Source organism: Dyella sp. BiH032, assembly GCF_031954525.1.
Classification (GTDB): domain Bacteria; phylum Pseudomonadota; class Gammaproteobacteria; order Xanthomonadales; family Rhodanobacteraceae; genus Dyella_D.
In genome coordinates, this window is sequence record NZ_CP134867.1 from 1,816,679 (window position 1) to 2,047,364 (window position 230,686).

183 protein-coding genes, 2 tRNA genes, 1 pseudogene and 2 riboswitches (1 of these 188 only partly in view) are annotated in these 230,686 nt (G+C 67.3%); of the genes and pseudogenes, 111 read left to right on the plus strand and 75 right to left on the minus strand.

The genetic code is table 11. The features are described 5' to 3' along the window. Positions 1-26 precede the first annotated feature (26 nt). Entirely contained in the window at positions 27-1,898 is a 1,872-nt protein-coding gene (locus tag RKE25_RS08075; RefSeq protein WP_311841726.1) for a beta-galactosidase, read from the plus strand. A gap of 27 nt (positions 1,899-1,925) precedes the next feature. On the opposite strand, the gene RKE25_RS08080 is transcribed toward RKE25_RS08075, so the two are convergent. Both RKE25_RS08080 and RKE25_RS08085 read right to left on the minus strand, forming a co-directional pair. Beyond that, positions 1,926-3,605 (minus strand): POTRA domain-containing protein, encoded by a 1,680-nt coding sequence (locus RKE25_RS08080; protein ID WP_311841727.1) that lies wholly within the window; start codon positions 3,603-3,605, stop codon positions 1,926-1,928. A gap of 144 nt (positions 3,606-3,749) precedes the next feature. After that, positions 3,750-5,312, minus strand: coding sequence for a collagen-like triple helix repeat-containing protein (locus RKE25_RS08085; protein WP_311841728.1), 1,563 nt, complete (start codon positions 5,310-5,312; stop codon positions 3,750-3,752). Between the two features lie 505 nt (positions 5,313-5,817). Here RKE25_RS08085 and prpE point away from each other — a divergent pair. Then, positions 5,818-7,710, plus strand: coding sequence for a propionate--CoA ligase (gene prpE, locus RKE25_RS08090; protein ID WP_311841729.1), 1,893 nt, complete (start codon positions 5,818-5,820; stop codon positions 7,708-7,710). A gap of 364 nt (positions 7,711-8,074) precedes the next feature. On the opposite strand, the gene RKE25_RS08095 is transcribed toward prpE, so the two are convergent. The 4 genes from RKE25_RS08095 to RKE25_RS08110 form a co-directional block, all read right to left on the minus strand. Continuing rightward, on the minus strand, positions 8,075-9,139 hold the full coding sequence (locus tag RKE25_RS08095; protein WP_311839232.1) for an IS30 family transposase: 1,065 nt from the start codon (positions 9,137-9,139) through the stop codon (positions 8,075-8,077). A gap of 379 nt (positions 9,140-9,518) precedes the next feature. Next, on the minus strand, positions 9,519-11,102 hold the full coding sequence (gene ahpF, locus RKE25_RS08100) for an alkyl hydroperoxide reductase subunit F (protein WP_311841730.1): 1,584 nt from the start codon (positions 11,100-11,102) through the stop codon (positions 9,519-9,521). Positions 11,103-11,266: 164 nt separating this feature from the next. Continuing rightward, complete coding sequence (gene ahpC, locus RKE25_RS08105) at positions 11,267-11,830, minus strand: alkyl hydroperoxide reductase subunit C (protein ID WP_311841731.1); 564 nt, start codon at positions 11,828-11,830, stop codon at positions 11,267-11,269. Between the two features lie 176 nt (positions 11,831-12,006). Continuing rightward, the gene (locus RKE25_RS08110; protein WP_311841732.1) at positions 12,007-13,323 is read right to left on the minus strand and encodes a dicarboxylate/amino acid:cation symporter; all 1,317 of its coding nucleotides are present in this window, start codon (positions 13,321-13,323) and stop codon (positions 12,007-12,009) included. Positions 13,324-13,441: 118 nt separating this feature from the next. Between RKE25_RS08110 and prpB the strand changes: the two genes are divergently transcribed. The 8 genes from prpB (at position 13,442) to RKE25_RS08150 (ending at position 21,455) form a co-directional block, all read left to right on the plus strand. Next, positions 13,442-14,329 carry a methylisocitrate lyase gene (gene prpB, locus RKE25_RS08115; RefSeq protein ID WP_311841733.1) on the plus strand — a complete coding sequence of 296 codons (888 nt, stop codon included), beginning with the start codon at positions 13,442-13,444 and terminating at the stop codon, positions 14,327-14,329. A gap of 93 nt (positions 14,330-14,422) precedes the next feature. Beyond that, on the plus strand, positions 14,423-15,568 hold the full coding sequence (gene prpC, locus RKE25_RS08120) for a 2-methylcitrate synthase (protein ID WP_311841734.1): 1,146 nt from the start codon (positions 14,423-14,425) through the stop codon (positions 15,566-15,568). Positions 15,569-15,963: 395 nt separating this feature from the next. Beyond that, entirely contained in the window at positions 15,964-16,980 is a 1,017-nt protein-coding gene (locus RKE25_RS08125) for a hypothetical protein (RefSeq protein ID WP_311841735.1), read from the plus strand. 419 nt (positions 16,981-17,399) lie between these two features. Next, positions 17,400-18,326: a hypothetical protein gene (locus RKE25_RS08130; RefSeq protein ID WP_311841736.1), complete on the plus strand. Its 927-nt coding sequence runs from the start codon at positions 17,400-17,402 to the stop codon at positions 18,324-18,326. A gap of 154 nt (positions 18,327-18,480) precedes the next feature. After that, on the plus strand, positions 18,481-18,810 hold the full coding sequence (locus RKE25_RS08135) for a hypothetical protein (RefSeq protein WP_311841737.1): 330 nt from the start codon (positions 18,481-18,483) through the stop codon (positions 18,808-18,810). Beyond that, positions 18,807-19,493, plus strand: a complete 687-nt coding sequence (locus RKE25_RS08140; RefSeq protein ID WP_311841738.1) for a C39 family peptidase — start codon at positions 18,807-18,809, stop codon at positions 19,491-19,493. Before RKE25_RS08135 ends, RKE25_RS08140 begins: the two co-directional genes overlap by 4 nt. Beyond that, complete coding sequence (locus RKE25_RS08145; RefSeq protein ID WP_311841739.1) at positions 19,490-19,990, plus strand: hypothetical protein; 501 nt, start codon at positions 19,490-19,492, stop codon at positions 19,988-19,990. Before RKE25_RS08140 ends, RKE25_RS08145 begins: the two co-directional genes overlap by 4 nt. 37 nt (positions 19,991-20,027) lie before the next feature. Then, complete coding sequence (locus RKE25_RS08150) at positions 20,028-21,455, plus strand: acetate kinase (protein WP_311841740.1); 1,428 nt, start codon at positions 20,028-20,030, stop codon at positions 21,453-21,455. 65 nt (positions 21,456-21,520) lie between these two features. Here the strand turns inward: RKE25_RS08150 and RKE25_RS08155 are convergent, their stop codons facing one another. After that, the gene (locus RKE25_RS08155; RefSeq protein ID WP_311841741.1) at positions 21,521-22,129 is read right to left on the minus strand and encodes a glutathione S-transferase N-terminal domain-containing protein; all 609 of its coding nucleotides are present in this window, start codon (positions 22,127-22,129) and stop codon (positions 21,521-21,523) included. Positions 22,130-22,186: 57 nt separating this feature from the next. Next, positions 22,187-22,870, minus strand: a complete 684-nt coding sequence (locus RKE25_RS08160) for a TerC family protein (protein ID WP_311841742.1) — start codon at positions 22,868-22,870, stop codon at positions 22,187-22,189. A gap of 404 nt (positions 22,871-23,274) precedes the next feature. Here RKE25_RS08160 and acnD point away from each other — a divergent pair, with 404 nt between their 5' ends. The 6 genes from acnD to RKE25_RS08190 all read left to right on the plus strand — a co-directional run bounded on the left by acnD (position 23,275) and on the right by RKE25_RS08190 (position 32,338). Beyond that, positions 23,275-25,869, plus strand: a complete 2,595-nt coding sequence (acnD, locus tag RKE25_RS08165; protein ID WP_311841743.1) for a Fe/S-dependent 2-methylisocitrate dehydratase AcnD — start codon at positions 23,275-23,277, stop codon at positions 25,867-25,869. A gap of 105 nt (positions 25,870-25,974) precedes the next feature. Next, on the plus strand, positions 25,975-27,159 hold the full coding sequence (gene prpF / locus RKE25_RS08170) for a 2-methylaconitate cis-trans isomerase PrpF (RefSeq protein ID WP_311841744.1): 1,185 nt from the start codon (positions 25,975-25,977) through the stop codon (positions 27,157-27,159). A gap of 124 nt (positions 27,160-27,283) precedes the next feature. Then, positions 27,284-28,735 carry a bifunctional 2-methylcitrate dehydratase/aconitate hydratase gene (locus tag RKE25_RS08175; protein WP_311841745.1) on the plus strand — a complete coding sequence of 484 codons (1,452 nt, stop codon included), beginning with the start codon at positions 27,284-27,286 and terminating at the stop codon, positions 28,733-28,735. Between the two features lie 196 nt (positions 28,736-28,931). Further along, a complete protein-coding gene (locus RKE25_RS08180; RefSeq protein ID WP_311841746.1) occupies positions 28,932-30,047 on the plus strand; it encodes an OmpA family protein in 1,116 nt (371 codons plus the stop codon). Between the two features lie 321 nt (positions 30,048-30,368). Next, entirely contained in the window at positions 30,369-31,475 is a 1,107-nt protein-coding gene (locus RKE25_RS08185; protein ID WP_311841747.1) for an OmpA family protein, read from the plus strand. 83 nt (positions 31,476-31,558) lie between these two features. After that, positions 31,559-32,338, plus strand: a complete 780-nt coding sequence (locus RKE25_RS08190) for a pseudouridine synthase (protein ID WP_311841748.1) — start codon at positions 31,559-31,561, stop codon at positions 32,336-32,338. Positions 32,339-32,366: 28 nt separating this feature from the next. Here RKE25_RS08190 and RKE25_RS08195 read toward each other — a convergent pair whose 3' ends face one another. Next, positions 32,367-33,254 (minus strand): LysR family transcriptional regulator, encoded by an 888-nt coding sequence (locus tag RKE25_RS08195; protein WP_311841749.1) that lies wholly within the window; start codon positions 33,252-33,254, stop codon positions 32,367-32,369. A 112-nt stretch (positions 33,255-33,366) separates the two neighbouring features. On the opposite strand from RKE25_RS08195, the gene RKE25_RS08200 reads away from it, so the two are divergent. After that, positions 33,367-34,092 carry a hypothetical protein gene (locus tag RKE25_RS08200; RefSeq protein WP_311841750.1) on the plus strand — a complete coding sequence of 242 codons (726 nt, stop codon included), beginning with the start codon at positions 33,367-33,369 and terminating at the stop codon, positions 34,090-34,092. A 45-nt stretch (positions 34,093-34,137) separates the two neighbouring features. Here RKE25_RS08200 and kbl read toward each other — a convergent pair whose 3' ends face one another. From kbl to tdh, 4 genes are all read right to left on the minus strand, one after another. After that, positions 34,138-35,340, minus strand: coding sequence for a glycine C-acetyltransferase (gene kbl / locus RKE25_RS08205; RefSeq protein ID WP_311841751.1), 1,203 nt, complete (start codon positions 35,338-35,340; stop codon positions 34,138-34,140). A gap of 314 nt (positions 35,341-35,654) precedes the next feature. Continuing rightward, positions 35,655-36,719 (minus strand): IS30 family transposase, encoded by a 1,065-nt coding sequence (locus RKE25_RS08210; RefSeq protein WP_311839232.1) that lies wholly within the window; start codon positions 36,717-36,719, stop codon positions 35,655-35,657. Positions 36,720-37,137: 418 nt separating this feature from the next. Further along, positions 37,138-40,776, minus strand: coding sequence for a DUF748 domain-containing protein (locus RKE25_RS08215; protein WP_311841752.1), 3,639 nt, complete (start codon positions 40,774-40,776; stop codon positions 37,138-37,140). 191 nt (positions 40,777-40,967) lie between these two features. Then, positions 40,968-42,002: an L-threonine 3-dehydrogenase gene (gene tdh, locus RKE25_RS08220; protein WP_311841753.1), complete on the minus strand. Its 1,035-nt coding sequence runs from the start codon at positions 42,000-42,002 to the stop codon at positions 40,968-40,970. Between the two features lie 156 nt (positions 42,003-42,158). Between tdh and RKE25_RS08225 the strand changes: the two genes are divergently transcribed. After that, positions 42,159-44,318, plus strand: a complete 2,160-nt coding sequence (locus RKE25_RS08225; RefSeq protein WP_311841754.1) for a S46 family peptidase — start codon at positions 42,159-42,161, stop codon at positions 44,316-44,318. A 176-nt stretch (positions 44,319-44,494) separates the two neighbouring features. Next, positions 44,495-45,250, plus strand: coding sequence for a carbonic anhydrase family protein (locus RKE25_RS08230; RefSeq protein WP_311841755.1), 756 nt, complete (start codon positions 44,495-44,497; stop codon positions 45,248-45,250). Positions 45,251-45,349: 99 nt separating this feature from the next. On the opposite strand, the gene RKE25_RS08235 is transcribed toward RKE25_RS08230, so the two are convergent. Continuing rightward, positions 45,350-45,544 (minus strand): hypothetical protein, encoded by a 195-nt coding sequence (locus RKE25_RS08235; RefSeq protein WP_311841756.1) that lies wholly within the window; start codon positions 45,542-45,544, stop codon positions 45,350-45,352. A 204-nt stretch (positions 45,545-45,748) separates the two neighbouring features. On the opposite strand from RKE25_RS08235, the gene miaA reads away from it, so the two are divergent. The 9 genes from miaA (at position 45,749) to RKE25_RS08280 (ending at position 54,734) form a co-directional block, all read left to right on the plus strand. Beyond that, positions 45,749-46,699: a tRNA (adenosine(37)-N6)-dimethylallyltransferase MiaA gene (gene miaA, locus RKE25_RS08240; RefSeq protein ID WP_311841757.1), complete on the plus strand. Its 951-nt coding sequence runs from the start codon at positions 45,749-45,751 to the stop codon at positions 46,697-46,699. Positions 46,700-46,869: 170 nt separating this feature from the next. Beyond that, positions 46,870-47,133 (plus strand): RNA chaperone Hfq, encoded by a 264-nt coding sequence (gene hfq / locus RKE25_RS08245; RefSeq protein WP_311841758.1) that lies wholly within the window; start codon positions 46,870-46,872, stop codon positions 47,131-47,133. Between the two features lie 165 nt (positions 47,134-47,298). After that, the gene (hflX, locus tag RKE25_RS08250) at positions 47,299-48,609 is read left to right on the plus strand and encodes a ribosome rescue GTPase HflX (protein WP_311841759.1); all 1,311 of its coding nucleotides are present in this window, start codon (positions 47,299-47,301) and stop codon (positions 48,607-48,609) included. A 378-nt stretch (positions 48,610-48,987) separates the two neighbouring features. Further along, complete coding sequence (hflK, locus tag RKE25_RS08255; RefSeq protein ID WP_311841760.1) at positions 48,988-50,148, plus strand: FtsH protease activity modulator HflK; 1,161 nt, start codon at positions 48,988-48,990, stop codon at positions 50,146-50,148. Then, entirely contained in the window at positions 50,145-51,011 is an 867-nt protein-coding gene (gene hflC / locus RKE25_RS08260; protein WP_311841761.1) for a protease modulator HflC, read from the plus strand. The genes hflK and hflC overlap by 4 nt, the downstream gene beginning before the upstream one ends. A 13-nt stretch (positions 51,012-51,024) precedes the next feature. Further along, a complete protein-coding gene (locus RKE25_RS08265; protein ID WP_311841762.1) occupies positions 51,025-51,210 on the plus strand; it encodes a DUF2065 domain-containing protein in 186 nt (61 codons plus the stop codon). A 74-nt stretch (positions 51,211-51,284) separates the two neighbouring features. Further along, on the plus strand, positions 51,285-52,577 hold the full coding sequence (locus tag RKE25_RS08270; protein WP_311841763.1) for an adenylosuccinate synthase: 1,293 nt from the start codon (positions 51,285-51,287) through the stop codon (positions 52,575-52,577). 445 nt (positions 52,578-53,022) lie between these two features. Beyond that, positions 53,023-53,622, plus strand: a complete 600-nt coding sequence (locus RKE25_RS08275) for a hypothetical protein (RefSeq protein ID WP_311841764.1) — start codon at positions 53,023-53,025, stop codon at positions 53,620-53,622. Positions 53,623-53,720: 98 nt separating this feature from the next. Beyond that, positions 53,721-54,734: an SDR family oxidoreductase gene (locus RKE25_RS08280; protein ID WP_311841765.1), complete on the plus strand. Its 1,014-nt coding sequence runs from the start codon at positions 53,721-53,723 to the stop codon at positions 54,732-54,734. Between the two features lie 341 nt (positions 54,735-55,075). Here RKE25_RS08280 and RKE25_RS08285 read toward each other — a convergent pair. After that, a pseudogene (locus RKE25_RS08285) lies at positions 55,076-55,663 on the minus strand (NUDIX domain-containing protein). Positions 55,664-55,745: 82 nt separating this feature from the next. Here RKE25_RS08285 and RKE25_RS08290 point away from each other — a divergent pair. After that, positions 55,746-56,501, plus strand: coding sequence for a DeoR/GlpR family DNA-binding transcription regulator (locus RKE25_RS08290; RefSeq protein ID WP_311841766.1), 756 nt, complete (start codon positions 55,746-55,748; stop codon positions 56,499-56,501). Between the two features lie 150 nt (positions 56,502-56,651). Here the strand turns inward: RKE25_RS08290 and RKE25_RS08295 are convergent, their stop codons facing one another. Beyond that, a complete protein-coding gene (locus RKE25_RS08295; protein WP_311841767.1) occupies positions 56,652-58,556 on the minus strand; it encodes a PKD domain-containing protein in 1,905 nt (634 codons plus the stop codon). 786 nt (positions 58,557-59,342) lie between these two features. On the opposite strand from RKE25_RS08295, the gene RKE25_RS08300 reads away from it, so the two are divergent. Then, positions 59,343-61,997, plus strand: coding sequence for a M1 family metallopeptidase (locus tag RKE25_RS08300; protein ID WP_311841768.1), 2,655 nt, complete (start codon positions 59,343-59,345; stop codon positions 61,995-61,997). Between the two features lie 830 nt (positions 61,998-62,827). On the opposite strand, the gene RKE25_RS08305 is transcribed toward RKE25_RS08300, so the two are convergent. The 3 genes from RKE25_RS08305 to gcvP all read right to left on the minus strand — a co-directional run bounded on the left by RKE25_RS08305 (position 62,828) and on the right by gcvP (position 68,472). Continuing rightward, a complete protein-coding gene (locus tag RKE25_RS08305) occupies positions 62,828-63,277 on the minus strand; it encodes a nuclear transport factor 2 family protein (protein WP_311841769.1) in 450 nt (149 codons plus the stop codon). Positions 63,278-63,343: 66 nt separating this feature from the next. Next, complete coding sequence (locus RKE25_RS08310) at positions 63,344-65,356, minus strand: amidohydrolase family protein (protein ID WP_311841770.1); 2,013 nt, start codon at positions 65,354-65,356, stop codon at positions 63,344-63,346. A gap of 245 nt (positions 65,357-65,601) precedes the next feature. Beyond that, the gene (gene gcvP / locus RKE25_RS08315) at positions 65,602-68,472 is read right to left on the minus strand and encodes an aminomethyl-transferring glycine dehydrogenase (RefSeq protein ID WP_311841771.1); all 2,871 of its coding nucleotides are present in this window, start codon (positions 68,470-68,472) and stop codon (positions 65,602-65,604) included. A gap of 38 nt (positions 68,473-68,510) precedes the next feature. Then, positions 68,511-68,606, minus strand: a riboswitch (glycine riboswitch). After that, positions 68,607-68,691, minus strand: a riboswitch (glycine riboswitch). A gap of 302 nt (positions 68,692-68,993) precedes the next feature. Here gcvP and RKE25_RS08320 point away from each other — a divergent pair. Both RKE25_RS08320 and RKE25_RS08325 read left to right on the plus strand, forming a co-directional pair. Continuing rightward, positions 68,994-69,416, plus strand: a complete 423-nt coding sequence (locus RKE25_RS08320; protein ID WP_311841772.1) for a VOC family protein — start codon at positions 68,994-68,996, stop codon at positions 69,414-69,416. Between the two features lie 36 nt (positions 69,417-69,452). After that, entirely contained in the window at positions 69,453-71,111 is a 1,659-nt protein-coding gene (locus RKE25_RS08325) for an alpha/beta fold hydrolase (RefSeq protein ID WP_311841773.1), read from the plus strand. Positions 71,112-71,156: 45 nt separating this feature from the next. Here RKE25_RS08325 and RKE25_RS08330 read toward each other — a convergent pair whose 3' ends face one another. Then, entirely contained in the window at positions 71,157-71,285 is a 129-nt protein-coding gene (locus RKE25_RS08330; protein ID WP_311841774.1) for a hypothetical protein, read from the minus strand. Between the two features lie 7 nt (positions 71,286-71,292). Further along, entirely contained in the window at positions 71,293-72,042 is a 750-nt protein-coding gene (locus tag RKE25_RS08335) for an SDR family oxidoreductase (protein WP_311841775.1), read from the minus strand. Positions 72,043-72,219: 177 nt separating this feature from the next. Here RKE25_RS08335 and RKE25_RS08340 point away from each other — a divergent pair, with 177 nt between their 5' ends. Continuing rightward, positions 72,220-73,140, plus strand: coding sequence for a LysR family transcriptional regulator (locus tag RKE25_RS08340; RefSeq protein WP_311841776.1), 921 nt, complete (start codon positions 72,220-72,222; stop codon positions 73,138-73,140). 42 nt (positions 73,141-73,182) lie between these two features. Here the strand turns inward: RKE25_RS08340 and RKE25_RS08345 are convergent, their stop codons facing one another. Next, the gene (locus RKE25_RS08345) at positions 73,183-74,265 is read right to left on the minus strand and encodes a helix-turn-helix domain-containing protein (RefSeq protein ID WP_311841777.1); all 1,083 of its coding nucleotides are present in this window, start codon (positions 74,263-74,265) and stop codon (positions 73,183-73,185) included. Positions 74,266-74,703: 438 nt separating this feature from the next. Between RKE25_RS08345 and RKE25_RS08350 the strand changes: the two genes are divergently transcribed. After that, a complete protein-coding gene (locus RKE25_RS08350) occupies positions 74,704-78,339 on the plus strand; it encodes a hypothetical protein (protein WP_311841778.1) in 3,636 nt (1,211 codons plus the stop codon). Continuing rightward, on the plus strand, positions 78,312-80,600 hold the full coding sequence (locus RKE25_RS08355; protein WP_311841779.1) for a pentapeptide repeat-containing protein: 2,289 nt from the start codon (positions 78,312-78,314) through the stop codon (positions 80,598-80,600). Before RKE25_RS08350 ends, RKE25_RS08355 begins: the two co-directional genes overlap by 28 nt. A 200-nt stretch (positions 80,601-80,800) precedes the next feature. Here the strand turns inward: RKE25_RS08355 and RKE25_RS08360 are convergent. Next, positions 80,801-80,885: transfer RNA gene (locus tag RKE25_RS08360), tRNA-Leu, on the minus strand. 241 nt (positions 80,886-81,126) lie between these two features. Here RKE25_RS08360 and rnr point away from each other — a divergent pair. From rnr to sugE, 4 genes are all read left to right on the plus strand, one after another. Then, positions 81,127-83,598: a ribonuclease R gene (gene rnr / locus RKE25_RS08365; protein ID WP_311842357.1), complete on the plus strand. Its 2,472-nt coding sequence runs from the start codon at positions 81,127-81,129 to the stop codon at positions 83,596-83,598. Continuing rightward, positions 83,595-84,341, plus strand: coding sequence for a 23S rRNA (guanosine(2251)-2'-O)-methyltransferase RlmB (gene rlmB, locus RKE25_RS08370; RefSeq protein WP_311841780.1), 747 nt, complete (start codon positions 83,595-83,597; stop codon positions 84,339-84,341). Before rnr ends, rlmB begins: the two co-directional genes overlap by 4 nt. Then, the gene (locus RKE25_RS08375) at positions 84,338-84,622 is read left to right on the plus strand and encodes a hypothetical protein (protein ID WP_311841781.1); all 285 of its coding nucleotides are present in this window, start codon (positions 84,338-84,340) and stop codon (positions 84,620-84,622) included. Before rlmB ends, RKE25_RS08375 begins: the two co-directional genes overlap by 4 nt. A 173-nt stretch (positions 84,623-84,795) precedes the next feature. After that, complete coding sequence (sugE, locus tag RKE25_RS08380; protein WP_311841782.1) at positions 84,796-85,119, plus strand: quaternary ammonium compound efflux SMR transporter SugE; 324 nt, start codon at positions 84,796-84,798, stop codon at positions 85,117-85,119. A 157-nt stretch (positions 85,120-85,276) separates the two neighbouring features. Here sugE and phoU read toward each other — a convergent pair whose 3' ends face one another. The 6 genes from phoU to rnt form a co-directional block, all read right to left on the minus strand. Further along, the gene (gene phoU, locus RKE25_RS08385; RefSeq protein WP_311841783.1) at positions 85,277-86,011 is read right to left on the minus strand and encodes a phosphate signaling complex protein PhoU; all 735 of its coding nucleotides are present in this window, start codon (positions 86,009-86,011) and stop codon (positions 85,277-85,279) included. 53 nt (positions 86,012-86,064) lie between these two features. After that, positions 86,065-86,871, minus strand: coding sequence for a phosphate ABC transporter ATP-binding protein PstB (gene pstB / locus RKE25_RS08390; RefSeq protein WP_311841784.1), 807 nt, complete (start codon positions 86,869-86,871; stop codon positions 86,065-86,067). Next, positions 86,864-87,736 carry a phosphate ABC transporter permease PstA gene (pstA, locus tag RKE25_RS08395; RefSeq protein ID WP_311841785.1) on the minus strand — a complete coding sequence of 291 codons (873 nt, stop codon included), beginning with the start codon at positions 87,734-87,736 and terminating at the stop codon, positions 86,864-86,866. The genes pstB and pstA overlap by 8 nt, the downstream gene beginning before the upstream one ends. Beyond that, complete coding sequence (gene pstC, locus RKE25_RS08400) at positions 87,736-88,755, minus strand: phosphate ABC transporter permease subunit PstC (RefSeq protein WP_311841786.1); 1,020 nt, start codon at positions 88,753-88,755, stop codon at positions 87,736-87,738. The genes pstA and pstC overlap by 1 nt, the downstream gene beginning before the upstream one ends. A gap of 167 nt (positions 88,756-88,922) precedes the next feature. Continuing rightward, a complete protein-coding gene (gene pstS, locus RKE25_RS08405; RefSeq protein WP_311842358.1) occupies positions 88,923-89,885 on the minus strand; it encodes a phosphate ABC transporter substrate-binding protein PstS in 963 nt (320 codons plus the stop codon). A gap of 257 nt (positions 89,886-90,142) precedes the next feature. Further along, a complete protein-coding gene (rnt, locus tag RKE25_RS08410) occupies positions 90,143-90,811 on the minus strand; it encodes a ribonuclease T (RefSeq protein ID WP_311841787.1) in 669 nt (222 codons plus the stop codon). Positions 90,812-91,014: 203 nt separating this feature from the next. Here rnt and RKE25_RS08415 point away from each other — a divergent pair, with 203 nt between their 5' ends. Further along, positions 91,015-92,388 carry a carbohydrate porin gene (locus tag RKE25_RS08415; RefSeq protein WP_311841788.1) on the plus strand — a complete coding sequence of 458 codons (1,374 nt, stop codon included), beginning with the start codon at positions 91,015-91,017 and terminating at the stop codon, positions 92,386-92,388. A 110-nt stretch (positions 92,389-92,498) separates the two neighbouring features. Here RKE25_RS08415 and RKE25_RS08420 read toward each other — a convergent pair whose 3' ends face one another. Continuing rightward, positions 92,499-93,911: a porin gene (locus RKE25_RS08420; protein WP_311841789.1), complete on the minus strand. Its 1,413-nt coding sequence runs from the start codon at positions 93,909-93,911 to the stop codon at positions 92,499-92,501. A 339-nt stretch (positions 93,912-94,250) separates the two neighbouring features. On the opposite strand from RKE25_RS08420, the gene RKE25_RS08425 reads away from it, so the two are divergent. From RKE25_RS08425 to RKE25_RS08440, 4 genes are all read left to right on the plus strand, one after another. Next, a complete protein-coding gene (locus RKE25_RS08425) occupies positions 94,251-94,565 on the plus strand; it encodes a hypothetical protein (protein ID WP_311841790.1) in 315 nt (104 codons plus the stop codon). 181 nt (positions 94,566-94,746) lie between these two features. Continuing rightward, complete coding sequence (locus RKE25_RS08430) at positions 94,747-95,427, plus strand: carbonic anhydrase (protein ID WP_311841791.1); 681 nt, start codon at positions 94,747-94,749, stop codon at positions 95,425-95,427. Positions 95,428-95,438: 11 nt separating this feature from the next. Next, positions 95,439-96,971 carry a SulP family inorganic anion transporter gene (locus RKE25_RS08435; protein ID WP_311841792.1) on the plus strand — a complete coding sequence of 511 codons (1,533 nt, stop codon included), beginning with the start codon at positions 95,439-95,441 and terminating at the stop codon, positions 96,969-96,971. Positions 96,972-97,062: 91 nt separating this feature from the next. Continuing rightward, complete coding sequence (locus RKE25_RS08440; RefSeq protein WP_311841793.1) at positions 97,063-97,542, plus strand: hypothetical protein; 480 nt, start codon at positions 97,063-97,065, stop codon at positions 97,540-97,542. A 12-nt stretch (positions 97,543-97,554) separates the two neighbouring features. On the opposite strand, the gene nth is transcribed toward RKE25_RS08440, so the two are convergent. From nth to RKE25_RS08465, 5 genes are read right to left on the minus strand one after another with little or no spacing between them, the layout of a single operon-like run. Further along, on the minus strand, positions 97,555-98,283 hold the full coding sequence (gene nth / locus RKE25_RS08445; protein WP_311841794.1) for an endonuclease III: 729 nt from the start codon (positions 98,281-98,283) through the stop codon (positions 97,555-97,557). Then, positions 98,280-98,891, minus strand: a complete 612-nt coding sequence (gene rsxB, locus RKE25_RS08450) for an electron transport complex subunit RsxB (protein WP_311841795.1) — start codon at positions 98,889-98,891, stop codon at positions 98,280-98,282. Before rsxB ends, nth begins: the two co-directional genes overlap by 4 nt. 20 nt (positions 98,892-98,911) lie before the next feature. Further along, positions 98,912-99,598 carry an alpha/beta fold hydrolase gene (locus tag RKE25_RS08455; RefSeq protein WP_311841796.1) on the minus strand — a complete coding sequence of 229 codons (687 nt, stop codon included), beginning with the start codon at positions 99,596-99,598 and terminating at the stop codon, positions 98,912-98,914. Between the two features lie 34 nt (positions 99,599-99,632). Continuing rightward, positions 99,633-101,738 carry a methionine--tRNA ligase gene (gene metG / locus RKE25_RS08460; RefSeq protein WP_311841797.1) on the minus strand — a complete coding sequence of 702 codons (2,106 nt, stop codon included), beginning with the start codon at positions 101,736-101,738 and terminating at the stop codon, positions 99,633-99,635. A gap of 29 nt (positions 101,739-101,767) precedes the next feature. Continuing rightward, a complete protein-coding gene (locus RKE25_RS08465) occupies positions 101,768-102,316 on the minus strand; it encodes a metal-dependent hydrolase (protein ID WP_311841798.1) in 549 nt (182 codons plus the stop codon). Between the two features lie 234 nt (positions 102,317-102,550). Here RKE25_RS08465 and RKE25_RS08470 point away from each other — a divergent pair, with 234 nt between their 5' ends. From RKE25_RS08470 to RKE25_RS08480, 3 genes are read left to right on the plus strand one after another with little or no spacing between them, the layout of a single operon-like run. Beyond that, positions 102,551-103,714: an MFS transporter gene (locus RKE25_RS08470; protein ID WP_311841799.1), complete on the plus strand. Its 1,164-nt coding sequence runs from the start codon at positions 102,551-102,553 to the stop codon at positions 103,712-103,714. Positions 103,715-103,728: 14 nt separating this feature from the next. Then, positions 103,729-104,349, plus strand: a complete 621-nt coding sequence (locus tag RKE25_RS08475; RefSeq protein WP_311841800.1) for an HAD family phosphatase — start codon at positions 103,729-103,731, stop codon at positions 104,347-104,349. Next, the gene (locus RKE25_RS08480; RefSeq protein WP_311841801.1) at positions 104,346-105,152 is read left to right on the plus strand and encodes a DeoR/GlpR family DNA-binding transcription regulator; all 807 of its coding nucleotides are present in this window, start codon (positions 104,346-104,348) and stop codon (positions 105,150-105,152) included. Before RKE25_RS08475 ends, RKE25_RS08480 begins: the two co-directional genes overlap by 4 nt. A 102-nt stretch (positions 105,153-105,254) precedes the next feature. On the opposite strand, the gene RKE25_RS08485 is transcribed toward RKE25_RS08480, so the two are convergent. Next, positions 105,255-105,701, minus strand: a complete 447-nt coding sequence (locus RKE25_RS08485; RefSeq protein ID WP_311841802.1) for a DUF2147 domain-containing protein — start codon at positions 105,699-105,701, stop codon at positions 105,255-105,257. Between the two features lie 134 nt (positions 105,702-105,835). Here RKE25_RS08485 and apbC point away from each other — a divergent pair, with 134 nt between their 5' ends. Continuing rightward, complete coding sequence (gene apbC / locus RKE25_RS08490; protein WP_311841803.1) at positions 105,836-106,930, plus strand: iron-sulfur cluster carrier protein ApbC; 1,095 nt, start codon at positions 105,836-105,838, stop codon at positions 106,928-106,930. Between the two features lie 214 nt (positions 106,931-107,144). Next, positions 107,145-107,693 (plus strand): NADPH-dependent FMN reductase, encoded by a 549-nt coding sequence (locus RKE25_RS08495; RefSeq protein ID WP_311841804.1) that lies wholly within the window; start codon positions 107,145-107,147, stop codon positions 107,691-107,693. 45 nt (positions 107,694-107,738) lie between these two features. Here RKE25_RS08495 and RKE25_RS08500 read toward each other — a convergent pair whose 3' ends face one another. Beyond that, entirely contained in the window at positions 107,739-108,338 is a 600-nt protein-coding gene (locus RKE25_RS08500) for a hypothetical protein (protein ID WP_311841805.1), read from the minus strand. Between the two features lie 355 nt (positions 108,339-108,693). On the opposite strand from RKE25_RS08500, the gene dcd reads away from it, so the two are divergent. Both dcd and RKE25_RS08510 read left to right on the plus strand, forming a co-directional pair. Then, entirely contained in the window at positions 108,694-109,260 is a 567-nt protein-coding gene (gene dcd / locus RKE25_RS08505) for a dCTP deaminase (protein WP_311841806.1), read from the plus strand. A gap of 115 nt (positions 109,261-109,375) precedes the next feature. After that, positions 109,376-109,870 carry a hypothetical protein gene (locus tag RKE25_RS08510; RefSeq protein WP_311841807.1) on the plus strand — a complete coding sequence of 165 codons (495 nt, stop codon included), beginning with the start codon at positions 109,376-109,378 and terminating at the stop codon, positions 109,868-109,870. 51 nt (positions 109,871-109,921) lie between these two features. On the opposite strand, the gene RKE25_RS08515 is transcribed toward RKE25_RS08510, so the two are convergent. Then, on the minus strand, positions 109,922-110,335 hold the full coding sequence (locus RKE25_RS08515; RefSeq protein WP_311841808.1) for an HIT family protein: 414 nt from the start codon (positions 110,333-110,335) through the stop codon (positions 109,922-109,924). Next, complete coding sequence (locus RKE25_RS08520) at positions 110,332-111,000, minus strand: dienelactone hydrolase family protein (RefSeq protein WP_311841809.1); 669 nt, start codon at positions 110,998-111,000, stop codon at positions 110,332-110,334. The genes RKE25_RS08515 and RKE25_RS08520 overlap by 4 nt, the downstream gene beginning before the upstream one ends. Before the next feature lie 137 nt (positions 111,001-111,137). On the opposite strand from RKE25_RS08520, the gene rimO reads away from it, so the two are divergent. The 4 genes from rimO (at position 111,138) to RKE25_RS08540 (ending at position 115,082) form a co-directional block, all read left to right on the plus strand. Next, positions 111,138-112,460 (plus strand): 30S ribosomal protein S12 methylthiotransferase RimO, encoded by a 1,323-nt coding sequence (gene rimO, locus RKE25_RS08525; protein WP_311841810.1) that lies wholly within the window; start codon positions 111,138-111,140, stop codon positions 112,458-112,460. A gap of 12 nt (positions 112,461-112,472) precedes the next feature. After that, positions 112,473-113,300, plus strand: coding sequence for a DUF3025 domain-containing protein (locus RKE25_RS08530; RefSeq protein ID WP_311841811.1), 828 nt, complete (start codon positions 112,473-112,475; stop codon positions 113,298-113,300). A gap of 71 nt (positions 113,301-113,371) precedes the next feature. Continuing rightward, positions 113,372-114,397 (plus strand): phosphate/phosphite/phosphonate ABC transporter substrate-binding protein, encoded by a 1,026-nt coding sequence (gene phnD / locus RKE25_RS08535; protein WP_311841812.1) that lies wholly within the window; start codon positions 113,372-113,374, stop codon positions 114,395-114,397. A gap of 85 nt (positions 114,398-114,482) precedes the next feature. Beyond that, positions 114,483-115,082 (plus strand): hypothetical protein, encoded by a 600-nt coding sequence (locus tag RKE25_RS08540; RefSeq protein WP_311841813.1) that lies wholly within the window; start codon positions 114,483-114,485, stop codon positions 115,080-115,082. A gap of 66 nt (positions 115,083-115,148) precedes the next feature. Here the strand turns inward: RKE25_RS08540 and greB are convergent, their stop codons facing one another. The 3 genes from greB to RKE25_RS08555 are packed head-to-tail and all read right to left on the minus strand — an operon-like array spanning position 115,149 to position 118,408. Continuing rightward, positions 115,149-115,646 carry a transcription elongation factor GreB gene (gene greB / locus RKE25_RS08545; RefSeq protein ID WP_311841814.1) on the minus strand — a complete coding sequence of 166 codons (498 nt, stop codon included), beginning with the start codon at positions 115,644-115,646 and terminating at the stop codon, positions 115,149-115,151. After that, on the minus strand, positions 115,643-116,902 hold the full coding sequence (locus RKE25_RS08550; RefSeq protein WP_311841815.1) for a hypothetical protein: 1,260 nt from the start codon (positions 116,900-116,902) through the stop codon (positions 115,643-115,645). The genes greB and RKE25_RS08550 overlap by 4 nt, the downstream gene beginning before the upstream one ends. Positions 116,903-116,911: 9 nt before the next feature. Then, complete coding sequence (locus RKE25_RS08555) at positions 116,912-118,408, minus strand: helicase HerA-like domain-containing protein (RefSeq protein ID WP_311841816.1); 1,497 nt, start codon at positions 118,406-118,408, stop codon at positions 116,912-116,914. 139 nt (positions 118,409-118,547) lie between these two features. Here RKE25_RS08555 and RKE25_RS08560 point away from each other — a divergent pair, with 139 nt between their 5' ends. After that, positions 118,548-120,044: a transglycosylase SLT domain-containing protein gene (locus tag RKE25_RS08560; protein WP_311841817.1), complete on the plus strand. Its 1,497-nt coding sequence runs from the start codon at positions 118,548-118,550 to the stop codon at positions 120,042-120,044. 113 nt (positions 120,045-120,157) lie between these two features. On the opposite strand, the gene RKE25_RS08565 is transcribed toward RKE25_RS08560, so the two are convergent. Then, positions 120,158-120,595: a hypothetical protein gene (locus RKE25_RS08565; protein WP_311841818.1), complete on the minus strand. Its 438-nt coding sequence runs from the start codon at positions 120,593-120,595 to the stop codon at positions 120,158-120,160. Positions 120,596-120,725: 130 nt separating this feature from the next. Beyond that, on the minus strand, positions 120,726-121,568 hold the full coding sequence (gene asd / locus RKE25_RS08570; protein WP_311841819.1) for an archaetidylserine decarboxylase: 843 nt from the start codon (positions 121,566-121,568) through the stop codon (positions 120,726-120,728). A gap of 108 nt (positions 121,569-121,676) precedes the next feature. Between asd and prmB the strand changes: the two genes are divergently transcribed. The 9 genes from prmB to RKE25_RS08615 all read left to right on the plus strand — a co-directional run bounded on the left by prmB (position 121,677) and on the right by RKE25_RS08615 (position 130,939). Beyond that, positions 121,677-122,600, plus strand: coding sequence for a 50S ribosomal protein L3 N(5)-glutamine methyltransferase (gene prmB, locus RKE25_RS08575; RefSeq protein WP_311841820.1), 924 nt, complete (start codon positions 121,677-121,679; stop codon positions 122,598-122,600). Further along, entirely contained in the window at positions 122,557-123,147 is a 591-nt protein-coding gene (locus RKE25_RS08580) for a GNAT family protein (RefSeq protein WP_311841821.1), read from the plus strand. The genes prmB and RKE25_RS08580 overlap by 44 nt, the downstream gene beginning before the upstream one ends. Positions 123,148-123,181: 34 nt before the next feature. Continuing rightward, positions 123,182-124,270 carry a chorismate synthase gene (aroC, locus tag RKE25_RS08585; protein WP_311841822.1) on the plus strand — a complete coding sequence of 363 codons (1,089 nt, stop codon included), beginning with the start codon at positions 123,182-123,184 and terminating at the stop codon, positions 124,268-124,270. Between the two features lie 52 nt (positions 124,271-124,322). Continuing rightward, positions 124,323-125,327: a D-glycerate dehydrogenase gene (locus RKE25_RS08590; RefSeq protein WP_311841823.1), complete on the plus strand. Its 1,005-nt coding sequence runs from the start codon at positions 124,323-124,325 to the stop codon at positions 125,325-125,327. Between the two features lie 128 nt (positions 125,328-125,455). Then, complete coding sequence (locus RKE25_RS08595; RefSeq protein ID WP_311841824.1) at positions 125,456-126,484, plus strand: aspartate-semialdehyde dehydrogenase; 1,029 nt, start codon at positions 125,456-125,458, stop codon at positions 126,482-126,484. Next, positions 126,484-126,765, plus strand: coding sequence for a hypothetical protein (locus RKE25_RS08600; RefSeq protein WP_311841825.1), 282 nt, complete (start codon positions 126,484-126,486; stop codon positions 126,763-126,765). Before RKE25_RS08595 ends, RKE25_RS08600 begins: the two co-directional genes overlap by 1 nt. 165 nt (positions 126,766-126,930) lie before the next feature. Next, a complete protein-coding gene (locus RKE25_RS08605; protein ID WP_311841826.1) occupies positions 126,931-129,327 on the plus strand; it encodes a FimV/HubP family polar landmark protein in 2,397 nt (798 codons plus the stop codon). Between the two features lie 230 nt (positions 129,328-129,557). Then, positions 129,558-130,325 (plus strand): tRNA pseudouridine(38-40) synthase TruA, encoded by a 768-nt coding sequence (gene truA, locus RKE25_RS08610; protein ID WP_311841827.1) that lies wholly within the window; start codon positions 129,558-129,560, stop codon positions 130,323-130,325. After that, entirely contained in the window at positions 130,322-130,939 is a 618-nt protein-coding gene (locus RKE25_RS08615) for a phosphoribosylanthranilate isomerase (RefSeq protein ID WP_311841828.1), read from the plus strand. The genes truA and RKE25_RS08615 overlap by 4 nt, the downstream gene beginning before the upstream one ends. Before the next feature lie 234 nt (positions 130,940-131,173). Here the strand turns inward: RKE25_RS08615 and RKE25_RS08620 are convergent, their stop codons facing one another. Continuing rightward, positions 131,174-132,070 (minus strand): LysR family transcriptional regulator, encoded by an 897-nt coding sequence (locus tag RKE25_RS08620; protein WP_311841829.1) that lies wholly within the window; start codon positions 132,068-132,070, stop codon positions 131,174-131,176. A gap of 117 nt (positions 132,071-132,187) precedes the next feature. Here RKE25_RS08620 and trpB point away from each other — a divergent pair, with 117 nt between their 5' ends. From trpB to accD, 3 genes are all read left to right on the plus strand, one after another. After that, positions 132,188-133,393: a tryptophan synthase subunit beta gene (gene trpB, locus RKE25_RS08625; protein WP_311841830.1), complete on the plus strand. Its 1,206-nt coding sequence runs from the start codon at positions 132,188-132,190 to the stop codon at positions 133,391-133,393. Next, the gene (trpA, locus tag RKE25_RS08630) at positions 133,390-134,190 is read left to right on the plus strand and encodes a tryptophan synthase subunit alpha (protein ID WP_311841831.1); all 801 of its coding nucleotides are present in this window, start codon (positions 133,390-133,392) and stop codon (positions 134,188-134,190) included. Before trpB ends, trpA begins: the two co-directional genes overlap by 4 nt. A 183-nt stretch (positions 134,191-134,373) precedes the next feature. Next, entirely contained in the window at positions 134,374-135,243 is an 870-nt protein-coding gene (accD, locus tag RKE25_RS08635) for an acetyl-CoA carboxylase, carboxyltransferase subunit beta (RefSeq protein ID WP_311841832.1), read from the plus strand. Positions 135,244-135,995: 752 nt separating this feature from the next. On the opposite strand, the gene RKE25_RS08640 is transcribed toward accD, so the two are convergent. Both RKE25_RS08640 and RKE25_RS08645 read right to left on the minus strand, forming a co-directional pair. After that, positions 135,996-136,571 (minus strand): phosphatase PAP2 family protein, encoded by a 576-nt coding sequence (locus RKE25_RS08640; RefSeq protein ID WP_311841833.1) that lies wholly within the window; start codon positions 136,569-136,571, stop codon positions 135,996-135,998. After that, on the minus strand, positions 136,540-137,700 hold the full coding sequence (locus RKE25_RS08645; protein ID WP_311842359.1) for a glycosyltransferase family 1 protein: 1,161 nt from the start codon (positions 137,698-137,700) through the stop codon (positions 136,540-136,542). The genes RKE25_RS08640 and RKE25_RS08645 overlap by 32 nt, the downstream gene beginning before the upstream one ends. 167 nt (positions 137,701-137,867) lie before the next feature. Between RKE25_RS08645 and RKE25_RS08650 the strand changes: the two genes are divergently transcribed. Continuing rightward, positions 137,868-138,305, plus strand: coding sequence for a DUF4399 domain-containing protein (locus RKE25_RS08650; RefSeq protein WP_311841834.1), 438 nt, complete (start codon positions 137,868-137,870; stop codon positions 138,303-138,305). A 45-nt stretch (positions 138,306-138,350) separates the two neighbouring features. Here RKE25_RS08650 and RKE25_RS08655 read toward each other — a convergent pair whose 3' ends face one another. After that, positions 138,351-139,139: a transporter gene (locus RKE25_RS08655; protein WP_311841835.1), complete on the minus strand. Its 789-nt coding sequence runs from the start codon at positions 139,137-139,139 to the stop codon at positions 138,351-138,353. Positions 139,140-139,170: 31 nt separating this feature from the next. Between RKE25_RS08655 and gltX the strand changes: the two genes are divergently transcribed. The 3 genes from gltX to RKE25_RS08670 are packed head-to-tail and all read left to right on the plus strand — an operon-like array spanning position 139,171 to position 141,394. After that, positions 139,171-140,571 carry a glutamate--tRNA ligase gene (gene gltX, locus RKE25_RS08660; RefSeq protein ID WP_311841836.1) on the plus strand — a complete coding sequence of 467 codons (1,401 nt, stop codon included), beginning with the start codon at positions 139,171-139,173 and terminating at the stop codon, positions 140,569-140,571. Positions 140,572-140,585: 14 nt separating this feature from the next. Next, positions 140,586-140,855 (plus strand): hypothetical protein, encoded by a 270-nt coding sequence (locus RKE25_RS08665; protein WP_311841837.1) that lies wholly within the window; start codon positions 140,586-140,588, stop codon positions 140,853-140,855. Positions 140,856-140,887: 32 nt separating this feature from the next. Continuing rightward, positions 140,888-141,394 carry a transcriptional repressor gene (locus RKE25_RS08670; RefSeq protein WP_311842360.1) on the plus strand — a complete coding sequence of 169 codons (507 nt, stop codon included), beginning with the start codon at positions 140,888-140,890 and terminating at the stop codon, positions 141,392-141,394. Positions 141,395-141,515: 121 nt separating this feature from the next. On the opposite strand, the gene RKE25_RS08675 is transcribed toward RKE25_RS08670, so the two are convergent. After that, positions 141,516-143,516, minus strand: a complete 2,001-nt coding sequence (locus RKE25_RS08675; protein ID WP_311841838.1) for a TonB-dependent receptor — start codon at positions 143,514-143,516, stop codon at positions 141,516-141,518. A gap of 109 nt (positions 143,517-143,625) precedes the next feature. On the opposite strand from RKE25_RS08675, the gene RKE25_RS08680 reads away from it, so the two are divergent. The 3 genes from RKE25_RS08680 to RKE25_RS08690 all read left to right on the plus strand — a co-directional run bounded on the left by RKE25_RS08680 (position 143,626) and on the right by RKE25_RS08690 (position 145,343). After that, entirely contained in the window at positions 143,626-144,054 is a 429-nt protein-coding gene (locus RKE25_RS08680; protein WP_311841839.1) for a MerC domain-containing protein, read from the plus strand. Positions 144,055-144,112: 58 nt separating this feature from the next. Further along, positions 144,113-145,096: a cation diffusion facilitator family transporter gene (locus RKE25_RS08685; RefSeq protein WP_311841840.1), complete on the plus strand. Its 984-nt coding sequence runs from the start codon at positions 144,113-144,115 to the stop codon at positions 145,094-145,096. A gap of 85 nt (positions 145,097-145,181) precedes the next feature. Beyond that, the gene (locus tag RKE25_RS08690; RefSeq protein ID WP_311841841.1) at positions 145,182-145,343 is read left to right on the plus strand and encodes a 30S ribosomal protein THX; all 162 of its coding nucleotides are present in this window, start codon (positions 145,182-145,184) and stop codon (positions 145,341-145,343) included. Positions 145,344-145,403: 60 nt separating this feature from the next. Here RKE25_RS08690 and RKE25_RS08695 read toward each other — a convergent pair whose 3' ends face one another. From RKE25_RS08695 to RKE25_RS08715, 5 genes are all read right to left on the minus strand, one after another. After that, positions 145,404-146,162: an FkbM family methyltransferase gene (locus RKE25_RS08695; RefSeq protein ID WP_311841842.1), complete on the minus strand. Its 759-nt coding sequence runs from the start codon at positions 146,160-146,162 to the stop codon at positions 145,404-145,406. A 23-nt stretch (positions 146,163-146,185) separates the two neighbouring features. Then, positions 146,186-148,381: a hypothetical protein gene (locus RKE25_RS08700; RefSeq protein WP_311841843.1), complete on the minus strand. Its 2,196-nt coding sequence runs from the start codon at positions 148,379-148,381 to the stop codon at positions 146,186-146,188. Between the two features lie 395 nt (positions 148,382-148,776). Beyond that, on the minus strand, positions 148,777-150,009 hold the full coding sequence (gene hutI, locus RKE25_RS08705) for an imidazolonepropionase (protein ID WP_311841844.1): 1,233 nt from the start codon (positions 150,007-150,009) through the stop codon (positions 148,777-148,779). After that, positions 150,006-151,457: a chloride channel protein gene (locus RKE25_RS08710; protein WP_311841845.1), complete on the minus strand. Its 1,452-nt coding sequence runs from the start codon at positions 151,455-151,457 to the stop codon at positions 150,006-150,008. The genes hutI and RKE25_RS08710 overlap by 4 nt, the downstream gene beginning before the upstream one ends. Continuing rightward, entirely contained in the window at positions 151,454-153,025 is a 1,572-nt protein-coding gene (locus RKE25_RS08715; protein ID WP_311841846.1) for a GNAT family N-acetyltransferase, read from the minus strand. The genes RKE25_RS08710 and RKE25_RS08715 overlap by 4 nt, the downstream gene beginning before the upstream one ends. A 76-nt stretch (positions 153,026-153,101) precedes the next feature. Here RKE25_RS08715 and RKE25_RS08720 point away from each other — a divergent pair, with 76 nt between their 5' ends. The 3 genes from RKE25_RS08720 to RKE25_RS08730 all read left to right on the plus strand — a co-directional run bounded on the left by RKE25_RS08720 (position 153,102) and on the right by RKE25_RS08730 (position 155,339). Further along, on the plus strand, positions 153,102-154,463 hold the full coding sequence (locus tag RKE25_RS08720) for a formimidoylglutamate deiminase (RefSeq protein WP_311841847.1): 1,362 nt from the start codon (positions 153,102-153,104) through the stop codon (positions 154,461-154,463). Positions 154,464-154,559: 96 nt separating this feature from the next. Further along, positions 154,560-154,964 (plus strand): DoxX family protein, encoded by a 405-nt coding sequence (locus tag RKE25_RS08725; protein WP_311841848.1) that lies wholly within the window; start codon positions 154,560-154,562, stop codon positions 154,962-154,964. Positions 154,965-155,174: 210 nt separating this feature from the next. Further along, positions 155,175-155,339 carry a hypothetical protein gene (locus RKE25_RS08730; RefSeq protein WP_311841849.1) on the plus strand — a complete coding sequence of 55 codons (165 nt, stop codon included), beginning with the start codon at positions 155,175-155,177 and terminating at the stop codon, positions 155,337-155,339. A gap of 9 nt (positions 155,340-155,348) precedes the next feature. On the opposite strand, the gene RKE25_RS08735 is transcribed toward RKE25_RS08730, so the two are convergent. Continuing rightward, positions 155,349-156,248, minus strand: coding sequence for a LysR family transcriptional regulator (locus tag RKE25_RS08735; protein ID WP_311841850.1), 900 nt, complete (start codon positions 156,246-156,248; stop codon positions 155,349-155,351). Between the two features lie 96 nt (positions 156,249-156,344). Here RKE25_RS08735 and RKE25_RS08740 point away from each other — a divergent pair, with 96 nt between their 5' ends. The 3 genes from RKE25_RS08740 to RKE25_RS08750 are packed head-to-tail and all read left to right on the plus strand — an operon-like array spanning position 156,345 to position 158,749. Beyond that, positions 156,345-157,463, plus strand: coding sequence for an aldo/keto reductase (locus tag RKE25_RS08740; RefSeq protein ID WP_311841851.1), 1,119 nt, complete (start codon positions 156,345-156,347; stop codon positions 157,461-157,463). Positions 157,464-157,475: 12 nt separating this feature from the next. Continuing rightward, entirely contained in the window at positions 157,476-158,324 is an 849-nt protein-coding gene (locus RKE25_RS08745) for an alpha/beta fold hydrolase (RefSeq protein ID WP_311841852.1), read from the plus strand. Next, entirely contained in the window at positions 158,321-158,749 is a 429-nt protein-coding gene (locus RKE25_RS08750; protein WP_311841853.1) for a heme-binding protein, read from the plus strand. Before RKE25_RS08745 ends, RKE25_RS08750 begins: the two co-directional genes overlap by 4 nt. A 74-nt stretch (positions 158,750-158,823) precedes the next feature. Here the strand turns inward: RKE25_RS08750 and RKE25_RS08755 are convergent, their stop codons facing one another. After that, entirely contained in the window at positions 158,824-159,315 is a 492-nt protein-coding gene (locus RKE25_RS08755; RefSeq protein WP_311841854.1) for a Spy/CpxP family protein refolding chaperone, read from the minus strand. 150 nt (positions 159,316-159,465) lie between these two features. On the opposite strand from RKE25_RS08755, the gene RKE25_RS08760 reads away from it, so the two are divergent. The 5 genes from RKE25_RS08760 (at position 159,466) to RKE25_RS08780 (ending at position 166,994) form a co-directional block, all read left to right on the plus strand. Next, entirely contained in the window at positions 159,466-160,152 is a 687-nt protein-coding gene (locus RKE25_RS08760) for a response regulator (protein ID WP_311841855.1), read from the plus strand. Further along, positions 160,149-161,501, plus strand: a complete 1,353-nt coding sequence (locus RKE25_RS08765) for a HAMP domain-containing sensor histidine kinase (protein WP_311841856.1) — start codon at positions 160,149-160,151, stop codon at positions 161,499-161,501. Before RKE25_RS08760 ends, RKE25_RS08765 begins: the two co-directional genes overlap by 4 nt. A gap of 67 nt (positions 161,502-161,568) precedes the next feature. Continuing rightward, entirely contained in the window at positions 161,569-162,555 is a 987-nt protein-coding gene (locus RKE25_RS08770; RefSeq protein WP_311841857.1) for a multidrug resistance efflux transporter family protein, read from the plus strand. Positions 162,556-162,637: 82 nt separating this feature from the next. Next, positions 162,638-165,637: a glycoside hydrolase domain-containing protein gene (locus RKE25_RS08775; RefSeq protein WP_311841858.1), complete on the plus strand. Its 3,000-nt coding sequence runs from the start codon at positions 162,638-162,640 to the stop codon at positions 165,635-165,637. A gap of 91 nt (positions 165,638-165,728) precedes the next feature. Next, positions 165,729-166,994, plus strand: a complete 1,266-nt coding sequence (locus RKE25_RS08780) for an MFS transporter (RefSeq protein ID WP_311841859.1) — start codon at positions 165,729-165,731, stop codon at positions 166,992-166,994. A 557-nt stretch (positions 166,995-167,551) separates the two neighbouring features. Here RKE25_RS08780 and RKE25_RS08785 read toward each other — a convergent pair. Then, entirely contained in the window at positions 167,552-168,829 is a 1,278-nt protein-coding gene (locus tag RKE25_RS08785) for an ectonucleotide pyrophosphatase/phosphodiesterase (protein WP_311841860.1), read from the minus strand. Between the two features lie 52 nt (positions 168,830-168,881). On the opposite strand from RKE25_RS08785, the gene RKE25_RS08790 reads away from it, so the two are divergent. Then, positions 168,882-169,337 (plus strand): hypothetical protein, encoded by a 456-nt coding sequence (locus RKE25_RS08790; RefSeq protein WP_311841861.1) that lies wholly within the window; start codon positions 168,882-168,884, stop codon positions 169,335-169,337. A 534-nt stretch (positions 169,338-169,871) separates the two neighbouring features. On the opposite strand, the gene RKE25_RS08795 is transcribed toward RKE25_RS08790, so the two are convergent. The 3 genes from RKE25_RS08795 to RKE25_RS08805 all read right to left on the minus strand — a co-directional run bounded on the left by RKE25_RS08795 (position 169,872) and on the right by RKE25_RS08805 (position 172,647). Next, on the minus strand, positions 169,872-170,387 hold the full coding sequence (locus tag RKE25_RS08795) for a methylated-DNA--[protein]-cysteine S-methyltransferase (protein ID WP_311841862.1): 516 nt from the start codon (positions 170,385-170,387) through the stop codon (positions 169,872-169,874). After that, positions 170,384-171,910, minus strand: coding sequence for an AlkA N-terminal domain-containing protein (locus RKE25_RS08800; RefSeq protein WP_311841863.1), 1,527 nt, complete (start codon positions 171,908-171,910; stop codon positions 170,384-170,386). The genes RKE25_RS08795 and RKE25_RS08800 overlap by 4 nt, the downstream gene beginning before the upstream one ends. 161 nt (positions 171,911-172,071) lie before the next feature. Beyond that, entirely contained in the window at positions 172,072-172,647 is a 576-nt protein-coding gene (locus tag RKE25_RS08805) for a hypothetical protein (RefSeq protein WP_311841864.1), read from the minus strand. A gap of 176 nt (positions 172,648-172,823) precedes the next feature. Here RKE25_RS08805 and hutU point away from each other — a divergent pair, with 176 nt between their 5' ends. The 3 genes from hutU (at position 172,824) to RKE25_RS08820 (ending at position 178,321) form a co-directional block, all read left to right on the plus strand. Beyond that, positions 172,824-174,494 carry a urocanate hydratase gene (gene hutU, locus RKE25_RS08810; protein ID WP_311841865.1) on the plus strand — a complete coding sequence of 557 codons (1,671 nt, stop codon included), beginning with the start codon at positions 172,824-172,826 and terminating at the stop codon, positions 174,492-174,494. Between the two features lie 239 nt (positions 174,495-174,733). Next, positions 174,734-175,507 carry an iron-containing redox enzyme family protein gene (locus tag RKE25_RS08815; RefSeq protein WP_311841866.1) on the plus strand — a complete coding sequence of 258 codons (774 nt, stop codon included), beginning with the start codon at positions 174,734-174,736 and terminating at the stop codon, positions 175,505-175,507. A 93-nt stretch (positions 175,508-175,600) separates the two neighbouring features. Continuing rightward, positions 175,601-178,321, plus strand: a complete 2,721-nt coding sequence (locus tag RKE25_RS08820) for an EAL domain-containing protein (protein ID WP_311841867.1) — start codon at positions 175,601-175,603, stop codon at positions 178,319-178,321. Positions 178,322-178,444: 123 nt separating this feature from the next. Here the strand turns inward: RKE25_RS08820 and msrA are convergent, their stop codons facing one another. Further along, on the minus strand, positions 178,445-179,113 hold the full coding sequence (gene msrA, locus RKE25_RS08825) for a peptide-methionine (S)-S-oxide reductase MsrA (protein WP_311842361.1): 669 nt from the start codon (positions 179,111-179,113) through the stop codon (positions 178,445-178,447). 193 nt (positions 179,114-179,306) lie between these two features. Here msrA and RKE25_RS08830 point away from each other — a divergent pair, with 193 nt between their 5' ends. Then, positions 179,307-180,131 (plus strand): arylamine N-acetyltransferase, encoded by an 825-nt coding sequence (locus RKE25_RS08830; protein ID WP_311841868.1) that lies wholly within the window; start codon positions 179,307-179,309, stop codon positions 180,129-180,131. 9 nt (positions 180,132-180,140) lie between these two features. Here the strand turns inward: RKE25_RS08830 and RKE25_RS08835 are convergent, their stop codons facing one another. From RKE25_RS08835 to RKE25_RS08845, 3 genes are read right to left on the minus strand one after another with little or no spacing between them, the layout of a single operon-like run. Further along, the gene (locus tag RKE25_RS08835) at positions 180,141-180,368 is read right to left on the minus strand and encodes an RNA-binding S4 domain-containing protein (RefSeq protein WP_311841869.1); all 228 of its coding nucleotides are present in this window, start codon (positions 180,366-180,368) and stop codon (positions 180,141-180,143) included. A 14-nt stretch (positions 180,369-180,382) separates the two neighbouring features. Further along, positions 180,383-180,817 carry a barstar family protein gene (locus RKE25_RS08840; RefSeq protein ID WP_311841870.1) on the minus strand — a complete coding sequence of 145 codons (435 nt, stop codon included), beginning with the start codon at positions 180,815-180,817 and terminating at the stop codon, positions 180,383-180,385. Next, positions 180,814-181,284: a ribonuclease domain-containing protein gene (locus RKE25_RS08845; protein WP_311841871.1), complete on the minus strand. Its 471-nt coding sequence runs from the start codon at positions 181,282-181,284 to the stop codon at positions 180,814-180,816. Before RKE25_RS08845 ends, RKE25_RS08840 begins: the two co-directional genes overlap by 4 nt. 118 nt (positions 181,285-181,402) lie before the next feature. Here RKE25_RS08845 and RKE25_RS08850 point away from each other — a divergent pair, with 118 nt between their 5' ends. Next, positions 181,403-182,956: an oligopeptide:H+ symporter gene (locus RKE25_RS08850; RefSeq protein ID WP_311841872.1), complete on the plus strand. Its 1,554-nt coding sequence runs from the start codon at positions 181,403-181,405 to the stop codon at positions 182,954-182,956. A 152-nt stretch (positions 182,957-183,108) separates the two neighbouring features. Further along, positions 183,109-183,651 (plus strand): hypothetical protein, encoded by a 543-nt coding sequence (locus tag RKE25_RS08855; RefSeq protein ID WP_311841873.1) that lies wholly within the window; start codon positions 183,109-183,111, stop codon positions 183,649-183,651. A 15-nt stretch (positions 183,652-183,666) separates the two neighbouring features. Here the strand turns inward: RKE25_RS08855 and RKE25_RS08860 are convergent, their stop codons facing one another. Beyond that, the gene (locus RKE25_RS08860; protein WP_311841874.1) at positions 183,667-184,896 is read right to left on the minus strand and encodes a TIGR03862 family flavoprotein; all 1,230 of its coding nucleotides are present in this window, start codon (positions 184,894-184,896) and stop codon (positions 183,667-183,669) included. An 825-nt stretch (positions 184,897-185,721) separates the two neighbouring features. On the opposite strand from RKE25_RS08860, the gene RKE25_RS08865 reads away from it, so the two are divergent. The 5 genes from RKE25_RS08865 to RKE25_RS08885 all read left to right on the plus strand — a co-directional run bounded on the left by RKE25_RS08865 (position 185,722) and on the right by RKE25_RS08885 (position 190,813). Then, entirely contained in the window at positions 185,722-187,569 is a 1,848-nt protein-coding gene (locus RKE25_RS08865) for an ABC transporter ATP-binding protein (RefSeq protein WP_311842362.1), read from the plus strand. A 171-nt stretch (positions 187,570-187,740) separates the two neighbouring features. After that, positions 187,741-188,265 carry a type IV pilus modification protein PilV gene (gene pilV, locus RKE25_RS08870; protein ID WP_311841875.1) on the plus strand — a complete coding sequence of 175 codons (525 nt, stop codon included), beginning with the start codon at positions 187,741-187,743 and terminating at the stop codon, positions 188,263-188,265. Beyond that, entirely contained in the window at positions 188,262-189,563 is a 1,302-nt protein-coding gene (locus RKE25_RS08875) for a PilW family protein (RefSeq protein WP_311841876.1), read from the plus strand. Before pilV ends, RKE25_RS08875 begins: the two co-directional genes overlap by 4 nt. Before the next feature lie 134 nt (positions 189,564-189,697). Beyond that, on the plus strand, positions 189,698-190,348 hold the full coding sequence (locus tag RKE25_RS08880; protein WP_311841877.1) for a PilX N-terminal domain-containing pilus assembly protein: 651 nt from the start codon (positions 189,698-189,700) through the stop codon (positions 190,346-190,348). A gap of 30 nt (positions 190,349-190,378) precedes the next feature. Continuing rightward, positions 190,379-190,813, plus strand: coding sequence for a type IV pilin protein (locus tag RKE25_RS08885; protein ID WP_311841878.1), 435 nt, complete (start codon positions 190,379-190,381; stop codon positions 190,811-190,813). A 48-nt stretch (positions 190,814-190,861) separates the two neighbouring features. Here the strand turns inward: RKE25_RS08885 and recD are convergent, their stop codons facing one another. The 4 genes from recD to RKE25_RS08905 form a co-directional block, all read right to left on the minus strand. Beyond that, positions 190,862-192,826, minus strand: a complete 1,965-nt coding sequence (recD, locus tag RKE25_RS08890; protein ID WP_311841879.1) for an exodeoxyribonuclease V subunit alpha — start codon at positions 192,824-192,826, stop codon at positions 190,862-190,864. Beyond that, entirely contained in the window at positions 192,816-196,493 is a 3,678-nt protein-coding gene (gene recB, locus RKE25_RS08895) for an exodeoxyribonuclease V subunit beta (protein ID WP_311841880.1), read from the minus strand. Before recB ends, recD begins: the two co-directional genes overlap by 11 nt. After that, on the minus strand, positions 196,490-199,978 hold the full coding sequence (recC, locus tag RKE25_RS08900) for an exodeoxyribonuclease V subunit gamma (RefSeq protein WP_311841881.1): 3,489 nt from the start codon (positions 199,976-199,978) through the stop codon (positions 196,490-196,492). The genes recB and recC overlap by 4 nt, the downstream gene beginning before the upstream one ends. Before the next feature lie 415 nt (positions 199,979-200,393). Then, positions 200,394-202,850, minus strand: coding sequence for a TonB-dependent receptor (locus RKE25_RS08905; protein WP_311841882.1), 2,457 nt, complete (start codon positions 202,848-202,850; stop codon positions 200,394-200,396). 345 nt (positions 202,851-203,195) lie between these two features. On the opposite strand from RKE25_RS08905, the gene RKE25_RS08910 reads away from it, so the two are divergent. Further along, on the plus strand, positions 203,196-203,648 hold the full coding sequence (locus tag RKE25_RS08910) for a DUF3574 domain-containing protein (protein WP_311841883.1): 453 nt from the start codon (positions 203,196-203,198) through the stop codon (positions 203,646-203,648). Between the two features lie 85 nt (positions 203,649-203,733). Continuing rightward, positions 203,734-205,320: a hypothetical protein gene (locus tag RKE25_RS08915; protein ID WP_311841884.1), complete on the plus strand. Its 1,587-nt coding sequence runs from the start codon at positions 203,734-203,736 to the stop codon at positions 205,318-205,320. Positions 205,321-205,499: 179 nt separating this feature from the next. Here RKE25_RS08915 and RKE25_RS08920 read toward each other — a convergent pair whose 3' ends face one another. Next, a complete protein-coding gene (locus RKE25_RS08920; RefSeq protein ID WP_311841885.1) occupies positions 205,500-206,828 on the minus strand; it encodes an MFS transporter in 1,329 nt (442 codons plus the stop codon). A 154-nt stretch (positions 206,829-206,982) separates the two neighbouring features. Between RKE25_RS08920 and cyoA the strand changes: the two genes are divergently transcribed. The 7 genes from cyoA to RKE25_RS08955 all read left to right on the plus strand — a co-directional run bounded on the left by cyoA (position 206,983) and on the right by RKE25_RS08955 (position 212,500). Beyond that, on the plus strand, positions 206,983-207,930 hold the full coding sequence (cyoA, locus tag RKE25_RS08925; protein ID WP_311841886.1) for a ubiquinol oxidase subunit II: 948 nt from the start codon (positions 206,983-206,985) through the stop codon (positions 207,928-207,930). Positions 207,931-208,005: 75 nt separating this feature from the next. Then, positions 208,006-209,979 carry a cytochrome o ubiquinol oxidase subunit I gene (gene cyoB / locus RKE25_RS08930; protein ID WP_311842363.1) on the plus strand — a complete coding sequence of 658 codons (1,974 nt, stop codon included), beginning with the start codon at positions 208,006-208,008 and terminating at the stop codon, positions 209,977-209,979. Continuing rightward, the gene (gene cyoC / locus RKE25_RS08935; RefSeq protein ID WP_311841887.1) at positions 209,972-210,607 is read left to right on the plus strand and encodes a cytochrome o ubiquinol oxidase subunit III; all 636 of its coding nucleotides are present in this window, start codon (positions 209,972-209,974) and stop codon (positions 210,605-210,607) included. Before cyoB ends, cyoC begins: the two co-directional genes overlap by 8 nt. Next, positions 210,604-211,011, plus strand: a complete 408-nt coding sequence (gene cyoD, locus RKE25_RS08940; RefSeq protein ID WP_343215218.1) for a cytochrome o ubiquinol oxidase subunit IV — start codon at positions 210,604-210,606, stop codon at positions 211,009-211,011. Before cyoC ends, cyoD begins: the two co-directional genes overlap by 4 nt. A gap of 25 nt (positions 211,012-211,036) precedes the next feature. Beyond that, a complete protein-coding gene (locus RKE25_RS08945; RefSeq protein ID WP_311841888.1) occupies positions 211,037-211,813 on the plus strand; it encodes an SURF1 family protein in 777 nt (258 codons plus the stop codon). A 115-nt stretch (positions 211,814-211,928) separates the two neighbouring features. Beyond that, positions 211,929-212,003: transfer RNA gene (locus RKE25_RS08950), tRNA-Val, on the plus strand. Positions 212,004-212,170: 167 nt separating this feature from the next. Beyond that, on the plus strand, positions 212,171-212,500 hold the full coding sequence (locus RKE25_RS08955) for a lipid-A-disaccharide synthase N-terminal domain-containing protein (protein ID WP_311841889.1): 330 nt from the start codon (positions 212,171-212,173) through the stop codon (positions 212,498-212,500). Positions 212,501-212,746: 246 nt separating this feature from the next. On the opposite strand, the gene metH is transcribed toward RKE25_RS08955, so the two are convergent. The 3 genes from metH to RKE25_RS08970 are packed head-to-tail and all read right to left on the minus strand — an operon-like array spanning position 212,747 to position 217,465. After that, on the minus strand, positions 212,747-215,434 hold the full coding sequence (gene metH / locus RKE25_RS08960; RefSeq protein ID WP_311841890.1) for a methionine synthase: 2,688 nt from the start codon (positions 215,432-215,434) through the stop codon (positions 212,747-212,749). A gap of 4 nt (positions 215,435-215,438) precedes the next feature. Next, a complete protein-coding gene (locus RKE25_RS08965; protein ID WP_311841891.1) occupies positions 215,439-216,527 on the minus strand; it encodes a homocysteine S-methyltransferase family protein in 1,089 nt (362 codons plus the stop codon). An 11-nt stretch (positions 216,528-216,538) separates the two neighbouring features. Next, positions 216,539-217,465, minus strand: coding sequence for a metalloregulator ArsR/SmtB family transcription factor (locus tag RKE25_RS08970; protein WP_311841892.1), 927 nt, complete (start codon positions 217,463-217,465; stop codon positions 216,539-216,541). A 295-nt stretch (positions 217,466-217,760) separates the two neighbouring features. On the opposite strand from RKE25_RS08970, the gene RKE25_RS08975 reads away from it, so the two are divergent. Continuing rightward, positions 217,761-218,921, plus strand: coding sequence for an acyl-CoA dehydrogenase family protein (locus RKE25_RS08975; protein WP_311841893.1), 1,161 nt, complete (start codon positions 217,761-217,763; stop codon positions 218,919-218,921). Positions 218,922-219,040: 119 nt separating this feature from the next. Here RKE25_RS08975 and RKE25_RS08980 read toward each other — a convergent pair whose 3' ends face one another. Beyond that, the gene (locus RKE25_RS08980; protein WP_311841894.1) at positions 219,041-222,262 is read right to left on the minus strand and encodes an efflux RND transporter permease subunit; all 3,222 of its coding nucleotides are present in this window, start codon (positions 222,260-222,262) and stop codon (positions 219,041-219,043) included. Between the two features lie 15 nt (positions 222,263-222,277). Continuing rightward, positions 222,278-223,489 (minus strand): efflux RND transporter periplasmic adaptor subunit, encoded by a 1,212-nt coding sequence (locus tag RKE25_RS08985; protein ID WP_311841895.1) that lies wholly within the window; start codon positions 223,487-223,489, stop codon positions 222,278-222,280. 686 nt (positions 223,490-224,175) lie between these two features. Between RKE25_RS08985 and RKE25_RS08990 the strand changes: the two genes are divergently transcribed. The 3 genes from RKE25_RS08990 to RKE25_RS09000 form a co-directional block, all read left to right on the plus strand. Beyond that, positions 224,176-229,107: an NAD-glutamate dehydrogenase domain-containing protein gene (locus tag RKE25_RS08990; protein ID WP_311841896.1), complete on the plus strand. Its 4,932-nt coding sequence runs from the start codon at positions 224,176-224,178 to the stop codon at positions 229,105-229,107. Between the two features lie 143 nt (positions 229,108-229,250). Continuing rightward, complete coding sequence (locus RKE25_RS08995) at positions 229,251-230,012, plus strand: NAD kinase (RefSeq protein ID WP_311842365.1); 762 nt, start codon at positions 229,251-229,253, stop codon at positions 230,010-230,012. Between the two features lie 97 nt (positions 230,013-230,109). Continuing rightward, on the plus strand, positions 230,110-230,686 hold the 5' portion of the coding sequence (locus RKE25_RS09000; RefSeq protein ID WP_311841897.1) for a 5'-nucleotidase. 353 nt of this gene lie beyond the right edge of the window; 577 of the gene's 930 nt are visible here — the first part of the coding sequence; its start codon is at positions 230,110-230,112; its stop codon lies beyond the right edge, outside the window.

A 230,686-nucleotide genomic window follows, 5' to 3' on the forward strand; every position in this document is an offset into this window, starting at 1 on the left:
GCCACTTCAATCTGCTGAGGAGACCCATGCAGCGAAGAGAATTCCTGCGCCTGAGCGCGCTCGTACCGCTGGGCGCGCTGAGCTCGCGCCTGGAGGCCGTGACCCTGCCGGCGCCGGGTGCGGAGCCCGTGCCGGATGGGCGTCCGCACCGGTTCGCGTTCGGCAAGCGGGCCTTCCTGCTCGACGGACGCGAGTTCCAGATCCGCAGCGGCGAGATGCATCCCATCCGGATACCGGCCGAGTACTGGACGCAGCGTATTCGCATGGCGAAGGCAATGGGCCTGAACACGGTAGCCATCTACCTGATGTGGAACGCGCTGGAGAAGGAACCGGGCGAGTTCGATTTCCACGGCGGCAACCGCGACTTCGTGCGTTTCATCCAGCTGTGCCGGCAGGAGGGCATGTGGGTGTACCTGCGGCCCGGTCCGTACGTCTGTGCGGAATGGGATTTCGGCGGGCTGCCGCCGTACCTGTTGCGCGAACCGGATATCCGCGTGCGCGACAAGGACGATCCGCGCTACATGAAGGCGGTCGCCCGCTACATGGATGCCATCGCGCCGCGCATCGCGCCGCTGATGGCCGCGAAGGGCGGACCGATCCTGATGGTGCAGGTGGAGAACGAGTACGCCTCGTTCGGCGGCGACCTGGCCTACCTGGAAAAAATCCAGGCGATGTGGCGCGAGCGCGGCATCGAGGGACCGTTCTCGATCTCCGATGGCCTGGGCACGATCCAGAAGCAGAAGACCTACCTGCCCGGCGCCGCGCTGGGCCTGGACGGCGATACCGATTTCGCCGCGGCGCAGGCCATCGCCGGCGAGATGCCGGTGTGGGTGGGCGAGGGCTATCCCGGCTGGCTCACGCACTGGGGCGACAAGACCTTCCAGCGTGGCGATTATGCGGCGACGCTGAAGAAGCTGATGCGCGAGCGGCGCTCGTTCAATCTGTACGTGGTGCACGGCGGCACCAACTTCGGCTTCGGTGCGGGTGCCAACGCCGATGCGGACTACGGCAATTTCGAGCCGGCCATCACCAGCTACGACTACGGTGCGCCGATTGACGAGCGCGGTGAGGCAACCGCGGACTACCGGCAGTTCCGCCAGATCATCGGCGATTACTTGTCGCGGGCATTGCCCGAGGTGCCGGCGGCGCCGCCGGCGATGCGCGTGGCGAAGTTCGAGCTCAAGCCGCATGCCTCGCTGTGGGACAACCTGACGCCGGACCCGAAGACACTCGAGGACGGGCCCAAGGCGAACGAGCTGCTGCTCGGGCAGGACCACGGGCTGGTGCTGTACCGCACGATGTCGAAGCGCGGCGGTGTCTTATCCATCGAGGGTGTGCGCGACTATGCCACGGTGTTCGGCGCCGGCCGCTATCTGGGTTATCTGTCGCGCGTGCAGAAGCCGGGCGTGAGCGACGCGAAGCAGATCGCCGTGCCGGAACCGCAGGCGCAGGATGGCGACGCGATCGAGATCCTGGTCGACAGCTTCGGCCACGTGGGCTACGGCCAGGCGATGGCGGACCGCAAGGGCATCGTGGGCGAGATCCGCCTGGACGGCGAGCCGCAGCGCTACTGGTCGGTGCATGGCTTTCCGCTCGATGAAACCTTTCTTGCCAGCCTGCGTCCGCTGTCCCGTGCGCCGGAGCGGCCGGCGGTGTTCTTCAAGGGAAGCGTGACGCTGGACAAGACAGCCGACACGTATCTGGACATGAGCGGCTGGGACAAGGGCTATGTCTGGGTGAACGGCCATCTGCTCGGACGCTATTGGCGCATCGGCCCGCAGCAGCGGCTGTTCTGCCCGGCCTCGTGGCTGAGGGCGGGCGAGAACGAAGTGCTGGTGTTCGATCTGCATCGAACCGAAGGCGGTGCCATCGAAGGACACGAGCGCTTGCACGGGTGACCTGCGGACCCGTGCCCGTGTCGCGCTTCAAGGGAACAGTTGGTAGGAGAATGTCAGGTCGTAGCGGGTGTGCCGCGCCAGGTTGTCCTGCGTGCGGTCGCCCACCGGCTGTGCCGCCGATATGTCCACTGTGTAGTGCTTGCCGTCGGTCAAGCGCAGTCCGAGCGCCGCGGTCTGCAAGGTGTCGGTGAGCGGCCGCGCGCCGTTGAGGTATACGCGGGCCATCTGGCCCATCGCATACGGTGTGAGCAGCTTGAGCCATTTGGCATCCACCTTGAACGGCCGGTTGAGTTCGAGCGACGCGCCCCATCCGCTGTCGCCCGAGACCGCGCCCGGGTCGTAGCCGAGGCCGAAGCGCGGGCCGCCGAAACTGATCTGCTCATTGGACGGCAAGTGATAGTGGCTGTACTGGCCGAGCACGTTGGCGACGGTCACCAGGTGCGCCGGCCAGCTGTCGCTCTGCATGGCGTTGAGGCTGTAGCGGGTAAAGCGCAGGTCGATGGGATTGACCGCGAGCGCGCCGGGGACATTGGTGGTGGCGCGGTTGCTGGCGCCCATGGCATCCAGGCCCTGCGCCACGCCGAAGCCGAGCTTGCGCGTGCGTTTCTCGGTCACCTGGGTGAAGTCCAGTTCCGCATGCAGCACGCGCGTATCGGTCTTCAGCGCGAGTTGCGCGCCATTGGTCCGGACGAGGTAATGGTCGCTCTGGTGCGAACCGTAGACGCCCCCGCCGAGCACCAGGCTGCGGCGGCTGCTCAGCAGCAGCGGATAGCTCAGGCTCAGGTCGAGCCGGTCCTGGGTGAGGCGCTGGCGCAGGTAGGACGGCAGCTGGCGGCTGATATCCGGGTCGCCATAGAAATGCGACGCGCCGATGCGTCCCATCAGGCCGCCCGAGCCGAGCATCTGCGCATAACCGGCGCTGTAGAAGTGCTGCTCCGTGCGGCCGGCCGGATACAGCGCGGAGGCGGTGAGCTGCTCGGCCAGCGGCGTCATGCCGTTGAGCGTGCCGGTGAGCAGGCCCTGCACGCCCGGGTGGTTCACGTCGATGCCCGCGCTCGCGTCGTAGCGCTGGCGCGTGACGTCCAGCTTCAGGCGCGTGGCGCCGTCGGTGGTGGTGGGCGCGGGAATGTCCGCCTTGATCTTGGCGCCGGGCAGCATGCCGAGCGTCTGGATGTAGCGCTCGAAGGTACTGCGGCGCAGCGGTCGGTCCGCGGTGATGTGGCTGGCGATCGCGCGGATCTTCCGCTCCATGTTGCCGGGTGAGCCGGCGACGTTTACTTCGGCGACGTAGCCTTCGACGACGCTCACCTGGACGACACCGTCCTTGAAATCTTGCGCGGGTACGAAGCAGAACGACAGCGCGTAATCATGATCCTGGTAAAGCTTGGTGCAGGCATCTGCGGCGGCGACGAGGTCGGCGATGCGCACGGTCTTGCCGGTGAGCGGCTTGAACAGCGCGGCTACCTGGTCGAACGGCACGGAGTGGACGCCGCCGATGTCGATGCGAGTCGGCGTGAGCGTGAGAGCCATCAGCGCCGCCAACTGATCGTTGCGCTGTTTCTCCACGTTGAAAGTGACGCTGGGCGGCGCCGCGGGCGTCTCCACGCGGGGCAGGGTCTGCAAGGGATTGGCGACCGGGGCGCGGCTTTGTGCCCAACCCGTGGTCGATGTCACGGCGGCGGTGGCGAACACCAACCATTTCCTCATGGATGACGCTCCTTTCTTTGTCGCTTGTCGCGTGCTGGCACACCCGGGCGGCGGACGCGCTCAGCCGTCCCGTCGTCTCGGGGGACATGCCATGCAGGGCTCATGCGAAGAGGCGGCCCTGCGGCCGCCTCTTCGTCACACGGCTTACTTCTTGGTCAGCAATCCGCCCAGCAGGCCTCCGCTGCCGGTCGAGCTGCCACCGGACGTGGTGCCCGTGCCGGAGGTGGCGCCGCCCACGGTGGTGGTCAGTGACCCGACCACGCCGCCGACCAGGCCGCCGAGGCCGCCGGTGGTCGTGCTGCTGGTGCCGATTGGCGTGGTGGTGACCGTCGCCACCGTGTTCACCACGTTGCTCAGCGCCTGCGTGACCGGCTGCAGCGGGCCGTTGACCGTGTTGGTCACCGCGCCGCCGACGCCGGTGACCGCGCCGCCTACATTGCCCACCGCCGAGGCCAGGGTGCCCGTCACGGGGCTGAGACCGGAGAGCTGTCCGGTGCCGAGGCTGGCGACCACGCCGCTTACGCCGCCGGTCGTCGCGCCGACACCCGAGAGCACGCCGCCGGTACTGGCCAGTGTCACGCCCACGGGATTGCTGATGCTGCCCGCCTTGCCGAGGCCGCCGGTGATGCCGGCGCCGAGCGTGCTGACCGTGCCGCCGACGCTGCTGACGGTATTGCCCAGCGCCACCGTGGTGGGACTGCTCAGGCCGCCGGGCAGCGACGAACTGCTCAGTTGGGCGCCGATGCCGCTGATGCCGCCGCCGAGACCGGAGGTGGCGCCGCCGGTTGCCTGCGACACGGCCGCGACCAGGTTGGTCGGATTGCCGCTCGCGCTGCCGTTCTGGCCGAGCAGGGCGAGTGGGGTGACCGTGTTGCTGAGCGTCTGCGTCAGCTGCTTGGGCAGGCCGGTGCCGAGCTGGGTGTAGAGGTTGCCGCCCAGGTCGCTCACGCCGTCGCCCACTTTCGAGACGGTGGTGCCGACCAGCGAGGTGATGGGCGTGATCGGCGATCCCTGAAAAGCGCCGACGGCGACCACGGTGTCGCCCAGGCTGGAAACCGCCTGGCCCAGGTCGCCCGTCGCGGTGCCGACACTCTTGACGGTGGTGTTGAGCGGATCGCTCGTGTTGCCGATCTGGCCCAGGCCGCTGCTCAGACCGGTACCGAGGTCGGCTACGGCCTCGCCGGTGTTGGTGACCACTCCGGACAGGCCCTGGGTCACGGGCGTGTTGCCGAGGATGGTGGTGTTCGGGATCTGGTTGCCGATGTCGGTAACCGTGTTGCCGATGCTGGTGACGATGCCACCGGTGCCAGTCGCGACAGCCCCGACGACACCGGTAGGCGCGGGCGTGCCGCCACCACCGCTACCGCCACCGCCGTTGTCCCCGCCACCGCCGCCACCGTTGTCTCCGCCACCGCCACCGCCGGTGCCACCACCGCCAGTGCCACCGCCGCCAGTGCCGCCACCATCGCCGCCAGTGCCGCCGCCGTTATTGCCGCCGCCGGAACCACCGCCGCCGTTATCGCCGCCACCGCTACCGCCACCGCCGTTGTCGCCGCCGCCGGCGCCGCCGGGATTCACGATGCCGCCGCCGCCGCCGGATTTATAGGAACTGTGCCCCGAGCAGGCTGAGAGCGAAATGCCCGCGGCGAGCATGCAGGTGGCCAGAAGGGTCTGTTTCAGGACGGTGCTCACATGTCTGATACTCATCGCTATTTCCTCCAAGAAACGCATCCGAGCGACTGGTAATGGGCCGCCGGCGAGACACGCGCGTTGCCCGGCTCCTTCCTGGAGTCAGGCAGGTTTTAGGTGACACGTGTGTCGTTACCGATCAGCCACTCCCCTGTCCCAGTGGCATGTGCGCGTCGTTCCCCATGCCCACCCTGAGCACCTAAACGCGCATTGCTGGGCGAGGCCGATACTCAGTGATGAAATGTGAAGAATGCGTGTTAATTCGGGATTATTTTTGATATTCACATGATTTATTTCTCGGCTTTGAAAAGGCATTGGTGAAGAGGGTGAAATTGGCATTTTCTCTGCTTGGAGTTTCTTCACGCATCAAGGCCTGCATCGTTTCATCTGTAATCATTTCGCCGTTTATGCCGTTCGGTATAAATCGATAAGCCGGCTCGGTCCGGTACGACCAAGGTCTAGTGCAATCCGGCGCCGCCCATGGGCGAGTCTTTCCACCCATGAGGTGGCGATGGGTGCGGACATGGACTACGAAACGTTCTACCGGCGTTCGATCGACGAGCCGGAAGCGTTCTGGGCCGAGCAGGCGCGGCTGATCGATTGGGAAACCCCGCCGGCGCGCATCCTCGACTGCGACCGTCCGCCGTTCCGCCGCTGGTTCGTCGGCGGCACCACCAATCTCTGCCACAACGCGGTGGACCGGCATCTGGCCGCGCGCGGCGATCAGCTCGCACTGGTGGCGGTTTCCACCGAGACGGGCATCACGCGCGAGCTGAGCTATCGGCAGCTTTACCGCGAAGTGAACGTGTTCGCCGCTGTGCTTGTGTCCCTCGGCGTGGAACGCGGCGACCGCGTGGTGATCTACCTGCCCAACATCGCCGAAGCAGTGTTCGCGATGTTGGCCTGCGCGCGGCTGGGCGCGATCCACTCGGTGGTATTCGGCGGATTCGCCGCGCACAACCTCGCATTGCGCATCGACGATGCCAAACCGAAGTTGCTCATTGCTGCGGATGCGGGCATGCGTGGCGGCAAGGTGATTCCGTACAAGCCGTTGGTCGACGCGGCGCTGGAGCAGTCGACGGCGCCGCCGCCGCACGTGCTGATCGTCGACCGGGGCCTGGACCCGCAGATGACGCGCGTGGCGGGCCGGGACGTCGACTATGCGCAATTGCGCAATAACCACGAGGGCGCCGAGGTGCCCGTGGCGTGGATGGAGTCGAATGAGCCCAGTTATCTGCTCTATACCTCCGGCACTACCGGCAAGCCGAAAGGTATCCAGCGCGACGTCGGAGGCTATGCGGTGGCAATGGCGATGTCCATCCGCTGCATCTTCGATATCGCGCCGGGACAGGTGATGTTCTCCACCTCCGACGTGGGCTGGGCGGTGGGGCATTCGTACAACGTGTACGGGCCGCTGATCGGCGGCGCCACCTCGCTGTTGTACGAAGGCTTGCCGACGCGGCCGGATCCCGGCATCTGGTGGTATCTGTGCGAGCGCTACCAGGTGCACACGATGTTCTCCTCGCCCACGGGCATCCGCGTGTTGAAGAAGCAGGATCCGGAGTGGCTGAAGAAATACGACCTGTCTTCGCTGAAGTGGCTGTTCCTTGCGGGCGAACCGTTGGACGAACCCACGGCGCACTGGATCACCGAAGGCCTCGGCGTGCCGGTGATCGACAACTATTGGCAGACCGAGACCGGTTGGCCGGCGATCACGCTGATGCCCGGCCTGGATCTGAAGAAGGTGAAGTTCGGCTCGCCGGGCCTGCCGGCACCCGGTTACAAGATGAAGGTCATCAACGAGGCCACCGGCCGCGAAGCCGCGGCCGGTGAGAAGGGCGTGCTGGTGTTCGAGCCGCCGCTGCCGCCCGGCTGCCTCAGTACGGTATGGGGCAACGACGAGCGTTACATCAACAGCTACTTCGCGCACTTCAAGGAGCTGCTGTACAGCTCGCTGGACTGGGCCATCCGTGATGAGGACGGCTACACCACGATCCTCGGCCGCACCGACGATGTGATCAACGTGGCCGGGCATCGGCTGGGCACACGCGAGATCGAGGAATCCGTCGCGACGCATCCGGCCGTGGCGGAAGCAGCGGTGATCGGCGTGCACGATGAGTTGAAAGGGCAGGTGCCGGTGGTGTTCGCCACGCTCAAGCAGGACGCTGGTACGCAGGCGGGCCAGGTGGCGAAGGCGATGCAGGATCGGGTCGTCGATCAGCTCGGCGGCATCGCCAAGCCGTCGCGCGTATACGTGGTGAACGCCTTGCCCAAGACGCGCTCGGGCAAGCTACTGCGACGCTCGTTGCAAGCGCTGGCCGAACAGCGGGACCCGGGGGATCTGTCGACGCTGGACGATCCGGGGGCGCTGGAGGAGATACGGCGGGCGTTGGAGAGGGGGCCGGATCAGGGGTGAGGTTGGGGCGTCGGTGGGCTTGTGAGGTTTCGCTCCGTAGGGCCCCTCATCCCGCCTTCTCTCCCACGGGGACTACCTTCGGGCCGCCCGGAGGGGAGAAGGAGAAGTGAATACCGAGGCGAAAATCAAACAAGAGCGAGCGAAGCGACGCTCCGTCACGCTCTTGATCTGCCGGGTTCCCTTCGCGGCGGTGAGGGCTGGACGATCAGGCCGCCGCAGGCGGGCGGGGACAGGACGTCCCCGCCTTTTCGATTCGGGCATGGATGCCCGATCGAAAAGCCCGGCCAGCCCTCAACGCACCCGGAGGTGGCGTAGGCCACCGGAGGGCGCCGCGCAGGGGGCCCTTCTTCTTGGTTAGGCGGTGTCAATCTAGAAGTGCATCATCGATGGCCTGAGCGAGGTCATCGTGCCCCATGGCACGCATGAACATCTCCGCCGGACAGTGGTAGCCCAAGGTGGCTCGGGGCCGAAGGTTCATCTCCTGAGCGATGGCATCCAGCGCTCGCTGGCTATGCACGGACAGATCGGTGCCTTTAGGGAGGTACTGCCGCAGCAGGCCGTTGGTGTTTTCGCAGATGCCCCGCTGCCAGGGGCTGCGCGGATCGGCGAAATAAATGCTCAAGCCGGTACGTTCGGACAAGGTCTTGTACAGCGCCATTTCCTTGCCCTGGTCATAGGTCAGTGTCTGGCGAAGCTCCGGCGGCACGCCCTGGAAGGCGCGACTGAAGCCCTCCAGCGCCTCCTGGGCCGAACACCCCTTCATCTTGACCAGCTTCAGGAACAAAGTGCGTCGATCCACCAGCACCCCCACCGACGATCGGTTACGCGCCCCCTTGAGGAAGTCGCCTTCCCAATGGTCTGGTAACAGGCGCTCGTTGGCCTCCGGCGGGCGGTCATGAATACTCGGCAGATCCTGCATGCGGCCGCGCCGGTTCGCCCCTTGGCCACGCGGACGGCGTGCGCACTTGTGTTGGCGCAGCAAGGCCACCAGCTCACGCCGCAGTTCGCCACGCGGCATGGCATAAATCGCGGTGTAGATCGTCTCATGGGACACGTGTTTGGCCGGCTCGTCAGGATGCTGCCGGCGCAGTGTGCGGCTCACTTCTTGCGGTGACCAGCGGCGCGCTAACAGCTGGCGCACCAGGGGCCACAAGGCCCCATCACGATGTAGCTTGCGCCGTCGGCGTGCCTTGCGCGCGAGCCGTCGAGCCCGCGCACCGGCACGGCGGGCGTCATAGCCAAGTGTCGGACGACCCATGCGCGGACGCTCCGCCGGTTCGCGGTGCCCATTACGCGCCAATTCCCGGGAAATCGTGCTAGCCGAACGGCCTAGCAGCCGTGCCAGCTGCCGAGCGCTCTCGCCGCGTGCCTTGCCCACCATGATCGCGCCCCGTTCTTCGGCGCTCAGATGGCTGTAATGCTGTCCCATGCATCACCGTGTCGTGGGGGTGGTGCACTTGATGTTAGAGACCGCCTTACTTCTTCTTGGGCAAGCAAGAAGAAGTAACTCGCTCTCCGGCAGGAGAGCGAAACCCTCGCACCGGAGGGACGAGACACGACTGGCGATCACGTCGCGACAACCGAGCCGTGTCGCTACTAGGTTCCGGCCCGCGCCGGAACGGCGAGGATGGCAGGGCGAGGCCAGAAGCAAGCGTCCCATCCAGCGGGAAACGGAAACGCTTTCCTCCATAAGGCGAGACAACTACTCCCGCCACTCAACTCCCAAAAAAACAAAAAAAACGCCCACCCGACGAGCCCCCGCCTGTTGGCAAAAAACGGGAACCCACCGAGCAGGCGAGAGTGAGCGATCAGGCCGCAGCGGCTTCCGCTTCCACCACCGGCATGCGGATCAAATGATCGAACGCGCTGAGCGAAGCCTTTGCGCCTTCGCCCATGGCGATCACGATCTGCTTGTACGGCACCGTCGTTGCATCGCCCGCCGCGAACACGCCGGGGATCGATGTCTCGCCACGCGCATCCACTTCGATCTCGCCACGCGGAGAAAGCTTCAGCGTGCCCTTCAGCCAGTCGGTATTGGGCAGCAGGCCGATCTGCACGAACACGCCTTCCAGCTCCACCTGGCGGCTCTGGCCGCTGCTGCGGTCGGTGTAGGACAGGCCGGTGACCTTCTTGCCGTCGCCCTGCACTTCGGTGGTCTGTGCGTTCACGATGATGGTGACGTTGTGCAGGCTGCGCAGCTTGCGCTGCAGGACTTCGTCGGCACGCAGCTTGCCGTCGAACTCCAGAAGGGTGACGTGGCCCACGATGCCGGCCAGGTCGATGGCCGCCTCCACGCCGGAGTTGCCACCGCCGATCACCGCCACGCGCTTGCCCTTGAACAGCGGGCCGTCGCAGTGCGGGCAGTAGGTCACGCCCTTGTTGCGGTACTCCTGCTCGCCGGGCACGTTCATGTTGCGCCAGCGCGCGCCGGTGGAGAGGATCACCGTCTTGGACTTGAGCGTGGCGCCATTGGCGAGTTGCACTTCGAACAGGCCGTTCGGATCGGCTGGAGCGACCAGCTTCTCGGCGCGCTGCATGTTCATCACGTCTACGTCGTACTCGCGCACGTGCTGTTCCAGCGAAGCGGCGAGCTTCGGGCCTTCGGTATACGCGATGGAGATGAAGTTCTCGATCGCCATGGTGTCCAGCACCTGGCCGCCGAAGCGCTCGGCCGCCACGCCGGTGCGGATGCCCTTGCGCGCGGCATAGATCGCCGCCGCGGCGCCGGCGGGGCCGCCGCCGACCACCAGGACGTCGAAGGGCTTCTTGGCCTTGATCTTCTCGGCGTCGCGCTTGGCAGCGCCGGTGTCGAGGCGTGCGACGATCTGCTCGATGTCCATGCGGCCCTGGTCGAAGGGCTCGCCGTTGAGGAACACGGTGGGCACGGCCATCACCTGGCGCTCGTTCACTTCGTCCTGGAACAGCGCGCCGTCGATGGCGACATGCTTGATGTTGGGGTTGACCACGCTCATCAGGTTCAGCGCCTGCACGGTGTCCGGGCAGCTGTGGCAGGAGAGCGACATGAAGGTCTCGAAGCGGAACTCGCCTTCGAGATTGCGCACCTGCTCCAGCAGTTCCGGCGCGGCCTTGGACGGGTGGCCGCCCACCTGCAGCAGGGCCAGCACCAGCGAGGTGAACTCGTGGCCCAGCGGAATGCCGGCGAAGCGCACGCCTACGTCAGTACCTGCGCGGTTGATCGCGAAGGAGGGCTTGCGCGGGTCGGTGCCGGTGCGGCTTACGCTGACCTGGTCGGACAGCGAAGCGATGTCTTCAAGCAGTTCCGACAGCTCCTGGGACTTGGCGCTGTCGTCGAGGGAGGCCACCAGCTCGATCGGGTGCGTGACCTTCTCGAGGTAGGCCTTCAATTGGGTCTTCAGATCGGCATCCAACATGGTGGGTACTCCTTCGTTATGGCTTATTCGGGGTGAGCGCCGCGAGCACCTGGCGAAAAAGCCAGGCGTCGCGGGCAGCTTGGTCATCCGAGAAGGGGACCCGGCGGGCGCCGGGTCCCAGGCGGCCCGAAAGGGCGGGCCGCAGGTCACGGGAAAGCGGTGGCTTAGATCTTGCCAACCAGGTCGAGCGAGGGCTTCAGGGTCTTCTCGCCTTCCTTCCACTTGGCCGGGCACACTTCGCCCGGGTGGGAGGCGACGTACTGCGCGGCCTTCACCTTGCGCAGCAGCTCGGAAGCGTCGCGGCCGATGCCGTTGTCATGGATCTCGCACAGCTTGATCTGGCCTTCCGGATTGATCACGAAGGTGCCGCGCAGCGCCAGGCCTTCTTCTTCGATCATCACGTCGAAGTTGCGGGTCAGGGTGCCGGTCGGATCGCCGATCAGGGTGTACTTGACCTTCTTGATCGCATCGGAGGTGTCGTGCCACGCCTTGTGCGCGAAATGGGTGTCGGTGGACACGCCGTAGATTTCCACGCCCAGCTTCTGGAACTCGGCGTAGTGGTCGGCCAGGTCTTCGAGCTCGGTCGGGCAGACGAAGGTGAAGTCGGCCGGGTAGAACACCACCACGGACCACTTGCCCTTCAGGCTGGCGTCCGTCACCTCGACGAACTGGCCGTCCTTGTAAGCCTGGGCCTTGAACGGTTTGATTTGGGTATTGATCAACGACATCGTTGTTTTCCCGTGTTGTGGTTGTTGGAAACGGAAAGATAGCCCCGCGAGGGGCATATAGCTAATTGATTGTTGGGATGGTATCGATTGGTCGTGGCTATCGAGTGCCATTCCGGCGCGAAGCGTCAAGCTTGCGCTCTCTATCGTGACAAAAACGCGAGCCATCGATCAGCCCGTCAGCCGCCCGTGCGGGCGGCCGCTTTCACCTGCGCGTCCACCACCGTGGCGGTCACGATGTCGCTGCCCACATTCACCGTGGTGCGCAGCATGTCCAGGATGCGGTCCACGCCCAGCACCAGGCCGATGCCGTCGGGTGGCACGCCGAAGGTGGCAAGCAAGCCGGCGATCAGCGGCATGGAGCCGCCGGGTATGCCCGCGACCGCCACCGCGCTCAGCACCGAGAGGAACATCAGCATGCACTGCTGGCCCAGGCTCAGGTCCACGCCGAAGGCCTGGGCCACGAACAGCACCACGCAGCCCTCGAACAGGGCGGTGCCGCTCATGTTCATGGTGGCGCCCAGCGGCAGCACGAAACCCGCGGTGCTGGGCGCCAGCGCCAGGTCGTCGCGCGCCGTGGCCAGCGAGGCGGGCAGAGAGGCGCTGCTGGAACTGGTGGAGAAGGCCGTGATCAGCAAGGGCCGGATCTGGCGGAAATACGCCAGCGGCGAACGCCGCGCGAGCAGGCGCAGCCATAGCGACATCGTGCCGAACAGGTGCAAGGCGAGCGCCACGGCGCAGCCGACGACGAAGACCGCGAGGGTGAGCAACACGTCGGTGCCGATCTTCACGATGACGCTGTAGATCATTGCCGGTACGGCGATGGGCGCGAGCCGGAGCGCGAAACCGACGATGCCGGTCATCAGCTCGCTGACCAGGTCCAGCCCGGCCTGCACCTTCAGGCGCTTCTCCTCGTCCAGCAGGGTGGCCGCCGCGCCGACCAGGATCGCGAACAGGATCAGCGGCAGCACGTCGCCGAGCATGCCGCGGTCGTTGCCGACGAAGGCGGCGAACAGGTTGCGCGGCATGAACATGTCCACCAGGGTGGCGAAGCTCATGCCCGGCTGCTCGTGCTGGCGCTCTACCGCCTGGTGCGCGCGGCCGCCGTATTCCTGCATGAGCCGCTCGCGCGAGCCCGGCTCGAGGTGATGGCCCGGCTGCAGCAGGTTCATCATCAGCAGGCCGATGCCTACCGCGACCAGCATGTTGGCGGCGAAAAGCAGGAAGGTGCGCCCGGCCAGCGGGCCAAGGCGATCGAGCCGCCCGAGCTGCGCCACGCCCGAAGCGAGCGAGGCGAAGACGAGCGGGATCACCACGAAAAACAAGGTGCGCAGGAAGATCTGACCCAGCGGATCGAAGACCGCGGTCGACACGGCCTGCATGGCCCTGAGCGTGCCCGGATGGAACCGGCCGATGCCCAGCGTGACGATGGCGGCAATCACGCCGATCAGCAGGCCCCAGAGAATGCGCGTGGCGAGTCGGGTCGGTGTGCTCATCCGCCGGACTGTACGCGAGCGAACTCGTCCGGGCTACGCAAGAATTTGCGTTTGCTGCTCCGCAGCACGGGCCGAAGCGCCTCCGCGCGCTAAAATCGCCGCTTTACGCGGAGGCTCCATGACCCAGATCGCATCCCCCGGCGCGCGTTTCCGCGCCGCCCTCGCCGAAGAGCAGCCCCTGCAGGTCATCGGAGCCATCAACGCCAACCATGCCTTGCTGGCCAAGCGCGCCGGCTATCGCGCCATCTATCTTTCCGGCGGCGGCGTTGCGGCGGGTTCGCTGGGCCTGCCGGACCTGGGCATCAATACCCTCGACGACGTGCTCACCGACGTGCGCCGCATCACCGACGTGTGCGACCTGCCGCTGATGGTGGACATCGACACCGGCTTCGGCCCCAGCGCGTTCAACATCGCGCGCACCGTGAAGAGCCTGATCAAGTTCGGCGCGGCGGCATGCCACATCGAAGACCAGGTCGGCGCCAAGCGCTGCGGCCACCGTCCGGGCAAGGAAATCGTCTCGCAGGGCGAGATGGCCGACCGCGTGAAGGCAGCGGCGGATGCCAAGACCGACCCGGATTTCTTCCTGATCGCGCGCACCGACGCCATCCAGGCCGAAGGCGTGGACGCAGCGATCGAGCGCGCCATCGCCTGTGTGGAGGCCGGTGCCGACGGCATCTTCGCGGAAGCCGCCTATGACCTGCCGACTTACCGCCGCTTCGTCGACGCGGTGAAGGTGCCGGTGCTGGCCAACATCACCGAGTTCGGCAAGACCCCGCTGTTCAGCGTGGAGGAGCTGCGTACCGCCGGTGTGGGCATCGTGCTGTATCCGCTGTCCGCATTCCGCGCCATGAACAAGGCCGCCGAGAACGTCTACCAGGCGATCCGCCGCGACGGCCACCAGCGCAACGTGGTCGACACGATGCAGACGCGCGAGGAGCTGTACGACCGTATCGGCTACCACGACTTCGAGCGCCGCCTGGACGAGCTCTTCGCCAAGAAGGGCTGAGCGGCCGTTATCCCCACGGAGCGGCATGCCGCTCCAACCCAGTGACGAGCGGCGTGCCGCTCCGACCCAGTGACACGTGCAGGAGAACCATCGATGAGCGAGCAAGTCCTCCCCAAGGCCAAGAAATCCGTCGCCTTGTCCGGCGTGGCCGCGGGCAACACCGCGCTGTGCACCGTCGGCCGCAGCGGCAACGATCTGCACTACCGCGGCTACGACATCCACGACCTGGCGGCCAAGGGCTGCTTCGAGGAAGTCGCCTACCTGCTCGTGCACGGCGTGCTGCCCAACTGGGCCGAACTCAATGCCTACCGTGCCAAGCTCAAGCGCCTGCGCGGCCTGCCCGCGCCGGTGAAGGGCGCACTGGAGCTGCTGCCGGCCGCCACCCACCCGATGGACGTGCTGCGTACCGGCTGCTCCGTGCTGGGCACCGTGCTGCCGGAGAAGGACGACCATAACGTCACCGGCGCGCGCGACATCGCCGACCGCCTGATGGCGAGCTTCGGCTCCATGCTGCTGTACTGGTACCACTTCAGCCATAACGGCAAGCGCATCGAGACCGAGACCGACGACGAGTCGATCGCCGCGCACTTCCTGCACCTGCTGCACGGCAAGAAGCCCAGCGAGCTGCATGCCCATGCGCTGGACAAGTCGCTGATCCTGTACGCCGAACATGAGTTCAACGCGTCGACGTTCACCGCGCGCGTGGTCGCCGGCACCGGTTCGGACATGTATTCGGCCATCACCGGCGCGATCGGCGCGCTGCGCGGACCCAAGCACGGCGGCGCCAACGAAGTGGCGATGGAGATCATCGCGCGCTACCGCAGCGCGGCCGAGGCGGAGGCGGACATCCGCGCCCGCGTCGAGCGCAAGGAGATCATCATCGGTTTCGGCCATCCGGTGTACACGGTGTCCGACCCGCGCAACGAGATCATCAAGGAAGTCTCGCGCAAGCTGTGCACCGAGGGCGGCAACCCGACGCTGTTCGACGTGTCCGAGCGCATCGAGAAGCTGATGTGGGAGCTCAAGAAGATGTTCCCGAACCTCGACTGGTTCTCCGCAAGCGCCTATCACATGATGGGCGTGCCCACCGCGATGTTTACGCCGCTGTTCGTGATCGCCCGCACCTCCGGCTGGAGCGCGCACGTGATCGAGCAGCGTCAGGACGGCAAGATCATCCGCCCCAGCGCGAATTACACCGGCCCGGAAGACCAGGCCTATGTGCCGATCGAAAAGCGCTGAGCGCTTTCGTGGAACGTGTAAAGGAAGGGAGCCTGCGGGCTCCCTTTTTTTGGCTGATTTCGCCCGCCTTTTCTTTGCTCGATTTCGTGACCGATGTCCGGCCGGCCGGGTGGCCTGTCCCTCCTGACAAATAGCGCCTGGCTGCTCAAGCGATCGCATGTTTTTGCGATGAATTTTTCGTTGTCTTCGGCGAGTGAATGCGCCCCGCCGTTCCGTTCACGTCCGTTGTACGCGCGAGTCGCAGCAGGCGATCGGCGTTCGGTGTCAACTTGGCGGGCCAGTTTGGACGGCCAAACGCGAGGCATGCCTTCGGGTTGCGCACGCCGCGCTTGCGGAGGCAGCGCTCGGTCCGTCAGGGATGGCGATAACTCACCGTGATCAGGAGTGTGCGACCCATGAATCGATTCATCGGAAGAACGCGCCGGAGCTGGTTCGGCGCATCGTTGTTCGCCGCCGTGTTTCTATTGGGCTCCCTCGGAGCCGCGCAGGCGGCCGAGGAAGCTGCGCTCAAGCCCGACGCTGCACTGACGCCGGTCGGCTCGCTGGAAAAGGCACTGCGGCCGCAAGGCGTGCCGGACAACTTCGTGGTGACACCCAATGGCTACTTCGATCCTTCGTGCGTGCAGGTCGTGCGCGAGGACGAACAGCTCCACCAGGACGGCAGCATCCGCCGCGCCGACGGCTCCCTGCGCAAGCCCGCGCTTTGCAGCCAGTCGCATTTCGCCCTCGACGGCACGCGGATCGAGCCGAACGGACGGGTGACGTTCCCGGCGGCGCCCAAGCCGACCATCAACGGCTGGGTCATCGACACCAATTACGTCAGCGGCACGCCGATCGGGCGCATCGTCGCGAGCTGGAAGGTGCCGAGCAATCCGTCCAGTTCCGGCAGCCAGGTGATCTACTTCTTCCCGGGCCTAGAGCAGCTGCCGAACGTGCAGTCCATCCTGCAACCCGTGCTTGGCTGGAACGGCTACAACGACCATGCCTGGACCATGGCCAGCTGGAATTGCTGCGTGAGCGGCACGACGTATCACAGCTCGCCGATCAATGTGTCGGTGGGCGACAGCATCACCGGCGACACGTATTCCAATTGCTCGCCGGGTGTCAGCTGTTCGACCTGGAAGATCGTTTCCAAGGACGTTACCAAGGGCACCAGCACCACGTTGACCACCAATCCTTACGCGTCGTTGACCTGGGTGTTCGGTGGCGTGCTGGAAGCCTACGGGGTCAGCAGCTGCAGTCAGTATCCGAGCAACGGGTCGATCGCCTTCTCCAACATCAAGGTGTATGACCTGAACCAGGTGCAGGTGGCTTCGCCGCCCTGGACCAAGGACTACCCGGTCGGCTCGACCAGCCCGCAGTGCAACTACGGCATCACCGCCACGGCGAGCACCACCAATCTGGTCTACTGATCGTTCGATCGAGCACCCCGGCCTGTGGCAGGGGTGCTCCCACAGCCCCGGCATTCCTTCTTCGTGGCGCATGGGCCGTCCGCTTCCGATGCGTGAAGGCGTCGTTGGCGTTGGCAGGACACACGGTGTATCGGCGCTGTTACTGATGGGTTTGCCGCGCCCGGTCTTGCCCCATCTGGCTTGCGGGCGTCTTGCCGCGGGCGAAGGTGCGCGACGGGCGTAACGCGGCTGATGCAGTGGGTGGCGATCCAGCGCCGCGCGCGCTTGCGCGCATTCCGCGCTCGTGCTCCCAAGTGACTGACTTCTCGCACAAGTTTCGCGCGAGGCGTACGCGCGCCACGACGTGGCATGCGTGTTGCCAATGCTTTGGGGCCGCTTAGTCCGGCGAACCAGGGGGCCACGTTCCGCAGGAGAGAGACATGCGCAAGACATTCATCGCCACGGCTGTGCTGCTTGGCATCGGCTTGACGCTACCCGCCATGGCAGACGACGACAATTCCATCAATTCGCATAACAACAGCTCGACGCATACGCGGACCAATGCCAGCCAGGGCAACGACCGCAACAACGTGGGTGACGCCAATGCGTCCGCGGTGGGTGCCGCGTCCGCCAACAACAGCGGTACGGCCACTTCCGCGGTCACCAACTCCTTCAATGCGAGCAAGGCGGTCGCAGTCAGCCGGCTCGATGGCACGGTCAGCAATATCCAGGTCAGCGGCATCGGCAACGTCGCCCAGAACTGGGGCAACGCCAACGGCAGTCGCGGCGGCGCCGGCGGCGAAGCGTACGGCGGTTACGGCTATGGCGGCCGCGGTGGCGGCGCAGGTGACGGCGGCGGCGCGGGCGCGCGCAGCGGACGTGTCGGCGACAGCTCCGCTTCCAGCGGCAACGCCCTCGCGGGTGCCGGCGCCTGGGGTGGCGGCAGCGACGGCGACAACTATGCGGATGCCACGGCGCGTGCGCGCCGCAACAGCACCAGTACCGCCACCGGCGGCAATGGCTCCTGGGCGGGCGGCACGGCGACGGGCGGCAGCTCGACTTCGACCAGCGGCAGCGCGTCGGCAGCCGGCGGCGCGAGCGGTGCCGCGGACGCGACCGGCGGTGCCGGCGGCATGGGCGGCGCCGGCGCGGCAGGCACCGGCGGTGCGGCAGTGGGTGGCGCCGGTGGCGCGGGTGCGGCCGGCGGAGCGGCCTGGGCCGATGCGGGCGCGTTCGATATGTCCAATCACATGGACGGCGCCGCGGCCGCGGCAGCGGGCGTGACGGTGATGGCGCAGAACAGCGGTGTCGCCGCGCTCACGCAGCAGAGCGTGAACGTGCAGGCCAATCTCAACGTCGGCCATTGACGCGTGACGGGCATGGCGGGGCGCAGCGCCTCGCCATGCTCCGCTCGCGCTCGGGAGAAGTGCCATGCGGAATGTCAGGGTCGCGTGTGGCGTGGCCGCGACGTGCCTGTCCTTGGGCGGTTGGGGGCTTGCCACAGCCGGCTCGGCGCCGGCGATGCCTGCGTATCTGTCCACCGCGTCGAGCTCGCCGATCGCTGCCTACCAGGCGGCGGTGTCGGCCCGGCCGGACGAGGTCGAAGGTTTCGGCACGCGCGCCGATGCCGGCGTGCTGGCGAAGCTCAGCGGCGGCGCCGATGTGAGCTCCAAGATCACGCTCAACGGCACGGTCAGCGACAACCATGCCGACCATGTCGTCACCGGCAGCAATGCGATCAGCGCGGGCTCCCTCCAGGGAGCGGCCGGCGTGCCGATGGTGATCCAGAACACCGGCAACAATGTGCTGATCCAGAACGCCACCATCATCAACGTGCAGTTCCGGCCATGAGGGCGTGGCTTCCGCTGGCCTGGCTGTCCGCGCTGTGCTGGCACGGCGCGGCGCCGGCCGCGGCGGTATCCGTGCCGGGCGCGCAAGGGCAGGGCATCAGCCTGCGGCTGACCAGCCTCAAGGAAGCGCGCTTCCGCAACACCATCCGGCAAAAGTACGACTTCAGCTGCGGCTCGGCCGCGGTGGCGACCTTGCTGACGTACCAGTACGGCTATCCCGTCGACGAGCAGGCTGCGTTCGAGCAGATGTATGCGCACGGAGACCGCGCGAAGATCGGCAAGGAAGGATTCTCGCTGCTGGACATCAAACGCTATCTGGCCGGCAACGGCTTCGACGCGGACGGCTTCGACGTGCCCTTGGACAAGCTGGAGCAAGAGCGCCTGCCGGCGATCGTGCTGATCGACGAGCGCGGCTATCACCATTTCGTGGTGGTGAAGGGGCTGTACGAAGGGCGCGTGCTCATCGGCGATCCCGCGCTCGGCACGCGGTCGCTGCCGCGCGCGCGCTTCGAGGCGATGTGGAAGAACCGGCTGGTGTTCGTCATCCATAACCGCCGTTCACTGGCGGTGTTCAACAGCCCGTCCGACTGGCGCGCGGCGCCGATGGCGCCACTGGGGACCGCGGTCGATCGACGTGGCCTGGACAGCATCACCATGCCCAAGCGAGGGCCGGGGGATATATGAGCAAGCTTGCGCGCCGCATGGCGCTCTGCCTTATCGCGCTGTTCTCCGCCTCGTGGGGTGCGGCTCGCGCCGGCGAAACCGAACACATCGCCTGGACACCCGTCAGCGATGCACGCCTCGATGCGACGCGTGGCGGCTTCGACTGGGGCGGCGGCCTGGTCGCTTCGCTGGGCATCGACCGCGTGGTGTACGTCAACGGGACGCTGGTGACGTCGCTGCACCTCCAGGTGCCGGACATCGCCCGCGTGAACGCGGCGCAGGCGAGCGCGCTTTCATCTGCCATGAACAGCGCGGCGGTCGTGCAGAACGGTCCGGGCAACAGCGCCGATCCTGCCGCGCTTGGCCGGTCGATGGCCGCCACGGTGCTGCAGAACACGCTCGACAACCAGCGCATTGCCGCGCAGACCACGCTCAACGTGTCGGTGAACACGTTGAGCGCGTTCCGCGGCCTGAACCTGCAGCAGAGCCTGCAAGCCGCCAATCCGCTCGGTCGCTGAGCTGAGTGGGCGCGGAATACCAAGAAGGGGGAGTGCCATGACCAGGGTTCGTCCGGCGCACGAGGATCGACAACGCGGCCGCCCGAGGGGTGGCCTGAGATGCTGGCGCCACGTCGGAGCGGCAGCGAGCCTGATCCTGCTCGCCGGCACCGGCTTCGCACAGCAAGCGCCGCCCGCACCGGGCCAATCCGCAGCGGCTGGGGATGCGGACGAGCTGCATCGCGAGGTGAAAGCGCAGGGCGAGCGCCTGGAAGCGATGCGCAGCCAGATCGCCGCGCAGATGGCCGAGCTGGAGGCGATGAAGCGCACGCTCGCCGCGCAGGAGGCGCAATACCAGTCGCTGCGGCACGCCGTGGGCATGGACGTGCTGGACCGGCAACGCGCGGGCAATATCCGCGCGGGCGGCGCCTTCGCTGCCGCGCAGCCGATGCCGGCGGCCGATGCCGTGGCCGCCATGCCGGCGGCGGAGGACACCCAGCCCGTCGGGCAGGCACCGCAACGCGATACGCGCCCGCCTGAAGTCGCGCCGATCTTCGACCAGCCCGGCGTGCTGACGCCGCGCGGCAAACTGATCGTGGAGCCTTCGTATCAGTTCGGCTATTCGTCGGCGGAACGCGTGGCGCTGGTGGGTTACACGATCATCCCCGCGATCCTGATCGGCCTGATCGACGTACGCCAGGTCAAGACCACCACGCAGACCGGCGCCATCGCGTTGCGCTACGGCATCACCAACCGGCTGGAAGCGGAGGTGCGCGTTCCTTATGTGTACGGCCATACGGACACGATCAGCCGCGAGATCTTCACCGGCACGGCGACCGACCGCGTGTTCGGTGCCAGCGGCCACGGCCTGGGCGACGTGGAGGCGACCGCGCGCTACCAGATCAACGATGGCGGCGCCGACAAGGCCTATTACGTGGCCTGGCTGCGTTTCAAATCGCGCACCGGCCGGGACCCGTTCGAAGTGACCACGGACTGTGTCCAGCGCTGCGTGCAGAATGCGACCGGCACGGGCCTGCCGCTACAGCTGCCGACGGGCAGCGGTTTCTATTCCGTGCAACCGGGCGTGACCTGGCTGTATCCGTCCGATCCGGTGGTGTTCTTCGGCAACGTCAGCTATCTGCACAACTTCACGCGCCACCATGTCAGCCGCACGCTGCTGCTGGCCGGCAAGGAGGAGCTGGGCGACGTGAAGGTGGGCGACGTGGCGGACGTGAGCGTCGGCATGGGACTGGCGCTCAACGAGAAAGCGTCCTTCAGCATCGGCTACGACCAGAGCTGGGTCGGCGTGACCAAGCAGAACAACCGCACGGTGGCCGGCTCGGCCAAGACCGTGTTGGGTACGTTGCTCATCGGCGGATCGTATCGCTTCAACGACAAGCGCACGCTCAACTTCACTTTGGGCGTCGGCGTGACGCGCGATACCCCGGACGCCACCGTGACGGTACGCATGCCGATGACGTATTAAAGCCAAGGGCCGGCAATGCCGGCCCTTGGAGCTCTGGAAAGGGGCGGCGTTGCCGGCCTTGGGACTTACAAACCTTCTGCCTTCATGGCGGCACGTACGCCCACGTCGTCGCGCATGCGCTGCGCAAAGCGGTCGAGGTGAGCGAGGCCGGACAGGTCCACGCCTTTACCCTTGGCCCAGCGTTGCACCACGAAGAGATAAGGGTCGGCGATCGAGCGCGTGCCGGCCAGCCAGTCGCGATCGGCCAGTCGCGCGTCCAGGCGTTCGAACATGCCGCGCAGGCGCGTGCGCGAATTCGCCTGCAGTTCCGCGTGGGCGGACTCGTCAGCCACGAAGCGGGCCGGATTGAACAGCGGCTTGAACGCCTGGTGCACGTCGGAGTTGAGGTAAGCCAGCCAGCGCAGCACCTCGGCGCGTCCGCGCGCGCCGTCGCCACCAAGCTTCGCTTCCGGGAAACGGTCGGCCAGGTAGGAGAGGATCGCGACGTTTTCGGTGAGCAGCCAACCGTCGTCGTCCTGCAGCGTGGGAACCTGGCCGGAGGGGTTGACGGCCAGGTACTCGGGCGAGCGCAACAGGTCGCGCGCGACGGCGTGGGCTTCGTACGGCGCACCGATCCACTCGAGCACGATGTGGTCGGCCAGCGAACAGGCGCCGGGGATGTAGTACAGCTTCATGGCATTCCTTCGGTGGGGCTGGGGCGGCGCGCAGTGTGACCGGCCGCCCTCGTGTGCTCAAGCGGCCCGCGACAAGCGCCGCTGACGCTGCGCATACCAGCCGCCGCCGCAGATGGCGGCCACCAGCACCACGTCCAGCACGTACTTCGCCCAGCCGTGCGTGTCGAACCAGGGCTTGAGCAGATGATCGTGCGCGATCATGCGCGCCGCCGTCCAGGCGATGGCGCCGGCGCCGATGTAGACGATGACGGGGAAGCGCTCGATCAGCTTGAGGATCAGCGTCGAGCCCCACACCACCAGCGGCACGCTGATTGCCAGGCCGATGATGACCAGGGCCATGTGCCCACCGGACGCGCCGGCGATCGCGAGTACGTTGTCCAGGCCCATCAGCGCGTCGGCCACGATGATGGTGCGCAACGCGGCCCAGAAGTTGTTGGCGGGGTTGATGTCATGGCCGTCGCCGTCGTCCGAGCGCAACAGCTTCCAGGCGATCGGGAGCAGCAGCAGGCCGCCGGCCAGCATCAGCCCGGGCAGCTTGAGCAGATAGACCACCACGGCGGTAAGCGCTACACGCACGGCGACGGCGCCGAAGGTGCCCCAGAACACGGCCTTCTTCTGCAAGTGCTTGGGCAGGTTGCGCGCGGCGAGTGCGATGACGATGGCGTTGTCGCCGGCCAGGACCAGGTCCAGCAGAACGATGGCGAACAGGCCGGAGAAGAACTGCGGGGTGAGGAAATCCATGCGGTGTCGGTTCCTGCGCGCGGGACGAATGCAGCAACCACGGGCGCACGCAGCCCCGTGATTACCGCAAAAGTCTCGTTCGCGGCGTAGCCGCTGCGGTGACCGGAGCGGTGCCCCGCTCGTGATGACGACCACTGCAAGGACGCCAAAGGAACGGCGTCCTGAACTACTCCCCTTTGGGGTCGATAGATGCGGCATTGTCGGTGCCGCCCTGCATACCAGTCAAGCTGAAGCTCTTAAGGAAAAGGCTTGCTGCCGCTACAATGCGCGAATCATATGCACCCCTGTCGATCGCCCCAACTGCCGGTTTTGCAAAGAAATGGGCGGTTGCCGGGTGGCGAGCGCGGGCCAGGCGCCAGCCTGCGGCCAGCGGGGCGTTTCTATCTCCAAGGTTTTCGACAGCCATGAATACCAATTACCGCCGATCCCTTCCCGGTACGTCGCTGGATTATTTCGACGCGCGCGCCGCCGTGGAGGCGATCCAGCCCGGCGCCTACGACGGCTTGCCTTATACGTCGCGCGTGCTCGCCGAGAACCTGGTGCGCCGCTGCGATCCGGCCGTGCTCGACGAGTGCCTCAGGCAGATCATCGAACGCAAGCGCGAACGCGATTTCCCGTGGTTCCCGGCGCGCGTGGTGTGCCATGACATCCTCGGCCAGACGGCCCTGGTCGATCTGGCCGGTCTGCGCGACGCGATCGCCGAACGCGGTGGCGATCCGGCCAAGGTCAATCCGGTGGTACCGGTGCAGCTGATCGTCGACCACTCGCTGGCGGTGGAGTGCGGCGGCTTCGATCCGGATGCGTTCGCGAAGAATCGCGCCATCGAGGATCGCCGCAACGAGGACCGCTTCCATTTCATCGAATGGACCAAGAAGGCGTTCGAAAACGTCGACGTCATCCCGCCGGGCAACGGCATCATGCACCAGATCAACCTGGAGAAGATGTCGCCGGTGATCCAGGTGCAGGACGGAGTGGCCTATCCCGACACCTGCGTGGGCACCGACAGCCATACGCCGCACGTAGACGCGCTCGGCGTCATCGCCATCGGCGTGGGTGGCCTGGAAGCGGAGAACGTGATGCTCGGTCGCGCCTCGTGGATGCGCCTGCCAGACATCGTGGGCGTGGAACTGACCGGCAAGCGGCAGCCGGGCATCACCGCCACCGACATCGTGCTGGCGCTCACCGAGTTCCTGCGCAAGGAGAAAGTGGTCGGCGCCTACCTGGAATTCCGCGGCGAAGGCGCGGCCAGCCTCACGCTCGGCGATCGCGCCACCATTTCCAACATGGCGCCCGAGTATGGCGCGACCGCCGCGATGTTCTTCATCGACGGCCAGACCACCGATTACCTGCGCCTCACCGGCCGCAGCGACGAGCAGGTGAGGCTGGTGGAAACCTACGCCAAGGCCGCGGGCCTGTGGGCCGATACGCTTGCCGATGCGCAGTACGAGCGCACGCTGACGTTCGACCTGTCCTCGGTGGTGCGGAACATGGCGGGTCCGTCGAATCCGCACAAGCGTCTGCCTACGTCCGATCTCGCTGCGCGCGGCATCGCCGGCCAGTGGGAAGAGAAGCCGGGGCAGATGCCCGATGGTGCGGTGATCATCGCCGCCATCACGAGCTGCACCAACACGAGCAATCCGCGTAACGTGATCGCGGCAGCGCTGCTGGCGCGCAATGCGAACGCGCGGGGTCTCACGCGCAAGCCATGGGTGAAGAGCTCGCTCGCGCCCGGTTCCAAGGCAGTGGAGCTGTACCTGAAGGAGGCAAACCTGCTGCCGGAACTGGAGCAGCTCGGCTTCGGCATCGTCGCGTTCGCCTGCACCACCTGCAACGGCATGTCCGGCGCGCTCGACCCGAAGATCCAGCAGGAGATCATCGACCGCGACCTGTATGCCACCGCCGTGTTGTCGGGCAACCGCAACTTCGATGGGCGCATCCATCCGTATGCCAAGCAGGCCTTCCTGGCCTCGCCGCCGCTGGTGGTGGCCTATGCCATCGCCGGCACCATCCGTTTCGATATCGAGAAGGACGTGCTGGGTGTCGATGCCAATGGCCAGCCGGTGACGCTGAAGGACATCTGGCCCACGGACGAGGAGATCGACGCGATCGTGTCATCCAGCGTGAAGCCGGAGCAGTTCCGCCGGGTCTACGAGCCGATGTTCGCGCGCACCGGTCATGCCGGCACGCGCGCCGCGCCGCTGTATGCGTGGCGTGCGCAGAGCACGTACATCCGCCGTCCGCCGTACTGGGAAGGTGCGCTCGCCGGCGAGCGCACGCTCAAGGGCATGCGTCCGCTCGCGGTGCTGGGCGACAACATCACGACGGACCACCTGTCGCCATCCAACGCGATCCTGCTCGATAGCGCGGCCGGCGAATACCTGGCCAAGATGGGCTTGCCCGAAGAGGACTTCAATTCGTACGCGACCCATCGCGGCGATCACTTGACGGCTCAGCGCGCGACGTTCGCCAATCCCACCCTGGTCAACGAGATGGCGGTGATCGACGGCGAGGTGAAGAAGGGTTCGCTGGCGCGCGTGGAGCCGGAAGGCAAGGTCATGCGCATGTGGGAAGCGATCGAGACCTACATGGAGCGCAAGCAGCCGCTGATCGTGGTTGCCGGCGCCGACTACGGCCAGGGCTCCTCGCGCGACTGGGCCGCGAAGGGCGTGCGGCTGGCGGGCGTCGAGGCGATCGTGGCGGAAGGCTTCGAGCGCATCCATCGCACCAACCTGATCGGCATGGGCGTGCTGCCGCTGGAGTTCAAGCCGGGCACCAACCGCAAAACGCTGGGTATCGACGGCACCGAAACCTTCGACGTGGCGGGCGCGCGCACGCCGCGCGCGGACCTCACGCTGGTCATCCATCGCAAGAACGGCGAGCGCGTCGACGTGCCGGTGACCTGCCGTCTGGATACCGCCGAGGAAGTGTCGATCTATGAAGCCGGCGGCGTGCTGCAGCGCTTCGCGCAGGATTTCCTCGAGGCTTCGCAGGCGGCCTGATCAGGCTTCGATCCGCGTGGCGATGCTTGGCGGCGTCGCCCGCGGCGGATGGCTTCGCCTGCCCGCGATGCGGGCGAAGTCCAGTCATCACAGGACAACCACACCATGGCCCATCTTCCCCAGCTCCGGATTCCCGCCACTTACATGCGCGGCGGCACCAGCAAGGGCGTGTTCTTCCGTCTGCAGGACCTGCCCGAGGCCGCGCAGGCGCCGGGCGTCGCCCGCGATGCGCTGCTGCTTCGCGTGATTGGCAGCCCCGATCCCTACGGCAAGCAGATCGACGGCATGGGCGGCGCCACCTCCAGCACCAGCAAGACGGTGATCGTGTCCAAAAGCAGCCGCCCTGACCATGATGTGGACTATCTGTTCGGCCAGGTGGCTATCGACAAGGCGTTCGTGGACTGGAGCGGCAACTGCGGCAATCTCTCCGCGGCGGTCGGGCCGTTCGCCATTGCGGGCGGGCTGGTCGATCCCGCGCGTGTGCCGCGGGATGGCGTGGCGGTGGTGCGCATCTGGCAGGCCAATATCGGCAAGACGATCATCGCCCATGTGCCGATGACCGGCGGTGCGGTGCAGGAGACCGGCGATTTCGAGTTGGACGGCGTCACCTTTCTTGCCGCGGAAGTGCAGCTCGAGTTCATGGACCCCGCCGCGGAAGAAGAGGGGGCGGGCGGAGCCATGTTCCCCACCGGAAACCTCGTCGATGATCTCGTGGTGCCGGGCGTCGGCACGCTCAAGGCGACGATGATCAATGCCGGCATTCCCACGATCTTCGTCGAGGCCTCGGCGATCGGCTACACCGGCACGGAGCTGCAGGACGCGATCAACGGCGACGCCAAGGCGCTGGCGATGTTCGAGACCATCCGCGCGCACGGTGCGCTGCGCATGGGCCTGATCGGTTCGCTCGACCAGATCGCCACGCGCCAGCACACGCCCAAGGTGGCCTTCGTCGCCCGCCCCGCCGACTACGTCGCGTCGAGCGGCAAGCCGGTGCATGCCGGTGACGTCGACCTGCTGGTGCGTGCGATGTCGATGGGCAAGCTGCATCACGCCATGATGGGCACGGCGGCCGTCGCCATCGGCACTGCGGCGGCGATTCCGGGCACGCTGGTGAACATCGCGGCGGGTGGCGGTGAGCGTCATGCGGTGCGCTTCGGCCATCCGTCCGGGACGTTGCGGGTGGGCGCCGAGGCGGTGCAGATCGATGGCACGTGGAGCGTCACCAAGGCGGTCATGAGCCGGAGCGCGCGCGTGCTGATGGAGGGCTGGGTGCGCGTACCCGCGGGCTGAACTCGCCGGAGCGGACGCGGGCGCCCTTCTGTAGCGGCGGCATGCTCGGCTAATCTCGGCAAGGGCGGCGTCGAACGATCGGGCTCAGGCGCCCGGCGCGCCGCTTCGGTGCCAGGAGATGAGCATGAGTGCGCATGACATCCGCTCGGCCGAGCGTCCGGACCCCGACCAGCCGCTGGTCGACGTGTCGGACTACGTGACCGGGTATCGGATCGACTCGGCCGAGGCTTACGACACCGCGCGCTACGTGCTGCTCGACTCGCTGGCGACGGCAATGCTGGCGATGAAGTTCCCCGAATGCGTCAAGCATCTCGGCCCGCTCGTCCCGGGCGCCACGTTGCCGGGCGGGGCGCGGGTGCCGGGCACCAGCCACGAGCTGGACCCCGCGCAGGCCGCGTTTGCCATTGGCACGCAGATCCGCTGGCTGGATTTCAACGACACCTGGCTGGCGGCGGAGTGGGGTCATCCTTCCGACAACCTCGGTGCCATTCTTGCCGTGGCCGACTACCTCAGCCGCAAGGCCCAGCGCGAAGGCGGCGAGCCGATGACCGTGCGCGACGTGCTGGCGTGGGCAATCAAGGCTCACGAGATCCAGGGCTGCTATGCGCTGCGCAACAGCTTCAACCGGGTCGGCCAGGACCATGTGATCCTGGTGCGGCTGGCCTCGACCGCCGTAGCCACCGCGATGCTCGGCGGCGGCAAGGACCAGGTCGTCACCGCCGTTTCGCACAGCTGGATCGACAACGGCGCGTTGCGCACCTATCGCCACGCGCCCAATACCGGCCCGCGCAAGAGCTGGGCCGCGGGCGATGCCTGCCGCCGCGCGGTCATCCATGCAATCAATGCGGTCTACCGTGGCGTCGCGGGTTATCCCTCCGCGCTGAGCGCCCGGACCTGGGGCTATTACGACGTGGCGTTCAAGGGCAGGGCGTTCGAGTTCGAGCGTCCGTTCGGCAGTTACGTGATGGAGAACGTGCTGTTCAAGATCAGTTTCCCGGCAGAGTTCCATGCCCAGACGGCCGTGGAGTGCGCCATGAAGCTGCATCCCCAGATGGCCGGCAGGGTCGACCAGATCGAAAAGGTGGCGATCGAGACACAGGAAGCGGGCATGCGCATCATCGACAAGACCGGCCCGCTGGCCAGTTACGCCGACCGCGATCACTGCATCCAGTACATGGTGGCGGTGCCGCTGATCTTCGGCCGCCTGACCGCGGAGGACTACGGTGATGAGGTCTCCGCCGACCCGCGCATCGACGCGCTGCGCGAAAAAATGGTGGTCAGCGAGAATCCTCGTTTCACCCAGGATTATTTCGACCCGGACAAGCGCTATATCGGCAACGCCGTGCAGGTGTTCTTCAAGGACGGCAGCTGCACGGAGAAGGTGTCGGTCGATTACCCGATCGGTCACCGCCGGCGCCGTGCCGAGGGTATCCCGGTGCTGCTAAGCAAATTCGAGGCCGCCATGCGCGGGCACTTGCCTGCCCACCGGGTCGCGGCGATTCTCCACGCGGTGGATGACCCCGGCAGGATGGATGCCATGCCTGTGCAGGAATTCATGGCACTCTTCACGTTGTAAAGACGGTGTGAGCTGAAAACTGAACGAGCGTTCGGAGTGGCTAGCAATTGTTTGTTTTTTGCTAAACTCTCCGCGCCCGTTTCGGGTGGTTTAGCTTCAAGGCCGGCATCGGCCCGGACTCATGGCGGCATGGCCCGCGGGGTCGTTCGCCTGGGGGTGGAACGGACGCGAAAACCAATAAACGAGGAGACACCTGATGAAACGTAAGGGCTTGTACTTTCTGATCGCGCTTGCCCTGGGTGGCGTAGGTGCCGCTCATGCGCAGGACAGCAGCTCCAGCGCAACCACTTCCACCTACGACGACCGTTGGTACATCGCCCCCACCGTGGGCGGCTACTACAACGATACCGACCGCAATACGAACAGCCGCCAGGTCTATTACGGCCTGGGCGTAGGCAAGTTCATCGCGCCGAACGCGTCGATCGACCTGTTCATCGACCGCACCAAGCGCGACATCGACAGCAAGATCGGTGGCGGTAACTGGTCGAACAACAATTACGGCGTGGCCGGACGCTTCTATTTCGGCGCGTGGGACGCATGGCGTCCGTACCTGCTGGCTGGCGTGATGGGCAGCTACCATCACAGCCGCTTCGACAATGGCTGGTCGCCGGCCGCCGAGTTGGGCGTCGGTATCTCCAAGACCATCACCGACAGCAGCGACATCCGTGCGGAAGCCGGCTACCGCTACGACTGGGACGACAAGACCCAGCCGGAGAAGAACGGCTACGGCGACTGGTTCCTGGGCTTCAGCGTGGTGTCGCGCTTCGGCGCTCCGCCGGCCGCCCCGGCCGTCGCGCCGCCCCCGCCGGCTGCGCCTGACTGCTCCAAGCTGGACAGCGACGGCGATGGCGTAAACGACTGCGACGACAAGTGCCCGGGTACGCCTGCCGGTACCATCGTCGGTCCGGATGGTTGCCCGCAGAAGGTCGTGATCGACCTGCGCGGCGTGAACTTCAAGTTCGATTATCCGAAGAAGGGGCACGTCAAGGCCGGCGAAATCGGCAAGGCGCTCGCCGCGCCGACAGCCGATTCGATCGCCATCCTCGACCAGGCTGTCGACACCCTGCAGCGCTACCCGCAGGTCAAGGTCACGGTGGCCGGCTATACCGACTCGGTCGGTACGGACGCCTACAACCAGAGCCTGTCCGAGCGTCGTGCGCAGATCGTGTACGACTACCTGACCTCGCACGGCATCGATGCCAGCCGCCTGCAGGGCCCGATCGGCCATGGCGAAGCCGACCCGATCGACAGCAACGACACGGAGAGCGGCCGCGCCCGCAACCGTCGCACCGAGCTGCAGGTTCAGCAGTAACCGACCGCAAGGTCGTCTGGAAAAGCCCGGCGCAAGCCGGGCTTTTCTTTTGTCGGCGAAGCAGGCGGACGTGCGTTGGTGAGGCAGGGTTTCACGCGGATTTGCCTGAACGAGAACCCACCAAAAGCTTAAGCTGTCATGTTTGCCTGTTAAGGGACGTGTGTATCTCTTAACGGTTTTGCTACACTCTGCGCCGCTTGCTGTTAGGAACGTCAAGCAAGGGACCATGAAAGTCCCTGTATGTCGAACCCTGAAGTTCTGACGCGCGATTTCCGTCTGGGGTGGAACGGACGCGAAAACCAATAAACGAGGAGACACCTGATGAATCGTAAGGGCTTGTATTTTCTGATTGCCCTGGCCCTGGGCGGCGTGGGTGCCGTTCACGCGCAGGACAACAGCTCCAGCGCACCCGCCGGTTTCGATGACCGTTGGTACATCGCCCCGACCGTCGGCGGCTACTACAACGACACCGACCGCAACACCAACAGCCGTCAGGTCTACTACGGCCTGGGCGTTGGTAAGTTCATTGCGCCGAACACCTCGATCGACCTGTTCATCGACCGCACCAAGCGCGACATCGACAGCAAGATCGGCGGCGGCAACTGGTCGAACAACAACTACGGCGTGACCGCCCGTTACTACTTCGGCGCTGCCGACGCTTGGCGTCCGTACCTGCTCGCCGGCGTGATGGGCAGCTACCACCACAGCCGCTTCGACAACGGCTGGTCGCCGGCCGCCCAGCTGGGCGTCGGTATCTCCAAGTCGATCACCGACAGCAGCGACATCCGTGCAGAAGCCGGCTACCGCTACGACTGGGACGACAAGACCCAGCCGGAGAAGAACGGCTACGGCGACTGGTTCCTGGGCTTCAGCGTGGTGTCGCGCTTCGGCGCTCCGCCGGCTGCCCCGGTGGCCGCCACCCCGCCCCCGCCGGCTGCGCCTGACTGCTCCAAGCTGGACAGCGACGGCGACGGCGTGAACGACTGCGACGACAAGTGCCCGGGCACCGCCGCCGGCACCATCGTCGGTCCGGATGGCTGCCCGAAGCAGGTCGTGATCGATCTGCGCGGCGTGAACTTCAAGTTCGACCGTCCGAAGAAGGGCGAGAAGGACATCAAGAAGGCCCTGGCTGAGCCCAGCGCCGACTCGATCGCCATCCTCGACCAGGCTGTCGACACCCTGCAGCGCTACCCGCAGGTCAAGGTCACGGTTGCCGGCTACACCGACTCGGTCGGTAAGGACGCCTACAACCAGAGCCTGTCCGAGCGTCGCGCTCAGATCGTGTACGACTACCTGACCTCGCACGGCATCGACGCCAGCCGTCTGCAGGGCCCGATCGGTCACGGCAAGAACGACCCGATCGACAGCAACGACACGGATGCCGGCCGCGCCCGCAACCGTCGCACCGAGCTGCAGGTTCAGCAGTAATCGACCGCAAGGTCGTCTGGAAAAGCCCGGCGCAAGCCGGGCTTTTCTTTTGGGCGAACGCAGGATCGGGCACGATGGGCGGCATGAGCCGGAACACAGGGCAGGGCAGGAAGACGATAGCGGGGCGCGTGTCTGCCGCGGCTGCGTCCGTGCCGCGGCACGGACTGGCTCGCGTGCTCAGCAAGCTGGGCGTGTGTTCGCGCAGCCAGGCCGAGAAGGCGGTGCGTGCGGGGCGCGTGAGCGTCGACGGTCGCGTGGTGCTGGATCCCGAGCTCCCGGCGGACCCGACGCGCCAGCGCATCCTGCTCGATGGCGAGCCGGTCGGCGAGGCGAAGCGCGTCTACATCGCCCTCAACAAACCTCGCGGCACAGTCGTGAGCGCCGCCGACGAGCGCGGGCGCGACACGGTCTACGACCTGCTGAAGGAGGCCGGCCTGCCTTGGCTAGGCCCGGTTGGCCGTCTCGATAAGGCGAGCGAAGGCTTGCTGCTGCTGAGCAACGACAGTACCTGGGCGGCCCGGCTCACCGAGCCCCGCCACCACGTCGACAAGACCTATCACGTGCAGATCGACGCCATCCCAGATGACGCTCTGCTGAAGCGCCTCGTGCAGGGCGTGATGGACGACGGCGAGCGCCTGGCCGCCAAGCGCGCCGGTTTGCTGCGCGTCGGCGAAAAAAATGCCTGGCTGGAGATCGTGCTCGACGAAGGCCGGAACCGGCACATCCGCCGTCTGCTCGCCGCGCATGGCATCGGCGTCCTTCGCTTGATACGCGTGGCAATTGGCTCATTGGCGCTGGGCGAATTGCCCAAAGGGCATTGGCGGCACCTGCGAGCCGAGGAAGTGGCCGCGCTCTCGCGCTGAGCCAGCGCGGCATAAGCGGCAAACCGCGTCAGGAACCGGCAGACGCTCCCAGTCGTTCCTTCACCACGCGCAAGGTGCGCTCCAGCGCGGGGTGCGTGCGTGCCGGGTCCACCACGGCATAGATCGTATTGAGGCAGGGTTTTCCCTCGAAAGCTGCCGCGATGACCTCGCCACGCGCCTCGGCTTCGCGCGCGCTCGCACGCGGCACGATGGATAACCCGCGGCCGGCGGCCACCCAGTCCAGCACTTCTTCCAGTTCTTCGAAGTGCGCGACGCTGCGCAGGTGCGCGGGCTTCTCGCCTAGCACCTGCGTGAACCAGGTGGCGAAGACGTAGTCGCTTTCGTCGTAGGTCACGTAGTCGGCCTGGGCGAGGGCTGCGGCTTGCAGCAGTGGCGCCGGCTGTCGCGCCGAGGCGATCAGCGCGGCTTCCTCCATGCCGACGGCGACCAGCCGCAGCGAACCATGCGGCAGCATCAGGTGGACAAAGCCCAAGTCACTCGCGCCCGACTCCACCTGCCGCACGACTTCTTCGGCCGTGGGAAAGCTCATCCGAATGGGCACGTCGGCCAGCGGTCCTTCGCGAAAGAGCGGCAGCAGGTCGTAACGGCCGAACCCGCTTACCGCCGCGATGCGCAGCGGGGTTTCGGGGGCGTCGGCGTCCCGCAGAGCCTCGTGCACGCGCGCCCAATCGCGGCCCATGTCGCGGCAGAACACCAGCAACCGCTCGCCGGCGGCATTGGGCACCAGCGGACCGCCGCCCCGGTCGAACAGCGGCATGCCTAGGGCTTCTTCCAGCTTGCGCAGCTGATAGCTCACCGCCTGCTCGGTCCGGTGCAGCGATGCCGCGGCTGCGCGCAGGCTGCCGCCCTCGCAGACAGCCCGGAACGCATGCAGGTAACGCAGTTCCACATTCACGCGCGGGAGCCTCGGGGCAGGAAAAAAACTTCGGGCGGGGGCAAAAAGATTCGCATAGCCGGGAATGGAGCGGCAAGCCGAGAATCCCCTGACCCGCCTTTCCGGAGCCCCCATGAACTACCGCCCGTTCGCCTTGCTGCTGGCCCTGTGCCTGGCCTCGCGCGTGCACGCCCAATCCGGCGGCGCCGCGCATTTCTACCTCTACCGCATGCAGCCTGGGGCGGCCCAGCCGTTCGAGGAAGCCTACCGCCGCCATCTGGATTGGCATCGCGCTCACCACGATCCGCTGTCCTGGTATGGCTGGACGATCGAGGACGGCGAGCGCAGCGGCTATTTCGTGGATGCGAGCGTGGGCCAACCCTTCGCAGCCTTCGATCACCGCGTGGACGCCGCCGCGGACGGCGCGGACTTCCGCACCAATGTCGCACCCTATGCCGCGCCGATGGGACAGCCCGCCTATGTCCTACTGCGGGACGCCAGCACCGGCACGCCGCTGGAAGATCTCAAGCCGAGCGCCACCATGCAGGTGACCCATGTCCGCGTCCGCTACGGCATGGAAGCTCGCTTCGAACGCGCGCTTGCCGCGGCGCGGCAGGCGCTACGGGACATCCCGGGGGCGCCGCCCCACACCTGGTATCGCCTGGTCACCGGCGGCGACGCGGCTCAATACATGCTGCTGGTGGCCCGCGATGGCTGGGCCGGCTATGACCGCTTCGATCGCAGCCTGGGCTCGTTGCTTGACGCTGACGACGCCGCGGCCAGGGACGTTGCCGATGCGGTGCAATCGGCGACCACGGAAACCTGGCGCTACCGTCCCGAACTCAGCGCACTGAAATGAGGGACTGGGGAGCCGCACATGGCCGCGCGGCTCCCCTTGGGCGCGTCAGCCGATCACGCCCAGTTCGCGACCCACCTTGGTGAACGCCGCGATGGCATGGTGGAGGTGCTCGCGCGTATGCGCCGCGCTCATCTGTGTGCGGATGCGCGCCTGGTCCTGCGGCACCACGGGGTAGAAGAAACCCGTGACGTAGATGCCTTCCTCCAGCAGCTTGGCGGCCATGGCCTGCGCCTTCTTGGCGTCGTAGATCATCACCGGCACGATCGGGTGCACGCCAGGCTTGATGTCGAAGCCGGCCTCGGTCATCTGCTCGCGGAAGTAGCGCGTGTTCTCCTGCACGCGCTGGCGCAGTTCGCCGGCGCTGGAGAGCATGTCGAACACCTTGAGCGCCGCGGCCACCACGTGCGGCGGCAGCGAGTTGGAGAACAGGTAAGGACGCGAACGCTGGCGCAGCAGCTCGATCACTTCCGCGCGACCGGTGGTGAAGCCGCCCAGCGCGCCGCCGAGGGCCTTGCCCAGCGTGCCGGTGAAGATGTCGATCTTGTCCATCACGCCGTTGACCTCGGCGGAGCCGCGGCCGGTATCGCCGAGGAAGCCGGTGCAATGGCATTCGTCGATGTGCACCATCGCGCCGTACTTCTCGGCCAGCGCGGCGATCTTGTCCAGCGGTGCGATGAAGCCGTCCATCGAGAACGCACCATCGGTACTGATCAGCTTGGTGCGAGCGCCTGCGGCATCGGCAGCCTGCAGTTGCTTCTCGAGATCCGCCATGTCGCAGTTGGCATAGCGGAAACGCTTGGCCTTGCACAGGCGGATGCCGTCGATGATCGATGCATGGTTGAGCGCGTCCGAGATGACCGCGTCCTCCTCGCCCAGCAGTGGCTCGTACAGGCCGCCGTTGGCGTCGAAGCACGCGGCGTAGAGGATGGTGTCTTCCGTGCCGAAGAACTCGGCGATCTTTTTCTCGAGCTGCTTGTGCAGGTCCTGCGTGCCGCAGATGAAGCGTACCGAGGCCATGCCGAAGCCGTGGCTGTCCAGCGCCTCCTTGGCGGCCTGGATCACCTCGGGGTGGTCGGCCAGGCCCAGGTAGTTGTTGGCACAGAAGTTGAGCACCTTGCGTCCACCCTCGAGCTCGATCTCGGCCGACTGCGGCGAGACGATGACGCGCTCGGCCTTGAACAGGCCCTGGTCGCGGATGGAGTCCAGTTCGGTGGCGTAGCGCGCGCGGGTGGTGGCGGTGTAGGTCATGGGGGAGGCGCCCTCTGGGGGAAAGGAGGGATTTTGAGCTTTTGTGGCTCGAGGGGGAACTGTTGGGGTTTTGCGGGTGTGCGGTGGGGGATTGGGATGGGGTGGGGCGGGGACCTGGCGGCCCATAGAAGGCGCTTATTTCTGGCGCTACCTTTCACTTTCGTCATTCCGGCGCAGGCCGGGACCCGGTGGCGACAGAGCTCGGTGTCGCCTTATGGCCAGTCTTGTCTCGCCCCTCGCGGGGCGAGGGTTTCGCTCTCCTGCCGGAGAGCGAGTTACTTCTTCTTGCTTGCCCAAGAAGAAGTAAGGCGGTGTCAATCTAGAAGTGCATCATCGATGGCCTGAGCGAGGTCATCGTGCCCCATGGCACGCATGAACATCTCCGCCGGACAGTGGTAGCCCAAGGTGGCTCGGGGCCGAAGGTTCATCTCCTGAGCGATGGCATCCAGCGCTCGCTGGCTATGCACGGACAGATCGGTGCCTTTAGGGAGGTACTGCCGCAGCAGGCCGTTGGTGTTTTCGCAGATGCCCCGCTGCCAGGGGCTGCGCGGATCGGCGAAATAAATGCTCAAGCCGGTACGTTCGGACAAGGTCTTGTACAGCGCCATTTCCTTGCCCTGGTCATAGGTCAGTGTCTGGCGAAGCTCCGGCGGCACGCCCTGGAAGGCGCGACTGAAGCCCTCCAGCGCCTCCTGGGCCGAACACCCCTTCATCTTGACCAGCTTCAGGAACAAAGTGCGTCGATCCACCAGCACCCCCACCGACGATCGGTTACGCGCCCCCTTGAGGAAGTCGCCTTCCCAATGGTCTGGTAACAGGCGCTCGTTGGCCTCCGGCGGGCGGTCATGAATACTCGGCAGATCCTGCATGCGGCCGCGCCGGTTCGCCCCTTGGCCACGCGGACGGCGTGCGCACTTGTGTTGGCGCAGCAAGGCCACCAGCTCACGCCGCAGTTCGCCACGCGGCATGGCATAAATCGCGGTGTAGATCGTCTCATGGGACACGTGTTTGGCCGGCTCGTCAGGATGCTGCCGGCGCAGTGTGCGGCTCACTTCTTGCGGTGACCAGCGGCGCGCTAACAGCTGGCGCACCAGGGGCCACAAGGCCCCATCACGATGTAGCTTGCGCCGTCGGCGTGCCTTGCGCGCGAGCCGTCGAGCCCGCGCACCGGCACGGCGGGCGTCATAGCCAAGTGTCGGACGACCCATGCGCGGACGCTCCGCCGGTTCGCGGTGCCCATTACGCGCCAATTCCCGGGAAATCGTGCTAGCCGAACGGCCTAGCAGCCGTGCCAGCTGCCGAGCGCTCTCGCCGCGTGCCTTGCCCACCATGATCGCGCCCCGTTCTTCGGCGCTCAGATGGCTGTAATGCTGTCCCATGCATCACCGTGTCGTGGGGGTGGTGCACTTGATGTTAGAGACCGCCTAACCAAGAAGAAGGGCCCCCTGCGCGGCGCCCTCCGCAGCCTTCGCTGCTGCGGGTGCGTTGAGGGCTGGCCGGGCTTTTCGATCGGGCATCCCTGCCCGAATCGAAAAGGCGGGGACGTCCTGTCCCCGCCCGCCTGCGGCGGCCTGATCGTCCAGCCCTCATCGCCGCGAAGGGAACCCGGGAGATCAAGAGCGGCACGGAGCGTCGCTTCGCTCGCTCTTGCTTGGTCATTGGCTGCTTGCCGCGGTACGCACTTCTCCTTCTCCCCTCCGGGGAGAAGGCGGGATGAGGGGCGGGTGCTCGCCCAACCCTCTCCAATCCCCTTGCTCAAAAACGCAAGCACCCCTCACCCAAGCGAGGTCTGGCCGCTCAACGCAACCCGAAATCCACCCGCGTCGTCTTGCCTTTGTCATCGATGCCTTCGGCGGTGAGCTTCGGATCCTTCATGGCGTACCGGTTGTCCGCCAGCTTGCCTTTCAGCCAGTCGCGCACGGCCGTCGCGCGGCGTTCGGCCAGGTCGCGCATGGCTGCGTCGTCGGTCTTGACGTTGGTTTCCAGCAGGGCGCGCATGTCGTCCGGTTCGAGGGATTTGTTCAAGCCCAGCACGTTGTGCGGCTTTTCGACATCGGCGTGTTTGTAGGCGCGGCGCAGGTAGCGTTCGTACTGGTCTGGTGTGATGGACACGGCGGCGAGGGCGGCGGGAGAGACGTCGGCGTCCTTGCCGGAATCGTCCAGTACCTTCTCCTTGCGCACCATGTCCTCGACGGTGACCTTGCGCAGTCCGTTCTGGTCCTGCGCCGGATCCACGCGGCCGACGATGTCCAGCGTCAGCGAGGTCTTCTGGTTGAGCATGGCCACCACTTTGCCCAGGCGTTCCTGCGCGGCGGCGTTCAGCACGGCGGAGCCCGGGTCGAACTCCACATAGCCCAGGTCTTCGTGATTGCCGCCGCCGAAGGCCGCGCCCAGCAGACGGAACGGTGCGGTGGCGGCACGGGCGATCAGGTTGCCGATGGCGCGCCAGATCAGTCCGCCCATGCTGAATTTCGGATCGTCCAGCGAACCGGAGACCGGCACGTTCACGTCGATATTGCCCTGCGTGTCCTTCAGCAGCGCCACCGCCAGCTTCACCGGCAGGTGCGAGATGCCGGGGCTCTCGATGCGGTCACCGAAAGTCAGCTGAGTGATGAAGATATGGTTGTCGGCCTGCAGCTTGCGCTGGTCCAGCATGTAGTGCACGTCGACGGTCAGCTTGCCCTGCGTGATCGGATAACCCGTGTATTTGCTGGAGTAGGCGCTCAGGCGCGTCAGCTCGACCTCGTTGGCCTTGCCCTTGATGTCCAGGAACGCCACCGGCGTCAGCGGATTCATCACGCCGTTGATGTCCACCGGCGAGTTGTCGTCCAACTGCGCCTGCACGGCCACTTCGGCGGGTGGTCCGCCTGCGGTGCCGAACGCGCCGATCTTGCCGGTCACCTTAGTCAGGTTGGCGGTGTAGTTCGGCTTGATGAAGTTATCGGTGTAGTTGAGTTGACCGTTGACCAGGGTGACCTGGCCGATCCGGATGTCCGCCGCCGGCGCCACGGGCTCGACGGGTTTGGCTGCCTCGGCCGCCTTGGCCGTGGCGGCCTGGGCCGGCGTTTCGGCGCGCGTCACCGACACCGGAGCTTCCTGCTCGGGCTGGGCCACGACATCCGAGAGGTTCAGGCGGCCGTTGGCGTTCACGATCATGCGCGCGTAGAACGCGCTCAGCACCAGGCTGCCCACGTGCATGCGCGGCGTGCCGCTGCCGTAGGCGACGTCCAGGTTGCCGGCATTGAGCGCGCTCCAGCGCATGAAGTCATCGCCGGTCACCTTGTCCTGCACGCGCACGCGCTCCAGCGCGGCGTTGCCCTTGAAGGTGAACTTCGGCTCCTTGCCGCGTCCGTCGTAGTGCACGCGGCCCTTGCCGCTCATGCGCGCGCTGGAGATCGTCACATTCAGCGGCACGCTGATGTACGGCGCGAAGGTGGCGATATCGAGTCCGCGCGTAGTGACATCCAGATCCGCGATGGCGGGGGAGGGCTGGACCTTGCCGGCCGCCGAGAACGAACCCTTGCCGATGTTGCCTTCCAGCTTGAGTGCGCGCGGCTGGTTGAACTTGTCGCTCAGATCATCGATGCCGCCCTTGAGCGAGGTCACCTGCACCAGCGCAGGCTTGCCGTCGCCGGTGGCGCGGTCGGTGAAGCGCAGGCCGCCGTCTTCCACGCCCAGGTGCGCGATGCTCCATTGCCACGACGGGCCGGCGTCGGCCGGACTGGCTGGTGCCCGCGGCGCTCCCTTGGACGGTGCGAAGAGCTGGGCGAGGCTGATCGTGCCGTTCGCGGCGCGCTGCACATCCAGGCGCATGCCGGTCGCCACCAGGCTGGCCAGGCGCGCCTGGCGGCTGGCCAGGTCGATCTCGGTGATATCGGCCTCGAGCTTGCTCCAGCCCACCGGCGTGGCTTGGCCCTTGCCCGTCGCCTCCAGCGCGAAATCCGTAACGCTGGCATGCGCGGACGCGAGGTGCACGTTCACCGTCTTGCCCCAGTCCAGTTGCAGCTGGCCGTTGGCATCCAGCTTGCCCTTGGCGGCGCGGGCCGTCATCGCGGAGCTGGCCATCGCCTGCAGCGGCACCATGTCCACCTGCTTGAGCGCCAGTGCCGCGTTGAGCTTGGATGCCGCCAGGTCGAGCGTACCCTTGGCGCTGATGTCGCCACCGAACAGCTGGCCGGCGAGATCCAGTTTCGCGGCCGGGGCGGCCAGCATGCTCAGGCCGAGCAGGCTGCCGTGGAGATTGAGAAGGTCGAGCTTGTTCTGCGTGGCGTCGGTGTAGTGCACCGCGCTGCCGGTGAGAGCGATCGACGCGATGCGCAGGTCGGTCGGCGCGGCCTTCTTGCCGGGTTCGGCGGGCGCGGAGGGCGCGGTCAGTGTGTCGAAGTTGCTGTGGCCGCCCCCGCCGGCCGTGTAGTAGACCTGCGCCTGATCCAGCTTCATAGCGCCGAACTGGTAGCGCGAGACCAGCGGCTGTACGTCCGCCAGTTCCGCCGTGCCATGGCCCAGGCGCGCGATAGGTTCGCCCTTGCTGGTGTCCAGCGCGAAGTCGTCCAGCTGCAGGTGGCCGGTCAGCTGCACCTGCGGCGCGTCGGGCGTCTGCAGGAAATGCAGCTCCACCGTGCCGCTGAGCAGGCCCTTGGGAATGGCCACCGGCAGCGGTTTGGGTACGTAGCCCAGGTAACGGGGCAGGTCGAAGCGGTCGAGCTGGAAACCGATGGTCGAATCGCGATTGGTGGCAAAAGGCTTGGTCTGCCCGTCGATGCGGATCGCGCTGCCATCGACCTTCATCGCCAGCAGCGGCTTGATGAACACGTCCGTGCTGCTGGGCAGGTTGGCAAGGAAGGGCACGCCCACTTCCAGTTGTTCGACGTGGTGCGTGGCCTTCGCGGCCTGGTCGTCGAACACGATGTCGCCGCCGTGCACGCTGATATTGGACAGCGCAAAACGCGCCGGCTTGGCGTTGGGGTCGGCCGGCTGCGAAGCGTAGCGCTCGATGATGTCCGAGAAGTTGAAGCGCTGGTCGGCGGCGCGCGCGATGCGGATGCGCGGGCGCTGCAGCGAGAGTTCGTCCAGCACGGGGGCGAGCCGGAACAGCGTCGACCATGAAGTGTTGGCGACGATCTGATCGACGTCGACGAAACTCGTCTTGCCGTCGCGCTCGCCGATATGCAGCTGGTCCAGTTCCAGCCGCAAGGTATAGGGGTTCAGGTGCACCGCGCCCAGCGTCACCGGTCGGTCCAGCGCGGCACTGGCGCGCTTTTCGATCTGACTGCGGATGATCGATGGGGCGGCCAGGAAACCGAAGATGCCGAACAGCACCAGGACGATGGCGACGATCAGCACCGTCTTGCGCGTTCGCCGCGAACGGTACACGGCGAGTGCGCGCGTACGCGCTGCCGCCAGCCGGGAACTGCCGGAAGAAACCTGATCTGCCATGCGGCAATGCTCCGTCGAATCGCGACCCGACGGCGAGCGGCCCTACCCCGGCCGCGCACTCCCTAACCGTGTCCTATAAGCGCCGGTCGCGGGGGGAGTGTACTCGTGCGTGAGACCTTTCTGCAGCGCTCCCGCGCACGTCCGGCGCGGGAGCTGCGAAGCCTTTCAGGCTTTGCTCACGGGCGGCCCGCTCAGAGCCAGGAGCAGACGACCTTGCCGCACTGGCCGGCATCCATCAGCTCGAAGCCCTTCTGGAAGTCGTCGATGTGGATCTGGTGCGTGAGCACCTTCTGCAGCGGGAAGCCGGTGAGCACCATCTGGGTCATCTTGTACCAGGTCTCGTACATGCGGCGGCCGTAGATGCCCTGCAGGGTGAGACCCTTGAAGATCACCTTGTCCCAGTCGATGCCCGCGCCCTTGGGCAGGATGCCGAGCAGGGCGATCTTGCCGCCGTGGTACATGCAGTCGAGCATGTCGTTGAAGGCGCGCGGGTTGCCGCTCATCTCCAGGCCCACATCGAAGCCTTCGATGTGCAGGTCCTTCACCACCTCGCGCAACGGCTGGTTGGCGACGTTCACCACGCGCGTGGCGCCCATGTCGGCGGCGAGCTTGAGGCGGTAGTCGTTGACGTCGGTCACCACCACGTTGCGTGCGCCCACGTGCTTGGCGATGCCCGCGGCGATGATGCCGATCGGGCCGGCGCCGGTGATCAGCACGTCCTCGCCGATCAGGTCGAACTCCAGCGCGCAGTGCGCGGCGTTGCCGTAAGGGTCGAAGAACGCGGCCAGTTCGGACGGGATCTGGTCGGGAATCGGCCACAGGTTGGAGGCCGGCATGGTCATGTATTCGGCGAACGCGCCGTTGCGGTTCACGCCGATGCCCACCGTATTCGGGCACAGGTGCTGGCGCCCGGCGCGGCAGTTGCGGCAATGGCCGCACACGATGTGCCCCTCGGCCGAGACGCGGTCGCCGATCTTGTAGCCGGTCACGCCCGGGCCTATCTCCACGATGCGGCCGACGAACTCGTGGCCGATGGTGAGCCCCGGCTTGATGACCCGCTGGCTCCACTCGTCCCACTTGTAGATGTGCAGGTCCGTGCCGCAGATGGCGGTCTTCTCCATCTTGATCAGCACCTCGTTGGGGCCGACCTCCGGCACCGGCACTTCTTCCATCCAGATGCCCTGCTCGGGCTTGCGCTTGACCAGGGCTTTCATCGTCTGAGGCATGGGGAATCCATCGGCTGGCCCGCAAGGCGGGCGGGGAAAGCGGCGATTATAAAGTGCGTGTGCCGGACCCCGTCTTCGTGCACTGCAACGTTGCCGGGGCCGGCGCTTCCGTCTATGTTCGCAAGTTTGTGCGACCGTCCATAAGGGGCAACCAGAATGCGTAGGAAGACGATGGGCCTGGCCGCGGCCATGGCGATGGGGCTGGCGCCCGCGGCGCAGGCGGACGAAGGCATGTGGATGCCCTCTCAGCTGCCTTCCATCGCCAAATCGCTGCGTGCGGCCGGCTACCAGGGCAATCCGGCCGACCTGGCGGACCTCACCAAGCCGCCGCTCAGCGCAGTGGTCAAGGTGGGCGGCGCCACCGGCGCCTTCGTCAGCGGCGACGGCCTGGTGCTGACCAATCACCACGTGGCCTTCGGCGTCATCCAGTACAACAGCAACCCGCAGCGCGACCTGATCCAGAACGGCTTCGTCGCCGACGACCGCGCGCAGGAGCTGCCGGCCAACCCCGATTTCCGCCTGCGCGTGACTACCGGTTTCGACAAGGTCACCGACAAGGTGCTGGCCCAGGCCAAGGGCAAGACCGGCCGGGCCTACTACGACGCGGTGGATGCCGCCGGCAAGGCGCTGGTGGCCGAATGCGAGCGCGAGGCGGGTTACCGCTGCAGCGTGGTCAACATGTTCTACGGACGCGACTTCTATCTGGTGAAGCAGCTGGAGATCCGCGACGTGCGCCTGGTCTACGCACCGCCGCGCGCCATCGGCAACTATGGCGACGAAGTGGACAACTTCGTGTGGCCGCGCCACAGCGGCGACTTCACCGTGCTGCGCGCCTACGTGGGGCCGGACGGCAAGCCGGCCGATTATGCGAAGGACAACCAGCCGTACCACCCGCCGGCGCATCTGCAGATCGCCACCGAAGGCGTGAACGAGGGCGATTTCGTCATGCTCGCCGGCTATCCCGGCATCACCTATCGCCATCGCACCGCGGCCGAGTTTGCCGACCAGGTGCAGTGGCGCCTGCCCAAGTCGGTGGAAGTGATGAAGCAGCTGCAGGGCGTGATCGAAGATGCCGGCAAGGCCGACAAGCAGTCGGCCATCCGCTATGCCTCGCAGCTGCAGTCGCTGAAGAACGGCATCAAGCGCTTCAGCGGCGAGCTGGACGGCTTGAAGCGCAGCGACGCCGTGACCGTGCGCCGTAAAGATGAAGACGCCATGTTGGCCTGGCTCGACCAGCAGGCCAACGCCAAGGCGCTGAAGCCGGAGATCGATGCCGCCGCCAGGCTCATTGCCGAAGGCAGCACCATCCGCGAGCGCGACCTGCTGTTCGCGCTGATGCAATCGCAGACGCAGCTGATGCGCTCGGCCATCACGCTGCAGCGCCTGGCCCACGAACGTGTCAAGCCCGATGCCCAGCGCGAAAACGGCTATCAGCAGCGCGACGAGGACCTGACCGCGGGCATGCTCAAGCAGGTGCAGCGCCGTTTCGATCCCATAGTGGAAAAGCGCCTGCTGACGGCCTTGCTGGTTCGCTACCAGCAGCTACCCGATGCCCAGCGCGTTCCCGAGTTCGACACGGCCTTCGGCCGCAGTCCCGCCGAGCTGGCCGCCACGCTCGACCGCGTCTACGACGCGACGCGGCTGGGCGACGAAGCCCGTCGCCTGTATTGGCTGAAGGCTCCGCCGGCTGAAGTGGCAGCCTCGGACGACGCGCTGCTGAAACTCGCCGGCCTGCTCCAGCCCGCGCTGCTGCGTATCGAAGACCAGCGCAAGGAGCGCGAGGGCGATCTACTGCGTCTGCGCCCCGCCTACATGCAGGCGCTGATTGCCTACCGCGAGCAACAGGGCAGGGCGGTCTATCCGGACGCCAACGCTACCTTGCGCGTGAGCTACGGCAAGGTCACGCCGCTGAAAGCGCGCGACGCGGTGACCTACTCGCCGCTGACCAGCACGGCCGGCATCGTCGAGAAGAACACCGGCGTGGAACCGTTCGACGCGCCCAAGCCGCTGCTGGACGCCATCGCCAAGGGCGACTACGCCGGCTACCTGGACAAGCGTTCCGGCGTAATGCCGGTGGACTTCCTCAGTAATCTCGACACCACCGGCGGCAACTCCGGCTCGCCCGTGATGAACGCGCGCGGCCAGCTGGTGGGCCTGAACTTCGACAGCAACTGGGAGGCGGTGAGCGCGAGCTGGATGTTCGATCCGCGCTACAAGCGCGCCATCCACGTCGACATGCGCTATATGCGCTGGCTGATGGACAAGGTCTATCCGGCGCCGCACCTGCTGAAGGAACTGGGCGTACCGGCGAAGTAGGCATCGCCGTCCTTCCTGCACGAACGGGCCCGCATGGGCCCGTTCTTCTTCGTGGCGCCCATCGCGTTTGCCGCGCAGAGCCACCGGACGGCCCGGCGCGTTCACATCCGCTTGATGGCGCGCGCGCTGCACTCGCCCCGGCTTCGTGGGAGGCCAACCATCCAAGGGGGCTTTGCATGAACAGGAAACAGAACGCGTGCTGCGGCCACGAGGCCGACGGGCGCCGCCGGAGCGTGCTCAAATCCGCCCTGGGCGCCGTGGCCCTCGGTGCGGCCGGGGGCTTTCCACTCGCCTGGGCGAACCTGGCCGAAGCGGCCGTGCTGACGCGCGAGCAGCGGGACAAGCTGTCGCCCGATGACGTCATCGCCATGCTCAAGCGCGGCAACGAGCGGTTCCGCACGGGCAAGATGGAGCGGCACGACTACCTGGCGCAGAAGCGCGCCAGCGCCAATGGCCAGTATCCGGCCGCGGTCGTTCTCGGCTGCATCGACTCGCGGGCGCCGGCGGAGATCATCCTCGACGCGGGCATCGGCGAGATGTTCATCGCCCGCGTGGCCGGAAACATCGCCAACGATGACCTGCTGGGCAGCCTCGAATTCGCCTGTGCCGTGTCCGGCGCCAAGCTCGTGCTGGTGATGGGGCATACCGCTTGCGGGGCCATCAAGGGGGCGATCGATCATGCCCAGCTCGGGCACCTCACCGGCGTGCTGGACAAGATCAAGCCCGCGGTCGACGCCACGGCCTTCGACGGCGCCCGTGACAGCGAAAACTATGCGTTCGTCGATGCGGTGGCCAAGACCAACGTGCTGCGCACGGTCGAGGGCATCCGCCGGGACAGCAGCGTGCTCGCCGGCCTGGAGAAGGACGGCAAGATCAAGATCGTGGGTTCGATGTACCACCTGGTCGGCGGACGGGTGGAGTTCTACGGCTGAGTAGAGGGTCGGCGGGATCGAGGGACGGGCTCGTCCGGCGGATGAGCGGGAGCGGGGCGCCCGCGGGCGGGCGAAAGGACGGCGGCGCGGCCGCCGCCCTCAGTGCACCACGGCGTAGACCAGCGCGAAGACCAAGCTGATCCCGACGCAGACCACGAACCAGAAGCCGCGGTTGTCCTTGTTCCACACCGGCGGTTGCCCGTCTTCGCGCAGATGGACGCGCTTGGCGGCGGCACTTCCCGGTGCCGTGGTGCGGTCGCCGGGTTCGGCGATCATGTACTTGCGTTTGCTCATTTCCTACTTCCCCCCGTTCAACGATCTCGGTGGTTCGCGATGGCTGACCACGGTCCGATCGTGTACGACGCCGTGATTCTCGTCCAAAATGTGAAGCAAGGCACGTGCCCATGCCGTCCAAATGGCGTTGCGCTGCCGTTGGGCGGGGAATCCGCTTCATGACAGCCTGCCGCTGCACGTCACCTTGAGCCCTCCAGACCCGCGATGCCTGCCGACCCGCGTCACCCCGCCATCTTCCTGATGGGCCCCACCGCCTCGGGAAAGACCGCCCTGGCCTGTGCCCTGAGCGAGCGCTTCCCGGTGGAGCTGGTGAGCGTGGATTCCGCGCTGGTGTATCGCGGCATGGACATTGGCACGGCCAAGCCCGACCCGGCGACGCTGGCGACTTATCCGCACGCCCTGATCGATCTGCGCGATCCGGCGGAGCCGTATTCGGCTGCCGATTTCCGCGCTGACGCCGTCGAGGCGATGAAAGACATCACCGCGCGCGGCAAGGTTCCGCTGCTGGTCGGCGGCACGGGCCTGTACTTCCGGGCGCTGCATCAGGGCCTGTCGAACCTGCCCGAGGCCGACCCGGCCATCCGCGAGCGGCTCACCGCCGAGGCGGAGGCGATCGGCTGGCCCGCCATGCACGCGCGCCTGCGCGAGGCCGATCCCGTGGCGGCCGCGCGCATCGGGCCCAACGATGCGCAGCGCATCCAGCGCGCGCTGGAAGTCATCGAGCTCACCGGCCGGCCGCTCTCGGAGCAGCAGCGCGGCGGCAGCGGCGAGCGGTTTCCATGGCGCGTGCTCAAACTCGCGCTGCTGCCGCCCGACCGGGGCCCGCTGCACGCGCGCATCGCCGAGCGCTTCGACGCGATGCTGGCGCAAGGTTTCCTGGACGAAATGCGACGCCTGCGCGCACGCGGCGACCTGCATCCGGACCTGCCTTCGATGCGCGCGGTCGGCTACCGGCAGGCCTGGGAGCACCTGGACGGCTTGACCGACGCCGCCGAGTTCCGCGATCGCGGCATCTTCGCCACCCGCCAGCTGGCCAAGCGCCAGATCACCTGGCTGCGCGGCGAGCTGGACGCACGCACCTTCGACCCGGAACGCCCGGGCCTCGAAGCCCGCGCCGCCGATGCCGTCGCCCTGTTCCTGGGCGGCGCCCGCTAGGGTTTTTCGCGACCTCGTTCGCGCTTCCCGGTGCCCGGAAAAAAAGCCCTCTCGCGGCGCGCAAATGCCCTTTCATCAACGATTTAAAAGTGGTTAATATTCCCGGGCCTTGGGCCGGGGCGCCGCGTGCGTCTTTTCTCCGGCCCGTCCGTTGCGAGGGGAGAACAAAAATGTCCAAAGGGCAGTCATTGCAAGATCCGTTTTTGAACGCATTGCGCCGCGAGCGCGTCCCGGTCGCCATCTACCTGGTCAACGGCATCAAGCTGCAGGGCACGATCGAGTCCTTCGACCAGTTCGTGGTGCTGCTGCGCAACCAGGTCAGCCAGATGGTCTACAAGCACGCCATTTCCACCGTCGTCCCCAGCCGCAACGTGCGGATGGGCGCCGGTCACGAGGGCCATGCCGAGGCGGCCGCCCCCGAGACGGAAGGTTGATTTCCGGCGCGGAATGACCATGTGTGAGGGGCGGCGGGGCCCGAGGTCCCGCCGCCCGGTCGTATCCCGGCTTGTGGCGCGCCCCGTGCCGCTACACTTCCCCATGCCCCCTCGCGGCCCCCGGGCCCGACGCCGGCCTCCTTCCGCACAGGTCATTCCGCATCCGTGTTCGATAGACAAAAGAAAGGCGAGCGCGCCGTCCTCGTGCTCCCGCATTCCCGTGGCGAGGGCGACACCGTCCGCCGCGCCGAAGAGTTCACCGAGCTGGTGAGGTCCGCCGGTGCCGAGGTGCTGGGCAGCGTGGCCGCCCGCGTCGAGGATCCCAATCCGCGTTTCTACATCGGCACCGGCAAGGCCGACGAAGTGGCCGAGATGGTGCAGGCGCTCGACGCCGACCTGGTGCTGGTGGACCACACCCTGAGCCCGGTGCAGGAGCGCAACCTCGAAAAGCACCTGAAGACCCGCGTGGTCGATCGCGCCGGCCTGATCCTGGACATCTTCGCCCAGCGCGCCCGTTCGCACGAAGGCAAGCTGGAAGTGGAACTGGCCCAGCTCAAGCACGTGGCCACGCGCCTGGTGCGCGGCTGGACCCACTTGGATGCCCAGCGCGGCGGCGCCATCGGCAACCGCGGCCCCGGCGAAACCCAGCTGGAAACCGACCGCCGCCTGCTCGCCGAGCGGGTGAAGATGCTGACCAAGCGCCTGGAGAAGGTGCAGGTGCAGCGCGGCCAGCAGCGCCGCGCGCGCCTGCGCAATACCGTGCCGCGCGTGGCGCTGGTGGGCTACACCAACGCCGGCAAGTCCACGCTGTTCAATGCGCTGACCACCGGCGATGTATTCGCCGCTAACCTGCTGTTCGCCACGCTGGACCCCACCGTCCGTCGCCTGGATGACCTCAGCTGCGGTCCGGCCGTCATCGCCGACACCGTGGGCTTCATCCGCGATCTGCCGCACGACCTGGTCGCGGCTTTCCGCGCCACCCTGGCCGAGGCGCGCGACGCCGACTTGCTGCTGCACGTCAGCGATGCCGCCGACGAGGAGCGCGAGTATCTGCGCAAGGTGGTCGATGGCGTGCTGGAGGAGATCGACGCCGGCGACGTCCCGCAGCTGCGCGTGATGAACAAGATCGACCTGGCCGGCGCCGAGCCGCGCATCGACCGCGACGACGAAGGCCGCCCGGTCGCCGTGTGGCTTTCCGCCGCCACGGGGCAGGGGCTGGACCTGCTGCGCCAGGCGCTGGGCGAACTGCTCGGCGGCGAGCGCGTGCGCTCCGAACTGCGCCTGCCGCTCACCGCCGGCCGCCTGCACGCACGGCTGAAGGCCGCAGGCGCCATCGCTAGCGAGAACGTGGACGAAGATGGCTGGCACCTGCACATCGATGCGCCGCGAAGCGTCATCGCGCCGCTGAGCGGCGGCAGCCCCGCCGAGGCGGAATTGCTGCGCGGCGTGCTGGGCGATCGCCGCGACGAAGCCTGACCTGCCTGACGCCCTCTCCCCTCCGGGGGAGGGGCTTAAGCAGCGACTTTATCCCGTCGCGATCACCGAACAACATCGCCACTCGCGCCAAACACTTCCCCGCAGGCGCCGTCCCTCGTTCGCCGTGACCCAAAGCAGGCCTCGCGCCAGCAGCTAAGAGACCCGCTCCAACGCCGCGCCAAGGCCTCCCCGACCCCCGGCCGGCCGCCCCGAACCACGGGACCTCCCCAATCCACCTCTGCTAGAATGCCCATCGTTTTGTGCCGCTTCCGGCCGGGCGGACCCTTGCCCTGCCGCGACACGCCACCATGATGCTTTCCGACCAAGGTGCTTCCGGCCGTTGTTGCCGGCCTCCCAGCGGCCTCAAGGAGACTGACAATGGCCTGGAACGAACCCGGTAACGGGCAGCGCGACCCCTGGGGCAAGAATCGACAGACGCCCGGCAAGTCCGGCCTGGACGACACCCTCAAGCAGCTTCGCAACCGCCTTTCCCGCCTCGGCGGCGGCCCCGGCGGGGTGCTCACCATCGTGCTGGCGCTGTTGCTGGCCTCGCTGCTGCTCAGCAGCTACACCGTCATCGACGCCCGCCAGGCCGGCGTGGTGCTGCGCTTCGGCCAGTACGCGCGCACTTTGCCGCCGGGCTTCCACTTCAAGCTTCCGCGCCCGATCGAGACCGTCACCAAGGTCAGCACCACCGAGGTCCGCTCGGTGTCCGACAAGGTGCGCATGCTTACCAGCGACGAGAACATCATCTCGGTCGACTTCAACGTGCAGTACCAGGTCTCCGACGCGCGCAAGTACCTGTTCTCGCTGAGCGGCCAGCCGGAAGACACGCTGCGCCAGGCTGCCGAGGCCGCGGTGCGCTCCGTGGTCGGCGCCAACGTGATGGACAACATCCTCACCAGCTCCACGATCGAGCAGGTCGCCACGCCCGCCGCACCCTCGACCACCGCCGCGCCGGTGGCGGCTGCGCAGGCCGCGGTCACCCAGGCCGCCGCCGCCCAGCAGGCGCGCGACACGCTGCAGCAGCAGACGCGCGAAATTCTCCAGGCCACGCTCGACAGCTACGACGCTGGCCTGGCCGTCACCGACGTCAGCTTCCAGAACGTCTCGCCGCCGCAGGAAGTGAAGGAGGCCTTCGACGACGTCAACGCCGCGCGCGAAGACAAGCAGGGCACCGAGAACAAGGCCCGCGCCTACGCCAGCCAGAAGATCCCCGAGGCCAAGGGCGAAGCCGCGCGCATCCTCGCCGCCGCCCAGGGTTACAGCGCCGAGCGCGTGGCCCGCGCCACCGGCGACGCCGCCCGCTTCGAGCTCATCCTCAAGGAATACCGCGCCGCGCCCGACGTGACGCGCCGCCGCCTGTGGCTGGAAACGGTGGAGGACGTGATGTCCAACACCTCCAAGGTGTTCGACGGCACCAACGGCCGCAACATGATCTATCTGCCGCTGGACCGCGCCGCGGCGCGCGACCTGCCGGGCGTGGGCACCGTCGCGCCGGCCGCCAGCGATGCGTCGGGCAAGGAGAAGCAGCCATGAAATTCCTCGCCGGCGTCATCGTCGCGCTCGCCGTCCTGCTCGGCTTCAACAGCGCCTACGTCGTGCACGAAGGGCAGAGCGCCCTGGTGCTGCAGTTCGGCCGCATCGTGCGCACGGGCGACACCCCGGGCCTGCACTTCAAGGCGCCGCTGATCCAGCAGGCCATCCTGTTCGACAACCGCATCCTCACCCTGGAGGCGCAGCCGGAGCGCTATTTCACCTCCGAGAAGAAGAGCGTCAACGTCGACTTCTACGTGAAGTGGCGCATCGCCGACAACGCGGTCTACTACCGCGCCACCGCCGGTGCCGAGCTGCAGGCCGCCAACCGCCTGTCGCCGATCGTGAAGGACGCACTGCGCTTCGAGTTCAATGCGCGCACCCTGCAGGAATTGATCGCCGGCGGCCGCAAGGACATCACCGAGCGCGTGCGCAAGCAGACCGACAACGCCGCGCGCAAGAGCCTCGGTATCGCCGTGGTCGACGTGCGCATCAAGCGCATCGACCTGCCGGACGAAGTGAGCGAATCGGTCTACAAGCGCATGCGCGCCGAGCGCTCGCAGCTGGCCAACGAATTGCGCTACACCGGCCAGCAGGCCGCCGACACCATCCAGGCCGACGCCGACCGCCAGCGCCAGGTGATCCTGGCCGATGCCGAGCGCGATGCCGCCAAGACCCGCGGCGAGGGCGACGCCCAGGCCGCGGCCATCTACGCGCAGGCCTATGGGCAGGATCCGGAATTCTTCGCCTTCTATCGCAGCCTCGGCGCTTACCGCACCTCGTTCCAGGACGGCAAGGGCGTGCTGGTGCTGAAGCCGGATTCGGAGTTCCTGAAGTACTTCAACGACGGCGCGAGCAAGCGCTGAGGCCGGGCCGTGCATGCCGCATGACCTGGCCGCCGCGCTGTGCCTCGTGCTGGTGATCGAGGGACTGGTGCTGTTCGCCTCGCCGCGCGGTTGGCAGTCGCTGGCGCGCGAGGCGCTAAAAATGGAACCCAGGCGCCTGCGGATCTTCGGCGCCGTGGCCATGGCGGCCGGGTTGCTGTTCCTGCGGCTGGTGCATTGACGCGCCGCCGCCCGTAAAGCTTTCGATTCAACATCCTCCGGCCCCCCGATGGGGCCAACCAACGAGAGAAGATCATGGGCAAGTCAGTCGTAATCCTCGGCGCGCAATGGGGCGACGAAGGCAAGGGCAAGATCGTCGACCTGCTGACCGAGCGGGTGAGGGCGGTCGCACGCTTCCAGGGCGGCCACAATGCCGGCCACACGCTGGTCATCGGCGGCAAGAAGACCGTGCTGCACCTGATTCCTTCCGGCATCCTGCGCGACGACGCGCTCTGCCTGATCGGCAACGGCGTGGTGCTCTCGCCCCAGGCGCTGAAGCAGGAGATCGAGGAGCTGGAAGCCCAGGGCGTGGAAGTGCGCTCGCGCCTGAAGATCAGCCCGGCCACGCCGCTGATCATGCCGTACCACATCGCCGTGGATAAGGCGCGCGAAGCCGCCGCCGGCAAGAGCGCCATCGGCACCACCGGCCGCGGCATCGGCCCGGCGTACGAGGACAAGGTCGCCCGCCGCAGCGTGCGCGTGGCCGACCTGATGTATCCGCACGAGTTGCCCGAGAAGATCAAGGCCGCCGTCGAGTACCACAACTTCATCCTCACCCAGTGGCTGAAGGCCGAGCCGGTGGACTTCCAGCAGGTGCTGGACGACGCGCTGGCCTATGGCGAGTTCATCCGCCCGATGGTCGACGACGTCGCCACCATCCTGCACGACGTGCGCAAGGAAGGCGGGCACATCCTGTACGAAGGCGCGCAGGGCGCGCTGCTGGACATCGACCACGGCACCTACCCGTACGTCACCTCGTCCAACACCACCGTCGGCGGCGCGCTCGCCGGCACCGGCGTGGGCGCGGGCGACATCGACTACGTGCTGGGCATCTGCAAGGCCTACGCCACCCGCGTCGGCGGCGGTCCGTTCCCCACCGAGCTGCACGACGACATGGGCGAGCGCCTGCGCAAGGTCGGCAACGAGTTCGGCGCCAGCACCGGCCGCCCGCGCCGCTGCGGCTGGATCGACCTGGTGGCGCTCAAGCGCGCCGTGCAGATCAACGGCATCAATGGCCTGGCCATCACCAAGCTCGACGTGCTCGACGGCCTGCCCACCATCAAGGTCTGCATCGCCTACGAATACCGCGGCAAGCGCCGCGAACTGGCCCCGCTGGACGCGGATGGCTGGGCGGAGTGCAAGCCGGTGTACCTGGAATTCCCGGGCTGGGAAGAGTCCACCGCCGGCATCCGCGATTGGAACAAGCTGCCGGCCGCGGCGCGCGCTTATCTGCGCGCGGTGGAAGAGCTGTCCGGTTGCCGCCTGGCGATCGTGGCGACGGGTGCGGATCGTGACGACACGATTGTGCTGGACGATCCGTTCGCCTGATCGCTCCGTGAGCTCGCTAGACGAAAAGGCCCTTCGGGGCCTTTTTGTTTTGGAGCGTGGGCGCGTCTGGACGGCTTCGTCTTATGCATTGCGTTCCCGGGCTCGGCTGCCGTTGCGCTGAAGAATTCTTTTGTCTTCCAGGGTTGGTGGCAAAGCATGCACTTCGACGTAACGCCATCGTCAGCGCATCTTCCGCATAGCTTGCCCAGACCTGAGCCGCGCCTGTGGCGGGTATGCCCGAGATTGGCATGGTCTTGGCCAACGGTTCTTTCATGCTCATCCATGGCATCTGCAAAACTGGATATGGCTCGGCAGTACAGTCCAGTTGGCAAGCAGACAAGCGCCTGTCCGCTCGTCGTCCGCTTCCATCCCCACCACATCCTTTCCACACAACGCTGACCCCCCGCGTATCACCATCGTCCCTCCCGTGGCAGGAGCGGACGTCATGAGCAGTACAGGCAATCACAGCGACGACAAGCAGCGCGACACGGTGCCGCGTCGCGGCGATCAGGCGCAAGGTGGCATCGGGCATGAAGCGGCCGTGGCTGGTCGGCGCGACATGAATCCGGAGACGGGTATTCCCAGCGGGCCGATCGGCAAGCAGCACGTGCGTGTGTCGAACCATGTCACGGAGGACGGCGACGAAGCTGGCGAAGCGTCGGGCTTTACGGGCGACGACGGCCAGCATGTGCCTGCCAGTACATCGGCGCAGCCGGCGGATCTGGCGCCGGAGCAGGCGACAGCACCGGAAGATGGTGTCAGCGGGCGCAGCGGGACAGGGCAGGCGAAAACGCATCGGCCGTTCGATGAAAGCGAAGGCAAGCAGACGCAGGGACAGCCGGTGGATCCCGACAGCGAGGCGTCGGAGCCGCACGTGGGCGCGAGTTATCAGTCCGGCGGAACGCGCGAGGATATGGCGCAGCAGCTGGAGGAGCGCAAGGTACAGGAGCCGGGTGGCGGTGCGCCGCAAAATCCCTCGGGAGCGGCGGATCCTGCGCCGGGTTCGCAACCGGGGCGGAATCGAACGCCGGGGGATCGTGGGTAGCGGGGCGTCGTTGGCGCGCCGACCGCGTTTGATTTGGCGCGCGCCGTCGGGACCTTCGCTCGATGCAGACGTGCCGTTCGATCCACGCAACAAAGGAGATGGCCGATATGCCCAACGATTTCTCATCCTCCCGTCGCCGCGTGGTGCAGGGCGCCTCGCTCGGTTTCGCGGCGTCGGTCGTGCCGCCGATCTTCGCTGAGCCGCAGGCGAGGGTAGCCGTCGACGGTGCGGCCAAGCCGCTGTCCGACCCGCGCAAGGGCTACCCACAACCTCCGTTCGCCGAACAGAGTCAGCCATGGCCCGGGTTGGCCAGCCGGATGCAACCGAAGCCGGACCACGGCGAGACGAGTTATCGCGGCAGCGGGCGGCTGCAGGGACGCCGCGCGCTGATCACCGGTGGCGATTCCGGCATCGGACGCGCGGCGGCGATTGCGTTCGCGCGCGAAGGCGCGGACGTCGCCATCGCTTACCTGCCGGCGGAGGAGGAAGACGCCAAGGAAGTGATCGAGCTGATCCGCAAGGAAAATCGCAAGGCTGTGGCTCTGCCGGGCGACATCCGCGAGGAGGCGTTCTGCCGCGAGCTGGTGCAAAAGGCGGTGCAAGGGCTGGGCGGGCTCGATCTGCTGGTCAACAATGCGGCGCGGCAGCAGAGCCATCTCTCCATCGCCGACATTCCCACCGATCAGTTCGACTGGACGCTCAAGACCAACCTCTACGCGATGTTCTGGATCACCAGGGCCGCGCTGGAACACATGCCCGCAGGCGGTGCCATCGTCAACACTGCGTCGGTGACAGCATACGACCCGCCAGAGAACCTGCTCGATTATTCGATGACCAAGGCCGGCATCATCGCGTTCACCAAGTCGCTGGCCAAGCAAGTGATCAAGCATGGCATTCGCGTGAATGCGGTCGCTCCCGGACCGTTCTGGACACCGCTGCAAGTGAGCGGTGGGCAGACTAAGGAGAACCTGAAGCGCTTCGGCGCAGATACGCCGTTCGGCCGCCCCGGCCAGCCGGCGGAGCTGGCGCCGATCTACGTCGCACTTGCATCCAGCGAGGGGACGTACATCACGGGTCAAGTCTTCGGTGCGTCCGGCGCCAAGGCGCCGTGAAGAGCGATGCGATCCAGCGCGTGAAACGGTTGTGCGCCCTTGCACAAACGGCGGCATTGCCTTGGTGAAAAGGCCGTGCGTTGACTGCTTTGTGAGGTAGATAAAAGTCCGCAGGGCAAACGCAACCTATGGTTGCGCGCAGCCATGGTCGGTTCCAGGCGGCCGAAGATGGTCAGCGGGTCGGAGTGCTCCAGTGACTTCGGCTCGCGATTGGTTTCTCCCCCTCCGTCACGTGGGCGCCGTTACCCGAGCGGTGCCATCCCCACGTCGACGGACCTATTCCGACAGAAGCAGGGCCGTGTTGGGCGGCCCTGCTTTTTTTGTGGCGTGCGTGCGGTGGATCAGGCCGCGAACATATGCATCGCTGCGTACTGCAGCAGCATGATGGTCTTGCCGTCGACGATCTCGCCCTGGCGGACCATGCCCATGGCTTCGTCGAAGGGCAGTTCCAGCACTTCGATATCCTCGCCTTCGCCCTCGAGGCCACCGCCATCGCCAACCTTCTGCGAGGCGTCGTATTCGGCCACGAAGAAGTGCAGCTTTTCGGTGACCGAGCCTGGGCTCATGAAGGCCTCGAACACCTTGCGCACTTCGCCGATGCGGTAGCCGGTTTCTTCCTCCGCCTCCGCGCGGATGCGCTCCTCGGGCGTGGCCTGGTCGAGCAGGCCGGCGGGCGCTTCGATCAGCATGCCGTCGTGGCCGTTGACGAAGCAGGGGAAGCGGAACTAGCGCACCAGCACCACGCGGCGCGTGTCGCGCTGATAGAGGAGCAGGGCGGCGCCGTTGCCGCGATCGTAGGTCTCGCGCTGCTGGCGCTGCCAGGTGCCGTCGGCGCGGCGGAAGTCGTAGACGGTTTTCTTGAGCAGGTACCAATCGTTCGACAGCACCTGGCTGTCGATCACGCGGACCCGTTCGGCGGTGGTGGACATGGGGATTTCCGGCTGGACAGGGGGGCGTCAGGTAACGTATCGTGCAGTTTCGTGCAATGTCAATGAATTTTGTGCAGACACCATGCTGACCAGCCAGCGCAAGCAAGCCATCCTTGCCGCCCTGAAACGGGACGGGCAGGTCGTCGCCAAAACCCTGAGCGAAGCTTTCGGCGTCTCGGAGGACACCGTCCGGCGCGACCTGCGCGAACTGGCCGCGGAAGGCCTGCTGCAGCGCGTGCATGGCGGCGCACTACCGGCGTCGCCGGCGATGGCGGACTTCGCGCACCGGCAGCAGATCGGGCCCGAAGCGAAGTCGGCCATCGCGCGCCGCGCGGCGGCGATGGTGCAGCCGGGCCAGGTGGTCTTCATCGACGGCGGCACCACCTGCGTGCAACTGGCACGCAGCCTGCCGCCCACGTTGCAGGCCACGGTGATCACGCACAGCCCGAGCATCGCCGTGGAACTGGTCGAACACCCGGGCATCGAGGTGGTGCTGATCGGCGGCCGCTTGTTCAAGCATTCGGTGGTGGCAGTGGGCGCGGCGGCCATGGAGGCGATCGCCCGCGTGCGCGCGGAGCTCTACTTCATGGGCGTCACCGGCGTGCATCCCACGGCGGGCCTCAGCACCGGCGATTTCGAGGAGGCGAGCGTGAAGCGCGCGCTGATCGAACAAGCGGCGGAGGTGGTGGTGCTGGCTTCCGCGGAGAAACTGCACGCGGCATCGCCCTACGTGATCGCGCCGGTGCAGGCGGTGCAGACGCTGGTGGTCGAGGGGGACACGCCGGAGGCGGTGGTCGCGCCGTTCGAGGCGTTGGGGATGGCGATCGTGCGTGCGTAGAGGTAGCCAATCCATGGCGTTGGTGTAAGCCGGAGGCTGACGTCGACAGGGCATATCTGACGCCACGATGTCGAATTCGCCTACGGTGCACCCCAACCCACATCGAAAAGAAATGGGGCCCGGTCATCGACCGGGCCCCTTTTCACTTTTTCACTGCACGTTGAGGTTGACGTCGTCCAGCACGAACGAGGTCTGCAGCGAGCTGTCCTCGGTGCCCGTGAACTTGATGGTCACGGTCTGGCCGATGTACGCGCTGAGATCGAACGTCTTCTGGGCATAACCCGACGCGGCGTTGAGGTTGGAGTACGTCGCCAGCGTCTTCAGCACCGTGCCGCTGCTGTTGAGCACCTGCACGTTGAGCTTGTCGTACGCGGTCGAGGTGGTGGTCTCGGCCGTGTCGACGTGCAGGTAGAACGTCAGCGTCGCGGAGGTCTTGCCGCTGGGGATGGCCACCGATTGCGAGACAGTGTCGGTATGGCTGCTGCCGTAGCCGTCCATCCACGCGAACCAGGTGCCGCCATGCGCGGTCTCGCCACTGCAGCTGCTATTGCTGCACAACACGCCGGAACTCATCGACCACGGCGTCGCCGAACCGGTCTCGAAGCCCGGGTTGCCCAGCAGCTGGGTCGCGCCGCCGCCACTGCTCACAGTTACCGAGGCGCTCTTGGAGCTGGTCTTGCCGCTGGTGCTGTCGGTCACCGTCTCGGTCACCGTGTAGGTACCGGCGGCCGCGTAGGTGTGGCTCGGGTTGGTGGCGGTGGAGGTGCCGCCGTCGCCGAAAGTCCACGAATGCGAGCCGATGGTGCCGCCGCTGTCGGTGGAGCTGTCGGTGAAGGTGGCGGTCAGGCCACTGGTGACGAAGCTGAAGTTGGCCGTCGGTGTGCCACCGGTGCCGCCACCGCCGCCCACGATCGGGTGCGAGATGTCGCAGCGGTTGGTGTCGTTCGACCAGGTGCCTTGCATGGCGAAGCTGCCGGTATTCATGCTGACGTTGGCGCTTGCGCCCTGGCCGGAGCTGATCCACGCGCACTCGTCGGCGTTCTCCTGGCCGTTGTAGCTTGAGCCGGTGTGGTTGGTCCAGCCGCCGGCCGGGTTCTGGTCGGTGATGGTCTCGGCGTACTCGTGGCCTTCCACCAGCGAGAATCCGTCCAGGTTGCCCGCGGTGCCGCTGTTGACGAAGTTCTGGCCGCAGCTGGAACCCATGTCGAGCACGTAGGGCATGTTGGTGAAGGCGATATCGCCGTATGGCGAGCTCACGCCTGCGTCGCCGTTGTAGTCGTGCCATGCGCAGAACTGGCCGCTGGAGGTGTTGAAACCGTCCGGGTGCGTGCCGGTGGGCGACAGGATGACGTACTGCACGTAGCGGTTGGACGCGGCGGTGGTGTTGCCGAAGTGCGCCGCGGCCTTCACCGCTTCCTGGGCGAGCTGGGCGGCCGTGGCGTTACTGGGCGACGCCGCCGAGTTGTCGTACCAGATGCCAGCCAGCGTGGCGCCGCCGGTCGGATAGCCGACGAAGGATACGCCGCTGCTCGGGCACGAGGTGGCGCCGGACGCCACGCCGGAACCGTCGCAGTACTGCGTCATTACGCCGGACCAGAGTTCACCGTTGGTGCCGAGGCCTTTGAACATCTTCTGCAGATAGGGCACGGCGCCGGCGGAATCGCCGGACAAGGTCATGTTGCCGCTGGCGTCAGTGCTCGCCGTGCCCCACTGCGTGCCGTACACCACGAGGTAGACCTTCGGCGTGCCGCTGGTGACGCCGATGCCGTCGACGCCTCCACCGTAGCTGAGCGTCTGCGTGCCGGTGGCCGCCGTGGTCGCCGCGTGCAGAGCATTCCATTGCTGCATGCGGCTGTGCGCTTCGCGCGTCGGCACTGCGCCATGGCGGTACGAGTGCGCATAGTTGGGGGCGTAAGGGTTTTCGGTTCCGCTGGTGGGATTCGCCCCGGCCGATGCGCTGCTGGCGCCGGCGGCGATTGCGCTGCCCGCGAAGGCGAGCAGCGCGGTCATGGCGGTCAGTGCCATGGCGGTTACCGCGTTGGAACGTGCTTTCATGAGTGAATGACTCCCCAGTTGAGGTTTTCAGGGACGAGCGCGCCCGATGCGGCCGCGCGGACCCCATGCACGAGTGTTTGCTCCGACTTGCGCCGGTCTTGGTACTGATGCTCCCCGCGAATTCCGGACTGCTTTCCCCTGACAGCAGTGGACGCGGCGCGTGCCCGTGCGGCGCTTCCTTCCGGAATATCCGTCAACCCCTCCCCGGGTTGGCGAATTGACGACGATATAAATACCGGGACCGTCGCGGTCAATCGGATTTTTGGGCGTTATGGATAATGCGCGGCTAATCCTGTGTGCGATTTTTGAGTGGCGCAATTAATTGCGCGCCTTTCTTGCGGCGAGAATAATTCCCGAAGCCGTTTTCATTGCAGATGCGAGCCAGCAGCGACGCGAGCTGCCGAGGGCCTGAATTCCAGCTTTGCGCGAAGCTTTCGCGTTGGGTGAAAAAGGCGTGGAGAGAATTTTTCGGATATTCGCTTTCCGCGGTAATTAATTACGTCATGGAAAATGCGATGAGGATCACGAAGCGCTTTTCCGGCGTAGAACGATCCAAGGGCCGATCGGGCCTTCCGAGCAGAAGCCGCCGTCTTTCATGTCTTGGTCTTTTCAGGCCATCGGCGGGCGCCAGGCTCATAGCTGCATGGCTACATGACTTCCGGGCCTGCCGCCGGCCCGCGCAGGCGGCGACCATCAGGGGAATGGCCGGCCAAGGGGGGAATGTCGCCGGTCTTCCCAAGGATCATCCCGGCTTCGCCGGTCCCCATTTCTATTCAAGGAGCTGACATGCGCCGTAGCACCCTGGTTTCCGCGATCGCCCTGGCGTTCGCGACGGCCTCTCTGAGCGCCGTCGCCGCCGTACCCGCGGCCAAGCACAGCGTCGAACAGACCACCATCACCCAGCTGCCGCGCAGCGTGCGCCCCACGCACTACGACGTGGCGGTGACGCCGCATGCGGACAAGCTGGCTTTCGACGGCAAGGTCGCCATCAAGGTGGATGTGCTCGAATCGACCAGCAGCATCACGCTCAACGCGCTCGGCATGAGCTTCTCGGAAGCCACCCTGACGCCGGCCGGCGGCAAGGCGCTGACGGCCAAGGTGGCCGTGGACGAAGAAAAGCAGACTGCCACCTTCAGCTTCGACAAGCCGCTGGCCAAGGGCAGCTACACGCTGGCCATGACCTATACCGGCAAGATCGGTACCCAGGCCAACGGCCTGTTCGCCATCGACTACGACACCAAGGCCGGCAAGAAGCGCGCGCTGTACACGCAGTTCGAGAACTCGGACGCCCGCCGCTTCATTCCTTCGTGGGACGAGCCGAACTACAAGGCCACTTTCAATCTGACCGCGACCGTGCCGGCGGACCAGATGGCCGTGAGCAACATGCCGGTCGCCAAGAAGAGTGACGCCGGCAATGGCCTGGTGACGGTGCAGTTCCAGCCGTCGCCCAAGATGTCCACGTACCTGCTGTTCTTCGGCCTGGGCGACTTCGACCGCGCCACCGCGATGGCGGGCAAGACCGAAGTCGGCGTGGTCACGCAGAAGGGCCTGCTGTCGCAGGCGAGCTTCGCGCTGGATTCGGCCAAGACCATCCTGGCCGAGTACAACGACTATTTCGGCACGCCGTATCCGCTGCCCAAGCTGGACAACATCGCCTCGCCGGGCCGCAGCCAGTTCTTCGGCGCAATGGAGAACTGGGGCGCGATCTACACCTTCGAATACGTGCTGCTGCTCGACCCCACCATCTCCACCCAGGCCGACAAGCAGAACGTGTTCTCCGTGCAGGCGCACGAGATGGCGCACCAGTGGTTCGGCGACCTGGTGACCATGCGCTGGTGGGACGACCTGTGGCTCAACGAAGGTTTCGCTTCGTGGATGGAAGCCCGCACCACCGAAAAGCTGCATCCGGAATGGAACACCAAGCTGGAGCAGGTGGACGTGCGTGAAGGTGCGATGGGCCGTGACGCCATCGCCACCACGCATCCGATCGTGCAGCACGTGGAGACGGTGGAGCAGGCCAGCCAGGCTTTCGACGCCATCACCTATTCCAAGGGCCAGGCGGTGATCGGCATGCTGGAAGGCTATGTCGGTTCCGACGCGTGGCGCGATGGCGTGCGCCTGTACATGAAGCAGCACGCGTACGGCAACACAGTGTCCGACGACCTGTGGCGCGCGATCGAGACCGCTTCGAAGAAGCCCATCACCGACGTCGCCCACGACTTCACCCTGCAGCCGGGCATCCCGCTGATCAAGGTGGACTCGGCCACCTGCGCCGGCGGCAAGACCACGCTGCAGCTGAGCCAGGGCGAGTTCACCCGTGACCGCCCTGACAAGAAGCCGCTGTCCTGGCGCGTGCCGGTGATCGCGCAGGCCCTCGGCGGCGCGCCCGCCCGCACGCTGGTCACCGGCGGCAAGGCCACTCTGGAAGTGCCCGGTTGCGGCGCCGTGGTGGTCAATGCCGGCCAGAGCGGCTACTACCGCACGCTGTACGGCGCCGAGCAGTTCGCTGCGCTGAAGGACAGCTTCGCCAAGCTGCCGCCGATCGACCAGCTCGGCATGCTGGGCGATACCTGGGCCCTGGGCATGGCCGGGCTGCGCCCGTCGTCCGACTTCCTCGACTTGGTGCAGGCGACGCCGAAAGACGCCGATCCGCAGATCTGGGGCGACATCGCCGGCGATCTCAGCGGTCTGGACGGCTATTACGAAGGCGACGCGGCACGCCAGGCGGCGTTCCGCAAGTTCGCCATCGCCAAGCTGGGTCCGGCCTTCATCCGCGTGGGCTGGGAGCCGAAGGAAGGCGAGGCCTATCCGGTGAAGATCCTGCGCACGCAGCTGATCGGCACGCTGGGCAACCTGGGCGATCCGTCCGTGCTGAAGGAAGCGCGCCGCCGCTTCGACGCGCAGGACAAGGATCCCAAGGCCATGCCGCCGGCCCTGCGCCGTACCATCCTCGGCGTGGTCGCCCGCAATGCGGACGCCGCGACCTGGGATCGCCTGCATGCGATGGCCAAGGCCGAGAAGACGCCGCTGGTGAAGGACCAGCTCTACACCCTGCTGTCGATCAGCCGCGACAAGGCGCTGGCGCAGAAGGCACTGGATCTGGCGCTGACCGACGAGCCGGGCGCCACCAACAGCGCCGGCATGATCAGCGCGGTGTCCATGCAGCATCCGGAACTGGCTTTCGATTTCGCCGTGGCGCACAAGGCCGAGGTGGACAAGAAGGTGGATTCCAGCGCCAGTAGCCGCTACTACCCGCAGCTGGCTTCGCGTTCGCTGGACTCGGCGATGGTGGGCAAGGTGAAGGCGTATGCCGAGAAGTATCTGGCGGAGGGTTCGCGCCGGGATGCGGATACGGCGGTGGCGAACATCGAGTATCGCATCAAGGTGAAGAATGAGCGGATGCCGGCGATCGATGCTTGGTTGAAGCAGCACGGTGGCTGAGGTTTGTCTTGGTGGTTTGTGTTTTTGGGGCCCGCGTAAGCGGGCCTCTTTTTTTGGGTTGGTGGTGGCTGGGCAGGGACGTGGGTTGCGGCTCGCGGCTGGCGGCCGAACTCAACCAGAGAGGTTGGCTCTCTTTTTCACTTGGCCGTCTTGCGTGCCTGAGTGAAGCGAGCGGCGTAGGTTGGGGTGAGCCTGCGAACCTCAACGGATGCTAAGGGCGCTTCGCCCCATCCACTCGTCATTCCGGCGCAGGCCGAAACCCAGTAGCGCGACACGGCTCGGTTGTCGCCTTACGGCCAGTCTGGTCTCGCCCAAAGGGCGAGGGTTTCGCTCTCCTGCCGGAGAGCGAGTTACTTCTTCTTTGCTTGCCCAAAGAAGAAGTAACCAAGAAGAAAGGGCCCCCTGCGCGGCGCCCTCCGCAGCCTACGCTGCTCCGGGTGCGTTGAGGGCTGGCCGGGCTTTTCGACAGGGCATCCATGCCCTGATCGAAAAGGCGGGGACGTCCTGTCCCCGCCCGCCTTCGGCGGCCTGATCGTCCAGCCCTCACCGCCGCGAAGGGAACCCGGCAGATCAAGAGCGCGACGGAGCGTCGCTTCGCTCGCTCTTGTTTTTGCTTTTGCTTTGCCTCGGTACCGCACTTCTCCTTCTCCCCTCCGGGCGACCCGAAGGTAGTCCCCGTGGGAGAGAAGGCGGGATGAGGGGTGGGTGCTTGCGACATCGTCTGAGATGCCAGGCGTGCGCTTACGAACCCCAACAGCGTATGGCGCGCCTCACGCCCTCAGCTCGTCACCGCCTTCTGTGACCCGCTCACTCCGCGTGCCAGCATCGCATCACGAGCTATGGTCCAACACGATTTTCCAACCATCGGCAGTCTTCTCCCACAGCAACGAGAACACCCCGTCGTCTTTGGGAGCAGCGCCGTGCGCGGTGCGGTCGAGGTGGAAGCGGCCGGTGACGGCGGCGTAGTGAGACTGGCCGTCGGGGCAGGGGAGCAGGCGGACGTCGATGTCGGAGTAGGTGAGCGTGCCCATCTGCTCCTTGGTGGCGTAGTGCTTCTTGTAGCTTTCCAGGATGCGCGCGTAGCCCTGGCGGATGGTGGAGCCGATGAAGGTGGTATCCGGTGCGTCTTTGTAGGGTCGCACGAAGCTATCGAGGTCGCCGCGGTTCCACGCGGCTTGCTGGGCGGCGAGGACGTCGCGGATCGCCATGGCCTCGTCGGTCGCGTGGGCGCAAGGGATGAGCAGCAGCGTGGCGAGCAGGAAGGCAAAGGTCTTGCGCATGGCGTGACTCCTGGTGGCAAGGGACATCCGCTGACGCTCGTCAGCTAGGCGGATCAGTGCATCGATTTACGGCGTAAAGCCCACGGACTCCCACAGCGGTGCGGGGTCATAGACGCTGCCGTCCGCGATCGTCTTGGCGATGCGCCGCGTGTTGCGGATGTCTGCCAGGGGATCTCCGTCCAGCAGCAGCATGTCCGCGCGCTTGCCCACCTGCAGCGTACCGACCTCTTTGTCCAGGCCGAGCACCCGTGCGGGCACGCTGGACGCGGCCTGCAGTGCCTCCATCGGCGTGAAGCCTGCCTGCACGTAGATCTCCAGTTCGCGGTGCAGCGAATAGCCGGGTATAGCCTGGTCGGTGCCGGCGACGATCGTCAGTCCCTGGCGGTGCAGTTCGCGCAGCGTGGCGAGCAGCAATTCGTAACGCTTGCGGGACTTCTCGACGTCTTCCGGCGATGCCCCGATCCCGTTCAACGCCGCGGCCAGCGGTTTGGCCACATGGTCGATGCCGGGTTCGAACGTATCGATGGGCGTGCTGGCCGGGTGCGTCATCAACTCGAACAGCGCGGTGGTGTCGTCGAATACCGTGCGGTGCCGTTTGAACAGGGCCAGCTGGCGTTTGGCGTCGGGTGTGGTGAAGTCGGGCTGCGGCAGCGGTTCGCCACGCCGCATGTGCAGCAAATCGCGCGTGACGAAATGGATGTGATTGATGCCGTCGTAGCCCGCCTCGACCGCCTGCGCGGTGGTCATGCCCTCGGGCACGTGGCCGGTCACGGTGAGGCCGAGCTTGTGCGCCTCCTCGGCGATCACCGGCACTAAAGCCGGCTTCATGCTGCTGTAGATCTTGATCTGCACGGCGCCAGCTTCCTTGTAGCGCCGCACTACCGCGCGCGCTTCCTCCGGCGTGTCGGCCGTGACGGCGCCCAGCGCGATCGGACCGCTGCCGTCCACGATGCCGGCCACCAGCAGGCGCGGGCCGATGCCGCGGCCGGACTGGATGGCGTCGCGCACGGTGGTGATGTAGTCGAACTCGTTGCCGCAGTCGCGCACGGTAGTGACGCCGGCGGCGAGGTAGATCGGGCCCCATTCCACCTGCTCGTAATGCGCGTGCATGTCCCACAACCCGGGAATGAGGAATTTGCCGGTGCCGTCGAGCACATCCAGGCCGGGCTCGGACTTGGGTGCCGCGCCGGAAGTATCGATGCGCACGATGCGGCCGTCTTCCACATACACGGATGCATTGCGCTTTGCCGGCGCGCCGGTGCCGTCGATCAGGGTGGCGTGGGTGACGACGAGTTTCTTCGAGGCCGGTCGCTTGGCTTTTTCAGTGAGCTTCGCCAACGCCTCCAGGTTGTTGGCGGCGGCGCGCTGGATGAAGGTGGGCAGCGAGGCTTCGTAGCCTTCGCGCACGGCTTCGAAATGATCGAACTCGCTGTCGGTGGTGACCACCGCGGCCAGCTTCTGCTGGTCGTCCAGCCAGGCGGTCTCGTTGCCCCAGACCAGGCCGCTGATCACGTAGCCGTGCAGCTTCACCGGCTTGCCGTTGGCCTGGATCTCCAGGTCGCCGGCGGACTGGATCCGCACTTCGCCATCCGGCGGTACCGCGATGCGTTCCGGCTTTCCCTTGGCCAGCCAGTAGCGCAACAGCATCTGCTGCATGGCGACGGGCGAATAGCCGTCCACCAGAAAGGTGGCGTCCGTAGCCGGGTAGTCGCTGGTCTTGCCGTCGCGCACCAGGGTGACGCGTTGCGTTTTGGGGTCGAGGGTGAAGCGGTCGTGCATCGGCGACTGGCGCGAGGAGTTGCCTTCACTGCTCAGTGAAAGCGGATGGGCCGCGTCGATGGCGGTGAACTCGGTCTTCAGCGGCACTTCGGTGCCGCGGTCCTTGAAGCTGAAATCCGAGCGCAGGACGAGCCGTCCCTGGTCCTGGGAAATCGTATAGCTCTCCTTGCCGATGGCGCGGGCGAACTTGTGCAGCACGAAGTTGCCTTGTTCGCCGGCCGGCGTCTGCGCGAACAAAGGCAGCGGGGCAAGGACGAGCAGGGCGGCGAGGGTGAGCGAACGAGCGGATGGGTGCTGCATGGTGGCTCCCTGGGCTGCGGCGCGATCGGCATGGGCCGGGGCGGAGAAGGCCAAGCCCCGGCGCGAGGCGTGCGGATGGTGCGGGGCAGGGATTCGCTGCGCTCGCGCCAACCTACGGTTGGCGATCAGACCAGCCGGAGCCGGTACTGGCAATGTCCCGAAGGTCACTTCCGCGAATCCATTCCCCAAAAACGGACGGGCCCCGCCGAAGCGGGGCCCGTCGCAGTGCGGAAGGGAGCGGAGGCTCAGGCCTCGGCTTCTTCCTTGTACGCATCGACCGGGATGCAGGCGCACATCACGTTCTTGTCGCCGTAGACGTTGTCCACGCGCGCCACCGGCGGCCAGTACTTCTGCAGCTTGAGGCTGGGCAGCGGGAACGCGGCCAGTTCGCGCGGGTAGGCGTGGGTCCACTCGCTGGCCGTCACCGCGGTGGCCGTGTGCGGGGCGTGCCGGAGCGGGTTGTCTTCGCGGTCCAGGCGGCCGTCCTCGATGGCGCGGATCTCGTCGCGGATCTGGATCATGGCGTCGATGAAGCGGTCCAGCTCGTGCTGCGATTCGCTCTCGGTCGGCTCGACCATCAGCGTGCCGGCGACAGGGAAGCTCAGCGTCGGCGCGTGGAAGCCGAAGTCGATGAGGCGCTTGGCCACGTCCTCGGCACTGATGCCGGTGGCGTCCTTGAGCGGGCGCAGGTCCAGGATGCACTCGTGCGCCACCAGGCCGTTGCGGCCGGTGTAGAGCGTTTCGTAGTGCGGCGCCAGGCGCTTGGCGATGTAGTTGGCGTTGAGCAACGCCACCTGGGTCGCCTTGCGCAAGCCCTGCTGGCCCATCAGAGTGATGTACATCCAGCTGATCGGCAGGATCGAGGCCGAGCCGAAGCTGGCCGCCGAGACCATGCCCACCGAGCCTTCGCCGCCGAACGTACGCGGCAGGAACGGGGCGAGATGCGACTTCACCGCGCAGGGGCCGACGCCCGGGCCGCCGCCGCCGTGCGGAATGCAGAAGGTCTTGTGCAGGTTGAGGTGCGAGACGTCCGAACCCCACTTGCCGGGCTTGGCCAGGCCGACCAGCGCGTTCATGTTGGCGCCGTCGGTGTACACCTGGCCGCCGTGCTTGTGCACGATATCGCAGATGGCGACCACGTCTTCCTCGAACACGCCGTGCGTGGAGGGGTAGGTGATCATCAGCGCGGCGAGACGGTCGCTGTACTTCTCGGCCTTGGCGCGGATGTCTTCCAGGTCCACATTGCCGTTGGCGTCGCACTTGGTGACCACCACGGTCATGCCGCACATCTGCGCGGATGCGGGATTGGTGCCGTGCGCGGACTCGGGGATCAGGCACACGTCGCGATGCGCTTCGCCGCGCGAGCGGTGGTAGGCGCGGATCGCCAGCAGGCCGGCGTATTCGCCCTGCGCGCCGGAGTTCGGCTGCAGGCTGACGGCGTCGTAGCCGGTGCACTCCACCAGCATCGCCTCGAGTTCGTCGATGAGCTGCTTGTAGCCCAGTGCCTGATCGGCCGGGGCGAGCGGATGGATGTTGGCGAACTCCGGCCAGGTCACCGGGATCATCTCGGCGGTGGCATTGAGCTTCATGGTGCAGGAGCCGAGCGGGATCATGGTGCGATCCATCGCCAGGTCCTTGTCCGCCAGCGAGCGCATGTAGCGCAGCAGCTCGTGCTCGCTGTGGTGGGTGTTGAACACCGGGTGCTGCAGGAACGCGTCCTTGCGCAGCAGGGCGGCGGGCAGGGCGTCCGGCGTGGCGGCATCCAGTTCGTCGATGTCGCCCAGCTCGGCGCCGAACAGCTCGGCCAGCGCGGCCACGCAGCGGCGCGTGCTGGTCTCGTCGAAGCTGATGCCGATGGCCTGGCCATGGATCTGGCGCAGGTTGATGCCCTTCTCGGCGGCCTTGGCGTGGATGGCGTCGGCATCGACGCCGGTGATGTGCAGCGTATCGAAGAAGTCGCCACCCACGGTCAGGCCGGCCTTGCGCAGCGCGGCGGCCAGGATCGCGGCCAGGCGGTGCGTGCGGCGCGCGATGCGTTGCAGGCCCTCGGGACCGTGGTACACGGCGTACATGCTTGCCATCACCGCCAGCAGCACCTGCGCGGTGCAGATATTGGAGGTGGCCTTCTCGCGGCGGATGTGCTGCTCGCGGGTCTGCAGCGTGAGGCGATAGGCCGCCTTGCCTTCCGCGTCCACCGACACGCCGATCAGGCGACCCGGCATGGAGCGCTTATAGGCATCGCGGCAGGCGAGATAGGCGGCATGCGGGCCGCCGAAGCCGAACGGCACGCCGAAGCGCTGGCTGTTGCCGACGACGATGTCGGCGCCCCAGCTGCCGGGCGAGGCGATCAGGGTGAGCGCGAGCAGGTCGGTGGCCACCGCCACCAGCGCACCGCGCGCGTGCACGGCCTCGGCAACCGCGCGGTAGTCATGGATGCTGCCGTAGGTGTTGGGGTACTGCAGCAGCACGCCGAAGCTGTCCACCGTGGCCGCGTCCGCCGCCGGGCCGACCTGCACGGTGATGCCGACGCCGTCGGCGCGGGTGCGCAGCACTTCGAGCGTCTGCGGGTGCACGTCGTCGGCGACGAAGAACACCTCGCTCTTGGACTTGGCCGAGCGCTTGGCCAGCGTCATCGCCTCGCCCGCGGCGGTGGCTTCGTCCAGCAGCGAGGCGTTGGAGATGTCCATTCCGGTGAGGTCGGTCACCATGGTCTGGAAGTTGATCAGCGCCTCCATGCGGCCCTGCGAGATCTCCGCCTGGTACGGCGTGTAGGCCGTGTACCACGCGGGGTTTTCCAGGATGTTGCGCAGGATGACGTTCGGCGTGTGGGTGCCGTAGTAGCCCTGACCTATGAAGCTCTTGAACACCTTGTTCTTCGACGCGATGGCGCGGATCTTCTTCAGCGCGTCCACTTCGGTCATGGCATCCGGCAGCGCCAGCGGGGCGGCGGACTTGATCTGGGCCGGCACGATGGCGTCGGTCATCGCTTCCAGCGAAGCGTGGCCGACCACGCGCAGCATGTGCGCGATCTCGGCGTCGTTGGGGCCGATGTGCCGTTCGATGAAGGCTTCGTGGTGCTCGAGGTCGCGCAGGGAAGGGGAGGCGTTCTGGGTCATGACGGAGGCGTCCAAGGGTGACGTGCGTGCCGCACGTCAGGCGCCCCTCTGTCCTTTTGCCTGAGAGTTTGGAAGCGCGAGCGCTTCGTGCCCCTTCGGCGCCGGATCTAACCGGTCTCTCCAGAGTTGTTCCGCAAGCGGCGGTGGTATGGGAGCCTGAGCGATTACGGGCGTTGCGCCTTCGGCAGCGGACGTGTCCGCTTCTCCCACCGCGCCTTCAAAGGTGGCGATTATACCCAACCTGCAGGTGGCGGTCCCGCGGGGATTCGCTTCGGCCACTCCAGATGAGGGGGCGCTCTGGCGATGCTGTTTCTACAGGGCGGAAAAGAACTTTCGGGCCTGTCGCGGCCCTGCACTCACGACTCTCACCACTCCGGCCGGCCCCTCTCCCCAGCCCTCTCCCCGGAGGAGAGAGGGAGCGAGGCAGAGGCTTGGCGGAGGGGCGGTTTTAACGAAAACTTGCGCGTTCCCACCGGCGCAGCGGAGTAGCGTGCGCCGCATCCCCCACCGAGGTGTATCTCATGCCCCAGCCCCCGTTCCGCCTGCGCCAGCTCGACCATATCGTGCTGCGCGCCATCGATGCCGCCGCCATGCAGGACTTCTACTGCCGCGTGCTCGGCTGCACGGTGGAGCGGCGGCAGGACGAGATCGGCCTGGTCCAGCTGCGCGCGGGGGCTTCGCTGATCGACCTGGTGACCATGGACGGCAAGCTGGGCCGCGCCGGCGGCGCGGCGCCTGGCCGGGAAGGGCACAACGTGGACCATATCTGCCTGGCGGTGGAGGGCTACGATGAGGCCGCCATCCGCGTCCACCTCGAGGCGCACGGTGTGCGCGTGGGCGACGCCGGTTCGCGCTATGGCGCGGAAGGCGAGGGGCCCTCGCTGTATCTGTACGATCCGCAGGGCAACATGATCGAGCTGAAAGGGCCGCCCGCCCGGGCCTGACGTCCGGCTGGGCACATCGCGTCGGCGGGGTGCGCCATGCGTAGCGAAGAAGATCGGCGAATCTGGCGGGTTCTCGGGCTGGCGGCGCTGGCCTGCGCCCTGGCGGCCTGCGGCGCGCCGGTCCGACGGCTGGCCCCGGCGGCGCACGTCCCTGCCGTGACCCTGGCCACGGCCAGGAGCTGGGCGATGGAGGCCGCGCGGCAATCGTCCGCCGAGCGCGCGGCGCGCGCCTGGCTGCGCTGCGCCGCGGACGCGTATCGCGTGGCGGCCGACGCCGGTCCGCGCGCGGAAGATGCGCTGGCGCTGGACACGCAATGCACGGGCCGGTTGCTCGATATCCTGCTGGCCACCGAGCCGATGCGCTGGACCCGCCGTACGCTCGACGTCGGCGGCCTTCCGCTGGACGTGGAGCTGCGCGGGCTGTCGCCGGGCCTGGCCGGCCCGCCCGCGTTCGAGCGCGCCGATCGCATCCCGGTGTCCGACCTGGCCTTCGGCCAGCGCTTCGCCACCAACGGCTTCGGCGTGGCGCTGGTCGCTTCCACGCCCCGTTGCAACGGCTCGCCCCAGTGCCGCCTGATTCCTCCGGAAGGGGTCACCCGTGCCGCCGTGGCCTGGGTCGAGGCCGACACAGAGGGCGTGCCGCGCCTGGTTTTCGCCGATCCATTGGCGCTCGGCAGCGTGACGGTCGGCGGCCGCGCCTACGCCCTGTCGCAGGACACCACCGCGCCGTACGCCATGCTGGCGGACGCGTCGCAGCTCAAGCAGCTGGCGATCCGCAACCTGCTGGTCAACGGCAAGGACATCGGGATGCGGCAGGGCGTGTATCTGCTGGAGGACTACGACCCGGACAAGATCCCCATCGTGATGCTGCACGGCCTGGGCGGCAGCCCGCTGGTGTGGACGCGCCTGACCAACCGCATCCAGGGCACACCGGCGCTGCGGGCGCGCTATCAAGTGTGGCATGTGGTCTACCAGACCAATGCGCCGGTGCTCGTGTCGCGCCTGCGGGTGCAGGGCTTCCTGGACGAAGCCTGGGCCGCGCTGGATCCGGGCGGCCAGGCGCCCGCGCGCAGGCATGTGGTGCTGGTGGGGCACAGCATGGGCGGCGTGATCGCGCGGCTGCTCGCCGCCGACAGCGGCGATGCCATCTGGCAGGCCGCGTTTGCGGTCCCGGCTGATGAAGTGCACGGCGATCCGGCGGACCTTTCTACCGTGCGCAAGCTGTTCTACTTCGCTCCGTATCCCGGCGTGGATACCGCGTTCTTCCTGGCTTCGCCGCACCACGGCAGTCCCGCCGCCGGCGACTTCCTCGGCCGGCTGGCGCTGCGCGTGGTGAAGTCCAGCGGCTTCGAATTGGACGCGCTGGCGAACCTGGTGAAGAACGACGCCCAGGCGTTCCGGCCGGAAGTGCTGCGCAGCTATCGCGAGCGCGGCCTCACCAGCATCAGCACGCTTCGTACCGATCAGCCGGTGAGCCGCGCCGCCTGGGCGCTGTTGCCGGCACCGGGCATCCGCTACTACACCATCGCCGGAAGCCTGCCCGGCGAAGCGGTACCCGGCGATGGCGTGGTGCCGCTGGAGAGCGCCTTCCTGCCCGGCGCGGTATCCACCACGACGGTGACGTCGGGGCATCGCGTGTATCGCAGCGACGAAGCCATCAACCTCATCGTCAAAGTGCTGGGGGAATCGTTGTAGGCCGAATCGGCATCGCGCCCGACCCAAGCCAGGCCGGCGCAGGCATCACGCAGGCGGCTTGCGCGATGCGATGGCGAAGCGGTTCCCTCCGCTGATCGCCACCACCAGCAGCGTGAGATCGGTCAGTTCTTCCGGCGAAAAGCGCGGTTGCACTGACGCGGAGGGCGCAGGCAAGCGGCGCTCACAGCTGACTCATGCCGCCGTCGACAATGATCTCGGTGCCGACGATGAAGGCCGATTCGCGCGAGGCGAGGTGCAGGACGGTGGTGGCCAGCTCCTCGGACGTGCCGAAGCGGCCCAGCGGCACCTGGCCCTGGATCTGCGCGGCCGTGCTTTCCAGCGTTGCCGCATCCAGGCCCAGTTTGCCGTACAGCGGGGTGCCGATCGGGCCGGGGCTGACCACGTTCACGCGGATGCCTAGCGGCAGCAGTTCGCCCGACAGCGTCTTGGCGAGCGAAATCAGCGCGGCCTTGCTGGCGGCATACACCGACGATGCCGGCATGCCGATATGCGCGTTGATCGAGCCGTTGAGCACGATGGACGCGCCCTGGTTGAGCAGCGGCAGCAAGGCCTGGATCTGGAAGTAGGCACCTTTGACGTTGATGTCGAACATGTCGTCCCAGAAGTTCTCCTGCACATCGGCGAACGGGGCGAAGCGGGCGACGCCGGCGTTGACGAAGACCGCGTCCAGCCGCACAGCCTGCCCCGCGAGCGTGGCGGCGAGTTCGCGTGCGGCGGCGACGTTACCGGCGTCGCTGCGGATGGCGAGCGTGCCGGGGCCGATATCGGCGGCGGCTTTCTCCAGCGCAGCGGCGTCGCGGCCGGTAACGATCACGCGCGCGCCCTCGGCGGCGAATGCCTTGGCGGCGGCAAGGCCGATGCCGCTGCTGCCGCCGGTGACAAGTACGGTCTGGTTGGCGAAACGTTTCATGGTGGTCTCCAGGTGGGTGTTTGATCTGGAACGTATGCTGCGCCCGCCGCGGCCGGGAGCCGTGCCGTCTTTTCGACGAAGATGTGCGACGCATCCGCACGAGTCGGCCGGGCGGTAGAAGCCACCGTGCAACCTTTGCCGTAGCATCGCCAGACATCGCACGCACCGGGAATTTCCATGCTGTCGGACGACGAGCTGGCCTTGCTTGAAGCCATCCGCGAAAGCGGCAGTCTGTCGCGTGCCGCCGCGCGGCTGGGCAAGGCGCCTTCCACGGTGTCGCACGCGGCCCGGCAACTGGAGGCACGCTTCGATGCGCTGCTGTTCGACCGCCGCCGCTATCGCCTGCAGCTCACCCCGGCAGGACAACTGCTGGCGCAGGAAGCGGCGCGGCTGACGCTGGAATCCGCGCGCCTGAGCCGCCGCGTGAAACAAGTGGCGGGCGGATGGGAGGACCGGTTGTGGATCGTCACCGACGAACTTCTGGAATTCGCCACGCTGCTGCCGGTGATCCGCGCGTTCGACGCACTGGCTTCGGGCGTCAGCCTGCGCGTCACCCACGAGGTGCTCGGTGGCACCTGGGAAGCCCTGCGCGATGGCCGTGCGGACGTCGTGGTCGGGGCGACCAACGAGCCGCCTTCCATGCCCAACCTGCGTTGGCGCGAGCTGGGAGCCATGGAATGGGTGTTCGCCGTATCGCCGCGGCACCCGCTGGCGAAGGCGAAGGAACCGCTGGGACGCGACGCGATCCTGGCCCACCGGGCTGTGGTGGTGGCCGATACCTCGCGCCTGTCGCCGGGGCGCGCCTATGGCGTGCAGGGTGGCCAGCAGGTGCTGGCGGTGCCGAGCATGCAGGCCAAGATCATGGCGCAGCGCGAAGGCCTGGGCGTGGGCTGGTTGCCAAAGCAGCGCGTGGCTTCGCTGCTCAAGCGCGGCGAGCTGGTCGCCAGGCGCACCGCCGATCCGCGCGAGCCGAACGTGCTCTACGTCGCCTGGCGTGGCGATCACGAAGGACGCGCGCTGGCATGGTGGCTGGAACAGTTCGCGCAGCCGCGGTTGGCGAAGCGGCTGGTGGATGGGGTGGACGCGTTCGCCGATTGACGGCGAAGGACGGTGCCTGGTGCCTGGCGTGTGCAGCTCGCATCAGCCGGGCAACCACTCCAATCCCATGGACCTGAACTCCTGCGGCGCTATCCCGTACGCGCGGCGGAACGCGCGCGTGAAGTCGGAGTGGCTGCCGAAACCCAGACTCGACGCGAGGTTCGTCACCGCCACAGCAGGCGGGCGCGCCAGGGCTTCGGCGGCTTCGCGCAGGCGGCAGTTGCGGATGTAGGCATAGATGCCGCCCTCGTGCTCGAACATCCGGTACAGCGTGGGCCGGGCCAGCGGGAAGATGCTCAGGATCTTGTCGGGCGTGAGTTCCGCCGAATAGAGGTTGTCCTGCACATAGCGCCGGATGCGCCCAAGCATGGCCGCGCGGGCGACCGTGCGGACGCTGTCGCTCAGCCGTCGCTGCTTCTGGAAGGCGGCCAGGATCAGCTGGACGCAGATGCGCAACTGCGCGGCGGCGGCGGTGTCGCTCATCGCAGGCAGGTCGCGGTAGAGCATCGCTAGGTGATCGCGCAGCAGGGCGGCAAGCGGCGTGGTGTAGGCGACTACGCGGCCGTGGATCGACTCGGCGTCGGGAATCGCCGCCTCCACCACGGCGCGCGGCAGGAAGAACGCCAGCACGCGGGCCCGGGTGGGGCGTTTCATATGCATGGTCTGGCTCATGTCCAGTGCCAGGATGCCCGGGGTGAACTGCGTCGATTTTTGCGGTGCACCGCCCGTGACGGTTTCGGCGATGCCCTCGACGGTCACGTGGAAGACGTAGTCGCGCAGGCTGTCGCGGGAGATGCGCGCACCGGTGCGCAGCTGCGACATCGGATCGGTGCGGCTGTCCAGATAGATCATGTCCGGCAGCGCATAGGTATCGATCTCGCCGCGGAAACCGTTGGCTACCTGCGTGCGCGACAGCGGCACTTCGAGGATGCGGCCGACGTAATCGCTCCAGGCCAGCATCTGCAGCGCGGTCGCTTCGTTCGCCACGCTGAAGTGCTGGCGGACGAGCGGCGACGAATCGGCGCCGGCCCACGCGGCATGCAGGTAAGCGTCCTTGTCATGATGGCTGGCCAGGGCCTGCCGCATGGTGTCGGAGTAAGCGCGATCGAAATGCGGCGATCCCACGGTGGCGTCCTGTTCGCATGCCGGGCGGCGCGCGCCGCGAGCCGGGCACGTCCCCCTGTTTCCACGGCCCGGCGCGTTCGTCCGCGGGCCGTCCCCGATTCCCGCGGCCGACTATACAAAGGCCCTGTGCACGGCGTGTGGACTCGCCCAGGCGCGAGGCACGAAGCGGCTCCCCATGGACATGCTGTCCTTGGCAGCTATTTGGATTCGCCCGGGTAAGCGGGCTGGTCCGGCGCGAGCCCAAGGCAAGAAAGCGGCTTGACCGTGCGTCTCACTTTTCGGCCGGAGGGCTTCTGCCGGATACCGGCCTCCTTATGCTGAGGCCGATATGCACACGGAGTCGGCCGGCGAGGAGCCCGTTGCGATGGACGAGCCGGCCGATGTCGCGCGTTGCATGTTCCAAGGACCGAAACGCAACGTTCTCCAGGGGGAATTCACATGAGTACGCCGTCGTTGCGACCCACTGAGTCGCATCTCCTGCATTTCAGCCTGCCCGCTTCGGAAGCCGAGCAGGCATTGACTTTGAACGTATGCCTGCAGCGCTACCCACTGCAGCGACATACCGCGCAAACGCGCCTGGAAGCGCGCAGGGCGCATGGCTTCCTGCGCCACGCATCCGATGAGGAACTGAGCCATTACGCCGACGTGCCCTTGCCCAGCGACGCGGTGGCGCTGATGGAGGTGACACGACCGGTCGAGGTCGATGGCGTCATGGCCGAGCACACCGTTCATATGGGCATCCATGTGCCACGCGCCGGCATGCGCAAGGCCGTGGACCATCTTCGCCGGCGCGCCACGCCACTGTGGGATGTCCATCCGAAGCTGGCGCGGTTCGCTCACTTGCTGAAGGCCGATGGCGACACCGTCGATCCGTACCCCGACGACATCGATGCATGGCAGACACCGTTCGAGTCGGCGGTGTCGCTGCTGTTCATGCACCCGGACATTCTTTATCTCGATGGCAAGAACGGCCAGGACGACAAGCCCGGCTACATTCTGGATGCCTGCGTACGGACCGCCCTGATGCGCACCGGTGAGCTGGTGGATGCGATCCAGACCCTGGGCGATCGATGGGCCAGGACCGAGCGCGCCGTCGGCCCCGACGGCAAGCCGCTGTTCGATCACGAGGGCAAGGAGGTATTCACCCGTATCGTCCATCCTTCCGTTCGCCGCGCCATCGGCGGCACGCTGGCGCTCGCGGTCAAGCTGGTGAAGGATGACGAGTTCCTGCGCGAGGTGAAATGGTCGCAGCAGTACGGCGAACCCACCAACGGATACCAGGCCAAGGCAGCGGATGGCACGGCGCCGCATTCGGTCGTGCTGGGCGAGGCGGACGCAGTAGCCGTTTCGACGTCATTTGGCGCCGGCCCCTATCGCTGGGCGCTGGCCAACCGCACGCCGGGCAGCGGCCTGACGATCGAGTCGGAGCTGAAGTACGACGGCCCGAAGGCGAAAGAAGAGTTCAGCACCAAAGACATCTGGATGAGCACCGATCCCGGCGCTACGGCGCTGACGCCCGATCTGGTCAAGGATCTGCTCGCCGGACGCGTGTTCGTGCAGCTGTCCACGCCGGCGCATCCCACCGGCGTATTGCGCGCGCAGCTGTCGCCGGTCGGCAAGGTGGAAGACGGCAAGGACGTCAAGTTCGAGGCTGTCTTCAGCGGAGCCTCGGCGGTGCCGCCGGTGGAGAGCGGAGCGTCCGCCAGCGGCACGTTCCAGCTCAACGACCTGCGCACGGCGCTGACGTTCGCCATCACCGGCCGGCAGCTGGGCAGTTCGCCCAGCGGCGTGCTGGGCATCGGCGCGGTGGGAGAGCGCGGCAAGGCGGTGCGGCCCTTCAGCATCGTGGACGACAGTGGCCATGGCACGTTGACGCTGTCGTGCCGCAACCATTGGTTGCGGCATCTTTCCGCCTGCGTCCGCTATATGGACGGCGACGGCAAGGTGATCGCGCCGAAGGACTGGTCCGAGAAGATCCCCGCCGGCCTGCGCCCCATCTTCCAGCAGGATGCCAACACCAAGTTCCTCGAAGTGATCCCGCCCGTGCGAACGGTATTCGCCATCCCATTGGAGGCGGACACGACCCGCGTCTCGATTCCCGTGCCGCAGGACGCGCGCTCGATCCAGGTGTATTTCGGCGGCCTGGGCAGCGGCGGCAGCTACGATCCGGCGACCTGTCCGATCGGCCTGACCTTGACCGTCGTGGTCGAAATGGCGGTGCCGCTGGTCCTGCTGATCGCAGGCACGGCGGTGTCCAATTCCGAGCCGATGCTCAAGCTGATCGCGAACAAGCCGGTGCTGTTCGCGGTGTGCGCGGTGGCCGGTTTCCTGGTCGCGGGCGGTTCGGCGACCTATATCGGCACATCGCAGGACCCGTCCGGGGCGTTCAAGGACGTGGCGGTCATGCTGGGGCCCATGCTGCTGTCGCCGGCCACGGCGCTGGGCCAGTACCTGCTGCAGAAATATGCCGAGGGCATGGCCGCGCGCGCGGTGCCGTTCTTCAACGTGTTCACCACCGTGGTCAGCGCGGCGGTGACGGCGGCGCAGTTGGCGCAGACCAGCATCGAGGTGGCGTCGTCGCCATGGGTGTTCCACGCGGAGATCACGCGCGCCATCGACCTGGCGGTCACGCTGGTGCCGGACCACAACTATCACCGTTTCCCGGACCTGGCGACATATTACGAAGTGAGTGTGGTCTACGACAAGGGAGCGACGCTGCCCAAGCAGACCTTCAAGCTGGAGAACGGGCCGCCTTGGAGCAAGCCGATCAAGGTGACCTTCGATAAGGTGCCCGCCGGCGGGCGGCTCAAGGTCTATGTGTTCTTCTACGCGGCGAACGGCTGGCAGGCCGGCCAGGGCGAGACGCCGTGGATCGAAGCCAAGGGCACGCACGACGCGACCCTGGTCATCGACGGCCTGGAGATCGTCACCAACGAGGTGCCGCTGAGCAAGACGTCGGTGTACTCGCATGCTTCCAAGATCGCCTACGATCCGGCCGCGCGCGGCTATTACTGGCTGGCGACCAAGACGCCGCCCACGGCCACTGCGCTCACGCCATCGCCGCATCAGGGGAAGGCGATCCAGCGATGGCTTTCGATCACCACGGCCCAGCGGCCGGCGATGATGGCCTACAGCTGGCAGGCGACCGGGCTCAATCAGCCGCTCGACGACGTGGCCACGGCGCCGACCAATCAGTCCATGTACACGATGCAGAACCTGTCCACCCTGGAAGGGCCGGGCAGCGCCTATGCGCGGCCGCCGGTGGGCTTCAACAATGCGCCGGGCGTGTTCTACGACGTGGCGAGCCCGCAGGACGGCAGCGGCCGCAACTTTTTCGCCGACTCCAGCCGGGGCGATTTCCACGTCGAGCGGAGTCCGGCCGGAGGCATGCACCTGCGCCGCATGGCGCTGACCTATGGCGGCAAGCCCCCGGCCTTCGCCACGCGCAGCAATGAGAGCTGGGGGCGCTTTCCCCTGCCGATGGACCGGTACATCCTGCACCCGCAGGGCATCGTGCTCGGCATCAACTACAGCACGCACAAGATCTATATCCTGCCGTTGCCGAAAGCGCCGACCACGGATGACAAAGCGCCGATCGCGACGATGGCGGCGGGCGAGGGCCTGCGCGAAGGCATGCTCAACGGGCCACGCGCGATCGCGACGGGCCTGGACGGCCGCGTGCTGATCCTCGAAGGCGGGAATCACCGCGTCCAGGCCTTCGACATCGAAGGCAAGCCCGTGGCCTATTTCAAGAATCCTCGCGGCGGCGCCAAGCTCTCCACGATGGCGTTGCACGAGCCGGAGAAATCGATCTACCTCGATCTCGCGGTGGAGGCCAAGGGTTACCTGTACGTGCTGCGGTATCGCGACACGGCTCATGCGGACAACTACATGGTCGACATCTATGAGCCGGACGGCACGTTCCTGGTGTCCACGCCGCGGGTGGCGGCCGACAAGATCACGGTGGATCTGTTGCGTAACATGTTCACGCTCAACTACGAAGTGATCCTCGGCAAGGATGGGCGCACCGAGCCGTCGGTGAGCCTGTGGATCCCGCCAGCGCCATCCACGTGAGCGGTGCGGGCATGGGGGGCATTGAAGCAGGGGACGCCGGGATGGCTCCCCTGGGCGACTTTCCGTTCCAGTTCGTCGGCAAGTACAGGCTGTCACTGCAGGTGACGCCGAACCGGCAGTATCTGGCCGGCGACAAGGGAAGCCCGGCTCTGAGTTTCACCACCGAGCCGGGGAAGGCGGTCGTGCTCGCGCTGTATGCCGTGCCATCCGCCGGAGAACGCGATCAGGGCGTGATCTTGCAGGTCACGCACGACGCGGTGCCGATCCCCGGCGGCTTCATCGGGGTGCCCGGGGTAGCGGACGCTGTGTACGCGCTTACCACTGTCGATTACCGCAACGCGACCGTGTTCGGCATGCAGATGCCCGCGCAGGGAGGGATCCGGCTGCGGCACCGCAAAGCCGACCGCTACCTGATGGGGGTGATGTCCAGGTCGGGAATGACGCTGTGGCTGCCGCCGCAGGGGTTCTTCGACGAACAGCCGTGGCAGCTCGACCCGATCCAGCTGTGGAACCACCAGACCATGGAGAACGCGGATCTCCGCTACGTGAGGGGGCTGAAGCAGCTTTGCCGGAAAGGCCTGTCGTTCGCCGGCGCGCACCTGCTCCAGGCCGATTTCGCCGGCGCGAAGCTCAACGACTGCAACTTCCGCGGCGCACATTGCGAAGCCACGGGCTTTATCGGTGCGGATCTCGGCGGCGCGGACTTCACCGGAGCCAACGTCGCGCGTGCCCAATTCAGCGGCGTGCAAGCCGTTGAAGCCAAATTTCCCCATGTCAGGTTCACCAAGGAGAGCTTCGATCCCCGCTACGGCTCGCCTTCGTTCGAGAAGGCGACGCTCAGCTCCGCGATATTCGACGGCTGCGATCTGAGCGGCGCGAAGTTCGTCGGTGCGAAGCTCGACAAGGCCAGCTTGCAGAACGCCAAGCTGCGCGGCACCGACCTGGGCAAGGCGGACCTCGCGGAGGCGCGGCTCGATGGCGCCGATGCGGGCGGCGCGATATTCGCCAAGAGCAGCATGACGAGCGCCAAGCTCGCGAAGGCCAGCCTCGCCGGCGCGAATTTCAGGGAAGCCGTCCTCACCAGGGCATGCTTCGAGGACGCGAAGTTCGCCTTGCCCGCATCGATCGACAAGAAAGCCGATTTCACGAGCGCCGTACTGTATGAGATCGATTTCTGTGGCTGCGATCTGCGCTATGCCACGATTCCCGTGCGACCGGAGTTCCACAAGGATCCCGCTGCCAAGCCGGGCGACGGAACGCGGCGCGCCTTGTTTCGCCGTGCCCATCTGCCGCTTGCGGTCATCGGCGAAACGAACTGGCGCATGCTGGACTTGACGGAAGCCGTGATCGATGGCCGCCCGCGGACCATGAAGAATTTCTGTGCGGAGTACACCATCTTCCCCGACGACTTTGCGTTGCCCGAGCAGATGGATCTGACCGGTGCCAATTTCAGCTTTGCGCGCATGGTGCGTATCAAGCTGCACAACGCGATATCGGACGTTGGGCCCAACTTCACGGAGGCGGACCTGCGCCGGGCGGAATTGCCAGGAGCGTTTCTCGATGAAGCGATCTTCAGCAGAGCCATTCTGCACGGAGTCAATCTCTCGAATGCGAGCCTCAGCTATGCCAAGTTCGATTCGGCACGGCTGGATTCCATCACGGACAAGGAGGGCGGATCCACGTTGTCCATCCGCGCGAATCTGAGCTATGCCGTGCTGGTCAACGCCGACTTCTCGCGTGCCTATCTGGACAAGGGCACCGAGAGCACGCATGGCGCCAATCTGGGTGGAGTCCGGTTCTATGGCAACAACGCAACGGTGACCGAGGCCACGCTCAATGGCGCCGACTTCAGCGGGGCCTATCTGGGGGGACTGAATTTCAGCGGGGCCAAAGCGATGGATAGCGTTATCTTCGCAATGGCCTGCCTGGTCAACTGCAAGTTCAACGGTGTGTACATGCGCCAGGCGCAGTTGAACGGCGCGTGCCTGCTGGGCGCCGATTTCACGGAAGCCAAGCTCGACGGCGCCTCCATGGCCAAGGCCCTGATCGCCGATACGCCGCCGAGCGGGGTGGAGAACCGGCTCACGGTGATCGGAGTCGGCGGTGGGCTGACTCTCCAATATGGCCGCACCCAGATCTCAAGCAAGGCCACCAGCCGGGAAACCACTTGTCCGTCCGGCGTGAATGGGCCGTGCGAGGAAGCGCAGTGGCAACGAGTCACGGGGCCCAAGGAATGGGTTTATCAATCGAGAGGCGCTTAAGAGACTTGCCGAGTTTCGCGAGGCGTCGGCGGAGCCAGTTCGCCGGTGCCGTCTTGATGCCGGCCGTGTCGATGCGGGTTGAGCGCACGCAGAGGTCGCTTCGAAAAGATGAGCCGTGCCCGTTCGGCAGGGAAGGACCGAGCGCGTGGCCGGACCCCGAAAACGACGAAGCCCGCATCGCTGCGGGCTTCGTCTATCATTGGTGCCCAGGAGAGGACTCGAACCTCCACGGTTTTACCCGCTAGTACCTGAAACTAGTGCGTCTACCAATTCCGCCACCTGGGCAGGTGTCCCGCGCTTCGCGAAGCGAGCTGCGTGAGCCGCGTAGATTAGGGATGGGGCTAAGAGTTGTCAACTATTCTTTCACCGCTTTTTCATCGCGCCGCGTCATGACCGACGGCGGCGCTCTCATCAAGGCCAATAAGTGACCAGAAAAAACCAGGACAAGCCGGCCGGTGCCGGCCGCAAGAACAACCGCCGCCAGGGTGCGCCCGCCCCGGAGGCCCCGGCGCCGCGCAAGCGCGCGATCCCGCCTTCCAAACCGGGCAAGGCCGCGGCGGCGCACGATCCTCACGCCGAACGCGAGGCCCAGCGTTACGAGCGTCCCATCCCGAGCCGCGAAGCGATCCTCGCCCTGCTGGCCGAGCGCGGCGAACTGCTGACCGAGGCGCGCATCGCCGAGGCCCTCCAGCTGCATGACGAATACGATCTGCACGCGCTGCGCAAGCGCCTGGGCGCGATGGTGCGCGACGGGCAGCTGCTGCTCGGCCGGCGCGGCGGCTACGCGCCTACCAACAAGCTGGACCTGATCCCGGGCCAGGTGATCGCGAACGCCGAGGGCTACGGTTTCCTCCGCCCCGACAACGGCGAGGATGACCTCTACCTTTCGCCCCAGCAGATGCGCCAGGTGCTGCATGGCGACCGCGCGCTGGTGAGCGTGGTCGGCCTGGACCGGCGCGGCCGCAAGCAGGGTGCCATCGTCGAAGTGCTGCAGCGGCGTTCGCCGCGGCTGGTCGGCCGCGTGGTGGTGGAGAACGGCGTCACCATGGTGGTGCCGGACGACCGTCGCCTGCATCAGGACATCCTGGTCAAGCCCGGCCAGGAACAGGGCGCGCGCAACGGCCAGATTGTGGTGGCCGAGATCACCGATCCGCCCACGCCTTACCGCGGGCCGATGGGCTCCATCCTCGCGGTGCTGGGCGAACGCCTGGAGCCGTCGCTGCTGGTGGAGATGGCGATCGCCAGCTACGACCTGCCGCGCGAATGGCCGGCCGATGTGATCCGCGCGGCGGAGCAGGTCGAGCCGAAGGTGACGGCCGCCGAGCGCGAGGGCAGGGTGGACCTGCGCGCGCTGCCGCTGGTGACCATCGACGGCGCCGACGCACGTGACTTCGACGACGCGGTCTACGCGGAACCGAAGCGCGGCGGCGGTTACCGCCTGGTGGTGGCGATTGCCGACGTGTCCCATTACGTGCGCGTGGACAGCGCGCTGGACCGCGAGGGCTACGAACGCAGCACGTCCACCTACTTCCCCGGCTTCGTCGTGCCGATGCTGCCTGAGACGCTGTCCAACGGCATCTGCTCGCTCAACCCCAAGGTCGAGCGCCTGTGCATGGTGTGCGACATGACCGTGGATACGGAAGGCGAGGTCACCCGCTCGAAGTTCTACAGCGCGGTGATGTACTCGCACGCGCGCTGCACCTATGACCGCGTGTGGCAGGCCATCGGCCTGAATGACCCGGATGCCCGCCAGGAGCTGGCGGACGTGCTGCCGCAGCTGGAGAACCTGCACGGTCTCTACAAGCTGCTGGCCGCGCAGCGCCGGCGCCGCGGCGCAATCGACTTCGAGACGCCCGAGGTGAAGTTCCGCCTCGACAATACCGGCGACGTCGTATCGATGGGCGCCACGCAGCGCAACGATGCGCACAAACTGATCGAGGAATGCATGATCGCCGCCAACGTACAGGCGGCGAAGTTCCTGGAGAAGAAGCGCATTCCGGCGCTGTTCCGCGCGCACGAGCCGCCGCCGGAAGAGAAGTACGAGGACGTGCAGCAGTTCCTGCGCGAGTTCAAACTGCGCATGCCCCCGCTGGAGGACGTGACGCCCGGTGATTTCGCCGACCTGTTGCGCATGGTGCAGGATCGCCCCGAGCGCGAACTGGTGCAGTCCGTGCTGCTTCGCGCGCAGAGCCTCGCCGCCTACCAGCCGGAGAACCGCGGCCATTTCGGCCTGGCGCTGGATGCGTACGCGCACTTCACCTCGCCGATCCGCCGCTATCCGGACCTGCTGGTACACCGCGCGATCCGCTACGCGCTAGAGGGCGGCAAGCCAGCGGACTACGTCTACAGCCCCGGGAAGATGGCGGCCATGGCCGTGCACTGCTCGCAGCGCGAGCGCCGTGCGGAAGAAGCCGAGCGCGACGTGGACGAGCGCTTCAAGTGCGCCTGGATGTCCAAGCACGTCGGCAGCGAGTTCGAGGGCACCGTCACCGGCGTGACCTCGTTCGGGTTGTTCGTGGAGCTGACCGAGTCGAAGGTATCCGGGCTGGTGCACATCAGCCAGCTGTCCAACGACTATTACCACTTCGATCCGATCAGGCATCTGCTGAAGGGCGAGCGCAGCGGCGCGCAGTTCCGCCTGGGCGACCACGTGCGCGTGCAGGTGCTGCGCGCCAGCCTGGAGGACCGCAAGATCGATTTCCGCCTGGTGAACAAGGGCGAGGCTTCTGCGCCGCCGCCGCGTCCGGCCCGCGCCTACGACTACGCGCAGGCCGGGGAGCGTTATTCGTTGCCCAAGCTGCCGCGGGTCCAGGGGCACAATCCCGCGTCGGCGCGCGATAATGCGCGCGATGCGGCGCCGCCGTCCCGCAAGGCGGGCGGCGCCAAGGCGAAAACCACCGGCGGCGCCAGACCCCCGCAAGGCAAGGGCGGCGCGCCGGGCAAGGGCGGACGGGCGTCCGGCAAGCCCCGGCCCGGCAAAGGCAAAGGCAAGCGATGAGCGAGAGTTGGATCGTCGGGATCAACCCGATCGAAGGCGCGTTGAGCAACGACGCCGAGCGCGTGCGGGAGCTGCTGGTCGAGAACGGCCAGCGCAACGCGCGCGTGCATGAGCTGGCGGAGCGTGCGAAGGCGCTGCGCATTCCGGTACACCATCGACCGCGCGAGCAGCTGGACAAGCTCGCCGGCGAAGCGCGCCACCAGGGCGTGGCGGCGCGCTATGAGGCGCCGCCGATGGCCCACGAGAACGATCTGCCCGACCTGCTTGCGCAGGCGGGGCCGGATGCGCTGGTGCTGGTGCTGGACGGCGTCACCGATCCGCACAATCTCGGCGCCTGCCTGCGCAGCGCGGCGGCGGCGAAGGCCACCGCCGTGGTCGTGCCGAAGGATCGCGCCGTGGGGCTCACGCCGGTAGTGCGCCGCGCCTCGGCCGGTGGCGCCGACCGCGTACCGCTGGTAGCCGCCACGAACCTGGCGCGCGCGCTGCGGACGCTGAAGGATGCCGGCGTGTGGATCACCGGCCTGGCCGGCGATACCGACACCTCCATCTACGACATCGACCTGAAGGGGCCCGTGGCGCTGGTGCTGGGCAGCGAGGGCGAGGGCATGCGCCGCCTTACGCGCGAGACCTGCGATTTCGTCGCGAAGATCCCCATGCCGGGGCCGATGGAAAGCCTCAACGTTTCCGTCGCCACGGGTGTCGTGCTGTTCGAAGCCCTGCGTCAAAGGAGTGCGAAGCGATGAATATCCTGTGGCATGACTGGGCTGGCTACGTCGGCGTGGCCCTGGTGCTGCTGGCCTTCCTGCTGCTGCAGGCGCGCAAGCTGCACGGCAACGGACTGGTCTACCAATTGATGAACGTGCTGGGGGCGGTCGGCGTGATGCTGTCGCTGCTGTTCGGCAACTTCAATGCGTCGGCTTTCGTGATGCAGGTGGCGTGGCTGGTGATCGGCATCTATGGCATCGCCAACAGCGCGCGCGTGCGCCGCGAGCTGCGCGACGTGGAGCGCAGGATCACCAGCTGAACGATGGGTCAGGAGCCGCTGGTTCCGTCTTGGTAGCATGACGGGCTTCCGGCGCCTGCCGGCTTGCGGGGACGACCCCGCTCGACCATTCTCCCGCGGGGACGGCCCTGCTGCTGTGTCGGAAGCCTGTCCGCGCGCGCAGCCGCGCGTCGACGGCTCCCAAGGAGACTGTCATGCCCTGGATCTACCTCGTGCTCGCCGGCCTGTTCGAGATCGGCTGGGCGATCGGACTGAAATACACGGAAGGCTTCAGCCGCCTCTGGCCCACCGTGGGCACCGTGGCGGCGATGGTCGCCAGCCTCATCCTGCTCGCGCTGGCGGTGAAGACCCTGCCGATCGGCACCGCCTACGCCGTGTGGACCGGCATCGGCGCGGTCGGCGCCGTGATTCTCGGCATCGTGCTGTTCGGCGATCCCGCCACCCCGGCGCGATTGCTCTGCGTGGCGCTGATCTTCGCCGGGATCATCGGGCTGAAGCTCACTGGCGGTGCCCATTGACCTGTCGAGCGTAGGCTGGAGTGAGCCGCAGGCAAGCCCCAACGCTGGTGTACCCACCAGCTGCTTACGTCGGGTTTCGCCTTTGGCTCCCCCCGACCTACCTATGCAAGAAAGCCCGCCGTTCGGCGGGCTTTTCTTTTGTGGAGCGGCTTGGACTTCAGTCCGCCTTGTTGCCCAGCTTGGTGATTTCCGGGTTCGAGGTGAAGTCGCGCTTGCTGCGCTGCGCATTGAGCGGTTCGCCGTGCACCTGGAACCAGATGTTCTCGGCGACGTTGGTGGCGTGGTCGCCGATGCGCTCGATGTTCTTGGCCATGAACAGCAGGTGCGTGCACGGCGTGATGTTGCGCGGGTCTTCCATCATGTAGGTGAGCAACTGGCGGAAGTAGCCGGTGTAGGCCTCGTCCAGCTCGGCGTCGTCCTTCCACACCTGGTAGGCGCGCTCGGCATCGCGGTCGCGGTAGGCCATCAGCACTTCGCGCACTTCGCTGGCGGCCAGTTCGGCCAGGTAACCCAGGCCATTGGTCGGCGCGATGGGCGCCACCATCGACAGCGGGATGGAGCGCTTGGCGACGTTGGCAGCGTAGTCGCCGATGCGTTCGATGTCGGCGGCGATGCGCAGCGCGGCGAACACATTGCGCAGGTCGCTGGCGATCGGCGCGCGCAGCGCGAGCAGGCGCACCACGTCGTGGCTGATTTCCTGCTCCAGCTGGTCGATGGCGTCATCGTTGGCGACCACGCGCTGGGCGGCGCGTTCGTCGCGGCGCTCGACCACATCGATGGCCGACTCCAACTGCGTCACGGCCAGCTCGCCCATGCGCACGATTTCGCCGGTGAGGCGGGCAAGCTCGTCGTCGTAGCTCTTGATGATGTGTTCTTTGGTAGGGCCGGTCATGGGTCGGGTCCTGGCAGTGAAACGGGGAACAGAGAACGGGGATCCTGGCTATCTCAACCAAAGCGGCCGGTGATGTAATCCTCGGTCTGCTTCTTGCCGGGCTTGGTGAAGATCTGTTCCGTGCGGTCGAACTCGATCAGCTCGCCCAGGTACATGAAGGCGGTGAGGTCCGAACAGCGGGCCGCCTGCTGCATGTTGTGGGTGACGATGACGATGGTGTACTCGCTCTTGAGCTCTTCCACCAGCTGCTCGATGCGGCCGGTGGCGATCGGGTCCAGCGCCGACGTCGGCTCGTCGAGCAGCAGCACCTCGGGCTTCAAGGCGATGCCGCGGGCGATGCACAGGCGCTGCTGCTGGCCGCCGGAGAGGCCCAGTGCGTTCTGCTTGAGCTTGTCCTTCACTTCGTCCCACAGGGCGGCGCTGCGCAGCGCCTGCTCCACGCGGATCTCCATGTCGGCGCGCGACAGGCGCTCGTGGTGGCGGATGCCGTAGGCCACGTTCTCGAAGATGGTCATCGGGAACGGGACCGGCTTCTGGAACACCATGCCGACCTTGCTGCGCAGCTTGTTCATCGAATAGCGCGCGTCGAGGATGTTCTCGCCGTCCAGCGTGATCTCGCCCTTGGCCTCCAGCTTCGGGTAGATCGCGTAGATGCGGTTGAAGATGCGCAGCAGCGTGGACTTGCCGCAGCCGGAGGGGCCGATGATGGCGGTGACCTTCTTCTCCGGGATATCCATGTTGATGCCTTTCAGCGCATGGAATCCGTTGTAGTAGAAGTTCAGGTCGCGCACGCGCAGCTTGGTCGGCGCCAGCGCGGGAGCGGGCTGCGGATGGATGCCGGCGACGGCGGACTCAGTCATGGGACACCTTGTTGCGGGAGAGGATCAGGCGGGAGAGCAGGCTCAACGCGAGCACGAACATGGTGATCACGAAGGCGCCGGCCCAGGCGATGGCGTTGATCGCAGGGTCCGGGTCCTTGGTGTACTCGTAGATCGCCTGGGGAAGGCTCGGCATCTTGTCCATCGGGTTGAAGGTCAGGAAGTTGTTGCCGAACGCGGTGAAGAGCAGGGGGGCGGTCTCGCCGCTGATGCGGGCCAGCGCCAGCAGCACGCCGGTGATGATGCCCGAGCGCGAGGCGCGCATGAGGATCTGGGTGGTCAGCTTCCACTGCGGGATGCCCAGCGACAGCGATGCTTCGCGCAAGGTCGAAGGCACCAGGCGCAGCATTTCGTCGGTGGTGCGCACGATCACCGGCAAGGCGATCAGCGCCAGCGCGATGCCGCCGGCGAGGCCGGAGAACGTAGTGTTGCCGCTGGTGAGCGCCGTGGTGGGCAGCACCACGATCGTATAAACGAACAGGCCCAGCACGATCGAGGGCGCCGACAGCAGGATATCGTTGAGGAAGCGGATCGATTCGCCCAGCTTCGTGCGATTGGCGTACTCGGCCAGCCACGTGCCGGCCAGCACGCCGATCGGCGTGGCGATGAGGATGCCCAGGAGGTTCAGGATCAGGCTGCCGACCATGGCGTTGGCCAGGCCGCCGTTCTCGCGGTACACCGAGATCTTGGTGAACAGGTTCCAGTTCATTGCGCCGATGCCCTGGCGCAGGGTCTCCCACAGGATCCACGCCAGGAAGGCGAGGCCGATCAGCGTGGCCAGCGAACTCAGGCCCAGCGCCACCACGTTGGTGATGCGGCGTCGCAGGTAAAGGGCGGAGGACTTCATCAGCGGCCCTCCTTGTGGGCGAGTCGGCGCAGCATCAGGCGGGCGATCATCAGCACGATGAAGGTGACTACGAACAGCAGGAATGCCAGCGCCATCAGCGAGGATTTCTGCAGGCCGGCGGCTTCGCCGAACTGGTTGGCGATGGTGGAGGCGATGGACGCACCCGGATCGAGCAGCGAGGGCGAGAGTTTCATCTTGTTGCCGATGATGAAAGTCACCGCCATCGTTTCGCCCAGCGCGCGGCCCAGGCCGAGGAAGATGCCGCCGATCACCGCCGACCGGGTATAGGGCAGCACGATGTCCCACGCCACTTCCCAGGTGCTGGAGCCCAGCGCGTAGGCCGACTCCTTCAGGCGGGTGGGTACGGTCTGGAACACCTCGCGCATCACCGAGGAGATGAACGGGATGATCATGATGGCCAGCACGATGCCCGCGGTCAGCACGCTGCCGCCGAATGGGTTGTCGTTGCCGAACATCTTGCCGATGAAGGGAACGTGCTCGGCGACCCAGGACACCTTGCCGTCGTCCGGCTGGTTGCCCAGGTAGTTGGTCAGCCAGGGCTTGATGTGGTCGGCGAAGAAGGGCGCGAACACGAACAGGCCCCACATGCCGTAGATGATCGAGGGAATGCCCGCGAGCAGTTCGATGGCGGAGGCGACCGGAGTGCGCAGCCACGGCGGCGCGACTTCGGAAAGATAGAGCGCGATGCCGAAGCTCACCGGCACGGCGATGAGCAGCGCGATGAAGGAGGTCACCAGCGTGCCGAAGACCGGCACCACTGCGCCGTAGACGTCGTCGCTGGGGTTCCACTCGCTGCTGGTGAGGAAGCCGAGGCCGAAGTGGGCAAACGCGTCGCGGCCGCCCCACAGCGTGGCCCCGGCGGCGCCGAGGAGGCAGGCCAGCACCAGCAGGGCACAGCCCATGAGGAGCCAGCCGAACAGGCGGTCGTCGCGCGCGTCGCGCCGCGCTCGGACTTCCTGGGTGGTGAGGGGCGCCGCGGCGGCCTCGTTCGCTTGCATGATGTCGCTTCCCTAGGCAACGCCGGCCGGCTGCGCCGCCCGATCGATGGGTTGTGCGCCGCTTCGGCGCCTTTCAGCAACAGGCCGCCCCTTCCTGCGAGGGGGCGGCCTGGTTGTGCACCCGGCGTCCGTGCCGGTGGCGGCGGAGCGTGCCCGCCGCGGGTCGGTCAATGCTTGAACTCGCTGCCCCAGTACGCCTCGATCTTCTTCACGAGGGTGTCCGGCAGGGCGACATAGTCCAGCGAGGCGGCGTCGTTCTGGCCGTTGTTCAGCGCCCACTTGAAGAACTCGAAGGCGACCTTGCTGTGCTCGGCGTTCTTCGGGGTCTTGTACATCACCACCCAGGTGGTGGCCGTGATCGGCCACGCCTGCGCACCCGGGGCGTTGGTCATGATCACGTTGAAGTCCTTGGCGCTGGCCCAGTCGGCCGTGGCGGCCGCGGCGGCGAAGGACTCGGCGCTCGGCACCACGAACTGGCCGGCGGCGTTCTTCATGTCCACCCAGGCGATGGCGTTCTTCTTCGCGTAGGCGTACTCGACGTAGCCGATCGAACCGTTGATCTGCTTGACGTACTGCGACACGCCTTCATTGCCCTTGCCGCCCACGCCGGTCGGCCACTCGACGGCCGTACCGAACTTCACCTTATCCGCCCACTCCTTGCTGACCTTGGAGAGGTAGTTGGTGAAGTTGAACGAGGTGCCCGAGCCGTCCGAGCGGTGCACGACCGTGATCTTCTTGGCCGGCAGGTTGAGGCCGGCGTTCAGCGCGGCGATCTTGGGGTCGTTCCAGTTGGTGATCTTGCCCAGGAAGATGTCGGCCAGGATGGCGCCATCGAGCTTGACCTGGTCGGCCTTGATGCCCGGGATGTTCACCACCGGCACGATGCCGCCCACCACCACCGGGAACTGGCCCAGCTTGAAGCTGGCGAGGTCTTCGGCCTTCACCGGCGCGTCGGTGGCGCCGAAGTCGATGGTGCCTTCCTTGATCTGCGCGACGCCCGCGCCGGAGCCGACCGACTGGTAGTTGAGCTTGTTGCCGGTCTTCTCGGCGTAAGCGGCGGACCACTTCGAGAGCACCGGGTAGACGAAGCTGGAGCCGGCGCCGGTGATGTCCGTGGCATGCGCGGACATGCCGAACAGCGAGGCCGCCGCGATCACGGCCGTCGAGCCGATGCGGGACAGATATTTGCTAGAGGTCAACACGGTTGCTCCTTAGTGATAAGGGTCACGGGGGATTCCCGCCCGACCGCTATTTCATGCGCGCCGTGTTGCAATGAAATGAGCTGAATGTTTCAGCGATATGACAGGCTGTCATATTGGGGCGCGGAAGGGCGGGGAATGGCAGGCCGGGCCTGCTTCTCCTTCCGTCTCCCGCGCAGCCGTGCGCCTTACAGCACGTCGAGCCCGATGTGCTCCCGCTCGAAGGTTTCCAGCCTCCGCCACCGGTTGACGATGGTGCAGAAGAGTTCGGCCGTGCGTTCGGCATCGTAGATGGCCGAGTGCGCTTCGCGCGTGTCGAAGACATGGCCGGCGGCCTGCACGGATTTGCTCAGCACCGTCTGGCCATAGGCCAGGCCGCCCAGCGTGGCGGTGTCGAAGCAGCTGAAGGGGTGGAATGGGTTGCGCTTGTGCCCCACGCGGCGCACGGCGGCATTGAGGAAGCCCAGGTCGAAGGCCGCGTTGTGGCCGACCAGGATCGCGCGCTGGCAGTCCACCTCGCGCATGCGCGCGCGGACTTCCTGGAAAACGTGGTCCAGCGCCGCCCGCTCGTGCAAGGCGCCGCGCAGCGGGTTGTCCGGGTCGATGCCGGTGATCTCCAGCGCCCGCGGGTCGATGTTGGCGCCCGGAAACGGCTCCACGTGGGCGGAAACTGCCGGCCGCGGGCGCAGATAACCCTCGGCGTCCATGTCCAGGGTGACGGCGGCGATCTCTAGGAGGGCGTCGCGCTCGGCGTCGAATCCGCCGGTTTCCACGTCCACGATGACCGGATAGAAGCCGCGGAAGCGGTCAGCCATGCGGCTGGCCATGCTGTTGCTCAGGTTTTCGGGGTTTTCCATCGCGGAAGCATATCAGCCGGCTGCGGGGCGCCGTGAGCCGGGCGGTGGGCATTTGTTGCAAGAGGGTGTGCCGGTGTCTTGGTTTTGTCATCTAAACAGCACGGAATCGTAAAGGGCCGGCCGCATCCTGCCGGCCATCCTGTTGGCCGGCCGATCGAGAGGGGGCGGTACAGGCAATGTCTACCAACATGCGGAGAACATCCATGCGTTCCAAGTTGCTCGCGGTGGCGATTGCCGCCGGTTTGGGCGTCGTCAGTTTCCACGTTGCCGCGGAGCCGGCGACGAAGGGCAAGGCCGCCCAGACCAGCCAGACGTCGCAGGCGTCCCAGAACGCCGAGATCGAGGCGCTGAAGGCCCAGCTCGCCGAGCTGCAGGCCAAGGTCATCGAGCTGGAACAGCGCACCGATGCGCAGTCCGACATCAACGTCAGCACCGGCCAGAACATCGAAGCCGTGCAGAAGGCCCAGGCCGTCGCTGACAAGAAGGTGGCGGTCATCGACAAGTTCGTGAACAACACGAAGGTCGGCGGCACGATGTTCTTCGACCTGACCAACGCCGACCACAAGGAAAAGGGCAAGACCGGCGGCTTCGTCAGCAAGGATGGCCATGGCTCGGTCAATGGCACCGGCTTCGACGTCAAGCGCTTCTACCTGACCATCGACCACCAGTTCGACGACGTGTGGTCGGCCAACCTGACTACCGACTTCAACTATCAGTCGACCCTGAGCCAGACCAGCCTGTTCGTGAAGAAGGCCTACGTGCAGGGCAAGTTCGATCCGCTCTTCGCGGTGCGCTTCGGTGCGACCGACATGCCGTGGATCCCCTACGTCGAGAAGTGGTACGGCTACCGCTTCATCGAGAACACCATCACCGACCGCAGCATCGACGGCGGCCGCGGCACCGTGGGCCAGGCCCCGGCCGGCCTGGGTTCGTTCGGCAACTCGTCCGACTGGGGTGTCCATGCCTTGGGCGCGACCACCGGCGACAACGCGATCAACTACCAGTTGTCCGTGGTCAACGGCCGCGGTTTCCGCAACCCGTCGCGTTCGGACAGCGTGGACGTTGAAGCCCGCTTCGGCTACCAGCCGATCGAGCAGATGGTCATCGCCGTGGGCGGTTACGACGGCAAGCGCGGCAACAAGGTGCAGAACGGCACCGCCACGCAGAACGCGACGCGCGGCGACGTGCTGGTCGCCTACCGCGACAAGACCTTCGGCCTGGGCGGCGAATACTTCACCGCCAAGAACTGGGACGACGTGCTGAAGTACAACGGCCAGGTGCCGGTGCCGGCGGTGGTGCGCGACAAGGCCGAGGGCTACTCGCTGTTCGGCGACTGGAGCTTCGCCCCGCAGTGGGCCCTGTTCGCCCGCTACGACCGCGTGGATTACAAGTGGTGGGGCCTCACCGGTCCGCAGAACAAGCTGAAGGACGTCTACTACAACGCCGGCGTGTCGTACGACGTGCTGAAGAACCTGCGCCTGGCGTTCGCGTGGAAGCACGACAAGCTGGAAGGCCCGCTGAAGGCGTTCCAGTACAAGACCAACGAGATCGGCTTCTGGGGCGTGCTGTCCTACTGATCTCACCGGTTATCGGAAGGGAGTTCGACCCATGGACGGAAAACGGCGGGCCTCAAGCCCGCCGTTTGCTTTTCCGGCAGCCACGAAAATAACCAGGTTGTGGTCTTGCGTCAGTAGTTCACTTGCAGCTGCACCCTCAGCAAGTCGCCATCGATGCGGCGATACGGCGCGGAGGCGACATTGGTCCGGCGCATGTTGGCGTAGGCCACTGCCAGCTCCACGGCGTTGGACGGCTGCCATTCCACGCCGATCTCGGTTTCGTCGACCAGCATGCGCGGCGTGTTGGTATCGAATTTCGACGCCCCGCGATAGGTCTGCCATTTCAGATACGGGAACAGCGTGCCGATGCTGCCGCCGTCGATCTTGTACATCGCTTGGACGTAGCCACCGCGCAGGGAAGTGGTCCGGATCTGGCGCCTGGCGACATCCAGCTCGGGACCGCGGCCGACCGTCCATTCCGCCTGCAGGCCGAACGGCTGCGGGTAATAGATGGCATGGACCGCGACGCGCTGGTCGATCGAGCCGTTTACCGGCGCGGTGTCCTTCGGCGTGAAGCTGCGGCCGCCGATGGTGATCGACGTGGGCGTGGCAATCTTGAAACGCCCGCTATAGGCATCGGCGCCGACTTCGAAAAACTGCCCGTTGTCGAATTTGAACGGATAGCTGAAGTGCAGCACGGTGTGCAGGCTGTTGTTCTGCTCGGCGCGATTGGCGCCCTGGCCGTTGTAGAAGCCCAGGCCGACCACGCCGTAGTCGCCGGAGCCCTTCAGGCCGGACTTCACCAGGTATTGGAAGCGCTCCTGCACGTGCTTGGGGGTGTAGTAGAAGAACAGGCCCAGATCGCGTTCGTCGCGCACGCCCGAGTTCAGCGCGTCGGCGCGGTCGGGGGTGAGGCGGTTCTGGCTGGATTGTAGGTTTTCCCAGCCGTACGGCACTTTCGATTGCCCTGCGCGTACGCGGTATTCGCGGTTCTTGTCGAAGTAGATATCCGCATAGGCGTCCCGCAGTTGCGCGAAGTTGCTGGTGCTGGAGCCGCTGGGTGTGCTGGCGAAATCCGGCTGCAGGTAGAACGACACGCGATCGTTGATGTCGCCGCTGAGCACCACACGCGCACGGCGGATGCCGAAGCCCTGGTTGTCGCCGATAAAGCGGTCGCCCGGCGAACGCAGGTCGGCGGCGTCGCCGCCAATCCCCTGGTTGTAGCGCAGCTGGGTGTAGCCGCGGATCGAGATGCGGTCAAACCATTTCTTCTCGGCCGGCTTGGCTGGCTTGGCCTCCGCAACCAGGTGAGCGCTTCCTGTCGGGGAGGGATCGGCCGGCGCGGCGGACGGCGTCTGCGTCGCCGCCGTCGGCTCGTCGATCTGGACGAAGGTGCCGAGCTTCACGCGGCCGGGGCCGGGTTCGGCATAGATCTGCTGGGTCTTGCGATCGACATAAAGGTCGAGCGTGGCGGCGGGAGAGGCCTCTGAGAGCGCGGCGGCCCCCATGGTCCAGAGCATCGAAGCTAGGGTTTTTTTCTTCATGGTCATCCGGGAGATCGGCGGCAGGGCCGCGTGGGCGAGAGGGGGCGTCGCGCCGGACACCCAGTTCGCGGCATCGGCTCGGCGGGCGCGGGCGCAAGTTTTTGCGTTCCGCGGCGCCGCGAGCCTAGGCAGGCGGGATGTCGCTTTTGTGACAGAGGGGCTCGCCGGACCCGCGCCCAAGATCCGGAAAACGTTGTGAAAGTGCTTTCATCGGCCTGAACGAAATGGACGTCTAATTCAGGTTATTCGTATTTGTGCGATGCAAGGGGTTGAGCATCGCCGCGCAAGACCGTATCTTCTTTCGCCATGCACCTTCGCCGCCTTCCCCGCGTCTTCGTCATGTTCGTGGCATGCCTGTTCGGCGTGCTGGTGACGTTCGCGTCCACGGCGCAGGGCATGGGCGAGCAGGGGCGGGCTGCTGTCGCGGCCGCCATCTCCGCCGACCTGGCTCAGGATCTCGCCGACCACGGCGAGGGCGGTGCCGATGCGCTCGATGGCGCATGCTCGATCGACGACCAGTGCCTGGACGACATCATGGTCGAGTCGGTGGAGTTCCCGGTGTGGCACGTCGGTGCCCCCTCCGTAGCCCTGGGGGCCGTGCCGGATGTGCACGAACGCCCCTTTGGCCTGATCTGCCCCCCTCCCAACGCCTGATTTCCCGGTGCGCCTTCCGTCGTTGCGGCGCTTGAGCGTCCGCAGCGGGATTTCCATGCGCGCCTGAAGGGCAGTTCGCCTGCCCATGGTCTCGCTGTGTCCTCGCGAGACGCACTTCATCCATTCCAGTTTTTCGCGGCCGCTTGCCGCTTCGTTTTCCTATTGCCCGGGAGATATACCCATGGAACGTCTGCTCGAAGGTTTCGAACATTTCCGTCGCACCGTCTTTCCGGAACAGCGTGAGCTGTTCAAGAAATTGGCCACTGGCCAGAGCCCCCATACCCTGTTCATCACCTGCGCCGACTCGCGCATCATGCCGGAGATGATTTTTTCGGCGCTGCCCGGCGAAATCTTCGTCTACCGCAACATCGGCAATATCGTGCCGCCGTACGCGCAGCACGTGAGTGGCGTGGTGGCCGCCATCGAATACGCGGTGAAGGTGCTGCAGGTGAAGCACATCGTCATCTGCGGCCACTCCGACTGCGGTGCGATGAAGGGCCTGCTGGCGCCGGCCAAGGTCGCGCACATGCCGTCCGTCGCTGCATGGCTGAAGCATGCTGACGTGGCCAAGTACGTAGTGGCGGAGAACAGCCCCCAGCTAGAGGGCGAGGAAGCACTGCGCCGCGTGACCGAAGAGAACGTCGTGGGCCAGCTCGAACATCTGCGTACCCTGCCGGCGGTAGCCGCGGCGTTGGCTAACGGCACCGTGCGCATCCACGGCTGGGTGTACGACATCGCCCATGCGGAACTGCGTGCGTTCGACGCGCAGACCGGCATGTTCACCCCTATCGATCCGACGCTTCGCGAAGTGCCGGACGCGAACCCGCACGCCCGCTTCGCGGCCATCGCGTCCACCACCTGAGGAGTCGTTCCATGCGATCCGACACGATGTCGAAGTACTTTTCGACGAACCTGTTCAGCCGCGATCTGCTTGGCTCGATCGTGGTGTTCCTGGTGGCGCTGCCCTTGTGCATGGGCATCGCTATCGCCTCCGGCATGCCGCCGGCGGCTGGCCTGATCACCGGCATCATCGGCGGCATCGTGGTGGGCTCCATCGCCGGCTCGCCGCTGCAGGTGAGCGGTCCGGCCGCGGGCCTGGCGGTGCTGGTGTTCGAGCTGGTGCGCGAACACGGCGTGGCCGCGCTCGGTCCGGTGGTGCTGCTGGCGGGCCTCATCCAGATCGCTGCCGGCCTGTGCCGCGTGGGCATCTGGTTCCGCATGACATCGCCGGCTGTGGTCGCCGGCATGCTGTCGGGCATCGGCATCCTCATCGTGGCCTCGCAGGCCCACGTGCTGATCGATGCCAAACCGTTGGCACGCGGCCTGGAGAACTTCGGTGCACTGCCCGGAGCCCTGGCGAAGGCGTTCTCCGGCGAAGGTACCGGTCTGGCGGCGTTGGGCGTCGGCCTGTCCACGATCGCGATCATGCTGGGTTGGGAAAAGCTGCGCCCGCAGAAGCTGCGCTTCGTGCCGGGCGCGTTGCTGGCGGTGGTCGCGGTGACGGCGTTCGTGCAGTTCCAGGGCGTGAACGTGAACAAGGTGGACGTGCCGGCCAACCTGCTGTCGGCCATCGCCCTGCCGAGCTTCGCTGACCTCGGCGGTCTGCTCGAGCCTTCGCTGTTGATCGCCGCGCTCACCTTCGCCTTCATCGCCAGCGCGGAGACGCTGCTGTCGGCGGCGGCGGTGGACCGCATGCACGATGGCGCGCGCACCAACTACGACCGTGAGCTGACGGCGCAGGGCGTGGGCAACACCTTGTGCGGCCTGCTGGGTGCCTTGCCGATGACCGGCGTGATCGTGCGCAGCGCGGCCAATGTGCAGGCCGGTTCGGCGACGCGCATGGCCACCATGATGCACGGCGCCTGGCTGCTGGTGTTCGCCATGCTGCTGCCGTGGCTGATGCGCATGACGCCCGTGTCCTGCCTGGCGGGCATCCTGGTCTTCACCGGCGTCAAGATGATCAACATCAAGCAGGTGAAGAGCTTCGCCGCCTACGGCAAGGGCACTGCCGGTATCTATCTGGCGACCACCTTCGCCATCGTCGCCACCGACCTGTTGGCGGGCGTGCTGGTGGGCTTCGCGCTGTCGCTGTTCCGGTTGGCGCTGCTTTCCTCGCGGCTGAAGGTGAACCTGGCCGAGCATGAGGAGGAGCCGGGTGCGGCCAAGCTGCATCTGACGGGTATCGCTACCTTCCTGAAGGTGCCGTCGATGGCGCGCACCCTGGAACAGGTGCCCCCGAACACGCGCCTGCATGTGGTGATGGACGATCTGCACCACGTCGATCAGGCCAGTTTCGAGCTGCTGCGCGACTGGGCACGCAACGCCAAGTCCAAGGGCTGCGAGCTGGTGGTCGACTGGATGGAACTGGAGCGGCGCGTCGAAGGGCCGGCGAAGGCCGCGGCCTGAGCCTGACTCGCGCGACCTGATCTACCCCGCGGAGGCGTGAGTCTCCGCGGGGCATCTTTCATGAAGCGGTAGGGAAAGGGGAGCGATACCGATGCTCGCGGACATCACCTCGGCGCTGGGCGCCATCAAGACCGGTTCCGACATCGCGCGGGAAGTGGCCTCTGCGCACTCGCTCGACGAAGCGCGCCAAAGAACGCCGGAGCTCTTCGGCGCCATGGCCGAAATCCAGCACCGGCTGGCGGCCATGCAATTGGCCTACGCCGCGCTGTTGGAGGAGCGCGATGCGCTGATGCGCGAGGTCGAGGAGGTCCGGCAGGCTCGTCTCGAACGCGAGCGCTATGTACTGCAGGCCTTGCCCCAGGGCGGTCTGGTGTATCGCTTCAAGGCCAGCCGCGAGTCCGGCGCGGTGCCGCACGATCTATGCGTGCACTGCTACGAAGGCGGGGTGAAGTCCATTCTGCAGCCGAATGGCTCCCATCTCGTGTGCCCCGCCTGCAAGACCAAATTGCGCGCGAAAGGCCCGGCCGCCATAGCGTCGCGGCGGGGCGGCGTGTGCGTGTGGACGCTCTGACCCCCGGAGCCGTTATTTCGCTCGCCCGGCGACGGAGCGGCGAGCCGTTTTCTTGACTACGGCTTTTTTGGTTGCCGTCTTTTCCGGCGCCTTTTTCTTGGTCGGCTCGGCCGGCGTCTTGTCCTTGTACTGGCACAGGTCGCGGATCACGCACTGCGGACACTCCGGCTTGCGGGCCTTGCATACGTAGCGGCCGTGCAGGATCAGCCAGTGGTGCGCGTCCTGTTTGAATTCCGGCGGGATCACTTTTTCCAGCTTGTCCTCCACCGCACGCACGTCCTTTCCCGGCGCCAGGCCGGTGCGGTTGGATACGCGGAAAATATGCGTGTCCACCGCAATGGTGGGCTGGCCGAAGGCCGTGTTGAGTACGACGTTCGCGGTCTTTCGCCCCACGCCCGGTAGCGCTTCAAGAGCCTCGCGCGTGGCGGGCACTTCGCCGCCGTACTGTTCGACCAGGATGCGGCAGAGCGCAATCACGTTCTTTGCCTTGGCGTTGAACAGGCCAATGGTGCTGATGTAGCGCTTGAGGCCTTCCTCGCCGAGGCCAAGGATCGCCTCGGGCGTATTCGCCACCGGATAGAGTTTGCGCGTGGCCTTATTCACGCCCACGTCCGTCGCTTGCGCCGACAGCACGACCGCCACCAGCAATTCGAACGGCGTGGTGTATTCCAGTTCGGTGGTGGGGTGCGGATCGAGTTCGCGCAAACGGGAGAACAGCTCGACGACGTCGGCTCGCTTCACGATCTGGTTTCCTGTTGCTTTGCCTTGGCGCGGGCCAGTGCGGCCAGCACCGGATTGTCGCTCACCGCCGTGCCGACCTGGGCCTTGCGCGCCGCGAGCTCGGCCTCCTGCTGGATGCGTTCTCGCGCAAGCCGCGCTTCGCGGCGCTGAAAATGCGTACGTGCCTTGTCGGCGTGCGCCAGGCTTTCTACCTGCACCGCGGGCATCGGCTCCAGCACGATGCAATCGACCGGACAAGCCGGAACGCACAGTTCGCAACCCGTGCAATCGTCGGCGATAACCGTATGCATCACCTTCGCCGCACCGACGATGGCGTCCACTGGGCAGGCCTGGATGCATTTCGTGCAGCCAATGCAGTCGGCCTCCACGATGCGCGCGAGCATGCGCGGCTTCTCCACGCCGTGTCCGGGATCGAGCGGCAATGCGGGGCGTCCGAGCAGCGCAGACAGCCGGCGGATGCCTTCCGCGCCGCCCGGCGGGCACTGGTTGATCCCGGCCTCGCCGCGCGCGATCGCCTCCGCGTACGGGCGGCATCCATGGAAGCCGCATTGCTCGCACTGCGTCTGCGGTAATAGGGCGTCGATGCGATCGGCGAGGGACGTGGCCATGGACGGTTGCGGCATCGGGATCAGGCGGTAAGGGTCAGTGCAAGTGTCAGCCAGTCGGAGATCCGGCGCCAGCAGGCCTGGGGCTCTGTCTGGAGCAGGAAGTGCGGGCCGTCCAGGCGTTCGATATGTGCGCCGGGCGCCAGCTCTTCGAGGCGCTTCGGCGCCCAGGGATCGAGCAGGCGATCGCCGGTGGGTTGAAGTAGCAGCACCGGAATGTCGAGCCTGGCCAAGGCATCCGCGGCATCCGGTGCGATCAGCATGCGCAGACGCTGCTTGATGGTCTTGCCGTCCAGCTTGCTCAGTTCCGCTTCGACTGCGCCAAGGATCGGCGGCGGCGCGCGATGCCCGACGCAGAACCCGCGTATCGCCCAGCGCATGCGCGCGGCACCGGCCAGCCATGCTTCCGGCCACTGGCTGGCCCACGCCACGAGGAGGTGGGGCCGCGTGGCGAATGACGCGCAAAGCACCAGGGCCTTGACGCGATTGCCGAGGCGGCGGGCCAGGTGGATGGCGACCGGTCCGGAGAACGACTCCGCCAGCAGAACGACCGCCTGCTCATCGCCGATCGACCGCTCCGCGTGGGCTACGTAAGCACCCATGCTGGCCGGCAAATCGGCGGGATAGTTGAGGCGCCGATACTTCCAGTCGCCGGCGATGCACGACTCGAAGGCGGCGAACAGATGGCCGCTGCCGTCGAGTCCCGGCATCAGGACAAGAGTGGGTCCGGCCGGCGACATGCGCTCAGCGAACAGTCGCCCCCGGCTTCGCGCCCTGGTCCGCATCCAGCAGGAACAGGTCGCTGCCGCCGTCGCCGGCGGACAGGATCATGCCTTCGGACAGGCCGAAGCGCATCTTGCGCGGGGCGAGGTTGGCGATGAACACCACGTTGCGGCCGATCAGCTTTTCCGGCTCGCCGTAGGCGGCGCGGATGCCGGAGAAGATCTGGCGCGTGCCCAGCGGGCCGGCGTCGAGCTCGAAGCGCAGCAGCTTGTCCGAGCCGTCCACGAATTCGCAGGCGGTGACCTTGCCGATGCGCAGGTCGAGTTTGGCGAAGTCGTCGATGCCGATGGTGGCGGGGGCGGTGTCGGTACTGCCGGGGGCGCTCATGGTCTTGCCGTTGTCCTTCTGGGTATCGTTCTTTGCCGCTTTGGCGGGCTTGGCGGCGGGTTCGGGCGGGGCCAGCGAATCGCGCGAAGCGTCTACCATGGCCTCCACCAGCTTCGGGTCGATGCGGCCGAGCAGGGGGTCGAACGCATTGATGGTGTGGTTGTGCAGCTCGGCACGCGCGTCGTCGAAGCCGTTGATCGGGGCGTCGAGGAAGCGCTCGGCTTTCTCCACCGTGGCCGGCAGCAGCGGTTTGAGCAGGCCGGCCAGCAGGCGGAAAGCGGCGATCGCGAACGAGCAGACTTCGTGCAGTTCCTGCCGGCGCGTGTTGTCCTTGGCGATGTTCCACGGCGCCTTGGTTGCGATGTGTCCGTTCACCAGGTCGGCCATCTGCACGAACTTGCGCGTGACGTCGGCGAACTCGCCGCTGCGGTACAGCGACGGCACTTCGTCGTAATGCACCATCAGTTCGCGCCAGAGCTCGTCTTCCTCCTTGCCGAACGCCGGCGCGAGACGGCCTTCGAAGAACTTCTGCACGAAGCCGGCGGTGCGGCTGGCGATGTTCACCCACTTGCCGATGAGATGGGAGTTGACCCGCTCCTCGAACGACTTCAGGTCCAGGTCCACGTCCACCGGCGTGTCGCCGAGCATCGATGCGAAGTAATAGCGCAGGAATTCCGGGTGCAGGCCCACGTCAAGATACGTGCGCGCCTTGATGAAGGTGCCGCGCGACTTGGACATCTTGGCGCCATTCACCGTCAAGTAGCCGTTGACGTGCAGGGCGGTGGGCGTGCGGAAATCGGCGCCGTGCAGCATCGCCGGCCAGAACAGGCCGTGGAAATTGATGATGTCTTTGCCGATGAAATGGTGCATCTCGGCACGGCTGTCCGGCGCGAGGAAATCCTCGAAGCGCACGCCCGTCTTGGCGCACAGCGCCTTGAAGCTGGCCAGGTAACCTACCGGCGCATCCAGCCACACATAGAAGAACTTACCCGGCGCGTCGGGGATGGGGAAGCCGAAGTAGGGAGCATCGCGCGAGATGTCCCAGTCCTTCAGTCCGCCGTCCAGCCACTCGCGCAGCTTGGCGATCACGCCGCCGTTGGCCACCGGCTCGCCGCCAGTGAGCTTGCCGGCGAACCAGTCGCGCAGCAGCGATTCGAACTTGCCCAGCTCGAAGAAGTAGTGCTCCGAGTCGCGCAGCACCGGCGTGGCCCCTGACATCACCGAGTACGGGTTGATCAGGTCGGTAGGCGCATAGGTCGCGCCGCAGTTCTCGCAATTGTCGCCGTACTGGTCCGGGGTTCCGCACACGGGGCAGGTGCCCTTGATGTAGCGGTCCGGCAGGAACATGGTCTTTTCCGGGTCGAACAGCTGCTGGATCGTGCGGCGGGCGATGTAACCGCCATCGCGCAGGCGCGCATAGATCAGCGAGGCGAGCTCGCGGTTTTCGTCCGAATGGGTCGAATGGTAGTGATCGAACGCCACGCCGAAAGCGGCGAAGTCCGCCTCGTGCGTCAGGCGGATACCGTCGATGTAGGTCTCCGGGGCCAGGCCGGCCTTTTCCGCGGCCAGCATGATCGGCGTGCCGTGCGCGTCGTCGGCGCACACGTAGAACACTTCGTCTCCCTGCATGCGCTGCGCCCGTACCCAGATGTCGGCCTGGATGTAGCCCAGCATGTGACCCAGGTGCAGCGGGCCATTGGCGTAGGGCAGGGCGTTGGTCACGAGGAGTCGGCGGGACATGGCTGCTCGGCTGGTCAGGGGATCGGGGATTATGGCACGCGGGCGGGAGCGGGACGCCGCGCCGTCCGGCGCGCCGCCCGGATGGCGAGCGCGGCCAGGGCGCATGGCAGCCAGACCCAGCACGCTTCGGAGGCCAGCACGTCCAGTCCGCGGGTACTGAAGAAACGCGCGCCGATCGGCGACACCTCGACCGGCCGCCACGGAAAGAAGAACCGGTCCGCGGAAAATGGCCAGGCGAGCGCGACGCCCAGTCCGCCATCGGTCAGCGCATCCAGCAGAGGGTGCGATAGCGCGGCGAGTCCCACAAAGACGAAAGCGCGCCCTGGCGTAGTGCGCAGGAGACGCCAGGCGCATGCGGCCAGTGCGGCGAGCGCGAGCGCCAGGGCGATCGAGTGCGTCGCGCCGCGGTGCCCGAAGGCGTCGGCATAGGCGATGCCGAATTTGAAGGCGAGTACGTCCGCATCGGGCAGCATGGCGGCGACGGCGCCCGCCGCGAGCAGGCGAGGGGAGATCGCGCGGCGTCCGGCGGCGGTGCCGATCAGCAGGGGGACGACGGCATGGGTGATGACGGTGGGCATGGGCCTTCCTTGAGCGCTCGCGAGATGTCGATATCCACAGGCATGCCGGCCGCAACGGAGGGCGGTAACGAGACGGTCGCCTGGGTGGCCGGCATCCTGTAGCACGGCACCGATGGTTCAGGACGTTACCGGATTCCAGCCCGCGCCGGTTACGGCCACCGCACCGGGCTGGTTGCTTGTTTGTGCACGATTGTCTACATTTATGCCAATTGTTCGAGCATGGGCCATCCCTTCATGAGCACAGCGGGCGAAGCCGTGTTGACCGGTCGCGAATCCCTGGGACGCGCCACGTTGTCCACCCGCCTGATCTTCCTGGTCTCGGGTATCGGTATGTCGGCATGGGCTCCCATGGTGCCGTACGCAAAGTCGAGACTCGGTCTGGACGACGCGCAGCTCGGCTTGATCCTGCTGGTGTTCGGTGGCGGCTCGATGGCGTCGATGCCGTTCGTGGGCTGGCTGAGCCACCGCTTCGGCAACCGCCGCGTGATCGTCGCCTCGGGCCTGTTGCTGTGCCTGGCACTGCCGGTACTTGCCGTCGCGCCGAGCGCGGCGGTGCTCACCGTGGCGCTGGCGTATTTCGGCGTGATGCTAGGCGTGGTCGACGTTGCGATGAACGCGCATGCGGTGGAAGTGGAGCGCCTCGACGGCCGTGTGCTGATGTCCGGTTTCCACGGGCTGTTCAGCGTGGGCGGCCTGACCGGCGCGGCGCTGATGAGCGCGCTGCTGGGAACCGGTCTGCCGCTGGCGTGGTGCGCGGCTATCGTGGCGGCCGTGCTGGCGGCGCTCGTGCTCTTCTTGCGCGGCGGCCTGCTGCCGCACGGCGGGGAAGCCAATGAGGGGCATGCGGCGTTCGGCATGCCGCGAGGCCTGGTGTTGCTGCTGGGGCTGCTGTGTTTCGTCAGCTTCATGGCCGAGGGTTCGATGCTGGACTGGAGCGCGGTGTTCCTGCGCGATTTCCGCAGCTTTGCGCCGAGCTCGGCCGGCATCGGCTATGCGTGCTTCTCGATCGCGATGGCGCTGGGCCGCCTCACCGGCGATCGGCTGGTGCAGCGCATAGGCACGGTGTGGACCGTGCGCGCAGGCGCGGCCCTGGCCGCCGCGGGTTTCGCCCTGGTGGCCGGCGTGCCCTGGGCGCCCGCGTCCCTGTTCGGTTTCGTACTGATCGGCCTGGGCGCGTCCAACATCGTCCCGGTGATGTTCAGCGCGGCAGGCCGCCTGCCCGGAACTTCGCCGGCGGTGGCCCTGGCCACGGTCACCATGCTCGGCTACGTGGGGTTGCTCAGCGGCCCTGCGCTGATCGGTTTCCTGTCCAAGGTGAGCAGCCTGCCGGTGGCAATGGCCGCCGTGGCCGGGTTGTTGCTGCTGGTGTCCGCGTCTGCGCGGATCGTGCGCCGGTGAAAGGAGCGAGCGACATGATCGATACCGTGGTGTTCGACCTGGGCGGCGTGCTGATCGATTGGAATCCGCGCTATCTGTATCGCCAGCTGTTCGATGACGAGGCGGCGATGGAGCGTTTTCTCGCCGACGTCTGCACGGGCGCATGGAACGAACAGCAGGATGCCGGACGTCCCTGGGCAGAGGCGGTGGCGACGCTGAGTGCGGATTTTCCTGAACATGCGCCGTTGATCAGCGCGTTCCGCGATCGCTGGAAAGAGATGCTGGCCGGGCCGATCCAGGATAGCGTGGCCCTGCTCGCCGAGCTGAAGGCGCGCGGCGTGCGCCTCTACGCGCTGACGAACTGGTCGCACGAAACGTTTCCGGTGGCGCTGGAGATGTACGACTTCCTGCGTTGGTTCGAAGGCATCGTGGTCTCGGGTGACGAGCGCCTGATCAAGCCTGATCCGCGCATTTACCAGCGCCTGTTCGAGCGTTATGGCATCGAGCCAGCGCGCGCGATCTACATCGATGACGCGCGGCGCAACGTCGATGCCGCCGCAGCGCTCGGCATGCACGCCTGGTGGTTCCAGGGCGCCGAAGGCTTGCGTGCATGGTTGGCGTCGCACGGCCTGGTCGACGCGGAGGCGATGGCATGAGCAGGGCCGCAGCGATCGATGCCTTGCCGGCCGAAGCACTGCCGCAGGAGCGGCAGCAGTGGATTCTGCAGCGCCTGCGCCAACAGGGGCGCGTGGTGGCGGCGGAACTGGCGGCCGAATTCCAGGTGTCGGAGGACTCGATCCGCCGCGATCTGCGCGAGCTGGCCGCGCAAGGGCTATGCAAACGGGTCTACGGCGGTGCCTTGCCGCTGACCGTGGCGCTGCAGCCGCTCAAGCAGCGACGCGGCGAGCACGCCGGCCGCAAGCAGGCACTGGCGCGCAAGGCGGCGACGCTGGTGCGGCAGGGCCAGATCCTCCTGATCGACGCGGGGTCCACCAACACGGCGATCGCGGCCGCCTTGCCCGAGCGCCTGGGGTTGACGGTGGTGACCAATGCTCCGGACGTCGCGCTCGCGCTGATGGACCGCGAGGGTTTCGAGATCCTGCTCATCGGCGGCCGCATCGATCCGCGCATCGGCGGCGCGGTGGGCGCGCAGGCGGTGAAGGCCCTGCAGGGGATCCGCGCGGATATCTGTTTCCCGGGCGCCTGCGCCATGGACCTGCACGGCGGGCTGTGGGGTTTCGACAGCGAGGAAGTGCTCTTCAAGCGCACCATGGTCGAATGCAGCGGCGAAGCCGTGGTGGTGGTGACCAGCGACAAGCTCGGCGCCGTGGCAACACATCGCGTGGCCGAGCTGGCCGAAGTGCAGCACCTGGTAGTGGAGCACGGCGTGGACAAGGCGACGCGTGCGTCCTACGCATCGCGCGGGGTCACCGTGCACCGCGCCGAGGCGGCTTCATGAGCGCGGGGGAGGCCTGAGCGGCGCAGTCGCTATTCCGGTTCGCCTCAAAAGAAAACGCCCCGCCATGCGGGGCGTTTTCGTACTTCAAGCCTGGCGGAACGCTTATTCCTGACGTTCCCACACCTGGCTGCGTCCGATCAGCGAGAAACCGATGTAGCCGTGCACGTCCAGCTTCGTGCCGTTGTCCATGGTCTTGAGCTTGACCTTGTAGGTCTTGCCATTCTTCGGGTCGAGGATCTTGCCGCCATCCCACTCGTCGCCGTCCTGCTTGACGCCCCACATGATCACCATGCCCTCGACGGGCTGGTTCTTGCGCTCGCCATCGCATTCCTTGCAGATGGGATGCGGGCCTTCGTCCGATTGCAGGACCTGCAGCACCTTGCCCTGCAGTTCGCCGTTGACTTCGGTGATCTGCACGATGGACTTGGGCTGGTGGGTCTTGTCGTCGATGGTCTTCCAGGTGCCGACCGGCGATTGGCTGGCGGCGAACGCCGCGCCGGCGCCGAGCAGCAGGCCGGCGGCGGTGGCGAAGCGGATCATGGGCTTCATGCATTCCTCCCGTACGAAACAGTATGGACGGAGCCTGACGAGCCCGCGCCTGGGCGTCAAGCTGCAATGCGCAAGCTCGGAGCTGCACGGCGGACTGGCATAATGGGCAACTCCCGGTTGCACGACACATGCTCATGACGCAGGCAAGCGAAGCCCTGGTACGCCACATCCTCGGCGAGACGATCGACCCGCACACGGGCGCGCCGCTGGCCGACAGCCTGCGCGCCGTGGGCGTGGACGGCGCCCGCGTATCCGTCGATCTCCAGCTCGGCTATCCGGCGGCCGGCGCGGCCGAGGCGATCGCCGCCACGGTCAAGCGGGCGCTGGAAGCGGACGCCGCGATCGAGTCGGCCGCCGTCTCCGTAAGCAGCCGCGTCTACGCGCACAAGGTGCAGGGCACGCTGGCGCCGTTGCCGAACGTCAAGAACATCATCGTGGTGGCTTCCGGCAAGGGCGGCGTGGGCAAGTCGACCGTCTCGGCCAACCTCGCGCTGGCGCTGGCCGCCGAAGGCGCCAAGGTGGGCGTGCTGGATGCCGACATCTACGGCCCCAGCCAGCCGCGCATGCTGGGCATCAGCGGCAAGCCCGAATCGCCGGACGGCAAGACCATCACCCCGATGCAGGCGCACGGCGTGCAGGCGATGTCCATCGGTTTCCTGGTGGACGAGGAGACGCCGATGATCTGGCGCGGCCCGATGGTCACGCAGGCCATGATGCAACTGCTCAACGATTGCCGCTGGGAGCCGCTCGACTATCTCGTCGTGGACCTGCCGCCGGGCACCGGCGATATCCAGCTCACGCTCTCGCAGAAGGTGCCGGTCGCCGGCGCGGTGATCGTCACCACGCCCCAGGACATCGCCCTGCTCGATGCGCGCAAGGCGCTGAAGATGTTCGAGAAGGTGGAGGTGCCCGTGCTCGGCGTGGTGGAGAACATGGCCACCCACGTTTGCTCGAACTGCGGGCACGAGGAGCATATCTTCGGCGAGGGCGGTGGCGCGCGCATGGCCGAGCAGTACCACGTGGCCTATCTCGGCTCGCTGCCGCTGGACATCCGCATCCGCGAACAGGCCGACAGCGGCACGCCCACGGTGGTTGCCATGCCGGACTCCGACCTCGCCGCGCGTTACCGCGAGATCGCGCGCAACGCGGCAGGCCGCCTGTCGCGCCAGCCGCGCAACAAGTCGCTGGGGCTGGGCAAGATCATGGTGCAGGGCGCGCCTCCTGCGTAACGCCCTCGACGTCCTCTCCAGCGAAGAGAGGGGTGGAATGATCGGGCTGGGCGGAGCGGGGCGTCGGGGGTTCGCAACAGATCCAAAGGGTTCTCCCACCCTCTGGCAGCGCTCATCGAGCCATTGCCCTCGCTCGATGGCGCCCAAGGGCAAACCCTGCAAACCCCTCCGTATCTAGGGCGGAACGGATTTCAGAACGGAGCGTCGGATCACCATGCCACAGCGCATCCTCTGCCTCAGCGGCAGTCTCCGCACCGTCTCCGCCAATACGGCCTTGCTGCGCGCGGCACGCGCGCTGGCGCCGCGCGGGCTTGAACTGACCCTGTTCGGACGCATGGGCGAGCTGCCGCTGTTCAACCCCGATATCGATGCCGAACCGCTGCCGCCCGCCGTGCTCGCGTTGCGCGAAGCCGTCGGCACGAGCGACGCGATCATCATCGCCTGTCCGGAGTACGCACATGGTGTGCCGGGGCCTTTCAAGAATCTGCTCGACTGGCTGGTATCGAGCCTGGAGTTTCCCGGCAAGCCGGTCGTGCAATGGAATGCGTCGGGGCGAGACTCCCATCATGCGCAGGACGCGTTGCGCGAAGTCCTGCGCACCATGTCGGCCCGTCTGCTCGACGACGCGGCGGCGGTGTTTCCATTGCCAGGCGCGGGCAGTTCCATGGAGGCGCTGCTGGGCGAGGCGGAACATGTGGCGCGGATCCGTGCCGCGCTCGATCGCCTCGCTTCCATTCTCGCCGCTTCCGCCGGTTCGCCCTGAAAGAGAACGGGCGCCGAAACGGCGCCCGTTCTGATGCTTCCGCGATCAGGCGCCCGCCTTCTTCTGGCGATGGATCGCACGGCTGTCGCGGTTTTCCGTGTGCTGGATGCGGCGCTGCTCGGCACGGTTGACGTGGCCGTTGGCGCCGGCATTGTGCTCAAGGTGGTCGACGTGCGCCTCGCGACCCTGTAGACGGGCGACCTGCCCGTCGTTGAGCGAACCGCTGCGTACGCCCTGGTCGATGCGCTTCTCCTGGTTGACGTCGCGCTGCACGTCGGCGGCCATGCGGCGGGAGGAGGGCGAGTCCGGGTTCTGCACGGCGCCGTTGTGCGCGTCGCGATAGATGTCGCGGCTCTCCACGTTCTCCGCATGCTGGATCTGCGCCTGTTCCTGGCTGGTGAGCGGGCCGTTGCGCAGGTCGCGCTGCTCCATGCGGTCGATGTGGGCCTGGCCCTGTTCCAGATGCGCGGTCTCGCGTGTGGTCAGCTGGCCGTCCTTGACGCCGTTCTCGATGCGCTGCTGCTGGTTCACGTTGCGCTGCACGTCCTGGTTCACCGGCGCCTCCTGGGCGCTGGCCGCGGTGCCGATGACGGCGGCGATGACGCCGACCAGTGCGGCGCGACGGAAGTTCGAGCGGTAGTGCATGGCGTTCTCCTCTTTGAAGTGGTGGAACTGCGTGGCCCGGGTGCGAGCGGAGAACGGGGGCTCGGCGGGCGTGTTGACTCGCGGCGGCCGGATGGATTTATCGGCCGCTCAGCCTGCGGCGGATTGGTCTCTTTCAAAAATCCTTTCTGGTCATGGTGTTGTCTTCCATGGCTTGCGTGTGGCTGACGAAAAAGCAGGCTTTGCGGCAGCGCCGCGATGATCAGGCCCGGATTTCATGGCGACCAGGGGACACCGCCGTTCGACTGGCGGTGCCCAGGCCGATCCGCTATGTTTTTCCGCTTCCTCGGCCCAGCGTCCGGCGCCGGGACGCACAACGAACGCAATGGGAGCCCGAGTGAGCATCAAATCCGACAAGTGGATCCGGCGCATGGCCGAGCAGCACGGCATGATCGAGCCGTTCGAGCCGGGCCAGGTCAAGGTTCGCGAGGGCAACCGGCTGGTGTCGTACGGCACGTCGAGCTACGGCTACGACGTGCGCTGTGCGCGCGAGTTCAAGATCTTCACCAATATCAACTCCACCATCGTCGACCCGAAGGCCTTCGACCCGACCAGCTTCGTCGACGTGGAAGCGGACGTGTGCATCATTCCGCCGAACTCCTTCGCGCTCGCGCGCACGGTCGAGTACTTCCGCATCCCGCGCAGCGTGCTCACCATCTGCCTGGGCAAGAGCACGTATGCGCGCTGCGGCATCATCGTCAACGTCACGCCGCTGGAGCCGGAGTGGGAAGGCCACGTGACGCTGGAGTTCTCCAACACCACGCCGCTGCCCGCCAAGATCTATGCCAACGAGGGCGTGGCGCAGATGCTGTTCCTCGAATCCGACGAGGAATGCGAGACCAGCTACCGCGACCGCGGCGGCAAATACCAGGGGCAGCGCGGCGTCACTCTGCCGCGCACCTGAGATCGCAGGAATTCGCGCGGTCGGCGGCTGAATGGCTGCCGTCCCGCGGCGGTGCGGGCCCCGGGGCCGGCGCTACACTCGCTTCGTTGCCACCACTGATTTGCCGGAGATTCGCATGATCCGTTTATCCACGCTGCTCAGCCGCACCGCCGCTGCCGCCCTGCTGGGGAGCCTGCTGGTCCTCGCCGGCTGCCATCGCGGCGCCACCAAGGACGAGGCCATCAAGACGGCCCAGATGCAGGGCCAGTTCGATGCCACCGTGCAGGCCTACAAGAGCGGCCAGTTCATGGTGGATGGCGCGGTGCTCTCCGCCCTGGATACGGGCAGCCACTTCGCCTACCTGAAAGACCAGGGCAAGCTGCCCAAGACCGTGCTGCTGGTGCCCAGCGACGAATCGAAGGTGCGCAAGGCGCATCTCGAATTCATGGCGCGCATGCAGCTGGATTACGGCTTCACCGTGTACTACGACGACGGCGGCACGCTGAAGAAGATCAACCCGGTGGACACCAAGGCGCGCGAGCTCGAGGACTACCACGCCCCGGTCAAGATGAACGACGAGATGAAGGGCAAGGAAGCGAGCAGCGGCGGCTACGATCCGTCGCAGCGCTGAAGCGGCTTCATCCGGAAAACGAAACGCCCGCGAGCGATCGCGGGCGTTTTTTTATGCCAGGGCCAGCCGCAGGCGCTCGACAAGCTGGTCCCGCTCTTCCGGCGCGTAGGGTTGCGTGGGCCCGCTGCCCCACACCGGGCCCGGCCATGCCGCGTCTCCTTCGCGCCGCGCCACCACGTGCACGTGCAGCTGCCGCACGATATTGCCGAGCGCGCCAAGGTTGAGCTTGTCGCAGGGCGCGTAGGCGCGCAGCGCGGCAGCGGCGCGGTCCACTTCCTGCCACAGTGTGGTCCGGTCCGCTTCCGGCAGGTCCGCGATTTCCGACAGCCCCGGCCGGCGCGGTACGAGGATCAGCCAGGGGAAGCGAGCGTCGTTCATCAGCAGCACGTCGCACAGCGGGAGGCTGGCGACGTGGCAAGTGTCGGCGGCGAGGCGGCCGTCCAGCGCGAACGGTGCGTCGCTCATGCAGCGGCCAGCTCGCGCGCGAAGAAGCCCATGGTGCGATCCCAGGCGAGCACGGCGCTGGGTTCGTGGTACTGCGGGCCGACGTCGCGATTGAAAGCGTGGTCGGCGGGATAGGTGTAGATCTCCATCTGCGGCAGCTTCTCGCGGTGCGTGGCCACCATCTCCGGCGGGATGCTCTTGTCGAGTTCGCCGAAGTGGAACATCACGGGAGCTTTCGGCTGCTCGTCCAGGTAAGGCAGGTTGCGCGCGCCGTAGTAGCTGACCGAAGGAAAGCCCAGGCGCGTGGCAGCCAGCAAGGCGACCGTGCCGCCCCAGCAGAAGCCGACCGTGCCGATGCGGCCGGCGGAGGCGATCGCTTCGGCCGCGCTCGCCACCGCCTCGACGGCGCGCTCCATGCCCAGCTCGTTCACCAGCGCCTTGCCGCGCGCCGCCGTTTCGGGGCTGTAGCCCATCTCCACCCCTGTCTCCAGGTAATCGAAGAAGTGCGGTGCGATGGCGGTATAGCCGGCAGCGGCCAGGCGGTCCGCCACACTGCGGATGTGCTCGTTCACGCCGAAAATTTCCTGGATCACCACGATGCCGCCCCGCGAAGCGCCTCCGGGCTTCGCCAGGTAGGCGCCGATGCACTGCGTGCCGGAGGTCGGGAGGTTGAGGTTCTGGCCCATGGATGGTTCTCGCTGCGGCAAAGTGGCGAGTTTAGGCGGCGCGGATGGTACGGAACAGCGAAAGCCGGGTGAGCGGGCCCTCGGCCGCCGTTACCGGTATAATTCGCCGTTTTTCCTACGCTTGCGGTCCCCAGGCCATGTCCCAGCCGTCCACTCCCAAGATCGGTTTCGTCTCGCTCGGCTGCCCCAAGGCCCTGGTCGATTCCGAGCGCATCCTCACCCAGCTCAAGGTCGAGGGCTACGAGATCGTGCCCAGCTACGACGCGGCGGACGCCGTGGTGGTCAACACCTGCGGCTTCATCGACGCGGCGGTGCAGGAATCGCTCGACGCCATCGGCGAGGCGCTGCACGAGAACGGCAAGGTCATCGTCACCGGTTGCCTGGGCAAGCGCTCGGAGCTGATCCGCGAGGCTTATCCGGATGTGCTGGCGATCACCGGTCCGCAGGACTACGCGAGCGTGATGAGCGCCGTGCATACCGCACTGCCGCCCAAGCGCAATCCCTTGCTGGACATCATCCCGGACACGGGCATCAAGTTGACGCCGAAGCACTACGCGTATCTGAAGATCTCCGAAGGCTGCAATCACCGCTGCAGCTTCTGCATCATCCCGTCGATGCGCGGCGACCTCGTCTCGCGACCGGTCGACGAAGTGCTGGTGGAAGCCGAGCGCCTGGTAAAGGGCGGCGTGAAGGAACTGCTGGTGATCTCGCAGGACACCAGCGCCTACGGCGTGGATCTGAAGTACGCCGAGCGCCAGTGGCGCGACAAGAGCTATCGCACGCGGATGACCGAGCTGTGCGAAGGCCTGTCCGAACTGGGCGTGTGGACGCGCCTGCACTACGTCTACCCGTACCCGCACGTGGACGAGGTGATGCCGCTGATGGCCGAGGGCAAGTTGCTGCCGTACCTGGATATCCCGTTCCAGCACGCCAGCCCGCGTATCCTCAAGCTGATGAAGCGGCCGGGCAACATCGACAAGACGCTGGAGCGCATCCGCAACTGGCGCAAGGCCGTGCCCGAGCTGACCATCCGCAGCACGTTCATCGTCGGCTTCCCGGGCGAGACCGATGAAGAGTTCGAGGAACTGCTGGATTTCCTTCGCGAAGCCGAGCTCGACCGCGTGGGCGCGTTCGCCTATTCGCCGGTGGACGGTGCGAAGGCGAACGAGCTGCCGGGCGCCGTGTCCGAGGAACTCAAGGAAGACCGCCTTGAGCAGTTCATGGCGGTGCAGGCGGAGATTTCGGCGGCCAAGCTGCAGCGCAAGATCGGCCGCACCATCAAGGTGCTGGTCGACGAAGCGGGGCCCGAAGGCGCGGTCGCGCGCTCGGCCGCGGACGCGCCGGAAATCGACGGTGTGGTGCGCATCGCCAACGGCCAGTTGCTGAAGCCGGGCCAGTTCGTCGACGTGACGGTCGAAGCGGCCGACGAGCACGACCTGCACGCGCGCCTCGCCGGCTGAGCCGGTATCGCCATGCGCTACGTCGCGCCGGCGCGTGAAGCGGTCGATCCGGTCGTGTTCGACCGGCCGCCGCTTGCCGCGTGGAGCGACTACGACGCGCTGCTGCGCGGCTCGCGTTGGCCGGAGGTGGCGATGCTCAACAGCCTGCTTCCCGCCGGAAGCCGCGAGCGCTTCGCGGCACAGACGCGCGAACTGCTCGACGACGGCCTGCATTACGAAGAGCGCATCCACGCGCGCGGCGACATCGCCACGCGCGAAGCCAACTGGCATGACCTGTTCAATGCTCTCGCGTGGCTGCGCTATCCCGCGATCAAGCGCGCGCTGAATGCCCAGCAGGCCGCGGAAATCGCGCACATGGGTACGCGCGAGCGCTCCCGGCCGCAGTGCGCGATGACCCATTTCGACGAAGCCGGCGTGCTGGTCGCCATGCGCGATCCGGCACTGCTGGCGCTGTGGGACGCGCACGACTGGCATGGCCTGTTCTGGCGGCGGCGCGATGCCTGGCTGGACGGCTCCATTCGCGTGGAGGTGTTCGGGCACGCCTTGCTGGAACATGCGCTTACGGCCGGCAAACTGCTGGTTGGCAAGGCGCTGGTGTTCGTCTGTGCGACGGAAGCGGAGGCGGCCATGGTTCCGTCGCGCTGCGCGGACGGCGTCGCCGGCGGGGTCTTGCTGCGCGATCCGCTGGAGTTGCGTCCGCTGCCGCTGTCGGGCGTGCCGGGCTGGCATCCGGACAACGGCGACGAGGCATTCCACCGCACGACGGCGTGCTACCAGCCCCTGCGCGAGGGACGCCGCTATCCGCCGCCCGTGTCCTGCGGCACAAGCCTGGCGTCCTGATCTCGCCGGCGATTGCCGGGTCGGGGTCTTCACGGCTATATAGCCCCAGGGGCCAAGCGGGGGCGGCACAGATGAAGGCGAAGGCGTCGAAGCGGCCGCGCGAGCGGCTTCGCCGGCTGGGCGGATGGATGCTGTGGCTGGTCTGCTGGCTGCCTTGGCCGGCTACCGCGGCCGATGCCGCCACGCCGATCCGGTTCGGTATCCTGCCGATCGGCAGCGCGGCCGAGTCCCGCGAACAATGGCGCCCGCTGCTGGCCGACCTGGAAAAGCGACTGGGGCACCCCGTCACCACGGTGTCGGTCAGCAGTTACGCCGGCCTGTCCGGCGCGATCGGCGACCAGCGCGTCGATATCGCCTTCCTTTCCGGGCGGCTCGCCATCGAGGCGGTGCTGCACCAGCAGATGAGCGTATTCGCCCAGTTCGAGCGCAACGACGGCGCCAAGGGCAACGTGGCGATGCTCATCGTGCGCAGCGATGGCCCCATCCACGATCTGAACACCTTGCTCGCGCATCCGGGCCGCTGGCGCTACGCGCGCGGCGAGCCGCTGTCGGTGACCGGCTACGTCGCGCCCGAGGCGGAAGTGTTCGCGCCGCGCGGCCTGAACTCGGACACCTTCTTCGCACGTGTGCGCGTCGGCAATCACCAGAACAACGCCCTGGCGGTGGTCAATGGCGAAGTGGACGTGGCCAGCGGCAACAACCCCGACCTGGACTTGTTCCGCCGCACGTTCCCGGACCAGGCCTCGCAGCTGAAGGTGATTTGGCGCTCCAGCCTGATTCCCTCTGGCGTGCTGGTGATCCGTGAAGGCATGGAGCCGGGCCTGCGCAAGCAGCTGATGGATTTCATGCTCGGCTACGGCAAGAGCAGCGGGCCCGCGGGCGAGCGCGAGCGCGCCAACCTAGCGCGGATTCCCGATCTGGCCGGCTTCGTGCCCGCGACCAGCCTCGTCCTGCGTTCCTTCGCGGACATGGAATACACCTTGCAGCGGCAGCAGGCCCAGCATGGGCGCTGGGTCAGCGACGCTGCGCGCGACGCGCGCCTGCGCCAGGTGGAAGCGGAGCATCGGGAGCTAGTGCGGCAATTGCAGGCGCATTAGGCTGACGCGCCGTGCCGCTCGGGCAGGTGCGGTTCATCCTCGACGCGTAGGGTGGGGAATCACCATGCCACGAGGAGACAACCGCATGACTCATCACCAAGCGCGCCGCCGGGGCGCCTCCATGCGCTGGCTGTTCGCGCTGTCGCTGCTGGGCGCCGCGGCGCTGTCGCCGGCGACCGCCGCCGCCCAGGCCAGCCCGCGGCCGTCGTCCGCACCGCAGCAGTCCGCTCCCCAGCAGTCCGCACCCCAGCAGTCGCCGGCCCCCCAGGCGCAGGCGAGCGGCCCGGAGCTGCCGGCGGCGGATCAGCAGGCGATCAAGAACTACACCCTCAACGAGGACGTGCTGAGCCGCCTGCTCACCGTGACCAAGGAGGCGCGGGCGCAGAACATCCGTCCGCAACCGGCGCCCGATCCTTCCAAAGTGCGCAGCCTGGACGATCTTGCCAACTATGCGGTGGGCAGCGATCCCAAGCTCGGTCCGCTGGTGAAGAAGCAGGGCTTTACGCCTCGCGAGTTCCTGCTGGCCAATCTCGCGCTGATGAATGCGGCGCTCGCGGTGCAGGCGCGCAACGATCCCAACCTGGCCAAGACGATCGACCAGTCGAAGGTGAATGCCGCGAATGTGGCCTTCTTCGAATCGCACCAGCAGCAGATCGCGGCGCAGATGAGCGACGGCGCGAAGTGACGCGCTGCGAGTGAGCCTCCAGGCCGCCATTCCGGCGTACGCCGGGATGGCGGCTGGCGCGCCCGGTCAGTACTCCACCGATACGATCGCGAAACGCGTGCGACCGCCGGGCAGCTCCGCCTCGAATTCGTCGTCCACGCGCTTCTTCAGCACGGCACGGGCCAGTGGCGAGTCCACGCTGATCCAGCCGGCCTTCGCGTCGGTCTCGTCTGGGCCGACGATCCGATAGATCGCCGTGTCTCCGGAATCGACATTCTCCAGCTCGATGCGCGCGCCGAAGAACACCGCCGTGCGGTCGGCCGGCGCGCCCTCGGCCACTTTCAGCGCCGGAATGCGTTTGCTCAGATAGCGCACGCGACGGTCGATCTCGCCGAGTTGCTTCTTGCGATACGTGTACTCGGCGTTCTCCGACCGATCGCCTTCGGCCGCGGCGGCGGCGAGCGCCTTCACCACCTCAGGTCGCAGGGTGTGCCAGAGATGGTCCAGTTCGGCCTTGAGTTTCTCGAAACCCTCGCGGGTGATGATGGCCGTGGAGGAGGGGGAGGGTGGCCGCCAGCGGCTCATCGCGCGTCAGGGGTGTCCAGCAGTTGTCGTTCGAGCGCGAGCAGGTCGCCGCGCAGCGGATGGTCGGGCCAGGCGGCGGTCAACCGGCGCAGCAACACCAGGGCTTCGGCAGGCTGGTTCAAGCGCTGGCCGAGCTGTTGCGCAGCCAGCAGGCCGATGCGGGGCGCCTCGGTAGCGCGTGGCCAGGTCGAAAGATAACCCCGGCAGAGCCTGACCGCGAGACGGCTCATGCCCAGGCGCGCCGCCAGTTCGGCGAGCGGACCCGCGGTTGCCGGGTCGTCGGGCAGGAAGACGGGGTCGATCTCCATGCATTCCTGCACCAGGCCCAGCGCGCGCTTGCCTTCGCCGTGCGCCAGCAGCGAGGCCGTCCAGATCTGGCCGTGCACAAGGAGCGCGTCGTGCAGGCCTTCCTGCCGCAACAGTTGCCGGTAGGCCAAGTGCAGCGCAGCGGGCGCGCTGCGATCCTGCAGCCGGGCCACCAGCATGTCGATGGCTGCACGCGGCTGTTCTTCGGCGCGCTGCCGCACTGCCGCGAGTAGCTGCGTATCGGCGTCCTGACCGCTAGCGGCGACGAGCCGCTCGGCTTCCGGTGCCATGCCGAAACGCTCGTGCCGTTCGTGGATCATGGCGCCCATCAGGTGGAAGCCGAGCACGATCAGATAGGTGTAGGCGAACGCGTAGAGCGGTAATGCCACGATGCGCGGCAGCAGGCCCGAGGCCAGCGATGCCAGCACCACCAGTACGGCCACGGCGAGGTTGATCGCCACGGGGATGAGGTAGGCCAGCCCGAATCCACCGATCACGCGCACGACCTGCGCCGGATTCAGCGCAGCAGCGAGATTGCCCTCGAAGGCCAGCGTCATGTCGATCGCCGGCAGAACCAGCGCCGCTGCGATCAAAACCGGCCAGAGCGCGCCCGGGAAAAACACCGCCGAGAGCAGGCACAGCGCTGCCAGCAGCAGGTGGATCGCGGTCAGCGCCCAGCCAGCCGATTCATTGCCACCCAGGCTCACGTCGGGCGGATCGGCGAAGCCGTTGGCGGTGTGCAGCATGCAATCGGCGGCGTAGCGCCATGTCGCCGCCCACACCATCAGGCTCGCCAGTGTGCCCACCGCGGAAGGCAGCAGGCCGACGTAGTGCGCCAGCGCGAGCCCCACGCAGCTGGCAAGCGCGGCACCGCGCAACGGATAGCCGAAGGCCGCCGGGAGCCGCTGCAGGAACGGCGTGTCGGCGGAAACCGTCGCGACTTTGGGCATGGCGGCGGCTCAGCGCTTGCCGCCGAAGATGCTCCCGAGCACGCCGCGCACGATCTGCTGGCCCAGCCGCGTACCGATGGTGCGCGTGGCGGACTTCGCCATCGTCTCGATCACGCCCTGGCGGCGGCCGTTGCCCAGCAGAACGTCGCGCACGGCATCGCCCCAGCCCGGGCCCTCGGCGCCGGCGGCCGTGCCCTTGCCGGCGGGCTTGGCGTGAGCCGCCTTTTCGCTGGCGCGGGCGGCGAGCATCTCGGCGGCCGATTCGCGGTTCACCGCGTTGTCGTACTTGCCGCCCACCGGCGAGCGCTGGCGCGCGGCCGCGCGTTCGGCCTCCGTGATCGCGCCGATGCGCGAGGTCGGCGAGGTCACCAAGACCTGCTCTACCGGCGACGGCACGCCGCCGTCGCGCAGCGTGGAGGCGAGCGCCTCGCCCACGGCCAGTTTGGTGATCGCATCGGTGACGTCCAGCTTGGGGTTGGGCGCGAACGTCTCGGCCGCGGCCTTGACCGCCTTCTGGTCGCGCGGTGTGAACGCACGCAGCGCGTGCTGCACGCGGTTGCCGAGCTGGCCGAGGATGTTGCCCGGCACGTCGTCGGGGTTCTGCGAGCAGAAGTACACGCCCACGCCCTTGGAACGGATCAGGCGCACCACCTGCTCCACACGCTGCATCAGCGCCGGCGGGGCGTCGTCGAACAGCAGGTGCGCCTCGTCGAAGAAGAACACCATCTTCGGCTGGTCGAGGTCGCCGACTTCGGGCAGCTGTTCGAAGAGCTCGGACAGCAGCCACAGCAGGAAGGTGGAATAGAGGCGCGGCTTGAGAATGAGCTGGTCCGCGGCCAGCACGTTGATCACGCCGCGGCCGCTCATGTCCTGGCGCATCAGGTCGGCCAGTTCCAGCGCCGGTTCGCCGAAGAACTGGTCGGCGCCGTCCTGTTCCAGCTTCAGTACCGCGCGCTGGATGGCGGCGATGCTCTGCGTGCTGATCAGGCCGTACTGAGTGGAGATGTCCTTGGCATTCTCGGCGGCGAAGCCGAGCAGGGCGCGCAGGTCGGCGAGGTCCAGCAGCAGCCAGCCGTTTTCGTCGGCGACCTTGAAGATCACTTCCAGCACGCCTTCCTGGGTGTCGTTCAATTCCAGGATGCGGCCGAGCAGGGTGGGACCCATCTCGCTGATGGTGGCGCGCACGGGATGACCGAGCTTGCCGTAGATGTCCCAGAAGATGACCGGATTGGCCTGCGGCTTCCAGTCGGCGAGGCCGAGCTTGGCGAGGCGCGCCTTGAGCTTGTCGCCCGGCTCACCCGCCGGCATCGACAGGCCGGCCAGGTCGCCCTTCGCGTCCGCCAGGAAGCAGGGCACGCCCAGCCGCGAGAAACCTTCGGCCAGCACCATCAGCGAGACGGATTTGCCGGTGCCGGTGGCGCCGGCGATCATCCCGTGCCGGTTGCCGAAGTGCGGGTCGAGATTGACGCTGGTGCTGTCGTTGCGGCCGATCAGGATGTCAGTCATGGGGGTCCGTCCGAGGTGGGCCGGGCGATTGTAGCCAAGCAGCCGGTGCTGTCGCGCGCTGTGGAAGGATGGGAATTTTTCAGTTGAGCCGGGTGCTTGCGGCGGCTATCGTCGGCACTTTCTCGATGCGAACCACCTCATGCCGGCAAGATTCCCCATTCACGCCCTGCGCCTGGCGCCTCTATTCGCCGCGCTTTCGGCGCTGGCCGGCTGCGCCACTTCCGGCGGCAGCCATGCTGCGCCGACGCCGCAGCTGGATACCTTGTATGGCCAGCTCGATCAGGCCAGCAAGAGCTACGAGATGGCGCTGCAGCAGGCGCGCGAAGGCGATGCGCCAGCCTCGCAGAAGACTTTGTCCGGCGCGCTGGAGCAGCTCAAGCGCGCCTCGGCGCAGTGCGGTGGCGTGGCGGGATGCGATCCGCAGCGTTTCTTCGCGGTCTACGACCGCCTGCTGCGCTTGAAGGACGGCAGTTTCTCGCTCGGCGACGACGTGGAAGTGAGCGGCGAGCAGATGCCGGAGGCTACGGCGGCCGGCAAGACCGGCGCGGCCAGCCTGCCGCAGGCCCAGCGCAGCGTGACGCTGCTGCATGGGCAGAAGCTGTCCGAGCTCATCGCCATGAACGGCCCGGTGAAGGCCGCGCTGGAAATGTGGCTGACGCAGTGGCGCTCCAATCTCATGGACGCCTACGTCAATTACCAATACATGCGTTACCAGATGTGGCCGGCTTACCAAAGCCGCGACCTGCCCGAGGCGATCCTGTTCGGCATCATGGCGAAGGAGTCCGGCGGCAAGGTGCATGCGGTGTCGCGCTCGGGCGCGGCAGGCCCGCTGCAGTTCATGTACGCCACCGGCCTGCGCTTCGGCCTGAACAGCGACGGCGGTTTCGACGAGCGCTTCGACCCGGCCCTGGCCGCGCGCGCGAACGCGGAATACCTCGACGAGCAGCTGGGCATTTTCAACAACAACCTCGAAGTGACCCTCGCTGCATACAACGGCGGCGAGGGACGCATGCGTCGCCTGGTGGGCGACGACACCGCGGTCAGCTTCTACGACCCGCGCATCTACAACCAGCTTTCGCAGGAAACCCGCGACTACGTGCCGGCCGTGCTCGCCGCGGCGTGGCTGTTCCTGCACCCGGACAGCTACAACCTGCGCTTTCCGAAGGTGGACGGCGTACCGGGCAGCATCACGCTGTCGCGACCGGCGTCGCTCAGCGAGCTGACCGTGTGCCTGGGCTCGGCCGGCGGCATGGACAGCGGCTGGTTCCGCACGCTGCGCAATCTCAATCCGCGCGTGGACCCGCAGGTCGCGCTGCCGGCCGGTACGAGGCTGGTGCTGCCGAAGCTGCTGGAGAAGCCCTATGCCGCGCGCTGCACCGACGGGCCGTGGCCGATTCTCGCGAACGACCTGCACACCGCGGTGGTTCCCGTCGTGCCGACGACGCCCGATCCGCCGCCTGCCCGCGTATCCGCCACGGCCAAGTCACGCAGCTACACCGTCAAGCGCGGCGACACGCTGGCTGGCATCGTGCGCAAGCTGGGCTGTTCGGACGTGCAGGAAGTGGCCCAGCTCAATGGCATCCGCCAGCAGCACATCAAGCCGGGGCAGACCCTGAAATTGCCCGCCTGCCGCTGATCCACCTACTCGTCATTCCGACACGGGCCGGAATCCGGTGACGTCGCGCCAGGGTTGTCGCAAGTCCGCCCGGCCGGTGCTCAGTCGCGACGACCGGCCGCCGCGGTTCGCGCTCAGGCCGCGGCGAGGCTGTTGCCGCTCGTCGGCGCTTCGGCCGCGCTGCGGTGGGCCTCCTTCAGGCCGTGCAACACCTTGAGCAGGTGGCGGTGCTGCAGCTGGAGCTTGAGGTGCGGGGAATCCTTGGTCTCGTGGTATGCCACGGCGAGCCACAGCGCGATGCCGCGGATGGCGACCTCCGCGTTGTCCGAACGGGCGCGGGCGTAGCCCACCTCGGTGCCTTCGCCCCATGGCAAGTAGCGCTGGTCGGGCGAGGTGCCATACAAATGCGGGAATTCGCTGCGCGAGGCCTGGCCGATCTCGCGGAGGGTAAGCATGCCCAGCTGGGAGCGGCTGCGGCGGGGAAGGGACTGCACGATGCGCTCGATCTCGCGGAACTGGCGGGCAAGCTGCCGCGTCCGGCTCATGGCGATGATCTGGCTGACGATGCGCATGCGGTTCCTCCTCGTCGCGAATTCGGGATGGCGCGTCCACGCGCCATGAATTCTCAGGAGGATAACCACGCCTTCCGTCATCTTGCGCCAAAAAGGTCACAAAACGACAAAAAGCGTCACTCGAATCGAATTAGCCGAGGCGATGCCCCAGTCGCTGGCCCACGTTCACCACTTGCTGCGGCTGCAGGTCGTCCAGCTCCGCCATGCCTTCCGGCAGCAGCATGATCACGGTCGAACCCATGTTGAAGCGCGCCATCTCGGCGAAGCGCTCCAGCGTAATGTTCTGTCCGGCGAAGGACTTGCGGCGGATCGACGGCGCGTACGGCGGGATCACCAGGCCGTCCCACACGGTGGCCACCGACGACACCAGGATGGCGCCGACCATCACCACCACGAACGGACCGCGTTCGCTCTCGAAGTGACAGACCAGGCGCTCGTTGCGGGCGAACAGGCGCGGAATCGCTTCTACCGCGAACGGCGCCACGCTGAAGATGCGGCCGGGCACGTGGACCGTTTCCTTCAGCGTGCCGGCCAGCGGCATGTGCACGCGGTGGTAGTCGCGCGGCGAGAGATAGATGGTCGCGAAGCGCCCGTTGCGGTACGGGACGGCCGCCGCCTCGTCGCCGAGCAGCTCTGCGGCCGTGTATTCCTGCCCCTTGGCCTGGAAAATGCGCCCGTCGACGATGCGCCCGGCCTGGCTGATGCGGCCATCGGCCGGGCTGATCAGCGCGGCAGGATCCGGATCGGCGCGGCGCGCGTCATGGCGCAGCTTGCGGGTGAAGAAGGCATTGAAATGCTGGTACGCGAGCGGGTCGGTCTGCACCGCCTGGCTCATGTCCACCTGGTAGCGGCGCACGATCTGCCCGATCAGGAAGTTCTTCCACGGTGCGAAAGTCCAGCGCGTTGCCCAATAGACCACCCGGGACAGCGCGCGGTGGGGAAGGATGTATTGCAGGAGGACGTTGAAGGTCATCCGGCGAGTATATCGGTCAGGCCGGCCTTTCCCGCCAGCGGGGGGCCGGAAGGGAGCGGGGCCAGCGGCTATACTTGCCGGCCCTCCCGACGCAGAACCCTGGCCGCCGTGACCGCCGAACTCGCCTCCATCATCGACTTCATCCGCTATGGCGCGAGCCGGTTCTCGGCCGCGGGCCTGACCTTCGGGCATAGCCACGACAACCCGATCGACGAGGCCACCCACCTGGTGCTGGCCAGCCTGCATCTGCCGCCGGACATCCCGCCGGCCTACGGCGCCGGCAAGCTCACCGCCGACGAGCGCGAGCGCGTGCTCGGCCTGATCGAGCGCCGCGTCAACGAGCGCCTGCCGGTGGCCTACCTGGTCGGCGAAACCTGGTTCGCCGGCCTGAAGTTCAAGAGCGACCGCCGCGCGCTGGTGCCGCGTTCGCCGATCGCCGAACTGATCGAATCCGGCTTCCAGCCCTGGATGGAGCACCGCCACGTCGAGCGTGCGCTGGACCTGTGCACCGGTTCGGGCTGCATCGGCATCGCCATGGCCGAGTACAACCCGGACTGGCAGGTCGATATCGTCGACATCAGCGACGAAGCGCTCTCGCTGGCGCGCGAGAACATCGCGTTCCAGCACGTCGAGGGCCGCGTCGAGGCGATCAAGTCCGACCTGTTCGCGGGCGTGAAGGGCCGCCGCTACGACCTGATCGTGTCCAATCCGCCGTACGTCACCGAGGACGAATACGCCGCGCTGCCGGGCGAATACAGCCACGAGCCCAAGCTAGGCCTGACCTCCGGCGAAGACGGCCTGGACATCTGCCTGCGCATCCTGGACGAAGCCGCCGATCACCTGACCGAGGACGGCCTGCTGATCGTCGAGGTGGGCGAGAGCGAGCATGCGCTGGCCGCGTTGCTGCCCGAAGTCCCGTTCGTGTGGATCGAGTTCAAGGTCGGCGCGATGGGTGTGTTCGCGCTGGAGCGCCGCGATCTGCTGGCGCATGCCGACGCCATCCGCGCAGCGGCGGTGGCGCGCCGCGTCTGACGGCGTGGAACTGCAGACCCCGCGCCTGACGCTCGACGCGCTCCGCTCCGGCGACGCGGACGCGCTGTTCGCCTATCGCGGCGATCCTGTCGTGTCGCGCTACCAGGGGTGGCAGCCGGTCTCGCGGGATGAGGCGGCGGACTGGATCGCCGCGCTGGCGGCCGAGCCGGTACCCGGGCGCTGGTGGCAGCGGGCCATCCGTCTGCGCGAGAGCGGCGAGCTGATCGGCGACCTGGGCCTGAGCCTGCCCGAGGACGAGAAGGGCAGCGTCGAGTTCGGCGTCACCCTCGCGCCGGCACACCAGGGGCGGGGTTATGCGGGCGAAGCCGTGCGTACGGCCCTGGGCTGGGCGTTTGCGCGCGGCGCCAACCGCGCGACGGCGTCGGTCGACCCGCGCAATACGGCCTGCGTGGCGCTGCTGTGCTCCCTGGGCATGCGGCAGGAGGCCCATTTCCGCGAGAGCTACTGGCTGCGCAGCGAATGGGCGGACGACCTGGTGTTCGCCCTGCTGGCGCGGGAATGGGACCCGGGGGCGCGCACGGGTTAAGCTTGGCCGGTTCGTCTCCGCCAAAGCCCGCCCCGTGTCCAGCAATTCCTTCGGCAAGATCTTCACCGTCACCACCTTCGGCGAAAGCCACGGCCCGGCCATCGGCTGCGTGATCGATGGCTGTCCGCCGGGCCTGGCCATCGCCGAAGACGATTTCCGCGCGGACCTCGACCGCCGCGCCACCGGCAAGAACCGGCATACCTCGCAGCGGCGCGAGGCCGACGAGGTGGAAATCCTCTCCGGCGTCTACGAAGGCCGCACCACCGGCACGCCGATCGCGCTGCTGATCCGCAACACCGATCAGCGCAGCAAGGACTACGGCGACATCGCCGCCACGTTCCGCCCCGGCCACGCCGACTACACCTATTGGCAGAAGTACGGCATCCGCGATCCGCGCGGCGGTGGGCGTTCGTCGGCGCGCGAGACCACCATGCGCGTCGCCGCGGCAGTGATCGCCAAGAAATGGCTGGCCGAACGCCATGGCGTGCGGGTGCGCGGTTATCTCGCGCAGCTGGGCGAGATCGCTCCCGACGGCTTCGATTGGGAGGCGGTCGAGCAGAACCCGTTCTTCTGGCCGCATGCACCGCAGGTGCCGCAGCTGGAGAAAGCGATGGACGCGCTGCGCAAGTCCGGCGATTCGGTCGGCGCGCGCGTCAACGTGGTGGCCGAGGGCGTGCCGCCGGGCTGGGGCGAGCCGATCTACGGCAAGCTGGACGGCGACCTTGCCGCCGCGATGATGTCGATCAACGCGGTGAAAGGCGTGGAGATCGGCGATGGTTTTGCCGCCGTCGCGCAGCGCGGCAGCCAGCATCGCGACGAGATGAGCATGGCCGGATTCGCGTCCAACCATGCCGGCGGCATTCTCGGCGGCATCAGCACGGGCCAGGCCGTGACGGCTTCGATCGCGCTGAAACCGACGTCCAGCATCCTGATTCCCGGCCACAGCGTGAACCTGGCCGGCGAAGCGGTCGAAGTGGTGACCAAGGGCCGCCACGACCCCTGCGTCGGCATCCGCGCCACGCCGATCGCCGAGGCCATGATGGCCCTGGTACTGATGGACCATGCCTTGCGCCATCGCGCCCAGTGCGGCGACGTGGGCGAGGTGTCGCCCCGCTTGCCCTGAGCGCCGGCGCGGCACGAGGTCGCGGCGCGCCACGTATTTCCGGTTGGAATCGATGATCGCAAGACAGAAAGTGTGGGTGTCGCGCCCCTTGTTCCCCGACGTGCTGGCGCGACTGTCCGAATATCTGGAGGTGCAGGCCGAGGCGGTGGAGCGCAAGCACACGCCCGAGCAGCTGCGCGAATACCTGGCGGGCGTCGACGCCGCGATCATCAGTCTGGCCGACCCGGTGGATGCCGGCGTGGTGGACGGCAACCGACGCTTGCGTGTGATCGCCAACCTCGCCGTCGGCTACAACAACCTCGACGTGCCGGCGCTGACGAGGGCTGGCATCCTCGCCTGCAACACGCCCGACGTGCTCAATGAGACCGTGGCCGACTACGCATGGGCACTGATGCTCGGCGCCGCTCGCCGCGCGAATGCCGCCGAGCGCTGGCTGCGCGCGGGGCACTGGCACGGCGGCATGCGCTTCGACGACTGGCTGGGCGTGGACGTCCACGGCAAGACCTTGGGCATCCTGGGCATGGGCCGGATCGGTCAGGCGATCGCCCGGCGCGGCGCCGGCTTCGACATGCGCGTGCTGTACCACAACCGCTCGCGCCTGCCTGAGCCGGTGGAGCGCGAATGCCGCGCGACCCTGGTCGGCAAGGACGAGTTGCTGCGCCGGGCCGATCATCTGGTCCTGGTGTTGCCGTACTCCCGCGAGAACCACCATGCCATCGGCGCCCCCGAGCTGGCCCTGATGAAGCGCTCGGCGGTGCTGGTGAACGTGGCCCGCGGCGGCATCGTGGACGACGCCGCGCTCGCCGCGGCGCTGCGCGAAGGCCGGTTGGCGGCGGCCGGCCTGGACGTGTTCGAGGGCGAGCCGGCGCTGCATCCGGACCTGCTGGGCCTCGACAATGTCCTGCTCAGCCCGCACATTGCCAGCGCCAGCGAAGACACCCGCCGTGCCATGGCGGACCTGGCAGCGGATAATGTGCTGGCTGCGCTGGGCCACGGACCCCGCGCCGGGCAGCCCCCGGCGCCCCTCAACCCTGAAGTGATGAAACGCTGGCCATAAGCGTGATGCCATTCACGCCCAGGCAGATCGCGTATTGTTTTGCAGGCTACCCCGGCTAGATTTCCGCTGATGCGGATGTCGGCCCCGTTCGGACGGATCTCCGATATCTCTCAACTGATTACCGGAACATGAGCAAGAAGAGCAGCTACAAGGTGGCGATGGTCGGCGCGACGGGCGCCGTGGGCGAGACCCTGCTGTCGATCCTCGCAGAGCGCAAATTCCCGGTCGGCGAGCTGGTGCCGCTGGCCAGCGAGCGTTCGGCGGGCGGCAAAGTGGAGTTCGCCGGCAAATCGGTCACCGTGCGCAATCTTGCCGACTACGACTTCGCCGGCGTGGACATCGCCTTCTTCTCCGCCGGCGGCTCGGTCAGCCGCGAGCACGCGCCGCGCGCTGCGGCGGCGGGCGCGGTGGTGATCGACAACACCTCGGAGTTCCGCTACCAGGACGACATCCCGCTGGTGGTCAGCGAGGTCAATCCGCACGCCATTGCGCGGTACACCACGCGCGGCATCATCGCCAACCCCAACTGCTCGACCATGCAGATGCTGGTGGCGCTGGCGCCGATCCACCGCGAAGCGGGCATCGAGCGCATCAACGTGGCCACCTACCAGTCGGTGTCCGGCGCGGGCCGTTCGGGCATGGAAGAGCTCGGCAAGCAGACGGCCGCGCTGCTCAATTTCCAGGACGTGGAACAGTCGAAGTTCCCGAAGCAGATCGCGTTCAATGTGATCCCGCACATCGACGAATTCCAGGCCAACGGCTACACCAAGGAAGAAATGAAGATGGTCTGGGAGACCCGCAAGATCCTGGAGGACGACACCATCCAGGTGAATCCGACCGCGGTGCGCGTGCCGGTGTTCTACGGCCACTCGGAGGCGGTGCACATCGAGACGCGCAACAAGATCACGGCCGAGCGCGCCCGCGCGCTGCTGGAGAAGGCCGAGGGCGTGGTCGTGCAGGATGATCGCAAGGCGGGCGGTTATCCCACGCCGGTGGGCGACGCGGCCGGCAAGGACCCAGTGTTCGTGGGGCGCATCCGCGAAGATATTTCGCACGAGCGCGGCCTGGACCTGTGGGTCGTCTCCGACAACATCCGCAAGGGCGCCGCGCTCAACGCGGTGCAGATCGCCGAGCTGCTGGTGAAGGATTACCTGTGATGCGGCGGTTCGCGTGGGTGGCATGGTGCTTCATGGTCGCGGCGCCGGCTTGGGCGGCCGTTCCGGGACAGGGGGCGAAAGCCCCCCATGGCGGCGTCGGCCAGAAGGTGAGCGGCAAGACGGACGAAGTGGCGCGCCTGCAGCAGGACGTCGCCTCGGAAGAAGCGAAGAGCCAAGAGGCCGACCGCAAGATGGAGGAACAGGACCGGGCCATTGCCGACCTGCGCCGCCAGCTGGAACAACTGAAGGGTGCCCGGGCCGTTCCCGGCAAGGGTCCCTGACCGGGCGGCAGCGAGAACTGCTCGCAGCAATGCGTCGTAAATATCGGCCGCAGCTATTGTTGGCGGGCCTTTTTCTAACTTAAAGTGGCGTCTTATTGCCGGTATAGCCGTCGTACGCGGCGGGCTACATAAGAAACGTCACGGGGTAGTTCGGGGGAACACGCGATGAATCGTTCGTTGAGACTGTCGGTGCTGCTTGCGCTGGCACTAGGCAGCACCCAGGCCGCCGCACTCGAGCTGGGCCAGATCCAGGTCAAGTCGGCGCTGGGACAGCCTTTGCTGGCCGAGATTCCGCTGAACCCCGAGCATCCCTCGGAACTGCAGAACTTGTCCGCGCGCCTCGCCTCCGGCGAGGATTTCGCCAAGGCCGGCATCAGCGGCGCGCCCAACGTACCGCTGCAGTTCGCGGTGGTGGACGGCGGTGGCGGCCGCAAGGTCATCCGCATCACCAGCACTGCGCCGGTGAACGATCCTTACCTCGATCTGCTGGTGGAAGTCAGCAACGCGCAGGGCAAGAGCGTGCGCGAATTCGCCATCCTGCTCGATCCGCCGAGTGCGTCGTCGTCGGCCGCGCCCGTCGCGCGCGCGCCCACGCAGGCGCCGGCAGCTTCCAAACCCTCGCGCCGCGAAGCACCCAAGCCGGCCACAGAAGAGCAGGCACAGGCACCCGCCCCGGCCAAGCCGGCGCCCAAGCCTGCCGCTGCCAAGCCGGCGCCGGCCGCGGGTGGCCAGTACGGTCCGGTCGAGCGTGGACAGACGCTGTCGTCCATCGCCAAGGAAACCGCTCCGCAGGGCGTGGACATCAATCAGATGCTGCTGGCCCTCAAGCAGGCCAATCCTGACGCGTTCTATCGCGACAACATCAACGCACTGAAGACCGGCGCCGTGCTGCGCGTGCCGTCGCGCGACGATGCACAGGCGATGGCCGTGGCCGCCGCTGCCGCCGAAGTCCGCCGCCAGAACGGCGACTGGAGTTCTGGCGCCGCCCGCGCTCCGACCAGCGTGGCCGATGCCGGCACGCGGCCGTCCGCCTCCACCGCGCCGACCACGGGCAAGAGCGAGCCTTCCGACCGCCTGTCCCTGGTGCCCGCGAAGGAGGGTGCCCAGGGCGCCGCCGGCGGCAGCGCGAAGGGCGACAAGGATGCGAAGGGCGCGGCGCTGCGCGAGGATCTCCTGCGCAGCAAGGAAGCGATGGCGTCGCTCGAGCAGCAGGGCAACGAACTGAAGTCGCGCCTCAAGGATCTCGAGGACATCAACCAGAAGAACACCAAGCTGCTGGCGCTGAAGGACAACGAGATCGCCGATCTCCAGCGCCAGCTGGCCGAGGCCCGCAAGGCCGGCGGCGCCCCCGCGAAGCCGGCTGCCGCCGCGCCGGCGCTCGCGGAAGCCAAGCCTGCCGAGACCAAGCCCGCAGAAACCAAGCCCGCCCCCGAAGCCGCGAAGCCCGCGGCTTCGGCGAGTGCCGCCGCCAAGCCTACTGGCGAGGCGAGCCCGACCTTGGCCGTGACGCCTGCCGGCGCCAGTTCCGCCCCGGCCCATGCTGGCACTGCGGCTGCCGCGGCAGTGGCGAGCCAGCCTGCGGCGAGCCAGCCCGCGACCAAGCCGGCGGCGCCCAAGCCTGCCCCCGTGGCGCCTCCGGCGCCGGTGGAAGAGCCCTGGTACATGCAGACCTGGGCGCTCGCTGCCGCGGCCGGCGCCGTGGTGCTGCTGCTTCTGGCCGCGCTGCTCGGGCGCAGGAAGAAGGCGCCGGTCGCATCGAAGGCCTCCTCCTCCTCGCTGGCCGACCGCTTCGGCGCCGAGCCGGCCATCGGCAGCGCCGATCCGGACCAGGACGAACTGCTCGACCAACTGGCCGAGCATCCGGACGACGTCGGCCTGCATCTGGAACTGGTGAGCCTCTACTACAGCCGCCGCGACGTCGATCATTTCGAGGCCGCCGCGGAAGCCATGCACGCCCACATCACCGGCACGGACCAGCCCGAATGGCTGGACGTCGTCGCCATGGGCGAAGACTTGGCGCCGGAGCACCCCCTGTTCGCCAAGCCGGGCAGCATGCCGCGGCCGCCGCAGGATGAAGACGAGCACGAGGCCCTGCATCAGTTCGATCTGGACCGTTATGCGGACGATTCGCACGACGAGATCCCGCCGATCCCCGCCGCGCCGGTGCCGCCGAAGAACCCGAAAGTCAGCGAATACCATTTCGATTTCGACCTCACGCCGCGTCCGCTGTCCAGCGCCGCGCCGGCTTCGTCGCCGGCCGAGCCGGAACCGGCGCAGGCCGGGCATGAGCCCGTGTCGACCTGGCAGTTCGCGGACCTGGAGGAAGAGATTCCGGCCGCGCCGCCGGCGCAGTCTCCGTCCAGGGACGAGTTCGCGCACGAAGGCGATTCGCACCTGGACGGTTTCAACGACGACCCGGTCGACACCAAGCTGGACCTGGCCCGCGCATACCTCGACATGGGCGATCCGGACGGCGCCCGGGCGATGCTGGAAGAGGTGCTGCACGAAGGCACCCAGATGCAGAAAGACGTGGCGCAGAAGCTGCTCGACGGCATCCGCTGAGCCCCGCGCGAGATTGGTTGGAGCCACTCGGGCCGGCGCATGCCGGCCCGATGCGTTTCGGGGCCGCACACCCAGGAATGGCTGGCCGGTCAGCGCCCATGTTTTGCGGCCCTGAGCGTACGTCGTCCCGACAAGGCGGGGCATGTGCGACGTATGCGGCCGGCTCGCTGAAGGTGCGCCCGGGCCGGGATGCTAATCTCGGCGGCCTTGCAGCTTCGTCTTACCCCCTCATGCGCATTGCCCTGGGCATCGAATACGACGGCACCGACTTTCTCGGCTGGCAGCGGCTGACCCACGGCTCCACCGTGCAGGGGGCGTTGGAGAAGGCGCTGTCGTTCGTGGCAGCGCATCCGGTCGACGTCATCTGCGCCGGCCGTACGGACGCTGGCGTGCATGGCCGTTGTCAGGTTGTGCACTTCGACACCGACGCCCAGCGCGATCCGCGCGGTTGGGTATTGGGGGCCTGCGCGAATCTGCCGCGCAGTGTCGCGGTGCTCTGGGCGCAGGAGGTGCGGGAGGATTTCCATGCGCGCTTCTCGGCCCGCAGCCGACGCTATCGCTACCGCATTCTCAATCGTCCGGTGCGTGCCGCGCTGGATGCCCGTTACGTCACCTGGGAGCGCCTGCCGCTCGATGCGGAACGTATGCACGAAGCGGCGCAGGCGCTGGTCGGCGAGCATGATTTCAGCGCCTTTCGCGCGGTCTCCTGCCAGGCAGCGCATGCGCGGCGCCAGGTGCTGGGCGTGAGCGTGCGGCGTGAAGAGGAACAAGTGATCGTGGAGATCGAGGCGAACGCTTTCCTGCACCACATGGTGCGCAACATCGTCGGCTCGCTGCTGCCGGTGGGGCGTGGCGAGCAGGCGCCTGCGTGGGTGGGCGAGCTGCTGGCCGGACGCGATCGCGAGGTCGCCGGCCCGACCGCACCCGCTTCCGGGCTGACTTTCCTGGGGCCGCGCTATGAATCGCATTGGGGCCTGCCGGCGGAGGTAAGCCAATGACCCGCATCAAATGCTGCGGCATGACGCGCGCAGAGGACGCACAACTGGCCGCGCAGTACGGTGCCGATGCGATCGGAGTGATCTTTACCGCGCGCAGCAAACGGCAGGTCGGGATCGCCCAGGCCAAGGCCATCTGCGCGGCCTTGCCGCCATTCGTGAGCACGGTGGCGCTGTTCATGGACGACGAGGCCGCTTACGTGCGCGAAGTGCTCAAGGAAGTTCAGCCGGACCTGCTGCAATTTCACGGCGACGAAAGCGACGACTGGTGTGCCCAGTTCGGGCACCGCTATCTGAAGGCGATCGCCATGGGCGAGGGCGCCTCGGCGCTGCCTCGGCTTCGCGCCTATCCGCGCGCGGCGGGGTTGTTGCTGGACGGACACGGCCTGGGCGAGGCCGGCGGCAGCGGGAAAGCGTTCGACTGGTCGCTGATGCCGACGGACCTTGCCCAGCCGTTGATCCTTGCCGGCGGTCTCAGCGCGGCGAACGTCGCCCATGCGATCCGCGTCGCGCAGCCGTGGGCCGTGGACGTGTCCAGCGGCATCGAGTCAGCGCCGGGGATCAAGGACGCGGAAAAGATGTACGCTTTCATCGAAGCGGTGCGGCAGACCGGCTGAGCGCCTGCTCGTTCGGATGGCCGCTGTCTTGCGGCGACCGATTGCGGCATGCCGTCCCGTCATCGATCCCATGTGCAGGTTGTTCGGAATGCGCTGCCGGCGTCCGTCGCGGTCCGGCTTCACGCGCACATTCGGCCCGGCGGCGTCCCGTTGCCTGCATGACGCCTGCGAGCACGTCTGCGTGGTGCGATGCGGCCGGTCCGTGACGCGCTTGGCGGCGCGCCGTGGAGACGCTCAGCGTTCGCTCAAACGGTGACGTAGCCAGGTGGCGAGGGCATCGGGCCAGGGGCCCGACGCGCGGCGCGGCGTCGCCAATATCCAGCGGGCGGGCGTGGTCTCGAAGCCCCAGGGCGCCAGCAGCCGGCCGCTGGCGAGGTCGTCGGCGACCAGTTGTTCCGGCGCGATCGCCACGCCCAGTCCGGCGACCGCCGCTTCGAGCAGGTAATAGAGATGGTCGAAGCCCTGGCCGTAGTGCAGGCGCTCGGGCGGCAAGTCCGCCCGCGCAGCCCACTGCGGCCAGGCCTGCGGGCGCGAAGCGGTATGCAGCAGCGTCTCGCCGAGCAAGGCCGTGGGCGGTTGTCCTGCCAGGGACTTCGCGCCCGGATAGCGCGGACTGACGACGGGACCGATGCGCTCCGAAGCCAGCTCGTGCACCCGCCATTCGGCCGGCCATGGCGGCTCGGCCAGAAGCAATGCGCCGTCAAGGCCGGCCAGCGCGGCATCGAAGGGCGTTTCCTGCGCGGAAAGATGCAGCTTCAGTGCGGGCAGGTCGTGCTTCAGGCGGTCGAGGCGCGGGATCATCCAGCGCGCCAGCAGGCTGCCGGGACAGCCGAGCACGAACGGTGCCTCCGCCTGGCCGCGAGAGGCGCGCATCCAGACCTCGCGCAGCTGCTCGAACGCTTCAGTGACGCCCTCGCGCAGCGATTCGCCGGCGGCGGTCAGCGCCAGCCCGCGGCCCTGGCGGGCAAACAACGGCCGCCCGAGTGCTTCTTCCAGCGCGCGCACGTGCCGGCTGACGGCGCCATGGGTGACGTGCAGTTCCGCCGCTGCGTGGCTGATGCCGCCCAGGCGCGCGGTCGCCTCGAAGGCGCGCAACGCGTTGAGCGGGGGGAGTTCGCGGCTGGAAGACATGTGACTTTTCCTCACGAATGGGGGCGATCTTATCGCTTTTCGACGGGATGCGGATTGGGTTAATTTGGCGGCCTGGCGCTGATCCGTCGGCGCCTTTCTGTTCAGAGGAAATCGCACATGTCCCAGGATTTTCACCGCTGGCCGGACGCCCACGGCCGCTTCGGCGCCTTCGGCGGGCAGTACGTCGCCGAGACCTTGATGGCTCCGCTGGCCGAGCTGACCGAGGCGTACCTGCGCCTGCGCGAGGACCCCGAATTCCTCGCCGAGCTGGATCGGGACCTGAAGTACTACGTGGGCCGTCCCAGCCCGATCTATCACGCCGAGCGTCTGTCGAAGCACGTGGGCGGCGCGCAGATCCTGCTCAAGCGCGAGGACCTCAATCACACCGGCGCGCACAAGATCAACAACACCATCGGCCAGGCCCTGGTCGCCAAGCGCATGGGCAAGCCGCGGGTGATCGCCGAGACCGGCGCCGGCCAGCATGGCGTGGCCAGCGCCACGGTGGCGGCGCGCTTCGGCCTCCAATGCGTGGTGTACATGGGCGCGGTGGACATCGAGCGACAGAAGATCAACGTCTATCGCATGAAGCTGCTCGGCGCCGAGGTGGTGCCGGTGACCTCCGGCTCGAAGACACTGAAGGACGCGCTCAACGAGGCGATGCGCGACTGGGTGACCAACGTGGCCGATACGTTCTACATCATCGGTACCGTGGCCGGTCCGCACCCGTACCCGATGATGGTGCGCGATTTCAACGCGATCGTCGGTCGCGAAGCGCGCGAGCAGATGCTGGAGCAGTACGGACGGCTGCCCGACGCGATCACCGCCTGCGTGGGCGGCGGTTCCAATGCGATCGGCCTGTTCCACGCCTTCCTCAACGATGCCGACGTGCGCATCGTCGGCGCCGAAGCGGCGGGCGAGGGGATCGCCAGCGGGCACCACGCCGCGTCGCTGGCGGCAGGCCGTCCGGGCGTGCTGCACGGCAATCGCACCTATGTGCTGTGCGACGACGATGGCCAGATCACCGAAACGCACTCGGTCTCGGCCGGCCTCGATTATCCGGGCGTCGGCCCCGAGCACGCCTTCCTCAAGGATGCCGGCCGTGCCGAATACGTCGGCGTCACCGACGACGAGGCGCTGGAGGCGTTCCATCTGCTGGCGCGTACCGAAGGCATTCTCGCAGCGCTCGAATCCAGCCATGCGGTCGCGCAGGCGATGAAGCTCGCCCGCGGCATGCCGAAAGACCAACTGGTGCTGTGCAACCTGTCCGGCCGCGGCGACAAGGACGTGCATACCATCGCCGCCCGCGAAGGAGTGCAGGTATGAACCGCATCGACCGCCGTTTCGAAGCCCTCAAGGCCGCCGGCCGGACCGGACTGATTCCCTTCGTCACCGCCGGCGATCCTGCACCGGAGCACACGGTGGAACTCATGCACGCGCTCGTCGCGGCGGGCGCCGACCTGATCGAACTGGGCGTGCCGTTCTCCGATCCGATGGCCGATGGCCCGGTGATCCAGCACGCCAGCGAGCGGGCGATCGCCAAGGGCGTGGGCCTGGCCGACGTGCTGGGCTGGGTGGCCGACTTCCGTCGCCGCGACGCGGACACGCCGGTCGTGCTGATGGGCTACCTCAATCCGGTGGAGATTCATGGCTACGAACGCTTCGCGATCGAGGCGGCCGCCGCTGGCGTGGATGGCGTACTGCTGGTGGATTGCCCGCTGGAAGAATCCGCCGTACTGGGCCCGTTGAAGGCCGCCGGACTGCGCCAGATCCTGCTGGCGGCGCCGACCACGGCGCCAGAGCGCATGCGCCGGCTGTGCGAGGCTGCGGAAGGTTTTCTGTACTACGTGTCGTTCGCCGGCATCACCGGCGCGGCGCGATTGAGCCCGGACGAGATCGGCGCGCGCGTCGCGCAGATCCGCCGCGACGCCAGGGCGCCGGTGGCCGTGGGCTTCGGCGTCCGCGATGCGCAGTCGGCCAAGGCCATTGCGGGTTTCGCCGATGCGGTCGTCATCGGCAGCGCACTGGTCGAACGCCTCGCGGAGGCCGCGAACGGAGAGGATGCGGCCGCGCGGGCCAGGACGTTCCTGGCGCCGATCCGCGCGGCGCTCGACGGCGGATGAGCCAAAGGAACGTTCACGGCTGAGTTCCGCTGATACCACCACGCTGCTGGCATCGGCCCCTGCCCGGGCACCGCAAAAGCGACCGCTGGGGTCCGGGCGAGCCCGGCATACGGCCCCGTACAGGCGGTCAACGGCTTCTCGGGTAGAATCGCCGCCTTTCCAGAGGTACGGCTAGGTACGGCTATGAACTGGCTGCAGAAAATCATGACCCCGCGTGTGCGCACGCAGAGTTCCACCGCCGGCAAGGGCAAGGTGCCGGAGGGCGTGTGGGAAAAGTGCGAGGGCTGCGGCACGGTACTGTATCGACCGGAGCTGGAGCGCAACCTGATGGTCTGCCCCAAGTGCGGCCATCACCATGCCATCCGCGCGCGGGCGCGCCTGCAGTCCTTCCTGGACGAGGGTTCCGCCCAGGAGCTGTGGGCGAGCATGGAGCCTACCGACCCGCTGAAGTTCCGCGACTCCAAGAAGTACCGCGATCGCATCGTCACCGCGCAGAAGAACACCGGCGAGAAGGACGCGCTGGTGGCCATGAACGGCAAGCTCAAGGGCCGGCCGCTCATGGCCGTCGCGTTCGACTATGCCTTCGTCGGCGGCTCGATGGGCTCGGTAGTGGGCGAGAAGTTCGCGCGCGCGGCCGAACGCGCGCTGGCCGACGGCAGCGCGCTGGTGTGCTTTTCCGCCACCGGCGGCGCGCGCATGCAGGAGTCGCTGTTCTCGCTGATGCAGATGGCCAAAACCTCCGCCGCGCTGGCGCGCCTGCGCGACGCCGGCGTGCCGTACATCAGCGTGCTCACCGATCCGACCACCGGCGGCGTGTCCGCCAGCCTGGGCATGCTGGGCGATATCAATGTGGCCGAGCCGAAGGCGCTGATCGGCTTCGCCGGTCCGCGCGTGATCGAACAGACCGTGCGCGAGACCCTGCCGGAAGGCTTCCAGCGCTCGGAGTTCCTGCTGGAGCATGGTGCGATCGATCTGATCGTTGACCGGCGCGAAATGCGGGACAAGCTCGCCGACATGCTTGGCATCCTGGCGAAGGCGCCGCGCGCGGCCTGAGAGGTTTTCCTTCTTTCCCGCGAATCCACGATGCCGCCGCGAGGCGGCATCGTCGTTTTCGGGCGCGCCATTTGTCCACAGCGGATGTGGATGGCTCGCGGGCGATGCTGTGGAAAAGCCATGCAAGTGATTGAGCGCGTTGTCTGGCCTGCGCGATGCGCAGTCCGTCGCCATAGGCATGCGTGGGAAGCGTTGGCGAACTGCTTCGCGCGCGCGTGACGCATGCAGGCGCCTGGCGATACGACGACATCCTCCTGAGGTGTGTTTTCCACAGCCGCTGTGGATGTTCCTCCGGCGAGCCTGTGGAAAAGGCATCCAAGTGGTTGACGTGCTTATGTCACGCACGCGTTGCCAAATATTTCGTCATGCAGGCGCCGCGCGGCGCGAGGTTTTCCACAGTCGCTGTGGATTCGGATAGCACAAGTCTGTGGACAAAGCCGGTTGCGATCTTTGGCGACAAGCACTTGGCTTGTGTTGACGAGATTTTCGACAACCGGTGCGGGCGCTGCCGCGCGCACGTTTTTCCACAGCGTCTGTGGATGCGCGCTGTGCAAGCTTGTGGACAACCGCGAAGACCGCCTTTGACAACCGGCACTTGCTACGACATGGCGATGTTTTGCGCAGCATGCGTTGCGCAACCATCGGTTTTCCACAGCGTTTGTGGAGCTGCCTGGGAGAAGCCTGTGGATAGGTGGTCTATCTGGCTGATCGCAAAGACGGGTATGACGCCGTGACGACGAATTGCGCAGCGCTCAGTGCACCCAGTGCACCGCGGGCAGCAGCCAGAGCGACAGCGAGCCGAGCGCACCGCCGATGACGGTCGCGGCGAGCACGTCGCTCGGATAGTGCAGGCCGAGTACCACGCGAGAGGCGGCGACCAGTGCGGTGAATGTCAGCAGCAGTGGCGCGAGCAGCGGGTACCAGGCCAGCGCCACGATGGTGAAGCTCACCGCCTGCAGGGTATGGCCCGAGGGAAAGCTGAACTCGTCGAGCGGCGGCACGTGTGCGATCACCCCGGGGCAGGCGCGGAAGGGGCGAGGGCGGCGGGTCCAGCGCTTGAGCAGCCGGTACAGCAGCAGGGCGGTGAGGCCGGTTGCGGCCATCTGCGCGGCGGCGACCAGTCCTCGGCGCCCATCGATCAAGGCCAGGGCCAGCATCAGCGAATACCAGAACACGCCGTCTCCGAGGCGGCTGATGATGCCGAAGAACACCCCGACGGCGCGGCGCGCGCCCCAATGGTTGGCGGCGACGCAGATGCGCCGGTCGATGGCGAACCGGGGCCCGGTGGGCGAGAGCTCAGGCGTGTGCAGCGGCGGCAGGGTGTTCATCGCTGTGCTCCTTGGCCAGGGTGCGCAACAGGGATTCGAAATCGCGGATCACCGCGTCAGGCGAAAGGCTGGCGATGCTCGCCTGGGCCGCGCGCCCCATGTGGCGGATCAGGCTGGCATTGGCCGCGAGGGTGGCGGCGGCTTCGATGAAGGCGCGTTCTTCGCCCGGGGCGATGCGGTAGCCGTTGGTGCCGGACACCAGGTGCTCGCGCGCGGCGCCTTCCTCATAGGCGACCACCGGCAGGCCGGCGGCCAGCGCTTCCAGGATCACGTTGCCGAAGGTTTCGCTCAGGCTGGGGAAGGGGAACAGGTCGGCGCTGGCGTAGTGGCGCGCGAGGGCTTCCCCACGCTGCACGCCGGCGAAGATGAAGTCGGGATGCGCCGCTTCCAGCGCCGCGCGGGAAGGACCGTCGCCCACCCACACATAGCGGGCCTTGGGCACTTCGCGCTGGATCGCGCGGAAGGCGCGGACCGCCAGGTCCAGGTTCTTTTCCGGCGCGATGCGTCCGACATAGAGCACCACAGGCGTATTGCCGTCTACGCCCCAGGATGCGCGCAGTTCGGCGTCGCGGTACCGGGGGTGGAATAGCTGTGTATCCACCGCGCGGCGGAGCAAGCGTGCGGAGTCCACGCCGAGCGCGGCCAGCTCGTTCGCCAGCGCCTCCGTGGGCACCAGCGTGGCGGCCGCGCGGCGATGGAAGCGGCGCAGGTAGCCGCGCACGATCGGGGTCAGGAACCCTACGCCGTAGTGGTTGGCGTAGGTGTCGAAGCGGGTGTGGAAGCCGGTCGCCGCCGGGATGCCCAGGCTGTTGGCTGCGCGCACCGCGGACCAGCCGAGAGGGCCTTCGGTCGCGACATAGATGGCGTCCGGACGAAGGCGGCCCCAGCGCTCGCGCAGCGCACGGCCGGCCGGCAGACCGAAACGCAGGCCTGGATAGCGGGGCAGGGCCGCGCCGCGCATCTCGACGGCGAAGATGCCGGGCTCGTCGCGAAAAGGCTCGGCCTGGCGCGGCCGGATCAGTTCGACGGTATGGCCGCGTGCGGCGAGGCCGGCAGCGAGGCTGTGCACGGTGAGTGCGACCCCGTTGATTTCCGGCGGATAAGTCTCAGTGACGATGCCGATGCGCATGGCGATACCTGTGCTGGCCCGGCACAGCTTCGTCTCCAGGCGTTGCGGCGCCATGGCGCGTTCATGACGCCCGCGTTACGCCCGCCGCGCGATGCGGCGCCGTTGAGCCTCTTGCGGATGACGATGCGCTTACACTGGCGGTCCCTTCACGCACGGAGATCCTTTCGATGAAGCGCATCCTGCTTGCTCTGGCTCTCGCCCCGGCCCTGGCCGCCGCCGCGTTCGCCGCCGACGCCCCCGGGCTGCCGGTCACCAAGGCTCCCGCCGGCGCCGAGGTGTACATCATCGCCCCGAAGGACGGCGCCACCGTGGGCCCGGAATTCACCGTGAGCTTCGGCCTCAAGGGCATGGGCGTGGCCCCGGCCGGCGTGAAGAAGGAAGGGACTGGCCACCACCACCTGCTGGTCGACGTGAAGGACCTGCCGGCCGCCGGCCAGCCGATTCCCAAGGACGAGAATCACGTCCACTTCGGCAATGGCCAGACCGAGACCACGGTGAAGCTCAAGCCGGGTACCCACACCCTGCAGCTGGAGTTGGCCGACGAGAACCACGTGCCATTCGACCCGCCGGTGGTGTCCAAGAAGATCACTGTGCATGTGAAATAACGGGCCGGCCGGCCGCCATGCGCGGCCGGCCTTCCGCGGACGCGTTCAGCGCCCGAAGAACATCGCCACGCCGATGCCGGCTTCCCAGATCGGCGCGTGGCCACCGAGTCGGTGGCGGAACCATCCGTCGAACTGGAGGTTCGCCAGCGGCTGCCAGGCCAGCCCAGCACCGGCGGCGCTGCCGAAACCCTGGCCCGCATCGTGCTCGAACGAAGCTTCCGCATAGCCGCTCACCTGCGGGTCGAACTGGTAGCCGACGCTGGGCGCGAGCTGCTGGCTGTCCCGGCTGCCGCTGTGCTGCCATTGGGCGTAATAGCCGAAGCTCACGCGGCTGCCGGTCTGCTGGGTGACGTCGAGGCCGAGCGTGTAGGCGGGATGGTCATTGCGGAACGCTGCAGCGCCGTCGGTGAACTCCGCCGTCCCGAGCAGGCCCCAGGACCAGATGTCGCCGTTCACCGGCACCCATTTCAGGCCCAGCGTGGTATCGCCGCGCCCGTTCACCGCCGGCTGCCCGGTCTGCCGCAGGCGGTTGTAGGGCGTGCCGCCCAGCTGCAGCTCGGTACCGCCGCCCAGCCCCAGGCGCAGCAGGCTGTCGTAGGCATAGAGATCGCTGGTGACGCCGGCGCCGCGCTGGCGGCTCCAGTCGGGCAAGCCCTGTTCGTAGGCGAACTGGCCCGCGTGCAGTGGGTTGGTGGCGAAGCCGATGCCGGGGCGATCGAAGCCGGGGGCGTCGTCGGCATCGGCGGCTATCGCGATGGCGGCGCCCAGGACGATCGCGACCGTCCGCCGTGGCAGCGAGGCGCGGTGCCACCGGCCGATTCGGCTAAAATCCATCGCTTCGCTCCGCGCTTTCCAAGACACCCTGATGACCGTCCGCACCCGTTTCGCCCCCAGTCCCACCGGTTTCCTGCACATCGGCGGCGCCCGCACCGCGCTTTACTGCTGGCTGGAGGCGCGCCGCCGCGGCGGCCAGTTCGTGCTGCGCATCGAGGATACCGACCGAGAGCGGTCCACGCAGGAGGCCGTGCAGGCGATCCTCGACGGCATGAGCTGGCTGGGCCTCGTCCACGATGAAGGCCCCATCTACCAGACGCATCGCCTGGAGCGCTACAAGCAGGTGGCCGAGGATCTGCTCAAGGCGGGGAAGGCCTATTACGCCTACGAGACGAAGGAAGAGATCGAGGCGATGCGCGAGGCCGCCATGGCGCGCGGCGAGAAGCCCCGCTACAACGGCTATTACCGTGATCGCAACGAGCCCTATCGCGACGATCCCAACCGCGTGATCCGCTTCAAGAACCCGCTGGAAGGCTCGGTGGTGTTCGAGGACAAGGTGAAAGGCCGCGTGGAGTGGGCCAACGCGGAGTTGGACGACCTGGTGATCTTCCGCTCCGACGGCTGGCCGACCTACAACTTCGCCGTGGTGGTGGACGACATCGACATGGGCATCACCGAGGTGATCCGCGGCGACGACCACGTCAACAACACGCCGCGCCAGATCAACATCTACCATGCGCTGGGCGCGCCGGTACCGGAGTTCGCGCACCTGCCGATGATCCTCGGTCCCGATGGACAGAAGCTCAGCAAGCGCCACGGTGCGGTGAGCGTGATGCAGTATCGCGATGACGGCTTCCTGCCGCATGCACTGCTGAACTACCTGGTGCGTCTGGGCTGGTCGCACGGCGACCAGGAGATCTTCTCGCAGCAGGAGATGATCGATCTGTTCGACATCGCCGACGTCAACAAGGCCGCGTCTCGCTTTGATGTCACCAAGCTGTCCTGGCTCAACCAGCATTATCTGAAGACCGACGACCCGCAGGCGATCGCGCCCGAGTTCGAATACCAGCTGCGACTGGCCGGTATTGACTACAGCAAGGGGCCGGCGCCGGCCGACGTGATCGTCGCGCTGCGCGATCGCGTGCAGACGCTGAAGGAAATGGCCGAGCGCGCGAAGATCTGGTACGGGCCGATCGCCGAATGGGATGACAAGGCCGTGGCCAAGCATCTGCAGAACGACAGCGCGGTGAAGGTGCTCGACGAGGCCAAGACGTTGTTCGCCGAGTGCGAATGGACGCCCGAAGCCATCCACCAGTCCGTGGAGCAGATCGCGGCGAAGCTGGAGCTGGGCATGGGCAAGATCGCCCAGCCGTTGCGCGTGGCGATGACCGGCACGCAGGTGTCGCCGTCGATCGATCACACGGTGTTCCTGGCTGGCCGCGCGGAGGCGCTGCGTCGCATCGACGACGCGATCGTGCGCGCGCAGGGATAAGGCCCGTCGGCCCCGTGGAAGAACTGCTCGCCAGAGCCACTCAGGGGGTGGATCTCGATGCGCCCGACGCCAGCTGGCGCATCTTCTGGAACCTGATGGGCATGGTGCCGTGGACGGCGCTTTTCTGGTGGTCGCTGGTGTTCCTGGCCGTCGGCGCACTGCTGGGCTGGTGGCGGGGCCGGCTGTGGGAAGGCGTGGTCTGGGCGGCCGTGCTGGGGCCGATCGGATGGATCGTGATCCTCGCGCGCCCGCGCCGGGCTACGCCGCCACGGTTGCCGCGCTGATGGGCAGCGAAGGCCTTGACGCGCGGGGGTGTATCATCCGCCCCGAGGTGATTCCATTGAGCCATTCCGCCGCCGACAAGACGCATGTCCACCATCACCACGACGACGCCAAGAGCTTCGTACGTGCGGTCGAACATGTCAGCGAAGAGCGCGGGCTGCGCCTGACGCCGCTGCGCAAGGAAGTGCTGGAACTGGTGGCCGCCGCGGGCAAGCCGGTGAAGGCCTACGACCTGCTGGATCTGCTGCGCGAGCGGCACGGCAATGCGGCGCCGCCCACGGTCTATCGTGCGCTGGATTTCCTGCTGGAACACGGCTTCATCCACAAGCTCGAATCGATCAACGCCTTCGTCTCGTGCCACCATCCGGCGGAGGCGCACCAGGTACCGTTCCTGATCTGCGACGTGTGCTCGAGTGCCCAGGAGGTCTGCGACGAGCGCGTAGCCGAACTGATCGAAGCGCAGGCCAAGGCCTTCGGTTTCCGCCCGCAGGCGCAGACGCTGGAAGTGCACGGGGTCTGCAAGAACTGCCGCAAGAGTTGAGCGCGGCGCTCGGCCAGATCCGGAGCAAGGATGAAGATGCGGGGCGCGATGGACATCGCGCCCCGCGTGTTTCGGCGGCGGCAGAGGGGGAGAGAGGAGTACCGCCGCCGAGAACCCGGAATCAGAAGAACGCGCGCACACCCATCGATACGCTGCGCCCCGGCAGCAGCACTTCGTCCTTGAACAATGACGTCGCCAGACGGCCCTTGCGGTCGGTGAGGTTGGTGCCGTCCAGGAAAGCTTCCCACTGGCTGCGCTCGCCGTTGTGGAAGGTCCAGGCGGCATGTGCATTCACGAGTGTGTAGCCCGCCGTACGCGTTTCGAAAGCGGCCGTGCGGTTCTGCGCGAAGTAGCGCACGGCGCCCACGCTCGCGCGCAGGTCGTCGTGGCTCCAGTTCAGCTGGCCACCGAGGCGTCCCGCGGGAATGCGCGGCAGCGGACCTCCGCCGCGTTCCAGCTCGGCGCGCACGGTGTCGCCGTAGGCGCGGAAGTCCCAGGCACCGCTGGCATTGCGGGCCAGGTGGAACGTTGCCTCCGCCTCGGCGCCGCGGAACGTCGCGTCGCGTTGCGACCACAGGCGTACCGGCATGCCGCCTTCGCTTTCGCCGGTGTCGGCCAGGTAGATGAAGTCGTTGTAACGGTTGGCGTAGACGGCGACTTTGCCCTCGACGAAATCGCCATGGTAGTGCAGTGCCAGTTCGGCCTGGTTGGCGGTTTCCTTCCTGAGGTTGGCGTTGCCGATCTCGAAGGTGTTCGAGGCGGCATGCGGGCCATTCGAGAACAGTTCCTCTTCGGCCGGTGCGCGCTGGGCGCGGTCGACGTTGAGGCTCACATGCCACGGTTCGGCGAAACGCCAGGACACGCCGGCGGAGAAACTCGACGGCGAAAATTTCCGGTGTGGCTGATCATCCGGCGTGACGGTGTGGCGATCGGTGCGTGCGCCCAGCTCCAGCTTCACCGGGCCGAACTGGCGCTGCTCGGTAAGGAACACGCCCCAGGCTTTGGTGGAGGTGGCCGGCACGAATGTTTCCTCGCCGACGGCGGAGAAGTCGCGGTGGATGTACTGCAGGCCGAAGGCGCCTTCCCAGCCGGCCAGCGGTTCGTGAGTGAACAGCAGGCGGCCTTCGTTGGCCTTGGTCTTGAACGTGGTGCCTGCTTCTTCACCCTCGTACTCGACGTGCTGGTAGTCGTTGTGGCCGAAACTCACCTCGGCCTTGGCGATGCCCGGGAGTGGCTTGTTGAAGCCGCCTTTCAGGTCGTACCGCGTCTGCTCGAGCTTGATGTGGACCGGCGGCTCGCCCTCTTCGGCGTTTCCTGGCTCGGCGGGGCTGCCGTACTTGTCGAGATAGCGCGACACCGAGAGGCCGAAGTAGCCCCAGTCGCCCAACAACGAAGCGCCCGCGGCGCCGGAAGTGGTCTTCACCTGGCTGTTGGCCTGGGTGCCGCCGGGGATGTCGTAGTTGCCGTCGTCGCGGCGCATGCCATCCACGTGGAGCGCGAACTGCTGATTGCCCCCATCGGCGCGGAACACGCCGGTCTTGCCTTCAGTGCCCGAGTCATAGCGGCCTTCGGCGCGGCCGCTGAAGCCGTTCTGGGGAGGCGCCATGGGGATGCGGCCGTCGACTACGTTGACCACGCCGCCAATGGCGCCGGAGCCATAAAGCAACGTAGCGGGACCTTTCAGGACCTCGATCTGATCGGCTAGGAACGGCTCGACCGAGGTGGCATGGTCCTGGCTGATGTTGGAAACGTCCTGGGAGCCCAGGCCGTTCTCGAGCACGGCGACGCGCGGGCCATCCATGCCGCGGATCACTGGACGGCCCACTGCTTTGCCCAGGGCACTGGTCTGGACGCCGGGAATGGCGGACACGGTTTCGCCCAGCGTGCCGGCCTTGGCGTCATCCAATGCCGAGCCCGCGAGCACGGCCACTGGCGCCACGATCTGGTCGGCGGGCTGGCCCAGCGGCACGGCGTTGACGGTGATCGCGTCGAGGTCCTTAGCCTTGGGCTTGCGGTTGTCCTTGTCCGCCGCGATATCGGGCGTCGAATCGGCGGCCTGCAGCGGCAGGGCGGCCACGCCTAGGCCGGTGGCCAGGGCGAGGGCGATCACGGTCTTACGCATATCGGGGGCAACTCCTCGGGGTGGATTCCTGTTACGTTATAAAGTAACATCATTACCCATCGCCCAGGCAAGAAGTCACGTTTTGGCGAAATTCCTTACGGATCGATCGATGGATTCCGGACGAGACAGCAAAAATCGCTGGTGGGGCATCGCTGATCGCATCGGCGCGACCGCGTCGTTCCTATGCGCCATCCATTGCGCTGCGCTGCCCTTCGTGCTCGCGTTGCTGCCGCTGTTCGGCCTGGGTTTTCTCGCCGACCATCGCTTCGAGCGGGCCTTCGTCGTGTTCGCCTGCGTGCTGGCACTGGCGAGCTTGCTCAGCGGCTATCGTCGCCATCGCCGGGCCGCTCCGCTTCGGCTGGCCTTGCCCGGCCTCGCACTGCTGCTGATGGGCGTCACTGTGGCGGAGAACTTCTCCATCGGCATGCACAGCACCTTGGTCACCTGTGGCGGCCTGCTCGTCGCGGCGGCGCACTTCGTCAACCTGCGGGTCGACCGGGAGCAGGGGCACGTGCACGGTGCGGATTGCGTGCATTGATGCTGTTTGACAACGCCCGTGATTGTGTAACGGCGCACGCGCTTCCTAGCATTCGCGCATGAGCGGCACGCATATTCATTCCCATCATCATGACCACGCCGGCCATGCGCACGATCACGCGCATGGCCATAGCCATGCATCGCATGGCGCCGGCATGAGCGGTCGCGAGCGTAAGCTCGCTTTTGCCTTCGCGCTCACGACCTTGATGATGATCGCCGAGGTCGTCGGTGGCCTATGGTCCGGTTCGTTGGCGCTGCTCGCCGACGCGGGACACATGCTCGTCGATGCCCTTGCGCTGCTGCTGGCCGTGCTCGGGGCGTGGATGGCGCGGCGCCCGGCCGATGCGCGACGCAGCTATGGATACGGCCGCGTCGAAGTCCTCGCGGGGTTTCTCAATGCATTGACCCAGTTCGCCTTGGTCGGCTTCATTGCGTACGAGGCGATCGAACGCCTGTTCGCACCGACACCCATCCTTTCGGGTGTGATGTTCATCGTAGCCCTGGTCGGCCTGGTCGTGAATGTGGTGGTCCTGCGCACGCTGCACGGCCATGCCCACGACGACGTGAACGTCGCCGGCGCGGCGTTGCACGTACTTGGCGACCTTCTCGGATCCGTCGCGGCCGTGCTCGCCGCACTCGCGGTGCGCTGGCTCGGCTGGCTATGGGCAGACCCGGTGTTGTCGCTGCTGGTGTCGCTGCTGATCCTCAACAGCGCTTGGCAACTGCTGCGCCGCTCTGGGCACATCCTGCTGGAAGGCGTGCCGGACGGCCTCGATACCGGCGAGATCGAGACGGCGTTGCGCGGAGCGGACGAGTCCATCCGCGACGTTCACCACCTGCATGTCTGGCAGCTGGCTTCCGGTTCGCGGATGGCAACGCTGCATGCGGAGTTGCACGACGAACGCTGTGGCGCGACCGCCATCGCCGCCATCAACCGCGTGCTCGGCGAACGCTTCGGCATCCGGCACGTCACGGTACAGATCGACCCGGGCGATTGTCCGGACCAGCTGCAAGGCTGCGCAGGCGGCAAGCATCGCCACTGAGCGGCCCTGCCGCCGCCTATTGCGCTTTGGACGGTCGCTGATACGATGATCGGCCGTCCAACTTTCGTCGAATCAAGGAGTTCCCATGGGCAAGGGCGATCGCAAGACCCGTCGTGGCAAGACCTATCGCGGCAGCTACGGCAACACCCGTGTGCACGGTGCGCAGCCCGCAGTGGCGGGCGCGAAGGAAACCGTGACCAAGACGGCCGCCGTGAAGAAGGCTGCGCCGAAGAAGAAGTCGGCCTGATACGCCGCTTCCGGTCAAGAAAAACCCCGCCCAGGCGGGGTTTTTTATTTGGCGAGTTGTTCAGAGTTCCCGCCGCGGATCGAACTCGTAGCGGCTTTCGACCGGCGCCGCGATGACGTTCTGGAAGACGCAGCCGGGAAAGACGTTGCTCTTGTTGCCGGCGTGGTTGTCCCGATTGAACAGGTACGGCGCATGCGACCAGCAACGATAACCGAGATCCTTGATGGCCTGGACTTCCGCTTCGGCGCGCTCGATGCCCGTGAGGCGAGCATAGAGCAAGGGGCGATGTTTGCGAATGGTCTCGGTCGCACCGGCAAGCAAGTCGAGCAGGGCGCCGGGCACGTTCATCTTGATCAAGTGAAGCGCTTCCAGCTCCAGGTCGTCCACTGTGGTGAGGCGGACCGCTTCGTCGCTGTCGCCGCGGTGCACCGGGCGGCCAGACAGCGCCGACATGGGAAGTTGCCCCTTGCTGCCGCCGAGCCAGCGCGCATGCGTGTAGACGTTGGGCAGGCCATTGATCGCCACATTGGCGCACAGCAATTGGAAGGGAATGCGCGCAGGCTCGGCGACGTGCACTTGGCCTTTCTCGCCCACCGCCTGAGCGAGCCAGAGCGTATGGGCGCCGTAATCCGCGCCGAACTCGAGCACGGTATGGCCCTCCTGGATCGCCCCGCTGAGCAGATCGATTTCCTGCTCCGCCCATTCGCCATATAGCTGCAGGGAACGGGCCGCAGGATTCTCGGTCGGGACGGCCGTGACCAGCCCGTACCGCGTATGCCACAGGCGTTGGTTGTGTTCTTGGGAGATGGCGTTGTTCATGGCGATGTCTCGTCGATCCTAGGTCACTGCATCTGGGTGGCTACGCGTCGCTGCCGTTCGTTTTCCCGCCAGTCGCTGCTGCTGTTCGGGGATGTCAGGTTCTGGGCCCACTGGACACTGGCTTGCCGCCATGCCTCCAGCAGGGTAGGCGCCTGTACGCCGGCATGCCAGGCCTCGGCGCACAGACGACAAGCCCGGCCGTACTCTCCGTGCCGGACGAAGGTCTGAGCCATGCCTTCGATGGCATCGCCCGGCGGTGCAGGCAGGCGGTCGAGCTTGTGCACCAGGTCCAGCGCCACGTTCCCCTGCACGGGCATACCCGGCAACGACTCGTAGGCCAACTGGATAGAAAGTCGCAGCCGCAGGCTTGCGGCATGCCAGCGCGTGTCGCTGCCGGCGAGGAAGGCATGGACGAGCGCGTGCGAAAACGCGTCCCTCGCCGCAGGAGGCTGGGCATGCCGGCCGCGCTCCAGCGCGGCTTCCGCCACCGCCAATGCGACGCGGCCCGTCGGTGCACGGACGAAGAGTTCGTCGAGCAACGCCTGCGCCTCGACCAGCGTGCGCGCGCGCACGCCGCCATGTTCCAGCCGGGCGCGGCGAAGCAGCACGTCGCCAAGCATGAGCTGGCCCTCGTCGGCCATGCCCGAAGCGTTGCGCAGGCACTCTGCCAGCGCTGCTGCTTCGTTGACCCGGGCCAGCGCACTGTCGCCCAACTGATGCTGCGCCCAGTGCAGCAGCACGCGGATCCAAGCCTTGAGCACCGCGCCGTCGCCGGCCTCCAGGATGGCGGCATGGCTCCTGGCCATGTTCCGGAGCGCCAGCACGCGTGAAGCCCCGCTCTGGCGTGCAGCGCGGGCCAGGTCCAGTTCGATCAGTCGTGCTCGCCAGTGCTCTTGCGTTTCGTCGGTAGCGCGCTCGCTACCGTGGAGGATGAGGGTCGTGGTGGCCTGGTGCAATGCATCCACTTCGCGCAGGTCGACGTGCGCGATGCGCAGCGTGAGTACCTGTGTCAACAGCCAGGTGATCTGCGTGCCGTCGGGATCGCGGGTTTCCAACAGAGCGGATTCCAGCTCGGCGAGCACGCTCGCCGGCAATGATGCCTCGCCGGTAAATGCCATGACCGGGAGGCCATCCTGGCCATCGAGAAACACCTGGCCTTCCGGCACCACTTTCGCGAGGATCGCGGCGACGCGCTCCATGGAAGGCATCGAGGATTCGCCAGCCGGATTCGAAACGCCCCTCTCTTCGAGTGCCTCCGGGGCCCCGAAGGACACGTCCGTCGTGGAAAGGTCTTCTTCGGAGATGGAAGGTTGGCAGACCGGGGGGCCGGCAAAGAGCGCCGCGCCGCCCATCGAAACGGCGGGTTGGACGGGGGCCATGGATTCGACGTGCGAGGCGCCATGGCCGGAACTTTCGGCGCGAGCACCCGCCAATGTCTCGGCGTGAGTGCTCTCGCGATTCTCAGCGTGAATGCACTCTTCGACATGCACCTCGTAGAGGGTTTTCGTAGCGAAGATTGGCTGGACTTCATCCAGCGGCGCATACCGGACGACCAGGCCGACCGACCAGTCTTCGCGAGACAAGGGATCGGGAGCGGATGACCAAGGGCGTTGGCTCATGTTGCCGATGCCCATGGGAATGGCTATGGCGTCGTCATCGGTAGCGACCCGCGCGGGCATCCGCTCTGGGTTCGTGTCACGCGTCACCACCGGCTCGCGGCGTTCGGCTCCGTTCCGACGTGGTCCTCGGCGACCCATGACGCCCAGCAGCGGCATGCCCAGCGCCAGGACGACCGGTAAGGCGTACCAGGGCGTGAGCTGCAACCAATGCCGGGTGCTTTCTTGGTCGATATCCAGAAGCATCGCCGCGGGAGCCGGTACCGGGGACGAAGTCGTCGCGGATCGATCCGACTCGAGCGTCATGGCGACGTCCGGTGCAGGGAATGCGCGAAGTTCGTCCGCCGTGCCGCCGGCCCACGCTTCGGGAAGCGTCGGTGCGGCGCGGTGGGGCGCCGTGCTCGACACGCTCATTTCCACAAGGCGCTTCTGTGGCACGTCGTCCGAATGGATTGCGGCGACCGGCGGCGACGCGCGTTCGCGCACGGCGTCGATCGACGCTTCTTCAATGGTATCGGGTGCCGCTGTCTCCCCGCTCTGCACGACGGACGAGCCCGTGGCTTCTTGACGATATGCGCACGAGGCGAGCAACAGGCTCAGCATGGCCGTACAGCCGGCGTGGCGGCCGGGCATCAACTGGGCGAGGGCGCTTCCGAGCTGGCTCGGGAGCAGGCCGATGAACGTAGCTCCCGGTGCTTCCGGGCGCCCAGCGGCGCTGTATGTCGCTCGGAAGTTGGGGGGAATCACGGTCGCTCCTCATGCTTGCCCCGGGCGGGCCCGGGGCGATCGTTTGGGTGTGCGTACTCGGCGAAGGATGCGGCGGCGGAGTCTGCCGCCCGGCAGCGATGCGATGGCATCCGCCTGCACGGGCCGCCTCAAAGGCGCGTTGCCGCGTAGTGGAACGGAAAGGATGGTATCGGGTTGCTCGTTAGGAATGTTCGGAAACTAGGCCGGTTTCCAAGCGCCCGACCTGTGCGGGAGCGGGCGCAGCGCCGATGTCAGCGTGAAGAAACGCGCTGACCTGCGCAGTACACAGCGGCTGCGAGGTGACCGCCGATCCAATAACAGAGTTCCGCCGGATGGCGTGCACGCCACACGACCAGGTCGGCGCGCCGTCCCTCAGTGAGCGTGCCGCGGTCAGTCAGGCCCAAGGCACGGGCAGCGTTCACGGTCACGCCACGCAACGCCTCTTCGGGCGTAAGGCGGAACAAGGTGCAGGCCATACCCGCAGCCAGCCTCAGCGACAGCAGGGGAGACGTGCCCGGGTTGCAGTCCGTCGCCACTGCCATCGGCACGCCTTGGTTGCGCAGCGCGGCGATGGGTGGTAGCCGGGTCTCGCGCAGGACATAGAAAGCCCCGGGCAACAGAACGGCGACGGTGCCCGCCTCGGCCATGGCCTTCACGCCATCGTTGCTCAAGTACTCCAGGTGATCGGCGGACAGGCCGCCGAACTCGGCCACCAGGGCTGCGCCTTCCAGATTGGAGAGCTGTTCGGCATGCAGCTTGACCGGAAGGCCCAAGGCGCACGCGCGCTCGAAGACGCGCCGCGTCTCTGCCGGCGTGAAGCCAATGCCCTCGCAAAAGGCATCCACCGCATCCACCAGCCCCTCGGCGGCGAGTGCCGGCAGCATCTCGTCGCAGACGCGCGCGACGTAGGCATCGCGACGGTCCGCGTCCTCCGGCGGCAGCGCATGCAGCCCCAGAAACGTCGTGCGCACCTGAACGCCCAGCGTCTCGCCCAGGCGCCGCGCTACGCGGAGCATGCGCCGCTCACTGTCCAGCGCCAGGCCATAGCCGGATTTGATCTCCAGCGTCGTCACGCCGTCGTCCACCAGCGCGCGAGCGCGCGACAAGGCCTGGGCGAACAGTGCGTCTTCGCTGGCCCCGCGCGTCGCCTTCACGGTGGAGGCGATGCCGCCGCCGGCGCGCGCGATCTCTTCGTAGGTGGCTCCGTTCAATCGCAGATCGAACTCATGCGCGCGATCGCCGCCGAACACCAAGTGCGTATGGCAATCGATCATGCCCGGCGTGACGAGCGCGCCATCGAGTTGTTCGACGCGGGCCGAGCGGCTTTCGGCGTCGTGGGGCAGCGACGCGCGCGGTCCCACCCAGGCGATGCGTCCGTCCGCGATCGCGATCGCGCCGTCCTCGACCAGGCCATAAGGCTGCTCGCCGTCGAAAGTCGCCAGCGTCACGCCGGACAGCAGAAGGTCCCAGGATACGGTGGTCATGTCGGCTCGCGCGGTTCGGGAGGCATGGGCGTGGCGGGGTCTTCCACGAGTTCCGCCTCGCCGTTCTCCGGCGCGGGCGAAGCGGTGGCGCTTTCCTCGCGCCGCGCCAGTTCCTGTTCGTAGCCTTCTATCAGCCGGTCGGCCAGCGCGCGATACACGGGCTTGCGGCAGAGCAGGGAGGACGCCGCGCGCGCCAGCAGGCAGGTTGCCATGATCGGGATCGCCATCTGCTGGTTGGCGGTGAGCTCCATCGAGATCACGGTCGCCGTCAGCGGTGCCTGCGTCACGCCGGAGAGATACGCGGCCATCGCCAGCAGCACGACGGCGGAGGCGTCCGCGCCAGGCACCAGCGCGGCGATGTTGTCGCCCAGCCCCGCGCCGACCGCCAGTGCGGGCGAGAAGATGCCGCCGGGAATGCCCGCCCAGTACGAAGCGATGTTGCCCAGGAATTTCAACGCGCCGAACGCGCTCACCGTGTCATGGTGACCTTCGAGGATTGCCCTGGCCTGCGCATACCCCGTGCCGTAGAGGCCGGTCTGGGTAAGTTGGCTCAGCAGCACCAGCGCCATGCCGCAGCCTGCCGCGAACAGCACCGGCTGGCGTGCGCGCAGCCGGCCGACGGCCCCGCGCAGGCCCCGGTCGTGCGGCAGGATCAGGCGCGCGAACAGTCCTCCGGCCAGCCCGCAGCCCAGGCCCGTCGCCAGTACGGCCCACCACGCCCGCCCCAGTGGCAGGCCCATGTCGAGGCGGCCGAAGTACGCGTAGTTGCCGAGTATGCCCAGCGAGACCACGCCGGCGATGATCACGGCAGTAAGCAGGATGCCGCTCATGCGGTGCTCGAACGCACCGCTCATCTCTTCGATGGCGAACACCACGCCTGCCAGCGGCGTGTTGAAGGCCGCCGCGAGCCCGGCGGCCGCGCCCGCGAGGATGAAGCGCCCCGCGGCCGCCGCGTCGGCGAAGCCGAAACGCCGGCCCAGCGAATAGAGCAAGCCGGCCCCCACGTGCACGGTGGGCCCTTCACGGCCGACCGAAGCGCCGCCCAGCAGCGCCGCCAGCGTGAGCGCCATCTTGCCTACGGCGACCCGTAACGAAAGCAGGCTCTTCCGGAAGCCCTCGTCTTCTACCTTGAGTGCCGCGATCGCCTGCGGAATGCCCGAGCCGCGTGTCGGCTTAAGCACGCCGGAAGTGAGCCAGGCGAGCAGGGCGAATGTCGCGGGCGTCACCACGAAGGCCCACCAGCGGCTGTGCGTCACCATGCGGTGGAACAGCCCGAACGCGTAATCCGCGGCCTGCGCGAAGCCCACGGCAGCGAGGCCGACGATTACCGCGCCGCTCCAGAACAGCACACGCCGCCGCCATTGCACCGGCGAGAACAGATCGGAGTCGGCCAGCCGCTGCAGGCGCCCGGGTCGCGCGGGCGCCGTTTCCTTGTCGGAATCGCTCATGGCTTGCCGCCGCGCTGCGTGGTCCAGCGCGTTTCGTACAGATCGAAGCGGCGGTCCTTCAGGTTCTGCACCGCGCCGGCATTGCGTGCGCGGGCCAGGCTTTCCAGGCGCAGATCCGCGAACAGCACGGTCTCGATATTGGGCTGCGAATCCGCGGCGATGCCGTCGCGCGCGAACGGGAAATCGCTGGGCGTGAGGATGCAGCTCTGGCCGTACTGGATATCGAAATTATTCACGCCCGGCAGATTGCCGACGTTACCGGACAGCACTACGTAGCACTGGTTTTCAATGGCGCGGGCCTGCGAGCAGTAGCGCACGCGCAGATAACCCTCGCGCACGTCCGTGCAGAATGGCACGAACAGGATCAGCGCGCCCTGGTCGGTGAGATGCCGGGCGACCTCCGGGAACTCGGAGTCGTAGCAGATCATCACGCCGATCGGGCCGCAGTCCGTCTGCACGGTGGCCGCACTGTCGCCGCCGGTGATGTTCCACACGGTGCGCTCGCTGGGCGTGGGGTGCAGCTTCTCGCGCTCGTGGATCGAGCCGTCGCGCAGGCATACGTAGCACACGTTGTGGATGTCGCCGTTGGGCTGCTCCGTGGGATGCGAGCCGGCGATGATGTTGATGTTGTAGTGCACCGCCAAGCGGCTGAAGAGTTCCTTCACCTGCGGCGTGTACTGGCTGAGCTTGCGAATGGAGTCGACCGGCGAGAGCTCCGCGTTCTCGATCGACAGCAGCTGCAGCGTGATCAGCTCGGGGAAGGTCACGAAGTCCGCGTTGTAGTCCGCGGCGATGTCGGTGAAATACTCGACCTGGGTAGCGAACTCCTCGAATGACTTGATGCGCCGCTGCTGGTACTGCACCGAGGCGACGCGCACCGAATCGGGCAGCCGCTGCGGCGATGGAATCGACGGCACGTCTGGCTGGTTGAGCAATTGCGGATTGCGCCACACCAAATGTGCGGCGTAGCCGAGCGATTCGTAATCCGAAGGCACGTAGCCACGCAGCACGCCGACCACATGGAAGTCGTTGGCCAGCTGGAAGCTGAGGGTGGGGTCGCGCCGCCGGCCTTCGACCACGGCCTGCACGTACTCCTCCGCGCTGCCGTAGCGCTGGATGGCGCGGGCCAGGCCGGGGATGCGGCCGCCGAACACGATGCCGCGCAGCTTCAGGTCGGTGCACAGCCGCTTGCGTGCCTGGTACAGCCGCTGCCCGATGCGCATGCCGCGGTATGCCGGATGCACCACCACTTCCATGCCGTACAGCCAGTTGCCGTCCGGCTTGTGGCGCGAGGCCATGCCGCCGCCGGTGATCTGCATCCAGGTATGTGGCGCGAGCGCGCTGAGCTCGTCGATGCGGAAAGTGGCGCAGTAGCCGACGATGCTCCCTTCGTACTCGACCACGAACTGGCCTTCGGGAAAGTGCGTCTGCTGCGATCGCAGCATCTCCGCCGAATGGCCCCATTCGGGGGTGTAGACGCGCCCGGTAAGCTCGACCAGGGCCGGGACGTCCGCCGGTTGCGCCTGGCGCACCAGCAGTTTGGGGGTGTGCTCGTTCTTCTTGGCCATGGGGCGCATTATGCCGTAGCGACCGCGCGGGACGGGCTCGCGGTTACACTCCGTGCATGCCAACGGAAGCCCCACGATGAGCAACGCCGCGCGAACCTACAGTGCCGACCAACTCTGGCTGGCCGACGGCTGGGCGGCCGACGGCGCGTTCGCCGTGGACGCGACCGGCCACGTGGCACCACCAGAAGGCGACGCCGAGCGCCTCGGCGCCTGGGTGTTGCCGGGCATGCCCAACCTGCATTCGCACGCATTCCAGCGGGCCATGGCCGGGTTGGCTGAGCGCAAGGGCCGCAGCGACGACAGCTTCTGGACCTGGCGCGAAACCATGTACGCCTTCGCCGCCACGATCGGGCCGGAGGAGCTGAAGGCCATCGCCGCCCAGCTCTACGTCGAAATGCTCAAGGCCGGCTACACGCAGGTCTGCGAGTTCCACTACCTGCACCACCAGCCCGATGGCACGCCGTACGCACAGCCTGAAGCGATGTCGCTCGCGCTGATCGAAGCGGCGCGCGAGACCGGCATCGCGCTGACGCTGCTGCCGGTGCTGTACATGACCGGCGGTTTCGATGGGCGGCCACTGAGTCCGCGCCAGCGCCGCTTCGGGCACGACCTGTCGTCCTACGTACACCTGCTGGAAACGCTGCGCCGCCACGAGAACGAAGGCCTGCGCGTCGGCATCGCCCTGCATTCGCTGCGCGCGGTGCCGGAAGCGGCCATGCGTGCGTTGCTGGCCACGGGCGCGACGAAAGACCTGCCCATCCACATCCACATCGCCGAACAGATCGGCGAAGTGCAGGACTGCCTCGCCACGCGCGGCGCGCGCCCGGTCGAGTGGCTGCTCGATCATGCCCCGGTGGATGCGCGCTGGACCCTGGTGCACGCCACGCACCTGACCGGCCACGAGACCTCGCGCCTCGCGCGCAGCGGCGCGGTGGCGGGCCTGTGCCCCACCACCGAGGCCAACCTGGGCGACGGCCTGTTCCCGCTGAGCGACTACCTCGATGCGAGGGGCATGCTCGGCATCGGTTCCGACTCGCACATCTCGGTGTCCCCGGTCGAAGAACTGCGCTGGCTCGAGTACGGCCAGCGCCTGTCCACGCGCCACCGCAACATCGCCGCGCGCGCGGAGGGCGACAGCGTCGGCGAGACCTTGTGGCGCGCTACCTTGCGTGGCGGCGCGCGTGCGGCCGGCCTTGCGGTCGGAGAGCTGCGCAGCGCTGCGCGGGCCGACCTGCTGGTGCTCGACGAAGAGGCGCCGTTGCTGGCGGCGCGCGACGCAGGCTCGCTGCTCGATACGTTCCTGTTCGCCGGCAACGCGCCGCTGGTGCGCCATGTGATGTGCGGTGGACGCTGGGTCGTGCGCGACTTCCGGCATCACGACGAGGCCGGCATCGCCGCGCGCTACCGCGCTGTCATGGAGCGCCTGGCGCGGCCCTGAGCCTGCGCGGCCCCGGGCTGGCGCGCCCGCCGCATGCTGGCTTAGTGTGGCGTCACGCGGCCGCGCGGCGGCCGCCCCCACGGGAGGGCGTTCTCCATGCGGTCGTTCGATGATCTGGGCAAGCTGGTCCTGCGCGTAGTGCTGGGCGCGCTCATCCTTTTCCACGGCGTGTCGAAGCTGATCCATGGGCCCGGGTTCGTGGTCCAGGCCCTGGCGCAGGCCGGCATGCCTGCGTTCCTGGCGTATGGCGTCTACGTCGGCGAAGTCGTAGCGCCGCTTCTGCTGATCCTCGGCCTGTGGGCGCGGGTGGGCGCGTTGATCGTGGCAGTGAACATGGTCGTGGCGCTGCTGCTGGTGCATACCAGCCAGTTCCTGTCGTTGGCGGACACGGGTGGATGGGCACTGGAGCTGCAGGGCATGTACCTGGGCGGCGCCATCGCCGTATTGCTGCTCGGCGCCGGCCGGTTTTCGCTCGGCGGTGCGCGCGGCCGATGGAACTAGCATCACCGGCGGCTTCTTTCTCCGGCCGGAAAGGGGCCGCCGATTGTTTGCCTGAGGACCGCGCGGTGCCGTTGTCGCGGACATGACGACGCATGCGCCTGAATGGCGCCCCGGCGTGGCCTGAACGCCGGGCATCGCCACTTGCACTACGGCGTCATCGACGTATCGCATCTCCCGTTTTCTTGCCCACCTCTCCACGTGGAGCACGCCATGGGCAAGATCAGGACCTTCCTCTGCATCGCCGCGCTAGCCGCCACCAGTGCGCTGAGCGGCTGCGTCGTCGTTCCCGCGCATGGTTATGGCGGACACGTGTGGGTGCCTGGCTACTGGGCATCGCCGCACGTGTGGGTGGAGGGGCATTGGCGTTATCGCTGAGCGCCGCGCCTAGGCCGCCATCCGTTCGCGCAGGAAGTCGATGAACGCGCGCAGCTTGGGCGGCACCTGGAAACGGCTGGGGTAATACAGGTAGAAGCCGTCGTACGGCGGTAGCCAGGTGTCGAGTACGGTCTCGAGCCGGCCGGAGGCGAGATGGTCGCGCACCGCCGGCTCCAGCGTGTGCGTTAGCCCCAGTCCGTCCAGCGCGGCGCGGATGGCAAGCGCCGGGTCGTTGACGATCAGCGGCCCGTTCACGTCGATGTCGAACCAGCGCCCGCGCTGCGCGAATTCCCAGCGATAGATGCCGCCGCTGCTCACATAGCGATTGCGCACGCAGGCGTGCGCCTGCAGGTCGCGCGGATGCTGCGGCCTGCCGTACCGGTCGAGATAGTCCGGGGTCGCCGCCACCACCGAGCGCACCGGCCCGCCGAGCGGTACCGCCACCATGTCGCGTGCCAGGCGCTCGCCCAGGCGGATGCCGCAGTCGTAGCCGCCGCCCACCAGGTCCACCAGCCCGCCGGTGACGTCGATGTCCAGGGTGATGTCCGGCCAGCGTCGCAGGAACTCGCACTGCAGAGGCGCGATCAGCCATTCCAGCACGATCTCCGGCACTGTCACGCGCAGCGTGCCAGCGGGGCGGTCACCGTGTTGGCGCAGTTCGTCCAGGGCGACGTCGATGGCAGCGAGCGCGGGGGTGATGCGCTCGAGGAACAGCTTGCCCGCCTCGGTGAGGCCGACCCGGCGCGTGGTCCGTTGCAGCAGGCGCACGCCGAGGCGTTGCTCGAGCTGGCGCATGGTCTGGCTGAGGGCGGATGCGGTCACCTCCAGCTCGGCCGCGGCGCGCGTGAAGCTGCCGTGCCGGGCGATCAGGTGAAAAGCGCGCAGGGCAGAAGTGTGATCGTCGCGCATTGATTAGTTTTCCTTAATAACGCTTCAAAAGCTTCCGTATTTTTCTACGCAATGGCAAGGGCCAGACTTCGTCCATCACCAACGGAGGTCTCGCTCATGCCGCTCGATCGCTACTACACCCTGGGCCGCTCCGGCCTGCGCGTCAGCCGTCTCTCGCTCGGCACCATGACCTTCGGCGAAGACTGGGGCTGGGGCGCGGCCGAAGACACGGCGCGCGCCATGTTCGACCGTTACCTCGAGGCCGGCGGCAATTTCATCGACACCGCCGACATGTACACCGAAGGCTCCAGCGAAACGCTGCTGGGCAAGTTCGTGGAGCAGGCCGGCGCGCGCGATCGCGTGGTGATCTCCACCAAGTTCACCTACAACGCGCAGGCGGGCAATCCCAATGCCGGCGGCAACGGGCGCAAGAACATCATGCGTGCGGTGGAAGGCTCACTGCGCCGCCTGCGCACGGACTACATCGATCTCTACCTGTTGCACACCTGGGATCGCATCACGCCGGCCGAAGAAGTGGTGCGCACGCTGGACGACCTGGTGCGTGCCGGCAAGATCCGCTATGCCGGTCTCTCCGACACACCGGCCTGGTACGCCGCGCGGGCACAGACCTTCGCCGAGGCGCACGCGCTGACGCCGCTGGTGAACATGCAGTTGGAGTACTCGCTGATCGAACGCCACATCGAGCACGAATTCGTCCCGCTGGCGACGGAACTGGGCATGGGCATCACCGCGTGGAGCCCATTGGGCATGGGCCTGCTGTCGGGCAAGTACAAGCCCAGCCAGGCCGGCGGCGAAGGCGACGGCCGCCTCGCCAAGGTCACCGCGGCACCGGGCTTCGAGCGCTTCACCGAACGCAACTGGCGCATCGTGTCGGTGCTGGAGGAAGTGGCGCGCGAGAGTGGCCGCAGCATGGCGCAGGTGGCCTTGAACTGGGCGGCGAACCGGCCGGGCATCGCTTCGCTGATCGTCGGCGCCACCAAGCTGGCCCAGCTGGACGACAATCTCGCGGCGTTGGATTTCACCCTGCCTGAAGCACTGCGTACGCGTCTCGACGAGGTGAGCGCGCCCGAGGCACCGTTCCCGTACTACATGTTCGTCGACCGCCAGCAGACGCGCATCCATGGCGGGGTGGCCGTGGGCGACAAGCCGGCAGGCTACGCGCCGCCGGTGTGGGTGGGCGCCGTGGAGGCCCGCGACGTGCGGGCCAGCCGCTGAGGAGACGCGAACATGCCAGCCACGCTCATCACCAAGAAGCATGGCGCGCCGCAAACGCGCTGGATCGAAGCCGACGGCGTGCATTTCCACGCCGAGCTGGCGGGGCAGGACGAAGCCATCGCCATGCTGCACGGCTTCCTGGTCGACAGCGGCCAGTGGGACGCCGAATTCGCCGCCCTGGCGGAGGACCATCGCGTGCTGCGCTACGACCTGCGCGGCTTCGGCCGCTCGTCGATGACAGATGCACCGTTCGCGCATCACGAAGACCTGGAGCGCATACTCAATGCCAGCGGCATCGATCGCGCCGCGCTGCTCGGTTGCTCGGGCGGCGCCGGCACGGCGCTCGACTTCGCGCTGGCACACCCGGAGCGGGTGCGCGCGATGGCCTTCGTCGGCGCCGGCTACTGGGGCTACTACGCCACGCGCACGCCGGAGGCCAAGGCATTCTGGGCCGCCGTGGAAAGCGGCGATCCCGACGCCTTGCTGGACGCCTCGTTGCGCAGCTTTCTCGACGGTCCGCGCCGCGCGCCGGAGCAGAGCAATCCGGAAGCTCGCGCGCGTATCGCCGCGATGAGTCAGTGGAACTTCGGCCGTACGGACGGCTACTGGAAGAAGGCGGCCCTGCAACGCAACCCGGCGGTGCCGGCGCCGGAGCGGCTGGCGGAACTGCGCATCCCCGTGCTGTTGATCGTGGGCGAGGAAGACCAGCCTGAAGTGATCGAGCTGTCCGAACGCCTCGCGGCCGGCCTGCCCGATGCACACCTGGTGCGCGTGCCGGACGCTGGCCATCACGTGAATATCGAGCGGCCGGACGTCGTGCTGCCTCTGCTGCGCGAGTTCTTCGCGGAGACGCGCGCATGAGCCGTCCGCCCTCGTACGGCGCGCCGATCACGCTGGCCGAGGCCGCGCGCGTGATGGCCGCCGCGCAGGCCGAAGCCGAACGCTATGACTGGCCGATGGCGATCGCCGTCGTCGGCAGCGGCGGGCACTTGGTGATGCTGCACGCATTGGACGACGTGCAGCATGCCAGCGTACCGGTCGCACAGGCCAAGGCGCAGACGGCGGTGAATTTCCGCCGACCGTCCAAGCTGTTCGAGGATGCCGTGCGCGACGGCGGTCTCGGCCTGCGCCTGCTCGGCATGGACAACCTGCTGCCGCTGGACGGCGGCTTGCCGCTCTACAAGGACGGCAAGGTGATCGGCGCGATCGGCGTATCCGGCATGCAATCCACGCAGGATGCCCAGGTGGCCGCCGCCGGTGCGGCCGTGTTCAACGGGGCGATGTAGGCGTACGGAAAAAAGAAGGCCGCATCCCACGAGGAGATGCGGCCTTCCACCGGGGCACTGCCGGTTGAAGCGCCTTACTGGGCGGAGGTACCCGAGCTCACCGGATGCTCGGCCTTGAACTGCTGCCACTGCTGGCGGCGCTGCTCGCGTTCCTGCTTCAGCGTGGCCCATTGGGCCTTCTGCTGCGGGGTGAGCAGGGCGTAGATCTGCGCCTTCAGCTGGGCACGCTGCTGCACGCGGTTCTGCGTCGCGGCCGCTTCGGCCTGGGCCAGCTTGGCGGCGGCGGCCTGGTAGCCGACCTGGTCAGGCGTCATCGACTCGAAGGCCTGGCGCTGCTGGCGCAGGGTGTCGCGCTGGGTCTTGTTCTGGGCGAAGGTGTTCTTCACCAGGTCGCGGATGCTGGCGCGCTGGGCGTCGGTCAGGTTGAGCTTCTGCATGGCCATGTCGAAGCCGTGGCCATGGTGGCCGCCGAAACGCGGGCCGCCGTCCTGGCCGGCCGCGAAGGCCGCGGTGCCGAGGGTCATGGCGGAAGCGAGGGCCAGGCCGAGGAAGAGGGACTTGCGCATGTGGGTTCACCTTTCGGGTTGGGGGGCTTGCGGTGTATTTGACGCCACCCCTGCGTGTATGTTTTTTGCCGGAGGGTAAAGAAGCGTAAAGCCCGTGGCTGTCGCCTCCCGGCGCCGTTTGAATGGCGCAAAAACCCACGCCAGGCTCCTATGCAACGCATCCTTCTCGCCGACGACGACCGCGCCCTGACCGACCTGCTGGCCGAATACCTGCGGCGGGAGGGCTTCGCCGTGGACGTCGCGCACGACGGCGCCGAAGCCCTGGCGCGCCTGAGCAACCCAGCCCAGCGGCCGGACCTGTTGATCCTCGACGTGATGATGCCCGGCCGCGACGGGCTGGAAACCCTGCGCGAGCTGCGGCTGCAGCACCGCCTGCCGGTGATCATGCTGTCGGCGCGCGGCGAACCGGTGGACCGCGTGATCGGATTGGAACTCGGCGCGGACGACTATCTTTCCAAGCCTTGCCTCCCGCGCGAGCTGCTGGCCCGCGTGCGCGCGCAACTGCGTCGCCACTCGCCGGTCGCCGCCGGCGAGGTGGAAGTCGGCGTGCTGCGCCTGATGCCGGGTGAGCGGCGCGCCTATGCGGGCGAGACAGAGCTTTCACTGACCGGCGCCGAGTTCGGCCTGCTGCTCGCGCTGGCCCAGCGCGCCGGCCAACTGGTCGACAAGGCCACACTGACCCGCATCGCCCTGGGCCGCGAACTGGAACGTTTCGACCGCAGCATCGACGTGCACGTCAGCCGCCTGCGCCACAAGCTGGCCGAGGCCTCGCCGCAGGCGCCGCGCATCGAATCCGTGCGCGGCGCGGGCTACGTGCTGGTGACGGGGGCGGCATGAATCCGTTCAAGACTTCGCTGTTCTGGCGCCTGCTGGTGTGGTTCTTCCTCGCCAACCTGCTGGTGCTGCTGCTCGGCGGCTACCTCACGCGCCGTTTCGTCGAATACACCACGGCGGTGGAGATCAACTGGACCTCGCTCGCGCAGAGCGCCAGTGACGCGTACGAATCCGGCGGCGCCACGGGACTGCAGGCCTGGATGCGGGATCAACGGCAGGAAGGCATCGACGCCACGCTGTACGAGAACGGCACGCCGCTGGTGCCGATCCGCCTGCCTGGCAGCGTGCGTGATTCGCTGCCGCAGTGGCTGCAGGCGGGCCACGACCTGGTCATGCAGCCTTATCCGCGCATCTATCTGGCGGTCCAGCAGGTGGAGGGCCGGGACGGCAAGACGCGGCAACTGGTCGCGCTCAGCCGCACGCATTCGCGCCTTCCGTTGCAGACGCGCAACCAGATCTATCTGGCGGTGCAGTTCGGCTTGTCGCTGCTGTTCATCGCGCTGATCGGCTGGTGGGTGGCGCGGAGCGTGGCGCGGCCGGTGGAGGCGATGCAGCGCGCGGCGCGGCGCATGGCGGCCGGCGAGCTGTCGACGCGCGTCGGTCCGCCGGGACAGCGTGGTCCGGGCGAGCTTTCCCACCTGGCGCGGGATTTCGACGCCATGGCCGAGCGCATCGAAGCATTGGTCGCGCACGATCGTGCCGTGCTGCAGGATCTCTCGCACGAGTTGCGTTCCCCGCTGGCCCGCCTGCAGCTGATCCTGGACCTGGCCCGGCGCAGCGATGCGGAGCAGGCGGCCTCTTACTTCGCCCAGGCCGAGCGCGAGATCGAGCGCCTGGACCGGATGACCGGCGAAATGCTGGCCTTGTCGCGGCTGGAAGGCGGCTTGCCGGGCATGGAGCGCGAAGCCGTCGACGTGGCCGCGATTGCCCGCGAGTGCGCCGCCAAGGCACAACTCGAAGCCTCGGCGCGCGACATCCGTCTGCATACGGCGATCGAGGCGCCCGCCTGGGTGTCGGGCAGCGGACAGCTGATCGAACGCGCGCTCGACAACCTGCTCGGCAACGCCATCAAGTACAGCCCGCAGGGCGCCAGCGTGGAACTGGCCGTGCAGGCTGGCGAAAACCGCGCCGACGTGATCGTGCGCGATCACGGAGCAGGGGTGCCCGACGACGAACTGGCGCAACTGTTCCGCCCGTTCTTCCGCGGCAGCAACGCGCCCAAGGCCGAAGGGCACGGCCTCGGACTGGCGATCGTGCAGCGCGTGGCGCAGGTGCACGGTGGCGAGACGGCGGCACGCAACGCCGAGGGCGGGGGACTGGAGGTCCGCCTGAGCCTGCCCTTGCAGGCTTGAGGCGGCACGCCGCTTCGCAGGCGCGGCGCCGTTTGCCACACTAGGCTTCTTTGTCCGCGGGACCTCCATGCGCTCCAACGCTCTCGCCGCCGTCGGACTGGCGCTGTGCTCGGCGCTGTTCTTCACGATGACCTACGTGCTCAACCGCAGCTTCGTCTCCGGTGGCGGGCATTGGGCGTGGGCGGGCATCCTGCGCTACCTGATCACCTTGCCGCTGCTGGCGCTGGTGCTGCCCTGGCAGGGCGGGCTGGGTCAGTTGCCGGCCGAGTTGCGTCGTCATCCGCGCACCTGGCTGCTGTGGAGCGGCGTGGGTTTCGTCCTGTTCGGCGTACCGCTCACCTGGGCGGCGAGCAGCGGCCCGTCGTGGCTGATCGCCGGCAGTTTCCAGACCACCGTGCTGGCCGGGCCGTTGATGGCGCCGCTGATCTACCGTGACGCGCGCGGCCGGCTGGCCTGGCGCACGCTCGCGGTCGGCGCGTTGATCGTGGCGGGTGTGTTCGCCTTGCAGTGGGGGCATGCGCACGGCCGCCTGCGCGCGAGCGACTGGCTCGCCATCGCCGCCGTCGTGGTATCTGCCTTTGCCTATCCGCTCGGCAACCGCATGCTGCTGTTGCACCTGGAACGTGGCGGGATGCGGCTGGGCGCGGTGCAGCGCGTGTTCGGCATGACCTTGTGCAGCTGGCCGCTGTGGCTGCTGTTCGCGGCGATCACCTGGATCGTCGTAGGACCGCCGTCATGGCGTGACGTGCTGCTGGCCGGCGGCGTGGCGCTTTCCTCCGGCGTGATCGCCACGGTGCTGTTCTTCCGTGCCACCGACATGGTGCGCAGCGAACCCACCGCGCTGGCCGCGGTGGAGGCCATGCAGGCCGCAGAGCTGCTGTTCGCCACGCTGCTCGGAGCGACCCTGCTCGGCGAGGCGTGGCCGAGCGGTTTTTCGGCCATTGGCGCGGTGATGATCGTCGCGGGCATCGCCCTGTTCGGCTGGATGAGCGGCCGCGGCGCCGCAGGTCACGACGAGGAACTGCGCACGCTGCGCACCGATCGCGCCGCCTGAACGCGGCCATCCAGACGTCCGGAACTTGCCCTGTCGTTGCGGCTCGGGTTAAACACCCGGGTTTGGGCGAAGGAGACGAGGGATGCGGCAACGGCGCGGCGCGTGGTTGATGGCGGGGGCCTTGCTGGCCATGGCGCCCGCGGTACTGGCGGCGGATGAGCATGGCGCACCCGCACTGCGCTGGGACGCGTCCCGGTTCGGCAACCATCGCTACCTGGTGCAGGTCGATGCCCCGGCCGATGCCGTGCGGGTGGAGATCCCATGGCGCCGGCGCGACGCGCATCCCGAGCGGGTCGCGGTGATCGTGACCGATCCCGACGGCGCACCCATTGCCAACGTACTGCGTGGCGACATCGACCGCGCCTCCGGCGAGCTGGTGTTCCAGGCGGCCAAGGCCGGTACCTACGCTGTGTACTACCAGCCCTATGTCAGCAACGGTCGCAGCAACTACCCCGTGGTGGGCTACGCCGCGCCGAAGGATTCGGCCGACGACACCTGGGCGGACCGGTTCGACCAGCCATCCGCCTGGCGCAAGCTGCCGCAAGCCAAGGTGCTGCGCTACGAAGCCGTGGACGACTTCGACGCCTACACCGACATGGAACGCACCGCCACGCCGGCCGAACTGGACGCGCTGCTGGCGAAGCAGAACGGGCCGCTGCTGCTGTTCCCCGAGACGCGCGCCCACCCCGTACGCATGTTCGACACGCTGCCCGCCGCCTGGGCACAGCGCGGTCCCGGGGGGACGTTGAGCGATACCGCCCAACGCGGCGAATATCTCAGTTTCCAGGTCGGCCTGTGGTCGCCGCGCGCGCAGATCAACGAGGTGCGCGTGGCCTTCGCCGATCTGCACGGTCCCGACGGCGCCACGATTCCAGCGACGGCGCTGACCTGCTTCAACCTCCGTGGCACCGACTACACCGGCCGTCCGTTCACTGCGCGCGTCGACCTGCCGATGGGGCGAATGCAGCCCTTGTGGATGGGGCTGGACGTTCCCGCCGATGCGAAACCTGGGCTCTATCAGGGCGAGGTGACCATCGGTGCCGAGGGCGTGGAGCCGCAGCGGGTGCCGTTGGCGATCACGGTGAGCGATGGCATCGCCGTCGCGCATGGCGACGACGATCCGTTCAAGCTCACCCGTCTGCGCTGGCTCGATTCCACGCTGGCGCAGGACGACACGCTGGTGAAGCCCTTCACCGCGATCACGGTGAAGGGCGGCGAACTCGGCATCCTCGGCCGCGATATCACGCTGGCCGACAACGGCCTGCCGGCGCAGATCCACAGCCGCTTCGACGAGCGCATGACGGGCTTCGCGAAACAGCCCCGCGCGCTGCTGCAGGCGCCGATGCAACTGCTGGTGGAGGACGCATCGGGCGTGCATGCGCTGACCGCCAAAGGGGCACCGAAGGTCGAGACGGACGGCCCCGCGAGAGTGCACTGGACGGTGACCGGCAACGCCGGCCCGGTGCGCGGCGAGGTCAAGGCGTCGCTGGAGGCGGACGGCACACTGCAGTACGCCATCGCCCTGCAAGCCGACCGGGAGACCGCCATCGGCGACGTGCGCCTGGAGATCCCGTTGCGCGGAGACGTGGCGCGCTACCAGCTCGGCCTCGGCCAGCAGGGCGGCGAGGCGCCGGCGTCCTACAGTTGGCACTGGAATGTGCGCAACAACCAGGACGGCGCATGGATCGGCGCCGTGAATGCCGGCTTGGAGTTCCACCTGCGCGACGAACATTACCTGCGCCCGCTCAATACGAACTTCTACCAGCAGCAACCCTTGCGCATTCCCGCGTCGTGGGACAACGGCGGGCAGGGCGGCATCGAGCTGGCGCGCGACAAGGACCGCTACCTGGTCAGGGCCTTCAGCGGCCCGCGCACGATGCAAGCCGGGCAGACGCTGCGCTACGACGTCGTCCTGCGCGTCACGCCGTTCAAGACCATCCAGCCAGCGAAGCACTTCAGCGAACGCTTCTTCCACAAGTACGGCGACCTCGACGCGATCAAGGCCGACGGCGCCAACGTGGTGAACATCCACCATGCCACGCCGATCAATCCATGGATCAACTATCCGTTCCTGGAAGCGGAGGCGATGCGCCGGTACATCGAGGCGGCACATCAGCGCGGCATGCGGGTCAAGATCTACGACACCGTGCGCGAACTCTCCGACCGTGCCCCCGAACTGCCCATGCTCGAATCGCTGGGGCACGAAGTGATCAGCGCCGGTAAGGGTGGTGGCTTCTCCTGGCTGCAGGAACATCTCGACGGCGACTACATCGCCGCATGGCACGTGCCGGAAAATCGCGACGCAGCGGTGATCAACGCCGGCCAGAGCCGCTGGCACAACCACTACATCGAAGGCCTGGACTGGCTGGCGCGCAACGAGGGCATCGATGGCCTCTATCTCGACGACGTCGCCTACGACCGCACCACCATGAAGCGCGTGCGCAAGGTGCTGCAGGCGCATCGCGCGGATCCGTTGATCGACCTGCACTCGGCCAACCAGTACAACCCGCGCGACGGCTACATCAACAGCGCGCTGCTCTACATGGAGCTGTTCCCCTATATCGACCGCCTGTGGTTCGGCGAGTATTTCGACTACGAGAAGACCTCGCCGTCGTACTGGCTCACCGAGATTTCCGGCATCCCATACGGCCTCATGGGCGAGATGCTGCAGAACAACGGCAACCCCTGGCGCGGCATGGTGTTCGGCATGACCAGCCGGCTCGGCTGGTCGCCCGGCAGCGATCCGCGCCCGTTGTGGAAGCTGTGGGACGAGTTCGGCATTGCCAAGGCCGAGATGATCGGCTGGTGGGTGCACGATGCGCCCGTGCGGACGGGACGCGAGGATGTGCTCGCCACCAGCTACGTGCGCAAGGGGCAGGGCACGTTGATCGCGCTTGCCTCATGGGCGACGGAGAAGGCCGACGCGAAGCTGGCGATCGACTGGAAGGCGCTGGGCCTGAATCCGGCCAAGGCGACGCTGGTCGCGCCCGCCGTGCCCGGCTTCCAGCCCGCGGCCAAGTTCAAGCCGGGCGAGCCGATTCCCATCGAGCCGGGCAAGGGCTGGCTGTTGCAGGTGCAGTGAGGCGAGCGGTCGCCGTCCGGTCGATCGGGCCGGGCGGAGGTTCTATCCTTGGCGGACGCGCCTCCCCGCGGCGTGTCTTCCGAGGAACGCCATGCAAGACCAGGCAGCCGCCGCCGCGCGCGCGGACGGCGACTTCATTCGCCACGGCACGCCGCTGTTCCGGCGCACCAATCTCGCGCTGTTCGCCGCCGGCATCGCCACCTTCGGCCTGCTCTATTGCGTGCAGCCGCTGATGCCGGAGTTCAGCAAGACGTTCGGCGTCAATGCCGCCGGCGCGGCGCTGTCGTTGTCGCTCACCACTGGCGTGCTCGCCGTCGCCATGCTCGTGGCCGGCGCGGTGTCGGACGCGTGGGGGCGCAAATCGGTGATGACCGTGTCACTGCTTGCGTCTTCCGTACTGGTGCTCGCCACGGCCGCGGTGCACGACTGGCACTTGCTGCTGGTGCTGCGGACTTTGCTCGGCCTCACCTTGAGCGGCCTTCCGGCCGTCGCGATGACCTACCTCAGCGAGGAGATGCATCCGGAGTCGATCGGCCTGGGCATGGGCCTGTACATCAGCGGCAATGCGATCGGCGGCATGGGCGGACGCCTGGTCGCGGGCGTGCTGGCGGATTTCGTGGGCTGGCGTGCCGGCGTGGGCGCTGTCGGCGCGATCGGCCTGCTGGCGGGCCTGGTGTTCTGGCGCAGCCTGCCGCCCTCCCGCCACTTCACGGTGCAACCGTTCGAATGGCGCGTCTTGCGCGAGCGCTTCGTCGGCGCCTTCCGCGACGCAGGCCTGCCCTGGCTGTTCGCCGAGGGCTTCCTGCTGCTGGGTGCGTTCGTCACGGTCTACAACTTCATCGGTTATCGCCTGCTGGCCCCGCCATATGGCCTGAGCCAGGCCGTGGTGGGCCTGATCTTCAGCGTGTACCTGATCGGCACGTTCAGTTCCGCGTGGATGGGCCACCTGGCGGGCAAGCTTGGGCGGCGCAAGGTGCTGTGGACTGCGTTCGCGCTGATGCTGGGGGGCGTGCTGCTGACGCTGACATCGCCGTTGATCCTGATCGTGCTGGGCATCGTGGCGATCACGTTCGGCTTCTTCGGCGGGCACTCGATCGCGAGCAGCTGGGTGGGGCGGCGCGCGGGTGCGGCGAAGGCGCAGGCCTCGTCGATGTACCTGTTCTCTTACTACATGGGTTCGAGCCTGGCTGGCGCGGGCGGCGGGCTGTTTTATGCCTCCCGCGGCTGGAATGGCGTGGCGGCGTTCGTGGGGGTGCTGGTGTTGGGTGGGTTATTGATCGCGTGGCGGCTGCGGGGGTTGGTGCCGTTGCCGGGGCCGCCGTCGAAGGGGGATGAGCCGCCGTTGGCGGAGGTTTGATGGGGGCGCTGGCGCGAGCGCTGTAGGTTGGGGTGAGCTTGCGAAGCCCATCGGGCGCTCAGGGTCGCCTTGCCCTTACCTACTCGTTATTCCGGCGTGGGCCGGAACCCAGGGGCGATATCGCTCGAATGTCGCGACGTGGTCGCCAGTGGTGTCTCGCCCCTCGCGGGGCGAGGGTTTCGCTCTCCTGCCGGAGAGCGAGTTACTTCTTCTTGCTTGCCCAAGAAGAAGTAACCAAGAAGAAGGGCCCCCTGCGCGGCGCCCTCCGCAGCCTTCGCTGCTGCGGGTGCGTTGAGGGCTGGCCGGGCTTTTCGATCGGGCATCCTTGCCCTGATCGAAAAGGCGGGGACGTCCTGTCCCCGCCCGCCTGCGGCGGCCTGATCGTCCAGCCCTCACCGCCGCGAAGGGAACCCGGGAGATCAAGAGCGTTACGGAGCATCGCTTCGCTCGCTCTTGTTTAGTTTTCGCCTCGGTACCGCACTTCTCCTTCTCCCCGCCGGGGAGAAGGCGGGATGAGGGGCCCTACGAAGCGCAGCGCTCATCCCCTTACACCAGGCTCACTGCACCTCGACCTTCAACGCCCCCTTGATCGCCTCGTAATCCCCATCGTTCTTCACCGGCGTCACGCCCAGCAGATGCGTCATCAACGGATAAACGTCCACGTTGGAGATCGCCGGCAGCATCTCGCCCTGGCGGAAGGCGGGGCCGTGGGCGACGAACAGGGCTTGCATGGTCGGGTCGGTGTTGTCGTAGCCATGCTCGCCGAGGCTGAGCTTGCCGCCGTTCTTGAGACGCTTGGCCAGGCTCTCGGTGGTGGCGATGCGCCAGCCGACGTCGGCGAGGCAGACCAGCTGCGGTACGCGGGGGTTGCTGCCATAGACGAAGCGGGCGGGGATGCGGGTCTTGTCCCAGCACTGCATGTGCTTCTGCGGCTTTTCCAGCTTGGCCTCGATCTTGGCGAAATCGTGTCCGTCCTTCGGATTGAAGCCGGCAAGTACGCCCAGGCTGACTACCTGCACATGGTCGAGCGGGATCAGCTTGTCCACCATCACGTTGTGCTTCGCCGCCACGTTGGCCATGCCGTGGTCGGACACCACGATCAGGTTGATGCGGTCGAACAGGCCGCGCTGCTTCAGGCCGTCGACCAGGCGTGCGAGGGCAGCGTCCACCTTGGTCATCGCCTCGTTCACCTGCTTGGAATCCGGGCCATAGCTGTGGCCGGCGTGGTCCACGTCGTCGAAGTACAGGGTCAGGAACGTGGGGCGTTCGCCCGCGGGCAGGTCGAGCCAGCCCAGGACCTGATCCACGCGCTGGTCCGGCGTGACCGAGCCGTCATAGGGCAGCCAGTGGTTCGGGCGGTAGTCGTGGATCGCCGCTTCGCTGCCCGGCCAGAACATGGTCGCGGTCTTCAGGCCCTGGCGGCCGGCGCTTTCCCAGATCGGGGTACCTTCCGCCCACCAGCGCCCGTCGCCAGCGGCTTTGCGGTTGCTCAGCGAAAAACCGCCGAGTTCCGGATCCGACATCGTGTTGTTGACCAGGCCGTGATGGTCCGGGCGCAAGCCGGTGACGATGGTGTAGTGGTTTGGGAAGGTGAGCGAAGGGAACGAGGGCTGCATGGCCTGCGCGCGCACGCCTTCCCGCGCCAGCGCGGCGAGCGTCGGGGTAAACCCGCGCTGAAGATAGTCGGTGCGGAACCCGTCGATCGAAATCAGCAACAACGGCGCCGGGGCCGGCTTGGCGGCAACCTGCGCGGCAGGCGGGGCCGGCGGCTGCGTGGCACACCCGGCGCTGAACGCCGCAACGGAACACAACAAGAGGCGAAACAGGAATTTCATGCGCGAGTCCATACGATGTTTTCAGGCAATCCGACCATGATCGCGCACCCTTATGACCATTACATCTCCATCCATGCAGCGCCGCGCCGGCCTCCTCGCGCTGGCCCTGTGCCTGGCGCCGGCCGCCGCCATGGCATGGCAGCAGCGCACGCCCACCCAGGCGCCGCCGGTGAACTACAACACCATCCAGACGCAGCAGGCCAACCAGCAGGCGATCCTGACGGATAAGCTGCAGACCAACCAGCTGCTCGAGCAGCAGCGTCAGCGCAACGCCGCCGCCATCCGCCGCCCCGTCCAGAACACCCCCGGCGCCACCCCGCCGCTGGACCTCTCCAACCAGGCCCAGCAAGACCGCTTCAACGCCCGCCAGCGCGACGTCGTCGACCAATACCGCGCCGCCTCCGCCTCCTCGCCGCTGGTGTTGCCGCAACCGTTGCCGCAACCGCCGCCCAAGAAGAACGCGAATACCAATCCGCCTCCCGCGCAACAGGGGCAGCCGCAGCGTTGAGGTGTTGAGTGAGTGGGATTCGGGACTCTAGCTGCTCAGTCGCAAGCCCCCGCCCCTCACCCCGCCTTCTCTCCCACGGGGACTACGTTCGGGTCGCCCAGAGGGGAGAAGGAGAAGTGCGGTACCGAGGCAAGCACAGCTAGTGCGAGCTTTTGCTCTCCCGGGTTCCCTTCGCGGCGGTGAGGGCTGGACGATCAGGCCGCCAAAGGCGGGCGGGGACAGGACGTCCCCGCCTTTTCGATTCGGGCAAGGATGCCCGATCGAAAAGCCCGGCCAGCCCTCAACGCACCCGGAGGTGGCGAAGGCCACCGGAGGGCGCCGCGCAGGGGGCCCTTCTTCTTGGTTACTTCTTCTTGGGCAAGCAAGAAGAAGTAACTCGCTCTCCGGCAGGAGAGCGAAACCCTCGCCCCCGGGAGGGGCGAGACAAGGCTGGCGACCACCTCGCCCCGGTTCCCGGCCTGCGCCGGAATGTTCGCAAGCTCCCCCCAGCCTACGCAACCCGCGCAAGCAAAAACAACGTCCCCGCTCACGCCCTCAGGGCAACGCAAACAAATCCCCCCGCGCCACCCGATCCTCCATCGAAAGCAAAAACCGCTTCGTCGGCAGCCCCCCGCCAAACCCCGTCAGACTCCCATTGCTCCCGATCACCCGGTGACACGGCAACACGATCGGAATCGGATTGCGTCCGTTCGCCGCGCCCACCGCGCGTACCGCCAGCGGTTGCCCGATCCGGCGTGCCAATTCCGCATAGCTGATGGTCACGCCATAGGGGATGCGCCCCAGTTCCTCCCAGACGGCGCGCTGGAACGGCGTGCCGACCGGATGCAGTTTCAGGTCGAAGTGCGTGCGCGCGCCGGCGAAATATTCTTCGAGCTGGCGGCGCGGCTCGGCCAGCCGTTCCGGCGCCAGGATCCAGTCCGGCTGAAGCAGCTTGCGGTGGCGGCCGGTTTCGAACCAGACCTCGCGCAGGCCTTGCGTATCGGCGACCAGGCGCAGTCGGCCGATCGGCGTGGCGAGTTCGTCATACCAGATGCTTGCGGCCGTATTCATGCCTTTCGTTCCTTGGTCCGGCTCTCGCGTGCGGTCTTGTCGCGCTCGGCCGCATCGCTCGCGGCGCGCCACAGATGCATCACCGCGTAGGCACGCCACGGCCGCCAATCCTCGGCCAGCGCGGTGAGCGCCTTGGTGCTTAGTTCAGGGCCGTCGCCGGCCGCGACGCGGCGCAGGATGAGGTCGGCGGCGGGGAACGCGTCGGGATGGCTCAATGCGCGCATGGCCATGTAGTGCGCGGTCCACTCGCCGATGCCGGCCAGTTCCACCCAGCGCGCCACGAACTCGTCCAGCGGCTGTTCGCTGCGGAAGTCGATGCGCCCATCCAGCAGTGCGAGCGCCACGCCCTGCACGGTGTTCGCGCGCGCCGTGGTCAGGCCGACTTCGCGCAGATCGACGTCGACCAGCATTTCCGGACCGGGAAACAGGCGTTCCAGGCCCGGCGCGGCCGGCACCGCCACCGGCGTTCCCCAGCGCTGCACGATGCGCGTGGCCAGCGTGCGTGCCGCGGCCACGCTGACTTGCTGGCCCAGGATGGCGCGTACGGCGATCTCGAACCCGTCCCAGCCGCCCGGCAGGCGCAGGCCGGGGCGGCGCCGGTGCAGCGGCTTCAGCACGTCGCTGGCGCGCATCACGTCGGCGATCGCACGCGGGTCGGCATCGAGATCGAACATGCGCCGCAGCCGGGTGACGATGCCGAGCATCTGCGCGGGCCGCGGGCACAGCAGCTCCAGTTTCAGCGCGTGCTCGCCGCCGGGCCATGCGCTCAGCCGCAGCCAGCCGGGCGCGTCGGCGGGGCCGAACACGCGCGCATAGCTGTGTGCGTCCACCTGTTCGACGCCGGGCAGCGAGCGCGTGCGCAGGAACGCGAGGATCGCCTCGAAGTCGTACGGCGGCCGATAGCCCAGCCGCAGGACGAGTGCGCCGCCGATGGCCTTGGCCGGATGGCGGCGCATGTCGCGCGGCGGCATCCGGTTCGCCTGCTGGAAGGCGGCGTTGAAGCGCCGCAGGCTGCGGAAGCCCGATGCCAGCGCCACGTCAGTGACGGACATGTCGGTTTCGGTGAGCAGCTGCTTGGCGAACAGCAGCCGGCGGGTGGTGTGCACGCTGATCGGCGGCGCGCCCAGGCGCTCGACGAACACGCGGCGGAGCTGGCGCGCACCGATGCCGATGCGCTGCGCGACCGCGTCCAGCGAGTCGTCTTCCAGCGCGCCCTGTTCCATCAGCTTCAGTGCGCGCGCGATCACATGGTCGCCGCGCTGCCAGCTGTCGTTGCCGGGCGACAGTTCCGGGCGACAGCGCAGGCAGGGGCGAAAACCCGCCGCCTCGGCGGCTGCGGCGCTGGCGTAATAGCGCACGTTCTCGGCCTTCGGCGACGGCGCCGGGCACACCGGCCGGCAGTAGATGCGCGTACTGGTGACTGCGGTGAAGAACAGGCCGTCGAAGCGCGCATCGCGGCTGAGCCGCGCCTGCTCGCAGAGGCGGTCGGAGAGGGCTGCGGACGGATCGGGGAGGGCGGACATGCGTGCAGGCTAGCACCGCCCGCACCTCCCGACTCGCCGTTTTCGGACATCAATAGGGCGGCCGGCTTTGGGCTCGCATCGATGGATCCGTGTGGCGACCCAGCGTGATACCAGCGGGGAGGGCGCGCGGCTCGCTACGCTCACCCCGCCCCGAGTGGGCGTCATTTCACCGGCGCCATCAGGTGCTGGTACGGCGTCCCCGCCCACATCACGTACGGCACCGACGTATCCGGGTCGGCCTCCTTGGGATACATGTCGTAGAACGACGGGTTCGCGCCGACCACCATCACGTGCGGGCCCGTCTTCACCCAGTGATTGCTCGCGTCCGGCTTCGTCGCATACGGGTCCGTGTTGCTCGCGTCCGTGCCGCCCGCGAGCATGTACATCAACCCGACCTTGCCGGCCGGCGGCGGCTTGTGGCTCATCCAGGCCTGTGCCCACTCCATCGCGTTCTTGTCCATGCACATCGGGTCCGGCCCCGGGGTTTCCGGGTTGTCGGGCATGCAGGTGAAATCGTTCGTGCCTTTGCGCAGCGTGCGCATCGTGCCGTCCGCATTCATCGCCACGATGGTCGCGCCTTTCGCGACGCCGGCCGGCGCGGCGCGCATCGCGCTGGCGATCAGTTCCGCGTCGCCCGGCGCGTGCTTCGCCGCGGCCTTGTCGGCGGCGGAGGCAGTGCTTGCCAGCAGCAGGGTGGCGACCAGCGCTGCAAGATAAGTCGTGCGTGTCGCGTACATGGGACCCTCCCGTTCGACCGCGACGGCGGCCAAGCCCGGCTTTCCCCTGCGCAAAGTCTGGTCTCGCCCCGATAGCGCGGCAATCGGCCAAACGGACGGTTTTGCCGCAGTGCAGTTGGCGGTGGCGAAAACGGGCGCCCATAATCGCGATTTCCCCTCGCCAGTCAGGATTTCCGATGAATGCCCCGACGCGTATCGATACCACCCGCACCGTCCGAGCGCCGCGCGGTTCCGAGCTGAGCTGCAAAAGCTGGCTTACCGAGGCCCCGTTCCGCATGCTGCAGAACAACCTCGACCCCGATGTCGCGGAGAACCCGGCCGAACTCGTGGTGTACGGCGGCATCGGCCGCGCCGCGCGGAACTGGGAATGCTTCGACGCCATCCTGCGCGCGCTGCGCGAGCTTAACGACGACGAGACCCTGCTGATCCAGTCCGGCAAGCCGGTGGGCGTGTTTCCCACGCACCCGGATGCGCCGCGCGTGCTGCTGGCCAATTCCAACCTGGTGCCGGCCTGGGCGAACTGGGAGCACTTCAACGAGCTGGATAAGAAGGGCCTGATGATGTACGGCCAGATGACGGCCGGCTCGTGGATCTACATCGGTTCGCAGGGCATCGTGCAGGGCACCTACGAGACATTCGTCGAGATGGGCCGCCAGCACTATGCCGGCAACCTGAAAGGCAAGTGGATCCTCACCGCCGGCCTCGGCGGCATGGGCGGCGCGCAGCCGCTGGCCGCTTCGCTGGCCGGCGCGTGTTCGCTGAACGTCGAATGCCAGCAGAGCCGCATCGACTTCCGCCTGAAGACCCGCTACGTGGACGAACAGGCCACCGACCTGGACGACGCGCTGGCGCGCATCGCCAGGTACACGGCGGCCGGCGAAGCCAAGTCGATCGCGCTGCTGGGCAATGCGGCCGACGTGCTGCCGGAACTGGTGCGCCGCGGCGTCAGGCCCGACGCGGTGACCGACCAGACCAGCGCGCACGACCCGGTCAACGGCTACCTGCCCAACGGCTGGACGGTGGAGCAGTGGTTCGAGCGCCGCAAGAACGACCCGGCCGGCACCGCGAAGGCGGCCAAGTCGTCGATGCGCAGGCACGTCGAGGCGATGCTGGCGTTCCAGGCCATGGGCATCCCCACCTTCGACTACGGCAACAACATCCGCCAGATGGCCAAGGACGAAGGCTGCACGAACGCCTTCGACTTCCCCGGCTTCGTGCCGGCCTACGTGCGTCCGCTGTTCTGCCGCGGCGTGGGGCCGTTCCGCTGGGTGGCGCTGTCGGGCGACCCGGAGGACATCTACAAGACCGACGCCAAGGTCAAGGAACTGGTGCCGGACGATCCGCATCTGCATCGCTGGCTGGACATGGCCAGGGAGCGCATCAGCTTCCAGGGCCTGCCGGCGCGCATCTGCTGGGTAGGCCTGGGGACTCGCCACAAGCTCGGCCTGGCGTTCAACGAGATGGTGCGCAAGGGCGAGCTGAAGGCGCCGGTGGTGATCGGGCGCGACCACCTGGATTCCGGCTCGGTCGCGAGCCCGAACCGCGAGACCGAGGCGATGAAGGACGGCAGCGACGCGGTCTCCGACTGGCCGCTGCTCAACGCCATGCTCAACGTGGCCGGCGGTGCCACCTGGGTCTCGCTGCACCACGGTGGCGGTGTCGGCATGGGCTACTCGCAGCATTCGGGCGTAGTGATCGTCTGCGACGGCAGCGAGGCAGCCGACCGGCGCATCGCCCGCGTGCTGTGGAACGACCCCGGCACGGGCGTGATGCGCCACGCGGACGCCGGCTACGACATCGCTGTGCGCTGCGCCAAGGAGCAGGGACTCAAGCTGCCCATGCTCTGAGATAGCCGGCTCTGCCCCCAGGGCAGTTCGAGACAAGCCGGCTCCGCCGTGCGGCGGGGTCGGCATCGGCCGAAAGCGGCATCGGAAGCTTATGGCGAATGGAGGCGCGCACTCCGGCGCACTTCCCATATTCGGCCACCCCCCAGTGCGAAGACTATGACGTTCCGGCGCCTTCCTGGCGCCGGGGCGCCGGCCATCCGTGCCGGCGCCAGCCTGAGTCAAAAACACTGGAGAGCATCATGAACACGCAATTCGAACGCACTGGCGCGCTGACCGAGCTGAGCAGCTACCCGTCCTGGGCGCAGGACCTCGTCCATGCCTGCGAGGAGACCAAGCGCAAGGTGGTCAACCATGAGCTGTGGGGGCTGATGATGGAGAACCGTCTTCACGCGGCCTCCACGCGCGACTTCATGGTGGGCATCTGGCCCGTCATCGAGCGTTTTCCCGCCTACATGGCATTGAACCTGCTTAAGACTCAGTACGGTCGGAGCCCAGGGGACAACCTGGCCCGGCGCTGGCTGGTCCGCAACATCCGGGTGGAGCAGAACCATGCCGAGTACTGGCTGGACTGGGCCGAGGCAGCTGCCATCAGCCGGGACGAGGTGCTGCACGGCCGGCCGCCCCACGGGACGGGGGCACTGCCGGATTGGTGCGAGCAGGTCAGCACCAAGGCCTCCCTGGCCGCAGGCATGATCGCCACCAACTATGCGGTGGAAGGGGCGACCGGGGAGTGGTCGCAGAAGGTCTTCGAGAGCCCCTACAAGGAGGCGTTCGCGGCGGAGAGCCGGGGCAAGGGGCTGCGTTGGCTTCAGCTTCACGCAGCGTACGACGATACTCATCCGTGGGAGGCGCTGGAAATAGTGTGTACGCTAATGGGGACGGCGCCGACGCCGGCCGAGGTGGCCTATCTGGGGGAATGCGTGCGACGCAGCTACGTCAGCATGCAGATCACCTTGGATCGCTGCCTGGACGTGCGCCAGGATCCGTGGTCAGTCAGTGAAGCCGCAGCCTGACGTTGCGTAGTCGCTAGGCGGTACGCATCGCAAGGCAGTGGATGTCGGCTTTGAATGAGGACACGGGACGCGATGCGTAACGCTCGTACTGGCTTGCGAAGACCCCTGCTGCAGAGGCTGCTGCCGCTGGCCTACGCACTGGCGGCGATGCTCGGGTTGATCCTCGCCCTTACGTGGGGGGCCTTGCAGCTCCAGGTGACTCTCGCCGGTTTTCTCAACGGCGAGAGTCTTTGGTCCAAGGCGCAGAAGCAGGCGGTGGTGGACCTGGAGAACTACGCGGTCAAGGGCGACCCGGCCTACCTGCGCAGCTTCCGCCGCAACTATGCCGTGCTCACCACGGATCGCTATGCGCGCGACAAGATCGACAGCGGCCGGTTCGAGCGCGCCGACGTCATCGAGGCGTTCCGCCGCGGCGGCGTGATCCCCTCGGCGATTCCGGGCATGGTGTTCATCCTGCAGTACTTCTCCGCCGCGCCGCACATGCGCGAGGCGCTGGCCGACTGGCATTCGGTGGACGGCCAGATCGAGGAACTCGACGTCATCGCGGGCGAACTCGAACGCAGCTACGGCGCGGGTACGCCACCGCTCGCCGAGATCGCGCGGCAACGCGACCGCATCCATCGCCTCAACGATTTCATCGAGCCGCGCAGCAGCAGCTTCTCGCTGCACATCGCCAATGGCGCCACCTGGATGGGCCGGGTGCTGTTCGCCAGCGTGGCCCTGATCACCCTGGTCGCCGGATTGCTGTGGCTGCGCATGGCGCGGCGCATCCTGGCGGGCATCCGCGGCACCGAGGAACGCTACCGGCTGCTGTTCGACAGCGCGACGTCCGCCATCGTGATGGTCGATGAGTCGTCCGGCGACATCCTCGACGTCAACCGCACGGCGACCCATTGGACCGGACGCGGCGCCGACGATCTGGTGGGCGAGCCGTTCGGCCGCCTGTTCGCTTCCGCCGAGGCACCCCAGGACGGCGCGATCGCCTTGCTGCGCGATGGCGCGGGCGAAACCCGGCCGGTCGAGATGCAGAGTGCCCTGGCACTGTGGGGCGACCGCTTCGTGCGCCAGGCGATCATCAGCGACGTCTCCGAGCGCCTGACCATGGAGCACGAGCGGCGCATCGCTTCCGAGGCGCTGGCCGGCATCGCCGAGGGCGTGGTGATCGCCGACGCCGAGCGCCGCATCACCACCGCGAACACGGCGTTCAGCCGCATCACCGGCTACGACGCTGAAGAAGTGCGCACCCGCCGTTTCGACGAAACCCGCTGCATGCCCGACGGCACGCCGCTGCCGGCCTCGATCTGGGAAACCGTCGCCAACGGCGGCAACTGGAAGGGCGAGGTCTCCAGCCGGCGGCGTGACGGCAGCAATTACCCGGAGCTGCTGAGCATCAGCGCCATCCGCGACACCTACGGGCGGGTGCAGCACTACGTCGCCGTGCTTACCGACATCACGGCGATCAAGGCCGACCGCCTGCGCCTTGAGCACCTGGCCACGCACGACCCACTCACCGGGCTGGTCAACCGTGCGGAGTTCGAGCGGTTGTGCGAACAGGCCATTTTGAACGCCACGCACGAGCGCACCGCGGTCGCGGTGCTGTTCGTCGACCTGGACGCCTTCAAGGTGGTGAACGACAGCTACAGCCACGCCATCGGCGACAGCCTGCTGGTCAAGGTGGCCGAACGCATCGACCGGGCGCTCGGCCCGCACGACGTGGCCGGCCGCATCGGTGGCGACGAATTCACCGTGCTGCTGGGCCAGCTGCCCACCCGCGAGGACGCGCGCAGCATGGCCAACCGGCTGCTCAGTGCGCTGGCCGAGCCGGTCATGGTGGGCGATTACGAGATCGCTCTCAGCGCCAGCATCGGCGTCGCGGGCTATCCGCTCGACGGCGGCGACCCGATCACGCTGATCACCAACGCCGATGCCGCGATGTACGTGGCCAAGACCGAGGAGCGCAACGCGTTCCGCTTCTATACCCCGCTGATGCATGCGGACGCGCGGCGGCGCCTGATGCTTGGCGTGGACCTGCGCCAGGCGCTGGCGCGCGACGAGTTTTACCTCGTCTTCCAGCCTAACGTGGAGCTTCGCACCGGCCGCATCGTCGCGGTGGAAGCGCTGTTGCGCTGGCGCCATCCCGAGCGCGGCGTGCTGCTGCCGGACGAATTCATCCCCATGGCGGAAAGCCTGGGCCTGATCCGCCAGATCGACGAATGGGTGATGCGCCAGGCCTGCGCACAGGTGCGGCGCTGGGACCTGGCGCACCTGCCGCCGCTGCGCATGGCGATCAATGTCTCAGCCAGCACGTTCGGCCATCGCACCTTCATCGAGCGGCTCAGCGCCGCGCTCGATGCCGAGCAGCTCGACGGCAAGCGGCTGCTGGTGGAGATCACCGAAGGCGCGATCCTGCGCCTGGGCGAGCAGACCGACCGCACCATGCATGCGCTGCACGCGCTGGGCGTGGGCGTGGCGATCGACGACTTCGGCACCGGCTATTCCTCGCTGGCCTACCTCAAGCTGTCGGCCATCGCCTTCCTGAAGATCGACCGCTCCTTCATCAACGGCCTGCCGCAGGATTCGAACAACGCCGCCATCACCGAGGCCATGCTGGCCATCGCACGCAGCCTCGGCCTGCGGCCGATCGCCGAGGGCATCGAGACCCAGGAGCAGCACGATTTCCTGCTCAAGGCCGGCTGTGCGGAGGGGCAGGGCTTCTTCTACTCGCGTCCCGAGGCCGCCGAGGAAATCGAGCGCCAGCTGGCGCGCAACCCGCGCCAGGCGAAACTGCGGCTGGTACCGCCGAAGCATCGCTGACGCGCGCCGTGCGACATGCCTGCGTCGCACACGTAGTTCGCAGCCAACGTAGGTTGGAGTGAGCAAAGCGAACTCCAACACTCCTCCACCGTTGCGAGTCCGCCATCCACATGGCGTTCGCCTTCAGTGAATCTGCACCCCCACCACGCTTTCCTCCGGCCTGTAATCCGAGGGGAACAGCTCTTTCAGATGCCGCACCTTCGGCGCATCGTTGATCACGATGTAGGGCGAGTCCGGGTGCAGCCGGGCGAAGTCCTGGTGATAGGCCTCCGCCATGTAGAACGCCTGCAGCGGCACCACCTGGGTGGCGATCGGTGCGCGGAACACGTGGGCTTGGTCGAGTTGCGCGATATAAGCCGTGGCGATGCGCTTCTGCTCATCGTTGGCATAGAAAATCGCCGAACGGTACTGCGGGCCCACGTCCGGGCCCTGGCGGTTGAGCTGGGTCGGGTCGGCCGCGACCGAGAAGAACACCTGCAGCAGCTTGCCGTAGCTCACCTTGGCCGGGTCGTAGACGATCTTCACCGACTCCGCGTGGCCGGTACGGCCGCTGGATACCTGTTCGTAGTCCGCGGTGGCGGCGTCGCCGCCGGCGTAGCCGGACCACACTTTCCTGACGCCCTTGACGTGTTCGAACACCGATTCGACGCCCCAGAAGCAGCCCCCGGCGAAGACGGCGGTCTGCTCGCCGCGCTGCGCGGGCGGTGCCGCGTCGAGTGCCGGCGGCGGTGCGGCCACGGGCGCGCTGTCGGCGGAGACGACGCCGCAGGCGGCCAGTCCCGCGGCAAGCATCAGGCTGGCGAGGACGCGCAGGCGGGGCAGGCGGGCGGCAGCCCGGCGGGCAGGGGGCAGGTGCGTAGTGGACATGGCGGGCGCTCCAATGACTGGGTCAGCCTCCTTTCGCCCGAGCGTCGCCATCCGTTACCCGTCGTCGTCCTTGGGCGATGGTATGGTGCCGCCTCCCCGTTTTCCGGATCCCCCCGACATGACACACGCCATCGACTTGCCGGCTTATCTTCGACGCATCGGCTACACGGGCGAGGTGAAGCCGGACGTCGCGACCTTGCGCGCGCTGGCCGCGGCGCACGTGGCGGCGATTCCGTTCGAGAACCTCGATCCCTTCCTCGGCGTGCCGGTGGTACTGGAATTGCCGCGCTTGGAGCGCAAACTGATCGAGCACGGCCGCGGCGGCTACTGCTTCGAGCACAACTTCCTGTTCCGCGAGGTGCTGCGCACGATCGGCTACCCGGTCACCGGCCTGATCGCGCGCGTACTGTGGCAGCGCGACGAAAGCGAGATCACGGCGCAGAGCCACATGCTGCTGCGCGTGGAGATCGAGGGCGAGAGCTGGCTGGCCGACGTGGGCTTCGGCGGGATGGTGCTGTCGGGTGCGCTGCGTCTGGTGCCCGGCATCGAGCAGCCTAGCGCGCACGAGCCCTACCGGCTGCTGGAAGACAACGGCCAATGGCGCATGCAGGCGCTGGTACGCGGGCAGTGGTGGACGCTGTACCGCTTCGACCTGCAACCGCGCGAGGACATCGACTACGTGGTGGCGAACCACTACACCTCGACCTTTCCGCAGTCGCACTTCCTGCACCAGCTCACCATCGCGCGCAGCGTGCCGGGCCGGCGCCTGAGCCTGCGCAGCCGCGATTTCACCGTGCATCACCTCGGCGGCGAGTCGGTCCGGCGCACCTTGGGCAGCGCGGAGGAGATCCTTGAGGTACTGGAGCGGGAGTTCCAGATCCAGGTGCCGCGGCTGTCGCACCTGCTGGCGCGTTTCGACGCCTTGCCGATGCCCGCCGCCTGAGCGCGTGGCTCAGGCGGGCCGCTTGACCCGAATCCGCATGCCTTCGACGTCTACCACCTGGCCTGCGTGGATCTTGCAGGTCTTGCGCAGCTCCTGCTGCCCGTCGACGTAGACCGCGCCGCTGGCCACGATCGCCTTGCCGGCACCGCCGCTGTCGCACAGGCCGGTCAGTTTCAGCAACTGGTTGAGTTCCACATATTCGTGGCGGTCGTCGAGTTCGAAGTCGAGGGCTGGCATCGGTGCGTTGGTGTTCAGAAGTCAGGGTCGTTGAAAGCGCTTTCGGGCATGGCGAAGAAGGCGAAGAACAGCCGCTCGTCCTCCTGCCATTCCTCGGCCGCCTCGTCGAGGATGTCGAGCAGGACGTCGAAGTCTTCCTCGTTGGCATCGCGCAGGTCGTCGGCATGGTCGAAGAGCAGCAGGTAGCCTTCGCCGGGCAGCCATTGCAGGTCGCGCACGCAGTCGGAGAGCGCATCCCAGTTGCCGCCGAAGTCCTCCGGCAGCCGCAGCGACGTCCGCAGGCGGCGCAGCAGTTCCTCCTTGCCGGTGCAGCCGCGCAGGCTGGTGCGCGCGACGAACAGTCCCTGGCCCTGGCCTTGCGCGGCAAGCGGGGCAAGGTCTTCTTCGATCACGAAGAACACGCCACCGGCGCTGGGGTCGGTCAAATCGATGTCGTAGTCGTCGGTCATCGCGGTACCTCGAAAGCGCGGAACGTGCGGTAGTGATCGTCGGTGTAGTAGTAGACCACCGGCGGGTTACCGCCCGTAATGATGCGCCGGGCCCCGCGATAGTCGAGCCCTGGCGTGTCCACGGTGTATTCGCGGTAGTAGCCCCGCGGCCGGGGCGGAAGCCGCCCCTCGCGATTGCCGAAGACGGTGCCGTCCTGGCGGTGCGGGAAAGGGCCGCCGCGGGCGATCAGGGCGAGCGTGTCCCGCGCTTCGGCGGGCAGGAAGGCGGGCAGGCCGGCCGGCGATCGAGCGCCGGCGTCTTCGCCGGCGCGGCCGGGCGGCGCGGCCGGAACCCGGCTCGGGACCTGGCCTGCGGCCGGAGTGGCGGAGGCGAGCGGCGGCGGCGCGGGAGCCGGCGCGTGGCGGTTCCACAGGATCGCCGCGATCGCCACCACGGCCAGCAACAGCAAGGCTTTGAGCGAGCGCATCGAGATTCCCCCAGGAAGTGGCGCGCAGCTTAGCAGGCGCGACTGAAGGGCTCTTCGGCTTGGTGGCCGCAAGAACTTGCGTCACACTCGGGGCTTTTGGCCGGTCCCGGGAGCACGCATGAGCGCCGCCCTTCCATCCGCGCGCGGCCGCCTGCCGCGCCAGATCCCCTACATCATCGGCAACGAGGGCTGCGAGCGCTTTTCCTTCTACGGGATGCGCAACATCCTCACGCCGTTCCTGATCACTTCGCTGCTGCTGCATCTGCCGGAGGCGGAGCGTCCCGGTGCGGCGAAGGACGTATTCCACACCTTCGTCATCGGCGTGTACTTCTTCCCGCTGCTGGGCGGCTGGCTGGCCGACCGCTTCTTCGGCAAGTACCACACGGTGCTGTGGATGAGCCTGGTGTACTGCCTGGGCCACCTGTGCCTGGCGCTGTTCGAGCGCCATCCCACCGGCTTCTACGCCGGACTGGGCCTGATTGCGCTGGGCGCGGGCGGCATCAAGCCGTTGGTGGCGTCGTTCGTCGGCGACCAGTTCGACCAGGGCAACAAGCACCTGGCGAAAGTTGTGTTCGATGCCTTTTACTGGATCATCAACTTCGGCTCGTTCTTCGCGTCGCTGCTGATGCCGATGTTCCTGCACCACTTCGGGGCGGCCGTGGCGTTCGGCATTCCCGGCGCGCTGATGTTCGTCGCCACCTTCGTGTTGTGGCTGGGGCGCCGCCGCTACGTGATGGTGCCGCCGTCGCCGCCCGATCCGGACGCGTTTTCCCGCGTGGTGCGCACGGCGCTGCTCGCCCAGTTGCCAGGCCAGGGACGTGCCGGCCTGTGGCTGGCGGGCGCGGGCGCGCTCGCTGCCGCGGTGGCGCTGGCCATGACGCCTTGGCTGGGATTCGTGATCGCGCTGTGCCTGGCCATCGTCGCCCTGATCGGCGGCATCGGCGGCGGCGCGTGGCTGCAGATGGAACGGGCGCGCGGCCGGCATCCGGATGTCGCAGTGGACGGCGCGCGCAACGTGCTGCGGGTGCTGGTGATCTTCGCGCTCACCACGCCGTTCTTCTCGCTGTTCGACCAGAAGGCATCGACCTGGGTGCTGCAAGGCCATGCGATGAGCACGCCGCACTGGTTCCATCCCGCGCAGATGCAGGCGCTGAACCCGCTGCTGGTGATGCTGCTGATCCCCTTCAACAACCTGGTGCTGTTCCCGCTGCTGCGTCGGCGCCGTTGCGAGCCGACCGCGCTGCGCAAGATGACCGCCGGCATCGCCTTCGCCGGCGTGGCCTGGATCGTGGTCGGCGGCTACCAGCTGCTGCTCGATGATGGGCACGGCCTGTCGATCGTGTGGCAGGTGTTGCCTTACCTGTTGCTGACGTTCGGCGAGGTGCTGGTGGCGGCGACCGGGCCCGAATTCGCCTACAGCCAGGCGCCGGCCTCGATGAAGGGCGTGATGATGAGCTTCTGGTACCTGGCCACCACCATCGGCAACCTGTGGGTGCTGATCGCCAACGCGGCTGTGCGCAACGACACGGTGACGGGCCATATCGAGGCGACGGGCCTGAGCGCCGATGCCTTCCAGATGTTCTTCTTCGCGGCGTTCGCCCTGCTGGCGGCACTGGCCTTCGGCGCCTATGCGCGCCGGTACCGCGAGGTCGACAACTACCGGGCCGCCTGACCTCATTCCGGCAAATGGACGGCTAGACGGATGCGGCGCGGCGATGGCGTGCCGTGCCTTTTCCTGCGAACGGGTACGCAGTGGCGCGCTCCGAGCGTTGATCGGCCGCGGGCGCGCATGTACATTCCCAGAAATTTTGCATGGGGGGATCCATGAGCGAACGACGGATGGGCCGGGCTGCGTGCCTGGTAGCGATGGCCGCGGCGCTGTGCGCCTGCGGTGGGCAGAAGGTACGCGATACCGTGCCCGTGGACGCGCTGGTGGTGCCGGCCTTCGCGCCGTGGATCAGCGTGGAGCCCACCCAGGGCGACCTGCAGGTGCGCGGATTGGACGAGAAGGTGGTCCTCACCCCGTCGCGGCCGGTCTCCGAGGTGCTGCAGGCCCAGCTGCGCAAGGCGCTGCAGCCGGCCTACATCTCCAACCTCACGTTGGCCTGCGAGCGCGTGAAGACCGACATGCGCGTACGCCACGAGGACGACAAGCCGTCCATCGCCACGCTGGACATCAGCATGCGCTGCACGACCAATGCGCGCGGTTTCGTCACCCGCAGCGAGCCGCACCTGGAACCGTCGGCCGAGGTCAACGCGCAGACGGACTACTCCAAGCTGTTCGTCAGCCTGCTGGGCAACGCCTCGAACGAACTGGCGACCAAGCTGCAAGCCGACATCGACGCCAGCAAGAGCAACCTCAAGTAAGTCGCGTGGCCCGGCTCAGCGCCGGGCCTGCGCCCACGCCGCCGCGCCGCGGCCGGCCCGCAGGCCGCTGGCGAAACAGGCGGTGAGCAGGTAGCCGCCGGTCGGCGCCTCCCAATCCAGCATCTCGCCCGCGCAAAAAGTGCCGGGCAGGGCTTTCAGCATCAGGTCCTCGTCCAGCGCCTCCAGCCGCACGCCGCCGGCGCTGCTGATCGCCTCGGCGAGCGGACGGGGGTTCCGCAGCCGCAGCTCGAACCGCTTGATCGCCCGGGCGAGCGCGACACTGTCCTGGAGGCGCGCCTTATCGAGTGTTTCGTGCAGCAGCGCCGCCTTGACGCCCGCGATACCGGCCTGGCGCCGCAGGTGTTCGCTCAGCGAGCGGCTGCCGCGCGGCCTGGCCAGGTCTTTTTCCAGTCGCTCCAGCGGGCGGTCCGGGGCCAGGTCCAGCGTGAGCGTGGCGTGGCCGTCCCGCTCGATCGCTGCGCGCAGCATCGCCGAGAGCGCATAGACCAGGCTGCCTTCGATCCCTGTCGCGGTGATGACGCACTCGCCCTGTCGCTGCTGTTCGCGCCCCGCGGCGTCGCGCCAGTGCGCGACCACCGGCTTCAGCGGCGCGCCGGCATGGCGCTCGGCCAGGTGCGCGCTCCAGCCGATGTCGAAACCGCAGTTGGAAGGGCGCAAAGGGGCGACGTCCACGCCGCGCGCGGCCAACCAGGGCTGCCACGCGCCGTCCGAACCGAGCTGCGGCCAGCTGCCGCCGCCGAGGGCGAGCACGGTGGCGTCGGGCCGGACGGCGAGTTCGCCGCCGGGCGTATCGAAGCGCAGCGCGCCGTCGTCCGCCCAGCCGAGCCAGCGCTGGTGGACGTGGAAGCGCACGCCGCTCTCGCGCAGGCGGTGCACCCACGCGCGCAGCAGCGGCGCGGCTTTCAGGTCGGCGGGGAACACGCGGCCGGACGTGCCGACGAAGGTTTCCACGCCCAGGCCGCGCGCCCAGGCACGCAGGGCGTCGGCGTCGAAGTCGTCGAGCCAGCGGCCGACCTCCGCGGCGCGTTCGCCGTAGCGCCGGTCGAAGGCGGGGCGGGGTTCGCCATGGGTGAGGTTCATGCCGCCCACGCCGGCAAGCAGGAATTTCCGCCCCACGGAGCCTTTGGCTTCGTGGACGTCGACGTCGAGGCCGGCAGCGCGGGCGGTTTCGGCGGCCATGAGGCCGGCGGGGCCGGCGCCGATGATGGTGAGCGTGGGGGGCATGTGGGGTGTTGCCTGGGAGTGGGGGGATTTTAGGGGGTGGGGCTTGGGTTGCCATCTCCTGGATGGGGAGGCTGGCGGGTGCGCGCGCGGGGCGTAGGTTGGGGGAGTTCGCGAACCCCAACGCGAGGCGCTGGCGATCGCCTCGTCCTCCCATTCTCGTCATTCCGGCGTAGGCGGGACGTAGCGCGTCGCGCGGGAACGCCCGGAGGGCGGCCCCGAAGGGGCGAGCGTGACGAGTCATCCAGTGGCGTTGCGGCCCAGTCGTCGCCTCATCGCCAGTCTGGCCTCGCCCCTCGCGGGGCGAGGGTTTCGCTCTCCTGCCGGAGAGCGAGTTACTTCTTCTTGCTTGCCCAAGAAGAAGTAACCAAGAAGAAGGGCCCCCTGCGCGGCGCCCTCCGCAGCCTTCGCTGCTGCGGGTGCGTTGAGGGCTGGCCGGGCTTTTCGACAGGGCATCCATGCCCTGATCGAAAAGGCGGGGACATCCCTGTCCCCGCCCGCCTTTGGCGGCCTGATCGTCCAGCCCTCACCGCCGCGAAGGGAACCCGGCAGATCAAGAGCAACGCGGAGCGTCGCTTCGCTCGCTCTTGTGCCGCGGTACCGCACTTCTCCTTCTCCCCGCCGGGGAGAAGGCGGGATGAGGGGCGGGTGCTCGCCACCACACAGCAAGTGTCAAAGCCCCGCGCAAACAGGGCGCCGACCCGTGTGGATACAGCCGCACTAGCCCCTAACTACCGCTTGCAACCCCTCCCCATCGCCCTCAACTTGTCATTCCCCTCACCCGTCTTTCAGGCACCATGCCGGTCTGGCATGGCAGGACTTCCCATGATCTTCCGTTGGTTCGAATCGCTGATCGATGCCTTCAAGGAGCCGGAGGAGGGCATGCCGCCTGCTTCCGTCGGGCGGTTTTACGTGTTCTATCTGCGGCAGGTGTGGCCGGTGTTCGCGGCGGCGATCGTGGTGGGGTTCGGCGTGGCGATTGTCGAGGTCGCGATGTTCGGCTTCATCGGGCGCATCGTCGACCTGGCCAAGGGCGCGCCGGGGGCGGATTTCTTTCGCGCGCACGGACGCGAGCTGCTGTGGATGGGCGCGGTGACGCTCGTGGCAAGGCCGGTGCTGATCGGTCTGCATGACTTGCTGGTCAACCAGGCCATCGTGCCCAACCTGACCAGCCGCATCCGCTGGCAGAACCATCGCTACGTCATCCGCCAGAGCCTGGGTTTCTTCCAGAACGACTACGCCGGGCGCATCGCCAACCGCATCATGCAGACCGCCGGTTCCCTGCGCGAATCGGCGGTGCAGATCGTGGATGCGATCTGGTACGTCACCATCTACACCGGCAGCGCACTGGTGATGTTCGCCCAGGCGGACCTCTGGCTGGCGGCGCCGCTGCTGGCGTGGCTGGGGGCGTACGTGGTCACGCTGGCGTATTTCGTGCCGCGCACCAAGGAGCGCTCCTGGAAGCAGTCGGAGGCGCGTTCGCGGCTGATGGGCCGCATCGTCGACGGCTACAGCAACATCCTCACCCTCAAGCTGTTCGCGCATACCCGCCGCGAGGAAGCCTACGTGGCCGAGGCCATGGGCGAGCAGATCCAGCGCATGCGCGCGATGACGCGGCTGACCACGGCAATGGACGCCACCATCGCCACGCTCAACGGCTTCCTGATCGTGGGCACGTCCGCGCTGGCGATCTGGCTGTGGAGCGAGGGGCGGGTGACCGTGGGCGCGATCGCGCTTTCCACGGGACTGGTGATCCGCATCCACAACATGTCCGGCTGGATCATGTGGGTGGTCAACGGCATCTTCGAGAACGTCGGCACCGTGCAGGACGGCATCGAGACCATCTCCAAGCCGCGCCAGGTGCAGGACCGCCCCGGCGCCGTGCCGCTGCAGGTGACGCAGGGCGGCGTGCGCTTCGAGGACATCCACTTCCACTACGGCAAGCAGGGCGGCGTGATCGCCGGCCTGGACCTGGTGGTGTGCCCCGGCGAGAAGATCGGCCTGGTGGGGCCCTCCGGCGCGGGCAAGTCCACCCTGGTGAACGTGCTGCTGCGCCTGTATGACCTGGAAGGCGGGCGCATCCTGATCGACGGGCAGGACATCGCGCAGGTGGAGCAGGAAAGCCTACGCTCGCAGATTGGCGTGGTCACGCAGGACACCTCGCTGCTGCACCGCTCGATCCGCGACAACTTGCTGTACGGCCGTCCCGGCGCCACCGACGACGAGATCCGCGAGGCCGTACGCAAGGCGCGCGCGGACGAATTCATCCCGCAGCTCACGGACGGCGAGGGTCGGCACGGCTACGACGCGCACGTGGGCGAGCGCGGCGTGAAGCTCAGCGGCGGCCAGCGCCAGCGCATCGCGATCGCGCGCGTGCTGCTGAAGGACGCGCCGATCCTGGTGCTGGACGAAGCCACCTCCGCGCTGGACTCGGAAGCCGAAGCGGCGATCCAGGACAGCCTGGAAGTGCTGATGCGCGGCAAGACGGTGATCGCGATTGCCCATCGCCTCTCCACCATCGCACGCATGGACCGGCTGGTGGTGATGGACAAGGGCCACATCGTGGAGACCGGCACGCATGCCGAGCTGATCGCGCACGGCGGACTCTACGCCCGCCTGTGGAAGCGCCAGACCGGCGGCTTCGTGGCGGCGGAGGACGATGCCGTCGTCGCCTGATGGCATGATCGCCGGCGAACCTCGCGTTCGTCCCGCGCCTTGTGAACTGCAGCAAATTTGCGAAAGCCGACGACACCGCTCGTCGGCTTTTTGCTGCCGGCAGCGCCATGCAAGCTTGTTCCGCCAACGCGCGCTTCGTAAGTTGAAGACAACCTCACAAGGATGTGATCCATGCGGATTCAAGCGTGGCAGCGAGGCGTTTCGCTGATCGAAGTGATGATCGCGGTGCTGGTCTTCAGCGTCGGCCTGCTCGGCCTTTCCGGCTTGCTGGTGATGGCGGTGCGCTCCAGCCATGCGGCCTACCTGCGCACCCAGGTCACCTTTCTCGCGGGCAGCATGATCGAGCGCATGCGCGCCAACCCAATCGCGGTATGGCGCGGCGACTACGACGGCGAGGCGACTGCCGACGGCTCCGCTGCGTCCTGCAGCACCGCCGCCTGCACGCCGACGGAACTGGCGGCGCGCGACCGCTCCGCATGGGCCGGTTTGCTGGCCAGCACAGTGCCGGATGCAACCGGCCATATCCGTTGCGACCGCGCTCCGGCAGGCTTCGCGCTGACGCCGCAGCAGATCGGCATGCGCCCGCCGTTCGGCGGCAGCTGTGCGATGAGCGTGCGGTGGACCGAGCGTCAGGTGGGTGACAAGGACCACGGCGGTGCAGCCAAGCAGACCTTCGCCTGGATCTTTCAGCCGTGAGCGGCGGACGTCTCCGGCCCTGCGGCCAGCATGGCGTCACCCTGGTCGAGCTGCTGGTCGCGATGGCGCTCGGCCTGATGGTGGCGGCCGGCATCGTGTCGGTATTCCTTTCGACCTCCGGCAGCCATCGCGTGCAGAGCCAGATGGCACGACTGCAGGAAGACGGACGCTTCGCCATCACCCGGCTGGTGCGGGACTTGCGCATGGCCAACGCGCAGTACTGCACGCCCCCGTCCGGCGTCCACAGCGCCGACGACGAACCCCGGCCCACGCGGGCACCGATGGTGCAGGCCAGCGCACTGAACGAGGCCTTGTCGGACCTCACCACGCCATGGGGCAGCGCTCCGTATCCCAGTCGGCCGACCAGCCCCTACCGCTTTCCGCCGTTCCTGACGATGCGCGGCTACCAATGCGGCAAGGCGTCGTGCACGCCGCGAGCCCCAGCCAGCCTGCCGCCGCCCGGCAAGGAGAACGGCAGGCGCGTGGTGGGCGCCGACGTGCTGACGCTGCGTTATCTCGACATCTCGGGAGGTTGGGCGCTCGGCGGCGCCAGCACGGCAAGCGTTACGGCGGATGGTTTGCTCCACCACGTCACGGTGGCGCCGGGACAGGGCGAGCCCGCCATCGCCGAGGTCTACCAAGCCGGCGATCTGATGATGTTGGCCGACTGCTCCGATAGCCAGATTTTCTCCGCGAACTTGCAGGGCAGCGCGTTCTATCCCGACGCGTCCGATACGGGCCTCAATCTGGCGACGCCGGTGATGCCGCCTCAGCTGTCCGCGCCGCGCCTGTTCGATTTCAATCGCGATTTCCATACCACCACCTACTACCTGCAGGTCGTGGAACTCGGCGACGGCAGCGCCACGGGTGCGCTGATGCGCCGTGACAACGGCGAAGCCAGCGAAGTGGTGCGCGGCGTGGAGCGGCTGGATTTCCTCTACGGCGTGGAGGACGCCGGCGGCGGCACGCGCTACCTCACCGCCAGCGAGGTCGATGATCGCGCTGGCGGTACCATCGCCTGTCCGCCCGCTCCGCCGGACACGCCCGGCGATGGCTACGGCTGCCTCTGGCGCGCAGTGAAGAGCATCGAAGTGCACATGCTGGTGAGCGGCCAGCAGGTGCACGGCACGCTCACCGCAGACGAACAGCGCTACGCGTACAGCATCGACGGCGATACCGCACCCATGGCGCCGGATCACGCCGGACGCGCCGTCGCACCCGCCGAGCAGGGCTTCGACCATCGCATGTTGCGGCGCGAGTTCAGCGCACTGGTGTCACTGCGCAACGACAGCCCGTAGCTGCGCGCTTCGGGGCCCATGGCCCGAATGCAGGCTTAGGCGTGGCCAAGGAAGTCAGGCAAAGCGGTCGAACGCGCGGCGTGCCGAAGCACTCGTGCCTGCGTAAAGGCCATCACGTTTCTCAGGAGAGAACCATGTCGATATCCGGGTCGCGGCCACGCGGCATCGCCCACCAACAACGCGGCGTCGCGCTGATGGTGGCGCTGGCCTTCCTGCTGCTGCTCACCATGCTCGCGGTGAGCGCCGCCGGCCATGCGTCGCTGCAGGAACGCATGGCCGGTGGGCTACGCAACGCACAGCTGGCCGAACTCGCTGCGCAAACGGCGCTGCGCGGCGCCGAATGGCGGCTGTGGAAGGCGGCGCAGGCGGGCCAGATCCGCTGCGGTGTCGCGCCGATCGCCGATTGCTATGTGTACGACCCCGCACGCCCCAGCAAGCACGTCCAGGATTTCCGCAGCAAGGAAGGCTGGGTCACGAAGGGCGCCACCGAATACAAGGGCGGCGACGGCAGCCAGGACTACACCATGCCCACCGGCAGCGGACTGGCCGAGGACGCGCGCCGCACCGCCGCGCTCGCGAGGAACCCGTTCTACCTCATCGAGGACCTGGGCCCTGAGTTCGCGCCCGGCGCCGGGCCGCCGCACGAAGGCGATGCCACCAGCGACGCAACCACCGAGCCGCGCCCGACCGGCCGCCACATCTACCGCATCACCGCACGCGCCACTGGCGGCAGCGAGCACGTCGTGCGCGTGGCCGAAAGCATCTTCGCCGCCAGGGGCGAATGACGTGCAGCAAGCCGAGATCAAGCAGTGCTAATGACCGCAAAACGCATCCGCCGTATCCACGGCTTCACCTTGATCGAGCTGCTGGTGGTCGCCGGCATTATCGCCATTCTGGCCGCGCTGGCCGTGCCCGCGTATGGCCGCTACACCTATCGTGCGCGCCGCGTGGAAGGCAAGGAATTGCTGCTGCGCATCGCCCATGCACAGGAGCGCCACTACGCCACCTTTCATCGCTACGGCAAGTTGGCCGATCTCGGCTTCGCCGATCCGGCGCCGTCAGCGAAAGCCCATTACCAGGCGACGCTGGAACTTCCTTCGGGCGCGAATCCGCAGTCCTATCTCGCGACGGCCTCTCCGCAGCAGGCGCAGGCGAACGATGCCTGCGGCACGCTGGCGATGGACGACACGGGCAGGAAGACGCCCCCGCCATCCGATGGTCCGGCCAACAGCAACGGCGCCTGCTGGTAACCATGCGAGGCGGCGATTGGCAGGCAACTTCCGTCCGCATCGAAACCGTTATGGATGCGGGCCGGGCACCGACGGGCCAAGCAGCCGCTCGCGCAAGCCGGAGTGGCGCAGCGTCAGCTGTTTCGCGGATCGTTCCACCACGGCGTCCGCGCTCAGCAGCGTGAACCGTCGCCGCGCGCGCGTGATGCCGGTATAGAGCAGTTCGCGGGTGAGTACGCCACTGGTCTGGTCGGGCAGTACCAGGGCGGTGTGTTCGAACTCCGAGCCTTGCGACTTGTGCACCGTCATCGCGTAGACCGTTTCAAGCTCGCCCAGGCGCGAAGGTAGCACGAAGCGGATGCGTCCTTCCTCCGCGCCGTCGGTGCCCGCGGCAAGGAAGGCCACGCGCAGGCGCAGTTCGCCGTCCGCGCCGGGCACGCGCAGGGCGATGCCCACGTCGCCGTTCATCAGGCCCAGCTGGTAGTCGTTGCGGGTGACCAGCACCGGCCGGCCTTCGTACCAGTGATGGACGGGATCGATCAGGCGTGCGCGCTGCAGGATCTCCTCGACCTGCCGGTTGAGCCCTTCGGTGCCGTAAGGCCCGCGCCGGAGCGCGCAAAGCAGCTGGAAGCGGCCGAAGGCTTCGAGCACGTGGCGTGCCCAGAGCGCATGCGTGTCCTGGTCGGCGCCGGGCGCGGGACGTTCGCGCCGTAGCAGCTCGAGGTAGCCGCGATAGCCGGCCGGTGTGTCGCCATCGTCCGCGAAGCGTTCGGCGCCGCCGTGCAGCACCAGCTCGGCGAGGTCGCTCGGGCCTGCGGTGCGGGTGATCCACGCAATGTCCGGCTGAGGCGACGCGAACAGTAGGCGCACGCCGTCCACGTCGCCGGCATTCACCGCCTGCGCCAGCCGGCCGATGCCGCTGTCGGCGCCGAAGCGGTGGCTGTGCCGCAGCATCACCACCTGCTGGTCGAGCGGGCGGGCGTCCGGGGCGACCCATGGCGTGACGTCGTCGCCGGCGACTGCGCGCAGCCAGGCCGCGGTGTCCTGGCCGTAGTGGCCGGCTTCGGCGCGCCGGCACAGGTCGCCGAGCACGGCGCCGGCTTCCACCGAGGACAGCTGGTCCTTGTCGCCGAGCAGCACGAGGCGCGCGTTCGGCGGCAGGGCGGCGAGCACGGCGGACATCATTTCCAGGTCCACCATCGACGCCTCGTCGATCACCAGCACATCCAGCGGCAGCGGGTGCCCGGCATCGTGGCGGAAGTGCCGCGTGTCGGGGCGGGCGCCGAGCAGGCGATGCAGCGTGTCGACCTGGGCCGGAATCGCGGCGCGCGTCGTGTCGTCCACGTCCAGCCTGGCGAGCTGGCCCTGGATGGAGGCGTGCAGGCGCGCGGCGGCCTTGCCAGTGGGTGCCGCGAGACGGATGCGCAAAGGGCGCTCGCCGTCGCGCAGGCGCAGCGTCTGCCACAGGCCGAGCAGCCGCACGACGGTGGTGGTCTTGCCCGTGCCCGGGCCGCCGGTGATCACCGTGAAGGCGCCGCGCGCAGCCAGCGCACAGGCGACGCGCGGCCAGTCGGGCGAGGCATCGCCGGGAAAGAGGCGGGCCAGCTCCTCGCGCAGATGGACCGGCGCCGCATGGGGTAGCGCAAGCCGATCGAGGATGGCTTGCGCGACCTGCCGCTCATGGTTCCAGTAACGGCGCAGGTACAGGCGTGCGCCGTCCAGCACCAGGGGCGAGGCGCCGTCGCAGCTGGCGATCCAGGCGGGCGGGTGGTCTTCGCGCAGGATGCGCGTCACTGCGTCGCGCCACGCGGCGGGCCAGGCCTGCTCTTCGGCCAGCGGCTCCCAGAGCGACAGGTCCAGGCACAGATGGCCGTCCGCGACGCGCCGGCTCAGCAGTGCCGCCAGCAGCAACCAGGCGGCGTCAGCGCCGGCATCCTGTTCGGCGAGGAAGCGCGCGAATGCCGTGTCGAGCGGGCGCAGGCGTTCCTGCGCCTCGGCGGCATCCAGCAGTGCCAGGCGGACGTCATGCGACATCGGCGCGCTCTCCCTCGGCGAACAGCCGGTCCATCGCCTCGATCAAGGCCAGCGGCAGCCGCTCGTAATGAACGCCATGGCCGGCGCCGTCGATGCCGCGCAGGTACAGGTACAGCACGCCGCCCATGTGGCGTTCGTAGTCGTAGTCGGGCAGCCGCGCGCGCAGCTGGCGGTGCAGGGCGAGCGTGTAGAGCGCGTACTGCAGGTCGTAGCGCTCGCGCAGCACCGAGTCGCGTACCGCTTCGGCGGTGTAGGCCGCGGTTTCGGCGCCGAGCCAGTTGGATTTGTAGTCGGCCACGTAGTAGCGGCCCTCGTGTTCGAACAGCAGGTCGATGAAGCCCTTGAGCATGCCGTTGAGCCGGTCTGGCAGCAGCGGCAGACGCGGGCGCGCGTCGAGCGTGCCGGCGGTGACGAGGCCATCCAGTGTGCGTGTTTCCACGCGGTTAACGGCGAACCAGAATTCCAGTTCGACGCGATAGCGCGACGGGTCGCGCAGATCGGCCAGCGCCACCGCGCGCCCGTCCGCCAGCGGCAACGGCGTGCGCAGCAGCGCGGGCAGCCAGTCGGCGAGCATCGCCGCATGCGCCTGCCAGCCATGGCGCTGCACGCGCCGGTGGATGAGATCGGCCAGCGCTTCCGGATGCGCCGCGACGTCGGCGAAACCTTCCCCGGCCGCCCATTCCAGCAAGTCGTGCAAGAAGGTGCCGGCCACCGCGCCGCGCGGAAAGGCGTGGATGCCGCGGCCTTCCGGCGCCGCGATCGCCGCCGCCGGCTGTTCGGCGCCGGCCTCGGCCAGCACGTCCTGCGTCGGTGTTTCCGGTGCGGCGGGTGCTTCGCCGGTTTCTTCATCTTCGGCATAGCGCAATACGCTGTAGCTGGCGATCCACCAGCGCTCGCCGGGGCGGCTGGCGTAGTCGCGCGCCGGCTGCGTCGCGGCGGGTTCCTCCGCCGGCGCATGGACGATGCGCGGCGCAGGCGTCACCGGCAGCGCTTCGACGGCGATCGCTTCCTCGCCGCCGCGCAGTTGGAGCAGGGCCGGCAACAACGCCGACGGTTCGATCGGCGCGCCGCCGGAGAGCAGGTAGCCGAAGGCCGATTTGTGCAGGGATGACTGTTTCGCATTGCCCACGCTGACGCAGGCCACGCCCACCCAGCAGGCATAGCGCGGGCGCGTCAGTGCCACGTAGAGCAGGCGCAGGTCCTCCTGCAGGCGCTCGCGCTCGGCCTGGGCGACGGCTTGGTCGTCGGGCTCCAGGTCCATGTGCGCGTTGCCGTCGGCGTCGTGCCAGACGAATCCGTCGCTGCGCTTTACCTCGCGTGCGGCACAGGCGAAGGGAAGCAGCACCAGCGGATATTCCAGGCCCTTCGACTTGTGCACGGTGACGACTTTGACCAGTTCGGCCTCGCTCTCCAGGCGCACGATCTGTTCCTCGGCCGTGTCGCCTTGGCCGGCGGTGGCGTCGGCGACCTGCTCGGCGAGATGCCGGATCAGCGCGTGCTCGCCGTCCAGCGAAGCGGCGGCCTGCTGCAGCAGCTCGGCCAGGTGCAGCAGATTGGTGAGCGCGCGCTCGCCGCCGTCGTGCGCGAGCAGGCGCGAGGGCAGGTCGAACGCATGCAGCAGGTCGTGCAGCATGGCGAGCACGCCGTGGCGCTGCCAGGTGTCGTGGAAGCGGCGGAAGCGTTCGCCGCAGGCTTCCCACCAGCGTTCGTCGGTATTGAGGCGTTCCAGCTCGGCGTAGCCGCGATTGAGGCTGGGCGTTGCCAGCGCGGCGCGCATGGCGCGGTCGGAGCCGGGCTCGGCGCAGGCTTTCAGCCACAGCAGCAGGTCGGCGGCTTCCGGCGAGCCGAACACCGAATCGCGGTCGGACAGGTACACGCTGCGCAGGCCGGCCTGGCGCAGCGCGGCGCGCATGGTCGCCGCCTCGCGCCCGTTGCGCACCAGGATCGCCACGTCGCCCGGCGCCAGCGGTACCAGCATGCCGTCGGCGGCGAAACCGCAGCGCTCCTCGCGCGCGGCATCGAGCAGGCCGGTCAGCCAGGCCGCCGCCTGTTCGGCCATGCGCTGGCGATACGCGGTGCTGCCCACGCACTGGCCTTCGTCGAGCACGGCCAGCTGCAGCGCGGGCAGCGGCGTGCCGTCGAGCAGCAGTTCGGCGTCGCGTCCGCGCGCGCCGACCGGGTGGAACGGCAGGCCGCGCCCGTTCGTACCGAAGGCGAACGCGCCGCCCGGATGCCGGTCGCCGTGCTCGAACACACGGTTCACCGCGCGCACCAGCGAAGCCGTGGAGCGGTGATTGGTGTCCAGCGTCCATACCGGCGGCGCCGCAGCGGCGCGGGCCTGCAGGTAGGTGTGGATGTCGGCCCCGCGAAAGGCGTAGATGGCCTGCTTCGGGTCGCCGATCAGCAGCAGCCCGTGCTCGGGGCGATCCGCGTAGATGCGATGGAAGATGCGCCACTGGAGCGGGTCGGTGTCCTGGAACTCGTCGATCAGCGCGACCGGGTATTGCGTGGCGATGGTGTCGGCCAGCCGCGCGCCGGCGGGGCCGTGCAGGGCGTCGTCCAGCCGCCGCAGCATGTCGTCGAAGCCGAGCAGGGCGCGCTGGCGCTTGACCAGGTCCAGTCGCGCGGCGACCCAGGGCGTGGCGTGGGCGAGTACGAGAGGGCGGGCGCGCTCGAGCTCGTGGCGTGCTTGCAGCAGGTCGGCGATCGCTGCGAATGCCTCGTGCGCGGGCGCGGTGCGGTTCTTGTTGGCCGCGCCGTCGAGGTTGGACGGCGTGTAGCGGCTCAGCAGTCTGTCGTCGGCGTCGGCGCCATCCTCGGCCCAGGCGCGTAGCTCGGCCAGCTCCGCGGCGACGCGATCGGGCGGATAGCTGCGCGCGTTGAGCGCCTTGGCCCGCAGGGCTTCGTCGAACAGGGCCTCGATCGTCGGCCGGCCGGCCAGCCAGAGCCGGCGGGCATGTGCCTGGGCAGCGTCGCGGCGCGCCAGCGGCGCTTCCAGCACCGCGCGCAGGTCGGGCACGTCCGGCAGCGGCTGCCCGTGCAGGCGCAGATGGTCGGCTGGCTGGCGCAGCAGCGGGCGCAGGGAGAGCTGCAGCGCCTGCGGTTCCTGCCACCAGCGCGCGAGCAGGGCGGCGCCGTCGCGTTCCAGCGGCAGGCAATGCAGGCGCCAGTAATCGCGCACGGCCTCGGCCAGCAGATCGCTGTCGTCCGTCTCGATGTCCTGCACGAACGGGTGTCCGCTGTCGAATGCGTGCTGGGCCAGCATGCGCTGCGCCCAGCCGTGGATGGTGTGCACGGCGGCCTCGTCCATCCATTGCGCGGCCAATTCCAGTTGCCGGGCGGCCGTGGCGCGCGCACCCTCGTCCGGGTACTCGCCCATCAGCGCGGCAAGGAAAGGATCGGCTTCCGCCTGTCCGCGGAACACGCCGGCCGCTTCGGCCAGGCGCGCGCGGATGCGGTCGCGCAGTTCCGCGGTGGCTGCCTTGGTGAAGGTGAGCACCAGGATCTGCGCCGGCAGCAGCGGTGCGCCCGTGCCGTGACCCAGCACCAGTCGCAGGTACAGCGCGGCGATCGTCCAGGTCTTGCCGGTACCCGCGCTGGCCTCGATCAGGCGCACGCCGCGCAGCGGCAGGCGCAGCGGGTCGAGCGGAGCCATGGCGGCACTCATGCTTCGTCCCCGGTGCGCAAGCTATCGGCCAGCGCGCGATAGGGCGGCAGCCAGCGCGTGAAGCCAGCGTCTAGCATCGCCTGGAAATCCGGCCATGCGCGCTGCAGGTAGGCGTCTTCGTCCACCTCGGCGGTGCGCTGTCCGCTGTCGTCGCGGTCGTAGCACTGGCGCGCGGCTGCGGCCGCGTCCTTGCCTTCGCGCTCGCACTGGATCCAGGCGAACGCCGCCTTGCGCGACATCGGCAGCGGCGCGCGCATGCCGGCCTGGAGCGCGCCGAGCAGATCGTCCAGCAGCTGCCGCGCCAGGTCCGGCGGCAAGGCGGGGAAACACGCCTGCGCGTCGAGCGCGACGACGCGCGTTTCCACCGTCATACCGCCGGCGTGGGCGAACAGGTGGGCCACCCAGGGGCCGATGAGCTTGTCGAGCCGCAGGGTGCGCGTGCGCGCCGAGCGCAAGGCGCCCTGGACCAGTTCCAGGCGCACGTAGTCCGTGCCGGCTTGTCCTGGCCCAGGGCGGCGCAGATCGGCCAGCCAATCTTCCAGTACGAGGCCGTGTGCCGCGTGGTGCAGCTCGAACTTGTCGTCCACGCGCGGCCAGCGCAGGTCGGCGGCCTGCCATTGCGTGGCGAGCGCGCGTGCTTCGCCGGCGATGTTCTCGCGCCACAGTTCGCCGAAACCGCCGACCGGCAGCCGGCCCTGTTCGCCGAGCCGGCGCACCGCCGCATCCACCGTCGCCGGAGGTGCTTCGGGCGAGGCGATGGCCGCCTGCAGCGCGGCCTGGATCGCCTGGTGGCGTTCCAGGCCGTCGAGCGCGAAGGGTTCATCGTCCGGTGCCTCCGCCTCCTCGCCGCCGAGATAGACCTTCAGCCGCTGATTGAAGAAGAAGCGCACCGGGCGGGCGAGGAAAGACTGCAACTGCGCGAGCGCGAGCGGCGCCTCCGGCTGCCAGGGGGCGAGTTCCGTGGGGCCATCCGGCGCCGCCGCCAGGCGATGCGCCTGCTGCCATTCGCGTGCATAGGTGAAGATGCGCGGATCGCGGTCGGCGCCGAAATAGCGGCGGCTGAAAGGCTGCAGCGGATACTCGACGGTCAGTTCGGCCAGCAGCTCGCCGTCGCCTTCGGCCGTGCGCCAGCCGGCGGCGAGATAGTCGCGCAGCTGGCCGATCAGTACCGATGGCGGCAACGGCGTGTTGTCGCGGGCGCTGCGGCCGATCCAGCTCATGTGCAGTGCATCGCGCGCCGAAAGCAGCGCTTCCAGGAACAGATAGCGGTCGTCTTCGCGGCGGGAGCGGTCGCCCGGCAACGACTGGCCCGGCTGCGCCATCAGGTCGAAATCGGCCGGCACCTGCTGGCGCGGATAGTCGCCGTCGTTCATGCCCAGCAGGCACACCACGCGGAACGGAATCGCGCGCATCGGCATCAGCGTGCCGAAGCTCACCGCACCGCCCATGAAGCGCTGCGAGAGGCGACTGGCGTCGATGCTTTCCAACCAGTGCTCGCGCACGATGTCCAGCGGCAACGGCTCGTCCAGCGCCGCTTCCGCGCAGGCCTCCTGCCAGGCGTCCAGCGTCTCGTCGAGGCGGCCGAGGCGGTCGCCATCGGTGTTGTCGTCGGCGGCGAAGAAGGCGGCGAGCAAGGCGCGCAGGCGCGCCGTCCAGGTCGCCGGCGTGGCGGGCGCGCGCAGTTCGCGCCAGCTCTGTTCCAGCTGGTCGAGCAGGCGGCTGAGCGGGCCGAGCAGGCTGGCGTCGAGGCCGCCGACTTCGCCATAGGGCGCGGTGTCGTGCCATGTGTCGCCATGGCCCACCGCATAGCCGAGCAGCAGGCGGCGCAGGCCGAACGCCCAACTATTCTGCGCCTGCGGCGGCAGGCCGAGGCTTTCCTTCTGCGCACCGTCGAGGCCCCAGCGGATGCCGGCGCCCTCGATCCAGCGCCGCAGCGTGGGCAGGCCGGTGTCGTCGAAGCCGAAGCGGCGGCGCAGCGCCGGTACGTCGAGCAGGTCGAGGATGTCGCTCACCGTGAAGCGTGATTCGGGCAACGACAGCAGGTGCTCTAGCGCGACCAGCAGCGGCGCCGCGCCGCGGTCTGGTTGGTCGGCTACTGAATAGGGCAGGTGGCGCGGGTCGTCCGGCGGAATGCGGCCGAACACCGCCTGCACGTGCGGCGCGTAGGTCTGGATGTCGGGCACCATCACGATCACGTCACGCGGCGCCAACGGACGGCCCTCGCGTTCGGCACGCTCGAACAAGGCGAGCAGTTGGTCGTGCAGGACCTCCACCTCGCGCTGCGCACTGTGCGCGACGTGGAAGCGCAGCGAACCGTCGCCGGCACGCCAGGGTTGGCGCTGCGCGGGATCGGCCGGCAAGGGTTCCAGGTCGAGGATGGCCTGCTGCACCTGGTGCAGCAGCGTGTCGCGGCCCGGGTCGGTGAACAGGTCGATGCCGGGGCTCCAGGCGGCGAAGCGGCGGCGATAGCGTTCCGGCTGGTCGAAGCTGTCGAGCAGCCGGATGTAGTCGCGACCCTGCTTGCCCCAGGCAGCGAGCAACGGGTTCGCGTGCAGGTGGAGGTCCTCATAGCGCGGTTCGTCGGGCAGCCCGGGCTTGCTTGGCTGGCGGCGCTGCTGTCCGCGCAGCAGTTCGCGGTCCTCGACGATGTCGGCCCAATAGTGGCGGCAGGGGTTGCCTACCATCAGCAGCACTTGGCAATGCCGGGCCAGCGCGGTGAGTGCTTCGAGCGTCTGCAGCGGCAGCGAGGAAATGCCGAACACCACGATGCGGCGCGGCAGCCGCGCCGGACGCGCGGCGAGCGCGGCGGCACGTTCGACGAAGGCCTCGTGTACGGCCGCGCGATGACTGTGGCGTGCCGCCGGGCCGACGTCGTCCAGCAGCAGGCGCCACAGCCGCGCCTGCCAGCGCTGGCCCGGCGGAAGCGGCGAGCGGCGGCCACGCCAATCGTCGGCCAGCACGTCGGCGCCGCGTTCCCAGTCGGCGAGCCAATGCGCGCGGTAGACCTGGTACTGGTCGAACAGGTCGGCGATGCGCGCGGCGAGCTGATGGCGCTTGCGCCAGTCCAGGCGTTCGCCGAGGAAGTCGCGCAGGGGGCGGAAGTCGGGATCGTCCAGGTGGCGCGGGATCAATCGCAGCAGGCGCCAGGTGAGGCGCGACTTGTCGAACGGCGACGTCGACGGCACGGCCTCGCGGCCAAGCACCGCGCGATACGCGTCCCACAAGAAGCGGCCCGGCAGCTGCACCTGCACCGCCGCGCTGATGCCCAGGCCACCTTCGCCCGGCGGTCGCGCCAGGGCCAGCTTCAGCCACTGCGCAATGCCGTTGCTCTGCACCAGCATGAGTTCGTCTTCGAGCGGGCGCAGCGGCGTGCGCTGGATCCAGGCGACCAGCAGATCGCGCAGGTCCTCCAGGCGGTTGCCATGGATGACCATCAGGCCCGGCTCGATCGGGACGTCGAGTGGCAGTGCCAGGGTGCTCGTCACGGCCGGCGGCGCGAAGAAGGGATCATGAGGCGGATTGTGGCGGACATCGGAGTAAGGGGCGAGTGGCGGCGCTGCGGCCACATCCTTGCTCGCGCAGATTCCGGCCGGCGCGGCGGCGCGCGACGGCTTGCGCATTCCGCGTGGCCTCTAAACGAACATCGCCGCATGCGGTGAGGCATGCGGCGATGGGTGTTGCGGGTGAAGCTTGGCAGTGGGCCCACGCGTGTTTCGTGCGCGGGTGGCGCATTGTGATGCATTGCATGTGGTCGATGTCAATAGTTCGCTTGCATCGAGACGGTTCGAGGTCGATGGGCGAGCGCACGTTTCGGTGGTCATGCATGCCATGCGCGCGCCTCGCCGAACACCTCGGTCGACGTCGTCGTCACGCGCCGGACGCGTGACCGGGAGCTGCCGGTCAGAACGTATAGCGCGCGCGTCCGTACCAATACGCGCCATTCACGCCGATCGGCGAAATGACGTCATACGGGAAGTTGCCGGCGTAGTTGATGTCGTCGTTGGAGCGCGTCGGGTACTGGTTGGTGAGGTTGTATCCGCCGAGCGCCACGCTGAATCGCGGGGTGAGGTGCAGCTCTGCCTCGGCGTCGAGTTGCCAGCGGGCGGCGTAGGTCTGCCGCGGTTCGAAGCCGCCGCCGAAATCGAAGACGCGCACGGTCGAGCCCTGCCGGGTGACGCGGCCGAGCAGGGACCAGCGGCGGTTGCTCCAGTTCGCGCTGAAGGAGCCTCGCTGCCGCGGCGCCGCGTCGACCAGGGTGTTGCGCTCCTCGTCGCCGAACAGCACGTTGCCCGCGCCGGTGGCTTCGAGTTCCGGCGGCGTGGCGCGCACGGCGCGGATGTCGGTGTGGTTGTGGCTGTAGGCAAGGGTGAGCAGCAGATGGCCGCCGGCCCAGGGCGTGCGGTAGTTGCCCACCAGCTCGGCGCCGCGCGTGCGGGTGTCCACGGCGTTGGTGAAGAACGCCACGCTTTGCACGCCGGGTACGCCGAAGCGCTGCAGGATGTAGTCCTCCAGTCCCGCGCTGTCGATGGTCTCGGACAGCGTGACGCGATGGTCGATGTCGATCTGGTAGGCATCGAGGCTGAAGTCGAAGTGCGAGCCCACCTGGCCGGTCAGGCCCACGCTGACATTGCGCGAGGTCTCCGGCTTCAGCGGCCGCGCCCCCAAGCCGCGCGCGATGGGGTTGTTCACCGACAGGATGCGGCCGGTGACCAGCTTGCCGTCCGCGCCATAGCCGCTGGTGGTGGATTCGAAACCGATCTGGCTCAGCGAGGGGGCGCGGAAGTTGTTGGAGGCGGCACCACGCAGGGCGAAGCCGGGAGCGAATTCCCAGCGCGCGCTGAGCTTGCCGCTCCAGTTGCCGCCGAAGTCGCTGTAGTGCTCGTAGCGTGCGGCGGCGTCGACGAAGAAGCGGTCGGTGAGATCGCTGGAGACCTCCGCGTAAGCCGCGCGCACGTTGCGCGACAGGCGGGCGGCGTCCTGTGGCTGCAGACCGCCGCCGGCCTGTGCGCCGACCGGGGCATCGGCGTACGGACCCGCGGCATAGGAGGCCGGATCGCCTGGCAGGGTGCGGAACTGCTCGTGGCGAAACTCGGCGCCCAGCGCCAGGGTGAGATAACGGCTGCCGATGGCGAACTCGCGGTTGCCGTCCAGGTTGGCACTGCCCTGGTTGAAGCGATAGCTGCCGATATGGAAGTACGTCGGGCTGTCCGGACCCAGCGACGCATTGAGCGAATGCCGCAGGTCGTAATCGAAGGCGTTGCTGCCCCAGTTAAGGCTGCCGTCCACATTCCAGTCAGCCAGCTTGCCGCGGATCCCGGCGGCGGTCTGCACGTCGCGGTTGCTGCCGATGGATTCCGGGCGATAGCCGCCGGGATAGATCGACGCCACGTTGGCGCTGCTGTCGGGGTAGCGGAAATAGTTGTCGCCGATGGTGTGGCGTTGCGTGTACGTGCCGAACCAGTAGAGCCGCGCGCCGTCGCCCAGCGGCAGTTCGCTGTTGAGCCAGCCGCTGTAGTTTTCCGACTTGGGGTCGCCCGCGGCGTAGTTGCGCTTGCCGCGCAAGGCCAGGTTGGCGGGCGTGGGGTCGGCCAGCCAGTCCGGCACGGTGTCGAGGCCGGCCCGGTTGGTGGCATCGCGATGAGCCGCCTCGATGCCGGCACGGAAGAAACCGGTCCCGGCGAGGCGCGTGCCGAACTTCGCCGCGCCGTAGCTGCTGTTGCCGTCGGTGATGGTGCGGTCGGCCGGACTGAAATGCGTGTGGTTGGCGCCGTAGGTGGCAGTGACCTCGCCGCCCTCCGGAGCGTCGTCCAGGATGATATTGACCACGCCGGCGATGGCGTCCGAACCGTATTGCGCGCCGGCGCCGTCGCGCAGCACTTCCACGCGCTTGATCGCGCTGATGGGGATCGCGTTGAAGTCCACCGGGGTGGTGCCGCGTCCGATCTTGGTGTCGGTGTTGACCAGCGCGGAAGTGTGGAAACGCTTGCCGTTGACCAGCACCAGTACCTGGTCGGGCGATAGCCCGCGCAGCTGCGCAGCACGTACGTGGTCGGAGCCGCCGGAGTTGGACTGGCGCGGGAAATTGAACGAAGGTAAGAGCGTGGCCAGTGCCTGGCCCAGCTCGCCGTTGATGGCGCCGGCCGCGCGCAGATCGTCCTGGCTCAGCACGTCCACCGGTACCGGGGATTCGAGCGCGGTGCGGCTGCTGGCGCGCACGCCGGTCACCACGACCTGGTCCAGCGTGCGGGCCTGTCCGGTGCCGGCGGACTGCCAGGCCTGCGCCTGGGCGGCGGACACGAGGAGGACGATCGCGGCGGACAGGCGGGTGCGGCGGTACTTCCGGAGAGGGGCGGACATGGGATTCCTTGGATGTCAGGACAGCGTGACGCACCGCGCCTCAGGCACGGCAATGGATGACGCAGATGGGGTGCCCAGGTGCGGCGGGCGCGGGATCAGCGCCCGGCGTGGCGGTTCAGCGTGGACAACATCGCCGACGCATGCGTTCGGCGCGCAGCAGGCCAGTTTGTCCGTTGAGCGGCATGTTCACGATGCTGGGCGCGAAGAGGCGATGGCGGCGGGGAGGGAGAGAGGCCACGCATTTGTTGCATTGCGGCAGTTTCATGTCAATACTTTCTTGCGAATTCGCGACGGGCGTCTGAGGCTCTATCCGTCTGGACGTCCAAATCCCACCAAGGACTATCGATGCCATTTCAGCGCGCGCTTGCCGGTGTGCTCGTTCTCGGACTGCTGACGGGCTGCGCGGCGCAGCCACCCACGACCTCTGGCGCCACCTTGCAGGGCGACACCGCGCATCCCGCGGCGACGGCGGGTTGGGTGGAGACGCGGCTGTACTTCGGGCTCGGCCTGGTCGACAAACCCGATAGCGGGGTGAGCGAACAGGCGTGGCGCACCTTCCTGGACCAGGAAGTGACCAGCCGCTTTCCCGATGGCCTCAGCGTGATCGACGTGTATGGACAGTGGCAGGGCAAGGGGCAGCCTTCGCCCGAGCGGCTGCGCTCCAAGCAATTGGTGATCGACTATCCCGATACGCCGTCCAACCGCGCCAAGGTGGAAGCGATTCGCGCCGCATGGAAGAAGCGCACCGGCGATCAGTCGGTGTTGCGGGTGACGCAGCCGGCGGATGTTTCTTTCTGAAACGCGATTTCTTCGTCCGGGTTCTTCCGGCCTATCCAGCGCCGCGCGATGATGCCGGCGGCCTTCCACAGGTAACTCGCTTCCCGTGAACGAACCGCATCCGCGCCGCTGGCTTGCGCCCGGCGATCTCAATGGCTTCCTCGGCCTGGTGGTAGACAACCTCTCCATCATGGCTTTCCTCGCCACCGCCCTGATCGGCCTGTTCGGCTTTCCGGCGGACATCGTGTTCCTGCGCATGTTTCCCGGCACGGCGCTGGGCGTGCTGCTGGGCAATCTGGCCTACACCCGCATGGCGCATCGCCTGGCCGCACGCACCGGACGCGACGACGTGACAGCCATGCCCCTCGGGCTGGATGCGCCGACCAGCATCGGCATGGCGCTGCTCGTGCTCGGCCCCGCGTTCCTGCACTTCAAGCAGGGCGGCATGGACGAAGCGGCGGCGGCAACGGCCACGTGGCAGCTGGGCATGGCCTCGCTGGTAGTGATGGGTGTGCTGAAGTTCGTGCTCTCGTTCTTCGGCGGCGCCGTACAGCGGCACGTGCCGCGCGCGGGCCTGCTGGGCTCAATCGCCGGCATCGCGCTGGTGCTGATGGGTTTCCTGCCGCTGGTGGAGATCATGAAGGTGCCGGTGGTGGGTTTCGCCGGCCTGGGCGTGGTGCTCTACGCGCTGGTGGCGAAGGGGCGGCTGCCGTTCGGCGTGCCTGGCGTATTGGCCGCGTTTGCGGTCGGCGCCGTGCTCTATTACGTGCTCGGTCCGCTGGGCTGGCTGGGCACGGGTTACCACGCGCCCGCGGCGTGGACCTGGCGTTTCGCGCTGCCGCTGCCGAACCTGCAGTGGATCGGCGGGCTCGCCTACACGGTGCCTTATCTGCCGCTGATCCTGCCGTTCGGCTTGCTCATGGTCGTGGGCGGCATCAACGTCACCGAAAGCGCGCGCGCGGCGGGCGACGAGTACCGCACCCGTGACATCTTGCTGGTGGAGGCGCTGGCGACCCTGGTCGCCGGTGTCTGCGGCGGCGTGGCGCAGACCACACCATACATCGGCCAGCCGTCGTACAAGGCGATGGGCGCGCGCAGCGGCTATACCTTGCTGACCGGCATCGTGATCGGACTGGGCGGTGTGTTCGGCTATCTGTCCAACCTGGTGGAGCTGGTGCCGCTATCGGTGCTGGCGCCGATCCTGGTGTTCGTCGCGATCGGCATCACCGTTCAGGCCTTCGAGGCGACGCCGATCCGCTATGCGGCGGCGGTGGTGTTCAGTTTCTTTCCGGCCATTGCACGCATGGTGACGATCAAGCTGAGCGATCCGACCTACGTCGCGCCGGACCGCTTCGGCGCGCTGTTCGCCCAGGACACGCACGGCATCGCCGAACTGGCGGTGATCACCATCCTGGGCAACGGCTTCATCATCACGTCGATGGTGTGGGCGAGCTTCGTGGTGGCCTTGATCGACGGCAAGACGGGCCGCGCGGCGCTGATCCTGCTGCTGGGCGGTGCGCTCACCTTGTTCGGCCTGATCCACTCGGTGGATCCCGCCGGCGGCGTCTATCTGCCCTGGCTGCTGGATGCGGCATCCAGCAGCAGGGTCTGGCAGTTCGCAGGAGCTTACGGGGTGCTGGCGGCGGTGTTGCTTCTGCTCAGCGTGCAGCGGGGGAAGGCGTCGGTGGCGTGAAGGCGGACGACCGGTCGCGCTCTGTGCGGCAAGCGGCTCCTCAGGCCTCGGGCGTCAACGACGTTAGCCCGATGCGCACGTGAAGAAGCGGTCTTCGGAAAGAGACGATCGACAGCGGATGCATCAAAAAAAGGGCCCGGCATGCCGGGCCCTTTGCATTCACGGACAAGCCGCGCCAATCAGTCGCGCGATTCCAGCGCCTTGTTCAGGCGCAGCGCGCCCAGCGTGCAGATCGCGCCGGACAGCAGGTAGATGCTCACCGCGCCCAGGCCGAACTTGCTGGACAGGCCCAGCGCCACCAGTGGGGCGAAGGCGGCGCCGATCAGCCAGGCCACGTCGGTCGTCAGGGCGGCGCCGGTGTAGCGGAAGCGGATCGGGAAGTTCGAGGTCACCGTGCCGGCGGACTGGCCGTAGGACAGGCCCAGCAGGGCGAAGCCGATCAGGATGAAGGCGTCCTGCGCCACACGGCTGCCGCCGAGCAGCCAGGGGGCGAAGAAGCTGAAGATGCCGATCAGGAAGGCGAGGGTGCCCAGGGTGGTGCGGCGGCCGATGCGGTCGGCGATGAAGCCGGACGTGACCGTGCCCAGGATGCCCACGCCGGCGCCGATCACCTGGATCAGCAGCACGTCGTTCACCGACTGAGTGGAGCCCAGGGTGATCCACGACAGCGGGAACACCGTCACCAGGTGGAACAACGCGTAGCTGGCGAGCGCGGCGAAGGCGCCGAGGACGATGTTGTAGTCCTGCTTGCGCAGCATTTCGATGATGCCGATAGGCTCGAGCTCGCGCTCCTCCATCGCCTGCGTGTATTCCTCCGTCACCACCAGGCGCAGGCGGGCGAACAGCGCCACCACGTTGATGGCGAAGGCCACGAAGAAGGGATAGCGCCAGCCCCAGCCGAGGAAGTCCTCGCTGGACAGCTGGGTATGCAGGAACAGGAACAGCGCACTGGCCAGCATGAAGCCGATGGGCGCGCCCAACTGGCCGAGCATGGCGTACCAGCCGCGCTTGCCTTTGGGCGTGTTCAGGGCGAGCAGCGAGGGCAGGCCGTCCCAGGAGCCGCCGAAGGCGATGCCCTGGAGGACGCGGAAGAAAGCGAGCAGTGCGATGGCGCGCCAGCCGAGCGTCTCGTAGCCCGGCAGGAAGGCCATGCCCACGGTGGCGCTGCCGAGCAGGAACAGCGCGGCCGTCAGCTTGGTGCCGCGGCTCCAGCGGCGCTGGATGGCCATGAACAGGGCGGTGCCGAACGGGCGCGCCACGAAGGCCAGCGCGAAGACCACGAACGACAGCAGCAGGCCGTGCAGGCGGTCCCGGAATGGGAAGAACACCGGGGGGAAGACCAGCACCGACGCGATGCCGAAAACGAAGAAGTCGAAATACTCCGACGCGCGGCCGATGACCACGCCGACGGCGATCTCGCTGGGGGCGACGTTGGAATGGCCGGGCGCCGGCGACGCATCATCCTGCGCCGGGCCCGCGGTTCCGTGGTGATCAAGTGTGCTCGACATCGCCATGCTGAAACTTGTGGACTTGGGGGGAGGTTCGCGTAAGGATCGCACTGGCGGCTTCCAACCGCCATGAGACAAAGTGTCCTATTCCGCGGCGCAGCACGCATAGGTTAACTTTTTCGGTCTCCCCATGCTTCGGCTTCCCTTCCGGCCCATGTTTTCCAAGGCTCTTCGCGGACTGCTGCTTCCGGCCGTCCTGCTGCTGGCAGGCTGCCAGACCGTGCTGATGTCGCCTTCCGGCGACATGGCCGCCCAGCAGCGCGACATCATCCTCATTTCCCTGGTCCTGATGCTGCTGATCGTGGTGCCGGTGATCGGGCTGACCCTGTTCTTCGCCTGGCGCTACCGGGCCTCCAACAAGAAGGCCACCTACAAGCCGGACTGGGACCACTCGACTGTGCTCGAGCTGCTGATCTGGTCGGCCCCGCTGCTGATCATCATCGCACTGGGCGCGCTGACCTGGGTGAGCACGCACAAACTGGACCCGTTCCGCCCGCTGGAGCGCATCTCCGCGCAACGTGAGATGCCGGCCGGAGTGAAGCCGCTGACCGTGGAAGTGGTGGCCATGGACTGGAAGTGGCTATTCATCTACCCCGAGCAGGGCATCGCCACGGTGAACGAGATGGCCGCGCCGGTGGATCGCCCCATCCAGTTCAAGATCACGGCCTCGACCGTGATGAACTCCTTCTTCGTCCCTGCGCTCGCCGGCCAGATCTACGCCATGCCGGGCATGGAGACCAAGCTGCACGCGGTGATCAACAAGCCGGGCGCCTACGACGGCATTTCGGCGAACTACAGCGGCGCCGGCTTCTCCGGCATGCGCTTCAAGTTCCTCGGCATGAGCGAGAGCGAGTTCGAGCAGTGGACGGCCAAGGCGAAGGAGGGCGCCGCGCTGACGCGCGAGAGCTACCTCGCGCTGGAGAAGCCCAGCGAGAACGAGCCCGTGCGCCGCTATGCCAGCGTTTCTCCCGATCTGTACGGCGCCATCGTCAACATGTGCGTCGCGCCGGGCACTCCGTGCATGCACGAGACCATGGCCAAGGACGCCGCCCGTGCCGGCAAGCCCGGTGGCGAGCACGACATGGAACACATGGAGCACTGATCGTGCGCCGCCCGACCCATCCGCATTGCGCCTTTCCGGGTGTTCAAGATGTCTGATCCCGATTTTTCCAAGCTGATTTTCGGCCGCCTCACGTGGGAGGCCATCCCGTACCACGAGCCCATCCTGCTGGCCACCTTCGCCGCCGTGGCGATCGGCGGCCTGGCCCTGGCGGGCGTGATCACCAAGTACCGCCTGTGGGGCTACCTCTGGCGCGAGTGGTTCACCAGCATCGACCACAAGAAGATCGGCATCATGTACATGGTGCTGGGCCTGGTGATGCTGCTGCGCGGCTTCGCCGACGCCGTCATGATGCGTCTGCAGCAGGCGGTCTCCTTCGGCGACAACCTCGGCTACCTGCCGCCGCACCACTACGACCAGATCTTCACCGCCCACGGCGTGATCATGATCTTCTTCGTGGCGATGCCGATCGTGACCGGCCTGATGAACTACATCGTGCCGCTGCAGATCGGTGCGCGCGACGTGGCCTTCCCGTTCCTCAACAACTTCAGCTTCTGGATGACCGCCAGCGGCGCCGTGCTGGTGATGGCCTCGCTGTTCGTGGGCGAGTTCGCGCGCACGGGCTGGCTGGCCTATCCGCCGTTGTCCGGCATCCTGGGCAGTCCCGACGTGGGCGTGGACTACTACATATGGTCCCTGCAGATAGCAGGTGTCGGCACCTTGCTGTCCGGCGTCAACCTGCTGGTGACCATCATCAAGATGCGCGCGCCGGGCATGAAGCTGATGCAGATGCCGGTGTTCACCTGGACCGCGCTGTGCACCAACGTGCTGATCATCGCCGCGTTCCCGGTGCTGACCGCCGTGCTGGCGCTGCTGTCGCTTGACCGGTACCTGGGCACCCACGTGTTCACGAACGAACTGGGCGGCAACGCCATGATGTACGTGAACCTGATCTGGATCTGGGGCCATCCGGAGGTCTATATCCTGATCCTGCCGATGTTCGGCGTGTTCTCCGAAGTGGTGTCCACCTTCGCCGGCAAGCGTCTGTTCGGCTACACCTCGATGGTGTACGCGACGATCGTGATCACCGTGCTGTCCTACCTGGTATGGCTGCACCACTTCTTCACGATGGGCTCGGGCGCGAGCGTGAACTCGTTCTTCGGCATCACCACGATGATCATCTCGATCCCCACGGGCGCGAAGATCTTCAACTGGCTGTTCACCATGTACCGCGGCCGCATCCGCTTCGAGCTGCCGATGATGTGGGTGGTGGCCTTCATGGTGACCTTCGTGATCGGCGGCATGACCGGCGTGCTGCTGGCGGTGCCGCCGGCGGACTTCTCGCTGCACAACAGCCTGTTCCTGATCGCGCATTTCCATAACGTGATCATCGGCGGCGTGCTGTTCGGCGCGTTCGCGGCGATCAACTTCTGGTTCCCGAAGGCGTTCGGCTTCAAGCTGGATCCCTTCTGGGGCAAGTGCTCGTTCTGGCTGTGGGTGGTGGGTTTCTACTTCGCCTTCATGCCACTGTACGTACTGGGCCTGATGGGCGTGACGCGCCGTATCAGCCACTTCGAGGATCCGTCGCTGCAGATCTGGTTCCAGATCGCCGCTTTCGGTGCCGCGCTGATCGCTCTGGGCATCGCGGCCATGCTGATCCAGTTCGTGGTGAGCTTCCTGCGTCGCGACAAGCTGCGCGACGTGACTGGCGATCCTTGGAACGGCCGCACGCTGGAGTGGTCCACGTCCTCGCCGCCGCCGGCCTACAACTTCGCCTTCACGCCCGTGGTGCACGACAACGACGCGTGGTGGCAGATGAAGCAGCTAGGCTGGCAGCGTCCGCAGGCGGGCTTCATCGACATCCACATGCCGAAGAACACCGGCGCCGGCATCATTCTGGCCGGCTTGAGCACCGTGCTCGGCTTCGCCCTGATCTGGCACATGTGGCTGGTCGCGGGCGTGGCATTCCTGGCGCTGCTCGGCGTGGCCATCGGCCATACGTTCAACTACAACCGCGAGTACTACATCCAGGCCGGCGACGTGGCCCGGGTGGAGGCGGCGCGCACGGAGCAGCTGGCCAGCCATGTCTGACGTGAAGTCCTACGACACCTACAACACGGTAGCCGCGCCGTTGCGGTTCCACCAGGAAACCGAGCACCATCCGGAGAACGGCACGCTGCTCGGCTTCTGGTTCTACCTGATGAGCGACTGCCTCATCTTCGCCTGCCTGTTTGCGGTATACGGCGTGCTGGGCCGCAGCTACGCGGGCGGCCCGACCGGCGCCGAACTGTTCGAGCTGCCGCTGGTGGCGCTGAATACCTCGCTGCTGCTGCTGTCCTCGATCACGTACGGCTTCTCCATGCTGGAGATGCAGCGCAATCGCGTGGGCGGCACCCTGGTGTGGCTGGGCATCACCGGCCTGCTGGGCGCCGGCTTCATCGGCATCGAGCTGTACGAGTTCGCCCACCTGATCGCCGAGGGCGCAGGCCCGCAGCGCAGCGCGTTCCTGTCGTCGTTCTTCACCTTGGTGGGGACGCACGGCCTGCACGTGAGCTGCGGCATCATCTGGCTGATCACGCTGATGGTGCAGGTGAAGAAGAAGGGCCTGATCGGCCCCAACAAGCGCCGCCTGTGGTGCCTGTCGATGTTCTGGCACTTCCTCGACGTGGTGTGGATCGGCGTCTTCAGCTTTGTCTATCTGATGGGAGTGCTGCCGTGAGCGCGCATACCGACGTCCATGCCGTGCACGACGGCCACGGCCACGACCACCATGGCGATGGTCACGACGACGGCATCGGCCACGTCTCGCTGAAGGGCTACGTGGTCGGCTTCATGCTGGCTGTGATCCTGACTGCCATTCCGTTCTGGCTGGTGATGAGCGGAGGCTTCAAGGATTCGAGCACTACCGCGCTGGTGGTCCTGGGCTTCGCTGCGGTGCAGATCGTGGTGCACATGGTGTACTTCCTGCACATGAACGCGAAGTCGGAGAACGGCTGGAACATGCTGGCCCTGATCTTCACCGCCGTGCTGGTGCTGATCACGTTGAGCGGTTCGATCTGGGTGATGTACCACCTGAACCACAACATGATGCCGGCCCTGATGGATACCCGGAACCTGCCGTGAGCGGGTTCCCGGCGGCACGCTGGCCATGGCTCGGCTAGGCGCCGCCGACGTCACCGAGCGCGGCCCGCGCGGGCCGCTGGCGCTCTCTCTGCTGGCCTTGCTGGCGCTGGCCTGCTTCAGCGGATTCGTTGCCCTGGGTACCTGGCAGGTGCATCGCCTGGCCTGGAAACGCGAGCTGATCGCGCGGGTCGAGCAGCGCGTCCATGCGCCCGCCGCCGAGGCTCCCCGGCCGGCCGAGTGGGCTGGCGTGACCGCGGCGACGCACGAATATCTCCACGTCCGCCTCACCGGCGTCTTCCTGCATGACCGTCAGGCGCTGGTGGCCGCGAGTACCGGTTTCGGCAGCGGCTATTGGGTGATGACGCCGCTGCGCGCGGCCGACGGCAACGTCGTCCTCGTCAACCGTGGCTTCGTTCCCACCGACTGGTGCGGGCGCAATGGGCGCTGCGCCGCCGGGCCGGCGGGCGAGCTCACCGTCACCGGCCTGCTGCGCATGCCCGAGACCCGGGCATTCCTGCGGCACAACGACCCGGCGCAGAACCGCTGGTATGCCAGGGACGTGCAGGCGATTGCCGCCGCGCGTGGCCTGGGCCCGGTCGCGCCGTTCTTCGTGGACCAGGATGCGGATCCCGCGAACGCCGATGCGTGGCCGCGAGGCGGACTGACCGTCACCGCCTTTCCCAACAGTCACCTGAGCTATCTGATCACCTGGTATGTGTTGGCGCTCATGGTCGTGCTGGCCGCGGCCTATGTGGGAAGGCACGAATACCGCCTGCGCCGGAAGCTGCGTGCCGGTGATTGATGCGGAGTCGGCGGGTACCGCCGCCCATCGCGGAACGGAGCGGGCGGGGCGGAAAATGTTCTCGACGGGGCATTGACCTCCCCGGGAACACCCCGTATAGTTTCGCGCTCCCGGCGGGCGGTTAGCTCAGCGGTAGAGCACTGCCTTCACACGGCAGGTGTCACAAGTTCGATCCTTGTACCGCCCACCATCCGAATCGAATGAGAAGGCCACCCTTGCGGTGGCCTTCTCGTTTTCGCGGCGGAACGTCCCGCCATGCCCGTGTCGTCTACCGATCCCGATCGCGCAAAAGGCGGAAAGGGCACGGGAAGATGCCGCGATTACAATGCCCCGGCTGACCCGTACGGATTCGACGCCATGCACGAAGCTCTTGCCAACCTGCAATTGATCACGCTCACCCCCTGGAAGCTCATCGGCCTGCTCGGCACGCTCCTGTTCACCGCGCGCTGGTTCGTGCAGTTCTACGCCACCAAGCGGCAGAAGAAGGTGGTGGTGCCGATGTCGTTCTGGTACCTGTCCGTGGCCGGCAGCGTGCTGACCCTGGCCTACTTCATCTGGGGCAAGAACGATTCGGTCGGCATCATCCAGACCGCGTTCCCGATGTTCGTGTCCATCTACAACGTGTTCTCGCACCTGCGCCACCGCCGGCCGGAAACGGTGCGCCCGGGTGGCCCGGAAGAGACCTGAGCGAACGGGTTGCGTCGGCTTTGCGTCATCCCGGCGCAGGCCGGGATCCCGTGGCGATGATGTTCTTTGTCGCCGGACGCTTCTAAGGACAGCTTCTAAGCGGCTACGCAAAGATGCTGCGCAGTCGTCGCTGGATGACTCGCTGCGTTCGCCCCTCCGCGGCGTTCTCCGCACGCTTCGCGCTCCGTCGGGCCTGCGCCGGGATGAAGTTGTGGCGAAGCCGCGCGATCTGGTGACGGCAGCCGCTCAGTCCGGGTCGTAATCCAGGTTCGGCGCCAGCCAGCGCTCCGCTTCCTCGCGCGTCCAGCCCTTGCGCTTCGCATAGTCCTCGACCTGCTCGCGCGTCAGCCGGCCCACCACGAAGTACTGGCTGCCGGGGTGCGAGAAGTACCAGCCGGACACAGCCGCGGTGGGATACATGGCGAAGCCCTCGGTCAGCTCGATCCCGGCATTCGCCGTGGCATCGAGCAGCTCGAACAGCGTGGCTTTCTCCGTGTGGTCGGGGCAGGCCGGATAGCCGGGCGCGGGGCGGATGCCGCGGTACTTCTCATCGATCAGCGCGTCGTTGTCCAGCGCTTCGTCCGGCGCATAACCCCAGAATTCGCGCCGCACGCGCTCGTGCATGCGCTCGGCGAAGGCTTCGGCAAGGCGGTCGGCGAGGGCTTTCAGCAGGATCGACGAGTAATCGTCGTGCGCGGCCTCGAAGCGGGCCACGTGTTCTTCGATGCCGACGCCCGCGGTCACCGCGAACGCGCCCACCCAGTCGGCCTTGCCGGCTTCCTTGGGCGCGACGAAGTCGGCCAGCGAGAAATCGGGCCGGTCGATCGGCTTGTCGGCTTGCTGGCGCAGATGATGAAGCACGGCGAGCTTGCGGCCGTCGTCCGCATAGAGTTCGGTGTCGTCGCCGACCCGGGCGGCGCGCCAGAAGCCGATCACTGCGCGCGCCCTCAGCCAGCGCTCCGCCACGATGCGGTCGAGCATCGCCTGCGCATCGCGGAACAATTCCGTCGCCTGCGCGCCGACGATCTCGTCCTGGAGGATCGCCGGGTAATGGCCGGCCAGTTCCCAGGCCTGGAAGAACGGCGTCCAGTCGATGTACCGGCGCAACTCGGCCAGGTCGTAGTCGTCGAACACGGTGACGCCGGGCTTGCGCGGCTGCGGCGGCTCGTACGCCGCCCAGTCGCAGGTGAAGCGCTGCGCGCGCGCCTTCTCCAGCGGGACCAGCGCCTTGCCGGAGCCGCGGTTGCGGTGGCGGTCGCGCACTTCCGCGTACTCCGCGCGCACCTTGGCCATGAAGGTGTCGACCAGGTCCTTGCTCACCAGCGACTGCGCCACGCCCACGGCGCGCGAGGCGTCCTTCACCCATACGGTGGGCGCTTCGTAGTGCGGGTCGATCTTCAGCGCCGTATGCGCGCGCGAGGTGGTGGCGCCGCCGATCAGCAGCGGAATGGTGAAGTTCTGCCGTTGCATCTCGCGCGCGACGTGGCTCATTTCCTCCAGCGAGGGCGTGATCAGGCCGGACAGGCCGATCAGGTCGGCGTTGTGCTCGCGCGCGGTATCCAGGATCTTCTGCGCCGGCACCATCACGCCCAGGTCGATCACCTCGAAATTGTTGCAGCGGAGTACCACGCCGACGATGTTCTTGCCGATGTCGTGTACGTCGCCCTTCACCGTGGCCATTACGATGGTGCCGTTGTTCTTGCCCATGTCACCGGTGCGCAGTTTCTCCGCCTCGATGTAGGGCAGCAGATAGGCCACGGCCTTCTTCATCACGCGGGCGGACTTGACCACCTGCGGCAGGAACATCTTGCCGGCGCCGAACAGGTCGCCGACCACGTTCATGCCATCCATCAGCGGGCCTTCGATCACGTCCAGCGGGCGCGTGGCCTGCTGCCGGGCTTCTTCCGTGTCGGCATCCACGTATTGGTCGATACCGTGGACCAGCGCGTGGCTCAGGCGCTCGCGCACGGGTTTTTCGCGCCACGCGAGGTTCTCGGTGACGACTTCGCCCTTCTTCGCCTTGAAGCGGTCGGCGATCTCCAGCAGGCGTTCGGTCGCATCGGGGCGGCGGTTGAGCACCACGTCCTCGACGCGGTCGCGCAGTTCCTCCGGCACCTCGTCGTAGATCATCAGGGCGCCGGCGTTGACGATGCCCATGTCCATTCCCGCCTTGATGGCGTGGTACAGGAACACCGAATGGATCGCCTCGCGCACGGTGTTGTTGCCGCGGAACGAGAAGGAAACGTTGGAAACGCCACCGGAGACATGGCTGAGCGGGAAGCGCCGTTTCAGCTCGCGCGTGGCTTCGATGAAATCCACCGCGTAGTTGTTGTGTTCCTCGATGCCGGTGGCGATGGCGAAGATGTTCGGGTCGAAGATGATGTCTTCGGGCGCGAAGTCGAGCTGCTCCGTGAGCAGCCGGTACGCGCGCGAACAGATTTCCACCTTGCGTTCGCAGGTATCGGCCTGGCCCGTCTCGTCGAAGGCCATCACCACCACCGCGGCACCGTACTGCTGCACCTTGCGGGCGTGCTCGAGGAAAATCTCCTCGCCTTCCTTCATGGAGATCGAGTTGACGATACCTTTGCCCTGGAGACAGCGCAGGCCGGCTTCGATCACGGTCCATTTGGACGAGTCGACCATCACCGGCACGCGTGCGATATCGGGCTCGGCGGCGATCAGATTCAGGAAGCGCGTCATCGCCGCCTCCGAATCGATCAGGCCTTCATCCATGTTCACGTCGATGATCTGCGCGCCGCTGGCGACCTGTTGGCGCGCCACCTCGACGGCTTCCTCGTAGCGCTCTTCCTTGATCAGCTTGCGGAACTGCGCGGAGCCGGTGACGTTGGTGCGTTCGCCGACGTTGACGAACAGCAGGTCCGGCGTGATGACCAGCGGTTCGAGGCCGGACAGACGGGTGTGGCGGATGGTCATCGGGTCAGGCGGCTTGAGCGGTGTCGTCGGTGGAGTGAAGTGCGCGCGGCGCGCAGCCGCGCACGGCATCGGCGATGGCTTGGATGTGCGCCGGCGTGGTGCCGCAGCAGCCGCCGACCAGGTTGAGCAACCCCTCGCGGGCGAAGCCGCCGATCACCGCGGCCATCTGCTCGGGCGTCTCGTCGTATTCACCGAAGGCGTTCGGCAAACCCGCGTTGGGGTGGGTGCTGACGAAGCAATCAGCGACCGTGGCGAGCGTCTGTACGTGCGGGCGCAGGTCGGCCGCGCCCAATGCGCAGTTGAGCCCCACGCTGAGCGGGCGGGCATGCGCCACGGAGTAATAGAACGCTTCCGCGGTCTGGCCGGACAGCGTGCGGCCGGAGCGGTCGGTGATCGTGCCGGAGATCATCACCGGCAGGCGCGCGCCGCGCTCGCGGAACAGCTCGCTGAGCGCGAACAGCGCGGCCTTGGCGTTGAGCGTGTCGAAGATGGTCTCGACCATGATCAGGTCCGCGCCGCCGTCCATCAGGCCGCTGGCCGCCTCGGTGTAGTTGGCGGCCAGTTCCTCGAAGGTGACGTTGCGGAAGCCCGGGTCGTTGACGTCCGGCGACAGCGATGCCGTGCGGCTGGTCGGGCCCAGCACGCCGATGACGAAGCGCGGCTTGTCCGGCGTCTTCGCCGTCCAGGCGTCGCAGGCGGCACGGGCAAGCCTCGCACCTTCGAGGTTCAGCTCGTAGGCCAGGTGCTCCAGGTGGTAGTCGGCCTGGCTGATACGCGTGCTGTTGAACGTGTTCGTCTCGACCAGGTCGGCGCCGGCTTCGAGGTAGGCCTCGTGTACGCCGCGGATGATGTCGGGCTTGGTCAGCGTGAGCAGGTCGTTGTTGCCCTTGAGGTCGCAGCCCGGATGGTCGTGATGATGCTCGTGCGAGCCGTCGCGGCCTCCGGCGAAGCGTTCGCCGCGAAAGCCTTCTTCGTCGAGCCGGTGGCCTTGCAGCATGGTGCCCATGCCGCCGTCGAGGATGAGGATGCGTTCGCGCAGCGCGGCTTGAAGCGCGGCGACGCGTTCGGGGTGGAGCCAGGGCAGGGCGCTCATGCGCGGTCTCCTTACGGCTTGCGTGCGAGCAGGCTGATCACCTCGAAATGAGGTGCCTTGCGCTCGCGGCTGAGACGGGTGCAGCTGATGACTTCCAGGCCGGCGCGGCGCGCGTGGCCGGAAAGCTCGTCCTGCGAGAAACCCAGGTTGCGGTGGTCGAATGGCTCCACCACGGCGCGGTGGTCATGCTTGCCCAGCGTCACGGCGAGCAGGCGGCCACCCGGGCGCAGCAGGCGCGAGGCCTCGGCCACGGCTTTGGCGGGATGCTCGGCATAGGTGAGGGCGTGCAGCATCAGCACAAGGTCGAAGCGGCGCTCGCCCAGATCCAGCGCGTGCATGTCGCCCTGGCGCACCTCGACGTTGGCGAATGGCTTCAGTCGCTGCGCCGCCGCTTCCGCCACGCGCTCGCTGGAATCGACGCAGACGATCGAGCGCGCATGCGGCGCCAGCAGCTCGGCGGTGATGCCGTCGCCGGAAGCGATGTCCAGCACGTCGCCGGTTTCCAGCAGCTGGAGCAGCGAGCGCGCCAAGGTTTCCCAGGTGCGGCCGGGCGAATAATGGCGCTCCATGTCGCCGGCGACCGTATCGGCCCAGCCGGCCTCGCTCGCGCGCTGCGCCAGCACGGCGGGCAGGCGCGCGGCGTCTTCGCGCAGCAGGGCGTCGTCGATGCTGTCGCGCAGGGAACGGATCAGGTCATGCTGGCGCTCGTCGCCCTCGGCATTGGCGCGGTAGTAGGCCGATACGCCGGCGCGGCGGTCGCGCACCAGTTCGGCTTCCTTGAGCTTGGCCAGGTGGGTGGAGACGCGCGGCTGCGCCAGGCGCAGGACGGCGGCGAGCTCCGCCACGGTCAGTTCCTCGCGTTCCAGCAGGGCCAGCAGGCGCACCCGCGTGGGGTCGGCCAGCAATCGCAGGACGCTGGAGGCGGTGGCTAGATCCACGCTGCATCCTTATATCGCGATAGAGAGATGCGTAAGGCTAGGGCGGGCGGCGTGGGGCGTCAAGAGGCGGAAGACCGCTGCGGTAGCGGCGGACGTTTGCATGCGGTGCGGGTGCGAACGGCAGTTCGCCGTGCCGTGCGCTCCTGAGCTTTCGCGAGACGCGCAGTCGCGCTCGTGCGGCACTCTGGCGATGCGATCGGCCCCCCTCTCTGTTGCAGCGCACACGGGCCTTTTTCACCTGCCCGCTAAAATGTCCGGCTCGCCTCATTCTTCTGCCCCGTTTCCGGAGTTCCCCATGGATTTCAGCTTTACCGAAGACCAGCTGTCGATTCAGTCCATCGCCCGCGATTTCGCGCAGAAGCGCATCGTGCCGGTCGCCGCCGAACTGGATGCCAAGGGCGAATTCCCGTTGGACAACATTCGCGAGATGGGCCAGCTCGGCCTGATGGGCATCGAGGTGCCGCACGAATACGGTGGCGCGGGCATGGACCCGATCGCCTACGTGCTGGCGATGATCGAGATCGCCGCGGCGGATGCGGCCACCTCGACCATCATGTCGGTGAACAATTCGCTGTTCTGCAACGGCATCCTCAAGCACGGCACGGAGGAGCAGAAGCAGAAGTTCGTACGCGCCATCGCGCAGGGCGAGGCGATCGGCGCCTATGCGCTGACCGAGCCGCAGTCCGGTTCGGATGCGTCGGCCATGCATACGCGCGCCACCAAGAACGCGAACGGCGACTGGGTCATCAACGGCAAGAAGAGCTGGATCACCTCCGGCCCGGTGGCGCGCTACATCATCCTGTTCGCCATCACCACGCCGGGCATCGGTGCCAAGGGCGTGTCGGCCTTCCTGATCGACACGCAGCTGCCGGGCTTCCACGCCGGCAAGACCGAGCCCAAGCTCGGCATCCGCGCCTCGGCCACCTGCGAGATCGAATTCACCGACTATGTGTGCCCGAAGGACTGCCTGCTGGGCGATGAGGGCAAGGGCTTCTCCATTGCGATGGGCGTGCTCGACGCCGGCCGCATCGGCATCGCTTCGCAGGCGGTGGGCATCGCCCGCGCCGCGTACGAGGCCACCCTGCAGTGGTCGCGCGACCGCAAGGCGTTCGGCCAGGCGATCGGCAGCTTCCAGATGACCCAGGCCAAGATCGCCGACATGAAGTGCAAGCTCGACGCCGCCACGCTGCTGACCCTGCGCGCCGCCTGGACCAAGGGGCAGGCCGAGAAGAACGGCGGCCGTTTCGGCACCGAGGCCTCCGTGGCCAAGCTGGTCGCTTCCGAGGCGGCGATGTGGATCGCGCACCAGGCGGTACAGATCCATGGCGGCATGGGCTATTCCAAGGAAATGCCGCTGGAGCGCTACTTCCGCGACGCCAAGATCACCGAGATCTACGAAGGCACCAGCGAGATCCAGCGCCTGGTGATCGCACGCGCGGAGACCGGGCTGCGCTGAGGTCTCTAGCAAGCGTCGAACGGGAACGCCCGGCGGGCGACCGCCGGGCGTTTTCTTTGGGGCGCCGGAAAGAAAAAGCCCCGGCCTTGCGGCCGGGGCTCCGGTAGTGCGAGTGGCGATCAGTGCCCGCGTCGCGGGTCCGAATCGAACGGCTTCATATCGCCGTCGCCGCCGCCGTGATGCGGCAGGTTGCGTGATGCCTCATCGAGCTTGTCACCCAGCGCACGGCGCACTACCACGTAGAACACCGGGATCAGCAGCAGGCCGAGGAAGGTGGCGAACAGCATGCCGCCGATCACGCCCGTGCCGATCGAGTGGCGGGAGTTCGCACCCGCGCCGGTGGAAATCGCCAGCGGGAACACGCCCAGGATGAACGCCATCGAGGTCATCAGGATCGGACGCAGTCGCAGGCGGGAGGCCGTGACCACCGCATCGAACAACGACTTGCCCTGTTGCTGCTGCTCGACCGCGAATTCCACGATCAGGATGGCGTTCTTCGCCGCCAGACCGATCACCGTGATCATGCCGATCTTGAAGTACATGTCGTTCGGCAGGCCGCGCAGCATGGAGAACACCACCGTGCCGAGCAGGCCCAGCGGCACTACCAGCAGCACCGCCACCGGGATCGACCAGCTCTCGTACAGCGCCGCGAGGCAGAGGAACACGATCACGATCGACAGCACCAGCAGCAGGGTGGCCGAGTTGCCCGCCAGGATTTCCTGGTAGGACTGGCCGGTCCAATCGGCGCCGAAGCCCTTGGGCAGGTCGTTGTCCACGATGTTCTGCAGCGCCGCCATGGCCTGGCCGGTGGAGTAGCCCTTGCCTTCGCTGGCCACGATCTCGACCGCCGCATAACCGTTGTAGCGGGTCAGGGCGGGCGAGCCGGTGCCCCAGTCGGAATGCACCACGCTGGAGATCGGGATCATGTTGTACGGATTGGTTGCCGAACGCGTCGTGCCGTTCGTGCCCGCGTTCGCCAGCGAGCTGGGCGAGAACACGTGCTGCAGCGCATCCGGCCCCATGCGGAAGGGCTGGTCGGCCTGCATGTAGACGCGCTTCACGCGGCCGCCGTACACAAAGTCGTTGACGTAGATCGGTGCCAGGGTGAGCTGGATCGCCGTGTATACGTCGCTGACCGAAAGACCCATCGACTCGGCCTGCACGCGGTCCACCTTGATGTCCCACAGCGGGGCATCGGGCAGCGAGTTCGGGCGCGTGCCCAACAGCGCCGGGTTGCCCTGGGACTTGCCCAGCACCATGCCCATGGCCTGCATCAGCTCGCCGTGGCTCTGGCCGGCGCGGGCCTGCAGGTACATGTCGATGCCGCCGAACTGGCTGAGGCCGCGGATGGTCGGCAGGTTCACCACGAAGATCTGGGCGTCGCGGATGCCATGCAGCACGCCGTTGGCCTGCAGGATCAGCTCATCGGCCGTGATCTTTCGCTCGCTCCAGTCCTTGAGCTTGATGAAGGCCATGCCCGCGCTTTCGCTCTGGCCCACGAAGCTGAAGCCGCTGATCTGGTACATGCCGACGATGGAGTCGTTCAGCGGGCTGTTCTTCAGGCGCTCGCGCATCTCGGCCATCACCTGCTCGGTGCGCTTGATGGTGGCGCCCGGCGGCAGGTTCACGATGGCCAGCGCGAAGCCCTGGTCTTCGCTGGGCACGAAGCTGGTGGGTAGCTTGGTGTACAGGAAGCCGGCGAGCGCAGCGATCAGCGCGAACATGATCATCCAGCGCGGCGCATGCCGCGCGGCACTGGAGATGTGGCCGCTGTAGGTGTGGGTGACCCAGTCGAACATGCGGTTGAAGCCGCGGTACACGACGTTCTTCTTCTCGTCGTGGGTCGGCTTCAGCATGGTGGCGCACAGCGCCGGAGTGAACGACAGCGCGAGGAAGGCCGAGAAGCCCATCGACACCGCGATGGTCAGCGCGAACTGCTTGTAGATCACGCCGGAGGCGCCCGCCTGCAGCGCGGACGGCACGAACACGGCCGCCAGCACCACGGTGATCGCCACCACAGCGCCAGTGATCTGGCTCATGGCCTTGCGGGTGGCCTCCTTCGGCGGGAGGTGCTCCTCGGTCATGATGCGTTCGACGTTCTCGATCACCACGATCGCGTCGTCCACCACGATGCCGATCGCCAGCACCATGCCGAACAAGGTCAGCTGGTTGATGGTGAAGCCCAGCCCGATCAGACCGATGAAGGTACCCAGCAGCGCGACCGGGATCACCAGGGTGGGGATGATGGTGGCGCGGATGTTCTGCAGGAAGATCAGCATCACCAGGAAGACGAGGATGATCGCCTCGACCAGGGTGTGCACCACTTCATTGATCGACACCTTCACGAACGGCGTGGTGTCGTACGGCGCGAACCAGGACACGCCCTGCGGGAAATCCCTGGCCAGTTCGTCCATCTTGGCGCGCACGGCGGTGGCCACGTCGAGCGCGTTGGCGCCCGGCAGCAGCTGCACGCCGAGGCCACCCACGGGCTGGCCGTTCCAGGTCGACACCAGGCCGTAGGTCTGCGGACCGAAGGACACGCGGGCCACATCGCTCAGGCGCACCACGGTGCCATCGCTGTTGGCGCGCAGGATGATGCCGCCGAACTGCTCGGGCGAGGAGAAGCGGCCTTCCGCCGACACCGTGGCGGTGAAGCCCTGGTCGGCCGGGGCCGGGTCGGCGCCCAGCGAACCGGCGGCGAACTGCACGTTCTGCGCCGCGACGGCGTCGCGCACCGCGCTGGCCGAGAGACCGTAGCCCTGCAGCTTGTCCGGATTCAGCCAGATGCGCACGGCGTACTCGGCACCGATCACGCGGGTGCTGCCCACGCCGGGGATGCGGCCGACCTGGTCGGCCACCTGCGAGGCAATGATGTCGGCCAGGCGGTTGCCGTCGATCTCCGGGTTGGTGGAGACCAGCGACACGAACATCAGGAAGTCCGGGTTGTTCTTCGCCACCACCACGCCCTGCTGGGTCACGGCGGTGGGCAGGCGCGGCTGGGCCAGCGAGACCTTGTTCTGCACCTGCACCTGGGCGATGTCGGGATTGGTGCCCGTCTCGAAGGTAAGGGTGATGGTCGCCGAGCCGTTGGCGTTGGAGGAGGAGCTGAAGTACAGCAGGTGATCGATGCCGGTGAGCTGCTGCTCGATCACCTGGGTGACGTTCTTCTCCACCGTATCCGCGTTGGCGCCGGGGAAGGTCGCCGACACCACCACCTGGGGCGGCGCGATGTTGGGGTAGGACTCGATACCCATGTTCAGCATCGCAATCGTGCCGACCATGGTGATGAGGATCGCTACCACCCACGCGAAAATCGGGCGGTCAATGAAAAAACTGGGCATGTCGATCGACTCCCGTCAGTGCTTGCCGGCCGCGGGCTGAGCGCCCGGCGCACCGTTCGGCGGAGCGGCGTCCTTGCCCGGCGTCCACGGCGACGCCTTGGCGGGGGCGCCCGGCTGCACGGCCTGGAGGCCCGACACGATCACCTGGTCACCCGTGGCAAGGCCCTGGGTGACGATCCAGTTGCCATTGCTCAGGTCGTTGGCGGTGATGTTCTTGCGCTCGACCTTGCCCTCCTGGTTCACCACCAGCACGTAGGCACCGGCGACGTCGCGGGCGACGCCCTGCTGCGGCACCAGGAACACGTTCTTCTGTTCGCCCAGGTTCGCCTTGATGGTGACGTAGGTGCCCGGCAGGAGGCGCTTGTCCGGGTTGGCCAGCTGCGCGCGCAGGCTCACCGTGCCGGTGGTCGGATCGACCGTGGCGCCGGAGAAGTCGAGCGTGCCCTGCTGGTCGTACTTGCTGCCGTCCGGCAGCACGATCTGCACGGTGGTCTTGTTCGGATCGCTGAGGGCGACATTGCCCGCGGCCTGGGCGCGACGCAGGCGGTCCAGGTCGGAAGCGCTGACGGTGAAATTGACGTACAGCGGATCGAGCTGGTCGACCGTGGTCAGCAGGGTCGAGCTGGCACCGGTATCGGCGCTGCCGTTGCCCACGATGGCGCCTTCGGTGACCTGCTGCTGGCCCGCGCGGCCATCGATCGGCGCGGTGACGCGGGTGAAGCCGAGGCTGATGCGCGCGCTTTCCACCGCGGCCTGCGCCTGCTTCACCGCGGCGGCCGAGCTGCGCTCGCTGGCTTCGGCGGCATCCAGGTCGGCCTGCGAGACATAGCCCTGCGGACGCAGCTGGCGCGTACGCTCGGCGGCCTTGTGGGCGTTGGCGTAGGTGGCCTGCGCCGAAGCGAGATTGGCCTGGGCGGAATTCAGGTTGGCCTGGTAGACCGAGGGATCGATCTCGAACAGCACCTGGCCCTTCTTGACGTCCGTGCCTTCCTCATAGACCCGCTTGAGCAGCACGCCGGCCACGCGGGCCCGCACGTCGGCGCTGCGGAAGGCGGAGAGGCGTCCCACCAGGTCCTTGTTGAGCGGAGCGGAGACCGGCTGGGCCTTGACGACACCCACTTCAGGGGGCGGCATCTGGGGCGGGCCTTGTTCCTTCTTGCCTCCGCAGGCGGCCAGCGCCAGCAGGCCAAGGCACAACAGGGGTGTGCGCAATGACGAGGACTTCATGGGGACTCCATTTATAGGTATCGGGTGTGCGGGTCTCGCCGATCCCCGGATCGGCCGCCAAGCGCGTAGCTTTCCGTGGCGCAACATGCCTGCCTAGTGCCGCTCGTCCCGCTTGTGGCGGAGCGACGGCTGTGAACAACGCATGTGGCGCTCCAGACCGGCAGCGGGCTTGACTATACCGGCCAGTTTACAATTTGCTTTGACGAATGGTCTAGCCCTGAATTCTTCGTGTTTTCCTCGCGAAGAGAGCGTGACGGGGTGTGAGGTGGACCGTGCGGCCGCGCATGGTCGCAGCTCCGGCTGGTATCGAGCGCCGGCCGGACTCCACCTTTTCCCGCCTTGGCCTGCCGGTTGCCATCGACGGCACTCGGCGGTGGCGAAAAGCAAAGCAGATACGCGCATGCTGCGACGCAACGGTCTTGGGCCCACGGATGGCATCCGAACGCTCCTTTGATGCGCGCATGCCATGACGCCGACGTGACATCCATGCGACGCATCGAGTCCATGTGCGCATCGCTTCGCTGCGCATGGCGCATGCACATCAGGCGCGCGCACGTGCGCACAAGCTCGATTACCGAACCGCACGCTGAAGTGATTGCCGCAATGCAGGTGGCTATCCCCCGGGGGCGAGCGTATCCTTTTGCGGCTTTTCTGCCCCACCTCCGTCCCACCACAAAATAGATGCCATGAACGCGATTCGTGCGGCCAGCGATAAACCGATCCAGGCGGAAGTTCTGGAAGAACTGAAAAAGAGCGGATTCCCCACCCAGCGCCTTGATGAGGCGCAATTTTTTATCAGCGCTTTCTTTGCTCGCGCCGCCGCGAGCGACGTGGAGCTGCATACCGCGGCCGAATGGGCCGCGCTGATCGCGGATCTGCTCGGCTTCGCGCAGCAGCGCCAGCCCGGCCGCGCCTCGGTGCGCGTGATCAACCCCCAGACCGGTCATGCCGGCCGCAGCGTGGTACAGATCGTCACCGACGACATGCCGTTCCTCGTCGACACGGTGAGCATGATCGTGTCCGCCAAGCTGCAGATCCACGCGGTGATCCATCCCGTGGTGAAGACCGCGCGCGATGCCTCGGGCCGCTTGCAGCGCCTGGGTACGGACGACGGCGCGCCCGAGTCCGTCATGCATTTCGAGATCGACCGCCTGGCCGACGAGGCGGAAATGGCGCAACTGAAGGCGCAGGTCGAATCCTCGCTGGAGGACGTACGCGCCGCCGTGGCCGATTGGGCCCGCATGCGCGACAAGGCGCTGTCCATCGCCGACGACCTGCCCAACCGCCAGCTGCCGCTGAACGCCGAATCGGTGCAAGAGGCTGCCGAATTCCTGCGCTGGCTGGCCGACGACAACTTCACCTTCCTCGGTTACCGCGAATACGAAGTCACCCAGGCCGACGGCGACGAAGTGCTGCGCTCGATCGAGAGCTCGGGCCTGGGCATCCTGCACAAGCAGGAACGTTCGATGGCCCCGCGCTCGCTGCGCAGCCTGGTGGCCAGCGAGCTGCCGCAGTCCGGCTCCACCGACGCGATCATCCTGACCAAGACCAATGCGCGCTCGCACGTGCATCGCCCCGGCCACATGGACTACGTCGGCGTGCTGCGCTTTGACGCCAACGGCAAGCCGGTCGCCGAGCACCGTTTCCTGGGCCTGTTCTCCTCCAATGCCTACATGGCGCGTCCGCAGGACGTGCCGCTGGTGCGCCAGCGCGTGGAGGCGGTGCTGCAGCGCTCCGGCCTGAAGCGCGATTCGTACTCGGGCAAGTCCCTGCGCAACATCCTCGAGACGCTGCCGCGCGACGAGCTGTTCCAGAGCAACGAGGACGAGCTGTACGCCACCGCCCTCGGCATCCTCGACCTGCGTCAGCGCGCCCGCACTCGCCTGTTCGTGCGTCGCGACCGCTACGGCCGCTTCTTCACCTGCATGGTGTTCGTGCCGCGCGAGCGCTTCAACACCACGGTGCGCGAGCGCATCGAAGGCCTGCTGCGCGATGCGCTGCACGGCGAACAGACCGATTCCTCCGTACTCATGGGCGAAGCCGCGCTGGCGCGCCTGCACATCGTGGTGCGTCCGAAGATCGGCGATCACGTGAACTTCGACGCCGTCGCGCTGGAGCAGGGCGTCGCCGCCATCGTGCGCAACTGGCACGACGACCTGCGCGACGCGCTCTGCAAGCTGATGGGCGACCACGATGGCGTGGTGCTCGCGAACCGCTACGGCAAGTCGCTGCCGGCCGGCTACGTGGAAGACGTGCTGCCTGCGGCGGCCGCCGAGGACGTGCGCCAGCTGTCCCTGCTGAAGGGCGACGACGCGGTGCGCATGTCCTTCTATCACCCGGAGCAGCGTCCGGAAGAACTGCGTTTCAAGGTCTATCGCAGCGGCACCGACATCGCGCTGTCCGAAGTGCTGCCGCAGCTGGAGAACCTCGGCCTGCGCGTGCTCACCGAGCACGTCTACGAAGTGAAGACCGGCGGCACGCCGCTGTTCATCCAGGACTTCGAGGTGCAGCCGGTCGGCAACCTCGCTTTCACCGTGGAGCAGGTCGGCTCGTTGTTCGAGGATGCCTTCGAGCACATCTGGCGCGGCAACGCCGAGAACGACGGCTTCAACCGTCTGGTGCTCGGCGCCAAGCTGAGCTGGCGCCAGATCGCCATGCTGCGCGGCTACTGCAAGTATCTGCTGCAGACGGGCGTGGCGTTCTCGCAGAACTACATGGAAGACGCCTTCAACCGCTATCCGGCCATCGCCGGCCTGCTGGTGGAGCTGTTCCTGGCCAAGTTCGACCCTCGTCGCGAGGGCCTGTCGGCCGATGAGCTGAAGAAGGCCGGGGAGGCGCTCTCGGGCGAGATGCGCGCGCTGATTCCGGAAAGCGTACGCACCGCGCATCCGGCTCTCATCGATGGCCTGGTGGCCGCGCTGTCCGCGCCGCGCGCCGAGCAGGGCAAGGTAGTGGAGGAAACCATCGGCGTGCTGCTGGAGAACGTCTCCAGCCTGGACGACGACCGCATCCTGCGCAGTTTCGTGGCGCTGATCCGCGCCACTTTGCGCACCAGCTTCTTCCAGCAATGGGAGGGCGCCTACCGCGGTTACATCAGCTTCAAGTTCGATTCGCACCGCGTGCCCGACTTGCCGAAGCCCGTGCCGTACCGCGAGATCTTCGTGAGCGCGCCGCGCGTGGAAGGCATCCACCTGCGCTTCGGTGCGGTGGCGCGCGGCGGCCTGCGCTGGTCCGACCGACGCGAGGATTTCCGCACCGAAGTGCTGGGCCTGGTGAAGGCGCAGATGGTGAAGAACACGGTGATCGTGCCGGTGGGTTCCAAGGGCGGCTTCGTGGTGAAGCGCCCGCCCGTCGGCGGCGATCGCGACGCGCAGCTGGCCGAGGGCATCGCCTGCTATCGCATGTTCATCAGCGGCCTGCTGGACATCACCGACAACCTGGTGGAAGGCAAAGTGGTGCCGCCGCATGACGTGGTGCGCCACGACGCGGACGATCCGTACCTGGTAGTGGCCGCCGACAAGGGCACGGCGACGTTCTCCGACATCGCCAACGCCATCTCGCTGGAGCACGGCTTCTGGCTGGGCGACGCATTCGCCTCGGGCGGCTCCAACGGCTACGACCACAAGGGCATGGGCATCACCGCCAAGGGGGCGTGGGAATCGGTCAAGCGCCACTTCCGCGCGCTCGGCCGCGACAGCCAGACGCAGGACTTCACCTGCGCGGGCATCGGCGACATGTCCGGCGACGTGTTCGGCAACGGCATGCTGTTGTCGCGTCACATCCGGCTGGTCGCCGCGTTCGACCACCGGCACGTCTTCCTTGACCCGAACCCGGACGCGGAGCGTTCGTTCGTGGAACGCGAACGCATGTTCAAGTTGCCGCGTTCGAGCTGGGACGACTACGACAAGTCGCTGATCTCGGCGGGCGGCGGCATCTACCCGCGTACGCTCAAGGCCATCCCGGTGTCGCCCGAAGTACGCGCCGCGCTTGGCATCAAGGCCGAGGTGACCCAGATGGCGCCGAACGAGCTGCTCAACGCCATCCTCAAGGCACCCGTGGACCTGCTCTGGAACGGCGGCATCGGCACCTACGTGAAGGCGGCGAGCGAGAGCCATGCCGACGTAGGCGACCGCGCCAACAACGGCCTGCGCGTCAACGGCGCGGAGCTGCGCTGCAAGGTGGTGGGCGAGGGCGGCAACCTGGGCTTCACCCAGAAGGGCCGCATCGAGGCTGCCCAGCACGGCGTGCTGCTCAACACGGACTTCATTGACAACTCCGCCGGCGTGGATACCTCCGATCACGAGGTGAACATCAAGATCCTGCTCGATGACGCCGTGCAGCGCGGCGAGCTGGACACCGCCGCGCGCAACCAGCAATTGGCCGCAATGACGGACGAGGTCGGGCAGCTGGTGCTGTGGGACAACTACCGCCAGAACCAGGCGATCACCTTGATGGAGCACCAGTCGGTGCGCCGCCTGGGTTCGATGGCGCACTTCATCCGCCAGCTGGAGAGCGAAGGCCTGCTCGACCGCCAGGTCGAGAACCTGCCCAGCGAGACGGAGCTGACCGAACGCAAGGCACGCGGCCAGGGCCTGACCCGTCCGGAGCTTTCGGTGCTGCTGTCGTACGACAAGATCAAGCTGTACCAGCAGCTGCTCGACTCCGACGTGCCGGAAGACCCGTACCTCTCCAAGGAGCTGGTGCGCTACTTCCCCGAGCCGCTGCACGACAAGTACGCCGAGCACATGCAGCGCCATCGCCTGAAGCGCGAGATCATCGCCACCGCGGTGACCAACTCGACGATCAACCGCATGGGCGCCACCTTCATGATGCGCATGCAGGAGGACACCGGGCAGGGGCCGGCGGCCATCGCCAAGGCTTACACGGCCGCGCGCGAGATCCTCGGTGCGCGCGATCTGTGGGCGGAGATCGAGGCGCTGGACAGCAAGGTGGCCGAGAACACGCAGATCGACGCGATCCTGCAGATCTGGTCGCTGCTGCGCCATCTCACGCGCTGGCTGCTCAACCGTCCGGGCGGCACGCTGGAGATCGCCGCGAACGTGGAGCGCTACCAGGCCGGCGTCACCGCGCTGCTGGAGGCGCTGCCCGACGCACTCACCGAAACCGGCAAGGCCGACTTCTCCACCAGCCAGGAGAAATGGGACGGCATGGGCGTGCCGGCCGACCTCGCCGCCCGTCTGGCCCGCGTGCCCGAAATGCGCGCGATGCTCGACATCGTGGAAGTCTCGCAGCAGAGCGGCGAGCCGATCGCCAAGGTCGCGAGCGTGTTCTACGAGCTGGGCGAGGCCCTTGGCCTGGAATGGCTGCGCAAGCAGATCGAGTCGCTGCCGGTGGAAGGCTACTGGCACGCGCAGGCCCGCGGTTCGCTGCTGGACGAGCTCAATCACCAGCACCGCGCACTGGCCTTGCAGGTGCTGGCGATGACCGGGACGAGCAAGGACGCCTCGCCGGTGCAGGCATGGCTGCAGCGCGACGACCTCACGCTCAAGAACACCCGCAACATGCTGGCGGAGATCAACCAGAACGCCGACTACCCGACCGCGTTGGTCGCAGTGCGCCGCTTGGCCTTGCTGGCGGCGGTGCCAGTGAATCCGTAAGACCGTCCGATCCGCCGCTCCTCCGTCGGAGCGGCGGATCGCCGGAATCATGCATGAGCGAAGGGCGCGGACCGGAGACGGTCTTGCGCCCTTCGTCCATCTACGCTCAACTGGCCGCCCACCCTAGCCGCCGCATGCCACCCATGGCCTACACCTTCGTCGCCAGCGAGACCTCGATCGCCCAGCAGGCCCGTCGGAAACTGGTCGATCGCTATGGCGACATCCCACCGGAGCAGGCGGATGCGATCGTAGCCCTGGGCGGCGATGGCTTCATGCTGCGTACCTTGCATGCGTACCGCCATCTGGGGCGGCCGGTGTACGGCATGAAGCTGGGGCGCGTCGGCTTCCTGATGAACAAGCATCGCGTGGACGACTTGCCGGGACGCATCGAGCGCGCTCATGCGGCGGTGCTTTTTCCGCTGGAGATGGACGTGGTCTGCGCCAAGGGGGAGACCCACCATGCGCTGGCCTTCAACGAGGTGTCCCTGTTGCGCCAGAGCAATCAGGCCGCGCACCTGGAAGTGAAGCTCAACGAGGCGGTGAAGCTGGAAACGCTCGTGTGCGATGGCATCCTGGTTTCCACCCCGGCCGGTTCCACGGCCTACAACCTCTCGGCGCACGGACCGATCCTGCCGCTCGATGCCAACGTACTGGCGCTCACGCCGATCAGCCCGTTCCGCCCGCGACGCTGGCGCGGCGCGATCCTTCCGCATCGCACCCAAGTCAGCCTGCGGGTGATCGATCCGAACAAGCGGCCGGTCAGCGCCACCGCCGATTTCCATGAGGTCCGCGACGTGCGCGAGGTCACCGTGAAGCAATCGGATGGCCCCGGCGTGCGCTTGCTGTTCGATCCGGAACACAATCTGGAGCAGCGGATCCTGGACGAGCAGTTCGCGCAGGATTGACCACCGTCCGCGCAGTCGGAGAGCCGCCGCAGCGCCGGCACCGGCAGCCGTTTCCGCGGTTTGCTAGATTGCGGGCATCCGCTTCGCACGGAACGCCATGACCACCATGCCCAACGATGCCCACGATCCCGCTTCTGCCAGCGACAACCGGCTGGTGGTGGCGATCTCCTCGCGCGCCCTGTTCGACCTGGGCGACAGCCACGACCTGTTCGAGCGGGAGGGACTGGACGCGTATCGCGCTTTCCAGATCGACCACGAGAACGAGATCCTCAAGCCGGGCGTGGCGTTTCCGCTGGTGCAGAAGCTGTTGGGCCTCAACAAGCTGGCCGGCGATGTGCCGCCGGTGGAGGTGATCCTGCTGTCGCGCAATTCGGGTGACACGGGGCTGCGCATTTTTAACGCGATCCAGCATTACGGCCTGGATATCAGCCGCGCCGCGTTCACCAGCGGCGCGCCGACCTCGGATTACATCGCGCCTTTCAAGGCTGACCTGTTTCTCTCCGCCAATGCCGAGGACGTGGGCCGTGCCCTTGCCGCCGGAGTAGCCGCAGCAACCATTCTTCCTTCCGTGGCACCGCCGCGCGCGACCGAGCAGTTGCGCATCGCCTTCGATGGCGACGCAGTTATCTTCGGCGACGAAGGCGAGCGCGTATCCCGCGAGGAGGGGTTGGAAG

Excerpts from the sequence above, each read along its gene's own strand:
- RKE25_RS08075 (WP_311841726.1), top strand. The coding sequence starts at position 27 with ATGCAGCGAAGAGAATTCCTGCGCCTGAGCGCGCTCGTACCGCTGGGC.
- RKE25_RS08080 (WP_311841727.1), bottom strand. The coding sequence starts at position 3,605 with ATGAGGAAATGGTTGGTGTTCGCCACCGCCGCCGTGACATCGACCACG.
- RKE25_RS08085 (WP_311841728.1), bottom strand. The coding sequence starts at position 5,312 with ATGAGTATCAGACATGTGAGCACCGTCCTGAAACAGACCCTTCTGGCC.
- prpE (WP_311841729.1), top strand. The coding sequence starts at position 5,818 with ATGGACTACGAAACGTTCTACCGGCGTTCGATCGACGAGCCGGAAGCG.
- RKE25_RS08095 (WP_311839232.1), bottom strand. The coding sequence starts at position 9,139 with ATGGGACAGCATTACAGCCATCTGAGCGCCGAAGAACGGGGCGCGATC.
- ahpF (WP_311841730.1), bottom strand. The coding sequence starts at position 11,102 with ATGTTGGATGCCGATCTGAAGACCCAATTGAAGGCCTACCTCGAGAAG.
- ahpC (WP_311841731.1), bottom strand. The coding sequence starts at position 11,830 with ATGTCGTTGATCAATACCCAAATCAAACCGTTCAAGGCCCAGGCTTAC.
- RKE25_RS08110 (WP_311841732.1), bottom strand. The coding sequence starts at position 13,323 with ATGAGCACACCGACCCGACTCGCCACGCGCATTCTCTGGGGCCTGCTG.
- prpB (WP_311841733.1), top strand. The coding sequence starts at position 13,442 with ATGACCCAGATCGCATCCCCCGGCGCGCGTTTCCGCGCCGCCCTCGCC.
- prpC (WP_311841734.1), top strand. The coding sequence starts at position 14,423 with ATGAGCGAGCAAGTCCTCCCCAAGGCCAAGAAATCCGTCGCCTTGTCC.
- RKE25_RS08125 (WP_311841735.1), top strand. The coding sequence starts at position 15,964 with ATGAATCGATTCATCGGAAGAACGCGCCGGAGCTGGTTCGGCGCATCG.
- RKE25_RS08130 (WP_311841736.1), top strand. The coding sequence starts at position 17,400 with ATGCGCAAGACATTCATCGCCACGGCTGTGCTGCTTGGCATCGGCTTG.
- RKE25_RS08135 (WP_311841737.1), top strand. The coding sequence starts at position 18,481 with ATGCCTGCGTATCTGTCCACCGCGTCGAGCTCGCCGATCGCTGCCTAC.
- RKE25_RS08140 (WP_311841738.1), top strand. The coding sequence starts at position 18,807 with ATGAGGGCGTGGCTTCCGCTGGCCTGGCTGTCCGCGCTGTGCTGGCAC.
- RKE25_RS08145 (WP_311841739.1), top strand. The coding sequence starts at position 19,490 with ATGAGCAAGCTTGCGCGCCGCATGGCGCTCTGCCTTATCGCGCTGTTC.
- RKE25_RS08150 (WP_311841740.1), top strand. The coding sequence starts at position 20,028 with ATGACCAGGGTTCGTCCGGCGCACGAGGATCGACAACGCGGCCGCCCG.
- RKE25_RS08155 (WP_311841741.1), bottom strand. The coding sequence starts at position 22,129 with ATGAAGCTGTACTACATCCCCGGCGCCTGTTCGCTGGCCGACCACATC.
- RKE25_RS08160 (WP_311841742.1), bottom strand. The coding sequence starts at position 22,870 with ATGGATTTCCTCACCCCGCAGTTCTTCTCCGGCCTGTTCGCCATCGTT.
- acnD (WP_311841743.1), top strand. The coding sequence starts at position 23,275 with ATGAATACCAATTACCGCCGATCCCTTCCCGGTACGTCGCTGGATTAT.
- prpF (WP_311841744.1), top strand. The coding sequence starts at position 25,975 with ATGGCCCATCTTCCCCAGCTCCGGATTCCCGCCACTTACATGCGCGGC.
- RKE25_RS08175 (WP_311841745.1), top strand. The coding sequence starts at position 27,284 with ATGAGTGCGCATGACATCCGCTCGGCCGAGCGTCCGGACCCCGACCAG.
- RKE25_RS08180 (WP_311841746.1), top strand. The coding sequence starts at position 28,932 with ATGAAACGTAAGGGCTTGTACTTTCTGATCGCGCTTGCCCTGGGTGGC.
- RKE25_RS08185 (WP_311841747.1), top strand. The coding sequence starts at position 30,369 with ATGAATCGTAAGGGCTTGTATTTTCTGATTGCCCTGGCCCTGGGCGGC.
- RKE25_RS08190 (WP_311841748.1), top strand. The coding sequence starts at position 31,559 with ATGAGCCGGAACACAGGGCAGGGCAGGAAGACGATAGCGGGGCGCGTG.
- RKE25_RS08200 (WP_311841750.1), top strand. The coding sequence starts at position 33,367 with ATGAACTACCGCCCGTTCGCCTTGCTGCTGGCCCTGTGCCTGGCCTCG.
- kbl (WP_311841751.1), bottom strand. The coding sequence starts at position 35,340 with ATGACCTACACCGCCACCACCCGCGCGCGCTACGCCACCGAACTGGAC.
- RKE25_RS08210 (WP_311839232.1), bottom strand. The coding sequence starts at position 36,719 with ATGGGACAGCATTACAGCCATCTGAGCGCCGAAGAACGGGGCGCGATC.
- RKE25_RS08215 (WP_311841752.1), bottom strand. The coding sequence starts at position 40,776 with ATGGCAGATCAGGTTTCTTCCGGCAGTTCCCGGCTGGCGGCAGCGCGT.
- tdh (WP_311841753.1), bottom strand. The coding sequence starts at position 42,002 with ATGCCTCAGACGATGAAAGCCCTGGTCAAGCGCAAGCCCGAGCAGGGC.
- RKE25_RS08225 (WP_311841754.1), top strand. The coding sequence starts at position 42,159 with ATGCGTAGGAAGACGATGGGCCTGGCCGCGGCCATGGCGATGGGGCTG.
- RKE25_RS08230 (WP_311841755.1), top strand. The coding sequence starts at position 44,495 with ATGAACAGGAAACAGAACGCGTGCTGCGGCCACGAGGCCGACGGGCGC.
- RKE25_RS08235 (WP_311841756.1), bottom strand. The coding sequence starts at position 45,544 with ATGAGCAAACGCAAGTACATGATCGCCGAACCCGGCGACCGCACCACG.
- miaA (WP_311841757.1), top strand. The coding sequence starts at position 45,749 with ATGCCTGCCGACCCGCGTCACCCCGCCATCTTCCTGATGGGCCCCACC.
- hfq (WP_311841758.1), top strand. The coding sequence starts at position 46,870 with ATGTCCAAAGGGCAGTCATTGCAAGATCCGTTTTTGAACGCATTGCGC.
- hflK (WP_311841760.1), top strand. The coding sequence starts at position 48,988 with ATGGCCTGGAACGAACCCGGTAACGGGCAGCGCGACCCCTGGGGCAAG.
- hflC (WP_311841761.1), top strand. The coding sequence starts at position 50,145 with ATGAAATTCCTCGCCGGCGTCATCGTCGCGCTCGCCGTCCTGCTCGGC.
- RKE25_RS08265 (WP_311841762.1), top strand. The coding sequence starts at position 51,025 with ATGCCGCATGACCTGGCCGCCGCGCTGTGCCTCGTGCTGGTGATCGAG.
- RKE25_RS08270 (WP_311841763.1), top strand. The coding sequence starts at position 51,285 with ATGGGCAAGTCAGTCGTAATCCTCGGCGCGCAATGGGGCGACGAAGGC.
- RKE25_RS08275 (WP_311841764.1), top strand. The coding sequence starts at position 53,023 with ATGAGCAGTACAGGCAATCACAGCGACGACAAGCAGCGCGACACGGTG.
- RKE25_RS08280 (WP_311841765.1), top strand. The coding sequence starts at position 53,721 with ATGGCCGATATGCCCAACGATTTCTCATCCTCCCGTCGCCGCGTGGTG.
- RKE25_RS08290 (WP_311841766.1), top strand. The coding sequence starts at position 55,746 with ATGCTGACCAGCCAGCGCAAGCAAGCCATCCTTGCCGCCCTGAAACGG.
- RKE25_RS08295 (WP_311841767.1), bottom strand. The coding sequence starts at position 58,556 with ATGAAAGCACGTTCCAACGCGGTAACCGCCATGGCACTGACCGCCATG.
- RKE25_RS08300 (WP_311841768.1), top strand. The coding sequence starts at position 59,343 with ATGCGCCGTAGCACCCTGGTTTCCGCGATCGCCCTGGCGTTCGCGACG.
- RKE25_RS08305 (WP_311841769.1), bottom strand. The coding sequence starts at position 63,277 with ATGCGCAAGACCTTTGCCTTCCTGCTCGCCACGCTGCTGCTCATCCCT.
- RKE25_RS08310 (WP_311841770.1), bottom strand. The coding sequence starts at position 65,356 with ATGCAGCACCCATCCGCTCGTTCGCTCACCCTCGCCGCCCTGCTCGTC.
- gcvP (WP_311841771.1), bottom strand. The coding sequence starts at position 68,472 with ATGACCCAGAACGCCTCCCCTTCCCTGCGCGACCTCGAGCACCACGAA.
- RKE25_RS08320 (WP_311841772.1), top strand. The coding sequence starts at position 68,994 with ATGCCCCAGCCCCCGTTCCGCCTGCGCCAGCTCGACCATATCGTGCTG.
- RKE25_RS08325 (WP_311841773.1), top strand. The coding sequence starts at position 69,453 with ATGCGTAGCGAAGAAGATCGGCGAATCTGGCGGGTTCTCGGGCTGGCG.
- RKE25_RS08335 (WP_311841775.1), bottom strand. The coding sequence starts at position 72,042 with ATGAAACGTTTCGCCAACCAGACCGTACTTGTCACCGGCGGCAGCAGC.
- RKE25_RS08340 (WP_311841776.1), top strand. The coding sequence starts at position 72,220 with ATGCTGTCGGACGACGAGCTGGCCTTGCTTGAAGCCATCCGCGAAAGC.
- RKE25_RS08350 (WP_311841778.1), top strand. The coding sequence starts at position 74,704 with ATGAGTACGCCGTCGTTGCGACCCACTGAGTCGCATCTCCTGCATTTC.
- rlmB (WP_311841780.1), top strand. The coding sequence starts at position 83,595 with ATGAGCGAGAGTTGGATCGTCGGGATCAACCCGATCGAAGGCGCGTTG.
- RKE25_RS08375 (WP_311841781.1), top strand. The coding sequence starts at position 84,338 with ATGAATATCCTGTGGCATGACTGGGCTGGCTACGTCGGCGTGGCCCTG.
- sugE (WP_311841782.1), top strand. The coding sequence starts at position 84,796 with ATGCCCTGGATCTACCTCGTGCTCGCCGGCCTGTTCGAGATCGGCTGG.
- phoU (WP_311841783.1), bottom strand. The coding sequence starts at position 86,011 with ATGACCGGCCCTACCAAAGAACACATCATCAAGAGCTACGACGACGAG.
- pstB (WP_311841784.1), bottom strand. The coding sequence starts at position 86,871 with ATGACTGAGTCCGCCGTCGCCGGCATCCATCCGCAGCCCGCTCCCGCG.
- pstA (WP_311841785.1), bottom strand. The coding sequence starts at position 87,736 with ATGAAGTCCTCCGCCCTTTACCTGCGACGCCGCATCACCAACGTGGTG.
- pstC (WP_311841786.1), bottom strand. The coding sequence starts at position 88,755 with ATGCAAGCGAACGAGGCCGCCGCGGCGCCCCTCACCACCCAGGAAGTC.
- pstS (WP_311842358.1), bottom strand. The coding sequence starts at position 89,885 with ATGTCCGCGCATGCCACGGACATCACCGGCGCCGGCTCCAGCTTCGTC.
- rnt (WP_311841787.1), bottom strand. The coding sequence starts at position 90,811 with ATGGAAAACCCCGAAAACCTGAGCAACAGCATGGCCAGCCGCATGGCT.
- RKE25_RS08415 (WP_311841788.1), top strand. The coding sequence starts at position 91,015 with ATGCGTTCCAAGTTGCTCGCGGTGGCGATTGCCGCCGGTTTGGGCGTC.
- RKE25_RS08420 (WP_311841789.1), bottom strand. The coding sequence starts at position 93,911 with ATGAAGAAAAAAACCCTAGCTTCGATGCTCTGGACCATGGGGGCCGCC.
- RKE25_RS08425 (WP_311841790.1), top strand. The coding sequence starts at position 94,251 with ATGTTCGTGGCATGCCTGTTCGGCGTGCTGGTGACGTTCGCGTCCACG.
- RKE25_RS08430 (WP_311841791.1), top strand. The coding sequence starts at position 94,747 with ATGGAACGTCTGCTCGAAGGTTTCGAACATTTCCGTCGCACCGTCTTT.
- RKE25_RS08435 (WP_311841792.1), top strand. The coding sequence starts at position 95,439 with ATGCGATCCGACACGATGTCGAAGTACTTTTCGACGAACCTGTTCAGC.
- RKE25_RS08440 (WP_311841793.1), top strand. The coding sequence starts at position 97,063 with ATGCTCGCGGACATCACCTCGGCGCTGGGCGCCATCAAGACCGGTTCC.
- rsxB (WP_311841795.1), bottom strand. The coding sequence starts at position 98,891 with ATGGCCACGTCCCTCGCCGATCGCATCGACGCCCTATTACCGCAGACG.
- RKE25_RS08455 (WP_311841796.1), bottom strand. The coding sequence starts at position 99,598 with ATGCCGGGACTCGACGGCAGCGGCCATCTGTTCGCCGCCTTCGAGTCG.
- metG (WP_311841797.1), bottom strand. The coding sequence starts at position 101,738 with ATGTCCCGCCGACTCCTCGTGACCAACGCCCTGCCCTACGCCAATGGC.
- RKE25_RS08465 (WP_311841798.1), bottom strand. The coding sequence starts at position 102,316 with ATGCCCACCGTCATCACCCATGCCGTCGTCCCCCTGCTGATCGGCACC.
- RKE25_RS08470 (WP_311841799.1), top strand. The coding sequence starts at position 102,551 with ATGAGCACAGCGGGCGAAGCCGTGTTGACCGGTCGCGAATCCCTGGGA.
- RKE25_RS08475 (WP_311841800.1), top strand. The coding sequence starts at position 103,729 with ATGATCGATACCGTGGTGTTCGACCTGGGCGGCGTGCTGATCGATTGG.
- RKE25_RS08480 (WP_311841801.1), top strand. The coding sequence starts at position 104,346 with ATGAGCAGGGCCGCAGCGATCGATGCCTTGCCGGCCGAAGCACTGCCG.
- RKE25_RS08485 (WP_311841802.1), bottom strand. The coding sequence starts at position 105,701 with ATGAAGCCCATGATCCGCTTCGCCACCGCCGCCGGCCTGCTGCTCGGC.
- apbC (WP_311841803.1), top strand. The coding sequence starts at position 105,836 with ATGACGCAGGCAAGCGAAGCCCTGGTACGCCACATCCTCGGCGAGACG.
- RKE25_RS08495 (WP_311841804.1), top strand. The coding sequence starts at position 107,145 with ATGCCACAGCGCATCCTCTGCCTCAGCGGCAGTCTCCGCACCGTCTCC.
- RKE25_RS08500 (WP_311841805.1), bottom strand. The coding sequence starts at position 108,338 with ATGCACTACCGCTCGAACTTCCGTCGCGCCGCACTGGTCGGCGTCATC.
- RKE25_RS08510 (WP_311841807.1), top strand. The coding sequence starts at position 109,376 with ATGATCCGTTTATCCACGCTGCTCAGCCGCACCGCCGCTGCCGCCCTG.
- RKE25_RS08515 (WP_311841808.1), bottom strand. The coding sequence starts at position 110,335 with ATGAGCGACGCACCGTTCGCGCTGGACGGCCGCCTCGCCGCCGACACT.
- RKE25_RS08520 (WP_311841809.1), bottom strand. The coding sequence starts at position 111,000 with ATGGGCCAGAACCTCAACCTCCCGACCTCCGGCACGCAGTGCATCGGC.
- rimO (WP_311841810.1), top strand. The coding sequence starts at position 111,138 with ATGTCCCAGCCGTCCACTCCCAAGATCGGTTTCGTCTCGCTCGGCTGC.
- RKE25_RS08530 (WP_311841811.1), top strand. The coding sequence starts at position 112,473 with ATGCGCTACGTCGCGCCGGCGCGTGAAGCGGTCGATCCGGTCGTGTTC.
- phnD (WP_311841812.1), top strand. The coding sequence starts at position 113,372 with ATGAAGGCGAAGGCGTCGAAGCGGCCGCGCGAGCGGCTTCGCCGGCTG.
- RKE25_RS08540 (WP_311841813.1), top strand. The coding sequence starts at position 114,483 with ATGACTCATCACCAAGCGCGCCGCCGGGGCGCCTCCATGCGCTGGCTG.
- greB (WP_311841814.1), bottom strand. The coding sequence starts at position 115,646 with ATGAGCCGCTGGCGGCCACCCTCCCCCTCCTCCACGGCCATCATCACC.
- RKE25_RS08550 (WP_311841815.1), bottom strand. The coding sequence starts at position 116,902 with ATGCCCAAAGTCGCGACGGTTTCCGCCGACACGCCGTTCCTGCAGCGG.
- RKE25_RS08555 (WP_311841816.1), bottom strand. The coding sequence starts at position 118,408 with ATGACTGACATCCTGATCGGCCGCAACGACAGCACCAGCGTCAATCTC.
- RKE25_RS08560 (WP_311841817.1), top strand. The coding sequence starts at position 118,548 with ATGCCGGCAAGATTCCCCATTCACGCCCTGCGCCTGGCGCCTCTATTC.
- RKE25_RS08565 (WP_311841818.1), bottom strand. The coding sequence starts at position 120,595 with ATGCGCATCGTCAGCCAGATCATCGCCATGAGCCGGACGCGGCAGCTT.
- asd (WP_311841819.1), bottom strand. The coding sequence starts at position 121,568 with ATGACCTTCAACGTCCTCCTGCAATACATCCTTCCCCACCGCGCGCTG.
- RKE25_RS08580 (WP_311841821.1), top strand. The coding sequence starts at position 122,557 with ATGCCGACGCCATCCGCGCAGCGGCGGTGGCGCGCCGCGTCTGACGGC.
- RKE25_RS08590 (WP_311841823.1), top strand. The coding sequence starts at position 124,323 with ATGATCGCAAGACAGAAAGTGTGGGTGTCGCGCCCCTTGTTCCCCGAC.
- RKE25_RS08595 (WP_311841824.1), top strand. The coding sequence starts at position 125,456 with ATGAGCAAGAAGAGCAGCTACAAGGTGGCGATGGTCGGCGCGACGGGC.
- RKE25_RS08600 (WP_311841825.1), top strand. The coding sequence starts at position 126,484 with ATGCGGCGGTTCGCGTGGGTGGCATGGTGCTTCATGGTCGCGGCGCCG.
- RKE25_RS08605 (WP_311841826.1), top strand. The coding sequence starts at position 126,931 with ATGAATCGTTCGTTGAGACTGTCGGTGCTGCTTGCGCTGGCACTAGGC.
- truA (WP_311841827.1), top strand. The coding sequence starts at position 129,558 with ATGCGCATTGCCCTGGGCATCGAATACGACGGCACCGACTTTCTCGGC.
- RKE25_RS08615 (WP_311841828.1), top strand. The coding sequence starts at position 130,322 with ATGACCCGCATCAAATGCTGCGGCATGACGCGCGCAGAGGACGCACAA.
- RKE25_RS08620 (WP_311841829.1), bottom strand. The coding sequence starts at position 132,070 with ATGTCTTCCAGCCGCGAACTCCCCCCGCTCAACGCGTTGCGCGCCTTC.
- trpB (WP_311841830.1), top strand. The coding sequence starts at position 132,188 with ATGTCCCAGGATTTTCACCGCTGGCCGGACGCCCACGGCCGCTTCGGC.
- trpA (WP_311841831.1), top strand. The coding sequence starts at position 133,390 with ATGAACCGCATCGACCGCCGTTTCGAAGCCCTCAAGGCCGCCGGCCGG.
- accD (WP_311841832.1), top strand. The coding sequence starts at position 134,374 with ATGAACTGGCTGCAGAAAATCATGACCCCGCGTGTGCGCACGCAGAGT.
- RKE25_RS08640 (WP_311841833.1), bottom strand. The coding sequence starts at position 136,571 with ATGAACACCCTGCCGCCGCTGCACACGCCTGAGCTCTCGCCCACCGGG.
- RKE25_RS08645 (WP_311842359.1), bottom strand. The coding sequence starts at position 137,700 with ATGCGCATCGGCATCGTCACTGAGACTTATCCGCCGGAAATCAACGGG.
- RKE25_RS08650 (WP_311841834.1), top strand. The coding sequence starts at position 137,868 with ATGAAGCGCATCCTGCTTGCTCTGGCTCTCGCCCCGGCCCTGGCCGCC.
- RKE25_RS08655 (WP_311841835.1), bottom strand. The coding sequence starts at position 139,139 with ATGGATTTTAGCCGAATCGGCCGGTGGCACCGCGCCTCGCTGCCACGG.
- gltX (WP_311841836.1), top strand. The coding sequence starts at position 139,171 with ATGACCGTCCGCACCCGTTTCGCCCCCAGTCCCACCGGTTTCCTGCAC.
- RKE25_RS08675 (WP_311841838.1), bottom strand. The coding sequence starts at position 143,516 with ATGCGTAAGACCGTGATCGCCCTCGCCCTGGCCACCGGCCTAGGCGTG.
- RKE25_RS08680 (WP_311841839.1), top strand. The coding sequence starts at position 143,626 with ATGGATTCCGGACGAGACAGCAAAAATCGCTGGTGGGGCATCGCTGAT.
- RKE25_RS08685 (WP_311841840.1), top strand. The coding sequence starts at position 144,113 with ATGAGCGGCACGCATATTCATTCCCATCATCATGACCACGCCGGCCAT.
- RKE25_RS08690 (WP_311841841.1), top strand. The coding sequence starts at position 145,182 with ATGGGCAAGGGCGATCGCAAGACCCGTCGTGGCAAGACCTATCGCGGC.
- RKE25_RS08695 (WP_311841842.1), bottom strand. The coding sequence starts at position 146,162 with ATGAACAACGCCATCTCCCAAGAACACAACCAACGCCTGTGGCATACG.
- RKE25_RS08700 (WP_311841843.1), bottom strand. The coding sequence starts at position 148,381 with ATGCTGAGCCTGTTGCTCGCCTCGTGCGCATATCGTCAAGAAGCCACG.
- hutI (WP_311841844.1), bottom strand. The coding sequence starts at position 150,009 with ATGACCACCGTATCCTGGGACCTTCTGCTGTCCGGCGTGACGCTGGCG.
- RKE25_RS08710 (WP_311841845.1), bottom strand. The coding sequence starts at position 151,457 with ATGAGCGATTCCGACAAGGAAACGGCGCCCGCGCGACCCGGGCGCCTG.
- RKE25_RS08715 (WP_311841846.1), bottom strand. The coding sequence starts at position 153,025 with ATGGCCAAGAAGAACGAGCACACCCCCAAACTGCTGGTGCGCCAGGCG.
- RKE25_RS08720 (WP_311841847.1), top strand. The coding sequence starts at position 153,102 with ATGAGCAACGCCGCGCGAACCTACAGTGCCGACCAACTCTGGCTGGCC.
- RKE25_RS08725 (WP_311841848.1), top strand. The coding sequence starts at position 154,560 with ATGCGGTCGTTCGATGATCTGGGCAAGCTGGTCCTGCGCGTAGTGCTG.
- RKE25_RS08730 (WP_311841849.1), top strand. The coding sequence starts at position 155,175 with ATGGGCAAGATCAGGACCTTCCTCTGCATCGCCGCGCTAGCCGCCACC.
- RKE25_RS08735 (WP_311841850.1), bottom strand. The coding sequence starts at position 156,248 with ATGCGCGACGATCACACTTCTGCCCTGCGCGCTTTTCACCTGATCGCC.
- RKE25_RS08740 (WP_311841851.1), top strand. The coding sequence starts at position 156,345 with ATGCCGCTCGATCGCTACTACACCCTGGGCCGCTCCGGCCTGCGCGTC.
- RKE25_RS08745 (WP_311841852.1), top strand. The coding sequence starts at position 157,476 with ATGCCAGCCACGCTCATCACCAAGAAGCATGGCGCGCCGCAAACGCGC.
- RKE25_RS08750 (WP_311841853.1), top strand. The coding sequence starts at position 158,321 with ATGAGCCGTCCGCCCTCGTACGGCGCGCCGATCACGCTGGCCGAGGCC.
- RKE25_RS08755 (WP_311841854.1), bottom strand. The coding sequence starts at position 159,315 with ATGCGCAAGTCCCTCTTCCTCGGCCTGGCCCTCGCTTCCGCCATGACC.
- RKE25_RS08760 (WP_311841855.1), top strand. The coding sequence starts at position 159,466 with ATGCAACGCATCCTTCTCGCCGACGACGACCGCGCCCTGACCGACCTG.
- RKE25_RS08765 (WP_311841856.1), top strand. The coding sequence starts at position 160,149 with ATGAATCCGTTCAAGACTTCGCTGTTCTGGCGCCTGCTGGTGTGGTTC.
- RKE25_RS08770 (WP_311841857.1), top strand. The coding sequence starts at position 161,569 with ATGCGCTCCAACGCTCTCGCCGCCGTCGGACTGGCGCTGTGCTCGGCG.
- RKE25_RS08775 (WP_311841858.1), top strand. The coding sequence starts at position 162,638 with ATGCGGCAACGGCGCGGCGCGTGGTTGATGGCGGGGGCCTTGCTGGCC.
- RKE25_RS08780 (WP_311841859.1), top strand. The coding sequence starts at position 165,729 with ATGCAAGACCAGGCAGCCGCCGCCGCGCGCGCGGACGGCGACTTCATT.
- RKE25_RS08785 (WP_311841860.1), bottom strand. The coding sequence starts at position 168,829 with ATGAAATTCCTGTTTCGCCTCTTGTTGTGTTCCGTTGCGGCGTTCAGC.
- RKE25_RS08790 (WP_311841861.1), top strand. The coding sequence starts at position 168,882 with ATGACCATTACATCTCCATCCATGCAGCGCCGCGCCGGCCTCCTCGCG.
- RKE25_RS08795 (WP_311841862.1), bottom strand. The coding sequence starts at position 170,387 with ATGAATACGGCCGCAAGCATCTGGTATGACGAACTCGCCACGCCGATC.
- RKE25_RS08800 (WP_311841863.1), bottom strand. The coding sequence starts at position 171,910 with ATGTCCGCCCTCCCCGATCCGTCCGCAGCCCTCTCCGACCGCCTCTGC.
- RKE25_RS08805 (WP_311841864.1), bottom strand. The coding sequence starts at position 172,647 with ATGTACGCGACACGCACGACTTATCTTGCAGCGCTGGTCGCCACCCTG.
- hutU (WP_311841865.1), top strand. The coding sequence starts at position 172,824 with ATGAATGCCCCGACGCGTATCGATACCACCCGCACCGTCCGAGCGCCG.
- RKE25_RS08815 (WP_311841866.1), top strand. The coding sequence starts at position 174,734 with ATGAACACGCAATTCGAACGCACTGGCGCGCTGACCGAGCTGAGCAGC.
- msrA (WP_311842361.1), bottom strand. The coding sequence starts at position 179,113 with ATGCTTGCCGCGGGACTGGCCGCCTGCGGCGTCGTCTCCGCCGACAGC.
- RKE25_RS08830 (WP_311841868.1), top strand. The coding sequence starts at position 179,307 with ATGACACACGCCATCGACTTGCCGGCTTATCTTCGACGCATCGGCTAC.
- RKE25_RS08835 (WP_311841869.1), bottom strand. The coding sequence starts at position 180,368 with ATGCCAGCCCTCGACTTCGAACTCGACGACCGCCACGAATATGTGGAA.
- RKE25_RS08840 (WP_311841870.1), bottom strand. The coding sequence starts at position 180,817 with ATGACCGACGACTACGACATCGATTTGACCGACCCCAGCGCCGGTGGC.
- RKE25_RS08845 (WP_311841871.1), bottom strand. The coding sequence starts at position 181,284 with ATGCGCTCGCTCAAAGCCTTGCTGTTGCTGGCCGTGGTGGCGATCGCG.
- RKE25_RS08850 (WP_311841872.1), top strand. The coding sequence starts at position 181,403 with ATGAGCGCCGCCCTTCCATCCGCGCGCGGCCGCCTGCCGCGCCAGATC.
- RKE25_RS08855 (WP_311841873.1), top strand. The coding sequence starts at position 183,109 with ATGAGCGAACGACGGATGGGCCGGGCTGCGTGCCTGGTAGCGATGGCC.
- RKE25_RS08860 (WP_311841874.1), bottom strand. The coding sequence starts at position 184,896 with ATGCCCCCCACGCTCACCATCATCGGCGCCGGCCCCGCCGGCCTCATG.
- pilV (WP_311841875.1), top strand. The coding sequence starts at position 187,741 with ATGCGGATTCAAGCGTGGCAGCGAGGCGTTTCGCTGATCGAAGTGATG.
- RKE25_RS08880 (WP_311841877.1), top strand. The coding sequence starts at position 189,698 with ATGTCGATATCCGGGTCGCGGCCACGCGGCATCGCCCACCAACAACGC.
- RKE25_RS08885 (WP_311841878.1), top strand. The coding sequence starts at position 190,379 with ATGACCGCAAAACGCATCCGCCGTATCCACGGCTTCACCTTGATCGAG.
- recD (WP_311841879.1), bottom strand. The coding sequence starts at position 192,826 with ATGTCGCATGACGTCCGCCTGGCACTGCTGGATGCCGCCGAGGCGCAG.
- recB (WP_311841880.1), bottom strand. The coding sequence starts at position 196,493 with ATGAGTGCCGCCATGGCTCCGCTCGACCCGCTGCGCCTGCCGCTGCGC.
- RKE25_RS08905 (WP_311841882.1), bottom strand. The coding sequence starts at position 202,850 with ATGTCCGCCCCTCTCCGGAAGTACCGCCGCACCCGCCTGTCCGCCGCG.
- RKE25_RS08910 (WP_311841883.1), top strand. The coding sequence starts at position 203,196 with ATGCCATTTCAGCGCGCGCTTGCCGGTGTGCTCGTTCTCGGACTGCTG.
- RKE25_RS08920 (WP_311841885.1), bottom strand. The coding sequence starts at position 206,828 with ATGTCGAGCACACTTGATCACCACGGAACCGCGGGCCCGGCGCAGGAT.
- cyoA (WP_311841886.1), top strand. The coding sequence starts at position 206,983 with ATGTTTTCCAAGGCTCTTCGCGGACTGCTGCTTCCGGCCGTCCTGCTG.
- cyoC (WP_311841887.1), top strand. The coding sequence starts at position 209,972 with ATGTCTGACGTGAAGTCCTACGACACCTACAACACGGTAGCCGCGCCG.
- RKE25_RS08945 (WP_311841888.1), top strand. The coding sequence starts at position 211,037 with ATGGCTCGGCTAGGCGCCGCCGACGTCACCGAGCGCGGCCCGCGCGGG.
- RKE25_RS08955 (WP_311841889.1), top strand. The coding sequence starts at position 212,171 with ATGCACGAAGCTCTTGCCAACCTGCAATTGATCACGCTCACCCCCTGG.
- metH (WP_311841890.1), bottom strand. The coding sequence starts at position 215,434 with ATGACCATCCGCCACACCCGTCTGTCCGGCCTCGAACCGCTGGTCATC.
- RKE25_RS08965 (WP_311841891.1), bottom strand. The coding sequence starts at position 216,527 with ATGAGCGCCCTGCCCTGGCTCCACCCCGAACGCGTCGCCGCGCTTCAA.
- RKE25_RS08975 (WP_311841893.1), top strand. The coding sequence starts at position 217,761 with ATGGATTTCAGCTTTACCGAAGACCAGCTGTCGATTCAGTCCATCGCC.
- RKE25_RS08980 (WP_311841894.1), bottom strand. The coding sequence starts at position 222,262 with ATGCCCAGTTTTTTCATTGACCGCCCGATTTTCGCGTGGGTGGTAGCG.
- RKE25_RS08985 (WP_311841895.1), bottom strand. The coding sequence starts at position 223,489 with ATGAAGTCCTCGTCATTGCGCACACCCCTGTTGTGCCTTGGCCTGCTG.
- RKE25_RS08990 (WP_311841896.1), top strand. The coding sequence starts at position 224,176 with ATGAACGCGATTCGTGCGGCCAGCGATAAACCGATCCAGGCGGAAGTT.
- RKE25_RS08995 (WP_311842365.1), top strand. The coding sequence starts at position 229,251 with ATGGCCTACACCTTCGTCGCCAGCGAGACCTCGATCGCCCAGCAGGCC.